The following is a 226687-nucleotide window of genomic DNA, read 5'->3' as shown; positions in this document are numbered from 1 at the left end:
TCAATACCGCGTAGCTCGAACCATGTGGCGGCCACCGCAGCAGCGACGCCCGCCTGCACACCGCGCAGCAGCGCCTCACGGGAGCCCGCTTGCGCCTGAGCGACCTCCACCGATCGCCGCACACGGCCGAAGAGATCAATTTCCCAGGAAGCATCGACCGCGCCCCGATATGTTTCTATCTGGCGCGGCTGGCCAGGCGGCGTCTCGATCTCACTCCGGCGACGGTTCTCATGACCGAGCGCAGCACCACCGCGCGGCAGAAAGCCCTGACGGCTTCCGCCCAGCATGGCATTTGCCTCTTCCAACCGTGCGGCAGCGATGCCGATGTCATGGTTCGCGGCGAGTGCCTGCTGGATCAAAGTCGTCAGCGCTGGATCATCGAAAGCGCGCCACCACTTCACCTCGACGGCCCCCGAGCCTAGCCCTGGCTCGCCGAAGCTGGTGGGAAACTGCGACGAAGGCAGTGAGGGCGGTGAGTAGTTGGGGCCCACCGCCGCGCAACCGGCCAGGATGAGCGCACTCAGTGGAAACAGTACTGTTTGATAGGGACTTCTCATGACGTGCTCTCCTCCATGCGTGGCTTAGCGCTTGACCTGTGTCGCTCGAAGCGGGCCGATAGGCCGCGCATAACCACATAAAAAACCGGCGTCAGGAACAATCCGAACAGCGTCACGCCGAGCATGCCTGCGAAGACCGCGATCCCCATGGCCTGGCGCATCTCAGCCCCGGCGCCGGTGGCGAGTACCAGCGGAACGACGCCGGCGATGAAGGCGAGTGAGGTCATTAGGATGGGCCGCAGTCGTAGTCGGCACGCCTCGATGACCGCGTCCAACGCGCTTGCTCCTTCGGCTTCGCGGTTGCGTGCGAACTCGACGATTAGAATCGCGTTCTTAGCGGCAAGACCAACGAGCACGATGAGCCCGATCTGGACAAAGACGTTGTTGTCACCGTCCACTAGCCAGACGCCTATGATCGCGCTCAGCAGACACATCGGTACGATCAGCAGGACCGCCAAGGGCAGCAGCCAGCTGTTGTATTGCGCCGCGAGGATGAGGTAGGCGAGCAGCACGCACAGCGGGAAGATGAACAGTGCCGAATCTCCCGCCAGCTTCTGCTGGTAGGTGAGGTCAGTCCATTCGAAGCTCATGCCCGCAGGCAGAACCTCCTTTGCCAGGCGCTCCATGAACGCAACCGCTTGCCCCGAACTGACGCCTGCCATCGCGCCGCCCGAGATGTCCGCCGCGGGGTAGCCGTTGTAGTGAATTACGCGGTCCGGACCCGAACTTGGCGTGACGGTGACAAATGAGGACAAGGGCAGCATGTCGCCGGCCGCGTTGCGCACCTGCAAGCGGCCGATGGCTTCGGCCTGCATGCGGTGTTCGGTATCCGCTTGGGCCGTCACCTTGTAGGTGCGGCCGAAGCGATTGAAGTCGTTGACATAGAGGGAGCCGAGATAGACCTGGAGCGACTCGAATACATCCGCCAGACGAACGCCCTGGCTCTTGGCCTGGCTACGATCGATGGCGACGTCGAGCTGTGGCGCATTGACGTCCAAGCTCGTGAGTAGGCCGGCTACCTGTCCAGACTCGGTGGCTTTCGTCATGAGGATCTGGGTCTGCTGAACCAGGGCGTCTAGCCCGGCGCCGGCGCGGTCCTCGACCAGCATCTTGAAGCCACCGGTCGCGCCAAGGCCGGGCACTGGTGGCGGCGGGAAGACGCCGAGAAAGCCATCCGGGATACTGGCGAACTTCGCTTGCAGGCGGCCGGCGATCGCGGTCGCGGTGAGATCGGGCGTCAGTCGATCCTTGAACGGGTCGAGCATGACGAACATGACCGCAGCGTTCGGTACGTTGACGAATCCGTTGATTGAAAGTCCGGGGAACGCAACGACGCTTTCGACACCAGGTTCAGCAAGCGCGATTTTCGACATCTGTTTGGCGACTGCCTCAGTGCGATCCAGCGACGCGGCGTTCGGTAACTGGGCGATCCCCACCAGATAGTATTTATCCTGCATTGGCACGAAGCCCGGCGGGACGGCCTTGAAACCGAAGAAGGTCAGCGCGAGAAGCCCGCCGTAAACCAGCAGCGCCACGCCACTGATCCCAACGACCTTGCGGACGGTGTTGCCATAGGCGTCCGGCGCACGCTGGAACGGCCGACCGAGCACCTCAAACATGCGTTCAGCGCGACCACGTAGGCTACGCGGATCATGCACAACCCCAACTTTGCGCGGCCGCAGTAACATTCCGGCAAGAGCCGGGCTGAGCGTGAGCGAGTTGACCGCCGACAGGATGGTCGAGATAGCGATGGTGAGCGCGAACTGACGATAGAACTCACCCTGCAGACCGCTCAGGAAGGCGGTCGGGATGAAAACGGCAGCGAGCACCGAGGTGATGGCGATGATCGGACCGGTGACCTCGTCCATGGCGCGCCTGGCGGCTTGAACGGGTTCCTCGCCATTTTCGATGTGCCGCTCGACGTTCTCGACCACGACGATCGCGTCGTCGACAACGATGCCAATGGACAGCACCAGGCCGAACAAGGACAAGGTGTTGAGCGAGAAGCCCATCAGGTGCATGACGGCAAAGGTGCCGATCAGCGACACTGGGACCGCCATGAGGGGGATGAGCGAAGCCCGCCAGTTGCGCAGGAAGAGCACCACCACGATGACGACGAGAAGGATCGCCTCCAGCAGGGTGGTTGCCACCGACTGCAGCGAGGCACGGACAAAGACCGTCGGATCGTAGGCGATGCGCGAGCTGAGACCGGTCGGGAAGCTCCCTTCAAGCCGCTGCATGGTGGTCCGCACCGACTGCGCAACATCCAGTGCGTTGGCTCCCGGGCTCTGAACGATCTGCAGCGCGACGGCGGGTTCGCCGTCAAGCAGGCTGCGCAGTGCATAGGCATCAGCACCCATCTCGATGCGGGCGACATCGCGCAAGCGCGTCACCTGGCCGTCGCCGCCCGTGCGAACGATGATCTCCCCGAACTGCTTCTCGTCGGTCAAGCGTCCCAGCGTGTTTACCGTCACTTGAAATGCGGCACTGGAATTGGGCGCCTGGCCGACGGACCCGGCTGCCACCTGCACGTTTTGCTCGCGCACGGCGGCTATCACGTCGCCGGCCGTCAGCCCCCGTGCGGCGATCAGGCTTGGATCGAGCCAGAGGCGCATGCTGTATTCGCCAGCACCCCAAACCAGAACATCGCTGACCCCCGGGACGCGGGACAGCTCGTCGCGCACCTGGAGGTACGCGTAGTTCGAAATGTAAAGAGGGTCGTAGCGTTTGTCAGGCGACAGCAGGTGAACCACCATCAGGATGTCCGGCGAGGTCTTTTGCGTAACGACGCCTTGGCGCTGTACTTCTTCCGGCAAACGTGGCAGTGCACGCGAGACCCGGTTTTGCACCTGGATCTGTGCCATATCAGCATTCGTTCCTTGCGCGAAAGTAACGGTGAGGACCATTCGACCATCCGTTGCTGACTGCGACGACATGTACTGCATTCCCTCGACCCCGGTGATGGCTTGCTCGAGTGGCGCTGCCACCGTTTCAGCGATCACCTTGGGATTGGCGCCCGGGTAGGAGGCGGTCACCTGTACGGTCGGCGGCGTCACCGCGGGATACTCGCTGAGCGGCAATTGGAAGAACGCAGCGATTCCTGCGATCACAATCAGAACCGAGAGAACGATGGCAAAGATCGGGCGATCGATGAAGAAGCGAGGAAAGCTCATATTGGCGCTCCCGAGGTTTGGGGCACTGTGAGCGTCCCGTCAATCGCGGCTGACTGTGGTGTGACCTGCATACCCGGGCGCACCAACCCCTTGACGACGAGGCGCTCGCCCGCCTCAAGACCTTGCTCGATTACGCGCAAACCGTCCACCACCGGGCCAAGCTCGACTGGCCGGTATTCCGTCTTGTTGTCTTTGCCGACAACGAGCACATAGCGACGGCCCTGATCTGTGCCAATTGATTGGTCGGAGATCAGGACCCTTGCTAGCGGCGCGCCGGTCTCCAGTTTGACCTTGGCAAAAAGACCGGGCGTCAACTGGCCGTCAGGGTTGTCGACAACAGCGCGAATACGCACCGTTCCCGTCCCACGATCGGCGGTGTTCGAGTGGAAGTCAACACGGCCGATCCGCGAATATGTCTTGTCGGTGAGCAGTGCCACCATGACCTTTGCCGCCTGTGACCCCTGTGGGGTAGCGTTGGCTCGGCCTGCGGCGAGCGCTCGCAAATACGTGCGTTCGTCGACATCGAAATATACATGGAGCGGATTGATCGAGACGATCGTCGTGAGAGGTGTCACGCCACTCGCGACATAGTTGCCCTCGGTGGCGAGCGCTTGACCAACACGCCCACTGATCGGAGCCGTGACGCGCGTGAAACTCAGGTCCAATTGCGCAGCATCTACCGCCGCCTTGGCGGCGTCGACCTGTGCTTTGCGCGCATTCAGAGAGGCGGTTGCGGTGTCGAGGCGATCACGAGCGACGATCTTTTGGGCGAACAGCTGTTCGGCTCGTGTATGTTCCGCCTGGGCGAGCAACGATGCCGCTTCAGCCTCACGCAAACGCGCCATCGCGGCGGTCACCGCGGCTTGGAATACCCGTGGATCGATGCGAAAGAGTCCACGCCCCTTCTCAACGAAGCGGCCCTCGGGAACGCTCACCTCCTCAATGTAGCCAGCGACCCGTGGGCGCAGTTCAACCCGCTTGACCGCGGTCAGCGACCCGGTGAACTCGGAAAATGGCGTCACCGGACGAACAATCACTTCAGCCACCGGAACGCTTGGTGGCTTTGCGGGAGCTGCGGATGGCACAGCCTCTTTGCATCCGGCGATAGCGAGCGCGACGCCTATCGCCGCAGTGATCAAGGTTACACGCTTGATTTTCATAACATTTCCTTTCGCGACTGGAGTCGACGTGGGTTACTGAGCGGAAGTAGTTCCTGTTGCGTTTATCAGGTTTGCCACGCTTGGAAGGTCAAGCATTTTTTTTGATTCGGGAGTTCCGCTGTTGTGACGACAGGATCGCGATTGAGGGTTTGGCATCCCTTTAGCGCGACCCGCTTGCGTGGTCCTCCACGCAGGGTTCGTGCACTTACGATTTCGGCCTGACGGTGCTGCGAGCGCTTCGTGATGCAGTTCGCCGAAAGGGGGATTGATCTCCGGCACCACTGCGGGCGATGCGTTAGGCGCGTTGGTTGGGGCGATAGCATCTGATTCCGGCGCTACCGGTGTGCAGATTGTCTGCGGGTCAAAAGCGCGCTCCCTGGTCGCGAAAGAAGCAGTGTCTGCTGTCATCTCGGCTCGAGGCGCCGAATGACATTTCATGCCGCCGCGGAACACTGGAACCATGGTGGAGGCATAGCCGAACACGAAGGCACTGCCAACCGCCAGGCCAATGGTCTCAGGGTTCCCCCTTCCGAGGGTCGTGCTTATCCCCAGCCCGTGGCCACTCGCCGACGGTACAGCCCGGGAGGCAGCGAAGGTGGCACAGAACGCCAGTCGTGTCAGTTGTCCCGACAGCGGCGCGGCATGCCCACCGTGATGGTGAGAGCGCATCGCGCGGTGCTTGGCATGGGTGGCGGATCTCATGGCGTGGGCTCCAGATGGACTGCGGCCGGACCAATGTGCCAACCGTTTCGCCCATCTTCCCCAAATACAGCGGGCCGGGTACGACAACTACCCGACGCTTTCCGCCAAGCCACCTACCGGTGGCGTTATCTTTAAGGTCCGAGCAAGGTGCCCGGTGTTCGGTCCGCTCCCGCGATTTCACTCGGGGTGGTACCCATCACACGCAGAAACGAACGCCGCATTGAGTCAGCGCTGCCAAAACCGCACTTGGCGGCCACCGACTTCAAGCCGACCCCCGACGCCTCGAGCAGGGTGCGTGCCACCTCGACGCGCACACGCTCGACGAAGCGCGCCGGCGTCGTGCCCTTCTCGCTGCGAAAGACACGCGTGAACTGGCGCGCGCTCATGTGAACGTTGGCGGCCATGCGCTCGACGCTGATGTCCTCGGCGAGGTGCTCGAAGATCCAGTTCTCCAAGTCGTCCAAGGGCTTGATTGAGCCGGACTGCAGTGCGAGCAGCTTGCTGATCTGGGAGTAGCTCGAGGTCCGTCTGACAAAAAGCACGAGCCATTGCGCGATCGCGAAGGCTTTGCGTGGGCCGAAGTCCTCCTCGACGAACAGCAGCGCAAGGTCGATCCCGGTGGTGATGCCGGCGGAGGTGTAGATGTGGCCGTCCTTCACAAAGATCGAACTGCGCTCAAGCTTGACACGCGGGTAGCGCTCGGCCAGGTTGTCGCACCACTGCCAGTGCGTGACCACGCGCCGTCCCTCTAGCGCGCCCGACGCGGCGAGGACGAACGTGCCGAGGCAACTCGCGCCGACGCGCCGAGCCTGCGACGACATCTCTTTCAACCAGCGCAAATAGGCCGGGTCGTAGTGGCCCGAGGGGGCCTCCGGCCCGCCCACCACCCAGAGCGTGTCGATGGGACGATCAAACGTGCGGAAGTCGGTGCCGCCGGTGATGCGCAGCCCCCGATTGATAGCGGTCGATCCATCACGCTCCGGGGACACCAGTTCGATCTCGTAGTCGCACTGGGCGAACACCTCCAGCGGACCCGCAAGATCCTGCACCTCGAACGGGGGTACGCCGGTGAGTACGATTCTGCGCATAGATGGTCATTTTGTCCGAAATTGTCGGTACGGTGTCTGTTTTTGTCGTCCTCCAAGCTGTCGGGCCCGGGCGCGCGCCGGTTGACTTCGGGCGATGTTCCGGACTCAGATCGTCGTGCGCGGCACGCCGTCAGCGGAGACCGGTCGTCAAGCAGCCGGCCCGCGGACACAAGGAGTCGCCTCGATGGATGCTTCGCAGTCGACGCTCTTCGCCATTAGTTGGTGCAAATCAATCGCTGGATATTCAAGGTGACGGAGCAGCCAGCTAGGGTTTTTTTAAAAAAGTTGACACCGCTTGAAATTGCAGTATATTTAACGCTGTTAATTAAACGGTGTAAATTAAATGCGACCTGTACTGACTGATGAAGAGGTGACTGAGTTCCGTGCCGACGTCTGCCGTGTTGCCGAGGTGTTGTTTGCCCGTCATGGTGTCGATGGCGTCACGATGCGGCAGATTGCCGCCGAACTCGACTGCAGCCCTACCACGGCCTACCGCTACTTCAAGAACAAGGAAGAGATCCTGGCGGCTGTGCGAGCTGCCGCGTTTAACCGGTTCTGCGGAGTCATTGAGGAGGCGACCCGCTCGAGTCTGGATCCGAGGAAAAGCGCGCGCAACGTCGGCCAGGCCTACCTGAATTTTGCCCTGGAGAACCCGGACGCCTACCGAATGATGTTCGACGTCAGTCAGGCTGCTGTGATCGGTAACGTCGAGCTGACAGCGGCTTTGGCGAGGGCTCGTCGCAGCATGCTGGCGTACGTGGCGCCAATGATCGACAAGGGCATTTTGCGCGGCGAGACGCATGCCCTGGGCCAAATGATGTGGGCGTCGGCGCACGGCCTAGTGATGCTGCGGCTCTCTGGCGTCGTTGCCGATGACGCCGAACTTCGGCAACTCCACGAAAGAACCATGTCGGCCCTGGTGCGTGGCACCCATCAGCTGGCATCCGCCACCCCCCGTACAAGCGCCTCGGAGCTTATCAGTCCCGTCCCCGCTCGCAAAGCAATAAGAAAAGCCCCGTGAAACCCGACCCCGCAAACCCTGAAACCAAACCTCACAAACATCATGCAAAACTCATCTAAGCCGTATCGCGCCGTTGCCGTCGCAGTTGCTCTCATCATCAGTGCCTCGGCCTCCCTGGCGCAGGCTCCGCAGCTGCCGCCGCCGGAGGCCACCGATCCCGTCAAGCTGGAACTCATGAAGGGATTCCCGTCGCCGCCCGAGAAAATTGTGAAGCTGGGCACAGTCCTGAAATTCCCCAACGGCCGGTGGGCGTTCCACCATATGCGCGAGCTCGGGCCCACGGTGCAGGTCTGGCGTGGCGACGGCAAGCCGTCCGTTTTGCGCGAAATGCAGAAAGAGATGGGTGCGCTCAGTTTCGAGGACGACAAGGGTGGCAGAACCACCTTGGCCGACTGGCAGCGCACGACGTTCACCGACGGCCTGCTCGTGCTGCACAAAGGCGCGATTGTTTACCAGAAGCACTACTCCGGCATGGCTGCCCATCAGCCGCACTCGCTCTGGTCCATGAGTAAATCATTCACTGGCCTGCTCGCGACGATGTTGATCAAGGAGGGCGTCATCGACCCTAACGCCCTGGTCACGAAGTACCTGCCAGAGCTGAAAGACAGCGCGTGGGCGGATGCCACCGTGCAGCAGACGCTCGATATGACCACCGGCGTTGCATACAGCGAAAATTTCCGGGACCCCAGCTCCGGCATCTTTCAGTACCTGCATGCCGCCGGGCTGTTGCCTGCGCCGCCCACCTACACCGGCCCTCGGACCATCCCCGACCTGCTTGTGACCATCAAGAAAGAGGGTGAGCACGGCGCCGGCTTCAAATACAAAACCGTCGACACCGAAGTCATGGGCTGGCTTCTGCAGCGCATCACGGGCAAGAGCTTCTCCACACTCATGTCAGAACGCCTCTGGTCGCGGATAGGCGCCCAGGACGACGCCTATGTCTGGGCCGATCCGATTGGCACACAGATTACCAGTGTGGGCTTCAGTGCGACGCTGCGCGACCTTGGGCGTGTGGGTGAGACGCTGCGCACGGCGGGCCGTTCCAACGGGCAACAGGTCATCCCTGAGAGTGTTATCGCCGAACTCCGCAAGGGCGCCGACATTGAGAAGTTCAAGGCCAGCGGCCAGACGATGCGGCTCGGTTACTCATATCACAACCAGTGGTGGGTTCCCCACGACCGCGACGGCACCTTCGAAATGAAGGGATTGAACGGGCAGCACATGCATATCAACCCGGCGGCTGAGCTGGTCATCATCAAACTCTCTTCCCATCCTGTAGGAGATACGAGCTTCACGCACAACCTCGACCGGCGGGCTTTCGCCGCCATCGCTGCTGCGCTACGCGCGCATTGAGAGCAAAGCCATGGGCACCCACAATACCTTCCAACCTGGCCTCTTGCGCAACAAGGCCGTGTTCATCACGGGTGGCGGCAGCGGCATCAACCGTCAAATCGCACTCACCTATGCGTTGGCTGGAGCGGCGGTGACGATTGTTGGCCGCAGCGCGGAAAAAGCGCGCGATGCAGCGGCCGAGATCGAGGCATCCGGCGGACGGGCAATCGGGCTGTCTGCGGATGTGCGTAGCTATGAGGCGTTGCAAAGCGCCGTCGAGCAAGCGCACGCGGCTTTCGGTCTGATCGATATCGTGGTCGCTGGCGCTGCCGGAAACTTCGTTGCACCGGCCACGGGGATGAGTTCCAACGGTTTTCGCGCCGTGATCGATACCGATCTGGTCGGAACTTTCAATACGCTGCGGGCCGCCCACGAGTTCCTGCGAAAGCCGTCTGCCCTGGTCTTGGCCATATCCGCCGTTCAGTCCAGCATGCCCACCTACGCCCAAGCCCATGTGTGCGCCGCCAAGGCGGGCATCGACATCCTGATTCGCTCACTGGCCGTGGAGTGGGCCGATGACGGGATCCGGTGCGTGGGTATAGCGCCCGGCCCGGTGGCCGATACGGAAGGCATGGTCCGGCTCGCCCCCGAGGGCCAGGAGAGCTGGTCCAGGCTGCTGCAGTCCATTCCATCCGGCCGTGGTGCGTCTAAGCAGGAGATTGCCGACCTGGCGCTCTACCTGGCCAGCGAATCCGGTCGCTACATCAATGGCGTGGTGATTCCGATTGATGGCGGTTTCTCCGCGGTTGGATCCCTCGAGTTCGGGCGAATGCTGAAGGATTCCCTCAAACAGGCCGCCCGCCCGGCCGCCTGAAATCTGCACTAAAGAGGAGACCAGGATGAATAACACCCCCGGCGTCGCTTTGCCGACCATAGTCACACCCGGCGCCGGAATGCGCTTCGAAGAATGGATGGTCGCAACGAACGTGCTCGATGCCATCGAGCGCACGCAACAGCGCTGCGGCGACAAGACGGCCATCACCTTCTTCGGCACAGACCCGGAAGCCTCGCCACGCAAGCTGAGCTATACCGAGTTGGTAGATGGGATCGCGCGGACGGCAAATGCTTTCCGGTCTCTCGGCTTGCAACGGGGCGACGTGGTGGCCTATATGCTGCCGTCGCTGGTCGAAACACAGTTCGTGCTGTGGGGCGCGGCCACGGCGGCGTCGGCCTTGCCGCTCAACCCGCTGCTGAAGGCTGAGGAGATCGCGAGCCTTTGCCGTGCAGCAGGTGCCAAGGCTCTGGTGGCACTGGGCCCACTGCCTGGCACCGAGATCTGGGACAAGGCCAACCGGGTCAAAGAGCTGGTGCCGGTGATCGGCGCGCTGATCCAGGTGGGGGGCGAGAATGCCGCCGGCAGTGCCGACGTTCATTTGCTGGCGGATCTCCTGCGGTCGAATCCGCCTAAGCTGGCATTTTCTGATCTGCCTGAGCTGGATGATGTAGCGGCCTATTTCCACACGGGCGGCACGACTGGGGCGCCGAAGCTGGTCATTCACAGCCATCGCAACCAGCTGGCCGCTGCTTACGGAGGAGCGTGGGCGGTTGGTGCAAGCATCGACGATGTGATTGTCAACGGGCTGCCGATGTTCCATGTGGCATCCGCGATCTTCTGCAGCCTGGCTATGTTCGTCGCTGGCGCGGAGATGGTGATTCTCTCCCCGGCTGGATTCCGCAATCCCCAGGTTGTCGTCAACTTCTGGCGCATCGTGCAGAACACCGGAGCAACCATCGTTGGTGGCGTTCCCACGGCCCTTTCTGCTGTGATCCAAATTGATCCGGGAGATGCAGACTTTAGTCGCGTGCGGATTAATATCAGCGGTGCCTCCTTGCTTCCTCGCAGTGTCGCCGAGCAGATGGAGCAGCTCACGGGCAAACCCATACGTGAGGTCTATGGCATGACCGAATCCGGTGGCGTGATCTGCATTGACCCGGTGTCCCGCGCACGGGTCATGGGATCCGCGGGATGCCCGATACCGTTCAGCGAAGTGGAGGCTCGCACTTTGGAGGGAACAAGCGCTTCGAGTCGCTCCTGCATGCAGGGTGAGCCGGGCGTACTTGTGGTCCGCGGGCCCAACGTGACTCCCGGCTACAAGGACGCCGGTCAAACCGCTGCCCTCTTTACCGAAGACGGCTGGCTCATCACCGGAGACGTGGGGTATGTCGATGCCACCGGTCGCGTGTTCATCACGGGACGGGCCAAGGATCTGATCATCCGCAGCGGCCACAACATTGACCCGGCCGTCATCGAGGAATGCCTGATGCGGCATCCCGCGGTTGCCGATGCGGGTGCCGTCGGCATGCCGGACGCCTATGCGGGCGAAGTGCCGGTGGCTTATGTCACGCTGCGGCAAGGGCTCTCCGCCACAGAGGATGAACTTCTGGCTTTCGCCAAGGCCACTATTAATGAGCCGCCCGCGCTTCCACGCCGACTCTTTGTCGTAGAACAACTGCCGATGACCGCAGTGGGGAAAGTGTTCAAGCCTGCGCTGCGGCAGGACTGCGCACAGCGGCACTTGCTGGAAGTGCTCCAGGGTGAGCCGATCGCGACCCTGGCAATGCGCGAAGAACCCGGCCGGGGCCAGGTGGTGCGCATCGAGCTGATAGCCGCTGATGAAAGTTGCACCCACGAAACTCGCCAACGCATCACGACCAACTTGAAGGGCTATCTGTTCACTCTCGAGTGGACAACCTCCCAGGCAAGCCCAGCCTGAATCACAACCAGGAGAGCATCTTGAAAATCATCAACAGGCGCACCGCTTTGGCGGCCGTCGCAGCTACGCTTTTGCCTGTCGGAAGCATCAGGGCCCAAAGCCCGGTGTTTCCCTCACGCACCGTTGCTATCGTGGTGGGATTCCCAGCCGGCGGCGCGACGGATGTCACTGCCCGGGTCGCCCAACCGCATCTTCAGAAGGCTTGGGGGCAGACCGTCATTGTCGAAAACGTGTCGGGTGCCGGCGGATCCATTGGCGTGCAGAAAATGTTGAACGCGACACAGGAGGGGCATGTCCTGTTCCTCGGTACCGCTAGTGACACGGTGCTGGCCCCGCTTGCCATCCAGTCAGCACGATACAGAACAGAAAATCTGCGCCTGTTGGGTTATATGGGCCAGGCCGAATTCGCCATTGTGGCGCGTCCGGGGCTGGCACTGAACACCCTTGATGACTTGGTGGCATACATGCGCACCCCATCCAGCAAGGAATTGAGCTACGCTTCCTTCGGAAACGGGTCGATCTACCACCTGATTGGGGAAGACCTGAAAAGCCGCACCGGCGGGCAACTGCTGCATGTGCCTTTCCAGGGCATGGGCCCTACGGTGACCAACCTGATCGGCAATCAGGTCGACCTGGGCTTTTTGCCGATAGCCGGGCAGACGGTCGGCTTGATCAACTCGGGCCGGGTTAAGGCCATCGCCGTCACGGGCGCAAGGAGAAATCCCCAGCTTCCGAATGTTGCGTCGGTTGACGAGTCGCAGCATATGAAGGGCTTCCATCACACGGTCTGGTTAGGGCTGTTCGGCCCTTCGAGTTTGCCCGCCGATGCAGCAGCCAGGGTGAACGCGGCGGTCAACGAGGCGATTCGCAGCCCCGAATACCTTAAATTCTCGGCCGAGAACGGCACCGGTGTTCCCGACCCCGGCCTGACGCTGCAGCAAACGACAAAGTTCTATGTGGACGAAACCGAAAAGCTTCGGCTGCTGGCCAAATCGATCAAGTTGGAAGCGAAATAGTGGTGACGGAAACGAAAAAGCCGATTCAGTTCTACTTCGATTTCATCTCGCCCTTCGGCTATTTCGCAAGCCTTCGCATCGACGAGCTGGCCCGGCGCTATGGCCGCGAGGTGGAGTGGAACTCAATGCTGCTTGGGGTGAGTGTGATGAAAGTGATGGGTCTTCCTCCCATTATCGACTTACCTCTAAAAGGTCCTTACATCGTACGTGATGCGAAGAGATACGCGCGGCGCCACGGAGTGAGCTTCGAGCGGGAAAGCGCTATGCCAGGGGCACGCCCCCTAGAAGCTGGTCGAGCCTACGCATGGGCCAAGACGGTCGATCCGATACGAGCCAAGCGACTCGCTGCCGGATTGTTCGAAAGCTATTTTGTGAATTGCAGCGACATAGGCGATTCGCTACTTGTGGAGCAATGCATCTCTCGTGCAGGACTCTCCGTTGACGCGTACCGCCACCAGCGGTGGCAGGGGGTACCGAAGGCGCTCCTAGAAAAGAATGTCGAGGCTTCCTTGGACAACGGTGTCTTCGGGTCGCCCTTTTTTATTGTTGATGGCGAGCCCTTCTTTGGACTTGAAAAAATGCCGGACCTCGAGGATTGGCTAAAGACGGGCGGATGGTAGTAAGCCAAACAGGCGACAAAACATGGAAATGAACGCTTTTCATCGCGGATCTTCTTGGGAAGCGGTGAGTGTCCATAAACCGCCAATTGACGGTGGTCAATTTATCTATCGGTTTTGACATCAACCCTTGGTTAGCCCTATCGCCGCGCACCTTAAGCCAAAAAAATGTTCATTCTTCTCGTCGCCTATTTTGGCGGGATGCTAACCATTCTCAGCCCATGCATCCTCCCGGTGATTCCGTTCGTGTTCGCACGCTCGGATCGCCCATTCCGTTCACACGGTCTTCCTCTACTGCTCGGGATGGCGGCGACGTTTTCCAGCGTCGCTACGCTGGCTGCTGTGGGAGGCGCGCGCGTGATCGCGCTTAATGAGTACGGACGCTACGCAGCCATTGCCTTGCTTGCGATGTTCGGTCTCACCTTGGTGTTTCCGCCACTTGCCACCCGCATGAGCCGCCCCTTGGTGGCCCTTGGCGCGCGGGTGTTCGAAGCAAAGTCTGACCAGCAATCGGAGCTACGAACGATTGTTTTTCCGCTTCTGCTGGGGCTAAGCACGGGCCTTTTGTGGACTCCATGTGCTGGTCCGATCCTTGGAATGATACTGACGGGCGCAGCGCTCAATGGCGCCAACGTCGGGACATCTTTGCTGCTTCTTATGTACGCGGCCGGCGCCTGCACATCCCTCGCAGCCGCTTTGCTATCCGGCGGGCGCCTGGTGACCGTCTTTAAGCGCTCGCTCGCTACGGGCGAGAGGATCAGACGTATGGCGGGCGCTGCAGTAGTGCTTGGGGCTGGAGCTATCGCATTTGGCTTTGACACCGAAGTGTTAAGCCAGTTTTCCTCCAGAACGACTTCAACCCTAGAAAAGGCGCTGGTCGAACATCTGCAGCGTCCCATTCGCTCAAAGGAGTCATCATGATCCGTTCTACGGTCCTGTTCATTGCCGTGGCCGTTGCTGCTTCGGCCGCTGTTCTCACGCTCGCGACTGCCCCGTCTGCAAAGCAAAACGTCAGTCAAGAGGTGCGATTGGCACCGGACTTCCAGGGAATAGATACATGGCTCAACTCGGAGCCGCTTTCCATGGACGGCTTACGTGGCAAAGTCGTGCTTCTCGATTTCTGGACCTACACCTGTATCAACTGCCTGAACCAGCTCCCTTACGTGAGGCGCTGGCACGAGAAGTACGGGCATGCCGGGTTGGTGGTGGTGGGCGTCCATACCCCGGAGTTCGCTTTCGAGAAATCCATCCGGAATGTTCAGGGAGCGATCAAGCGGCTGCAGATCAAGCATGCGGTTGCGCAGGACAACAGTTATGCAACCTGGAGGGCCTACCAGAACCAGTATTGGCCTGCGATATACCTAATTGACAAGCAGGGCCGCATCGTCTATTCGCATTTCGGCGAAGGCCGGTATGCCGAGATCGAGATGAAGATTGAGGCTCTCCTTGCCGAGCCGGCGTCAAGGGGCTTATGACGTGAAAAGGTTCAGTGTGTTGCGCACAATCCGGTACAAGGCTTTCAATTGAATCGCCCGGATGTTGTGAAGTTGCGCGCGAAGCCTGAGAATTTCACTTTGGGCGGCAACCAGCTCTGTCGCATGCTACTCAGTCTTGTCTGGCTTGATCGCCTTTACCCACTTGTAAAGGCTATGGGCTGACACTCCTAACCGGGCCGATACCTCGGCAACTGAGTAACCTCGCTCGACAATTTGGCGTACTGCTTCTTCCTTGAATTCCGGTGGAACACGTTGAATGCTCATGGCTTGCTCCTATGAAAAATCACAGGCCCGAACTTTCTACCAGACCGTGGGAAGACCATCATGTCATTGAATGTGCCCGGAAAACTGGGGGAAGCCCATTTCCTGCCTAAAGACCGTTTACATAAAAATTCTTACACCCTCACAAAGAGCCGGGCGCAAATGACTTCGACCCCCCGAAGGGAAAAGCCACTGATGCGCAGCTGAAGACTGTGATCGGCAAGCTTCGGCAATCCACGAGCTTTTGGCAATGGTGTAGGGCTGCATCCCTTAACAAGTACCCTGTCCGCGAAGGGGCTATTACCTCACCAATGCAACCGGACACAAACCGGGCGCAGAGATGGCGGGAATCTTGCGGCCATACAAGCCGTTGCTTTTTTATGTGAGGATCGTCCCAATGAGCAACGCCACCAGAAAACTCTGGTTAGGCCCCGCACGTCCCACGTTCAATATCTTCTTCATATACCGGAATCATCATTCCGTATTGGCTGCATTGCTCGCCGCTAAATAGACTCCTCAAGGTCAGTCAACCACCTTTAGTCTTCACGCTAGGAGCAGCACAATGGCAAGAAAGAAACTCGAAATGTACTGGGATATCGGTAGTACAAACACATATTTCGCGCTCAAACTGATCAAGCCCATTCTGGCCCGCCACGACGCCGAATTAGTCTTGCACCCCTATAACCTCGGTCATGTGTTCAAAACGAATGATTACGAGCTCATGAAGGAACCGAAGTCCAAGCTGCGCTATAGAAAGCGTGACCTGATGCGGTGGGCTGAGAAGTACGGCCTTCCCTTCCAAATTCCCCGACAGTTCCCGATCAAGTCCAGCCGTGTGCTGCGTGGCTCACTGGCCATGCGACGCAAGAACCTCGAACTGGCTTTTGTCGAACAGGTGTTTGACGCCTATTGGGAGCGGGGCAACGCATCCATCGTCGAATACAGCGGCCTGCGTCCCATCGCCAGTGCCCTGGGGGTGGACCCGGACTGGTTTGAGGAGTTGAGTGCCAGTGAAGAAATAGGCAAGGAGCTGGCCTCTAGCACTGACGCGGCAATTGAGCGCGGCGTTTTTGGCGTGCCGATGATGTTTGTTGGCCAGGAAATGTTTTGGGGCAAAGACCGGCTGGACTTTATGGAGGAGGAACTGGCTCGCGCCAGCTGAATCCCGCTGCCTCCCCGGTCGCGACGGCGTTCCACGCACCAGTGCCTGGAACGCCGCTGCGCTTTTGCGCTAGATGACTCCGGCGTTTCTCAGGGAAGCAATGTCGGGAGCCGACAACTGGGCGAGCCGAGACAGCACCTCATCACTATGCTGGCCAGGCAGCGGGGCCGGGCTGTCATAGCCGCAGGAGCTGGATCCAAATTTTATGGGGAACCCTGGGCCGGAGGCCTGCATTTCGCTGTTGGACAAGGGATTCCACAGAGGCATCGCCATTTCCCGGTGCTGCATCTGCTGCCACTTCAACACCTCGTCGATGGTTCGCACGGGACTGCACGGCACTTTCGCGACGGATAACAGGCCTACTATCTCCTCAGCGGTCTTGTCTACGGCCCACTCGCCGACGATGGCGTCGACTTCGGCGTTGTTGGCCAGGCGCCAGCCCACCGACATAAGCAGCTCGTTCTGCTTGAGATGGCTCTTTCCCATGAGGTCCAGCAGCGCCATCCAATCCTCGTTCGTGGCGGCGCCGATGGTGATCCAGCCATCCGCGCATTTGTAGACGTTGAATGGCGAGAATCGCATGATCCGGCTGCCTTGCTGGAATTCCAAGCCCAGCCGGCCATAGCAATCGAGCGGCTCATCAAAGATGAGGGAGAACAGGCAGTCAGCCATCGACACATCGACCGACTGGCCTTCGCCTGTTCTTTCACGGTGTACCAAGGCGGAGAGAATGCCCATGGCGGCAAACACTCCAGCAATCGCGTCGGACAACGGCGACCCGGCCTTCGTCGGGGCGCTATCCGGATGGCCGGTGATGCTCATTAGCCCTACGGCCGCCTGCACCATCAGGTCGTACGCCTTGAGGTTTTGGTCCGGCCCGGTCGAACCGTAGCCTGTCAGCGAGCAATAGATGATCTTCGGGTTGGCCGCTTTCAGCGCTTCGTAGCCGATCCCCAGCCGGTCGGCGACGCCAGTGCTGAAGTTATCAACCACCACATCTGCATTGGCCGCCATCCTCAGGAAAATTTCTCGGCCCTCAACACTCTTGAGGTTCAGGGTTGCGGATTTTTTACCTCTCGCACGCTTCAGGTAGGCGATGCCCATGTCGCTGTCAGTTTGCCTGGTAAAGCTGACGCCGCTGGGGCCTGCAAACGGCGGCGCGAATGCGGTCGGATCTCCGGTCTTGGGATCATCGATCTTGATCACTTCGGCCCCAAGGCCGGCAAGAAAAAGAGTACTCTGCGGGCCGGAAAAGAATCGGGTCAGATCCAGAACCACCACACCTTCAAGGATTTTTTTTGACATACCGTAGATCCACACTAGAGCTGGCTGCCAGTGTAGGAACGACTGAGTCGATCCGGAAATAGGACTTTGACTTGGGGGTATCGCGCCTTGCTATGGTTGATCCGGCTCCGTGCGCGGCCCATCGGGCTCCGGGATGAGGAGTGCACCTTGCCATTTTCCAGTGGCAACGAGCGTTCCCGAAATCTCGACGATCAGGTCAGCAATACGCTGTGCCGCAGTGCTGAGTGGCACGATGTCGAAGGTGCAGAGGACAACTTTTCGGGTAAGCACGGGCTCCACGATTCGGCGAGCTATCAGACCTTCTGAGCCATGCAGCGCAGAGGACGAAAGAATTGTCGCGCCGACGCCGCTTGCAACAACTGACTTGATCGTGGCCAATGAATCCAGTTCGGCCAGCAAAGTCATCGTGTGGCCCGCGTCCTGAAACGCTGTGTTGACGATCTGCCGGGTCAGATTGGCCCGGCCAGGCATCACAAGAGGGTATTGGGCAGCCTGGGCCAGGGAAATATCCGTATCACCGCCTGCCTGATCCGAAGCGGTCAGCAAAAACAGTTCTTCTAGCAGCAATGGCCGCACGTCCAAGTGGCCCGATGCCTTTGCCTGCCCGATTCGCTCGCGGGCATTGTCCGAATCCGGTCGTTCGAATAACAGGCTCATTTCAATCCGGCCATTGACAACCAACTCTTGAAGGTGGCCGCTGAGGCTTTCAGTAATCTGAAGCTGGATGTCCGGGTATCGGGCTCTGGCACCTGCGATGAGAGCGGGCGCCAGTATGGTTGCCGCACTGGTAGGCATTCCCACGGAAACCAGGCCTTGCGGGTGATCTCCGGCATGCTGCACGTCTGTGCGCATCCTCTCGATTTGGCGCAACACGGCCCGCGCGTGCCGGTAGAAAACGTTGCCTGCCTCGGTAGCCGCAACACCACGCACGCTGCGGGCCATGAGCTTGACCTTCAACTCATCTTCCAAGTTGGAAATCTGGTGGCTCAAGGCTGGTTGGGCGATGAACAAGTCCGCCGCAGCTCGTGAGACGCTGCCAAGTTCGATGATCCGGACGAAGTATTTGAGCTGGCGAAGTTCCATTTGCGGTTCCTTGCTGTCCATTATCGAGCGCCAGCGGTGCCCTATCCATAACTTTCCAATATGCCGGAAGCCCGACACAGTATTAGCGTCCTCAGACAACCATCCCTACCATTTCTTCATTCCCAATGGAGACACCGATGATTGATCTGTATTTCTGGAGCACGCCCAACGGGTACAAGGTTTCAATACTTCTGGAGGAGTTAGGGTTGCCCTACAACGTCATCCCGGTTCACATCGGAAAGGGTGATCAGTTCAAACCAGAATTCCTGAAACTCAGTCCCAACAACAAGATTCCGGCTCTTTTCGATCCCGACGGCCCCGATGGCAGGCCAATCGCCTTGTTCGAGTCGGGTGCGATCATGATATATCTGGCCGAGAAATCCGGATGGAAGTTCATGCCTCAAAAGACCAGGGCGCGCTATGACGTGATCCAGTGGTTGATGTTCCAGATGGGCGGAGTTGGCCCGATGCTGGGCCAGGCACATCATTTTCGGAAATACGCGCCGGAACAGATCCAATACGCTGTTGATCGCTATACCAATGAAGCACGCCGACTTTATGGCGTGATCGACAGACGCCTTGGCGAGGCAGAGTTTCTCGCCGGTGAGTACTCGATTGCCGACATGGCAACCTACCCTTGGCTACGTGCCCACAAATGGCAAGGTCAGGATATCGCCGAATTTCCCAACATTCAACGCTGGTATGACACGGTTCGCGCCAGGCCGGCTGTACAGCGCGGCATCGCTGTTCTGCAAGAGAAGGTTGATAAATCGGCCGCCAAGCCCACTGGTGAACGTTGGGACAACCTTTTCGGAACCACCCAGTTCCAACCTCGATAAGGCCGCCATGAATCAAACCTCAAAGGCGCCAGCCATGCTCAGCGGCTATCGCGTCCTGGACATCACCCAAATCGTTGCAGGCCCGACCTGCACCCGGATCCTTGCCGAAATGGGTGCCGAGGTGGTCAAACTGGAGCTGGCCCCCTTCGGCGACCGCACCCGCATTGGCGGCCTGAAGCCGTCCAAAGCGGAATACAAGCGCTCGTCGCAGAGCACCTACTATTTCCAGCACAACCACTCCAAGAAAAGCCTGGCCCTGGACTTCAAGAGCGAGCAAGCACGGGAGATCATCAAGGCCATGATCCCGAAGTTCGATGTGCTGGTGGAGAACTTCACACCCGGAGTCATGGAGCGTGCGGGCTTGAGCTACGACGTCCTCAAAAAACTCAATCCGCGGCTGGTGATGTGCTCGATTTCGTTGGCCGGCCAAAAAGGCGTGCTCGCCCAGCAACCGGGCTACGACTATGTTGCCCAGGCTTATGCGGGCGTCACCGACTTGGTCGGCGAACCCGACGGTGAGCCGGCCCTGATCACCATGGCGATCGGCGATACCGCCACCGGTGTCACCGCGGCGATGTCGGTCGGCTTCGCATTGCTCCACCGCGAGCGCACCGGTGAAGGGCAATTCATCGAAACCTCCCTTCTGGACAACTACTTCCACATGCACGAGGTGGCGGTTCCTCGCGTTAGCCTTCGAAAGAACTACACGCCCAAGCGCACGGGCTCTCAGCACCCGGACGGGGGGCCGACGGGTATCTTTCGTTGTGGCGACGGCAAATTCCTGACCCTTGCAACGCTGCCGCATCAGTGGGAACTGTTCGTTGCTGCGCTCGAAATGCCGGACATGCTGCAAGACGAGCGGTTTGCGACGGCTGCCTTACGCCGAGACAACAATGCCGCGTTGAAGGAAATCCTCGAAGGCTGGCTTGCCAAATTTCCGACGCGCCAGGAAGCGCTGGCCGTCCTGGAGAAAAAACGTATCCCATGTGCGCCTGTGCTGACCCTGAATGAGGCGATGGAGCATCCCCATCTGCGCGAGCGCGGCGTGGTGCGGCGGGTCCACGACCAATTCATCGGTGACTTCGATGTGCCGGGGCTGCCTGCCAAATTTTCGGCCTGGCCCGACCGCACCGACCTCAAAGCCGACCTGCTTGGCGAACACAACGAGGAAATTCTCAAGAACCTGGCCGGATTGACGGATGCCCAGATTGCAGCCCTGTACGATCAGAAGGTGCTGGTGCGCGATCCATTGCTGGGCCCCGCGGCCAGGGTCGGCAGGCCTGAAGTGGCCCTGGTTTAGTCCAGCCATGCAGGATTTCGACGTTGACCTCTTCGTCATAGGCGGCGGCTCAGGTGGCGTGCGCGCGGCGCGTGTGGCTGCGGGACACGGCGCAAGGGTAGCCCTTGCCGAGGAATATCGCGTGGGCGGAACCTGCGTGATCCGCGGCTGCGTCCCCAAGAAGCTTCTGGTGCTTGCCAGCCGTTTTCCGGGCGAGTTGTCTGATTCGCAAGGATTTGGCTGGCGGGGGATGGCGCACCAGCTCAACTGGCCAGCACTCTCCGAAGGGATTGAGTCCGAAGTCTCGCGCCTTGAAGGTTTGTACAGAAAAGGCCTGTCGTCGTCGGGCGTTCACATCTATGATGAACGCGCTGTTCTGACCGGTCCTCATAGTGTCCAGCTTGTCCGTTCGGACACGACTGTCAAGGCCCGCCACATACTGATTGCCACGGGTGGAGCACCGCGCACGCCGGCTGACCTGGTGGGCGGCCACCACACCATCACCTCCAACGAAGTGTTTGCGCTGAAAGCCCTACCTAACCGCGTCCTGGTCCTGGGCGGCGGGTATATCGCCGTGGAATTCGCGGGAATTTTCGCAGGTCTGGGCTCGACAACGACGTTGTTGCACCGTGGTGAACGGCTGCTGCGGGGTTTTGACCACGAGCTTCAATCCGGCCTGGCTGACGCCTATCGGCGGTCGGGTATCCATCTGGCGCTGGGTGTGACGATAGCCTCCATCGAGAAAACCAACGAGGGCTTTGTTGTTCTTGATTCGGCAGGCGGCCGCTATGTGGTCGACGTGGTGCTGAGCGCAACAGGACGGCTCCCAAACACAGCGACTCTCGGCCTGGAGGGAGTGGGTGTAGAGACCGGCGAAAACGGCGCCATTTTGGTGGACGCTGGCTTCAGAACCAGCATTCCTTCCATCTTCGCCGTTGGAGATGTAACGGACCGGCTCAATCTCACCCCTGTTGCTATCCGCGAAGGACACGCTCTGGCAGACGCGCTGTTCGGCACGCCAGCGGACACCGCACTGGACTACGAGAGCGCGCCCACTGCTGTTTTCTCCACCCCCGAGTTAGGCACGGCGGGCCTGACTGAAGAAGCGGCGCGCCATAAGCATCTCCACCTGCAGGTTTTCAAGACAGACTTTCGTCCCATGCGGGCCACACTTGCCAACAGTTCTGAACGAATCCGAATGAAAGTCCTGGTCGACGGCGCAACAGACCTGGTTGTGGGACTTCATATTCTCGGACGCGAGGCAGCTGAGCTCATCCAGCTCGCGGCCGTGGCACTTCAAATGGGCGTCACTAAGCGACAGCTTGATAGCACCCTCGCAGTCCATCCCACTATGGCAGAGGAGCTGGTAACTATGCGCACACCCATCCACTGACGATCACCCCAACAGAGATCCCCTCACGATCCACCTTACCCAGGAGACATTCCCGATGAAAAAATTGCTAATTTCCCTTTTCGCTGCCGGCACAAGCATTCTCGCCGCGGCCCAGGCCTTCCCCGAGAAGCCCGTTACCCTGATCGTTCCCTTTGCCGCAGGGGGGCCGACCGATGTGGTGGCGCGCCATCTGGCCATTGCCATGGCCAAGTCGTTGGGACAACCGGTGATTGTCGAAAACCGCGCCAGCACTGGAGGCATTGTCGGCACTGAAATGGCTATCCGTGCCGAGCCGAACGGCTACACCCTGCTGATTCACAACATCGGAATGTCTACTTTGCCCGCCTTGTCTAAGAAGCTTCGTTTTGACCCTACCAAAGACTTTGAGTACGTCGGGCAGGTGGCTGACGTACCCATGATCCTGGTAGCCCGGCGTGACTTCGCGCCCACCGGATTCAAAGAGTTGCAAACCTATATCGGAGTCAATCAGAAAAAAATCAATCTTGCAAACGCTGGCGTCGGCACAGCATCTCACCTGTGCGGTCTTTTATTGATGAGCCAGCTACAGGTGCCCATGACCACGATTCCGTACAAAGGCGCGGCGCCAGCAATGGTGGATATCCAGGGCGGGCAGGTAGATCTCCTGTGCGATCAAGCTACCACAACGCTCCAGCCCATCATCACAGGTCGCGTCAAGCCCTACGGTACGACCACACGCAGTCGGTTGAAAAATATGCCTGAGCTTGCGACCCTGAGCGAACAGGGTTTGAACGACTTCGAGGTGAGCGTCTGGCACGGAGTCTATGCACCCAAGAAAACACCAAGTTCCGTGATGGTTGTATTGGTGAAAGCGCTGCAGGATAGCCTCGAAGACCCAGCCTTCAAGGACAGCATGCAGAAGCTCGGCGCTATACCGGCGTCGCGTTCCCGCGCCACGCCTAAAGGACTGGAGACCCAATTGAAATCTGAGATGGCTAAGTGGAGTCCATTAATCAAACAAGCCGAAGCGTTTATCGACTGACTGCAACAAAGAAAGTGGCGTCCGAAAAACCAGCAACCGATTGGTGGCAGCTGACGAAGTGACAAGGCTCAAATCAAGGTCAAAGGCATCTGGAAAGGGTTGCCAAATGGGTGCTAACTAATTGAATCCATGCACATGGCTGCGCCACCATCAAGATGGTGACCGTTGACTGCAAAAAATCTATGCGATCTTTGTCGCAGCCCAACGGTTGACGGTTGCAAGGTGACAAAGATTCATCTCGAATTCTATTATCAAGGGAAGCAGCTTTGAATCACTCACCTGCACCAGTTGTCGCTGACGACGAAGCGTATTGGTCCACAGTGCGCACGCAGTATGCCGTGTCGCCCGACTTCGTCAACCTTGAGAACGGGTTTTTCGGCGTGCAACCGATACCTGTGCACGAGGCGTTCAAGCGCTACGAGACAGAGGTAAATAGGGAGAACTCCTATTTTCTGCGTGTGCGCTATTCAAAATATTTGACAGCAGTTTTGGATGCGCTCGCGTTGTTTACTGGTGCTGAAGTTGGCGAGCTTCTCATTACGCGAAACTTGACAGAGTCGATGAATATCCTGATCCAGGGCTATCCATTTAGTGCCGGCGATGGCGTGCTGCTTGCTGAGCACGACTACGACAGCGTCATCGAAACATTGGAAATGGTCGCGGCGCGCAAAGCACTCGCGCTTACGCGCCTGTGTTTACCCCTCGATCCCCACAGTGACGAGCAGATCGTCGGGCTCTATGAGCAAGCGATCACCCCGCAAACTCGCGTTTTGCTGGTTACCCACGTGGTTCATCGGAGTGGCCAGATCATGCCCGTCGCGAAAATCGTCGCCATGGCGCGTCGCCATGGAATTGATGTGATGGTGGATGCGGCCCATTCATTCGCGCAACTCGACTACAAGATAGCAAATTTGGGTGCCGACTTCGTCGGCGTCAACTTGCACAAATGGCTGGGCGCTCCCTTGGGAGTTGGCTTGCTCTACATCCGCAAGGGTCGTGTCGCCGATATCGCGCCGCTATTCGGCGATGCGCAGCGAAACGCCAACGACATCAATAAACTTGGCCACTTCGGAAGTATCCCGCCCGCGCCGATTCTGGCAATCAGAGATGCGCTGGACTTCCATCATTCCATTGGCTCGAGCAACAAGGAAGCACGCCTGAGGTATTTGAGTCAGTATTGGTTGGCCCAAGTGCGTACTACGCCCAGAGTTCAGATATTGACACCAAGATCACCCGAGCGCTCATGTGCCATAGCCGCCTTTTCCATCATGGGCATCGCAGCACAGCAAGTAGCCGAGCGCCTGATGACCGAGCATCACATTTTTACGGTGGTCCGCGACATTGCTGGGCGCAAGGGTGTACGCGTGACGCCGCATCTCTTCACGACCACAGCCCAGTTGGACTTGCTGGTCTCAGCAATCAGGTACATGGCGGCTGTTGGCGGTTGAGAGCTGACCGGGCGTGTGCCCAAGTGGTGGTGGTGACGGCCAAGGCGCCGTATTAATCGAATAAGGAGCTCACCCTTCGAGCTGAATGCACTAACCGACCACTAACTGCCTCAAAGCGGACATCATCGACGTTGTTGAATTCCATCGATCTCTGACCCGGGATTGGAGTGAAACCCATGGGCGAGACCACCGGGGGTTCACTCCTTTCCTGTTCTGGCAGTGATACCTTTTGACTTAATTGCTCCAGCACCCGGCCCGCAGCTGTTCGTAATCCACGGATGTCGTTCGGCGAACGGGTTTCTGAGATCCGGACGCTGCCTGGTGGTTATCTCCACTCACATCGCATCGAAGATTTCGAATGCGGAAAGGCGGTCACCGAAGTCCCGACTGATGCGGCCAAGCAGCTCAACCGCCGCACACGGAGACACAAGTGCGACTAGGCGCACCAGGCAGAGAGAGTCTTGGACTTACGGCATAAACCAGTCCAAGTATTTATCCACACCCCTTCTGCGCTAAGTGGGTCAGATTTCGACGGAATTCAACAGAGCTGGATCAGGATGTACTTGACGACGTGACTGTGCGCCCAGGTCATGAATGCGCGGCTGGTAAATTTGGGACCGTTGTCTGTGCGCACGGCTCGCGGGTAGTGGCCTGAGTCATCCGGCGCGAGAGCTCGGACTTGCGCCGTATCAGAAAATCACGCAGCAATTCCGGATAATCTGCGCGAACAGCCTTTCGCACCGAGTCGCGTTGCTGCAGGGCTATGCGCCAGGCCCTCACGCGGGGCGTGTGCGTAAAGATGCCGAAGTCGTCGATGGTGTCGAATACATCGAAGTAACGGAACACCGGCGAAAAAGCCGCGTCCACCATGCAGAATGACTCGCCAGCAAAGTACGGCCCGTGCTGCTCAGCGGAGCTTTGTTCAGCTTCAATCTGCGTAAACTTGGCGCGCAAGTCGCCCACCTTGGCTGCAAGGGTTCGCTCGTCGGGCGCGCCGTACATTGCACCAATCGCATTGAGTGTGGCCGAAGCAAACTCCATCCATGCGCGGTGCTGCGCCCGCGCAAGCGGGTCTTGCGAGTGCATGCGGTGCGGCGTGATTTCTTCTAGGTACTCGCAAATCACGGTGGATTCAAAGATAGGCATGCCATCCACCAGTAGCACCGGCGTCTTACCCAAGGGCGAGACCTTCAGAAACCATTCGGGTTTATTGGCCAGATCAACGTCGATGCGCTCATATGGAATGACTTTTTCCTCCAGCACGATGACGACGCGCTGCACGTAGGGGCACAGCGGATGGCTAATTAGAGTGAATCTGGAAGTCATGTTCGAACTCCTTGCCACTATGGGGCAAAACGGTTGCTGACACGAACAGCCAGAGCGCCATCGCCCAAAAGCCACAGTGCGACCGAGGCAATGCTAAGGAACACCGGATATTCCCACCCGCCGTTGGGGCTGGTATGAACCCAACCATTGCCAAAGTGCACCGAAGCAGCGACGGCCATGACGGGAACGAGCGCCATGGAAATCTGCCGCGCATACATGCCCAGTACCAGTGCAATGCCGCCAAGCAATTCGACGGCGAACACTGGATAGGCAAGAAAGCCCGGAAAACCTTCGCTTTGAAAGAACTGCGCTGTCCCGGGCAGTGTGAACACCAAGAGCTTCAGTAAGGCGTGGGCGATCCACATAACGCCGAGGCTGACGCGTATCAGCGTAATCCCATAGGCGGTGGACGATTTGAGAGGGATCGAGGTCATTGCGTTTTTCCATTGAAGTTGCGATGTAAGTAATGTAGGATTTCCCATGCGCAATGAAAATAGGCATAAACGCAAACTATGAATGCAAAAACGCAATACAAACTTTCTTCCCCTGACCTGGAGGCCGTGCTGACCCTCACCCGCACGGGAACGCTTGCACAGGCTGGCGAACGCTTAGGGTTAGATGCGTCGACCGTTTTCCGAACCTTGCAGCGCATCGAAAAGGGCTTAGGTCAACGGCTATTCGAGCGCTCCCGCACGGGGTACCAGGCATCGGAGTTGGCGCAGGAGCTGGCAACGCTGGCCGAACAGATGGAAGTGCAGTTAGAGACGGCACGGTCACTGGCGCAGATGAAACCTGAGCAGGTTTCCGGTTCGGTGCGCATCACCACGACGGACACCATCCTGCACGGACTGGTGGCGCCGGCGCTTAAACCCTTGAACAAGCAACACCCGTTACTATCGTTTGAACTGCATGCCGGCAACGAATTGGCGAGTCTGACGCGGCGTGATGCGGACATTGCCATCCGCGCTACCCGCCGCCCTCCGCAGCATCTGGTGGGTAAGCATGTGGGGCCTATACGTGTTGCCCTCTACGCAGCCCGCAAGTCATCCCTGCGCACCTTTAATGCCGACGTCGCTTCAGACGCCAGTTGGATCGCACCGGACGACGTCTTACCCGATCACCCGTCGGTGGTGTGGCGCAAGAAGCACTACCCCAAAGTAATACCGTCCTATCGCGTCAATAGCATTCTCACGGTGGCGGAGTTGGTGGGGCAGGGTCTGGGCATCGGTCTGTTGCCCGTGTTTCTAGCAAACGAACGAGCAGACTTGCGACAGCTCACCGAAGTTCTCGATGAGTGCCAGACAGAACTCTGGCTGCTCACGCACACGGAGTCACGGCACCTGCGGCGCGTTTCAACAGTATTCAGCCATTTTGCGCAGGCCTTAGAGCTCAAATAGATTGGTTTTGTCGCGTAAAAGGCTTTTTTGACCGGCGCAGCTTCCATCGACCAACCTCTAACAAAGGCCGCAGGATGCGTTGCTGCCGAGTTCAGTGAACACCACTGGCGAACGGCTGAACCGGACATTCAGGGGACTCGCTTTGAAAGGTAGGCAGCGCAAGGAATGCTAGCGACGCTTTAGCACTGTCTCAACTTTCTGGGCACAAGCTGTCCGCGATTGTGAAGGTGTCCCGAATTTTGTGTAAACGGGGCGAGCGTTAAGTCTTGGGCATTCTCTCCTCGAACTGGATGGTAAACCGGGTCAATGCAGCTTTCCAGTCTCTGAGCGGCATCGTCCATTTTTTACTGATGTTGGCCAGCGCCAGGTAGAACAATTTCAGCAACGCATCATCGCTGGGAAACGATCCCCGATTCTTGGTGATCTTGCGCAAGCTCATGTTCACCGACTCGATGGCATTGGTGGTGAAAATGATGCGCCGTATCTCTGGCGGGTAATCAAAGAACGGCGTGATGCGCGCCCAGTTGCTGCGCCAGGATTTGACGATGGTCGGATAGTCCGCACCCCACTTTTCATCGAACTCACCCAGCCGGATGTGGGCCTCATCCACGGTGGAGGCGGCATAGATGGTTTTCAGGTCAGTAGCAATGACCTTGCGCAGTTTCCAGCTCACGTAGTTCAGGCTGTGGCGCACCATATGCACCAGGCACAGCTGGACCGCCGTCTTGGGGTAAACCGCTTCAATGGCATCAGGCAATCCCTTCAAACCATCCACGCAGGCGATGAAGATGTCCTGCACGCCCCGGTTCTTGAGTTCGGTGACCACCTGCAGCCAGAACTTGGCACCCTCGGTCTGGGCGATCCACAGGCCCAGGATTTCCTTCTCGCCCGCCATGCTGATACCCAGCGCCAGGTACACGGCTTTGGCGCGGACCGCCCGCCGTCTTTCAACGAGAAGGTCTGGTTCTGTCGAGACTGCCGTGGCTGGCCCTTGCATTTGGCGGCGTCATTTTGACGTCGCAGGTTCATGCGAGCCAAGAGGCGGGGGCGGGGAGCACCTGGATTGGTGCACTCCTGGCATGCACTGCGGCGTTACTGTATGCCGTAGCCACGCTGGTGACCCGTCAGCTCAAGCACCTTCCTCCTGCACAAATAGCTGTCTTCCAGATGCTTGTCGGCGTGCTGATCCTCCTGCCGATGACCATCAGCTCGTTGGAGCCGATAGGTTGGAAGTCCCTGGCGGCGCTTGGCACCCTTGGCCTCGTCCACACCGCGTTCATGTACACCGTCATGTACGCTGCGTTTCAACGTCTCTCGGCCCAGTCCATCGCCGCACTGTCGTTCATCTACCCGATTGTTGCTGTGCTGGTCGATCTTGTTTATTTCAAGGTATTGCTGAGCGAATGGCAATGGATAGGCATGGGTGCAATCATGCTGGCAGTCATTGCGGACCAACGGAAGTGGCAAATTTCAGCGCTCTGGAATCGGGCCGCTGCATGACCCCTATGTCCCATTTCTGCCTGCCAGCGAGTGCAGTTTCAGTCATCTTCCCCCGAGTATTGCAATTACGGACCAATTGGTCCATAATTAACATCATGTCACGTCCACAAGAGTTCGATACACAAGCAGCCCTCGGCCAAGCCATGCTCGTGTTCTGGCGCAAAGGGTATGAAGCGACATCGCTTGCAGATCTTCTTCAAGCCACCGGATTGAGCAAGAGTAGCCTGTATGCCACATTCAACAGCAAACGAGACCTGTTCTTGGCTGCGTTTGACGACTATCGGCGAGCACGGGCGAAGGACATGTTCAAGATGCTGAGCGACGACCCCGCTCGGGCCGCAATCGAGAAGTTCTTTCACATGGTTATCTCTGACGCGTGGACGTGCAATGGCGAGGGGTGCATGACCATCAATCAAGCGGTTGAGATGGCACCCACTGACGTTGGGGTTGCAAGCCGTGTTCGCGAAGATATTGTGGGGATGGAGAAGGCATTTGCCAAAACAATTGAGCGAGGACAGAGAGAAGGCTCCATCACCTCGTCGATGCCGGCGCTCGATCTGGCAAGACTTTTCGTCGTCGCGTTTCCAGGCCTTCAAGTCATGGTTCGAGCTGGATGCGAAGTAGCCGATATTGAAGCCCGACTAACAGCACTGCTGGCAGTTCTCGACTGAGGGGCCATCCAACAAGACCTCTTTTTTTACCCATTATGGACCGATCAGTCCTTAACTATGCAAGACCTACAGACAACCGGAGCCAAGACAAATGAAGATCACACAAATTCGCAGCGCCACACTCATTATTGAGTACGCAGAAAGGAAGTTTCTTGTGGACCCCATGTTGGCGCCGAAAGACACTTACCCGGGATTCCCAGGCACCCCAAACAACCATCTCAGGAATCCGACGGTTGAGCTTGTGACGCCGATGGCGGACATTCTTGCGGTTGATGCCGTCATCGTGACGCATACCCATCCGGATCACTGGGACCATGCCGCACAGGCCCTGATTCCCAAGACGCTGCCCGTTTTTGTTCAGGACGCGTCAGATGCTGAGATTGTCCAATTCGCTGGCTTCAATGACGTTCGCATACTCGGTGAAGCTTCGAGTTTCGAAGGCATTGCGCTCACAAAGACCCAAGGTCAACATGGCTCTGATGTAACTCTCGCTGCGATCGGCGCCCTACTTGGAGAGGTGTCTGGCGTCATCTTCAAGCATCCCGATGAAAAGACGGTCTACCTGGCTGGAGACACAGTCTGGAATGACTACGTGAAAGGGAACCTAGTCAAGTACTTGCCCGACGTGGTGATCCTAAACAGCGGCGACGCGCAATTTCTTGGTCACGGTCCCATCATCATGAACAAGGAAGATGCGCTTTCAGTGCACCGGGCCGCTCCAAATGCAACGCTGGTTGCCACTCACATGGAAGCAGTCAACCATGCCCTACTGAAGCGCACAGAGTTGCGCGCATTTGCCGCAGAGCATGGCATGGCCCACTGCTTGCACGTTCCTGAGGATGGGGAGGCTGTCACCATCTAATCCGACCAATTCTTGCGCTCTCGGGGGAAGGCGAAGAACGTCTTCACTCATGCCGCTAACCCCGAGGTCGCAAACCAACTGACCAGGGCGGTTGTACGAAATGCTAAATCAATGAACTCCACACCATGAAAATCAATGTCGACCGCTCGGTCATCCACTATATCGATCAGGGACAAGGCGCCCCCACCCTGCTCCTCCACGGGAACCCCGACTCCTCAGAGGTATGGGGTGGCGTGATTCCTACGCTCGCTGGCCACGTCCGCTGTATTGCGCCGGACTTACCCGGCTTCGGCTTGTCCACCGCGCCCGTAGATTTTGACTATTCGCTCGACGGGATGGCAGCTTTTGTGGACCGTTTCGTCACCGCGCTCGGCATTACCGAACCACTGAATCTGGTCGTTCACGATATCGGTGGCCCGTTCGGACTCGCGTGGGTCGTGAAGCACCCCGAAAAGGTAAAAAGCGTCGTCGTGATGAACACGGTTTTCCACGCGGACTACCGTTGGCACCTGTTCGGTCGACTCTGGAGGACGCCGGTCATCGGTGAAATTGTCCAGGCTCTCACCAGCCGCGGCGGCTTCACGCGGGAGCTCAGGCGTGCATCGCGCAAGCTCTCGCGCGACCAGATCAATCGTACCTACGACCTGATCACGCCATCGGTGAAAAAAAATATGTTGCGCTGGTACCGAGCTGCAAATCCCCGGAACTTCGCAGGATGGGAGGAGAAGCTGCAAAAAATTCTTGCAAACAAGCACTCCATCGTCCTTTGGGCCGAGCATGATCCGTACATCCAGGGTCACTATGCCAATCGCTTTGGCACCCAAAGGGTCGAACGCTTTGCGGACACCGGCCATTGGCTGCCCGCCGAAATCCCCGTCGCTGTGGCCTCCAGGATGCTTCGCTTTTACAAGGACGTCTTCTGACGCGAAGCGAAGCGGAGCATTCGGCTGGTAAACCTATTGAACAGTCAGCTGCTAAAAAATCAGGCGGCAAGTAGCTTTACGCGCCGCAGTCATGAAGTCAAACCTGACGCCCTATAGTGACTTGGGTTGGCTCCCGCCACCTTCCGCATAAGGCGTCTGAGTGCTGTGGCACCTTCATAACCCACCTGTTCAGCAACTGCTTCGATGGTCATCTTGCTGGATTCGATGAGCATCCGAGCCCTGTTCATTCGAACACAATGCACTAACGCCATCGTACTTTTACCCGTTGCTTCACGCACCCGCCTTGAGAGCGTTCTTTGCGACATTGCGAACTCTCGCGCCAGCGTCTCAACGCTTGGTGGATTTGGCAAGGCCGATTCGATTCTCATTACAAGGCGCGTGATCAATTCATTCCCGTTGGAAAGCATGGCTGGCACCATAAAAGGGGTTTGGGCTTGCCGTCCATCGATCAGTAGGACGCGTCCCACTGCGTCAGCTAGTGCAACGCCAAACTGAACCCGTAGCAGGTGGAGCATCAAATCAGTTTGCGCAAATGCAGCGCCCGCCGTGTTTAGAAGACCGTCGGTGCAAACCATTCTGTCGGAGTCAACAATGCAACTCGGCTCCAACTTTCGCAGTTCCGTAGCCAGCCACCAGGATGTGGTTACCCGACGCCCGGACAACAGCCCCGCGGCTTGGAGTAAAAATACTGCGGAACAGGAAGCTGCGACACGCCCACCCCGCGCAGCATGCGCGGCAACGGCCTGAATTACGCGCCGCGCATCTTCCCGCGCCAACCCTGCTGCAAGGGCATCGGCATCGTCAATTCCCAATCCTGGGACGATCCAGGTTGCCATGTCGAGGTGATGCCGCTTTGGCAAGGCTTTGGTTTCTAAGTGCATTCCAGCGCTCAACGGCACGGCACCGCCAGATGCCGACAAAACGCGCCAAGTTGGACTGGCCATCTTCAAGCGCGGCGCCAACACAGATGCAGCACGCAAGATATCCAGCGTGGCTGCCACGCTGGCCGCGAAAGTCCCGGGTAGGACCACTATGGTGAAATCGGTCATTGTCTGAAATAGCCCTAAATATGTCTTTTTGGACACTGTAAGTCTAGCCGCTAGGGGCATCTAATTTAAGCATTCATCATCACGGAGCCCTTCATGCCCAACATACTCGTCAAAATCCCCACAGGCGCATTTCCCGACGCGGCCAGTGGAACTCCTATCCGCAGCATGAAAGAGGACGATGCTCTTGAAGACTTTGCCCGCCGCGAGATTACGCTCAATGGTATTTCCAAGATCGTGTATGTCAGCGGAAATGGTGCTTCGGGACCGGCTGTAATCGTCATGCCGGAGTTGCCTGGTATCAGCCCACACGTTGCCCGCTTCAGCCGGTGGGTCCGCGATGCCGGTTTTACCGTCTACATGCCGTCTCTCTTTGGGCGCGACGGTGCGATACCGAGTGCTGAAGAGGGCGCGGCAATCTTCCAGAAAGTCTGCGTGAGCGCTGAGTTTCGCGCTTTTGCCGCCAATCAATCAAGCCCAGTTACGCAGTGGCTCAGAGCTCTGGCGCGTTTGGCGCACCAAGAGTGCGGCGGTCCGGGTGTCGGCGCCATTGGCATGTGTTTAACAGGAAATTTCGCCCTTTCGATGATGCTTGAGCCCGCGATGCTGGCAGCGGTAATGTCCCAGCCTTCACTGCCGTTCAATGATCCGGCTGGTCTGGAGATCGCACCACAAGAACTCGCGGCCGTTCGTGAACGGCTTGAGCGGGAGGATCTCACGGTGTTGGCCTACCGATTCGAAGGTGACAAGTTCTGTCGCGCACAGCGCTTTGAGGCCTATGCTCAGGCTCTTGGCGACCGGTTTAAAGGTCGTGTGCTGCCCGACAATGCTGCTAACTCTGATGTCCCAGCGTTTTTTGCAAAGCACGTCACAACTCCCCATAGCGTTGTGACAGTCCATCTAATCGATGAAGCAGGCCAGCCTACCGTCGCCGCTCGCGACGAAATTCTGTCGTTCTTTGTTCAGCGCCTTGCGAGCGAAACCACTGATCTCGTTCGTTAACTTACTCACTACTGCCCGGTTAATTTGGCCATGGCAAGCATTGGCGCGGGTTTTCGGTCGATCTCATTTGGTGTCGATTTGAATCTTGATGTCTTGCTTCGCTTTTGCGGTGCGCGCTCCAAGCGTCGACGGGCTAACGCGCCCTCCTGCCGCAGCATCCGGTACATCGTGGACTCGGAAGCCACATTGACTTGCTAGTCAGCCAGGCGCGGCACGATTTGACTGGAGGCAGGTCCTTGAACGTCTCGCTGTTGAGTGTCGCCATCACGGCCTGGCGTCCGCTTCGTACAGCTTGTTCGGTGGGCGCACGTAGCGTCGCCTGCCTAAGTTTCGCTGATTGACCCTCAGGGGCATGCGCACAAGTTCCTGAACTTGAGCACTGCTGAGTGGTTCGCCGTGTCGAAATTGTCGACCGAACTGCGGGGGGGAGTTAGGGAAATGGGCCTAGTTGGTAGCGCTACTGGCTCCGATCATGCGACGTGACAGCGCAGACTTTCGTTGAATCAGAAATTCACTCGGCAACTCCGGGTAATCGGTGCGCACCGCCTTTCGCACCGAATCTCGTTGCTGTAGCGCTACGCGCCAAGCGTTCACGCGCGGGGTTGCGTGGCTGCGGTGGGGCAAGCAATTTTGAAAGTCCAAAGACAGCAGTCAGTCTGAAACAGACGGTCGGCTAGTGTTGCACTGACGGCCGCTTCTGGCCGCATTGAGCAATGGTGACTCCCTCTGAACTGGGCCCGTTACGGTCCTTGGATTTTGCGAAAAGCAGTCATCGAAAACGCTGCCACTCTGGGCAACAAGATTCCGGACCCCGTATTCTCGGTACCAGGTGGTTACAGAGGGATTGGAAGCGCACCCTAGAATGGTGGTTTCAAATGATGAGCCTCAGATGACCACTGCCAAGAAGCAAACAGCATTCAACCGCGCCCTCACTCCCAGCGCCGAGCTGGCCGCTGTGATCGGTGCAACGCCTCAACCCCGCACAGAAGTGGTAAAGCTCATGTGGGAGTACATCAAGGCCAATAACCTGCAGAACCCGAAGAACAAGCGAAACATCTTGGCTGACGCCAAGCTCAAGGCCGTCTTCGGAAAGGATGAAGTCACCATGTTCGAGATGACCGGGCTGGTGGGCAAGCACCTGAGCTAACTGGAGACCACGAGGCCTCAGCAAACATCGATACCGGGAGCGCTTCGCGCGTTCCGGGCACGCCGAGCGTGGGGGCAGCTCGCACTTCCATCGCCAGGGATCAGACTCGAATTACAAACGGGCATCTACCGCCTGCCAGCGACTGCCATGTCTTCAGGCAACGTCCGCTAGTGGCCGACAGCAGAAGTCTAGCCTCCGGGCACGTGTGCTGACCTCGGCCAATTCGGCGTGGGCTTGCTTGCGGCTTAATGAACCCGCCGCACCTCAAACTGCTGTCGGATTGGAACGACCTGTATCCACACCTCATCACCCTCGCATTTACCCAGCATGGCCCTGCCCAACGGGGCTTCGCAGCTGATGACCTGAACGAGCTGAGCGCCGCTGACCAACTTCATGCTGCCCCCATCCGGGCCGAGAAAGAGCTGTTGCTGCTGGTCGTCGGCATCGACCAGGCAGACCAGCGCGCCGAGCTCTATACCTTTACTGGCGTCGTAGGGACGCGGGCGGAATTGGCGCCAATGGGCCATCGCCTGGCGGATGCCTTCGGCGCGACGAGCTTGGCCGGTGGCCAGGTAGGCGGCTTCGAGCCCCAAGGTGTCGTGCTTGTTTTCGGCGATGTTTTCTTCGTGAGTCGCCGTTTCATGGGCAGCCCTTGCTGCCTGTTCGGCTTGCAGCAGGTCTTCGGCGAGCCGTTCCAGCACCTGCTGCTGCAGCAAGAATTTATCCATGATGAAAGGTAGGCATCTCGAAAAAGCGGGGGGGGCAGGTCTTGATTATGAAGGGCTCCAGCAGCCTTAGACGCTTCTGTTGGCTGCAGGTTAACTTCAGCTACGCGTTGAATCATTTAGCGCTCATGGTGCAAATTGGTTTAGCGTTGGCCGAAACGCTCATTGTTCGATAGCTGATCGTTCATCGATTTGTGCGTACCTGCTTCTTGCGATGCGCTCTTGACTCGCACTGAATCCGTTATGCGCATGCCGCTGATGTCTGCTTTCGCCCGAACTGAGCGGCATCGGCGACCGTCCGGTCTTGGTCGAAAGCAGTCGTAGCGGCTGGCTATCGATAAGTACATATTGTCGTTAGTCAGCTTTGACAGGTTTCGGCCAGAAGCAGCCGTCGACGCGACCCCAAGTGACTGTCCGCTACAGACTGTTACCGGTCATACAAATTTCCAGAGAGCGGTCATTCAAAACCAGTGAATTCGCTCTTGAATGCTGCGCTCAGTAGCACCCTTCTGCAAAAAAACGATGCCCTCGCACCACGCAAGTTCATTGATCTGAAAGCAGCCAACACGAGCCAGATCGTCCGGTTCCCGCTGGAGCAATTCTCCCTGGTGTACGGTCTCGAGCGCAACGTCAAGATCTGGATGCCGACGCTCTTTGCTGATCTATAGGGTGGGTTGTCTTCCTGTCAAAGTACAACCGTCACACGCATCAACCAGCGCACCGCTTCAGTCGAAGCGAGGATGGCCCCGGCCTGGCGGGCCCCGTACAGCATGCTCCATGTAATGGATATATGACGATCTATCGACAATCATCAAGTACGGTACTGGCCGGACCTTTACGTTTAACTACCTAAGTTAAGTCAATGAAAATATCGCGGCAGAAACAATAAGCGAAAGGGTGCTGAGGGCGAGTGAAAGTTTCCCTAATTGAACTTTTCTAATGAGCTCTTGAATCATGTCGCTCTGCTCTTTATCCAGTTGATCTTTTTGTTTGACGAAATCAAACAGAAGCTGGATCGCTTTTTCATGTCTGTCATCAACTGTATTGTTATGCTCGAGTAACGACTGCAATTGCTCCAAACGTCGCGTTTGGTCTACATCAATTTGATCCTTTTGGTTTAGCCTCGCTTGTAGTTCTGCGTGCCTCTCTTCATCGGCCAATTGCTTGCTAACAAAATCTTCTGCCTCGTCCAAAATAAGTTGGACAAATTCTTTGGATTCACCGGCAAGTTGTTGAATATTGCCATGGGCATCTGTGAATCCCGTCACCATAAGGTGAGCCATAGTCCTATGCATTACCTGCGCAAATTGTATTGAAGAGCAGGTGAACTTGATCGACTCTTGAATTAAGTCGTTCATCTCTGCTAAAGATGCATTAGTCATGACTAGCGCATCCGCAGTGGCATCAATCTTCTTGTCTGTGTTACCCACTCGCCACCAGTCAGTTTCAATAGCCGCTGCCTTATTAGCAGCGGCTTCTGCTCTTCGTATGCTTTGTTCGCGTTCCTTGATTTTCTGAAGAATTGATATCGCGCTCTTTTCTGCAATTGCGTGAAGTTCACTTGGATCAATGTCCGAGCGAATAATTTCCTGTGTGAAAACCGACTCGGTCATGTCAATCCACCTATTGCATTGCGCTTCATGCGCAGTTTATCGACAGCTTTGGTGAAACTGTCCACTGCCTTGAGAGTTTCTTGATTGATATCCTCCAGCACTTGCTTCGTTTGGATGCAAAGTTTGGCCCCTTCTGCAATGCTGGTGTGTAAAACGTAATACGCATCATCCAGCACCAACCATGTCTGGCTAATTTTGTACTGAACCACGACGCCACTTTGCGCTACAAGTTGAATTTGTAGCTTGTCTTTTTTCGACGCATTTCGCGCCTTGTCCATGAAATAGAGCGCTACCGTTGTCAGTAGTCCACCAGCCAATGCGGAAAGTGTCGCAGCCAGAATGTCACTCACTGTACGAGGCTCTTGACCAGGAAATGGAACAGGGAACAGCATGAGCGGCTGCAATCCTGGAACCGCTTCCAAAAGCTTCTCAATTGCAGCGTTCAATCCCAGAGAGGCCGCGCCGATGAGTCCCGCCGTTAAAATTTTGAGTGCCTGATAGTTCACCTCTCCTCTGTCCATCCCTTCAGGAGGTGAAGCGAGAATTTTTACTGCCTGGCAAAGTGAGACGAAACCTGCGCGGATGATAGATACTACCTTCTTTAGAGTGGTGAAAAATAGATTAATGACGAATACGACGATATTGGACAGGAACGCGGTGAGTCCCGCTTCAAGGCTTCCCGTCAAAATGTCCTTCCATTTGGCCTTGAGTTCCGTGAGCAGGGCCTCAGTACGAGTTTGAAATCGGACACCAATCTCTTTGAGAGACTCACTGCCGCGCTGCCGGAAAGTGATGTGAACCTCTTCAAAAACTGCTTGTGTAAGATCTCGCAAAATAGCGCCAAGCGCATGATAGGCGGCCATTTTTGCAGCATCCGCACCGCCTGTTGCCAAAAGCTCTTTGCTGTGTTTTTTTACGGCGGCAACCGTTACTTCAAGCTCAATGCTTTTTCGTGCATCGGCATCTATCTTGAGTGCCTTGTCGCGGTCAATGCCAAATCTTTCGGCACTTGTTTCTCCTGACTTGCTTTTTTTATCAAGCCACGACTCCATTTGAGCGCCACCTTTTGATTGATTAGCGCTTGCCTCAGTGTAGGTAGTATTTTTTTCACTCGTCGCCATCTTCGCACGCTCTTCCGGAGAGCGGTACAGATGATGTTCAGCTTTAGATTCAATCTCTTTTGCCGAAACGACATGATCTATATGCGCACGACCATCCTTTGGCAGAGGCTTTCCAGTGTAGCCATCAACAATCATTTCTTTAGTTTGGAAATCCTTTTTGCGCCTTTCGGTAAATCCTTCATCGTAGCCAACATCTTTTCTGACGTCCTTCCACTCTCTGCTGCCATCATTATTCGCAGTCCAGGCCTCATGTCGGTTCTTGTCCGCATCTGTCGACGTGATGCCCTTCTTGAAATTGTGAGGAGTAGTCGAACTACCCCCATCCTTGGCGGCAATAAACATTGACGCCATGCCAAACTGCCCAGTGATTGACTCTATGACTGTGTTTTTGCACAAAACAAGAAGCTGCTCGGTATCCTTCTCAGAATACTTATCATGGAGTGACTCAAGCTCCCTAAGGGCATCTTCGAGCTGCTCATTGACTTGGATTTTGATGGACTCGGATGCCGATGTCCCTTTCAGTTCACTCAAGATGAACGAATAATCTTGAGTGATAGTCTCACTATCGTTGGTAACGTATTCAACATTGACACCAGCATCTTGAGTATTAGGTTTTAACGCGGTATCTGCCGATGCATCCGAGGTTGGATTATTTGCCTCCGGTTGGTTATTCATTTCTGGGTTGGTATTTTGATTCATTTTGTTTGTCATAAGTCGGTACCTCGCAGCGGCCACCAACATCAGGCGCAAAAATCACATCGCTGCGCTGCACGCTGATATGGTTCCAGCCACAGGCTGCAGGGCACTTTGTGAAACGGAAACTTGGAGCTACTGCCACGGCAGCATTGGGTGATGGTGTGACAGCGTTTTTATTCTCAAGCCTTTGTTGCAGCCCAGAGTGATGCGTTGGCTAGGTGTTTCTCCTAGTCGTTCCGCTATCGCGTTTGATCTTGTTTATATACGCGCCCAGGCCTGCAGTGGTCAATGCGCCGACCACAAAACAGATTGCAAAAGCCGCCAGGCTTTCAAGGGGGTGGGTGTTGCCCATAGTGATCTCCTTCAGGGGTGGTTAAAAAAAGGCTACGCGTTCAGGTAACTTCGGATTTCGATTTCCATCTCCGCCTGCAGTCCCTCGGGGCTGATGATGCGGATGCACGGTATCCACTGGCGCACGGTAGGCAGTATCTGGTTCACATGGGCCACTTTGGCAGAGACGATCATGCCTCCGTCTTCGAGTTCTTTTTCTATGACCTGGTTGGCCACGAGTTTGCGTCGCCGAAAAAAACTGGCTGCGGTACCGGTTATTTTCAGCACCACTTCGAGCTTCTTTTCGTTGAGCCAGATGCCGTCTTCGGAATTGAGGGTGGCGTGCACAGCGAGGTCAGGAGTGAATATGGTGGTGGTCACTTGGAGCCGGTCAATCTTGACCAGGGAGAAGGCCTTGAGACGCCCGCCGTCTTTGGCGGCCAGGTACCAGATGCCATCGTGGTTGACCAGCTTGTAGGGTTCCACTTGCAGGTAAGACTTCAGGCCGCCGGCCTTTTCGTAGGTGTAGGCAATTTGGCTGTGGGTGCGGATGGCAGCCTCCAGTTGCCCGAAGAGGATGTGCTGGCTGCCGCTGAGTTCCTCGTACTGCAAGCCTTTGACCAGCAGTGCACTTTGCACGCGGGTGTCGATCAGTTCGCGCAAAAAGTCGTCGGTGAGTGATGGGTACAAGCCCCGCACCCCGGCCAGGCTGGCAAAACGCTCCACGTCCCGAAAATTGAGTTTGCCCAGAAGCGCAGGGGGCATTTGGTAGCGCCCGTCCACCTTGTGCAGGTTCAAAAAGGCAAAGCGTTCGTTCAGGTCGCGCTGGATGGCACGCAGGTTCACGCCAAACTCGTCAGCCAGGACCTTGGGGTCGAGCTTGTCGCCTTGATTGAGCTTTTTGAGTATCTGCACCAGGCGGTGGCCGTAGCTGCTTTTGTCGGTGGCGGTGTCTGCGGACATGAGTGCTCGTGTTGAAGTGATGCCTGCAATTTAGTGCATCGAAGCGTCAAGCTGTGTCGTTTTTTACTCATTCATCAAGAACGTCACCTATTATTGGCGTGCAAGGCCATGGCGGCAGGAGCCTTACGCTTGGTCGTCCCCAACTCCTGCATTGCCAGCCGAACGCACATGATATTCATAAGCGACTCAGCGGTCATGCTCATTTGGCGTCCCTTGCCCCATAGAGGAGGCCACCAGCACCCACGTGCGGCGCGCAGCGGTAACCCACTGGACTAGGCGCATGAATGGCGGCTATCGCTGCAAAGCAGCCACCGGGATGTGCCAGCAGTAGGACTGCATTGGGCCCTTTGCGGTAGTTGCATTTTCTCCGAAGCGGACACTCGATTGTCAACACTAGCGAGGAGGTCAGCGTTTGCCGGAATGGTGGTTAATGATTAACAGCATCTGCACTCTACAAAGACTCAACCCAAAAAGGAGAAAACCAAGAACTTATCCACATCGTGAGCAGCTTCTGCTCACAAAGAGTGTGGGTCATAATTCGATGGAAAACTGCTTGAAATCCCGAAGATGTGATTTGTCGCCCGGCTCGACTGAGCCAAACTTGCTCAAAACCTTGGCCCTTTCGGACGGGCGCTGGACGCCACACCGGTACGCGCGCGCCAGACCGAAGCCCTGCTGGAAGGCCGCGCACTCGACCTGTCCACCGTGACCCAGGCCGTGGCGAGTCTGCGCGAGATCGACCCGCTGCCCGACCTGACCAACACCCCCGACACCAAACGGCATCTGGCCGGCGTTTTGCTGCAGCGCATGTTGCCCACTGGTCCAGTCGTAGGAGGAAGCGATATCTCGACAGATCGCGCGGGTATCGGGGTGCACAGCGCCGGTCAGCAGCACCGGACAGTGGGAGCCTCGGTTTGACTTGCAAGCAGCCCGCCGGCAAAACGTGGACTCATTTTGAGTTTTCAGATAGGTTTATTAGAGAAGCAATCTTGCTTTTCAAAGAGGAATCTGAAGTGACCACTCACATAACAGCTGAACAATCCGGCAGAAACGAAGGAAGTAATCAAACGGAAGTTGTTTACGCCTTCACAGGTGCCGACCTTGATTCTGCTTTTCTAAACGAAAACCAAGTCCACGAGCATGGAGTGAATTTTTCAGACGGGAAAAATTTGAATGCAATCGAGCAGGTTCTGACAGTGAAAGGAGGAAGGAGTGCCGGTCTCGATAATTCGATGATGCTAGCGTTAGGAGCAAAATTTGAGAGCAAGTTGACGCAGTCAGAGTTGGCCTCATGGATGGAATTGCCGAAGAATATTTTCGATAAAAAAGCCGCTTCGGAGATGATGCAAGCCATTCAGACTACGTGCTTGTCAATTTGCCCCAACATCCGATCCTTAATCAAGGTGACCACTCATATGGAATTCGGTGACGACTGGGGGAAACTTTGGGCGGTCCTTGACTTGAGCAGAGTGCCAAAGAATGAACTCCCACTTATAAAGGCGACAGCGCTTGCTGTCTCCTTCGAAATGTTCAATCCGACAGACCGTGAAAAGGCAAGCCACTTGGACTTGACCGACTCATTTCCGGTCCCAGCAGATTTGGAATCAAAAGACGGGCACTCTCAGCACGACGTCGAACCAAAAGAAGTCGCTGACCAAAGATTGGCAATGCCTCAGCATCTGCAAGTAGTGGTGGATCTGGTGGATAAAAGCGAAAGACCGGAGCAGCGTGCCGCTGCACTTGAGAAGATCATGCTAGAAGGGCGCTCCCTCAGTCGATCCATGAGCAAGTCAACTGAAATTAAAAGCGTGGAGCTGAAGCTTGGTAACGAATGTCTAGTACATCAAGCGGGAATGCCCACTTGGAGGCCGTCTGTCCCGTTCGTAAAGGACTTAGACCCGCAGCATGCGTATTTGTGTAGCATCGATCTTCGGAAAAAGCGAATTGAGCTAGCGCTTGAAGCGGAAAAGGGACGTGTCATCAAAGTTAGCTATATGGATCAAGCTCTTTATGAGGCCATCCACGACACCTATATGTATGCCCATACTGTTCGGAGAAATAATCTTCGAAGCGATCCGGCTTTTGACTTCGATACTGGATTCCCTCGGGTCGTTGTTGAGATTAATTCGGTGGAAAAGGACGATTGCTTCACATACCGATTGCTCAAGATCAAACCGTGCGGAACCGAGGATTCTGGCGCTTCATCTCGATAGCACCCAGATGTTTCTATATTCCTAGATTCAGGGCAATCCAAAGAAGAATAAGCTCGGCGCGATCACCCACTGGCGCAATGCCAGGCGCCGGTACAACAGCGATTCGATCGGTCGCGTTGTAAAAGTGCAGGCCACTTTTGGTGGGGTACCTTCCCACTTCAACCTGAAAACGCTTCTCTTCATCAGGGTGGTCAGAGCGATGCTTCGACTTCTGCACGTTCTCCTTGGTACTAGGAATGTGGGTAGAGAGAAGCTTCCACTTGCGCTCGTTCGCTAAAAGTCCCGTGGTGTACGCTCTAGTTTTTGGTTTGTAAAAATTCAGGAACGACTCGTTCCACTGCAAGCTGGCCAGCATGCTGGACAAAAGTTCAAAGTGTTCGGGAAGCCAAAGAAGAATTTGCCTGGCGTCTGCAATTTGCCACATCGCCTCCCTGCCTGCTGGTTGCGGCAGTGAACAGCCATGAAGCATTTTTCCAAGCGCGTTCCATCTCGCCGAGGTAGGAACAGAAACCAGTCGGGCTAGTTGCGGCTTACCAGGGTTCAACCCCAGCATTGGATAAGACGCTCGAAGTGGACTGAGACCTTCGATCAAATATTCAGTATCGGCCTCGTCGAACCCACACAGCCATCCGGCCCGATCAGGCTTGATTTCTCGCGACAACAGTTGGAGGTATCGGACAATGGCCTCCGGCTTCCGAGGCACGGTCTTGGAAGGAAGGAGTGGTGGAACGGGAACAGGATGGTCCATTTGAGACATCGCGAGTTCGTCTAGGTCAAGACACCTTGGCAGCTTGTACTTAGCTGCGATCCTGAATTTCTCCGGCTGCTTTTCGATAACACGATGATTGGCCCAGTCATGTATGAAATGCAGATAGCTACCGAGAGACGTGGCCGGATGCGCATGACCAAGTACCACTGACACCGCCCAAGGTGATCGCCTAGTCGTGCGCGTGACGCCGAGTAACTGCTTGCGAACTGAGTCGGCCCCCCAGAGCCAGTCGGCGCAAAGATGCGGATACTGTGGAAGCAACTCGGGGTGCAGGACCCTGAGCGCTACGTTGCAAGCAAAGGAATGCCGCGCATGATGGAACGTTAGGCCGGCTGAGCCTGTCGCAATGCGCAATACCTCAACAACTCTTCGCCTTGGCCCATCGACGAGCGCAGGTTTCTTCAGATCCTCACTGGAGGGGAACATCGGAGCGGATACGTCGGGAAGGCCAAGACTAGCCCAGTACTCGAACCATCTGCCCACAATTGCATGCTCATGGTCAGTCAAGCTTCCGAGCAATGGAACCTGCCTGCGACCCGCATTGGACTTAGACGCCTTAAATTTACCGCTCACTAAGACGACGACCGCCTGTTTTATCTCGATCCAGTCGTTTCTGGCCATCGAAATCGCTTCCGCACTTCGCAGGCCAAACCGATAGCCAAGCACAAGGAGCATGCCCCCCATCAGCGACTGCCTGTCTAGATGTGCATTCAAAGGGCAAATGGCCAGTAGAGCATGTTGGTACTCAATGGGCAAGATCAGCTCGGCCGACACCATTGAAGAAGTTAAGCCTTCACCTAAAGTCGACCAATCGGGGCTTTCAGCACCATATTCGCGCTCAATAAAATGATGAAATTCGCGCAGCCTCCCCAACAGGCTCAATTCGTCGAGGCGCCGCCCCTCCAGGTCAGGTTCTTGGTTACGTGCGTTCACAGCCACTGGACGAAAAAGAACCCGCTTGTAGAACTCTTCGATCTCCTCTTCACCCGCCTCAAGCAAATTGAGTTCGGAGCCAAAATCGAGGAATCCAGGAGCGATGAGTGATAGGTACTTTTTGATGGATGACGCGCGTAGCCAACCGCCAGCAGCGCCTTTATCAGTCAGGAGCCTGATGATCCATACGGTCAAAAGCTGGATATTGGGGGAAGTCTGCCTGCCTTGTTCAGCATGAAGGCTCTTAACTGTCGCCGCCGCTTTTTCCCGATCGGGACTCTCATTGGCAGTGTCCTTGACGGCCTCTTGGAACACCGTGAGCGCATTGCGAATGCCTGCGAGCATTTCTCGATCGTTTTTGCCACCTTTGATGGTTTGGTTAATTGCCAGAAAACCAAAGCCGCTGCGCGATGACCAGGTTTCACCAGCGCCATCAGCGGGCGTGCCTGCCAGTGCTTCAGCACATACCGGACGTTTGCAAACGACTGCGCGAGCAAGCGCTTGCACGTTCAGTGACCACGACGTGACTTGACCGCGTCTCACGCCAGCGACGATTCCAGGCAGAAGCAGCTGATTTGCCGAGTTGACAATATCCGCAACCTTACGGATGAGCGTTTTGCGATCGGTTATGGAAAATGGAGACAACCCCAGTTCTCGTTCGGCAGCACGGATGAAGCCGAGGATCTTTTCTGGAAGAACTTCGCTTTTATGTTCTTTCCCTTTTGCCTCCATGAGATCAGCAATACAAGGTACAGATCGGGCGGGAACGCAGACCCATGAAAAATGTGAAGAATGGGGTTCTGTTCTATCTGGAGGGCGTGCGACAAAGACGTTTGCGTTTCTTTTGTACAGCTGGAGCTTGCTGCTTTCGCTTGCACTGATCATGCAAAGCAGTGAGTTGTCGCTAACGGAACTATTGAGCGCAATGTCTAGAGCAACGAGCAAGCCTTTAAGCTTAAGTGATCTGTGGCTGGGATGCGTAGTGGCAAATGTTTGAGTGAGCTCTTCACGCAGGCGCTTCAAGGTCCTTTCCGCAGTCATCGTTCCTGCCGGAAATACGGCTCGATCCCGAACCGGCTTCCTCACTCTGAGTCGATCTTGGTGGGGAACGAAAGAGCCTGCCGAAACCCGCAAGCGAAATTCCTCATATGCCTCATACCAGTCCAGCTGATTCGGTCGCGGCGTTTTCTTGGACGTGAAAAGCATTTCAAGGCCAAGCGGTGTCCAGAAATCGGTGGATGACAGAAAGTTGAGTTGCTCATCTGTCAGTAGCTCTGGGAACTTGTCATCAAGTTTTAGACCCTCTGCCCCCTTTACGTTCAAGTGGGCTTTGACCTTGCTGATGAGAAACTCTTCAGCCTCCAAATGCGCACGAGTTTTCACCAGTTCTCGATCTTTCCGCCGTGCTCCTGAACCAAATGAGGCGGCAAGAAAAAAGCGCCGGAAATCACTTGGCAGCGCTGTGGGCGAGAAAGAGGGTGTCCTGAACCTGATGGGCTCGATTTTCAGCAAACCCACGCAGGATTCGAGAGCGGCGAGCCAGCCCGCTTCGTCGTCTACCCAGCACCGTGGCGAGTAGGGTCCATAGGTGTCCGCGCCGGTTTCCGCATGTCCCATCTGCGCTGCGATCAGTTCTTCTTCGCACCCGAGTGTGCGAAGTCGCGTTGCCATGCGGTGGCGAAAGATGTTCCACGGCAGCGACCATGAAAACACCGCGAATTTGCTCAGACCTCTCTCGCTAACCTCAACGATCCGGAGCTTGTTAGTCCTCTTGAGGAGGAAGAACATCGGCGTCAGCGCATTTGCAGTGCCTTGCAAAATTCGGGATATCGCATCCGCCAGCTCGGTGTACTCTTCTGATGAAGCCCCGTGAGATGCTAACTGCGCTTGGAGCCATGCGAGGTAGGGAAGGTAGAGAAACTGCATGAGCTCTACCAAAACCGATGGCAGGGGAACGATGCGTCCCCATCTCCCGTTCTCCTTTAGATCGAACGACTTGTCATCCAAAAAGAGCCGTGCCCCCTCTAGATCAAAGTCGTTTCGGTGTTCAAAGACCGAGTTGACTGGGCGCGCACCAGTTCCGGCTAAAAGCGCGGCGACCATGTAGCCGCTGATGTTGTTATGGGCTTCAATCCAGGCGTCTGGGTGGGCAGGCTCGAGTTCAAGTGCGTCTTTTACCTTTTGTGCCGCGTGAGCGAATTCCGCTTGAAGAAGTGCGTCGATAGGATCGAGTTCGCTCCCCAGTCCATTGGTTTCCGCCAATTCGCCAGGCTGTACATTGATCCCGCATGACAAGCCAGCAATGATGGAGTTGGCTTGTGCTAGCGTCCAGGACGCGTATGAAGCGGCGGCCGGCCTAGCCCAGTCATCTGTAGACAGAAGCATTCTTGCGAAGGTGGAGTCCTCGGTGGCGTTGAATATCAGCTGTTCAGTGGTGTTGGGAAGTAGGCCTTGCGTCACGCGAGCAAGCTCAGGCATTCCCATGCAGAGCCGGTTGAACTCTGCCTGTGGCGTCGATTTCTTGTTCCAGAGGTTACCCAACTGATCGGCGGATGGCTTTTCCCCTGCCGCCGCTCGCAACACTTGGTGCAGATTGGGTTCGAGCGTAAGTACTTGGACATCCGCAAGTGGCCTAAGCCAAGTGACACCATGAATTCCTTCGCGCTCATTTACTTCTGCTGCCCTTGCTCTTAAAGCAGGGCGGTTTGGGTAACGCAATAGCCGACCTCCTTGTAGGTCAAGTACCCAGCGAGAGTCAACAGGTGCCTGGGAGATTGCAATGCTGCACGCTGACTCAATGCTCTTCTGAGTCGCTATGGCCAAGCCCGCAATGACTCCGAGCAAAGAATGTTCCTCCGACGAAATCCACTGCGGTATCAACAATTGCAGATTGTGAATCTCATCAGGGCGGAGTCTATTCCACGCGTTTGGGATGTGATTGCGATCCGCTTGAGACTGCAGATGAAGACCACGTCCAAGACGATAGGAATGGCTTGGCGACGGAGGCGTTACAAAGACAACCGCTTCAAGCGTGTACTCGGCTTCTGGGTCACCTAGCGCCTCGTCGGCAAGTGAAAAGGTGCTCTCTATCGCTTCTGTACCGATGTCTTCATCGCTTACCGCCTTTTCCCAAAAAGTGGAGGTCGCTATGGAGGTCTGGGGCGATGGAGATGCGGTTAAGGGCACCAGCTTTGTCGGTCGACCGGAGGCAACGGCCTCGATGTTGTCAGCGAATTTAGAGGTGGCGGAGGGGGTGTCGAATTCCTTCTCGTTGCTTTCAATGTGGAGCTTGAATCGCCCTGACGCTTCTTTGAGCGAGGCTTCAAATGTACCGAAGTGCTCGTTAGCAGGCGAGACATACCTGATCAATCCCAATCCGTCCCGACTGGAGGTGGGCTCCTCCAATGTCTTCCGGACCTGCTTGCAGGCGTTTAGCAGGTGGGGGGTAGCTTGATATCCGGCAGTTGCCAGCTCCATCGACTTGATCAGCAAATAGAGGCGCAGACTGGCAATGTCTTGACGATCTGAATCGAGGAGGTGTGCCCCCACTTCGGCACAGAGCATCGCCGCGATAGGCGTGCGCGTGACCGCTCCTTCAAAGTTGTCGACGATACGCCCAGCACTAATCTGCCCGCCGTATGGAGGCGCTTTTCGTGCGACGGCATCTGAAAGCTTCAGAAGTTCCTTGGGAAACGCCGGAGCGAATTGCCATGCGTCCAGTATTGCCACCGTCTCGTGTTGCGCTAAAAACGCAAAGCAGCCGGCGAGCAACTCTAGGTCAGGACGTCCGATCGCGTCGTCGAACTTGGAGGCAAGGGTCGTTATTCCTTGTTCGCAAGTCCACGGCGTCAGTACAGAAAGTGAGGAATTTAGGTTCAGAGAAAGGCCCGGTGTCGGGTTTTGGTCGCACCCGGCGTCATATTCGAGTGCGGAGAAAAAGTGAATATTCGGCGTTAAACGGGAAGACCAACAATGCTTGTTTCGAAGGTAGGTGAGCAGTTTTAAGACTTTTAAGACATTATGGTACAGTTCTGGATGTCATTGACACGTTCAATATAGTGGTCTCCGAAGCCAATCCCCGCCAGCCGCACCACATCTGTTTTCAGCCGGTCATGTCTGTCCCCGGCCACGCATGACCCCGTGCACCATGACCTGGAGTGACACATGAACACCGAGTCAGACGGTCACGCACTTTTTGCAGACCAGCTGGGATTCGGTTTTGACGACGCAGCGTCCATCACGCCGGCGCCCGTTCCGACCCGAACCCGCAAAGCCCGAATCGTTCCTTCTGCTCCCGCATCGGAGCCGCTCACGCCGGAAGCGATGGCGCTGGCGCTGGAGCGGCATGCCGACTACCGCGTGTTGCGGCGCCTGCCCGTAGAACAGCAGTTTGCACACCAGGCCGGGGGACCGGTCACGCGGCTGCTGATTCTGGATACCGAAACCACCGGTCTGGACGCATCGCGGGATCGCATCATGGAGCTTGCGTTGCTGCGGGTCGATGTGGATCTGGCCAGCGGCCTGCCGGTTGGCACCGTCGATGTTTATGACGGCCTCGAAGACCCGGGCATGCCGATTCCGCCGGAGATCCAGGAACTCACCGGCATCAGCGACGACATGGTTCGCGGCCACAAGCTCGATGAGTCGCGGGTGGCGGCCATGCTGGCCGATGCGGACCTGGTGATCGCCCACAACGCCGGTTTTGACCGTCCGTTTGTCGAGGCCAGGCTGGCGCAGTTTGCACAATTGCCCTGGGCTTGTTCGTTTGCTGATCTGGACTGGAAAAAAGAAGGCCGCGGCTCGGCCAAACTCACGCAGCTGGCGCTGGAACTCGGCTGGTTCTACGACGCGCACCGCGCCGAAATGGACTGCCACGCGCTGCTGGCGGTGCTGGCCAGCCCGCTTCCGGTGTGCGGACAGACGGGGCTGGCACAGTTGCTGTCCGTCGCGGCCAGGCCCAGCTACCGGCTGCAGGCAACTGCCGCGCCGTTTGAGGCCAAGGACCTGCTCAAGGCCAGGGGCTACCGCTGGGACGGGGAGCACCGGGTGTGGCACACCCGTCTCGGTGACGAGGCGCAATTGCAGTCGGAATGTGAATGGCTCAAGGCCTCGGTGTACGGCAACCGCGCCGCGCGTGTCCAGGTGGAACGCCTGGACGCGGGCAACCGTTACTCCCTGCGGCCGGGCAAGGTCGAGCCACGGGCTCTTTAGAACTTGTCCGGGCGGCGCTGCCAGGTGATGCAGCGGTTGTTGGCCGGCATGGCGCGGTCTTCCACCAGATGCAGGCCGGCCGTGGCCGCCAGGGCATGAACCGCCTCGACATCGCGCAGTCCGCTGACGGGGTTGCCGGCACGCAGGGATGCATCAAACGCGGCGTTGCTGTCGCTGGTGAAACGGCCGCCGTAGTTGAAGGGGCCATAAACCGTGAGCAGTCCGCCCGGCGGCATGTGCCGGCCCAAGGCCTGGAACAGCCGCTGCACTTCAGGCCAGCCCATGATGTGCAGGGTGTTGGCGCTGAACACCGCGTCAAACGACACATCGGGCCAGTCCTGGCGCAGGTCCAGCGCGACGGGCGCGGGGGTATTGGGTAGCCCGGCCTCATCCAGCCAGAGCTGCATGCCCGGTAAATTGCCGGCGACGTCCGAGGTTTGCCAGCGCAGCCAGGGCAGGGCGCCCGCGAAATAAACCGCGTGCTGGCCCGTGCCGCTGCCAATTTCGAGCACCGAGCGCCGGTCGGCAAAACGCTCGCGCAGCACGCTCAGGATGGGGTCGCGGTTGCGGTCGGTGGCGGGCGCATGGGGCTTGTTCATAGGTGACTGATTGTCGCTGTGCGGGGAACCGCTGCGATCCGGGGTGGGTCGAATCCTGCAAGCTGAGGCGGTGTATAACAAACACAGCGCCCATTCAACCCAAGGACCCGTCATGCGATTGCGCAAGATTCTTTTTGTTCTGGCGGTCAGCCTGTTCTGGCTCGGTGGCTGCGCACTTCACCCGTTCAGTGCCATCCAGCCGGGCATGTCGCAGGGCGATGTGGTGGCGCGCCTGGGCCAGCCCGGCGCCGTGGCGGCGATCCCCCAAGGCACGCGCCTGCAGTACTCCGGTCAGCCCACCGGCCAGTTCGCCTTCATGGTGGACCTGGATGCCTCGGGCCGGGTGCTCAGCGTCCGGCAGGTCCTCAACGCCAGGGATTTTGCGCGCATCGAACCCGGCAAATGGACGCGTGACGATGTGTTGCGCGAGTTCGGGCGCCCCACCCTTGTCGATCGTGTTGCCTCCTGGCCGGGCGACATCCTGACCTACCGCTGGTACGACCTACAGGACCTCTTCTACTGGGTCTATCTGGACAGCAACCAGGTGGTGCAGAGAGCGCATCCCGGCATGGAGTTTCGCAATGACCAAGAGTCGCGCAATTAGGAGCCCGAAAGTCCCGGTGGTCAGGCTTTTTTCAGCTGCAGGGCGGCTTCGTACAGCTCATTGCGCGGTGCGCCGGTGATGTCGGCGGCCAGTTTGACGGCGGTTTTGAGCGGCAGCTCGGCCAGCAACAACTGCAGGACGCGGTGGCCGTCATCCTTGGCGCGTGCCTCTTCGCCGGGGTGCAGCACCAGTGCAAATTCGCCGCGGGTGCGCTGGGTGCCGGCGGCCAGCCAGGCGCTGAGGTCCTGCGCCGCGACGGTGGCGATTTCCTCAAACTGCTTGGTCAGCTCACGGCAGACCGTGACCAGCCGGCTGCCCAGCGGCGCCATTGCGCGCGCCAGGGCTTCCATGCGGTGCGGCGCTTCGAGGATGACGACCGCGCGCGGCTCGGCCTGCAGCACCTGCACCGCCTGCTCCCGCTCCATCGCCTTCGACGGCAGGAAGCCGGCAAACACAAACCCCGAGCCGCCGCTGATGCCGGCCACGCTCAGCGCGGTGGTCACGCTGCTGGCGCCGGGCAGGGGCAGTATGGTCAGCCCGGCGGCACGAACGGCCGCCACCAGGCGCGCGCCCGGGTCGCTGACGGCCGGCGTGCCGGCGTCGCTCACATAGGCGACGCGCTCGCCGCGCTGCAGGCGTTCGATCACGAGCAGCGCCGCCTGGGCTTCGTTGTGTTCATGCACGGCCAGCAGCGGCTTGTCGATGCCGTACTGGCGCAGCAGCGTCTGGGTATGCCGTGTGTCCTCACAGGCAATCGCATGCACCAGCTGCAGCACATGCAGCGCGCGCAGGCTGATGTCCGACAGGTTGCCGATCGGCGTGGCTACCACATACAGCGCAGCTTCGGGATAATGCTGCATGCCTGCCGCAGCGCGCGCAGCGGGCAGGGCCAGGTCAAAGGAAGCGTTCAATGTGGTTTTCCAGAAAACAGGTTGCAAAAGGGCCGCCGGGTGGGGCCGGCGCTGACGCAGCGGCGCAGCCTGGCCAGATTACCACCAAGCGCCTCGGTGACGCGGCAGAAGCCCTGGCGCTGGCCCACCTGCTGCGCGCAGGCATGACCCTGGTCCAGTCCAATTATCGAACGCCCGGCCGCGGCGGTGGCGAGGTGGACCTGATCATGCATGCGCCCGACGGAACACTGGTGTTCGTCGAGGTGCGAGCGCGCAAAAACAGGCTGCATGGCGGTGCGGCGGCCAGCATCGGCGCGGTCAAACAAAGAAGAATCATTTTTGCGGCGCGCCACTACCTGATGCGTTTTGCCAACGCGCCGCCTTGCCGTTTTGACGTGGTGCTGGTTGAGGGTAGTGCGGACGCACCCGGCGCGGTGGCGATTGAATGGTTGCGCAGCGCTTTTGAGGAATGAGGGCTGCTTCCTGCCGGTTCAGCCCTTCCCCAGTGGGGGACGCCCGAACAAGGTGGAGGCATTGCTGATGGGCCCCAGCTCCGCAGCCGACTCAAGCAGGGCGTTGGCGAGTTCGTGCATTCTGACGGTGCTCAGGCGCGAGCGCGGACCGGCGATGCTGATCACGCCGATCACTTCCTGGCGGCGAAACACAGGTGCGGCCATGGCGGCCATTCCGGGGGCGAAGACCTCGTCAATCATGGCGTAACCCCGCACGCGTGCGGCATGCAGGAAGCCCAGCAAGGCCCTGAGGGTGGTCGGAGCCTTTGGTCCATATTCCGCAGGCGTGCCGAAGCCTTGCCGCGAAACGAGCTCCAGCGCCCGTTCGTCGCTCAGGGTCATCAACCAGGCGTGGCCCGAGGCTGTGCACGACAGGCGCGCATCCATTCCCATGTCCGGGTCGTAGCGCAGTCCGGTCTGTCGCATGCCCTGCGACTTGGCAACCCAGGTGAGGCGATCATCGTCCACGATGGAAAGGCGCACCAGCTCACCGGAGCTTTGCGCCAGCCGCTCCAGCAGCGGCTCGGCAACGTCAACAATTCCGGCGCTGCTGAGGAAGCCCAGCCCGAGAGACACCATTTTGGTGGTCAGCACGTAGTCGCCCTGCTTACGCGCCTGGCGTACATAGCCGCGATGTTGCAGGTCGGCGAGCAGGCGGTGGCAGGTGCTGAGCGGAATGTCGAGCTCGGAGGCCATCAACGAGAGCGGCAAGCCTTGTGGATAGCGGGTGAGATGTTCCAGAATGGACAGCCCCCGGTCAAGTGCGATGTTCATTCTGTATTATGAAACATGTTTCCAGTTTGGAAACATTTTCCCCCGGGACTCACAGAATCGAGGCAGCAAAGAAAACACGTAGCGATCCTTCTGGAGACAAGATATATGTGGAAACGACCTTACCTGGCCAGCGTCGAATGAGCGGCACCGTTTACGTTCTGAATGGTCCCAACCTGAACCTGTTGGGCGTGCGCGAGCCGCACCTGTACGGCAGCACCACTCTGCCGCAGGTGGAGCAGCTTTGCCGTCGCGTTGCCGGTGAACTGGGATTGGCGTGCGAGTTTCGCCAGACCAACCACGAAGGGGTGATGGTCGACTGGGTGCAGGAAGCGCGCGAGCGGGCCGTCGCCATCGTCATCAACCCGGCCGGCCTGTCGTTCCGTTCCATCCCACTGCTCGATGCGCTCAAGACAGTCGACCAGCCCATTGCCGAAGTGCACGTCACCAACATCCACCGGCGCGACCCGCTGTACCAGCACTCGCTGGTGTCGCTGGCCGCTACCGGCGTCATCTGCGGCTTCGGCCCGTTCGGCTACGAACTGGCGCTGCGGGCGCTGGCCCATAGGCTGGCGGGTGCACCCACAATCTGATTTTTCCGCGCTCTTTCATCACAACATCACAGGAGACAACACCATGAACCGTTTTATTGATCGCCGCACGCTGCTGGGTGCGGGAGCCACGCTGGCTGCCGGCGCAGTCCTGCCGGCCTGGGCGCAGGCCGCCCCCACGCTGCGCTTCGCCGCTGTGTTCTCGGACAAGGACATCCGCGCCGACATGATGAAGATGTTTGCCAAGAACATTGAGTCTGACTTCAAGGTCGAGACGCACCTCAACTCCACGCTGTTCCGGCAGGGCACGGAGCTGGTCGCCCTGCAGCGCGACAACCTCGAGATGGGCAACATCGCGCCGCAGGACATCTCGAAACAGGTGCCGGCGTGGTCCATCCTCACCTCCGCCTACCTGTTCCGCGACCCAGCCCATCTCACCAGCTTCTTCAGCAGCGACCTCGGCGCCCAGATGAAAAAAATGGTGGAAGACCAGCTCAAGGTGAAGATCCTGGGGCCGACGTTTTTCGGCACACGCCACGTGGGCCTGAAGTCCAAAAAGAAGATCAACGTGCCCGCCGACCTGGCGGGCGTCAAGCTGCGCATGCCGCCGGGCGATACCTGGCAGATGCTGGGCCGCTCGATCGGTGCCAACCCCACGCCTATGGCCTATGCCGAGACCTACACCGGCCTGCAGACCGGCGCCATCGACGGCCAGGACAATCCCCTGCCCAACATCCAGAACATGAAGTTCTACGAGGTGATGTCGCAAATCGTGCTGACGTCGCATCTGGTGGCCTTCGACCTGCTGACCGTCAACATGAAGACCTGGCAGGGCATGACGCCGGCCAAGCAGCGCAGCTTCCAGGCCGCCGCCGACAAGGCGATTGCCTGGAGCACGGCCGAGCACCAGAAGCGTGAAGCCGAGCTGGCCGAGACCTTCCGCAAGCAGGGACTGGACGTGTATGTGCCCAACATCAATGCCTTCCGCGACCACGCCCAGAAGATGTACCTGGCTTCCGATGAGGCCAAGAGCTGGCCGGCCGGCATGATCGACAAGATCAACGCACTGAAGTGAGCCCGCAGACCATGCTCGATCGGGTGCTGAGGCCGCTGCACCGCTTCGCCGAAGGCGTCGCGGCGCTCTTGCTGGCGGTGATTTTCGTTGCCTTCATCGTGCAGATCGTCCTGCGCTACGCTTTCAACTGGCCGGTAGGCTGGACCAGCGAGCTGTCGCTGGCAGCGTGGCTGTGGCTGGTGCTGTGGGGTGCGGCCTTCGTGTTGAAGGACGATGAGGAGATTCGCATTGACCTGATCGCCGGGCGCGGCAGCCGCCGAACCCGGCGGGTGATCGGCGCCATCGGCGCGGTGGGTGTCATTGTGCTCTTTGGCATGTCGCTGCCGGCGTCCTGGTCGTACGTCACCTTCATGAAAGTCGAGAAGAGCGCCACCCTTGGCGTGCGCATGGATGTCATGTATTCGATCTACCTGGTCTTTGTCGTGGCCCTCATTGCCCGTTCCTTGCGCCAGCTGGTCCGCGGGCCGGCGCCCGATCGCAGCGATCCGCCTGCCAACTCTTCTGCCTTGTGAACTTCACCAGCCCTTTTTCCTTGGCCCTTGGCGCCATCGTGGTGCTGAGCCTGCTCGGTGTACCTGTTGGCCAGGCCATGATCGGCGGCTCCGTCCTGTACTTGTACCTCAAGGGCATGGACATGGGCGCGGCGGCCGAGCAGTTGCTCAACGGCACCTACTCCAGCTTCCTGCTACTGGCAATCCCGCTGTTCATTCTTGCCGCCACCATCATGAGCACCGGCAGCATCCTGGATCGCCTGCTGCGCTTCTGCAATGCTATCGTTGGCCGGTTTCCCGGCGGTCTGGCCCAGGTCAATGTGCTGCAGAGTGTGGTTTTTGCCAGTATGTCGGGCTCGGCCCTGGCCGATGCTGCCGGCTCCGGCAAGCTGATGCAGTCCATGATGACCCGCGATGGCCGGTACACCCCGGCCTTCGCAGCCGCATTGAGTGCCGTCTCCGCGGTCATCGGGCCCATCCTGCCGCCGTCGATTCCTCTGGTGCTTTATGCCCTAGTGTCCGGCACGTCGATCGGTTACCTGTTCATCGCCGGCGTCCTGCCAGGGTTGCTGCTGGGCGCGGTGCAGATGGCCTTGATCTATGTGCTGGCCAAACGACGAGGTTTCCCGCTCGAGCCAAAGGTTCCGTTGCGGGACATGCCCCGTATCACGCGTGAAGCCTTTCCGGCCCTGATGCTGCCCGTTATCCTGCTGGGCTGTCTTTACAGTGGCATTACCACGCCCACCGAGGCGGCGGGCGTGGCTGCGGCCTACGCGCTGCTCATCTCCGTGGGCCTGTATCGCAGCCTGGGCTGGGGCGATCTCTACGATTCGCTTCTCTCCAGCGCGCGCATGAGCATCTCCATCGGCATGCTGATTGCCGGTGCGCTGGTGTTCAACTACGTCATCACCTCAGAAAATATTCCTGCAACGCTGAGCGTAGCCATGAAGGGCCTTGACCTCTCGCCGCTGGGCTTCCTGCTGATAGTCAATCTGATCCTGCTGGTGCTGGGCGCCTTCCTGGAAGGCTCGACCATCATCCTGATCATCCTGCCCGTGTTGCTGCCCACCGCGGTGGCGCTGGGCGTCGATCCGGTGCATTTCGGCGTGATGGCAGTGCTCAATATCATGATCGGGCTGGTGACACCGCCTTACGGCCTGCTGCTGTTCATGATGACCAAGATAGCCAATGTCTCGCTCGGGGAGTTGGTGCGCGAGGCCATGCCTTTCCTTCTGGTGATGCTGGGCGCGCTTGCGTTGGTGACGATGTGGCCGGACATGGTGTTGTGGCTGCCGCGGCTGGCGGGGTATACGGGGTGAACATGGCGGCCACCAAGCTCCTCGTGGGCCTGATCGGCTCCGGCATCCAGCTTTCGTTGACTCCCGCCATGCAGGAGGAGGAAGCGCGCCATCAGGGCCTGCGCCTGCACTACCAGCTGATTGACCTCGACCAGACCCCGGGTTCCGTGCAACAGCTGCCGGCCCTGCTGGCCTCAGCGCGGATCATGGGTTTCGCCGGCCTGAACATCACCTATCCGTGCAAGCAGGCGGTGATGCCGCTGCTCGACGAGCTTTCCCCCGAAGCCGAGGCAATGGGCGCCGTGAACACAGTGGTCCTGCGCGACGGGCGTCTGGTCGGCCACAATACCGATGGCTCGGGCTGGGCTTGGGGCTTTCACCGCGCGCTCCCCAAGGCCGACCTCGGTTGCGTGGTACTGCTGGGCGCGGGTGGCGCCGGCTCGGCGATCTCGCATGCAGTTCTGAGCCTGGGGGCCGTGCAATTGCGCCTCGTTGACACCGACCTCGCGCGGGCCCGCGCATTGGCGGCGGCGCTGAACGCCCGCTTTGGGGACCGCGTGGTCGCATATGGCGACGCGGCGCAGGTTATCGAAGGCGCCACCGGCCTGATCCACGCCACGCCCACCGGCATGGACAAGCTGCCCGGCATGCCGATCCTGGCCCGGCTGCTGCGGGCCTCCATGTGGGTGTCGGAGATCGTCTACTTTCCGATCAGGACTGAATTGCTGGAAGCGGCCCGGGCGTTGGGCTGCCCCACGGTGGACGGCGGCGCCATGGCTGTGGGCCAGGCCGTGGGCGCTTTCGAACTGTTCACGGGCATAAAGGCCGACGCGGCGCGCGTCGAGCAACACTTCAAGCGGCTGCTTGCCGGCCGGTAAACACACTTCGAGGAGGTCCGGATGACCATCGACCGCGAATCGTTGCCCAAGCAACCCAACCCCCTCGGACTCGACGGCATCGAGTTTGTCGAATACGCCACCCTGCGCCCTCAGGCTCTGGGGCAGGTGCTGGAGGCCATGGGCTTTAGTCCTGTTGCACGGCATCGTTCGCGGGAGGTCATGCTGTACCGCCAGGGCGGCATGAACCTGGTGGTCAATGCGCACCCGGACGACGCCCGCGCCAGTGCCACTGAAGGCGGGTCCCCTGTGCTTTCGGCCGTGGCCTTCCGCGTCCAGGACGCGCGGCTGGCGCATGCACGCTGCATCGAGCTTGGCGCGTGGGAGGCGCCCAGCCATGCCCGGGCCATGGAGCTGAACATTCCCGCTATCCACGGACCCGGCGGTTCCCACTTCTTTTTCGTGGACCGTTACAGCGATTTCCCGATCTACGACATTGACTTCCTGCCCATCCCGACGGTGGACCCGCATCCGCCGGCCATCGCCGGCACCGCCTTCTTCGGCGTTGTTCAATACATTGGCCTGGCACGCAGCGCGGAGTGGTTGACCTTCTATGAGCGCATGTTCGGCTTCAGCGAGATCCCGGACGACCAGCGTTTTGGGGTGATGCCGGCCGGCAAGCTGATGCGAAGCCCCTGTGGCCGCTTCATGTGGCAACTGGTGGAGCCGGTCGGGCTGGATGATGACGACGGACGCGAGCGGATGCAGCGTGTGGGCATAGGGGCGCCCGATGTGGCTGCTGCCGTCGCCGCGCTGCGCGGCCGGGGGGTGCAGTTTGTCGATTCGGCCCGTCTGCACCCGGACGACCGGGGCGCCCTCATGCTCACGCAACTGAGCTCGGTCGCCTTCGAGCTGGTTCATGCCGATCTCTAGCGGAGCAAGTATGGACCGACGCATCGCAGGTTTCGGCATGGACACGATCACCCTGGCTGGCCCGCTGGAGGCCAAACTTGACGCCATCCGTGCGGACGGCTTCGAGCAAGTCATGCTCAGCGCCCGCGACATCGCCGGCCACCCGGGCGGCGTGCGGGCCGCAGCGGCGGCCGTGCGCGCCAGCGGGCTGCGCGTCACGGGGTTTCAGGTGTTGCGCGATTTTGAGGGTCTGTCGGGCCACCTGCATGGCTACAAGGTGGATATCGCCAAGAGCATGCTGCAGATGTGCGAGGCCGTGGGTTCGCGCGTGCTGCTGGCCTGCTCGTCCACTTCGCGCCATGCCTCTCAGGACCCGGACGACATCGCGCGCGACCTGCGCAAGCTCGCCATGCTGGCCGTGCCGCTGGGTATCCGCGTCGCCTACGAGGGACTGTCCTGGGGCCGCACCATCAACGAGTTCACGACCGCATGGGATGTCGTTGTACGGGCCGACTGTCCCAACCTCGGGTTGGGCCTGGACTCGTTCCACATCTTCGCCGCCAAGACACCACTGGAAGCCATTGACGAGCTTGACCCCGAGCGCATCTTCCTGGTGCAACTGTCGGACTTCATGTGGAACGAAACCCCTACGTTCGAGGAGCGCATGACAACAGCGCGCACTTTTCGCGTGTTCCCCGGAGAAGGCGTGCACAGCGAAGCCTTGGCCGACCTGGCGCTGCGGCTGCAGGCGCTGGGCTACGAGGGCGACTACAGCTTCGAGGTCTTCAACGACGACTATCAGCAGTTGCCACTCGAGCTTGTCGTCCAGCGTGCCCGCCGCAGCGCCCTGTGGCTGGCCGAAGACGTGCTGCATCTGCCGCGGCCGCTGCCGGCCTGGACCACGGGAAAAGCGGCGGGAACAGCGACCTGATGCCGGAGGAGGCCGCACGCGCGATGCGGCTGGCCAGGGCTCTGTATTGATTTGTGCGCGGCGCGCTATCAAAGGCCATGGTTCGGCCACAGACGTGATTGTTTGTTACAACCACCGACCCGCTATCATTGCCCCATGCTTGAACAACGTATCGAACAGCACTTCATCGACAGTGCCGACCTGAAGTACCAGGCGGCGCAAATCCTGTCCAAGCCGATTGCGGCGGCGGTGCAGGCCATCCTGGCCAGCGTGACCAGCGGCGGCAAGGTGCTGGCCTGCGGCAATGGCGGCTCGGCGGCCGATGCCCAGCATTTTGCGGCCGAATTTGTCGGGCGTTTTGAGCGCGAGCGGCCCGAGCTGGGCGCCATTGCGCTGACCACCGACAGCTCCATCCTCACGGCGATCGCCAACGACTACGACTTCAGCGTGATTTTCTCCAAGCAGGTGCGCGCGCTCGGCGGTGCCGGCGACGTGCTGCTGGCGCTGAGCACCAGCGGCAACTCGGCCAATGTGCTGGCGGCCATCGAGGCGGCCCACGAGCGCGAGATGACCGTGGTGGCGCTGACCGGCAAAAGCGGCGGAAAAATGAGCGCCGCGCTGCGCGAGACCGACGTGCACATCTGCGTGCCGCACGACCGCACGGCACGCATTCAGGAAGTTCATCTGCTGGCCCTTCACTGTATCTGTGATGGCGTGGATGCCCAATTACTTGGTGACCAGGAGAACACTTAAATGACCGTCAAAACCATGTCCGGACCCCTGCGACCTTATCAGCGGCTGCTGCTGACCGTTTGCACCGCTGCCCTTGTGGGCGGCAGCCTGAGCGCCTGCTTCCCCCTGGTTCTGGGCGGTGCAGCGGCCGGCGCGCTGGTCGCCATTGACCGCCGCACCTCGGGTGCCCAGCTCGAAGACGAAGGCATCGAGCTGCGCGCCATGGCCCGCCTGCGCGACAACATCGGCAGCCGGGCGCGCGTCAGCGTGACCAGCTACAACCGGCAGGTGCTGCTGACCGGCGAAGTTCTCAACGAGCAGGACAGAAAGCTGGTGGAGCAGGTCGTGTCGCGGGTGGAGAACGTGGCCTCCGTGGTCAATGAGCTGGCCATCATCAACAGCCCGACGCTGGTGCAGCGCTCCTCCGACGTGTTGATCACCGGCCAGGTCAAGGCCCTGCTGATCGATTCCAGCGACATTTACGCCAACGCCTTCAAGGTGGTCACCGAGCGCGGCACCGTCTACCTGATGGGCCGTGTGACGCAGCGCGAAGCCGATCGCGCCACGGAAATTGTCCGCGGTGCCCGCGGCGTGCAGAAGGTGGTGCGCATTCTCGAGATCATCAGCGAAGACGAGCTGCGTGGCCTGGTGCCGCAGCCGGCCAAACCGGCCACGGCAACACGTCCGGCGGGCAGCGGCGGCTGATCCCGGCAGCGCGGGGAAACAAAAAAAGGCCGGTGTTTGCACCGGCCTTTTTTGTGGACCCCACCTACCGCGTACCCGACCGGGGGGCGCGTCTGCTTCAAGCAGGGGCCGCGGAACCGGCTTCGCCGGGCCGCAGGCGCAGCGCCCCCTCGGGGGGCAGAGAGCTACGCGCAGCGAGCGAACGTGGGGGCTATTTATTTGAGCCGCTTGATCAGGCTGGACGTGTCCCAGCGCTGCCCGCCCATGGCCTGCACATCGCCGTAAAACTGGTCCACCAGCGCCGTGACCGGCAGCCGCGCGCCATTGGTCTTGGCTTCGTCGAGCACCAGCCCCAGGTCCTTGCGCATCCAGTCCACGGCAAAGCCGAAGTCGAACTTGTCGGCCACCATGGTTTTTCCGCGGTTGTCGAGCTGCCAGCTTTGCGCGGCGCCCTTGCCGATCACGTCCAGCACCTGGTTCATGTCCAGCCCGGCCTTCTGGCCAAAGGCAATGGCTTCGCTCAGGCCCTGCACCAGCCCCGCGATGCAGATCTGGTTGACCATTTTGGTGAGCTGGCCGGCGCCGCTGGCGCCCATCAGCGTGAAGGCTTTGGAAAACGCCATGCCGGCCGGCTTGGCGGCGTCGAAGGCCGCCGCGTCGCCGCCGCACATGACGGTGAGCGCGCCGTTTTGTGCACCGGCCTGGCCGCCCGAGACCGGGGCGTCGACAAACTGCAGCTTCAGGGCCTGGGCCGTTGCATACAGCTCACGCGCCACGTCGGCCGATGCGGTGGTGTGGTCCAAAAAAATGGCGCCCGGCCGCATGCCGGCAAAGGCGCCGTCGGGGCCCAGCGTCACGCCGCGTAAGTCATCGTCGTTGCCGACGCAACAGAAAACGATGTCGGCGCCCTGTGCCGCTTCACGCGGCGTTGCGGCATGTTTTGGGCCTTTGGTGCCCGCGTATTCTGCGCACCATGCTACTGATTTGGTAGCGGTGCGGTTGTAGACGGTGACCTGGTGGCCGGCCAGCGCGAGGTGGCCGGCCATCGGGTAGCCCATGACGCCTAGGCCCAGAAAGGCAACTTGGCGGGACGGGGCGGGTTCGTAGGTTTTGGGGTTGGTATTGCTCATGGTGTGGGAGAGGGGAAAAGAGGTGGGAGGGCGTAGCGAGCGGGCTTCAGGCTAGGCGGGCGGCGCGCAGCAACCGGAACGTACTTTGGGTACGTGAGGATTGCGAGCACCGACCAACAACGCATCAAGCCCGCGCAGTAGCCCTAGACAATGGCCATGTGTTCGGTGCCGGCCGCCAGATCCTGCGTCCTGGCGCGCTGGGAGTTGAGCTTGATCTGCAGCCGCAGGTCGTTGACCGAGTCGGCGTTTCGCAGCGCGTCTTCGTAAGTGATCATGTTGCTTTCGAAGGCATCGAAGAGCGCTTGGTCGAAGGTCTGCATGCCGAGGTTGCGGCTTTTCTTCATGATTTCCTTGATCTCGGAGACCTCGCCCTTGAAGATCAGGTCGGAAATCAGCGGCGTGTTCAGCATCACCTCCACGGCGGCGACGCGGCCCTTGCTGTCCTGCTTGGGCACCAGGCGCTGCGAGATCATGGCCTTCATGTTCAGCGACAGGTCCATCAGCAACTGGGCGCGGCGCTCTTCCGGGAAGAAGTTGATGATGCGGTCCAGCGCCTGGTTGGCGCTGTTGGCATGCAGCGTGCACAGGCACAGGTGACCGGTTTCGGCAAAGGCGACGGCGTGTTCCATGGTTTCACGGTCGCGCACCTCGCCCATCAGGATCACGTCCGGCGCCTGGCGCAGGGTGTTTTTCAGCGCGGCTTCCCAGCTGTCGGTGTCCAGGCCCACTTCGCGCTGCGTGATCACGCAGTTCTTGTGCGGGTGCACAAACTCCACCGGGTCCTCGATGGTGATGATGTGGCCGAAGGAGTTTTCGTTGCGCCAGTCCACCATCGCCGCCAGCGTGGTCGACTTGCCCGAACCGGTGGCGCCCACCAGGATGCACAGGCCGCGCTTGGACATCACCACGTCCTTGAGCACCTGCGGCACGCCCAGGCCGTCGATGGTCGGCAGCACCGCCGGAATCACCCGCATCACCATGCCGACCTTGCCCTGCTGGATGAAAGCGTTGACGCGAAAGCGGCCGACGCCGGGCGGCGAGATCGCGAAGTTGCACTCCTTGGTGCGCTCGAACTCGGCGGCCTGCTTGTCGTTCATGATGGCGCGCGCCAGGGCCAGCGTGTGGCCGGCGTTGAGCGGCTGCGGCGAGACCTTGGTGACCTTGCCGTCGACCTTCATCGCGGGCGGGAAATCGCCGGTGATGAACAAGTCGCTGCCGTTGCGGCTGACCATCAGCTTGAGAAGGTCGTTGATGAATTTACTGGCCTGGTCGCGTTCCATGAGCGCTCCTTTTCAAAATTCTTTAATCAAGCAGGGGCCGCGGAACCGGCTTTGCCGGGCCGCAGGCGCAGCGGCCCCCGCGGGGGGCAGGGAGCTACACGAAGTGAGCGACCGTGGGGGCATGTTCAGCCGGGGAAGTTCTCGGGTATTTTCGCCTTGCCGCGTGCTTCTGCGGCGGAAATGACGTTGCGCTTGACGAGGTCGGTCAGGTTCTGGTCCAGCGTCTGCATGCCCACGCTGTTACCGGTCTGGATGGACGAGTACATCTGCGCGACCTTGGCCTCGCGGATCAGGTTGCGGATGGCGCTGGTGCCCAGCATGATCTCGTGCGCGGCGACGCGGCCCTGGCCGTCCTTGGTCTTGCACAGGGTCTGCGAGATCACGGCCTGTAGCGATTCCGACAACATCGCGCGGATCATGTCTTTTTCCTCGGCCGGGAACACGTCGATGATCCGGTCGATGGTCTTGGCGGCGCTCGAGGTGTGCAAGGTGCCAAACACCAGGTGGCCGGTTTCAGCGGCCGTCATCGCCAGGCGTATGGTTTCCAGGTCGCGCATCTCGCCGACCAGGATGGCGTCCGGGTCTTCACGCAGCGCGGACTTGAGCGCCGCGCTGAAGCTCAGCGTGTGCGGGCCGACCTCGCGCTGGTTGATCAGGCATTTTTTCGATTCGTGCACAAACTCGATTGGGTCTTCCACCGTCAGGATGTGGCCGTATTCGGTTTCGTTGAGGTAGTTGACCATGGCCGCCAGCGTGGTGGACTTGCCCGAGCCGGTCGGGCCGGTGACCAGCACCATGCCGCGCGGCTTCATCGCCAGGTCGCCGAAAATTTTCGGCGCGCCCAGCTGCTCGAGCGTCAGGATTTTCGAGGGGATGGTCCGGAACACGGCGCCCGCGCCGCGGTTCTGGTTGAAGGCGTTGACACGAAAACGCGCCAGGCCGTCGATCTCGAAGGAGAAGTCGATCTCCAGGAATTCTTCGTAGTTCTTGCGCTGGGTGTCGTTCATGATGTCGTACACCATGGCATGAACCTGTTTGTGGTCCAGCGGGTCGACATTGATGCGCCTGACATCCCCGTGCACCCGGATCATGGGCGGCAGGCCCGCTGACAGATGCAGATCGGACGCCTTGTTCTTGACGCTAAAAGCCAGCAGTTGGGTAATGTCCATCCCGGGGATCCCTCATAAGTTTACAGTTGGATTATGACCATGATTGTGCGCAACCTCCAACTTGTCCGTGACCGTATAACCACGGCCTGTGTCGCTGCCGGACGCGACCCCGCCAGCGTGCGACTGCTGGCCGTGTCCAAGACCTTCGGTGCCGATGCAGTGATCGACGCGATGTCCGACGGGCAGCGCGCTTTCGGCGAGAACTACATCCAGGAGGGGGTGGACAAAATTCTTGCGGTTCGCGGATGGGAAGCCGATCACCTTGGCTTGCCGCCCTCCCGCCCTTCGGAGTGGCACTGCATCGGCCCCATCCAGAGCAACAAGACGCGGCTGGTCGCCGAGCATTTCGACTGGGTGCAGTCGGTGGACCGCCTGAAGATTGCGCAGCGCCTGAGCGAGCAGCGCCCGCCGCATTTGCCCCCGCTGCAGGTGTGCCTGCAGGTCAACATCGACGGCGGTGCCACCAAGTCCGGCGTGACGCCGCAGGACGCCCAGGCACTGGCGGTCGAGGTCGCGCGGCTGCCGCGGCTGCAGCTGCGCGGCCTCATGTCGATTCCCGAGCCTGCTCCTCATTTTGTAGCTGCTTGCGCTGTCCACAAAAGGGCTGCAGACCTTTTTGACCAGATAAATCGGGCTGGCGTGTTGCCGCAGGCCATGGACACGCTGTCGATGGGCATGACGGCCGACCTGGAAGCGGCCATTCATGCCGGCAGCACCATGGTGCGGGTGGGGACCGCCATTTTCGGTGCTAGATAAGCCCCCACGGTCGCTCACTGCGTGTAGCTCCCTGCCCCCCGAGGGGGCCGCTGCGCCTGCGGCCCGGCGAAGCCGGTTCCGCGGCCCCGGCTTGAAGGGAGAAAGATTCTCGCAGCCGCCGGTGGCTCGTCCCAATTATTTTTTGGGAACAACCATAGGCTTGATGTTTCCGCAGTCCGCCGACAGCCACTTGCCGCCGCCGTCCATGGTCATGGTTTCCGGCTTGCCCTGCATCATGCTTTTCATGGTCATCTTCATCGTGTAGGCCTCGGGGCTGACAAAGGTGACCGTGCCTTCGCCGCTGGACGGCGGCTGGGTGCAGGCAAACGACATCTTCATGGTGTTGCCCGAACGTGGCGAGTTCGTGGTCTTGCAGTCGCCCTGCTGGGCGGGCAGCTCATTGCGCTCCACCATTTCTTTGGTCATGCAGATTTTCACGGCCATGTTGCCTCCGGCACCGGGGCCCATGGACATGCCCTGTTTGGCCATCATGTCCTGCATCATCTTGCGCTGCTCGGGCGGCATGGTTGCCATCTGCTTTTGCGCCTCGGCCATGGCTTTTTCCATCTGGCCCGAGCTGGACTGCATTTTGTTGTTGATCTCCCACAAACCGGGCTTGAGGGACTGTGCCATCACCGGCTGGGCGGAGAGGGCAAGCAGTGCCAGCGCGGCGCCACTCCAAAGGCGATAAGGTGTCAGGTCTTTCATGGCGGGTCCTCCAAAAAAAACATCACTATAGGGGGAACAGGCCCTATCGCACAAACCGCCCGCCCCGGCCGATGATGGTCAGGTCGGTGTAGCGCGAGCCCTCGTGGTTTTTGGGCCCATAGTTCACGATGAAGCCGCCCAGGTTGACCTCGCGCATCGACTCCAGCCCGGTGACCAGGCTCTCGCGCGTCAGCGTCTTGCCGGCGCGACGCACGCCCTCGACAAACACCTTGGCCGCCAGGAAGCCCTCCATGCTGGAGAAGTCGAAGTCCTTGTGCCCGGCCTCTGTCATGCGCTGCTGGTATTCGCGTACCACGGCAGACGACGGGGTGTAAGGAAAGGGAACCACCTGAGAAATCGTGACACCGGCCCCGGCATCGCCCAGCTCCGCCGACAGGGCTGTGGAGCCGACAAAGCTCACATTGAAAAACTGCCCGCCGTAACCCTTGCTGCGCGCCAGCTTGATCAGCGCCGCGCACGATTTGTAGGCGCTGATCTGCACCACCGCCTCCGGGGCGGCTTTCAGGAGTTCGGCCCATGCGGCGGCGACGTCGACCGAATTGCGCTCCACCGTCACGGTGGCGGCGGGCTTGAGGTTGCGTTTGGTCAGCGCCCGCGTCACGCCTTCCAGGCCGGCCTTGCCGTAGGAGTCGTTCTGGTAGAACACCGCAATCTTCTTGATGCCCAGCGTGCTCAGGTGCTGCACGATGCGTTCGGTTTCGTCAAAGTAGCTGGCGCGCACATGAAAAATGTTGCGGTTGAGCGGTTCGCGCAGGGCCTGCGCGCCGGTGAAGGGACCGATCAGCGGAATGCCGGCCGCATTGATGGCGGGCACCGCCGCCAGCGTGGTCGGCGTGCCGACCGAGCCCACCAGCGCAAACACCTTGTCCTCCTCGATCAGCGCCTTGACGGCGGCCGCCGCCTTCTCCGGTTCATACCCGTCGTCGCGCGACACCAGCCGGATGGTGCGGCCGTTGATGCCGCCGGCCGCGTTGACCGCCTTGAAATGCGCCAGCATGCCCAACTGCATGCGTTTGCCGAGTTCAGCGGCGGGGCCGGTCTGGGCCGCGAACTGCCCCACCAGGATTTCCTTGTCCGTGACGCCGATGTCCGCCGCATGGCCGGGCGCCGTGAGCAGGACCGCAAGCAGGCTGCAGGCGCCCCATCGTTGGAAAAAATTCATGTTGGACTCCGTGGCGTTTTTGGACGATGCGGGCGGGTTGCCTATGCAAGGCAGAACCTACCCGAGGCCAACTTAGTTTAAATAACTGAATTTGACAACGCGGTTTGCCCCGAAGATGCGAACTTTTGCTTAAAAAAGCGCGAATGGCCCGCCGCTGCCTGCGCTGCAGTTGCTGTGCTTACACACCCAGGGCCAACTGGGTGGTGTTCTTGACCTCTTCCATCACCGCGTAGGTGCGGGTTTCGCGCACGCCGGGCAACTGCCACAGCGCGTTGCCGGCGAAGTCGCGGTAGGCCGCCATGTCGGCCATGCGGGTCTTGAGCAGGTAGTCAAAGCCGCCGGCCACCATGTGGCATTCCATGATCTGCGGGTACACCTGCACCGCGGCCTTGAAGGCCTCAAACACATGGGGCGTGGTGCGGTCCAGCAGCACCTCGACGAACACCAGCATGCCGGCGCCCAACTTGAGCGGGTTCAGCCGCGCCTCGTAACCCAGGATGTAGCCGTCGCGCGTGAGCCGCTGCACGCGCGCCAGCACGGCCGTGGGTGACAGCGCCACCGCTTCGGCCAGCTTGAGGTTGGACAGGCGCCCGTCCTGCTGCAACACGCTCAAAATCTTCAGGTCGATGCGGTCGATGTCGGGCGGGGTGTCGGTCATGCTAGTGAATTATTCAGGATTGATGGTTGAATTTAGCGTGAAATTCCCATCGAATCCAGAGAACATGGCGTTATTCACCAGGTTACGGAGATTTTCATGTCCCAGCAGGCACGCCTTCCTTTCCCTTACCGGCCCGAAGCCAGCATCGTTTCCGGGCATCTGCAGGCGCTGGCCGGGGCACTGGACTGGGCCGCCGCCGCACCCCTGGCCCGGCCCTGGGTGCAGGCGGTGCGCAACAACCCTCCGCCGTTTTGGGCCATGGAAAGCCTGCTCAAGGAGTACCCGATTTCCAGCGCCGAAGGCCTGGCCCTGATGCGCCTGGCCGAGGCGCTGATGCGCGTGCCCGACGCCGAGACCGCGATTGCCCTGACCGCCGACCAGCTGGGCCGTGCCGATTTTGACGGCGCCAGCGACGCCATGATGGCGCGCTTGTCGGCCTCGGCCATCGCCATGTCCAAGAAGTTTCTGCCCCCTTCGACAAGCTCAGGACAGGCTGCCGAACCTGGCCTCATGAGCAAGCTTGGCGCGCGCACCGTGGTGGCAGCCACCCTGCGCGCGGTGCAACTGCTGGGCCGGCAGTTTGTGCTGGGGCAGAACATCGGCGAGGCGATGAAGGAAGCCGACCGTTCGCGAAAGGACATCCCCGGCCTGCGCTTCAGCTACGACATGTTGGGCGAGGGCGCGCGCACCGAGGCCGATGCGCTGCACTACCTCACCAGCTATACCCATGCTATTGAATCCATAGCTGCCCGCGCAGGTGTGGAAAGGGCGTGTGAGCAAAATGACGGTATATCCATCAAGCTCAGCGCGCTGCACCCGCGTTACGAGGACGCGCAGCACGCGCGCGTGCTGGCCGAGCTGGTGCCGCGCGTCTGGGGCTTGTGTGAGCTGGCCGCACGCGCCAACATCAACCTGACCATCGACGCCGAAGAGGTGGACCGGCTCGAACTCTCGCTGGACGTGTTTGAAGCCCTGGCCGCTTTGGTGGCGCAGCAGCAGCCGCAGTGGCAGGGCTTCGGCTTGGCCCTGCAGGCCTACCAGACGCGTGCGCTGGACCTGATCGACCACGTCATTGCGATGGCCCGCCAATACCGGCTGCGTTTCATGTGCCGCCTGGTCAAGGGCGCTTACTGGGACTCGGAAATCAAGCGCGCGCAGGAGCTGGGCCTGCCGCACTACCCGGTGTTCACCCACAAGCACCACACCGATGTGTCCTACCTCGCCTGCGCGCAGGCCCTGCTGGCCGCGCCCGACGCGATTTATCCGCAGTTCGCGGGGCACAACGCGGGGACGATTGCGGCGATTTTGCAGATGGCCCAGGCCGTTCGCGTTGAGCCCTTCGCCGGGCTCAGGACAGGCCCTGTTGAACCGCCAGCCGGGGAGCCCTCACCCCAGCCCTCTCCCAAGGGGAGAGGGAGTAAGACCGATACCGCATGGCCCCCTCTCCCCCCGGGAGAGGGCGGGGGTGAGGGCCCTGCACACCCAGTGCCAGCCCAGTTTGAATTACAAAGGCTGCACGGCATGGGCGAAGGCGTCTTCCGCGAGGTGCTGAAAACCCCCCAAATTGCCTGCCGCGTCTACGCCCCGGTGGGCGCCCACCGCGACCTGCTGGCCTACCTGGTGCGGCGCCTGCTGGAAAACGGCGCCAACTCCTCGTTTGTGCACCAGCTCGCTGACGAATCGGTGGGCATGGAACAGCTGCTGACCTCGCCCCTGCGTGTGGAACCCGAAGCGTCCTTGCCGCTGCCGCCCGCCCTGTACGGTCCCGGCCGCCCCAACAGCGAGGGGCTGGACCTCACGGTGGAGGCCATGCGTGCGCCGTTGTTTGCTGCCTTCAAGACGGTGCAGGTGCCCGCTGTACCGGAGTTTGATGCCAAATTGGCCTCCAGCGCAGTCACGACGGGCGCAGCCAGCTATCAAAAATGGAGCAAAGTGGCGGTGGCCGAACGCGCGGCCACCTTGCGCCGCGCCGCCGATGCGCTGCAGCAGCAGATGCCCGCCTTCTGCGCGCTGCTGGTCCGGGAGGCCTTCAAGACCTGGGGCGACGCGGTGTCCGAGGTGCGCGAGGCGATCGACTTCCTGCGCTACTACGCGGGCGAAGCCGAACGCATCATGGCGCCCATCGCCTTGCCGGGGCCGACGGGTGAAACCAACGAGCTGCGCCTGACCGCACGCGGCGTCTGGGTCTGCATCAGCCCGTGGAATTTTCCGCTGGCCATTTTCACCGGCCAGGTCGCCGCCGCGCTGGCCACCGGCAATGCGGTGCTGGCCAAACCCGCCGAGCAGACGCCGGGTGTGGCCTGGGAAGCGGTGAAGCTGCTGCACGCCGCCGGTGTGCCCGAAGGCGCGCTGCAGCTCTTGCACGGCCCTGGCGACACCGTCGGTGCGGCGCTGGTGGCGGCGCCGGGCATCGCCGGTGTGGTGTTCACCGGCTCCACCCAGGTTGCCAAAATCATCAACCGGGCGCTCGCCGCCAAGGACGGCCCCATCGTTCCGCTGATTGCCGAGACCGGCGGCATCAACGCCATGCTGGTCGACAGCAGCGCCCTGCCCGAGCAGGTGGTGGACGCCGTGGTGCAAAGCGCCTTCCGCTCCGCCGGCCAGCGCTGCTCAGCGCTGCGCCTGCTGTGTGTGCACGAGGGCATTGCCGACAAGGTGATGGAGATGATTCAGGGTGCGCTGCAGGAACTGGCCGTCGGCGACCCTGCCCAGCTTTCCACCGACGTCGGCCCGGTGATAGACCGCGAGGCGTATGACAACATCCAGAACCACCTGCAACGCCTGGGTTCAACGTCGAAAGTGCTTCCAGCCCTTGCTGGTCGGGCGCAAGCAGCTCCTGATTCAATAGCAAATCTGGTCCTGCCCGGCGCCTTTGAAGTTGCCAGCCTGGCCGAGGTGAAAGACGAAATTTTCGGCCCGGTGCTGCAGATCGTGCGCTGGGGCAGCGGCGCGCTGAACACGCCCGAGGCCGTCATCGCGCAGATCAACGCCCTCGGTTCATCGGCAGCACCGGGCGGTGCCACGCCCGGCTACGGCCTCACGCTGGGCATCCAGACCCGCATCGACTCGCGCGCCCAGGCGCTGGCCGCGGCCGCGCATGTCGGCAACATCTACATCAACCGCAACATGATCGGTGCGGTGGTGGGTAGCCAGCCTTTCGGCGGCGAGGGCCTCAGCGGCACCGGCCCCAAAGCCGGCGGCCCGCACTACCTGTATCGCTTCTGCGCCGAACAGACCGTTACCGTGAACACCACGGCGGCGGGAGGCAATGCGGCCTTGCTGTCGGGGACGTGAGTGCTCAGCTTCCTGTCCCGAAAAGAAAATCGGGCTCCGAAGAGCCCGATATCAAAAGATTCACCCACTGCCAGGGCCGGAGCCCGGGTGGTGGGGATCAGCCGGCCGGAAACCCGGTCAGCCTGCAACCATTACATGTAGCTGGCTTCGCCGCGCGGGATCTGGCCCAGGCGCACAGCGTCAGCTGCCTGTGCACGCACGGTGGCGCGGTCGGTCGAAGACTGCACGGTGGCCGCAACGCGGGAGCCGGCAGGCTCCTGGCTGTGGGTTGCCACTTTGGCGGCGGCTTCGGCGCGCACTTCGGCGACGGAGCGGGTCGAGTTGAACTGGATGCCAAACTGCGAACCGTCAGCTTCGTCAGCCTGGGCGCCGAAAGAGGCAACAGTGGCAAGAGCGGCAACAGCGAAGAATTTGGAAGCGGTCATGATGAAATTTCCTTGGAAGAGTGAATAAACATGTCCGGGCATGGCGGGCTTTTGATCCCCGTCTGTCCAGCCTCGGTGAGTCGTTTATTGGTTGCGGCTCATCGATGTACGAACTTTACTGTTGCTGATAACAAAGAAAAATAGCATTCAATGCAATTTAATATTGTCATATGAGAAACAATAAGGGCTTGAATTGACCTTGCTCTGCCCAAAAGGCCTTCAGCTCAGGCAGAAATTTGACGCCTCAAATTTCATGCGGCATGATGGCATGAACGTTTGAAAGGGTGCGCCATGCTCAAGGAAGTCGGCGCCAGCGGCCAGATCTCGCTGGGTAAAAAATACGCGGGCCAGTTGTTTGATGTGGTCTTCTATCCCGACGGCCGGGTGGAGTTGGTGCCCATGAAGGCCATGCCTGCCATTCAGGACACCACGGCCGCCTCTGCGCCTGCCCGTGTGCAGGAAGAGGCCGGCACCTACCGCGTCGGCGACGGCTGGCTCACGCCCGAGCGGCTGGCGGCGCGCAAGGCGGCGCAGGAGCGCAGCCCGCAAGAGACGGAACGCCTGGCCCGCCAATGGGCCTCTGAAAACCAGGGCGTCATCGACAGCATGAATCAGCACTACGAGGCGGTCGGCAGCATGGGCCGGCGCATGTACGAATGGCGCAAAAAGCAGGCTGCGGCCAACAATACCCACAGTCATTAAGGACACACGATGCTTAAAGAAGTCGGCGCCAGCGGCCAGATCTCGCTGGGTAAAAAGTTTGCCGGTCGCCTGTTTGACGTGATCGTTCATCCCGACGAGCGGTTTGAACTCATTCCAATGAAAGCCGTGCCCGCCAACCGGGCGCCGGAACCCCGGCCTGTTGTTGTGGCCGATGGCTGGTTGCCACCGGGCGGCTACGAGCAGTGCTCCCAGTGGGCCCTGGAAAACAGGGTGGCACTTGAGGCCTATGCGCAGCGCATCGCCGAAGACGGCACGGCCGCTGAGCAGTTGCAGCAATATCTGGCCGGCCATCCAGACGCGCTGCAAGGCTGACATGGCGCGCTTCGACGTTTTCCGCAACCCCAATCCGCGCGCCAGCCATCAGCTCTACCTGGACGTGCAAAGCGATCTGGTCAGCACCGCCACCCGCTGGTGCATTCCCTTGCTGGCTGCCAAACCCGAGTATCCAGTCGCCAGCCGTGCACAGGGCCTGTTGAACCTTCTGGACGACAGTTATGTGATGGACACCCCAAACCTGCTGTCTGTCCCGGCGGCATTGCTGCGCCATCCCGTCGGTCGCCTCGGGCCGCAAGAGCAGGCCCTGGCCGAAGCGTCCATCGAATTCATGTTGCGGGGCTACTAACCCATGACCCCCCAAACCTTCATCACCAAGTGGGGTCCCGGCGGCCCGGCCTTTGCGCTCAACGAAGAGCAGGGCGCGCAAAGCCACTTCATTGACTTGTGCGAACTCTTGGCCGTGCCCAAACCCGGCAGCGAGGCCGGTTATCTGTTTGAAGAGAAAAACGCCGTCATCGGCGGGCGCACCGGTTATGCCGACGTGTTCAAGCGCGGCGCGTTTGCATGGGAGAACAAGGCGCCCGGCAAAAACCTCGACGCCGCGCTCAAGCAGCTGCTTACTTACAGTCTCGCATTGAGCAACCCGCCGATTCTGGTGGTGTGTGACCGGCTGACGATTCGCATCCACACCCAGTTCACCGGCCACCCGACCGAAACCTTCCATGTGGCGCTGGCCGAGCTGGACCAGCCCGACAAGCTGGCCCTGCTGCGCCGCATCTGGACCGACCCGGAAAGCTTCAGGCCCCAAAAAACCAGCCGCGACATCACCGAAACCGCGGCCCGCAGCTTTGCCACCCTGGCCGACGGCCTGCGCAAACGCGGCCCCGACAAAAGCACGCAGCCGCAGGAGGCGCAAACCCACGCCGACGAGGTGGCGCACTTCCTCACCCAGTGCCTGTTCTGCTTTTTTGCCGAAGACGTGGGCCTGCTGCCCGGCCGCATGTTCGAGGGCCTGGTCAACAACCGCCAGCTCACCAGCGACAAGCTCACCACCGGCCTGCGCAACCTGTTCACCGTCATGCGTGACGGGGGGCTGTACGGCAACGACGACATCCCGTGGTTCAACGGCGGCCTGTTCAAAAAGATCAAGGTGCCCGCGCTCACCGTGCTCGACATGACCGAGCTGCGCAACGCCGCCGCGCTGAACTGGAGCGCGATCGACGTGTCGATCTTTGGCACCCTGTTTGAACGCGGGCTGGACCCCGGCAAACGCAGCCAGCTGGGCGCCCACTACACCGACCCGGCCACGATTCAGAGAATCGTCGAGCCCGTGCTCAAGCGCCCGCTGCTACAGATATGGGAGCAGACCGCGCAGGACATACGGGCGCTGATGGCCAAAAGCACCCGCAAGGGCGACAAACACTACAAGGCCGCCAAGGCCAGGTTCATCGGCTGGCTGGACCAGCTCAGCAGCTACCGCGTGCTTGACCCGGCCTGCGGCAGCGGCAACTTTCTGTTCCTGGGCCTGAAGGCGCTCAAAGACATCGAACACCAGAGCCACATTGACGCCGCGTTGATGGGCCTGGACCGCGAGGCCGACCTGGTGACCGGCCCGTACAACATGCTGGGCATCGAACTCAACGAATACGCCGCCGAACTCGCGCGCGTGACGGTGTGGATAGGCGAGCTGCAGTGGCGCCTGCAACACGGCTACGAGTTCAAGACGAACCCGGTGCTGGAGCCGCTGGACCACATCGAGTGCCGCGATGCGCTGCTGACGTTTCTCCCTCTCCCGCCGGGAGAGGGCTCCCAAAAACCCCCTCTCCCCGCGGGAGAGGGCTCTCAAAAACCCCCTCTCCCCGTGGGAGAGGGCTGGGGTGAGGGCGCTCCCCGCGTTGTCGAAGCCATGTGGCCCAAGGCCAGTGTGGTGATTGGCAACCCGCCGTTTCTGGGCGTAAGCCGCAAGCGCCGCGAACTGGGCGAAGCCTACACCCGGGCACTCGATGAAATTTACGCACTCAGCGTGCCAGGCGGCGCGGATCTGGTGTGCTACTGGTTTGCCAAGGCGCTCAAGGCCATCGAAACCAATGGTTTGGGCGCAGCGGGGCTGGTCGCCACTAACTCCATCCGCGGCGGCGCCAACAGAAAAGTGCTGCAAGCGATCACCGAACGCAGCAACATCTACGCGGCCTGGAGCGACGAGCCCTGGGTCAATGAAGGCGCAGCCGTCCGCGTATCGCTCATTTCCTTTGGTCACGACAAGAGCGCACAACTCAATGGCATCGCCGTGCCGCAAATCTACGCTGACCTCACCGCGCCAACGACGGCTGGTGACTTGCTGGACGTTAGCAAAGCGCACACGCTGGCTGAGAACCTGGGGGCCAGCTTTCAGGGCGCATCGAAGAAAGCCAAATTCGAGATTGACGCCGAGCTTGCGCGTGACTGGCTACGACTGCCCAACCCGCACGGACGGCCTAACAGCGATGTGCTCAAACCCTGGGCAAACGGCTTTGAACTGAGTCGCGGGCCACAGCACCAATGGATTATTGATTTCGGCAACGACCTTGCTGAAGCCGAGGCCGCACTGTACGAAAAGCCTTTCAGCTACGTTGTCGCATGCATCAAGCCCGAACGAGTCAAAAAAACAGAACCGGCTTTGCGTGATTTCTGGTGGCGCTTTGGCAGACCTCGGGTGGAGATGCGCGTAGCCTTCAAACCACTGACCCGTTTTATCGCCACGGTTGCGCACTCGAAGCACAGGTTTTTTGTATGGCTACCCGTCACCACGTCACCAGACCAGGCGCTCATCACGGTGGCGCGTGCCGACGACACCACGCTTGGCCTGCTGCACAGCCGCTTCCACGAACTCTGGTCGCTGCGCATGGGCACGTCGATCGGCGTGGGCAACGATCCGCGCTACACCCCCACCACCTGCTTCGAAACCTTCCCCTTCCCCGAAGGCCTGACCCCCGCCGACACCGCGCACCAGCGAACCGAGGCGCTGGCGGGGAGCCCTCACCCCCACCCTCTCCCAGCGGGAGAGGGCGTAAACCCGGGGGCAGGCGCGCTGATTCCCGCCGGGCTTTCAGAGTCAAATGTGCCTGCAGCCCAGCAGGGACGGGCGCCAGCAGCTATGAATAAGGTAGCGATTCGCGAAGCCGCCGAAGCCATCGCCCGCGCCGCCAAACGCCTCAACGACCTGCGCGAAGCCTGGCTCAATCCGCCCGAGTGGACGCAGCGGGTGCCCGAGGTGGTGCCGCTGGGCATGACGGTCAGCCCCTACCCGGACCGCATCCTGCCCAAAGCCGGTTTTGAAAAGGAGCTGGCCGATCGCACGCTGACCAAGCTCTACAACCAGCGCCCGGCCTGGCTGGACGCGGCGCACAAAGAGCTCGACGCCGCCGTGGCGGCGGCCTACGGCTGGGCTGACTACAGCGCAGACATGCCTGACGAGGAAATCCTCAAGCGGCTGCTGGCGCTGAATTTGGAACGGTCTGGCGCCGCGTCCGGTTCTCCCAGCGATACGAGCGCGCAAAAAACTGCTGGCCGCCGTGTACTCGGCTAACATCGCACAAAACACCTTCTGAACGCCATGCGACCATCAATCTCCCTGGAATCGAAGCGAATGGCAGTGCGCGCAGCGGCCGCCCGCTTTCGCACGGCCAACCCGCGTGTGTTCGGTTCAGTGGTGCATGGCAATGACGCGGAGGGGAGCGATATTGACTTGCTGGTGGACCCGCTGCCGGGCACCACGCTGTTTGATCTGGGCGGGCTTCAGGTGGAGCTGGAGGAATTGCTCGGTGTTCCCGTCGATCTGCTGACGCCGGGCGACCTGCCGGCCAGGTTCAGGGCGCAGGTGCTGGCCGAAGCCCTTCCGGTATGAGCGCAAGCCGCGTGCCGGACTATCTGGACCACATGCTTGAGGCCGCCGTTCAGGCCTGCGCTTACGTGGAGGGTGTATCGAAAGAGGAATTCCTTCAGGACAAGCGAACGCAGCAGGCCGTCATTCTCAACCTCATCCTGATTGGCGAAGAGGCCACCAAATTGCTCAAGGACAAGAAGCATTTGCCGACCAGCATCCGCAGGTGCCTTGGCGCAGCATGAAGGGCATGCGCAACCGCATTGCGCATGGCTATTTTGAGATCAACCTGGAGACTGTCTGGGAAACCATACAGACGGCCTTGCCCAGCTTGATTGAACAGTTGCCGGCGATCCGTGACAGCGTGCGTTGACCAGGCTGTCCCGCACAAACTCAGGTATTCATTGAGGCTGGTTCGTGATCGTGCTTCTGGTCGGCGGCGACAAACGCTCACAGGATGCCGACATTGAACGTGCCATTGCGATGGCTAAAGACTGGAAGGATTGAGTCATGGCTGAAAAAAACGGCATCGAGAAATTTACCCGATGGGACCCGGTGGATGACCTCAAGACGGACGAAGACGTAGCGCTGTACTTTCAGGCCTGCGTGGATGAAGACCCGGGTGACGGAAGCCTTGTTCGCGCAGCACTGGGCGACATCGCCCGCGCGCGCGGCATGAGCCAGCTGGCGCGCGACACCGGCCTGGCGCGTGAGGGGTTGTACAAGGCCTTGTCGCCCGAGGGCAACCCGGAGTTCGCGACGGTGATGAAAGTCATCAAGGCGCTGGGGCTCAAGCTGGGCGGGCCGGCGGCGCAGTCGGCGGAGTCGGCGCAGGTGTGAGTTGGGCGCCGAAACAGGCCTCCATTCATTTCTTTAAGCCAAAAGTGCCTCCAGCCCAGGTGGGTGCTGCGCGGGCAGCTACTGATTTAATAGCAATCTGACAGCCAGAGGCCGCTCTCAGCAGCTGGCGCGTGCGCCGGCGGCATCGCGATGCCACCCTGCCGGTCTCCCTGGGTGCGCTGCCGTTAGCTAAAACCTTTGAATTTTCAAAGACCATTCAACTTTCATACAAAAAAATGTCTGAAAAGTGATTTAATTGGACCATGTTGCACCGTTACGCGTTTTCAAACTTCCAGTCTTTCCGTGAGCGAACTGAGGTTTCCTGGTTGCTGGACGGCCGGGTGCCTGCCGCCGTCTGGTCGGGTCAGGCGGCCACAGCGGCGCGGGTCAGCACGGTGATGGCTGTTATTGGCCCGAATGCCAGTGGTAAAACGGCTTTGCTCAAACCCATTCTGTTTTTAGACTGGTTCATGCGCCATTCATTTGGCACCGAGCCCAGCGCCCCGCTGCCATTGCGGCCGCATGCTGCGGCGCAAAGTGAGCCAACCGAGTTCGAGGTGGAGGCGGATTTCGACGGTCGCCTTTGGCGCTACACGCTGCGCTGCACGCCGCAGCGCGTATTGCACGAGGCCTTGTATGTGAAGCACGAACGCATGCGCTATGTGTTTGTGCGCGAGTGGAATGAAAGCTCGCAGAGCTACGACGTGAAGCAGCAGGATTTCGGCCTGGCGCCGGCCGAGGCGCGCAAGGTGCGGCCCAATGCCTCGTTGATTGCGACCGCAGCGCAGTACGGCGTGCCCTTGGCCCAGCGCCTGGTCAGCAGCCATATATCGACCAACATCCACCAGTTTGGCCGGTTGGTGAATGACACAGACCAGTTGGTTCGGGCCGCAACGCACTTTGCCGCCGAGGAATCGCAGCGTCAGCAACTGGTGCGCTTGCTGGCTGCCTGGGATCTCGGCCTGAGCGACCTGCAGGTGCGCGAGATGGAGGCCGTACTTCCCGATGGCAAGACGGAGAAGTTCTGGCTGCCTTTCGGCATTCACCGCGCGGCTGAGGGCGTGTCGTTTGAGCTGCCGTTCGCGCTGGAATCCAGCGGCACGCAAGGCGCCTTTGTGTTGCTGGGCCGGCTGCTGCCGGTGCTGGCTGCAGGCGGTCTGGCGGTGATCGACGAGTTCGAGAACGACTTGCATCCGCACATGCTGGAGCCAATTCTGGACCTGTTCGCCAACCCAGCCACCAACCCGCACCGCGCGCAACTGCTGTTCACCTGCCATGCGATGGAGGTGCTGAACATTCTGCACAAGTCGCAAGTCATGCTGGTGGAGAAGGACGAAAACAACGAGAGCAGCGCCTGGCGGCTCGACACTGTGGACGGCATTCGAAGTGACGACAATTTCTACGCCAAGTACATGGCGGGTGCTTTTGGTGCCGTGCCTCAGCTATGAAGGGCGGTGCAAAGCGGCGCCATGTGGCGCGCACCGTGCTGCTGGTGGGTGAGGGAGATTCCGAGGTCGTATTGCTGCGGCATTTGAAGGCCCTGTACGTCCTGCGCGGTTCTGGTGTGGCGGTCACCATCAAGAACGCGCGCGGCAAAGGAGCAGCGCATGTGGTGGACGTGGCGGTGCGCCAGTCGCTTAACGCGGCGTTTGACCTGAAAGTGGTGTTACTGGACACCGATACGGACTGGAACGACAAGACCCGGGCGCTTGCGCGCAAAGCAAAGGTACAGGTTGTTGCGGCTGACCCCTGCCTTGAGGCGCTGCTGCTGACCGCCCATGGCTATCCGGTACTGGGCAAAACCACGGCCAGGCTGAAGCAGGAATTTTCAGAGCGCTTCGGTGGCGCGGCCTTCGAGTCCAAGGTCTATGAAAAGTATTTTTCAAAGGAATTCATGGAGAAGGCGCGGATAGGCTCGTTGGCACTGCACCAGCTTCTGAATGTGCTTGTGAAGTGAAAAAGGAGCGCGCCATTGCGATGGCGCCGGAACAGGCCCCGATTCGGTTTTTTTACAAGCCAAAAGTGACTCCAGCCCTGGTGGTTAATGCGCTAGCAGCTATAAATTCAATAGCGTTTCGTTGGCGCTACGCAGCGTGGCTCAGCAGCCCGATGCGCCCTCCGGCGGTTTGGCCATGCCCTGCATGAACACTTCGAGTTCGTCGATAGGCAGCGGCTTGCAGAACAGGTAGCCCTGGAAGCAGTGGCAGCCGTGGCGGGCCAGGAAGTCGCGCTGGGCTTCGGTCTCCACACCCTCGGCCATCACGCCCAACCCCAGGCTTTGCGCCAGGCCGATGATGGTGCGCGCAATCGCTGCGTCGTTGGGGTCGGTCAGCACGTCCTTGACGAAGGCGCGGTCGATCTTGAGCTGGTCCAGCGGCAGGTGTTTCAGGTAAGACAGCGCCGAGTAGCCGATGCCGAAGTCGTCAATGGACAGCGTCACGCCGGCGTCCTTGAGGGTGCCCATCTTGGCAATCGTCACGTCCATGTCGTTGGCCAGCAGGCTTTCGGTGAGCTCCAGCTTGAGCCGGTGCGCGCTGATGCCGGCGCTGGCGATGGCGGCCATGACCTGCTCGACAAACTCGGGGTGGCGAAACTGGCGCACGCTGACGTTGACCGCGATGCTGAACTTTTCGGTGAGCGGACAGGCGGCCCAGCGCGCCAGCTGGGCGCAGGCGGTTTCCAGCACCCACTTGCCCAGCGGCATGATGAGTCCGCTTTCCTCGGCCTGGGGAATGAAGCTGTCGGGAAACACCAGGCCGCGCTGCGGGTGCTGCCAGCGCACCAGCGCTTCGGCGCCCACCATGAAACCCTTGGGGCCCACCTGCGGCTGGTAGTGCAGCACGAATTCCTGGTTGCGCAGGCCCTGGCGCAGCTCGTAGGTCAGCGCCGCGTTGGCCGTCGCCAGCGCCTGCATGCAGGGGTCGAAAAAGCAGATGGTGTTGCGCCCCGCGGCCTTGGCCTGGTACATCGCCAGGTCGGCCTGCTTGAGCAGGTCGCCCACGCTTTTTTGGTGTTGGGTGATCAGCGTGATGCCGATGCTGCAGGTGCCGTCATAGTCGAGGCCCGACAGGTCGCAGGGCTCGCTGAGGGTGGCCAGAATTTTCTGTGCCACGACTTCGGCCTTCTTGCGGGCCAGCGGCGGGTCGTCGCCCAGGTCTTCGAGCAGGACCACGAATTCATCGCCGCCCAGGCGGCCCACGGTGTCGCGCAGCCGCACGCAGCTGTTCAGGCGCGTTGCCACCTTTTGCAGCAGCAGGTCGCCGGTGGCATGGCCGCGCGTGTCGTTGAGCACCTTGAAGTTGTCGAGGTCGATGAACATCAGCGCCCCGGTTCTGTCGGGGTGGCCGGTGTGGGACAGCGCTGTGCGCAGGCTGTCCATCAGCAGCTGGCGGTTCGGCAACTGGGTCAGCGTGTCGTAAAACGCCAGGTGCTCGATTTCTTCCTCGGCGGCCTTGCGTTCGGTGATGTCGCGCGCCACGGCCACCCAGTGCGTCAGGCCCCGGCTGAAATAGTCCACCGGCACGATGTCGAGCTCCAGCCAGAACTGCTCGCCGTTTTTCTTGTAGTTGATGAGTTCCGCGCGCACCGGCCGCGCCTGCTCCAGCGCCTGCCGGATGCGGTCCAGCTCGGCGCGCTGCGTGCGCTGCCCCTGCAGCATGCGTGGCGTCTGGCCCAGCGCTTCGTCGGGGCTGTAGCCGGTCTGCCGCTCGAAGGCGTCGTTCACAAACACGATGCGCGGGCCGGGCGCGTCCACCGGGCCGGCTTCGGTGATCATCACGATGTCGTTCAGGTGCGCGATGCCGGTTTGCAGCAGCAGCAACTGCTCCTGCGCCTGGCGCTTGTCGCTGACATCGCGCAGGTACACGGCCACCCCTTCCGAAAAAGGGTAGGCGCGCAGCTCCAGCCATCGGTCGGGAATGGCGCAGAAGACCTCGAACTCGCGGCTGGCCCCGCTGCCCAGCATCTCCAGGATTTCCTGGTGCACCCGGCCTGTGTCGTTGCCGTCCAGCGCGTCCCAGAGCGTCTGGCCCAGCAGCGCCGTGCCTGGGGCGCGCAGCAGACGTTCGCTCTCGCGGTTGACATAGGTCAGCCGGCCTTCGCGGTCCAGCGTGGCAAAAGCGTCGGTTATGCTCGCCAGCGTGGTCGCCAGCCGCATGGTCAGGCTCTGGCTTTCCTGCTCGGCGCGTTTTCGGGCGGTGAGGTCTTTCAGAACGCCTGACAGCTGCACGATGGCGCCCGAGTCATCGCGCAAGGCCTCGCCCAGCGAGCGCATCCACAGCCGCTGGCCGCGCGCGGTGATGACCTGCACCTCTTCGTCAAACGCCGTGCCGTCCGCAAGGCAGCGCTGCAGGGCCGCGGCCATGCAGGCGCGCGACTCGGGCGCATACACATCCAGTGCGTTGGCCCATGGCGGGGCCTGCTCCGGCGTCATCTCCAGCATGGCGGCCAGGTGCGCCGTCCATGTCAGCTGGTGCGACGGCAGCGCCAGCATCCAAGCGCCCGCACCAGTGGCCCGCTCCAGCACCACGAGCGGGCCGGGCGGCAGGTTCTGGGGCATGGGAGGGATGACCGGCATGCTGACCACGCTAACAGACGCGGGGCCGGCCAGGGCTTCACAAAGCGCCCGTCAGGGTGTCGGACGGTGGCTGCGTTCCTGCTTCAGCGCGGTGTGCAGGCGGTCCAGCGAGCGGGCACAGTCGAGCACAACGGCCTGCACCAGGCTGGCAGCCAATGTTGCCGAATGGCCGGGCACCTCGGGCAGCTCTCCCAGCCGCTCGCCAACAACGCGCCGCAGCGTGGTTTTTACCGCCTCAAACAGGGCATCCCAGTCCTCGACCTCGATGAACAGGTGGGCGTCATACGGTGTATCGGGGAGGGCTGCCTCAGGGTGGGTTCCGAACCCGTTGAGGCCCGGCACCAGGGCCGGCGGCGTATCGTGCAGGGATGGTGGGCTCACGCCGCGCGCGCCGGCGGCCTGCCCTGGCGTGCGCGGAAGAAAGGTGGATGAGGTCATTACGTAGCCTCTCTGTGCCATGGGGCGCTTGCCGCCATTGCATGCAGGTTGTGCAGTTGTGGGTAGTCTGGTCCGATGCTGTTGGTTGTAAAGGATTTCTTTCCTATCGTCGGTGCGCTAACGAACGCAGGGGTGGGCCGTGGGGTGGTCCACTGCGCGGCGGTGCTGGCCCCCATGCTGTTCAGTCAGCCCCGTTCGCCCTGAGCTTTGACAGGCCCTTCGTCCAGCTCAGGACAGGCTTCGGCAGGCTCACCCCGGACGGCAGGCGAACGGCAGGGGTGTCTACCCCAGCAACTCGGCGTAGGTCCGGCGGGCGACGGCGTAACAGCAGCAGGCGGCGGCCTCCAGCCCCTTGCGGTCCAGCACGGTGAGTTTGCCGCGGTGGTACTCGATCAGGCCTTCTTTTTGCAGGGCGCTGGCGGCGGCCGTGATGCCGACGCGGCGCATGCCCAGCATGTAGGCGAGAAACTCGTGCGTGACATGAAAGCTGTCGGAGTGGGCGCGGTCCTGGCTCATCAGCAGCCAGCGCGCCAGGCGCTGGCCGGTCAGGTGAAAACGCAGGCAGCCGGCAGACGCGGCGTGCTGCGCCATCAGCACGTACAGGTAGCGGTTCAGGCCGCGCTGCAGCGACGGGCTGCGCGCCAGCTCGCGCTTGAAGGCGGCCGTGCCGATGCGCCAGGCGCCGCCGGCGCCCTGCACCAGCGCGCGCCACGGCGCAGTGGCGACACCCAGCGCCAGCTGCGCACCCAGCATGCCTTCGTTCCCTACCATGCCCACCTCCACGCCCGGACTGCCATCGACCGGCGTGACCAGCGAGATAAAGCCCTGGGTGGGAAAGTACACGTGGCGGACCGGCTGGCCGGGCTCGCACAGGACTTCGGACAGCACCAGTTCAACCGGCTCGCAAGCGGCCAGCAGGCGCACGCGGTCCCGGCGGGGGAGACGTTCAAGAAGGTGGTTTTCGACGATGGGCAAGCAGCACTCCGGTGGGTTGCGGCCCCGTCACCGGGGCAATTACAAGGCCGCGCCACTGTCGGATGCAGTTCCAGTCGGTGTCCCAGTATGCGCCAGATAATCTATCCACACCGACCATGGGGTCAGCACACGAAGACGGGACAGGGGTCAGATAGCCAGCTTGTCGGGGAGCAGACGGTCGTATTCCTTCTTGACCACGGCATAACACTCGCAAGTGCGCTTTTCCAGCCCGGGCCGGTCCAGCACCGTGATGCGGCCGCGCGCGTAACGGATCAAACCCGACGCCTGTAACTGCAGCGCGGCCTCGGTCACGCCCTCACGGCGCACGCCGAGCATGTTGGAGATCAGCTCCTGTGTCATCACCAGCTCGTTGCCCTGCAACCGGTCCAGGCTCAGCAGCAGCCAGCGGCACAACTGCTGGTCCAGCGAGTGGTGGCGGTTGCAGACGGCGGTTTGCGCCATCTGCGTGATCAGGGCCTGGGTGTAGCGCAGCAGCAGGTGCAACACCGGTGCACGCTTGAATTCTTCCTTGATGACCTGCGCCGGGAGCCGGAAGCCCTCGCCGGCGCTTTGCACCACGCCCCGGCTGGGTGTCGATTCGCCGCCCATGAACAGCGAAATGCCGACCACGCCTTCGTGGCCGACCACGGCGATTTCGGCCGAGGCGCCGTTTTCCATCACATACAGCAGGGAGACGATGGAGGTGGTCGGGAAGTACACATGGCTCAGGGTGCTGCCCGATTCATAAACCACCTGGCCGAGCGGCATGTCGACCAACTCGAGTTGCGGCAACCAGCGCTGAAACTCGGCGTCAGGCAAGGCTGCAAGCAAGTCGTTTTTTCGGGGATCGGGGGAAACGGCCATCAACAAAGCTCCGAAGCGATATCTGGCTTCGAGGGATGCCTCTGACAGAGGTGTCGTGCCAGTCTGCCATATTAGGCCGTTCCGAACGCTTTGTATGTACGCCATCGCACAAACCGACAAACGGCCTGGTGCGTGGAGCGAACGCCGGTTTCCTCAGGTGGGGCTGGCCTGATCGTGCTGCGCGACGGCTTCACGCTGCGCCGCCCGCACGTCTTCCGTGAGGATGTTGGCCGTTTGTTCGGCGCAATAGGCCAGCAGCGCGTCGATCTCGGTGGTTTTGTCGAATACCGCGTCGGCGCCGAGTTCGGCCGCACGCCGGCGCACTTCAGGCGTGGCGTAGTTGGTCAGCACCACCACCTTCTGGTAGGGCTCGCGGTGGCGGCAGCCGGCCAGCACACCCAGCCCGCTGCCTTCCTCGAGGAACAGATCCACGATGGCCAGGTGCCAGGTGCCGTCATGCAGCGTCAGCCAGCGGCTGGCTTCGGCCTGGGTGACCGCGTGCGCCACGACCTGGACATGGGCGATCTCCTCCAGGGTGTCGATCAGGTTGTCCCGAATGATCTTGTTGTCTTCGGCGAGGTAGGTGATGAGTGCCATGGTGGTTGTCCGGTGAGGAGTTGGACCGCCTGCAAGGCGGTGAATGAAGCGGCTTCCTCCATGAGGCACCAGGGAAATGAAAAAAATGCCGTCCGCCGGCGCGCGGGCTTGTAGGACGGCGCAGCCAGCGAGCGCTGGCCTTTTTGTCGCCCGGTGCCGGGTGGCGAAGCGGAAGGTTTGGGCGACGCCTATGTGCGACAGCGCACAGAAGGACCGGCGCAGCGTCCTACAGCCAGGGACGGCTTTCCCTCAGGTGCCGGGTTATGCCCGCTTTCTATATTGATTGAGAACTTAAGTTTTCACTCATTCCAGAAGACATCCGTACTTCAAAATTTATGCACAACGAATTCGACCAGCTAAAAAATTTTCCCGACATCAGCACGCTGCGCCCCGCCCTTCATTCGCTGTGCTCGCGTTATGGCTCCGTCGCCCGGCTGGACATCCTGGCGGCCAGCCAGGCGGGCAAGCGGCAGGCCCTGTGTTTTCTGCGCATGGACTCGCCCGCGCAGGAGCAGCAACTCATGCACGAACTCGGCGTGGGGCGTTTCGGCGGCGACCTGGTCGTGATTCTTGACTTGCTGACCCCCGCTGCCATGCCGGGCCACGGCGCGAACCTGACGTGACCCCGCGCTGACCCCCGCGCACATTCCGATTCGACTCCTCCCCCCGGCCCCCGCACCAGCTGTGCGGGTTCGCAGCCGTTTCTCCCCTTTTTCCGGAAAGCATCCATGCAAAACATTCTCATCGTCTCGGGCACGCGCCCTGAAATCATCAAGCTGGCGCCGCTCTACCACGCGCTGCGTGCGACGGACTGGGCGCGTGTGCAGTGGCTGCACACGGGCCAGCATGGCGACATGGCGAGCCAGATATTCGAATGTTTCGACGTGACGCCCGACATCTCGCTGGAGCGTGGCGGCAGCAGCCTGCTGGATTTCAGCATGGGATGCCGGCAGCAGCTCGACGCGGTGGTGACCGGCCAAGACTGGTCGCTCGTCATCGTGCAGGGCGACACCGAGAGCGCTTTCCAGGGCGCGCTGGCCGCTTTCTACAACCGCGTCCCGCTGGCGCATGTGGAAGCCGGGCTGCGCACCTACAACCTGGCCAGGCCGTTTCCCGAAGAGGGCCTGCGGCAGATGATCAGCCGCCTGACACGGTTTCACTTTGCGCCCACGCAGCGCGCCATGGTGGCCCTGCAGACCGAGGGTATTGCCGACGAATTCATTCACCTCACGGGCAACACCGTGATTGATGCCCAGCAATGGACCTGCGCCCACCGCGGCGTCAAGCGCACGAGCGCGGGCCGCGGCCACCTGCTTGTGACCGTGCACCGGCGTGAAAACTGGGGCAACGATGTGGAAGAAATCTGCCACGCCATTGCGGACATTGCACGCCGGCAGCCTGAGCTGCGGGTGCTGTTTCCGGTACACCTCAATCCCGTGATCCAGGGCCCGGTCAACGCCCTGCTGGGCGACATAAGCAACGTGACCTTGACGCAGCCACTGGACTACACCGGCATGCAGCAGGCGCTGGCCGATGCGTGGATGGTGCTGACCGACTCCGGCGGCCTGCAGGAAGAAGCACCGACTTTCGGCGTGCCCGTGCTGGTGCTGCGCGACGAGACTGAACGGCCCGAGGCGATTGAAGCGGGCTGCGCCCTGCTGATCGGCGCGACACGCAACGCGATCGTCGCCGAAGTCACCCGGCTTTCGCAGGACACCCAGGCCTACACGCGGATGGCGCAAGCCGGCAATCCGTTTGGCGACGGCACGGCCTCCGCGCAGATTGTGGCTGTGCTCGAGCGCAGCCTGGTCGATGCGCCGGCAGCCGTCCCCGCGCTGGCCTGACCGGCCCTCTTCTCACGAACTCACTGGACTCACTGGAGCCATGCCCATGCTGCCTTCCCCTTTCTCTTGCGGCCTTTCCGCCGAAAGCCCCGGTCACGCCACCCGGCGGCCGGGCCGGCCCGGTGTTGCGCTCTCCCTCACCCTCGCGGTCACCGCCTTCATGGGGGCCGGGCCTGCCCTGGCGCAAGCCCAGGCAACAGGTGCGCTGATTCCCTCGTTCAAGGACTACCCGGTCGCCGCCGTCATGGCCTCGCTGCTTTTCCTGATCGTGGTGGCCATGATGATTTACGGCGTGCGCCACTTCATGTTCACGATGAACCGGTTGACCGGCGTGCAGCGCCACCCCTACATCGACATTGCCGTTGCGCGCTGGCCCATGATCACCGTCTTCATTGCGGCGCACAACGAGGAAAAAGTCATCGCCGGCTGCATTGAGGCGCTTCTCAACACCGACTATCCGGCGGACCGGCTCAAGATCATTCCCGTCAATGACCGGTCGAAGGACGGCACGGGCGAGATCATCGACAGTTATGTGGCGCGTTTCCCCTCGCGCATTTCACCATTTCACCGCAGCACCGGCAAGGCCGGCAAGTCGGCCGCGCTGAAAGACGCCCTGCACTTTGCCGAGGGCGACATCGCCATTATTTTTGACGCCGACTACGTGCCCGGGCGCGGGCTGCTCAAGCAGCTGGTGGCACCATTTTTTGACCCGGAAATCGGCGCTGTGATGGGACGTGTGGTGCCCGTCAACAGCGGCGCCAACCTGCTGACCCGCATGCTGGACCTGGAGCGCTCGGGCGGCTACCAGGTGGACCAGCAGGCGCGCATGAACCTGAACCTGCTGCCGCAGTACGGCGGCACGGTCGGTGGCGTGCGCCTGTCGGCGGTCGAGGCGGTGGGCGGCTGGCACGACGACACGCTGGCCGAAGACACCGACATCACATTCCGGCTCATGCTCAACGGCTGGAAGACGGTGTACACCAACCGCTCTGAATGTTATGAAGAAGTGCCCGAAGAGTGGAGCGTGCGCATCAAGCAGGTGACGCGCTGGGCCAAGGGCCACAACCAGGTGATGACCCGGTATTGGTGGAAGTTCGCCACCAGCGCGTACCTGACGCCGGGTCAGCGTTTTGACGGCTTGCTGCTGCTGTTTGTGTTTGTCATCCCGCTGGTCATGCTGGTCGGCTGGGGCCTGGCGCTGGGACTGTATTTCCTCAATGCGGGTTCCCTGCTGTCGTCGCTGATTCCCATTTTCGCGCTGATGATTTATGGAACGCTTGGCAACTTCGCCGCATTTTTTGAAATTGTGGTGGCGGTGCTGATTGACGGCAACCGGCGGCGGCTGAGGCTGCTGCCTTTCAACATGCTGGGTTTTCTGGTCAGCCTGTTTGCCATTTCGGGCGCCGTCTGGAGCCTGCTGCTCGACAGGATTTTCAAGCGCGAGATGGTCTGGGACAAAACCATCCGCTACCGCACCAAGGCTGTTGAACAATGACCCAAGACTACATCACCTACACCGCGTTCGCGCTGGTCTGCCTGCTGCTGCTGACGTTGCCGTTTGTGCCGGCGTTTCGGGAATGGCTTCGTCCCACGGACTTTGCCGCCTTGCCAATTTCGGCCAACTACACCACCGACATCGACCACTTTGCCCGGCGCCTGCACGCCGATGTATCGGCCAGGCTCGGGCTGGGCGAGCCCACCGGGTATGAAGACTTCGAATTCGTCGGCGATCCGGCGTCGGCGGCCGGCGCGGACTTGGACTGGCGCAAGGCCGACAAGCGGCTGATCGCGCGCAGCAGCATTGTCAGCGCTTCACCCGTTCGCAGTGCCCAGCCGGTTTACGTGCAGGGAAACCTGCAGGTTGGCGCCGAATCGGCCTTTCCCGCGCTGTATGCCACCGGTGACATTGCCCTCGGTGAACACAGCACCGTCGATGACTGGGCCCATGCCGACGGCGTGCTGCGCATGGGGCCGCGCAGTGTGGCCCTGCGGCGGGTGTCCGCGGGCAGCGCCATCGAGCTCGGCAACGAGACCTGGTTTGAGCGTCTGCATGCGCCAGCCCTGCGTTTTGGCTCGCGCGTCAGCGATGTGCTGCCGCCCGCCGGCGCGGAGCAGACGCCGGCCAGTTATGCCGATCTGCCGGGCGCCGTTCAGCAAACGCCCCTGCTTTACCTGATCCGGGGTGATTGCGCGCTGCCGCCAGCCCGCATTTACCGCGGATCGCTGGTCGTGACCGGCTTTCTGACCATTGGGGCGGCGACCACCATCGTCGGCGACATCAAGGCGCGCGAGGGGGTGAGCATCGGTCACCGGGCCAGCGTGCAGGGCGCCGTGACCTGCGAAAAGCGCGTGTACGTCTACAAGGACGCCCGGGCCTGGGGGCCGGTGGTGTCCGAGAGCGACATCCTGATCGGGGCCAACGCGCTGGTGGGCCTGCCTGACGCGCCCACCACAGTCACTGCCCGCAACATCATCGTGGAAGACGGGGTGGTCGTGCACGGCACCGTGTGGGCGCGCGAGATCGGCATGGTGAAACAGGCATGAGACTCAAACAACTGTTGACGGTCTGTGCGATGGGCGCGTTGCTGCTGACCCAGGCGGGATGTGCCGGTGCGGCGCAACGTCTGGAGCTGGGTGGCTACACGGACGACAGCGGCGCCATCACCGTCCTGCACGGCGGTGATTCGGCGGACCCCTATTTCGCGATGCAGGCTTTGCTGCTGGCGCACGAAAACGGCATGGACATCTCTGCACCGGCTGAAAAGTTTGCCAACTGGCTGGTGCCGCGGCAAAAGCCGGACGGCACCTTTGACCGGTTCTGCCGGGGCGCGGATAAAAAATGGGTGTCCTGCAAGACGGCCGACGCTGACGACTCCTTGCTGGCGATCTGGATGAAGCTGCTGGAAACCATGCCGGCCAAGCTGGCCGGCAACCCGGTCTGGCGCAAGAGCCACCAGGCCAGCAAGGTGGCGCTGGAGAACCTGTACCAGCCGTCGCGCGGCATCTACATGGTTTCGCCGGTGGTGCTGCACGGCCTGTTCATGGACAACCTGGAAGTCTGGTCGCTCAAGGTGCACCTGAAGCAGCCGCAGCAAAGGGCAGCCTCCGACAAGCTGGCGCGGGCCATTCATGACACTTTCTGGGACCCTGTCAACAAGCGGTTTCTGGTGTCCACCCAGTTGGAGCAGCGCTCCCAGAAGCCGGCGTTTTACCCCGACCATGTGGCGCAGATCTTTCCGTTGCTGTTCGATTTTCCGCTGGTGCCGGGCAACGCACGCCAGTATTACCGCGACTGGATGGCGGCCCACCGCGGGGAGTGGCTGATCCAGGGCGAAGCGGACTACCCCTGGGGGCTGCTTGCGGTGCTCGCCATGCGCCAGAACGACAAGGCCACCGCCGCTTGCTGGCTGCGCCAGTCCACGCCGCTGCGCCATTCGTCGCGCTGGGCAGTGAGCGACGAGGCGTCCTACCAGATCCTGCTGAGCCGGGGTGTGACGCCTGCGGCGAAGGATGCGAACTGCAAATGAACGGGGGCGGGCGCCGCGATGCCCGCCCGCGCCTGCGAACACCATGTCAGATTTTTTTGGAGTGAGTTTTGATGTTTAAACCTGTTTTTCTTGCGCTGCCGGTGATGCTGGCCGCTGCAATGCCGGCCACGGCCCAGACCGACGCCCCGGCGGGCGCCCCCGCACCCATGGATGCCGCTGCGGCTCCGGCTTTGCCGGGGGGCAGCGAAGCGCTGCGCAGTCTGGAGCTCAGCACGGGCGTGCAAAACCTCAGTAATGGCTTCGGCAACTGGCGCGACGTGACCCTGAAGGGCGTCTATGACGTGGACAAACATGTCTTGCAGGGGGAGTTGTCCGCGCACAAACGGTTTGGCGAAAACGGTACGTTTCTGGGCCTCAGCGACACCTACACCTTCAATGAAGACTGGTTTGGATCGGTGGCGCTGGGTGTCGGCGATGGTGCTTTCTATCTGCCGCGTTACCGTGTGGACGGAACGATTTCCCGCAAATTTCTTCCCGGCCGCAATCTGGTGGGTTCGGTGGGCGCCGGGTATTACAACGCCCCCGATGGCCACACCGACCGCAGCCTGTCGCTGGGCGCGGCCTATTATTTTGAGGCGCCCTGGATTGTGGAAGGCGGCGTGCGGCTGAACCGCAGCAACCCGGGCTCGGTGGACACGCAGCAGCAATTTGTGGCGCTGACCTGGGGTCGCCACAAGCAGGACCTGGTGACGGCCCGCTACGGATGGGGCAGCGAAGGGTATCTCGCCATTGCCGCCAACCGGCAACTGGTCAACTTCGACAGCCGCGAGGCCAGCCTGACCTGGCGCCACTGGTTCAATGCGCGCACCGGCGTGCTGGTGGGCGCCAACCGCTATACCAACCCGCTCTACCGCCGCAGCGGTGTGAATGTCGGCGTTTTCCACGAATTCTGATCACGCCCCATGAGCTCCAGAACCAATTCCCTGTCTGAACCTGCGCGTGAGCAAGAGCGCCTCTTCAACGTTTCTTTTTCCGCTGCCCGGGAAGCACGCGCCCGGCGTGTCCTGGTGCGCCCGCACCGCTCCATCACGCCGCTGAAGGTGACACCCTGGTTGCTGGCACAGGTGGTCATCCTGCCACTGATCCTGTGCGCGCTGGTGTATTTGGGAAAACCGCTGCTGTTTGATTTCTGGCGCGATTGCATCCTGTTCTGGTCCGCGGGACTGGACATGCCTTTCACGCTGACCAACCAGCTCAACGATGCCGGGCAATACGCGATGCTGCTGTCGAGCGGGCCGGACGACCGGCCGCTGCCGAGCCGCACCATCCTGCTGGTGACCGCGGTGGTGACGCTGGCGGGGCTGGCCTTGTCAGTACGCATGAAAAACGCGCAGTTGCCGCTCAAGTACCCCTTGCGCATCGTCGGCGTCATTCAGCTTGTCACGCTGGTCTATTTCTGGCTTTCGCCGGCCGCTTTTCCCTACAGCATTGCACGCCACAGCGAAGAACTGATGACCATCGGTTACGTGGTCATGCTGGCCACACCGGTGATGCTGGCGATGGGGTACTACATCCTGAACCAGAGCCTGACGATCAAGCTGTTCCACACCGCGCTGATCCTGGGATTCTTCGTCCTCATGATTCCCCACCAGGTGCTGGCGCAGGCTTTCATCATGCAGCACCTGTCGGTGCTGTTCATGCCGGTGTTGTACATCTGCATGGGCGCCGTCTTTGATGCGCTGGTGTTTGTCGCCCTGTACTCCTGGGCGGTCAGCAGCGCGCCGCAAGACGCCACGGTCTGACCTGTGTCCGGTCGGCCCGTCCGGGCGGTTCAATACCGGACGCTGCAGACCTCCAGCGCATTGAGTCCGCGGTCGGTGATGAGGTAGCCGCCTTCACCGTCATCTTCCAGGAAGCCGTGTTTTTTCAGGGAGGCGACGGTTTTCAGGCCGTGGGCGCGGGTTTTGTGGGGTTGCGGCTGCTTGCGCTCGGTGGGCGGTACGCCGACGATCCTGAAGCCGTAGCGGGCATCTTCCAGGCACTCGTACTGCTTGTAGGTCAGTATTTTCACCGGCAGGGCGCCGGTGGTGGTGCCGCTCCACTCGAACTCGGGGGGTGCGTAGCTGACCCGGTAGGTGCTGTCGTCCAGCGGAAGGCTGTGTGGCTCCGCCTGCCCCGCGTCTGCCGGCGAACTCGCGCCGCGGCGTTTCATGAGGCGGTACATCCCCCAGCCGAGCAGCCCCAGCACGATCATCACCATGAGCAAGACAGCAAACTCCACGAACTCCCCTTTTTAGCAATTGGTGTAATTATCCGTACAAAGCGTCCGCAGGGACGGCCTGTGCTCAGCGCTCCGGGATCTCCAGCTCGAAGTGGGCATCGCCCATGTAGCGCTCGGCGCCAAAAGCCGCTTGTGTGGCCGCCAGCTCGGCCGCTTCCCACTGCTCGGCCAGCAACTGTTCCGCCGGTGCCAGATCCCAGGGCCGGGTCTGCTCCCCATGGATCTGCAGCAGCCGGAGGTAGGCGCGGTAGACGGGTGCCACCAGGCTGGCATCGCCCAGCGAGGCCTCGAGCGCAGTCCGAAACCGCTGCGCCGCGCTGGCGCGTTCGGTGTCGGAGACATCCTCGCTGTGAAAAATCCTGACCGTGTAGTGCATGGCACAAGTCTACAAGCCTGCGCCCGGGACCGGTGCGCAGGGGCGCGGGGCACCCGGTCATTTCGTTACTCATCTTGCATTAGCAGTGGAGACTTTTCAAAGCGCTCTCCGTACCATCGGTTCCTTTTGAAGGAAATCCAGATGGCACTGCAATCACCGTTCTTCGGCAAACGCGACAATGAACCTTCCGGTCTGCGTCATGGCAACCCCAACCCCAATCCCTACGCGAACGGTCCTGCGGCAACAAATGTCTCGAACAGCGCGCCCGCCGCCGCTGCGGCTGTGACCAGCGCGCCGTCTGCCGCCGCCCCCCGCGAAAGTGGTGGCAGCAAGCTGACGGTCGGTCCCAACATCAAGCTCAAGGGCGTGGAGATCACCGACTGCGACACCCTGGTGGTGGAAGGGCTGGTGGAGGCCACGATGGACTCGCGCGTGATGCAGATTTCCGAGCATGGCGAGTTCAAGGGCTCGGCCGAGATCGACATCGCCGAAATCCATGGCGCCTTTGACGGCAACCTCACGGTGCGCCAGAAGCTGGTGATTTATGCGACCGGCAAGGTCACCGGCAAGATCCGCTACGGCAAGCTGGTAATTGAAGAGGGTGGCCAGCTCGCCGGCGAGATCCTGTTCGGCGCCGTGGGCAACTCGAAACCCGCACAGGCTGGAAAGCCGGGCCTGCAGGTCGCCTGAGTTTTTTTAGGGCCCCACGCTGTCACCGGGTTGACGACAGCGGCGCACCGGACGGGCGCACAATGCGCCGATGTCCGCGGTTCACTCCCCCCTTCAGGCCCAGGTTGTTCAATGGCAGGTTGAGCCCGGCGCTGCCGTGCAGGTCGGTGATCTGCTGGTGATTCTCGAAGCCATGAAGATGGAGCATGAGGTGCGTGCGGCCGTCGCTGGCCGTCTGGGTGAAGTTTTTTTTGCTGCGGGTGAGCTGGTGGAGTCGGGCGCGTTGCTCACGCGCATTGAGCCCCTGCGGGCGACGGCGGCGCAGTCTGCATCTGCCACTGCGCCGGTCCAAATGCCACCCCCCGCATCCGGCAGCTTGCGCGCAGACCTGCAGCGCACGCTGGATCGCCATGCGCCCACGCAGGATGCCAGCCGTGCCGAAGCGGTGGCCCGGCGCCACGCCTTGGGCCTGCGCACCGCGCGCGAGAACATCACCGACCTGTGCGACGAGGACTCCTTCATGGAGTACGGCGCGCTGGCCGTTGCGGCGCAGCGCAGCCGCCGCAGCGAGGAAGACCTGGTCAGGAACACCCCGGCCGACGGCATGGTCACCGGCATCGGCAGCATCAACGGCGCCCTGTTCGGCCCCGAGGCGTGCCGGGCCGTGGTGATGGCCTACGATGCCACCGTGCTGGCCGGCACACAGGGCATGCGCAACCACCAGAAGACCGACCGCATGCTGGGCATCGCGCTGCAGAACAAATTGCCGCTGGTGCTGTTCGCCGAAGGCGGTGGCGGGCGGCCCGGGGACACCGACATGCCCATCGTGGCCGGCCTGCATGTCGGCACGTTTGCGAGTTTTGCCCGCCTCAATGGCCGGGTGCCGGTGGTTGGCATTGTGGCGGGCCGCTGTTTTGCCGGCAATGCGGCACTGCTGGGTTGCTGCGACGTGATCATTGCCACCCGCGGCAGCAACATCGGCATGGGCGGCCCGGCGATGGTGGAGGGCGGCGGCCTGGGAGTGTTCAAACCCGAACAGATCGGGCCGGCCGGCGTGCAGCACGGCAATGGCGTGATCGATGTGCTGGTGGACGACGAAGCCCGCGCGGTGGCGGCGGCGCAGCACTACCTGTCTTTTTTCCAGGGTGCGATCCAGTCGTTCACTGCGCCGGAGGCGCTGGCCCTGCGCGAGGTGGTGCCCGAGAACCGTTTGCGCGTGTATGACACGCGCGCGGCGATCGACGGCATCGCCGACGCGGGCAGTGTGCTGGCGCTGCGCACCGGCTTCGGGCAGGGCATTCACACCGCGCTGGCGCGTATCGAGGGGCGGCCCGTGGGCATTCTGGCCAACAACCCGCTGCACCTGGGCGGCGCCATCGATGCTGATGCGGCCGACAAGGCCGCGCGGTTCATGCAGCTGTGCAACGCGCATGGCCTGCCGCTGGTCAGCCTGGTGGACACCCCGGGTTTCATGGTCGGACCACAGACCGAGGCGCAGGCACAGGTGCGCCATGTGAGCCGGATGTTTATTGCCGCGGCGCATTTGCGCGTGCCGTTTTTCAGCGTGGTGCTGCGCAAGGGTTACGGCCTGGGCGCCATGGCCATGACGGCCGGCAGTTTTCACGCACCGGCCTTCAACGTGGCCTGGCCCACCGGCGAGTTCGGCGCCATGGGACTGGAAGGGGCGGTCAAACTGGGTTACCGCAAGGAGCTGGAGGCGCAGCCCGAAGGTCCGCAGCGTGAGGCCTTGTACGAGACCCTGGTGGCGCAGCAGTATGACAAGGGCAGTGCGCTCAACATGGCGACCACGCTGGAAATCGACGCGGTGATCGACCCCGCGCAGACGCGCGACTGGCTGGTGCGCGGCCTGCAGTCGGCGCAAACCCGGCCCGCGAATGGCGAACTGGCCATCGATACCTGGTGAACCCTTAAAAAATCCGGAACAGCAGCGGCAGCAGCAAGGAAGCCAGCACCACCTGCAGCCCCAGCGCCAGGCCGGCGTAGGCTCCCGCATCGGCATTGACCTGCAGCGCGCGCGCCGCACCTATGCCGTGCGAAGCGGTGCCGAGCGCAAAGCCGCGCGCCGTCCAGCCGGCCGCATCCAGCGGAATCCCGAAGGCATCAAACAGGTATTTGCCGCTCAGCGCTCCGACCAGGCCGGTGATGACCGCAAACACGGCCGCCAACGCCGGGATGCCGCCAATTTTTTCGGCAATACCCATGGCCACCGGCGCGGTGACCGACTTGGGCGCCAGCGACAGCACCACCTCAAGGGGCAAACCGACGGCCCAGCCCAGTGCCAGTGCCGAGCCGCTGGCGGCGATGCCACCGGCCAGCGCGGCCAGCAGCAGGCGGCCCCAGCGCAGCCGCAGCTCGGCGCGGCGTTGCCACAGCGGCCAGGCCAGCGCTACCACGGCGGGGCCCAGCAGGAAGTGGATGAACTGTGCGCCCGCGAAGTAGGTCGGGTAGGACACCCCGGTGGCCAGCAGCACCGCAGCGATGACCACCACGGTCCAGAGCACCGGGTTGGCCCAGGGCGCCTGTTGCAGGCGTGCGTAGATGGCCTGGGCCACGACGTAAACCACCAGCGTGGCCGTCAGGCCGAACAGCGGCGTGGCGGAAAGGTAGACCCAGAGCTCAACGAATTTCGGCATTTTTCCGCCACAGGACATGCAGGGTCAGCACCGTGACGGCCAGTCCGATCAGGGTGGACAGAACAATCACCAGCAACATGCGGCCGCCGTACTGGCTGACCAGGCTCAGATGGGTCATGACGCCCACACCCACCGGCACAAACAGCAGTGAGAGGTGCGCCAGCAAAAAGTCCGCGCAGGCCGCCACCGGCTCGCGCACGAGCGGCCAGCGCAGCGCGACAAGCAGCAGCATCATGCCGATGACCGGGCCGGGAAAGGGCAGGGACAGGCCGCGCGAGAGCAGTTCGCCGATGGATTGCAGCAGCAACAGCCAGGCGAGGCCGCGCAGACCGGTCATGACGACCGCAGCGCCGGGCCGCCCCATCCTTCGACAAGCTCAGGACGATCGGAACAGGCCTCGGGGGAGGCATCCTTCGACAGGCTCAGGACGAACGGGAAACTGCCAGGCATGGTTCTAGAAGCGGGGCAGCTCAGGATGCGCGATTTGCCCGCCGCGCACCAGCATTTTTCCGTACTCGGCGCAGCGCTGCAGCGTCGGGATCACCTTGCCGGGGTTGAGCAGGCCCTGCGGGTCAAAGGCGCGCTTGACGCCGAACATCTGCTCGTTCTCGCTGGCCGAGAACTGCACACACATGGAGTTGAGTTTTTCCACGCCGACACCATGTTCGCCGGTGACCGTGCCGCCCATGGCGACGCTGGTTTCCAGGATGTCGGCGCCGAACAGCTCGCAGCGGTGCAACTGGTCGGCGTCGTTGGCGTCGAACAAAATCAGCGGATGCAGGTTGCCGTCGCCCGCGTGAAACACATTGGCGCAGCGCAGGCCGTACTTGATCTCCATTTGCTGGATCGCCAGCAGGATGTCGGCCAGACGCTTGCGCGGAATCGTCGAGTCCATGCACATGTAGTCGGGGCTGATGCGGCCGCTGGCCGGAAAGGCATTTTTACGGCCACTCCAGAAGCGCAGGCGTTCGGCTTCGTTCTGGCTGACCGCAATGGCGGTGGCGCCATGTCGACGCAACACCTCGCTCATGCGGCCGATTTCTTCCTCGACCTCTTCGGGTGTGCCGTCGCTCTCGCACAGCAAGATCGCCTCGGCCGTCAGGTCGTATCCCGCGTGCACAAAGTCCTCGACCGCCGCGGTCATGGGTTTGTCCATCATCTCGAGGCCGGCCGGAATGATGCCGGCGGCAATCACCGCCGCCACCGCGTCGCCGGCCTTGCGCAGGTCGTCGAAGCTGGCCATGATGCAGCGCGCCAGCACCGGCCTGGGCACCAGCTTGACGGTGACCTCGGTGGTGACCGCCAGCATGCCCTCGCTGCCGATAACCACCGACAGCAGGTCGTAACCGGCGCAGTCCAGCGCGTCGCTGCCGAACTCGACTTCCTCGCCTTCAATCGTGAACCCCCTGACCTTGAGCACGTTGTGCAGGGTCAGGCCGTATTTGAGGCAGTGCACACCGCCCGAGTTTTCAGCCACGTTGCCGCCTATGGTGCAGGCGATCTGGCTGGACGGGTCGGGCGCGTAGTACAGGCCCAGCGGGGCGGCGGCTTCGCTGATGGCGAGGTTGCGCACACCGCCCTGGACCACCGCGGTGCGGCTGGCCGCGTCCATCTTCAGGATCTTGTTGAACTTGGCCAGAGACAGGGTCACGCCCAGCTTGTGCGGCATGGCGCCGCCGGACAGGCCGGTACCGGCGCCGCGTGCCACCACGGGTACTTCCAGCGCATGGCAGGTTTTCAGCACGGCCTGCACCTGGTCATAAGTTTCGGGCAGGGCGACCACCAGCGGCCGCTCACGGTAGGCGGTCAGGCCGTCGCATTCGTAAGGCGTGGTGTCTTCGCTGTTCCAGAGCAGCGCATGCGCCGGAAGCACCGCCTGCAGCGCGGCGACGACCTGGGCCTGGCGTTCGGAGCGTGCCAGCAGGTGGTGCTGCCGGGAGTCAAGAGGAGCGTTCATGGGCGGCCTTCAGGATGAAACACGGCGTGGCGCCGGGGATGAAAGCACTTTAATGCAAAGCGCGCGCGGGCGGTGTGAAGAAAATGGCGGGTTTTTGTGAAAACCGGACTGCTATGAATTAAATAGCTGTTTGCGACCGCCCTTCAAGGGCTGGAGGCCTAAAACGCATCAGAAAATTGGTCGGACGGTCAGGCGACCGATTTTTTCAGCCAGTCGGCAAAGGCCGCGCATTCCCAGCGGTCCATCATGCCGGTGCGCCAGCACAGGTAGTGGGCGTGCGGGCTGGGCACATTGCGCTCGTACAAACGCACCAGGGAGCCGTGTTCCAGCCACGGTGCGCCCAGCTTGAGGCGCACCAGCGCCACACCCATGCCGGCGGCGGCGGCGTCGCACATCAGGCCGATGTCGTTGAACTGCGAGCCATCGACCGGCTCGGCCCAGTCCAGGCCATGCGCGGCAAACCAGGTGCGCCAGGGCTCCAGCGGCGAACGCAGCAAGGCCTCGCCGTCGAGGTCTTCCGCCGCGTCGAACGGCCCGTGCTCGCGCACATAGGCGGGCGAGGCCAGCGGCGTGACTTCGTCCTTCATCAGGCAGACGTGTTCGAGGTCGGCATAACGGCCGGTGCCGAAACGCACGATCAGGTCGGCGTCCTCTGCCACCACGTCCAGCAGCGGAATCGACACCTGCAGCGTCAGGTCGATCTCGGGGTAGGCGTCGGTGAATTGGCGCAGGCGCGGGATCAGGATGGAGCGGGCAAAGGTCGGCGTGACCGCCAGGCGCAGTTTGCGTTTGCCGGGGCTGCCGCTCTGGCCGGCCGTGCCCGGAAATTTCTGCAGCGTCGCCAGGCCCTCGCGCACGTGGGCCAGGTATTCGCTGCCTTCGGTGGTCAGCGAAAAGTCGGCCCGGCCGAACAGCTTGGTGCCGATGATCTGCTCTAACTGCTTGACGCGGTGGCTGACCGCGCTGGGGGTGACGTTGAGCTCCTCCGCCGCCTGCGTGACGCTGCGCAGCCGCGCCAGCGTCTCAAAGGTCAGCAGGCACTGGATGGGCGGGATGCGGGCAGTAGTGGCCATGTCTGTCAAGGAGCGCGGGATACCGTGCGCGACGATGAAGATATCTCTTTGCAAGCAGGGGCCGCGGGTCCGGCTCTGCCGGCCCGCAGGCGCAGCGGCCCCCCCGGGGGGCAGGGCGCTACACGCAGTGAGCAACCGTGGGGGCTCATATCTACTTGAAAATAACCGTCTTGTGGCCATTGAGCAGCACGCGGTGTTCGCTGTGCCACAAGACGGCGCGGGCCAGCACCTGGCTTTCGGTGTCCCGGCCCATGGCGGTCAGGGCTTCCACGGTTTTGCTGTGGTCGGCTCTGGCCACGTCCTGTTCGATGATGGGGCCTTCGTCGAGGTCGGCCGTCACGTAGTGCGCGGTGGCGCCTATCAGCTTCACGCCGCGGGCGTGGGCCTGGTAGTAAGGCTTGGCGCCCTTGAAGCTGGGGAGAAACGAGTGATGGATGTTGATCGCACGGCCGGCCAGCTTTTTGCACAGGTCGTTGCTCAGGATCTGCATGTAACGCGCCAGCACCACCAGCTCGGCGCCTTCGGCCTCGATGATGTCGTACTGCTTCTTTTCGGCTTTTTCCTTGGTCGCGGCCGTGACCGGAATGTGGTGAAAGGGCACGTTGTAGCTGGCCGCCAGCTGGTAAAAATCGCGGTGGTTGGAGACGATGGCGCGGATGTCCAGCGGCAGCAGGCCCGACTTCCAGCGAAACAGCAGGTCGTTCAGGCAATGCCCTTCCTTGCTGACCATCAGCACGGTGCGCATGGGTTCGGTGGCCTGGTGCAGGCCCCAGCGCATGTCGAACAGCACCCCCAGCACGCCGACCTGTTCCTTGAGATCTTCATAAGACAGCTGGTCGCAGGCAAAACTGACACGCATGAAAAACAGGCCCGTGGCGTCGGCCGCCGGGTCGTCGCGCTTGTCGTCGCTGAACTGCGCCGCTTCCAGGATGTTGCCGCCGCGTTCGAACAAAAAGCCGGAAACCGCATGAACAATGCCCGGTCGGTCGGGGCAGGACAGGGTGAGGATATAAGTAGGGCTCATGGGGGATGAATTGTCGCAGGTGGCCGGCCGCCAGGTCCGTGCCGGAAAGCACATTGTCGCCGGGAGTGCCAGAATGCAGGACATACCGCCAAAACCCGGCTGCCCCATTTTTTCTAGCAGGAGATTTCGCCATGGCCTATCAAGACTTCAACATGGACCACCAGTGGTTGCCTTTCACGCCCAACCGCAGCTTCAAGAAGGACCCGCGGGTTTTTGTGAAAGCCGACGGCATGTTTTTCACGACGCACGACGGCAAGCAGGTGCTCGACGGCATTTCCAGCCTGTGGTGCGTGGGCGCCGGCCATAACCGCAAGCCGATCAACGAAGCCATCAAGAAGCAGCTCGACACGCTGGACTACGCGACCGCCTTCCAGGCCAGCAACGACCAGGCCTTCAAGGCCGCCGACCTGATTGCCGGCATGGCGCCGGGTGACCTGAACCAGGTGCTGTTCTGCAATTCCGGCTCGGAGGCGGCCGACACCTCGCTCAAGGTGGCGCTGGCTTACCACCGCGCACGCGGCGAAGGCCACCGCAATGTGTTCATCGGCCGCGAAAAGGGTTACCACGGCGTCGGTTTCGGCGGCATGAGCGTGGGCGGCATTCCGGCCAACCGCAAGGTCTACGGCTCGGCCTTGCTGCCGCGCGTGGACCACATGCGATTCATCCACGACCCGGTCAAACACGCCTACATCCATGGCGCCGAACCGGTCTGGGAAGAAGACATCCTGCTGGAGCTGGAGCAGCGCATTTTGCCGCTGCACGACGCCAGCAACATCGCCGCGGTGATCGTCGAGCCGGTGGCCGGCAGCGCCGGCTGGTACCTGCCGCCCAAGGGTTACCTCAAGCGCCTGCGCGAGATCTGCGACAAACACGGCATCCTGCTGATTTTTGACGAGGTCATCACCGGCTTCGGCCGCATGGGCACAAATTTCGGTGCCGACTATTACGGCGTGGTGCCCGACATGCTGAACTTCGCCAAGTGCGTGACCAACGGCGTGATCCCGCTGGGCGGCGTGATCTGCACCGACCGCATCTACAACACCATGATGGAAGCCAATGCCGACAGCCCGGCCCATGCGGTGGAGTTTTTCCATGGCTACACCTACTCGGGCCATCCGGTGGCCTGCGCTGCGGCCATTGCCACGCTGGGCCTGTTCAAGGAAGAAAAGCTGTTTGAACGAGCCGGCCAGATGGGCACCGTGCTCGGTGACGCCATGCACAGCGGCTTCAAGGGCCTGCCCAATGTGGTTGGCATCCGCAGCCTGGGCCTGGCCGGTGCGGTGGAACTGGCGTCCATCACCGGCGCGCCTGGAAAACGCGCTTACGACATCTTCATGGACTGCTTCAAACATGGCGTGCTGGTGCGCCCGGCGGCCGACAACATCGTGATCTGTCCGCCTTACATCGTGGAAAAAGAGCACATCGAGCGCATCGTCAGTGTGGTGGCGGACTCCATCAAAAAGAACGCCTGAGCGCGCGATAGGGGCAGTGGCTACTTCGCTCCGGGCTTTTCCTTCAAGGTTGCGCAATAGTCCTGCTCGGGAACCGCGGGTGTCGGCCAGACCACATCAAATGCGGCCAGGCTTTCAGCCTCCTGGCGCGCATCCGGTGCGCTTGTTGCCGGACCGGCGCGCAGCTGGACAGCCTTGGCGTTGAGGCCGGGCGGCAGGTGCTGGGGCACGCCCAGCGTGCGGTTGACATGGCCGCTGCCGGCCAGCAACACCGCTGTTTTTCCGGGCAAGGCCGCCTGCTGCACCGTGCGCGCCATGCGGACGTCGCGCGCGATCTGGATGCGTGTCATCGGGGAAATTCGATCTTCCGGCAACAAGCCGCAATGGCCGATGCGTATCAGCTGCTGCTGGGCCTTGAGCGCGGGGCCGGGCAGGGGCTGGTCCAGCCGGCTGTCAGCCATGGCTTCGCGCATCTGCGCCGCCGGCAGGTTGGCGCCCAGCACCGGCACGCCGGCCTTGACGGCAGCCATCACCGCCGGACCATACGCCGCCCAGGGCCAGCTCTTGTTGTTCCAGCCCAGGGCGGCCTGCACCTGCAGCTGGGTGCTGTTCGATTTCAGGGCTGCGGTGCTGGTGCCGGCCTCGGCCATCTCCAGCGCCACGGCGGCCAGCCGGCCGCGCACCGCCAGGTACTCGATGACCTGCCGCTGAATGTCCTGGTGCTCGGCTGCATCATGCTGTTCGCCGAGCAGGATCACATCCGCGGGCAGCAGGGCCTCGGTGCGTGCCGTGATGTCATTGGGCGCATGCGGAAACAGCCGGGGCTCGGGCACCCTGGCGCAGGCGGCCAGCAGCACGAGCAGCAGCGGGACCAGGACGGCAAGGCCCCGGCGTGTGTTCTGGAGGGAGGGTGGGGCGGTGTTCATGGCATTCTCAGAGAGATTCTCAGGGCGATACTAGACCCATCTCATAGCCGGTGGCTGTCTGGCCGGCCAATGCCCTGCCCCCTTACTTTTTTCCGCCCCGGATGCGTCTCAAGCCCTTTCATGTTGTTTTCACCCTGTTGCTGGCGCTGGCCGGCGCCTGGCTCTGCGTCTGGATCGGCACGCCCCTGCCGTGGATGATCGGTCCGCTGCTGGCCACGGCCTGCGCCTCGATCGCCGGCGCGCCGACCGCCAGCTGGCGGCCGCTGAACAACACCGGGCAGTGGGTGATCGGTACGGCGCTGGGCCTGTACTTCACGCCGCAGGTGACCGCGCTGGTGGGCAGCCTGTGGTGGGCCATCGCCCTGGCGATTGTCTGGGCGCTGGGGCTGGGCCTGGCCTTCGGCGGCTGGCTGCACCGTGTCAATGCACCGCGCATGCCCGGCGTGCCGGCGCCGGCGATGCGCGCCACCAGTTATTTTGCGAGTGCCATAGGCGGCGCTTCCGAGATGACCCTGCTGGCCGAACGCGCCCATGCGCGCACCGACCTGGTGGCGGCCTCCCACAGCCTGCGGCTGCTGCTGGTCACGGTGACCATTCCCTTTGCGATGCAGTTCAGCGGCCTGCATGGCCTGGACCTGAACCCGCCGGTGCTGCGCGCGGTGAACGGGCCGGGCCTGGCCGCGCTGGCCGGGGCCACCGCCGCGGGTGCCTGGCTGATGCTGCGGCTGGGCCGGGCCAACCCCTGGTTCATGGGGCCGCTGCTGGTGACCATGGGCCTGACCATGGCCAGCCTGCACCTGTCGGGCATTCCGCCCTGGTTGACCAATACCGCACAACTGCTGATTGCCGTGGGGCTGGGTGTGCGGTTTTCCCCGACCTTTCTGCACGCCGCGCCGCGCTGGATGGCTTCGGTGGTGCTGGGTACCCTGGTCATGCTGGTGCTCTGCAGCGGCTTCGCCGCGTTGCTGGCATGGGTCACCGGCCTGCCGCTGGCCACGCTGATTCTGGGCACCTCCCCGGGCGGCATCGCCGAGATGGCCATCACCGCCAAGGTGTTGCAGCTCGGTGTGCCGGTGGTCACGGCGTTTCAGGTGTGCCGGCTCGTGGCTGTACTCATTCTGGTGGCGCCGCTGTACCGCTGGCTTTATCCGGCGCCATGAATCCCGGCTTTAATGCCGGAATTTGCCGTCGCGTGTGACGATAGCCAGATCCACCAGCGTCATGCCGGTATGCGAGCCGGGCAGGTAGCTGGCCCGCAGGCCGTTCAGGTCGATGCTGCCGGCGTTGTGCAGGCCGCGTACAAAGCTGTCGCGGGTCGGTTCGTTGCCGGCCAGCCGCAGGGCGGCGACCAGGGCCTTGGCCGTCAGGTAGCCTTCCAGGCTGCCGTAAGAGAACTCCTGTCCGGGCTTCAGGCGCGCGAATTCTTCCTGGTACTCGCGCGTGATGCCTGTCTTGCGCTCCCACGGGCTGGGCACCACCTGGGAAAACACCATGCCGTGCGCGAGTTCACCCAGGTTTTTGGCGAGTTGTGTCGAGCCTGAATTCACGCCGCTGAAGGTGGCACGCCCGCCCTGCTTGCGGGCCTGGCGAATCAGCCGTTCATACACGCCGGCGCCACCGTGGTTGATCACCACCTGGGCGTTGGTCGTGGCGATACGCTGGGCCATCTGGCCGATCTGCGCATCGCTCACATCGGATTTGAAGGGCAGGTCCACCACCAGCTCCATGCCCAGGTCCCGGCACAGCAGCCTGATGTTCTCCAGGTGTTGCAGGCCGGTCTCGGAGTCGGAACGGACAAAGGCCACACGCGTGGTCCCGGTTTTCTTCGCGTAGTCGAGCAGTGCGCGGAACTCTTCGCGATGCTCGGTGCGCACCGGAAAAACCAGCGGCTGATGCGGGCGGCGCAAGGTGGGGGAGCCGGCGATGGGGCCAAAGAAGGGCACGTTCAGGTCCACCGCGGCTTTCATCACGGCGGTGGAAGGACCGCCTTCGATCGAGCCGAACAGGATGAACACCTTGTCTTGCCCCACAAGCTGCCGGGCATTGGCCTCGGCTTTTGCCGACTGGTTGTCATCGTCCAGCGTCTGGAGCACGACCTGCCGTCCGTTGACGCCACCGCGGGCGTTGACCGCCTGCAGGTAGGTCTGGATACCGTCCTGCACCGCCTTGCCGTAGTCGTTTTTTCCGCCCTGCAGCGTGATGTTCTGGCCAACCAGGATCTGGCGTGGGGTGACGCCGTCAGTGGCTCCAGCCCAGTGCGCGCACAGCACAAGGCAACCGGCAAGCAGTCGGGGAAAAGAAAGAGTCATGGTCAGGTTGTCCTGGGGCAGGGAGGTGGCGGCGGCACCCGTTGCCATCGCTTCGGCAGCTGGCCGATGCAAACAAATGTTACATGGCGTCCCTTAACCCTGCCTTAAGGCCGTCAATGACCTTCAGGAATCGTCGGGGACCCGATCCGGGACCGACGTCTGCACGGCAGTCGTCAGTGCAGCCCCACCGGCGTGTGCGCCAGTTCGGCATAACTTTCGAGCATGTCCTCGACTTCTTCCTGCGTCGGCGTGTTTTTCTGCCAGACGTTCAGACGCTGCTGGAACAGCTCGGCCCAGGATCCGTCCAGATAGACCTCCTTGCCGGAGCGTTTGTCGACAATTTCAAAGCCGTTGCGCACGAGCTGGGGCACGGCCGGTGCGGGCGCAGACTCTTCCGGGGCATTGGCATGAATCTGCACCACGGCAAAGGATTCGGAGTCGTAGAGCATTTGCATGATGTGGTTTCCTTCTGGTACTCATATATCAACGGCCGGGCGGAGTTCAAGACCCACAGGGTTAATCCCCGAAATGCCCTGAAATGCCAAAAAAATCACATCGTGAAGGAAAAGAAACGCGCTGGCGCCTGCGGATGTCAGGGTTTCTCGACCACGCGCAGTTGCTGGTCGACGAAGTCGCCGTTGTGCTGGGTGATGCGGTTGCGTACCGGCAGGTAGTCCATGGACGGCGCGAACCAGATTTCGACGGTCTGGTCGTAGTCGCGCTGCGGCTTGCGCGTGAGCTTGAGCGTGGCCGCCTCGCCAGCGGGCAGCTGGAGGGTTTCCTCGGACTCGACCGAGAAGGTCCAGGTGTCGGCCTCGCGCGGGCCGGCGGTGTACAGCGACACGCTGGCGCCGACCGGGTAGCTGGCCGGGGCGCCGGCCAGCAGACTGCCCAGTTGCAGGAAAACACTCAGGCGGTCTTGCGCGCCGCGCCGCCAGGGGGCGTCGGGCGTGTTGGCACTGAAGCTGATCGTGCCCTTGTCGGCCTGGAAATGGGCGGCGCGTTCGCTGCGGGACTTGTCCAGAAAACGCGTCGGCGCGAGGCCGTCGGCAGTGATGCGGCCGCTGCTGGTCATGCTGCGCGATCCCAGGAACAGGGCGCTGACCACCATTTTGGCGTCGTAGGTCTCGCCGTCCTGCAGCCAGTCGAGCTGGGCAAAGGCGCTGTAGTCCATGTTTTTGGATCGGCCCGTCATCGCGTATTTCAGGCGCACCGAGCCGGGGATGGTCAGGGCCGTGCTGGCGCCTGGCAGGGGAGGCGGCGCTGCTTCCACGGGCGTGGGCGCGACCGGTTCGGTGGTGGTTGCGGTGATCTCTGGTGGCGGGGTCTGTGGGTCGACTGGGCTTGTGCTGTCATCGGCTGATGGCGCTATCGATTCGATAGCTGCTGGCGCAGTCGAATCGGGGGTTGGTGCCCGATTTTCTTGTGAAACAGGGGCGCGGCGCCGGACCGGGCGCGGGCGCACCGGCGTGGCTGCGGGCGCGCTGGCCACGACCGGTTCCGGCTTGATCTCCAGCGTTCGCGTGATGAAAGGGCGTGGCGGCGTCGCCTGCGGGTCGGGCACCGGCCCCCACGCCAGCGGCGCCGCCTGCAGCAGCAGGACATGGGCCATGGTCACCAGCGCAGTCAGGGCGATCAGGGGGCGCGCCGGCAGCGCTGGGGCCTGCCGGGCGGTCGGGGTGTTCATGCCCCTGTGAATCCCAGATCGGCGGAAAGTTGCCGTGCGGCCGCCGCCAGCGGCCGGGCCACGGCGCCGTCCCAGGCCGGGTCGAAGCTGGCCAGCGAGCCCATCGCCACCATGCCCAGCACCAGGTGGCCGTCGGCGTCGAACACCGGCGCGCAGAATCCGGCCACCCCGGGCAGCAGGGTGTCCACCACGCGGGCCAGACCACGCTGGCGCACCTCTTCCAGCACCGCCGCGACCTCGGTCATGGTTTGGGGAACATCCTTGCGCGCGAGTTTTTGCATGCGTGCAAGTTCGTTTTTGAGCAAGGGGGCAAGACGGTCGTGGGGGTGCCGCCGCCCGGCAGACGGCTGGGCCATGAAGGCGGAGAAACACAGGCCGGTGGCTGAGGACAGCAAAGGCATCACATCGCCGAGGCGCAAGTTGACGGTGACGGCCTGTGGCGATTCTTCCCAATGCACGATGGTGGGCCCCTGGTTGCCCCACACCGCCAGCGCCAGGGTCTGGCCGATCTGCTCCATCAGCGGTCCCAGGCGCTGGCGCGCGAGCTTGACGCTGTCCAGCCGTGACAGGGAGGCCAGGCCCAGCTTGAGCGCCGCCGGGCCGAGGTCGTAACGCGTGGTGCCCGGGTCCTGGGTCACCAGCTCGAGGCGCTGGAAACTCACCAGGTAGCGGTGCGCCTTGGCGGCACTCATGCCGGCAGCGGCAGCCAGGTCGCGCAGCATCAGCGCGCCCGGCGAGGCGCTGAGCACCTGCAGCAGGCTGAAGCCGACCTCCACGGACTGGATGCCTGCGCGCTGGGCGGGCAGGCTGCCTGGCGAGTTGGCGGACGGCGTTTTGCGCTCTTTCATGGAATTCGACTAAAATTAAAAATTACATTTAGGTAAATTGATTTCACTTATCGTAACTCTAGCGCAGAGTGTACGCAGGGTGCAATCAGCTTCACCTATCCGGCCCCCAGAACAGAGGAAACTGATGAAACTCGCTACCTACAAAGACGGCTCACGTGACGGCCAGCTCGTGGTTGTCTCTCGTGACCTGACGACGGCCCATTATGCGACGGGCATCGCCACCAGATTGCAGCAGGTACTCGACGACTGGAACTTCCTCGCCCCGCAATTGCAGGACCTGTACGACACGCTGAACAACGGCAAGGCGCGCCACGCGTTTCCGTTCGAGCCGGCGCGCTGCATGGCGCCGCTGCCGCGCGCCTACCAGTGGGCCGACGGCTCGGCCTACATCAACCATGTGGAGCTGGTGCGCAAGGCCCGCGACTCCGAGGTGCCCGACAGTTTCTACAAGGACCCGCTGATGTACCAGGGCGGCAGCGACGACTTCATCGGCCCCTGCGACGACGTGGTCTGCCCCAGCGAGGACTACGGCATCGACTTTGAAGCCGAAGTCGCGGTCATCACCGGCGACGTGCCCATGACCAGCACGCCCGAGCAGGCGCTCGAAGGCATACGCCTGGTGATGCTGGCCAACGACGTAAGCCTGCGCAACCTGATCCCCAACGAGCTGGCCAAGGGGTTTGGTTTTTTCCAGAGCAAGCCGGCCACGGCCTTCAGCCCGGTGGCGGTGACGCTGGATGAACTCGGCGACGCCTGGGACCACGGCCGCCTGAACCTGACGCTGCAAAGCACCTGGAACGGCCGCAAGGTCGGCATGTGTGATGCCGGGCCGGAAATGACCTTCCACTTCGGCCAGCTGATCGCCCACATCTGCAAGACCCGCAATGTGCGCGCCGGCTCCATCATCGGCTCCGGCACCGTCAGCAACAAGGGTGTCGAGGTCAAGGGCAAGACCGACTGGCCCAAGGGCTACAGCTGCATCGCCGAAAAGCGCGCCATCGAGACCATCCAGGACGGCAAGCCCTCGACGGCCTTCATGAAATACGGCGACACCATCCGCATCGAGATGAAGGGCAAGGACGGCGAGCTGATTTTCGGCGCGATCGAGCAGAAAATCGTCCCGGCCGCACCGGTCAAATAAAGGGCGGGGCCGCGTGCCCCTCAGCCCGCAGCGCGCGTCTGGGTGATGAACAGCTGGATGCCGCGCAGCAGCATCTCGACCGAAATCGCCACCAGGATCAGACCCATCAGGCGTTCAAACGCCATCACCAGTCTGTCTCCCAGCACGCGCTGGATGCGTTCGGCCAGCACCAGCACCACGGCGCACACGGCCATGGTGACGCACAGCGCCGCCACCCACTCCATGCGCCGGGCCGGCGCCTGCGATACCAGCAGCAGCACCGTGGCCAGCGCCGAAGGCCCGGCCAGCGCGGGAATGGCCAGCGGCACGATCAGGGGTTCACCCTGCAGCGGCTCCGCTTCCGGGTGGCCGCCAGGAAAAATCATGCGCAAGGCGATCAGAAACAGGATGACCGCACCGGCGATCTGCAGCGAGAGTTCGCTGAGGTTCATCACGCGCAGGAAGCCGTCGCCGACAAACATGAAGGCCAGCAGCAGCAGGAAAGCGATCAGCACCTCGCGCAGGATCACGAAGGCGCGCCGCTCGGGCGCGACGTGGCGCAGCGCGTTGGCAAATATCGGGATGTTGCCCAGGGGATCGGTGATCAGCAGCAGCAGGATGGTGGCCGAGGCAAAGGTGTAAGTCATGTCAGCCCCCACGGTCGCTCACTGCGTGTAGTTCCCGAGGCCTTGCAGGCCGCCGCTCGCCGGAGGCTTCGCTTCTGTCGCCTGTCCAAAGCTGCGCGGTCAGCTTTGAAGCCGCAGGCTCCAGCCCCTCGGGGGGCGCTGCGCCTGCGGACTGGCAAAGCCAGATCCGCGGCCCCTGCTTGAATGGAGAGTTCCCTTGGTTGCCTACTGCGCGCCGGCGTGCTCAACTGCCCATCCTCATGAGGCGTAAATCGCGTCCAGATCACGGAAGCCCTTGATCTCCAGCGGGTTGCCAAACGGGTCGCAGAAAAACATGGTCCACTGCTCGCCCGGCTGGCCTTCAAAACGCACCTGCGGCGCAAACAGGAAGTCGGTACCCGCTGCCTGCAGGCGCTTGGCCATGGCCTGCCAGTCGGGCAGCGCCAGGACCAGCCCGAAATGCGGCATGGGCACCAGCGTGTCGCCGACGTGGCCGGTGCGTTCGGTCTTGAAAGGCTGGCCCAGGTGCAGCGAGAGCTGGTGGCCCATGAAATCGAAATCGACCCAGCTATCGGTGCTGCGGCCTTCGGCGCAGCCGAGCACGCCGCCGTAGAAACGGCGGGCCTCGTCGAGATCGGTGATGTTGAAGGCGAAATGAAAAAGGCTGCGCATCCGGTCAAGGATAGCAGCCTGCGCGCCGCCGGGTGCGGCCCCCGGCGAAAAAATCCGGAGTTCAGACGGTCGAAGGATCGGCCGCCATGTTGTCGAACTTCTTGAAGTACTGGCGGGCCAGCGCGACCAGCTGGGCGTCGCTCGGATGGTCGGTGACCACCGAGTCCACCACGCTGTCGGCCACGGCCGGCAGGTGGCTGCTGCACCAGTCGCGGAACTGGTTGCGCACCAGGCCGGGGCCGGTGAGCAGCACTTCATGCGTGCCATTCAGTGCCCGGGCCACGTCGGCGAAAAAAGCGGCGCTGTCGTCAACCTTGCCCTGGTGCTTGTGGTGTGTGCGCGACTTGATGCGCTGGGCTTCCATGTGTTCGCGGTCAAACATCACCACATGGGCTTCGGACTGGTCGATCCAGACAACGGCGTGAAAAGTGCTCATGAAATCCTTTGTAGAAAAAGAAGAAGGGGAAAAGAAAAAGGGGGTCAGGCGGGGCGTGTTTGTTCGGCTTTTTCCTGGCAGGCGATGCAGCGCCATGCTTCGGGGCTGGCCTGCAGCCTGGCGGCTGGAATGGTGACGCCGCAGTCGGTGCATTGTCCATAGGTCCCGGCTTCGATGCGGGCCAGTGCCGCGTCGATCGCGGTGAGTTCGGCCGTTTCACGCTCGCCCAAGGCGAACTCGAGTTCGCGTTCGGTGGCCACCTGGGCACGCGAGTCCTCGGGCTGGCCGAAATGGTCGGCGGCGGCGTCAGCGCGGCTGACGGTGCCGCCACGCTGCGCAGAAATCTGTGCGAGCAGGGCGGTGCGCATGTCCAGCAATTGCTGTTGGTAGGGCACGGTGTGTTGTTTGTCCATGGGGCATTCCTTCTTGTATTCGCCTCCATCATGCGCCACGGCGTCATGCCCCCGGTTGATGAAGGTCAAGCGGGCGGCCCCCGATCTGTGCAGGGCACAATTCGGGCATTCCTTTTGCCACCCGACGGAGACACCATGACTGCCCAGACGATGGATTACAGCGCCTACCAGACCCTGCACATCACGCGCCGCGGCGTCGGCGGCGCGGTGCTGGACATCCAGATGAAAGCCCTCAACGGCAAGCTGCCGACGGCCGGGCACGACGGCCACCGGGAGCTCGCGCAGATCTGGCGCGATGTGGGCAGCGACGACTCGGTGCGTTGCGCCGTGCTGCGCGGCGAAGGCCTGGGTTTTTCCGGCGGCGGCGACCTCGCCCTGGTGCAGGACATGGCCGAGGATTTTGAAACGCGCGCCCGCGTCTGGAAGGAAGCACGCGACCTGGTCTACAACGTGATCAACTGCGACAAACCGATTGTCAGTGCCCTGCATGGCCCGGCGGTCGGCGCCGGGCTGGTGGCGGGCTTGCTGGCCGATATTTCGATTGCCGCCAAGAGCGCCAAAATTGTGGACGGCCACACGCGTCTGGGCGTGGCCGCCGGCGACCATGCCGCCATCGTCTGGCCGCTGCTGTGCGGCATGGCCAAGGCCAAGTACTACCTGATGCTTTGCGAGCCGATCAGCGGCGAGGAGGCCGAACGCATCGGCCTGGTGTCGCTGGCGGTGGACGACGAACAACTGCTACCCAGGGCCTATGAGGTGGCCGACCGCCTGGCCGCAGGTTCGTCAACCGCCATCAGCTGGACCAAATATGCGCTCAACAACTGGCTGCGCCAGGCCGGGCCGGCCTTCGACGCCTCGCTGGCGCTGGAGTTCATGGGTTTTGCCGGCCCCGACGTGCGCGAAGGTGTGGCCAGTCTGCGCGAGCGCCGCCCGCCTTCCTACGGTCCCAAAGCCTGATTTGCTATTGAATCAATAGCTGGTGGCGCTTGCCAGTCAAGGGCTGGCAGCTGATTTTTCTTGAAAATTCGCTGGTGAGGGCGAAACGGCCGGTGGGCGGCCTGGGCAGGTGCGATGCGCCGGGCTTGGAAAAAAACGGGTTGACGTGCCGCCGCGACCCTGCACAATGAAACCACCGTGGCGCCCTCCAGACCGGGGGCCACGCCGTACAACACCAGGAGACAAGCATGAGCGACGCAGACAACCCATCCTTTGCCGGTTTCGGAAAACTGGTTCCGGGCTTTGACTTTTTGCAGAACCTTGCCAAGCAGGCCGCCGGCAGCGCGTCGCAAAGCATTCCCCAGCTGCCCAACCTGGGCAACTGGGTCGCGCCGACGCTCAATGTCGAGGAGCTCGACAAACGCATCGAGGAACTCAAGGCCGTCCAGTTCTGGCTGGACCAGAACGCCATGGCGCTCAAGGCCACCATCCAGGCGCTGGAGGTCCAGAAGATGACCCTGGCCACGCTCAAGGGCATGAATTTCAACATGGGCGACGTCGCCAACGCTTTCAAGCTCAAGGTCGCCGATACGGTGGCTGGCGGGGTGCAGAAAGTGGCCGACAAGGGAAAGACGTTTTCGGGGCTGGAGGTTCCGCCCACCAGTTACCAGAACGGTGAAAAGGCCGCGAAGGCCAAAACCGCGAAGCCCAAGGCTGAAAAAGCCGCCGAAGCTGCGCCCGGCGTGGTCGATCCGATGCAGTGGTGGGGCGCGCTGACGCAGCAGTTCCAGAACATCGCCACCACGGCCATGCAGGACGCCGCCCAAAAAACCACCATGAGCACAACCAAAAACATGGCCACCGGCCTCGCCAAGGACGCGATGAAAACCGCCACCGGCATGGCCACGGACCTGGCCAAGGGCATGGCCAATTCCGCCGGCAAAACCGTGGCCCGGGGTGCCCGCTCGGCGATGGACAGCGCCCTGCGCAGCAGCCAGGCCTGGCCCACCCCGGCGGCGGCCACCACGGCGGCAGGGGCCAAACCTAAGCCGAAGGCCAAGGCGCCGGTGCGCAAGACGGCGCGCAAGACCACGCGTTGAAACCCTGCCGCGCCGGTGGCCGGCTGGCAGTCACCTGAAAGAAAGCGAGAAAGCGTCCCATGTACCGTCTTCATGGTTTTTGCCAGTCGGGCAACACCTTCAAGGTGGCCTTTCTGCTGCGCGCACTGGGCCAGCCCTGGGAGCCTGTTTTTGTGGACTTCATGAAAGGGGTCACGCGCACCGGGCCCTGGCGCGAGCAGACCAACGAGATGGGTGAGGCGCCGGTGCTGGAGGACGGCACGCGCCGCCTCACGCAGTCGGGCGTCATCCTGGGCTACCTTGCAAAGAAACATGGTGCGTATGAAGGGGCCACGGAAGACGACAGGCTGGAGGTGCTGCGCTGGCTGTTTTTCGACAACCACAAGTTCACGAGTTACTTCGCCACCTACCGCTTCATGAAGGCCTTTGGCCCCGCCGCGCCCGACCCGGCCGTGATGGCCTGGCTGCGTGCGCGGATGGACGCCGCGTTTGCCATCGTCGACAAACATCTGGCCTCGCGCGAGTGGATGGTCGGCGGGGCGTCCACCATCGCCGACTTCTCGCTGTGCGGCTACCTGTTTTACCCACCGGAGGAAAGCGGCTACGAGGTCGCCGGACGATACCCCCACATCGAGGCGTGGCTTGCGCGCCTGCGTGGGTTGCCCGGCTGGGCCTCGCCGTACGATGTGCTTCCTGGAGAGCGATTGCTGCCGAAGTGGTGAGGCAGTGCGCCAGCGCCAACCTACCCTGACAAGCCCATGAAACTTTTCCCCTACGGCCACGCCACCCACCCGCAATGGCGCATGGCGGCCGGCTTGGTGCTGGCCCAGCTGCGCGCGCAGATGGCCTTGCACGGTTATGCCAGCTCACCGGGCCTGGGCCTGCTTTACATCACCGACCACTACACCGCGCAGGCGCAGGACATCCTCGACTTCCTCGGTGCCGAGCTGCCTGAAATCACCGACTGGGCAGGCACGGTCGGCATCGGCATCGCGTCGAACAACGTCGAGTATTTCGACGAGCCCGCGCTGGCGGTGATGTTGTGCGAGCTGCCGTCAGACCAGTACCGCGTGTTTTCCGGCGTGTCGCCCCTGCCGCCGCCCGGCGCCAGCCATTTCCAGGCCCACACCGCGCTGGTGCATGCCGATGCCGGTACCCCCGACGTGGCTGAGCTGATTGCCGAGATGGCCGAGCGCACCAGCAGCGGGTATGTGTTTGGCGGGCTGGCCTCGAGCCGCGGCAAGGCGGTCCAGTTCGCGCTCAGCGGCAGCGGCAATGTGAAGGGGCAGGGCGCCGCCAGTGGGGTGTTCAGCGGCGGCCTGAGCGGGGTGGCTTTTGCCCAGGGCGCCGGCCTGATGTCGCGCGTGACCCAAGGCTGCCAGCCGGTTTCACGGGAGCACGAGATCACCGCCTGCGACGCCAACGTGGTGACAGAACTGGACGGCCAGAGCGCGCTTGACGTGATGCTGGCCGACCTCGGCGTGTCGCTCGATGCGCCGCGTGAGGCGCTCGAAAAAGTACGGACCACGCTGGTCGGGCTGAGCAGCGCTGACGCCGCCCTGCAGGACGGCCGGATCCGGCGTCCGGGCCAGTTCGGGGCCGATGTGCTGGTGCGCCACATCATCGGCCTGGACCCGGCGCGCCAGGGCGTGGCCATTGCCGAGGTGCCCAGCCCGGGCATGAGGCTGGCTTTTTGCGAACGCAATGCCGAGGCGGCGCGCGCCGACCTGGTGCGCGTCTGCGCCGAAATCCGCGAGGAGCTGGAGCCGGAGGAGTTGACGCTGGAAGTCGCCAGTGCGCTGAGTGCGTCCGAGGCCGAGTCGGCCCCGCACCCGGCCCGGCGCATCGCCGGCGCGATCTACATCAGCTGCGCCGGGCGCGGCGGCCCACACTTCGGTGCGCCCAGCGCCGAGCTGCAGATTGTGCGGCGTGCCCTCGGCGACGTGCCGCTCGTCGGGTTTTTTGCCGGCGGCGAAATTGCGCGCCACAACCTCTATGGCTACACCGGCGTGCTGACGGTGTTTACCGCAGCGGATTGACAAGCACCATCGGGGTCGAGATGAAGAGTCCCTCCTGGCAGGGGCCGCAGATCCGGCTTTGCCGGTCTGCAGGCGCCGTCCCCTGCAAGGGGAGAGGCCGCTACACGCAGTGAGCGGCAACAGGGGTGTGCAACATCAACGCCGCAAGGCCGCAAAGGCTTCGAATTCCCAGCTTCGCATCGCCAGCAGCAGGGTGTAACCTTCGCGGTCTTTCTCGGCGAGTTTCTGGTCGGCTTGGTGTTGCTGCGCAAAATCCTGCGCGACACGCTGCATGCGTTCGAGAAACGACGGCGCGAGGCTGCGGCTGATGGAACCGTGCACCAATAGCAGGCCTTCTCCGCTGCCATCAAAACCACCCGAGAAGTAGTCCATCAGGGCGTTGTCCCTGAAGTAGTCCATCACCGGCCCGTGCGGCCGCCAGCGGAAGGTCTTGGCGAGTTTGAGTCGGTAGCGGTTCTGCGGCTTGAGCTCGATGATGCCGATGTGATCGAGCTGCACCAGGTATTTGACACATTCGGCCTGCGACAGGCGGTAGCTGCCCGTGATCTGCTCCAGCGTCCATTGCGACAACACGCAGATCGCGGTGAGCAGGAGCTTCTTGTCGGCCACCACGGCTTTTTCCTGTGCCTGCGTCAGCTCGGCCAGCAGGGGCTGGGCATCGGCCACTCGCCTGGCCAGTTCGGCAAAGTCCAGTTTCAGCGCGCGGCAGATGGCATCGATGCGCGACAGCGGCATATCGCCTTTGGCCAGCATGCGTTTGACGCTGGACTCCGCCATGCCCAGCTTGGCCGCGAGATCGGCATAGGTCATGTGGACGGCTTTGAGTTCCTTCTTCAGCAGAAGAACCAGGTCGGCGGTGGTGCTCATGGGTATCAATTATCAATACTTTTGGTTCCACGCGGAAAGACTGGTTCGAATATTGATGCTTTGGATGCACCCTTCCCCGCACATTGCAGGCTCATTCATTTCAGGAGCCATCCTCATGCAATACACCCCATATCCCCAGCCACGGCGGGAAATGCGGCCCGCGCACTCTCCGGCATGGCCGCGCGAACGCGCCTTGCTGCTTGCTGCCCTGCTGCTGGTTCTGGTGGCTGTGGCCGGCCCGGCCCTGGTCCAGCCGGCGCATTACCACGACTTTGCTGACCAGCGAGTCTGGGGCGCGCTGCCTCATGCCATGGATGTGCTGAGCAACCTGCCGTTTGCGTTGTGGGGTCTGGCGGGTGGGGGTGTGCTGGTTCAGGCCCTCCGCAGGCAAGCGGTGGACAGGACGGCAGCCTGGCTGGCAGGCCTGTTTTTTTGCGGACTGATGGTGACCACCGCTGTCTCGGCGATGTACCACTGGCAGCCGGACAACGCGGGACTGCTCTGGGACCGCGGCGGCATGGTGCTGGCCTTCGCCGGGCTGTTGGGCCTGGCTGCATGTCAGGGCATCAGTGCCCGGGCCGGTGTGGCGCTGGCGACGGCGGTGCTTGTACTGGGACCGGTGTCTGTCCAGGTGTGGGCGGTGTCAGGCAATCTGTTGCCTTGGGGCGTGCTCCAGTTCGGCGGCATGGCTCTGATCGTCGGACTGGCCTGCCTGCGGCCGGAAGCCGCCCGTGCGGGGCCATCGCACCGGGGTCTGACCATCCGCTGGTCGCTGCTGATCGCCTTGTATGCGCTGGCCAAGGTGCTGGAGCTGGGTGACCATCAGGTGTTTGAGTGGACAGGCCACCTCATTTCGGGCCACAGCCTTAAACATATCGTGGCCAGCTGTGCCGCCTGGCCGGTTGTTGCCGCGCTGATGGCTGTCATGAAAAGCAGGGCAGAATCCGGTTCACCCTCCAGAGCAGGCTCTAAGGGTGCAGACAGGCTGTCCCCGGCACCTGCTGCATAACAAAGCTGAAAAGAGGAGTCCATCATGAGTGTTGAAGCCGCCGTCCAGGCGTCCCCGCCCAAGGCCCAGGAGCACCCCAACCAGTTCGCGCTGCTCAGCCAGCGCCGCTTTGCCCCCTTTTTCTGGACCCAGTTTTCGGGGGCCGCCAACGACAACCTGTTCAAGTTTGCCTTTACCGTGATGGTGACTTACCAGTTGCAAATCAGCTGGCTGCCGCCCGCGATGGCGGGACTGGTGATCGGTGCGTTGTTCATCCTGCCTTTCCTGCTGTTTTCTGCCACCAGCGGACAACTCGCCGACAAGTACGACAAACGCACGCTGATCATTTTTGTGAAGCGGCTGGAAATGCTCATCATGGCGCTGGCGGCCTGGGGCTTTTTCAGCGCCAACATCCCGATCCTGCTGGGCTGCACCTTTCTCATGGGCCTGCATTCCACGCTGTTCGGACCGGTCAAGTTTGCCTACCTGCCGCACCACCTGAACGAGCGTGAACTCATGGGTGGCAACGGCATGGTGGAAATGGGCACCTTTGTTGCCATTTTGCTGGGCAATGTGGCCGGTGGCCTGATCATTGCGGTGCCGGAGATCGGTGCCCACCATGTGGGCTTCAGCTGTGTCGGCATGGCTATTCTGGGCCGCGTGGTGTCGCACTACATTCCGCCATCGCCCGCGACCGACCCGGGCCTCAAGATCAACTGGAATCCGTTCACCGAGACGGTGCGCAATCTCAAGCTTGCGCATGGCAACCTCGTGGTTTTCCGCTCGCTGCTGGGCATCAGCTGGATGTGGTTTTTCGGCGCGGTGTTCCTGAGCCAGTTCCCGAGTTTTGCCAAGGAGGTGCTGCATGGCAACGAGCAGGTCGCTTCGCTGCTGCTGGTGGTGTTTTCGATAGGCATAGGCACGGGTTCGCTGCTGTGCGAGGTGGTGAGCCGCCGCCATGTCGAGATCGGCCTGGTTCCGCTGGGCGCGATCGGCATGAGCGTGTTTGCGATTGACCTTTACTTCGCATCGCGTGGCCTGCCGCCGTCGCCGGTCATGAGCCTGGCAAGTTTCGTGGCGCAGCCCGCGCACTGGCGCGTGATGGCCGACCTGGCGCTGCTGAGCCTGTTTGCGGGCCTTTACAGCGTGCCCATGTACGCGCTGATCCAGCTGCGCGCGCAGGTGACCCATCGCGCCCGGATCATCGCGGCCAACAACATTCTGAATGCCCTGTTCATGATTGCGAGTTCGGTGATCGCCGGCATCCTGCTGGGCCTCGGCATGACGATTCCGCAGATTTTCCTGCTGGTTGGCCTGGCCAATGCGGTGGTGGCGCTTTACATCTTCATGCTGGTGCCTGAGTACCTGCTGCGTTTCATCGCGCTGGTGGCCTCGCGCTGCATTTACCGCTTCAAGGTGACGGGCGACGACAACATTCCGGTGCAGGGGGCCGCCGTGCTGACCTGCAACCATGTAAGTTTTGTCGACCCGGTGCTGCTGATGGCGGCCAGCCCGCGGCCGATTTATTTCTTGATGGACCACCGCATTTTCAGGATGCCGGTGCTCGGCTGGCTGTTCCGGCTCGCCAGGGCGATCCCGATCGCCCCGCGTGCCGAGGACCCGGCGGCGTATGAAGCAGCATTCGAGGCTGCTGCGAAGGTGCTGCGCAACGGCGACCTGCTGGCGATCTTCCCCGAGGGCGGCATCACCCAGGACGGCGAACTCCAGCCCTTCAAGGGTGGCATCATGAAAATCCTGGAAAACGCCGAGCGCGACGGCCTCAGCGTGCCGGTCATTCCCATGGCCTTGACCAATCTCTGGGGCTCGTTCTTCAGCCGCATTGAGAAAGGCGGTGCCATGGTGCGGCCTTTCAGGCGCGGCATCTTCAGCCGCGTCGGCCTCAATGCCGGCGCCCCCATGCCTTTGGCCCAGGCGCAGCCCGAGCTCCTGCGTGCCCGTGTGGCCGCACTCATGAAACCCTGAAAAGTATCTCCATCCGATACCAGCAGGGTATTCAAACGTCACTGTATTGTTATTCGCCCCTGCTTCCGGCCATCCCGGTGCACATTGGCGTCACCTCAACAAGCAAGAAGGTTTTTATGCGAGTACTGATTCACCGCGATTCCAAACCCTGGCAGTTCCAGGTCTGGGCCTCTTTCCTGATTGCCGTTTTCCTGTGCGCCGTTGGCCTGTCTTATCTGCCCGGCCAGGACCTGGACCGCGCTTTCATGATCATGGGTTACTTCTTCTGCCTGTCTGCGGCTTTTGTGCTGGCCAAGTATGTCCGCGACCAGGAGAAGGCCGAGGCCGAAAACAAGCTGACCGAAACGCCGATGTTCAGGTTCGTGGTGTGGGGTGGTTTTTTCCTGGCCATGTCGCTCACCGGCTGGGGTTTGTGGCGCATGGAGGTCAACGAGACCTACAAGGCTTTTCTCGGCGTCAGCTGGCTCTACCTGATCACCTGCAGCTTCACGCTGGCCAAAACCCTGCGTGACAAACACGAAGCCGACCTGAACGAAGCGCGTCTGGCCGGCCAGGCCCTACGAAACACCGACGCCGAATAAATCTTTTCCAGGAAATGCGAGGAAGCATCATGAAAAATACATTTGCTACTTATTTAATAGCTGTTTGCGCAATGACGGCGGGGGCTACAGCCTCTTTTCATGCCCAGGCGCAAACCGGCGCCTCGGCCCTGAGCGCTGTGTCTGCCCTGCCGGTGGCATCCGTGGTGGTCGGTACCAGCGCGGTTGCGGGCGCCGTCGTGGCGATACCGGTGGTGCTGTCGACCACCGGCGCAGTGCTGGTCGTCAAGACCGTGGAGAGCACCGCCCGCGGGACGGTGTATGTGCTGGAGCGGGCCTCCGACGGTGCGCGGGCCAGCATTGAAGTGGTGGGCAAGGGTGTGGCTGGTGCGTCCATGGTGGTCGGAACGGCCGTGGTCGTGAGCGTGATCGGTACCGGCGTGGTGCTGTCCGCGGCCGGCGAGGCGATTGCCTTCATTCCCAATGCCTTGGGCCGCGCCCTGTTGCACAACGAACGGCTGACGCACTGAGAAAGCGCGAGGGAACCCATGAAGAAATCTTCTCTGACTTTTCTGTGCCTCGGCCTCGCAGCCGCCTGCATGCTGGCGCCAGTAGCCCACGCGGGACGTTCGTGCGAGGCCGGCAAGATCACCCCGCAGACGGTGGCGCGCGGCATGTCGCTGGCCGAAAAAACCCTGGCCTCGCTCAATGCCAGCGGCGAGAAGGTCGTGCTGCTGGCGCGGGCCGGCCAGGACCTGAGCAAATACAAGCTGCGTTATTCCCACCTGGGGCTGGCTTACCAGGAGCCTGACGGGCAGGGCGGCCACACCTGGCGTGTACTGCACAAGCTCAACGAATGCGGCACCAGTGAATCGGCGGTTTACCGTCAGGGCCTGGGCGAGTTTTTCCTGGATGACCTGTGGCGCTTTGAAGCGGCCTGGGTGGCGCCTGCGCCCGAGGTGCAGGCCAAGCTGCTGGCGTTGCTGCAGGATCCTGCGCGCACCGTGGGCATGCACCACAAGCCGTACAGTATCGTCAGCTACGCCTGGGGCCGCAAATACCAGCAGTCCAACCAGTGGGCCATCGAAACGCTGGCCGCCGCCATGGAGCCGGGCGCCAACTCGCGCGAGCGGGCCCAGGCCTGGCTGCAGTTCAAGGGTTACGAGCCCACCGTCCTCAAGCTGGGCCCGCTGACGCGGCTGGGCGGTCGCATGACTGCGGCCAATGTGGCATTTGACGACCACCCCAACGACAAACGTTATTCGGACCGCATTGAAACCGTTACGGTGGATTCGGTGTTTGCCTGGTTGCAGCGTGCACAGCTGACAGGGAACGGCAAGCTGCCGACCCTTATCAAACTTTAACAATGGCTGTTCAACTCCCGGAGTCTCCATGAGCAAAGCATTACGACTGTCCGAAAAATGGTTTCAGCGCGGCCTCTGGCTGGTGGCCTTTGTGTTTGCCGCCTTCCTCATCGGGCTGGGCAGCACGGTCGTGGGCGACCTGCCGCAGGTCGAAAAGGCCCTGTCCCTGGACGATTTCATCGAGCAGCCCGCCGCCGTGCAGGCGCGCGAGAGCCTCAAGACGGCCGAACGCCAGGGCCGGCAGGCGCAGGAAGCGCTGGATCAGGCCAGGCTCAAGCTGCGCGTGGCGCAAGCTAATTCGCGCTCGGCCAGCGAGACCTTCAACAACTGGCTGGCAACGCGGCGCGCGACCGAGCGGGCCGAGCAGGACCCGGAACTGATCGAACGAACACGCGCGCTGGATGGCCTGAAGACGTCCGAGCGGCAGGCGCTGGCCACGATGGAGGCGGAGCAGCAGAAGGCCCTGGACGCCAGCCAGGGCGCCACGCGCACGCGTGAACGCATCGCCGAGTTGGAGCGCGCGGCGCAGGACAAGTGGCAAAGCGCGCGGCGCGCCCAGGAACTGCGCGTGTTTTTGTACCGGCTGGCGCTGACCCTGCCGCTGCTGGTGGCGGCCGGCTGGCTGTTTGCCAAAAAACGCAAAAGCACCTACTGGCCTTTTGTCTGGGGCTTCATCTTTTTTGCGCTGTTCGCCTTTTTTGTCGAACTCGTGCCCTACCTGCCCAGTTACGGCGGTTATGTGCGCTACATCGTCGGCATTCTCATCACGGTGCTGGTCGGGCGGCAGGCGATTGTGTCGCTGAACCGCTACCTGGAAAAGCAGAAACTCGCCGAGCAGCTGCCCGATGCGCAGCGCCGCGAAGAGCTGAGCTACGACACGGCGCTCACCCGCCTGTCCAAGGGGGTGTGCCCCGGCTGCGAGCGGGCGGTGGACCTGAAAAACCTGGCGATCGACTTCTGCCCGCACTGCGGCATCGGCCTGTTCGACCATTGCCCGCAGTGCACCGCGCGCAAGAGCGCGTTTGCCAAGTTCTGCCACGCCTGCGGCGCGGACGGCAAGCGGGCTGGCGTGTCTCCCGCGCCTGCGCAGGCTGGCCCCGCATCCATGGCCTGAGGCCTTGGCGCGTGGTCGGCGGCGTCTTGTCCTTGGTGCTTCCCGCTGGCCGCCTACGGCCGGCGACCCCCGGCGCCTACAGGTTTCGCGCTGCGCTGCCATCACAGTGGACAAACCCATTTACAAGGTTTGAACATCATGAAAAAACAGATACGCAACCAGGTCGCAGCCCTTTTCCTGCTGCTTCCCGCCGCTACCGCGCTGATCGCCCTGCCGGGTACCGCCATGGCGCAACCGGCCGCGCCCGAGTTGCGATCGCTGCAGGTGGGCACCGACGGGGGTCTCCAGGCCGGCGCCAAGCTGCAATTCACGCTGGAAGGCACGCCGCGGGGCCAGGTCAGCCTCACCGTGCGCGGCGTGCCGCGCACCATCGTGCTCAAGGAAACCGCACGGGGGGTCTACACGGGAAGCTACACCATCCGGCGCCAGGACCGGATCACCGAAAGCAGCGCCATCCGCGCCACGCTGAAGGTGCGCAACCGCAGCATCGCGACCAACTACACCTTTCCGGCCGGCATCGCCAGCCAGGACGTGGCTGTGGCGCCTCCGGCCGGCCTGAAAATCGACCGCTTCACGGTGGCGCCCGTCGACAAGATCGAACCGGGCGCTGAACTGCGTTTCACGCTGAACGGCGCGCCTGGCGGTACGGCCGAGTTCGACATTCCCGGTGTCATCAACAATGTCGCGATGCGCGAAGTGCGGCCCGGTGTGTATGAGGGCGCCTACACCATCCGCCGCCTGGACAACCTGGCGCCGTCACGGCCCGTCGTCGCCACCCTGCGTATTGGCGACCGCGCGGTCACCTCGACCCTGACCCAGCCCCTGATGGCCGATGCGAAACCGCCGGTGATCCGTAACCTGTCGCCTCGTGACGGCGAGTCGGTCACGCGCGGCGCGGCCACCTCGGTGTCCGGCACCTTTGACGATGCCGGCGGCGTGGGTGTGGACCCGAAAAGCGTGCGCATCATGCTGGCGGGGCGCGATGTCACCGCAGCCGCGCAGATCACGCCGCAGTTTTTCACCTACCGCGCCGACCTGCCCGCCGGCCGCTACGCGGTGGACGTGACGGCCAAAGACATGGTTGGCAATGCCGTGCGCCAGACCTGGACCTTCGACGTGGCGGCGGCCGTGAGCGCCGCGCCTGCCACTGTGCTGTTGCAGGTGACCAGCCACGCCAACAACGCTTCGGTTGAAGGCAGTCCGGTGGTGGTGCGCGGCCGCACTGCCCCAGGCGCGGTGGTTGATGTCAAGGTCAGCGCTGTCGGAACGCTCGCCGGCCTGTTTGGCATGAACCAGGATTTGCTGACGCAGCGGGTTCAGGCCGACGGCAACGGCAACTTCTCGTTCAGCTTCTCGCCGCAGTTTCCGTTGCCAGGCACGCGTTACGAGGTGTCGATGACGGCCGGCAAGGACGGCATGACGGCCACCGAGACCAAGCTGGTGCTGTTCCAGAAACAGGGTTAAGCCGGAAATTTTCAGTAAAAACTGCCTGCGGCCCTTATGTGGCGGGCGTAGGCAGCTACTGATTCAGTAGCACTCTCCCGGCTCAGACCGGGCGGCCGTAAAAGGGGTAGCTCGGGTCGTTGTAGCCGTGGCTGGAGGCATGGCCCGGAATCACCAGCTCGTTGATGAAAGCCTCGTCTTCACTGTCCAGCACCAGCTCGGTCGCGCCGTAGACATCTTCCAGGTGCGAGAGCAGGCGCGGCCCGGCAATCACCGAGCTGACCAGCGGATTGGCCAGCACCCAGGCGGCGGCAAACTGGCCCGGCACCCAGCCTTTGGCCTCGCAGCGCGCCTTGATCTTCTGGGCAATCACCAGTGACTCTTCACGGAACTCGGTTTCCAGGATGCGTTTGTCGCCGCTGCCGGCGCGTGTACCTTCGGCCGGCGGCTGGCCCGGCGGGTACTTGCCGGTGAGCACGCCGCGCGCCAGCGGGCTGTAAGGCACGACACCGACGCCGTAGTGGCCGCAGGCCGGCAGGATTTCGACTTCGGGCCCGCGGTTGAGCAGGTTGTAATACGGCTGACAGACCACCGGTTGCGGCACGCCGGTTTTTTCGCAGAGGCGCATGATCTCGGCAATGCGCCAGCCGCGGAAGTTGGACAGGCCGAAGCTGCGGATCTTGCCGCCGCGTATCAGGTCACCCAGCGCGCGAACCGCTTCTTCCAGGTTCTCGCCGTGGAAGTCGCGGTGCAGGTACAGGATGTCCAGGTAGTCGGTGCCAAGCCGCGCCAGGATGGCATCGGTCTGCTGCAGGATCCAGCTGCGCGAATAATGTCCCTGGTTCACGCCCGGACCGGCCTGGTTGCCCAGTTTGCTGGCCAGCACCCAGTGCGGGCGCTGCCCGGCCAGCAGTTTGCCCAGCAGGATTTCAGACTTGCCCTCGTTGTAGACGTCGGCCGTGTCGATGAAATTGATGCCGCGCTCTTTCGCCGAAGCGACGATGCGCTCCGCCTCGTCGTCCGGCGTCTGCTGCCCGAACATCATGGTGCCCAGGCACAGGACGGACACCTTCAGGTTGCTGTTTCCAAGGCGGCGGTATTTCATGACGGTTTCCTTGTGGTGATGTTGCAGCTATTGGCTAAACGCCGCGTTGCCGGTCCTGCCTGAATTGCTGCACAAAGGCGCCGAAGCGCCCGGCGTCGAGCGCGTCGCGCACTTCCTGCATCAGGTTCAGGTAGTAGTGCAGGTTGTGGATGCTGCTGAGCATGGGGCCCAGCATTTCGCCGCAGCGGTCCAGGTGGTGCATGTAGGCACGGCTGAAATTCCTGCAGGTGTAGCAGCTGCAGGTGCTGTCCACCGGCGCCTCTTCGGTCTTGTAGCGGGCGTTGCGTATCTTCAGGTCGCCGAATCGCGTGAACATGTGGCCGTTGCGCGCATTGCGCGTGGGCATCACGCAGTCGAACATGTCGACGCCCGCGCCCACCCCTTCGACCAGGTCTTCCGGCGTGCCCACACCCATCAGGTAACGCGGCTTGTGGGCGGGCAGGCGGTGCGGCGTGTGCGCCATGATGCGCTGCATTTCCTCCTTGGGCTCGCCGACACTGACGCCGCCGACGGCGTAACCGGGAAAGTCCATCTCGACCAGCGCATCGAGCGACTCCTGGCGCAGGTTTTCAAACATGCCGCCCTGCACGATGCCGAACAGCGCGTTGGGGTTCTCCAGCCGGGCAAACTCATCCTCGCAGCGCTGGGCCCAGCGCCGGCTCAGCTCCATCGAAAAGCGCGCCTCGTCCTCGGTCGTGATGTGGCCCTTGGTGTCGTAAGGCGTGCATTCGTCGAACTGCATCACGATGTCGCTGTTGAGCACGGTCTGGATCTGCATCGAGATCTCGGGCGTCAGGAACAGCTTGTCGCCGTTGACCGGCGAGGCGAACTTCACGCCTTCCTCCGAGATCTTGCGCATCTCGCCGAGCGACCAGACCTGGAAGCCGCCGCTGTCGGTCAGGATGGGTTTGTGCCAGTTCTCGAACTTGTGCAGGCCGCCGAACTGGCGCAACACGTCCAGCCCCGGACGCATCCACAGGTGAAAGGTGTTGCCCAGGATGATCTGCGCGCCCATCTCGTGCAGCGACTGCGGCATCACGCCCTTGACCGTGCCATAGGTGCCGACCGGCATGAAGATGGGGGTCTGCACCACGCCGTGGTTCAGGGTGAGCGTGCCGCGGCGGGCGAAGGAGCCCAGGTAGGCACCCTCGGGGCCGGTGGTGGCCGCGTCGGTGGTCAGGACTTCAAATTTCAGCATGGGGTGATTGTCTCAGGGGCGTCGTTGCAGCAGCATGGCGTCGCCGTAGCTGAAAAAGCGGTAACGCTGGGTGATCGCGTGGCGGTACAGCGCCATGATGTGTTCGTAGCCGGCAAAGGCGCTGACCAGCATCATCAGTGTGCTTTTGGGCAGGTGAAAATTGGTCAGCAGCAGGTCCACCACCTGGAACTCGAAGCCGGGCGTGATGAAGATGTTGGTGTCGCGGCAAGCGGGGCCGAATGCGGCTGCCGACTCGAGGGCGCGCACGCTGGTGGTGCCGACGGCGACCACGCGCCCGCCGCGCGCCTTGCAGGCGGCGATCGCCTGCAGGGTTGACTCCGGCACGTCAAAGCGTTCGAAGTGCATGGTGTGGTCCGCGATGTTCTCGGTCTTGACCGGCTGGAAGGTACCGGCGCCCACATGCAGCGTGACGGTGGCGCGCTGGATGCCACGTGCTTCGAGTTGCGCCAGCACCGCTTCGTCGAAATGCAGTGCGGCTGTCGGTGCGGCGACCGCGCCCGGGTTTTTGGCGAACACCGTCTGGTAGCGCTGCTCGTCCACCGCCGAGTCGGTGTGGGTGATGTAGGGCGGCAGCGGCACATGGCCGTGGCTGGCCATCAGCGCATACGGATCGCTGCTCAGGGCGAAGCGGTACAACGGTCCGTCCTCGTTGGGCCAGCGGCCCAGCAGCGTGGCGGTGAAGCCACCGTCCATCTGCAGCACTGCGCCCGGCAGCGGCTTCTTGCTGACCTTCATGTGGGCGGCCACCTCATGGCCGGCCTCCGGCGTGGGCGAGAGCACCCGCTCGATCAGCAGTTCCAGCCGGCCGCCGCTGCTTTTCTGCCCGAACAGCCGTGCCTTGACGACCTGGGTGTCGTTGAGCACCAGCAGGTCGCCGGGCTGCAGCAGGTCCGGCAGCTCGGTAAAACGCCGGTCCACAGGGGCGTCGCCCCGACCGTCCAGCAGCCGCGAGGCGCTGCGTTCGGCGGCCGGGTGCTGGGCGATCAGTTCGTCGGGGAGCGTGAAATCAAAATCACTGAGGCTGAATATCGTCTTCATGAAGGCACAATTGTCCCATGCCCACCCGGTCTGCCCCCGCTGCTTCTTCGCCCAAGGCGCTGCCGGCTGCGGCAGGCGCCGGCGCGGCGGTAACGCCCAAGTCCCAGCCGCAGAAAGCCCTTGAAAAGCTGGGCCTGCGCCGTGACATCGACCTGGCACTGCACCTGCCGCTGCGTTACGAGGACGAAACCCGCATCACCCGGCTGGCCGACGCACGCGATGGTGACATGGTGCAGGTCGAGGCGCAGGTCACCCACAGCGAAATCACCTTCCGCCCGCGCCGGCAGCTGCGCGTGACGGTGGATGACGGTAGCGACACCTGCGTGCTGCGCTTCATCAATTTTTATCCTTCGCACCAGAAAACCCTGAGTGTGGGCGCGCGTGTGCGGGTGCGCGGCGAGATCCGCGGCGGTTTTGTGGGCCGCGAAATGGTGCATCCGAGCTTTCGCGCCGCCGGCGGCGAACTCGCGACCGCCCTGACGCCGGTGTACCCCACGGTCGCCGGTTTGCCGCAGGCCTATCTGCGCAAGGCCGTGCTCGGCGGGCTGGCACGGGCTGACCTGGCAGAAACCCTTCCCGCCGAATTTTTAAGTAAAAACCTGCCTCAGCCCTTGTCCAGCCTGCGCGAGGCGCTACAGTTTTTGCACCACCCGACGCCGGACGTGATGCTGGCCACCCTGGAAGACCGCAGCCACCCGGCCTGGCAGCGCCTGAAGGCCGAGGAGTTGCTGGCCCAGCAGCTGTCGCAGTTGCAGGCGCGTCGCGTACGCGCCGCCATGCGGGCGCCGCCGTTGCGGTCGCCTGTGCACGGCCCCCAGTGCACGCTGCAGGAGCAGTTGCTGGAGCGCCTGCCGTTTCGACTGACGGCCGCGCAGCAGCGCGTCGGCACCGAGATCGCGGCCGACCTGACAAGGAATGCCCCCATGCACCGCCTGCTGCAGGGTGACGTGGGCTCCGGCAAAACCGTGGTGGCGGCGCTGGCCGCGGCGCGCTGCATGGACGCCGGCTGGCAGTGCGCACTGATGGCGCCCACCGAAATCCTGGCCGAGCAGCACTTTCGCAAGCTGATCGGTTGGCTCGAACCGCTGGGCATCCAGACCGCCTGGCTCACCGGTAGCCAGAAGGCCAAAGAGCGGCGCGAAGCCCTGGCCGTGATCGAAAGCGGCGCGGCCGGCCTGGTGGTGGGCACCCACGCGGTGATCCAGGACAAGGTGGTTTTCAAGAACCTGGCGCTGGCCATCATCGATGAGCAGCACCGTTTTGGCGTGGCCCAGCGGCTGGCCCTGAGAAGCAAGATGACCCCGACCTCACAGGTCGGTGCACAGCCCGGCGGAGAAGAGCCTCACCTGCTGATGATGACGGCCACACCGATCCCGCGCACCCTGGCCATGAGTTATTACGCCGACCTCGACGTCTCCACCATCGACGAACTGCCGCCGGGTCGCACGCCCATCGTCACCAAGGTCGTCAGCGAGGCCAGGCGCGACGAGGTGGTGGAACGCATACGCAGCCAGCTCGCCGAAGGCCGTCAGGTCTACTGGGTCTGCCCCTTGATCGAGGAAAGTGAATCGGTGGACCTGATCAACGCCACGCAGACGCACGAAGCGCTGAGCGCTGCCTTGCCCGGCACCCAGGTCGGCCTGCTGCATTCGCGCATGCCGGTGGCGGAGAAGAAGGCGGTCATGGCGCTGTTCACCAGCGGCCAGCTCGGCGTGCTGGTCAGTACCACGGTGATCGAGGTCGGCGTCGATGTGCCCAATGCCTCGCTGATGGTGATTGAACACGCCGAACGTTTTGGCCTGAGCCAGCTGCACCAACTGCGCGGCAGGGTCGGGCGCGGCGCGGCCGCCTCGGCCTGTGTGCTGCTCTATTCCACCGGCGACGCGCCGCGCCTGGGCGAAACTGCCCGCGCCCGCCTCAAGGCCATGGTGGAAACGCAGGACGGCTTCGAGATCGCCCGGCGCGACCTCGAGATTCGCGGCCCGGGGGAGTTTCTGGGTGCGCGGCAATCAGGGGCGCCGCTGTTGCGCTTTGCCGACTTGGCGACGGATACCGAGTTGCTGGCCTGGGCGCGTGCCTTGGCGCCGGTGATGCTGTACAACTACCCCGAGCTGGCGCATCGGCATATCTTGCGGTGGCTGGGGGGGAAGGCGGAGTTTTTGAAGGCTTGAGTGGCGGTTTCGGCAGCTTGACCCATCGGGTCTCGGCCGTGCGGCCGACTAACCTCCTCTTGCGTCGCCCGTAGACGGCAAGCAGGCTACCCCATCACCTCTGTCTGCGTGATTCAGACGCCTACTCGTTATGGCTATTGCACCAGGTGCTATAGACGATTAGAATTTGTCAATGAAACGTGTCTTCAAAACCAAGACATTTGACCGCTGGGCGCGTAAGGTGGTGAGTGATCTACTGCTCTGCCAGGCCGCCAGCGAAATAGAGCAGGGATTGTTTGAAGCGGATTTGGGTGGTGGGGTTTGCAAGAAGCGCGTGGCGGTGCCCGAACGGGGCAAAAGTGGATCGACCCGTACCCTGGTGGCCAAGAAGCACAAGGACGCTATTTCCTTTCTGGCCGGGCGTGAGAAGAGCCAGCCGGGGTCTGATTTTTCGGACAAGGAAGTGGAGGCTACGAAAATCATTGCGTCTGGATTGCAGGCTGCAGACGCTCAAAAAATTGATGAACTGCTTGCGGCTGAAATCCTGAAGGAGATTTGTAGTGGCAACTAAAAAATCAACTGAAAAGAACCGCGTTCTGGACGAGATGATGGAGATGGCGCAGGCCCTGAAGGGGCACGAACTTATCTCGAAACAAGACATGGCCAAAATGAAACTCATCTGCCAGAGCCCACCCGAATACACCGCCGAAAAAGTCACGGCCATTCGCGTGGGAAGGGCAAAGGTCAGCCAGTCGGTGCTGGCGTCCATCTTGAACGTGAGCGTTTCAGCCGTTCAAAAGTGGGAGTCACCCAGTTCTGGCAAGCACCCCAGTGGCGCAGCGGCCAAACTGCTTCAGCTCATTGACAAAAAGGGGCTGGAATCCATCGTGGCTTGAAGAGGGTCGCGCTGCGCTCAACCCAAACTCGGTTGCGCGCTTCCCGGGAGCAAAAAGCCGCACAATCACCCTATGACGCTGACAGAACTCAAATACATCGTGGCGGTCGCCCGCGAAAAGCACTTCGGCAAAGGCGCCGAGGCCTGCCATGTGTCGCAGCCGACCTTGAGCGTCGCGATCAAGAAGCTTGAGGAAGAGCTGCAGGTCAAGCTGTTCGAGCGCAACGCCAACGAAATCACGGTGACACCGCTGGGCGAAGAGATCGTGCGCCAGGCGCAGAGCGTGCTGGAGCAGGCCGATAGCATCCGCGAGATTGCCAAGCGCGGCAAGGACCCGCTGGCCGGCGCCTTGCGCCTGGGGGTGATCTACACCATCGGCCCCTACCTGCTGCCCGACCTGGTGCGTCAGGCGATTGCGCTCACGCCGCAGATGCCCTTGATGCTGCAGGAAAACTTCACCGTCAAACTGCTGGAAGAGCTGCGCACCGGCGAGATCGACTGCGCCATCCTGGCCGAGCCTTTTCCCGACACCAACCTGGCGATTGCGCCGCTGTACGACGAACCCTTCATGGCGGCCGTGCCGAGCAACCACCCGCTGGCCGCGCGCAGCAACATCACCGCCGAAGAGCTGAAAAAAGAGACCATGCTGTTGCTGGGTACCGGCCACTGCTTTCGCGACCACGTGCTCGAGGTGTGCCCCGAGTTCGCCCGGTTTTCGAGCAACGCCGAGGGCATACGCAAGAGTTTTGAAGGCTCGTCGCTGGAGACCATCAAACACATGGTGGCGGCCGGCATGGGTGTGACGCTGGTGCCGCGGCTGAGCGTGCCCAAGGAGGCCCTGCTGCCTGCCAAAGCCGTTTCAAAAGCCAAAAGCAGGGAAGTGCCGGAGTTGCCCTCCTACATCCGCTACCTGCCGTTTGAGGGCCATGTGCCGACGCGGCGTGTGGTGCTGGCCTGGCGCCGCAGTTTCACCCGTTATGAAGCCATCGCCGCCTTGCGCAACGCGATTTACGCCTGCGAACTGCCGGGTGTGACGCGCCTGTCCTGAGCGGCGCCAGCGGACATTTCATGATGCCTATCAAGGCGATACAGTTTGACTGTTGCCTTGGGCTTGCCGATTGTCTAGAGTGAAGTCCGGACTCTTTCACTCAAGGACACACCATGGCCAAAACATCTCCCAAGGCTTCTGCCGGCCGCACTGGCGCACCGCCCATCAACATCGGCATCGGCGAAAAAGACCGGGCCGCGATCGCCCAGGGCCTGAGCCGTTTGCTGGCGGACACCTACACGCTGTACCTGACCACGCACAACTTCCACTGGAACGTGACGGGGCCGATGTTCAACACCCTGCATGCCATGTTCATGACGCAATACACCGAGCTGTGGGCGGCGGTGGATCCGGTGGCCGAACGCATTCGCTCGCTGGGCCATCCGGCGCCCGGTTCCTATGCGCAGTTCAGCAAGCTGGCCTCGGTGCCGGATGCGCCCACGACTCCGCCCAAGGCGCTGGAGATGGTGCGCATTCTGGTGAAGGGCCATGAGGCGGTGGCGCGCACGGCCAGGGAACTGTTCCCGGTGGCCGACAAGGCCGGCGACCAGCCGACGGCCGACCTGCTGACGCAGCGCCTGACGGTGCACGAGCAGACGGCGTGGATGCTGCGTTCGCTCCTTGAAGACTAGGACTTGGCGTCCAAGGGGGACAGTGGTGCCAGAATTGAGGGCTTGAAAAACAAACTCGCCCTCTACCTGCAGCTGATCCGATGGGACCGCCCGGCGGGCTGGCTGCTGCTGCTGTGGCCCACCTTGTCGGCGCTGTGGGTCGCGTCGCACGGTTTCCCCGGCTGGCACCTGCTGACGGTGTTCACGCTGGGCACCATCCTGATGCGCAGTGCCGGCTGCTGCCTCAACGACGTCGCCGACCGCGAGTTTGACCGGCATGTCAAACGCACGGCGCAGCGCCCGGTAACGCGCGGCGCGGTGTCCGTCAGGGAGGCCCTGATCCTCGGGGCCGTGCTCGCCCTGCTGGCGTTTGGCCTGGTGCTGACCACCAACACCGCCACCATCGCCTGGTCGTTTGCCGCGCTGGCGGTGGCCGTGGTCTACCCCTATGCCAAGCGTTATGTGTCCATGCCGCAGGCGGTGCTGGGCGTGGCCTTCAGCTTCGGCATTCCCATGGCGTTTGCCGCGGTGCAGTCGCGCGTGCCGGCGCTGGCCTGGCTGCTGCTGCTGGGCAACCTGTTCTGGGTGATTGCCTATGACACCGAATACGCCATGGTGGACCGCGACGACGACCTCAAGATCGGCATGAAAACCTCGGCGATCACGCTGGGCCGTTTCGACGTGGCGGCGGTTTTGGCGAGTTACCTGATTTATCTGTCAATTTGGGTCTGGGCCCTGATGGATATTGCGCAACCAGCTATTTATTTCATAGCAATCGCGGTCGCGCTGGGGCAGGCGCTGTGGCATGGCTGGCTGATCCGCCGGCGCGAGCGCGACGACTGTTTCAGGGCTTTTCGCCTGAACCACTGGCTGGGGTTCACGGTGTTCGCCGGCATTGCGCTGTCGTATGCGCTGGCTGGCGTGTAAGCGCCTGCCGGTGATTTGCTATTAAAAAAGTAGCTGTTGGCCCCCGTGCAGTAAGGGCCAGGGCCTGATTTCGTTAAAAAACTCAGGCCGCTCCAAACTCGTCACCGAGTTCCGCGGCGCGTTGCCGGGCGGCGTGCATGGCGCGCATGAACTGTAGCCGGACGCCATCCCGTTCCAGAGACGTGAGGGCCGCGTAGGTGGTTCCCCCTTTGGAGGTCACGCGTTCACGCAGGGTCTCCGGTGGCTCGCTGGACGCTTTGGCCAATGCGGAGGCGCCGACAAAAGTCTGCACCGCCAGCTGGTGCGCCTGCTCGCGGCTCAGCCCCATCTCGGTGCCGGCCTGCACCATGGCTTCGATGAAATAAAACACATAGGCCGGGCCGGAACCGGACAGGGCGGTCACGGCATCCAGCTGCTCTTCCTGCGCCAGCCACAGGTGCTCGCCGGTGGTCTGGATCACGCGTTCGACCGCCTGACGCTCGGCGGCGCTGACGGCAGGACGGGCGAAGAGGGCGGTCATGCCCTGGCCAACGAGGGCCGGCGTGTTGGGCATGGCGCGCACGATGCGTTCGGTCGCCAGCCAGGAGGCCATGCTGTCCGAGCGGATGCCGGCCGCCACGCTCAGGTGCAGGGCCTGGCCGGTGTGCGGGCCGGCCTGCAGGGCGGCTTCCCTGAAGGTCTGGGGCTTGACGGCCCAGACCACCAGAGCGGCGGATGCCAGCGCCGCGCCGGGCTCCGCCTCGGCGGCAATGCCGAACTGCGCCTGAAGTTTCGCGCGCTGCTCGGCCCAGGGTTCGACGATCTGGATCCGGCCGGCAGGCGTGCCTTGTTTGAGCAGGCCGCCAATGATGGCGCTGGCCATGTTGCCGCCGCCTATGAAGGCGATGGCGCTGCTGTCTGGGGAAAGGGGTGAAGTCATGAAGGTTCAGTCAAAAAATTCAAAAGCCAGCCATTGCGTGATTTGCCGCGAATTGAAATTGTCGTCGCTAACGAAGTGCAGGCTGCGGTTGCCGCTGGGAAGCCGTGGGCCCCAGCACATGCCTTCGGTATTGTCGAGACGCTGTAGCCGGGGTCCGGGACCTTCCCCGGTGAACGCCGAAAAATCGGCGAGCAGCCTCTTGGCGACCGGCTGGTAAGCACCGGGCCGCAGCGCCGGGATATTCAGCGTGTCGGTCCCCTCGCGCAGGTCGATTAAATAAAGACGCAGCGAATTGCCTGAGACGGCATCGTGCCCCGCCATGTAGGCCCGCTCCAGCACCAGCATGCGGTCGGCGTCCAGCATCAGGATCTCGGTGACGCCGTTGTCGGCATGCGTGGCCGGCGGGACAGGTGCGCGTGGAATCGCATCGGGGATGTAGGCGATCTGGCGCAGGATTTTTCCATTGACCAGGTCCAGCTGGGTGAAGCGGCACGGCCCGCCCGGCGCCTGCACGGTGGGCAGGGGGCCGTCCTGGCGCAGCGCGCCTTCCATGGCGATCCAGGCCTGGCGGCCGTCCGGGCTCAGGGCCAGGCCTTCCAGCGCGAGATTGATACGCGACCCTTGGGTGAGCTGAAAGTCGAACATGGCCGGCAGGGCCAATTCGCGCACCAGCGTGCCGTCGGTGCGGCTTTCGCGCAGCGCGGGTGCAGCGCCTGTCAGGGCGTGCCCCTCGCTGGTCCACAGCAGGGTCTGGCTGGCCGGGCGCCAGCGAATCGCCTCCGGGTCGGGAACCTGGATGCCTCGCAACGCCGCCGGGTAGGTGCTGCCATCGGCCTGGCGCAGGCTGGTCACGCCCGTCAGGGCGGGCTCGCCCAACCGGTCTGTTTCCAGTGACAGGCGTGCCGTGTAAAACCGCGCCGGGTTGATGTTCGAGCCATCATCACTGAGCAGGTAGTAGAGGCCGCTGGCCTCGTCGTAGTCCACACCCGACAAGCCGCCGACGGTGGTGCCCTGAAACTGGAGCCGGTGCGGCAGACGGGCTTCGCCGATCAGTCGCAGGCGGGGTGACGCCGACGATGCCAGAGTCGGCTTGGCGCGCGTCAAGCCCGCCAGACCCAGCGCAGCGGCAGCGCCGTAACCGAGCATCCTGCGCCGTGTCAGTTCAAACGCGGCTGTGGCGGGCGGGGGTGGGCAGGGCATGAGGCGAGTCTAGCTTTCCCAGCCGCACGATTTGTGACAGGGCGCGGGCGTCCGCAGGCCTTGGTTTACATGGCCACGGTCTGCCGCACCGCGTGTTCCCACTGTGCCATCAGGCCGACAGCGCGGTCGGCGCTCAAGGTGGGCAAAAAGGTACGTTCTGCGCGCCACATGGCCGAGAGTTCAGCGGTGCTGGCATAAACACCGCTGGACAGCCCGGCCAGATAGGCCGCGCCCAGCGCCGTGGTTTCGGTCACGGCCGGCCGAACGACCGGAATGCCCAGCAGGTCAGCCTGGAATTGCATCAGCAGGTCATTGATGCAGGCGCCGCCGTCCACCCGGAGTTCGGCCACCGGTGCGGCCCCGGCCGCCACCGCATCGCGGCTCATGGCCTGCAACAGGGCGGCGCTCTGGTAGGCAATGCTTTCCAGCGCGGCCCGCGCGATGTGGGCCACGGTGGTGCCGCGGCTCAGGCCGGTGATGGTGCCGCGTGCGTCGGGTTTCCAATAGGGGGCGCCCAGGCCGGTGAAGGCCGGCACCATCATGACGCCGCCGGAATCGGGAACGCTTTGCGCCAGCGCCTGCACCTCGCCGCTGCCCTGGATCGCGTGCAGGCCGTCGCGCAGCCACTGCACCACGGCGCCGCCTACAAACACGCTGCCTTCAAAGGCGTATTCGGTTTGCTGCGTGACCTGCGCCGCGCTGGTGGTGAGCAGGCCGTTGTGCGAAGTCTGGAATTTGTGGCCGGTGTGCACCAGCATGAAACAGCCGGTGCCGTAGGTGTTTTTGGCCATGCCTTCCCGGAAGCAGGCCTGGCCGAACAACGCGCTTTGCTGGTCGCCCGCCACGCCGCCAATCGGAATGGCGCCGCCCAGCAGGTCCGGCAGCACGTTGCCGTAGTGCGTGCTCGACGGCAACACCCGCGGCATCAGGCTCTCCGGAATGTCCAGCAGCGCCAGCAGGTCGGCATCCCAGGCATTGGTGTGCACGTTGAACAGCATGGTGCGCGAGGCATTGGTCACGTCGGTGGCATGCAGCGCGCCGCCGGTGAGTTGCCACATCAGCCAGCTGTCGATAGTGCCGAAAGCGAGTTCGCCGCGCGCCGCCTGTTGCCGGGCCTGCGGCACGTTGTAGAGCAGCCATTTGAGTTTGGTGCCGGAAAAGTAGGCGTCGACCAGCAGGCCGGTCTTGGCCTGGATCAGGTCGGCCTTGCCGTCCTCGCGCAACTGCGCGCAGGTGGCTTCGGCGCGCCTGTCCTGCCAGACGATGGCGTGGTGGATGGGCTGGCCCGTCTTGCGGTTCCAGACCACGGTGGTTTCGCGCTGGTTGGTGATGCCCAGCGCGCGGATGTCAGTAGCCTTGAGTCCGGCCTTGGCCAGAGCCTCGCGTGCCGTGCCGAGTTGGGTGCGCCAGATCTCCATGGGGTCATGTTCGACCCAGCCCGGCCGCGGGTAGATCTGCGGCAGTTCCTGCTGCGCCAGGGCCACGATGTGGCCGTTTTCGTCAAACACGATGCTGCGGGAACTGGAGGTGCCCTGGTCCAGGGCAAGCAGGTAGGTCATGGGCGTCGCTTGGGGTGAAGGGGACTCAGGGGAGGGCCACGACGCAGCTTACCCCGGCTTCAGCCAGCAGCGCCGGAAAGGGCTCGGGCGGGGGCTGGTCGGTGAACAGCCGGTCGATTTGTGACAGCGTGGCGAGTTCGACCATGGCGGGCCGGTTGAACTTGCTGCTGTCGGCGGCGAGCCAGACTTCGCGGGCATGGCCAATGATGATTTGCGCGACCTTGACCTCGCGGTAGTCGAAGTCGCGCAGGGAGCCGTCGGCCTCGATGCCCGAAATGCCGATCAGTGCGATGTCCACCCGGAACTGGCGGATGAAGTCGACGGCCGCCTCGCCCACGATGCCGCGGTCGCGCGCGCGCACCACGCCGCCGGTCACGATCACCTCGCAATTGGGGTTGCTGCTCAGGATGGCCGCGACGTTGAGGTTGTTGGTGATGACGCGCAGCCCCTTGTGATGCATCAGCGCCCTGGCAATGGCTTCGGTGGTCGTGCCGATGTTGAGGATCAGCGAGCAGTTGTCGGGCACTTCCTTGGCGACGGCCAGCGCAATCCGCGCCTTGCCGTCGGCGTTGAGGCTCTCGCGCTGGCGGTGCGCGAGGTTTTCAATGGTCGAGCCTGGAACCCGCACGCCACCGTGAAACCGCGTCAGCAGCCCGGCTTCGGCCAGACGCTGCACGTCACGGCGCACGGTCTGCAGCGTGACCGCCAGGGTCTCGGCGAGTTGTTCAACGGTGACGGAGCCGTGCGCGCGGACCACGTCGAGAAGTTTGAGTTGCCTGGGATTGGAGTTCACGCGCCATTTTGTCCGAGAAGTCATGCGACTTTATATCGAACCAAAAAGAAAAGAATAAGGGAAAACATGTATGCAAAACAATCAAAAAGGAAGAAAAATAGAAAGAATACGAACATAGACAAACGGATCGTGCAAGTGCATGTAATTTTTTCCCCGACTCCTGCGCGTGTCGCCGCCCCGAAAGGCATGTGATGCAGCTTGTGCTTGACCGCATCAGCAAAAAAGTCGGCCCTGAAACCTGGCTGCACGAGATGAGCCTGGTGCCGCGTACCGGCGAGGTCACGGTGCTGCTCGGTGCGACGCAGGCGGGCAAGACCAGCCTGATGCGCATCATGGCCGGGCTGGACGTGCCCAGCGCAGGCGACATCCGGGTGGACGGCGTCCGCGTGACGGGCATGCCGGTGCGCGAGCGCAACGTCGCCATGGTCTACCAGCAATTCATCAACTACCCCTCGCTCAAGGTCGCCGACAACATTGCCTCGCCGCTCAAGCTGCGCGGCGAAAAGAACATTGCCCAACGCGTGCGCGAAATTGCCCAGCGCCTGCATATCGAGATGTTCCTGGAACGTTACCCGGCCGAGCTGTCCGGGGGCCAGCAGCAGCGCGTGGCGCTGGCGCGCGCGCTGGCCAAGGGCGCACCCTTGATGCTTCTGGACGAACCGCTGGTCAACCTCGACTACAAGTTGCGCGAGGAACTGCGCGAAGAATTGACGCAGCTGTTTGCCGCCGGCGATTCGACGGTGATTTATGCGACAACGGAACCCGGCGAAGCCTTGCTGCTGGGCGGCTACACCGCGGTACTGGACGGCGGTGAGCTGTTGCAATACGGGCCGACAGCCGAGGTGTTTCATGCGCCGACATCGCTGCGGGTGGCGCGCGCCTTCAGCGACCCGCCGATGAACCTGATGGCCGCCACGGCCAGTGCGGACGGGGCGCTGCTGGCCGGCGGGCCGGCGCTGGCGATTGCCCTGCCGGCCGGCGCTTCGCGTGGGCTGACCGTCGGCCTGCGCGCCAGCGCAATCCGGGAAACCTCGCGCGAGGGCGACATCACCCTTGCGGGAAAGGTGGAGCTGGCTGAAATCTCCGGCTCCGACACCTTTGTGCATGTGAGCACAGCCGTCGGAGAGCTCGTTGCGCAGCTTACCGGTGTGCACTATTTCGCGCTCGGTGCGGCGGTGGACTTGCACGCGAATCCGTCAGAAGCCTATGTCTTCGATGCGGATGGCGCGCTGCTGGTCGCCCCCCGGCGCCGGGGAGGGGACTGACATGGCACGTATCGACCTGGACCTCGCACACTCCTACCTGGCTGTGCCGCGCGAGGATGCCGACTATGCGCTGCTGCCGCTGCAGATGACTTTCGAGGACGGCGGTGCCTATGCCTTGCTGGGCCCCTCGGGCTGCGGCAAGACCACCATGCTCAACCTGATCTCGGGCCTGCTGGCGCCATCCCAGGGCACAGTGAAATTCGATGGGCGGGACATGACACATGCCACGCCGCAGGAGCGCAACATTGCGCAGGTGTTCCAGTTCCCGGTCATCTACGACACCATGACCGTGGCCGAAAACCTCGCCTTCCCGCTGCGCAACCGGAAAATGCCGGAAGACCAGGTCAAAAAGCGGGTCGGCGAAATTGCCGAAATGCTGGAGATGAGCGGGCAGTTGAACCAGCGCGCGGCCGGGCTGGCCGCCGATGCGAAGCAGAAGATCTCCCTGGGCCGCGGCCTGGTGCGGCCGGATGTCTCGGCCGTTCTTTTTGACGAGCCGCTGACCGTCATCGACCCGCACCTGAAGTGGCAGCTGCGCCGCAAGCTCAAGCAGATCCACCATGAACTCAAGCTCACGCTGATCTATGTCACGCACGACCAGGTCGAGGCGCTGACCTTTGCCGACCAGGTCATCGTCATGACGCGCGGGCGGGCGGTGCAGGTCGGGTCGGCCGACGCGCTGTTCGAGCGGCCGCAGCACACCTTTGTCGGCCATTTCATTGGTTCGCCCGGCATGAATTTCCTGCCGGCACGGGTCGTGGGCGACAAGTTCGAGATCGCCGGCCACACACTGGCGTTGCCGGTGGGCCGCGAACTGCCTGCCGGCGACTACAAACTCGGCGTGCGCCCCGAATATGTGGGCCTGGCCAGCGCGGGCGCCACCGGCGCCCTGCCCGCCACAATGAAACGCGCACAGGACATCGGCACCCACATGATGCTGACGGCGCTGGTGGGTGCCAGTACCGTCAAGGCGCGCCTTCATCCGGAGACGGCGCTGCCGCGGGCGGGCGAAACCGTCTGGTTGCAGGTGCTGGGACCGCACACCTGTTTTTATGCCAACGAGGAGCTTGTTGCATGAGTGCAGCGCAGAACCGCTTCAAGCAAGCGAAGGCCCCCTCGGGGGGCCGTGCAGCCGCCTTGGCGGCAAACGTGGGGGCTCCATGAGTACCACCACCAAACCCGTGAACCAGAAGGCCTGGCTGCTGGTGCTGCCGGTCATTATCTGCGTCGCTTTCTCGGCGATTCTTCCCCTGATGACGGTGGTCAACTATTCGGTGCAGGACATCATCTCGCCCGAGCGGCGCGTGTTTGTCGGCACCGAATGGTTTGCAGCCGTCATGCGTGACGAGGACCTGCATGCGGCGCTCTGGCGCCAGCTGACTTTTTCGTTTGCCGTGCTGGCCGTCGAAATTCCCCTGGGCATCGCGCTGGCGCTGTCCATGCCCGCGCAGGGCTGGAAGGCGTCGGCTGTGCTGGTGCTGGTGGCGCTGTCGCTGCTGATCCCGTGGAACGTGGTAGGCACGATCTGGCAGATCTACGGCCGCGCCGATATCGGCCTGCTCGGCATGGCGCTGCAGAAAATGGGCTTTGACTACAGCTACACGGGCAATGCGCTGCATGCCTGGATCACCGTGCTGGTCATGGACATCTGGCACTGGACGCCGCTGGTGGCGCTGCTCTGTTATGCCGGCCTGCGTTCCATTCCCGACGCCTACTACCAGGCTGCGCGCATCGACGGGGCCAGCAAGTTCGCGGTGTTCCGCTACATCCAGCTGCCCAAGATGCGCGGCGTGCTGATGATCGCCGTGTTGCTGCGTTTCATGGACAGCTTCATGATTTACACCGAGCCCTTTGTCCTGACCGGCGGGGGGCCCGGCAACGCGACCACGTTCCTGTCGCAGTACCTCACGCAAAAGGCCGTGGGGCAGTTCGACCTGGGGCCGGCGGCGGCCTTCTCGCTCATTTATTTCCTGATCATCCTGTTGCTGTGTTTCATCCTCTACAACTGGATGCAGCGGGTGGGCACGCAGACCCGGGAGCCCGGCCATGAATAAGCCACGTTTTCAGGCGCGCACGCTGTTTCTCCTGGCCTACATCCTGTTTGCCCTGCTGCCCATCTACTGGATGGTCAACATGAGCTTCAAGACGAACTCCGAGATCCTGTCGAGCTTTTCCTTCTTTCCCCAGCACTTCACCTGGGACAACTACAAGACCATCTTCACCGACCCGTCCTGGTATTCGGGCTACATCAACAGCCTGATTTACGTCGCCATCAACACGGTGATCTCCATCACCGTGGCCCTGCCGGCCGCCTATGCGTTTTCCCGCTACAGCTTCATCGGCGACAAACACGTTTTCTTCTGGCTGCTGACCAACCGCATGACGCCGCCTGCCGTGTTTTTGCTGCCCTTCTTCCAGCTCTACACCACGGTCGGCCTGATGGACACCCACATCGCGGTGGCGCTGGCGCACCTGCTGTTCAACGTGCCGCTGGCGGTCTGGATTCTGGAAGGCTTCATGAGCGGCATTCCGCGCGAGATCGACGAGACGGCGTATATCGACGGCTATTCGTTCCCGCGTTTTTTCATCCGCATCTTTTTGCCCCTGATCAAGGCCGGCGTGGGTGTGGCGGCTTTCTTCTGCTTCATGTTCAGCTGGGTCGAACTGTTGCTGGCCCGCACCCTGACCAGCGTCAACGCCAAGCCTATCGTGGCCACGATGACGCGCACGGTTTCGGCTTCAGGCATGGACTGGGCGACGCTCGCCGCTGCAGGCGTGTTGACCATCGTGCCCGGCGCCATCGTGATCTGGTTCGTACGGCACTACATCGCCAAGGGTTTTGCGATGGGCCGGGTATGAGTATGAAACACCCCCGAAGTGCCTTCGGCACCTCCCCCTCAAGGGGGCGCCACCAGCGGCCCGGCAAAGCCGGTTCCGCGGCGGCCTTGGCACGCCACCCCTCTTACGCGCACAACCGGTGGTTGCGGCCCATGCACAGGGAGAAGACAGATGTTTGAGTGGATGGCGTGGACCTTGCCCGTGGCGGTCTTTTTCAGCTGCATTGTGTTGATGCTCGTCGGCATGACGATCTGGGAAATCAAATCCCCCACCACCGTGCGCCGCGGCTTTCTGCCGCTGGATACCACACGCGGTGACCGGCTGTTCATTGGCCTGCTGGGCGCTGCCTATATCAACCTGATCTTTGTGGGCCTCAGTGGAAAGCTGGGTGCCGCACTGGGCCTGCAGGCCGACCCGTCGATCTGGTTCAGTTTTGTCATTTCCATGGGATGGCTTGCGCTTGTCATGCGCAAGGGTTAGCTGAGGGTACGGATTCGGCTCATTGCTTCCCCGGAGCCGGTCGAGTCGTGGAAACACTGGGGGAGGTCATCAATCAAGGAGACAAGTCATGAAGATGCGCTACACAGCACTGGCACTCGCAGCCGCCCTGGCGGTCATGCAGAACGCCAGCGCCGGCGATGCCGAGGCAAAAAAATGGATAGACAGCGAATTCCAGCCGTCAACGCTGAGCAAGGACCAGCAGATGGCCGAGATGAAATGGTTCATCGAAGCGGCGAAAAAGCTGCAGGCCAAGGGGGTGAAGGAAATTTCCGTGGTGTCGGAAACCATCACCACCCACGAATATGAGTCCAAAACCCTGGCCAGGGCCTTCGAGGAGATCACCGGCATCAAGGTCAAACACGACCTGATTCAGGAAGGCGACGTGGTCGAGAAGCTGCAGACGTCGATGCAGTCGGGCAAGTCGATTTACGACGGCTGGATTTCGGACTCGGACCTGATCGGCACCCATTACCGCTACGGCAAGGTCATGAACCTGACCGACTACATGGCGGGCAAGGGCAAGGAATGGACCAACCCCGGCCTGGACATCAAGGATTTCATCGGCACCAGTTTCACCACAGCACCGGACGGCAAGCTGTACCAGTTGCCCGACCAGCAGTTCGCCAACCTGTACTGGTTCCGCGCCGACCTGTTTGCGCGCAAGGACCTGCAGGACAGGTTCAAGGCCAAATACGGCTACGAGCTGGGTGTGCCCCTGAACTGGAGCGCCTACGAGGACATCGCCGCCTTCTTCAGCGAAGACGTCAAGACCATCGACGGCAAACCGATCTACGGTCACATGGACTATGGCAAGAAGGACCCATCGCTGGGCTGGCGCTTCACCGACGCCTGGTTGTCGATGGCCGGTACGGCCGACAAGGGTATCCCCAACGGCATGCCGGTCGATGAATGGGGCATCCGCGTGGCGGCTGACAAGTGCACTCCGGTCGGTGCATCCGTCTCCCGCGGTGGTGCGACCAACTCGCCCGCCGCCGTTTACGCACTGACCAAGTATGTGGACTGGATGAAGAAATACGCACCCAAGGAAGCCACCGGCATGACTTTCGGCGAGGCCGGCCCGGTGCCGGCGCAGGGGCAGATTGCCCAGCAGATCTTCTGGTACACCGCCTTCACGGCCGACATGACCAAGAAGGGCTTGCCGGTGGTCAATGCCGACGGCACGCCCAAGTGGCGCATGGCGCCCGGCCCCAACGGACCTTACTGGAAACAGGGCATGCAAAACGGCTATCAGGACGTGGGTTCCTGGACCTTCTTCTCGGCCCATGACGAAAACCGCACGGCGGCCGCCTGGCTGTACGCGCAGTTCGTGACCGCGAAGACCACCTCGCTGAAGAAAACCATCGTTGGCCTGACACCGATCCGCGAATCGGACATCCGCTCCAAGGCCATGACCGACATGGCGCCCAAGCTCGGTGGCCTGGTGGAGTTCTACCGCAGCCCGGCTCGTGTGGCCTGGACGCCGACGGGTACCAACGTGCCCGACTACCCGAAGCTGGCCCAGCTCTGGTGGAAAAACGTGGCCCAGGCCGTGACCGGTGAAAAAACGCCCCAGGGTGCGATGGACACGCTGGCCGAAGAGATGGACCAGGTCATGGCCCGCCTCGAGCGCGCGGGCATGGACCGGTGCGCTCCCAAGCTCAACCCGAAAGGCGATCCGGCCAAGTACCTCAGTGACACCGGCGCGCCATGGAAAAAGCTGGCCAACGAAAAGCCCAGGGGCGAGACCATCAACTACGACAAGCTGCTGCAGGCCTGGAAAGACGGCAAGGTCCGTTGACCGCAACCGCCCGGGCTCCGGCCCGCATGTTGCTTGACTGATGCAAGCCCGCGCACGGACCACCGCGTCCGTGCGCGCTTGCCAACAAGAAAGCCAGGAAGGCGCAACCTGTTCCGGGGTTGCCGCGGAGATGGACAATGGAGCCCATGACTTTTGATTCCCCACCGTTGCCGACGCGACGCGCAGACCTGATAGAACGCCTCAAGGCACCCCACACTTACGACATTGCGATCATCGGCGGCGGGGCCACCGGACTCGGTGTCGCGCTGGATGCCGCGGCACGCGGATTTTCCGTCGTGGTGGTCGAATCGCACGACTTTGCCAAGGGAACCTCCTCGCGCGCTACCAAGCTGGTTCATGGCGGGGTTCGCTATCTGGCGCAGGGCAACATTTCCCTGGTTCGCGAAGCCCTGCACGAACGGACGCGCCTGCTGGCCAATGCGCCGCATCTGGCGCAGCCCCTGCCTTTTGTGATGCCTTCCTACCAGTTCTGGGAAGCTCCGTTTTATGGCATCGGACTCAAGATGTATGACGCGCTCGCCGGCAAGGCCGGCCTGGGCTCCACCGAATTCCTCAACCGCGCTGAAACATTGCAGCTCCAGCCGACGGCCCGCCAGTGCGGACTCAGGGGCGGGGTCAAGTACTGGGACGGCCAGTTCGACGATGCGCGGCTGGCACTGGCGCTGGCGCGCAGCGCGGCGCGCGCCGGCGCCTTGCTGGTCAATTATTGTGCTGCGACCGGTCTCGTCCATGAGGGGGGCAAGCTGGTGGGCTTGCACGTGGCTGATCGTGAAAGTGGGCAGACACTTACGCTGCGAGCCAAATGTATTGTGAATGCAGCTGGGGTTTGGGTCGATCAGCTGCGACTGCTCGACGGCCAGGCCATAGGCCGCGAGGCAAAACCCATGGTGGCACCCAGCCAGGGTGTTCACATCGTCGTGGATCGCTCGTTTTTGCCCACCGACCACGCCCTGCTGGTTCCAAAAACCGGGGACGGGCGGGTGCTGTTTGCCGTGCCCTGGCTGGGTAAGACCATCCTGGGAACCACCGACACGCCGCGCAACGACCTGGCGCGCGAACCTCTGGCTTTTCGCGAAGAGGTCGACTTCATCCTCGGTGAGTCTGCGCGCTACCTGAGCCGGGCACCCGGCCCGGCCGATATCAAGAGCATCTGGGTCGGGCTGCGTCCGCTGGTCAAACCATCGCAAGACGATGGCGACAGCACGCAGGCGCTGTCGCGTGAACACACGGTGCTGGTCAGCAAAAGCGGCCTGGTCACTGTGACCGGCGGCAAGTGGACGACCTACCGCGCCATGGCGGAAGACGTGCTGGACAGCTGTTTTGATGCGGAATTGCTGGCAAAACGCCCCGGCGGCGTCACGGCCAGCCTCCAGTTGGTGGGCGCCCAGCCATCCGTCCACAAGATCAGCGATGCGCCGGGGCTGCATTTGTATGGGAGTGAAGCGGCTGCCGTCGAGGCCCTGCCGGGGGCGGAGAGGATGCTGGGTGGTGGTCTGACGGACGCGATGGTGCGTTTTGCGGCGCGGCACGAGTACGCCCGCACGGTGGAGGATGTGCTGGCGCGCCGCTCCCGGCTCCTGTTTCTGGACGCCGCGCTTGCCAGGACCCTCGCGGGGAGTGTGGCTGAGTTGTTGGAGCAGGAAAACGGGGTGGACCCGCGGCTCGCTGATTTCCTGGCCCTGGCCGATCAGTACCTGACGTTGCCGGCCTGATTTTCTCCCATCACTGCGCCCAGCGAAGAAGAGGCGGCCGGAAATGCTGCATTTTTGATAGCTGACTGCGCCCGTCCACAAATGGGTTGACGCTGTTTTTGCAGTTGATCCTGATGGGATGGCGTACTTGGCGAACAATTTGCAGCAAAGGGTATTGACAGCCGGAAGGAATTTGTTAATAATCGTGGGCTTCGCTGTAAAAAGCTGAGAATTCTGCCTAACGGAAGCATTGCAAGTGGTTTGCGATGTGGACGACGGGCCCAAGACTGACTGGCAAGTCTTCCCTCTGGGAAAAGGCGCTGGTGCAAGTTGGGACTAATTTAAATGATTCAAACGCAATCCAAACTCGATGTTGCTGACAACACGGGTGCCAAATCTGTGATGTGCATCAAGGTGCTGGGCGGGTCCAAGCGCCGCTATGCCAGCGTCGGTGACGTCATCAAGGTGAGTATCAAAGAAGCCGCTCCGCGTGGCCGCGTCAAAAAAGGCGAGGTTTACAGTGCTGTGGTGGTTCGTACTGCCAAGGGCATCCGTCGCGGCGATGGTTCACTCGTCAAATTCGATGGCAACGCAGCTGTGTTGCTTAACGCCAAGCTGGAGCCTATCGGCACCCGCATCTTCGGACCGGTGACGCGCGAGTTGCGCACCGAGAAGTTCATGAAGATCGTGTCCCTGGCTCCTGAAGTTCTGTAAGGACGCGCCATGAACAAGATTCGCAAAGGCGACGAGATCATTGTGATCGCAGGTCGTGACAAGGGTAAGCGCGGCACGATTTCGCTGCGCAAGGACGACAGCCATGTGCTGGTGGACGGGATCAACCTGGTGAAAAAACACACCAAGCCCAACCCTCTCAAGGGGGCCACCGGCGGCATCGTTGAAAAAAGCATGCCGATTCACCAGTCCAATGTGGCCATTTTCAATGCTGCAACGGGCAAGGCGGATCGGGTGGGTATCAAGTTGTTGGCTGACGGCAAAAAAGTGCGCGTATTCAAGTCCAGCGGCGAAGAAATCAAGGCTGCATAAACATGGCAAAGACCGCACCTACACAAGCTGCACCTGCCCAGGCTCGCCTGCAGGCCCAGTTCCGCGAAAAAATCGCGCCTGCGCTGATGGAAAAATTCGGTTACAAGTCGCCGATGCAGGTTCCCCGCATCACCAAGATCACCCTCAACATGGGTGTGAGTGAGGCTGTGGCCGACAAAAAGGTCATGGAGCATGCCGTCAGTGACATGACCAAGATTGCTGGCCAGAAGCCGGTGGTGACCAAGGCCAAGAAGGCTATCGCCGGTTTCAAAATCCGCGAAGACCTTCCGATTGGCTGCATGGTCACGCTGCGCGGCGTCCAGATGTATGAGTTCCTTGATCGTTTCGTGACGGTGGCTCTGCCCCGTGTTCGCGACTTTCGCGGTATCTCCGGCCGGGCTTTTGATGGCCGCGGCAATTACAACATCGGCGTGAAAGAGCAGATCATTTTCCCTGAGATTGAGTACGACAAGGTTGACGCCTTGCGTGGTCTCAACATCAGCATCACCACCACGGCTAAGACCGACGAAGAGTGCAAGGCGCTCCTCACCGGCTTCCGTTTTCCGTTCAAGAACTGAGGCGGGCATGGCAAAACAGGCTTTATTGCAACGTGAACTGAAGCGCGACAAACTCGTTGCCAAGTTCGCCAAGAAACACGCTGAACTCAAAGCGACGTCCAACGACGCCAAGCGCTCCGATGAAGAGCGCGCACTGGCCCGTCTGGAGTTGCAAAAGTTGCCCCGCAATGCGAATCCGACACGCCAGCGCAATCGCTGTGCGATCACGGGTCGCCCGCGTGGCACATTCCGTCAATTTGGCTTGGCTCGCGCCAAGATCCGCGAGTTGGCTTTTGCTGGTGATATCCCTGGTATCACCAAGGCAAGCTGGTAAGCATAGGAGAACCGCAAATGAGTATGAGTGATCCTATTGCCGACATGCTGACACGCATCCGCAATGCACAAATGGTTGAAAAAGCCGTTGTGCTGGTGCCGTCTTCAAAAGTCAAAGTCGCCATTGCGCAGGTGTTGAAGGATGAGGGCTACATTGATGGCTTCTCCGTCAATGCCAACGATGGCAAGCCCCAGTTGGAAATCGCCCTGAAGTATTACGCAGGACGCCCGGTGATTGAGCGCATTGAGCGCGTCAGCCGCCCGGGCCTTCGCGTCTACAAAGGCCACGGCGCCATCCCCCAGGTCATGAACGGCCTGGGTGTCGCCATTGTCACGACTCCCCAGGGTGTCATGACTGATCGTAAAGCGCGCGCTACCGGTATCGGTGGTGAAGTGCTTTGCTATGTGGCCTAACGGGCATTGAGGAGTAACTGAAATGTCTCGTGTAGGAAAAATGCCAGTCGTCGTGCCCGAGGGCGTGGACGTGGCGATGAAAGACGACCAAATCAATGTCAAGGGTGCCCTCGGCGCCTTGGCGCTGACGCAAAATGCCCTGGTGACCATCAAGAATGATGCCGGCCAGCTGACTTTTGTGCCGGCCAACGAGTCGCGTGAAGCCAATGCCATGAGTGGAACCATGCGTCAGCTGGTCAACAACATGGTGACGGGTGTCACCAAGGGCTTCGAGAAAAAGCTGAACCTGGTTGGTGTGGGTTACAAGGCCCAGGCGCAAGGTGCCAAACTGAATTTGACGGTAGGTTATTCGCACCCCGTGGTGATGGATATGCCGGCCGGTATTCAGGTCGCGACACCTACGCCCACCGAAGTGGTGATCAAGGGTGCGGATCGTCAGCGCGTCGGCCAGATTGCTGCCGAAGTTCGTGCGGTCCGTCCTCCCGAGCCTTACAAGGGCAAGGGCATCCGTTATTCGGATGAGAAGATCACGATCAAAGAAACCAAGAAGAAATAAGGAGCTGCACCATGTTGACCAAAAAAGAGCAGCGCCTTCGTCGTTCACGCCAGACCCGCATCCGCATTGCCACGCAAGGTGTTGCCCGTCTGACGGTGAACCGCACCAATTTGCATATTTACGCCAGCGTCATCTCTGGCGACGGCACCAAGATCCTGGCATCTGCCTCGACCGCGGAAGTCGAAGTCCGCAAGGACCTTGGCGCTTCGGGCAAGGGTGCCAACGTTGCTGCTGCGCAGGCCATTGGCAAGCGTATTGCCGAAAAGGCAAAAGCGGCAGGTGTGGAAAAAGTAGCGTTTGACCGCGCTGGCTTTGCGTACCACGGCCGCGTCAAAGCGCTGGCCGAGGCAGCTCGCGAAGCTGGCTTGCAGTTCTAAGCAGACTGGAATTAAGTATGGCTAAGTTTCAAGCAAAACAACAAAACGACGCTCCAGACGATGGTCTGAAGGAAAAAATGATCGCGGTCAACCGCGTGACCAAAGTTGTCAAAGGCGGCCGGATTCTGGGATTTGCCGCCCTGACCGTGGTTGGCGATGGCGACGGTCGTGTCGGCATGGGCAAGGGCAAGTCGAAAGAAGTGCCAGCGGCCGTGCAAAAAGCCATGGAAGAAGCTCGTCGCAACATGACGAAAGTGTCCCTGAAAAACGGCACGCTTCACCACAACGTGTTTGGCCATTGGGGTGCTGCCAGCGTCATGATGATGCCCGCCGCCAAAGGTACCGGCATCATTGCCGGCGGCCCGATGCGTGCTGTGTTTGAAGTGATGGGTATCACTGATATCGTCGCGAAAAGCCATGGCTCCAGCAATCCGTACAACATGGTGCGTGCAACGATGGACGCCCTGAACAACTCCACGACGGCTTCGGACATCGCAGCCAAGCGTGGCAAATCCGTCGAAGAAATCTTCGGCTAAGGCGATACCCAATGACGACAGAGAAAAAACTCACGGTGACGCTGGTTCGCAGCCCGATTGGCACCAAGGAATCCCATCGCGCCACGGTGCGCGGTCTGGGTCTCCGCGGTATCAACAGCAAGAGCGAACTGCAGGACACGCCCGCTGTGCGCGGCATGATCAACAAGATCAGCTACCTGGTCAAGGTGCTGTAAGCGGAGTTTATGATGGAATTAAACGGAATCAAGCCTGCCGCAGGCGCAAAACATGCCAAACGCCGCGTCGGTCGCGGTATAGGTTCGGGTATCGGCAAAACGGCCGGTCGTGGTCATAAAGGCCAGAAATCCCGTGCCGGTGGCTACCACAAGGTGGGCTTTGAAGGCGGTCAGATGCCCTTGCAGCGTCGCTTGCCCAAGCGTGGCTTCAAGTCGCACAATCTCAAGTTCAATGCGGAAGTGACCTTGACTGCTCTTGAGCAGCTCGGCTTGGCCGAAGTGGATCTGTTGGCGCTCAAAACAGCTGGCCTCGTGGGCCAGTTGGCAAAAAACGTCAAAGTCATCAAGTCGGGCGCGCTGACCAAGGCTGTCAAGCTCAACGGTATCGGTGCGACTGCAGGTGCCAAGGCCGTGATCGAAGCCGCTGGCGGCGTGATCGCTTAATACTCATACACGGATAACGACCAGTGGCAACCAGCTCTGCACAAATTGCAAAAACCGGCAAGTTCGGTGACCTGCGCAACAGGCTTGTGTTTTTGCTGCTTGCGCTGGTGGTGTATCGGGTTGGGGCTCACATTCCGGTTCCCGGAATTGACCCCGGGCAGCTGCAGCAGCTGTTCAAGGGGCAGCAGGGCGGCATATTGAGTTTGTTCAATATGTTCTCCGGTGGAGCCCTGTCGCGGTTCACGGTGTTTGCGCTGGGCATCATGCCTTACATCTCGGCGTCCATCATCATGCAACTGCTCACCTATGTCGTTCCGACATTCGAGCAGATGAAAAAAGAAGGTGAAGCTGGTCGCAGGAAGATCACGCAGTACACCCGTTACGGGACCCTGGGTCTGGCGCTGTTTCAGTCCATGGGTATCGCGATTGCGCTGGAGAGTTCCCCTGGTCTGGTGCTAGCCCCTGGTTTTGGTTTTCGCATGACTGCGGTGGTCAGTCTGACTGCCGGCACGATGTTTCTGATGTGGCTCGGCGAGCAAATTACAGAGCGCGGTCTGGGTAACGGCATTTCGATTCTGATTTTTGCGGGCATCGCAGCAGGTCTGCCCAGTGCGCTTGGCGGTTTGCTTGAACTTGTTCGCACCGGCGCCATGAGCATTCTGGTGGCCATCGTGATTGTTGCGGTTGTCGTGCTGGTTACTTATTTTGTTGTGTTCGTAGAGCGTGGGCAGCGAAAGATTCTGGTGAATTACGCCAGGCGGCAGGTCGGCAACAAGGTCTATGGCGGGCAATCCTCCCATCTACCCTTGAAGCTCAACATGGCCGGTGTGATTCCTCCGATTTTCGCGTCATCGATCATTCTGTTGCCGGCGACCGTGGTTGGCTGGTTCAGTACAGGCGAAGGCACGCGCTGGCTCAAGGATATCGCCGGCACATTGACGCCGGGCCAGCCGATCTACGTGTTGCTGTATGCCAGTGCAATCATATTTTTCTGCTTCTTTTACACAGCGCTGGTGTTCAACAGCCGTGAAACGGCTGACAACCTGAAAAAGAGTGGTGCTTTCATTCCCGGTATTCGTCCGGGTGACCAGACGGCGCGTTACATTGACAAGATTCTGGTGCGTTTGACTCTGGCGGGCGCCATCTACATCACTTTTGTGTGTTTGTTGCCGGAATTTTTGATTTTGAAGTACAACGTGCCGTTTTATTTCGGTGGAACCTCGTTGCTGATTATTGTGGTTGTCACCATGGATTTCATGGCTCAGGTACAAAACTACATGATGTCCCAGCAATATGAATCCCTGCTGAAGAAAGCGAATTTTAAAACGTCACCAGGTGGTTGATTGGGATGTCGAAGGATGATGTTATCCAGATGCAGGGGGAGGTCGTGGAAAACTTGCCCAACGCGACATTTCGCGTAAAGCTGGAAAACGGTCATATTGTTTTGGGTCACATCTCGGGAAAGATGCGAATGCACTACATCCGCATTCTTCCTGGTGACAAGGTAACGGTTGAGTTAACGCCTTATGATTTGTCGCGGGCACGCATCGTGTTTCGCGCCAAGTAAGTACAGTTCAGAAGTTTAGGAGAAAGAAATGAGAGTTTCAGCTTCGGTCAAGAAAATTTGCCGCAACTGTAAAATCATCCGCCGCAAGGGCGTTGTACGCGTGATTTGCACAGACCCACGCCACAAACAGCGTCAAGGCTGATTTCAAGAGTTTTAGAGGACGCACATGGCTCGTATCGCTGGTATCAATATTCCGCCGCAGCAGCACGCCGAAATCGGCTTGACTGCTATTTTCGGCATCGGCCGCACTCGTGCTCGCAAAATTTGCGAAGCATGTGATATTGCGTATTCCAAAAAAGTCAAAGATCTCTCAGACGGTGACTTGGAAAAAATTCGTGACCAGATCGCGCAATTCACCATTGAAGGTGACCTGCGTCGTGAGACCACGATGAACATCAAGCGTTTGATGGATATCGGCTGCTACCGTGGCTTTCGCCATCGTCGCGGGTTGCCCATGCGCGGTCAGCGCACACGCACCAATGCGCGCACCCGTAAGGGTCCGCGCAAGGCGGCACAGTCCTTGAAGAAATAATTGAGTAAGAGGTAGTTATGGCAAAAGCCCCTAGCAGTAACGCAGCACAACGCGTTCGCAAGAAAGTACGCAAGAACGTTGCCGACGGCGTCGCTCACGTTCACGCGTCTTTCAACAACACCATCATCACGATCACAGATCGTCAGGGCAACGCCTTGTCGTGGGCCTCTTCTGGCGGTCAGGGCTTTAAAGGTTCGCGCAAGTCGACTCCCTTTGCCGCTCAGGTCGCTTCTGAGGTGGCTGGTCGCGCCGCCATTGAGCAGGGCATCAAGAATCTTGATGTCGAAATCAAAGGTCCTGGTCCAGGACGCGAATCATCGGTTCGCGCATTGGCAGCGCTTGGCATTCGCATCAATTCGATTGCGGACGTTACGCCAGTGCCGCACAACGGCTGCCGTCCCCAGAAACGCCGTCGTATTTAAGTTCTGCTTTCCCGGTTTGGTCCTCGTTTTCACGCAGGCAAAACGGGTAAGTTTTTATCAAGCCCACCGCCGTCAGGTTGCTACCTGCGGCTCCTGCAGTTTCTGCAGCAGATGACATAAGGAATTCAAGTGGCACGTTACCTCGGCCCCAAGGCCAAACTATCCCGCCGTGAAGGCACCGACCTGTTCCTGAAGAGCGCTCGCAGAGCCATCGGTGACAAGGCCAAATTCGACTCCAAGCCTGGCCAGCATGGCCGCACCTCCGGTACCCGGACCTCGGACTTCGGTCTGCAGCTTCGTGAGAAGCAGAAGGTCAAGCGCATGTACGGCGTGCTGGAGAAGCAGTTCCGTCGTTATTTCGAAGAGGCTGATCGTCGCAAGGGAAACACCGGCGCCAATCTGCTGTTTATCCTGGAATCGCGCCTGGACAATGTGGTTTACCGGATGGGTTTCGGTTCTACCCGTGCCGAAGCCCGCCAGCTGGTGTCGCACAAGGCGATCACTGTCAATGGCAGCTCGGTCAACATCCCGTCTTACATGGTCAAAACGGGCGACGTGATCGCCGTCCGTGACAAGTCCAAGAAGCAGACTCGCGTGGCGGAAGCTCTGCAGTTGGCACAGCAAGTCGGCATGCCAGCCTGGGTGGATGTCAGCATAGACAAAGGCGAGGGCATTTTCAAGAAAGTGCCGGATCGCGACGAGTTTGCTGCGGACGTCAACGAGTCGTTGATCGTCGAACTGTATTCACGTTAATTTTCGTTCCTGCGCTTACGGGGCACTGTAGGCGCAGGGTCGCTTCACCCGGCCTTATCGGTGTAACGAGCCGAGGGTATTGAGAGGAAGAATGCATGCAAACCAATTTACTGAAACCAAAAACTATTAACGTTGAGCAGCTTGCCGCCAATCGTGCCAAGGTGACTCTGGAGCCTTTCGAGCGTGGCTATGGCCACACGCTCGGCAACGCCCTGCGCCGCGTTTTGCTTTCGTCCATGGTGGGTCACGCCGCAACTGAAGTCACGATCGCCGGCGTGTTGCACGAGTACTCATCCATTGATGGCGTCCAGGAAGACGTTGTCAACATCCTTCTGAACCTCAAAGGTGTCGTTTTCAAGCTGCACAATCGCGAAGAAGTGACGCTGAGCTTGCGCAAGGAGGGTGAAGGTCCCGTCACTGCTGCCGACATTCAGACGCCCCATGACGTCGAAATCATCAATCCAGAGCATGTCATCGTTAATTTGTCGCACGGTGGCAAGATCGACATGCAGATCAAGGTCGAAAACGGCCGTGGTTACGTTCCCGGCACCATGCGCCGCTATGGCGACGAATCCACCAAATCGATTGGCCGGATTGTCCTGGATGCGTCGTTTTCACCAGTCAAGCGTGTGAGCTATACCGTTGAAAGCGCCCGCGTTGAGCAGCGTACCGATCTCGACAAGCTTGTGCTGGAAATCGAGACCAACGGTGCGGTGACTGCGGAAGACGCTGTCCGCGCCTCGGCTAAAATTCTCGTTGAGCAGCTTGCGGTATTTGCACAGCTTGAAGGCAACGAGCTGGCTGCTTTCGATGCACCTGTGCAGCGCAGCTCCCAGCAATTTGATCCGATTCTGCTGCGTCCGGTCGACGAACTCGAATTGACTGTTCGTTCTGCCAACTGCCTCAAGGCGGAGAACATCTATTACATCGGTGACCTGATTCAGCGGACGGAGAACGAGCTGCTCAAGACGCCAAATCTGGGCCGCAAGTCGCTCAATGAAATCAAGGAAGTCCTGGCATCCCGGGGGCTGACACTTGGAATGCGCCTGGAAAGCTGGCCTCCGGCTGGTCTTGACAAGCGTTAATTGAAAACAGGCCTCTCTCGGGAGGCAGTGCACAGGTAGTACCTGATACGGCTATCTGAATTAAAAAATGAAAGGACAGCACCATGCGTCACGGACACGGACTTCGTAAACTCAATCGCACCAGCTCACACCGGCTGGCCATGTTACGCAACATGATGAATTCCCTTATTCAGCATGAAGCGATCAAAACGACCTTGCCCAAGGCCAAAGAGCTTCGCCGCGTCGTCGAGCCGATGATCACACTGGCAAAAGAACCTACGCTTGCGAACAAACGTCTCGCATTTGACCGGCTGCGCGACCGTGACATGGTGGTCAAGCTTTTTGCTGAGCTCGGCCCTCGCTATAAGGCACGCCCTGGTGGCTACACCCGTATCCTGAAAATGGGTTTTCGTGTGGGTGACAACGCGCCCATGGCATTGGTTGAGTTGGTGGATCGCCCAGACCTTGCCGAAGACACTACTTCTGACATTGCTAAGTCAGAATAGGTTATAATAAATACTTATCGCGCGGTGGAGCAGCCTGGTAGCTCGTTGGGCTCATAACCCAAAGGTCGTAAGTTCAAATCTTGCCCGCGCAACCAACACCCAAGCCCTCAAGGCTGGTAGCAAACGCCCACTTCATGTGGGCGTTTTGCTTTGTAGCCCAACCATAGCCCATCGATAGCCCAACTGTAGCCTGCAATCGTTAGTGATTTTCATTTGGGACCATCGGGTGAAATGAGGATTGCTAGTTGCATATCGGCTTTTCTTATTGAGCTCTACTAGTGCCCCGGATCCGTATTGACGAAGGTATATTGGTCGAAAGTCAATATGGTCAATTGGTGGGTAATGGTGCAGTTTGAGGCGACGGCGGTTACAAATTCGTCGGGACAACCTCACCTCCTTCATTTAGAGGAGGTGCAAACCCCGTAACGATACGTTACGGCAAGTCATACACTCCAGTGGATGAATCCAACTTCAACCGATTTGATTACTTATTCTGGACCGATCTCTACATCGGGATATGAAGCCATTTGTGATGCGCTAAAAACAAGAAAATCCGAACACGCAATGTTGGTTTTGGCTACGCCAGGAGGCGATCCGCACGCCGGTTTTCGCATCGCCAGAGCCCTTCAGCACGCCTATGACACCTTTGAAGCCTTAGTGCCTCGCTATTGCAAAAGTGCGGGGACTCTGGTTCTCATTGGAGCATCAAGAATTTATCTCGACGATATGAGCGAGTTGGGGCCTCTTGATGTCCAAGTCAAAAAAAGTGATGAGCTCGTAGGCCGGAATTCTGGGCTCGATATATTTCAGGCGGTCAACTATCTGCAAGGACAGGCGATGAATGCCTTCATCAGCTATCTAACTGAGCTGACACGAAACGGGCTGTCAACCAAGGTAGCCTCTGAAATATCAACAAGACTAACAATCGGCGTTTTGGACCCAATTTCTGCACAGTTAGACCCAATGAAATTGGCAGAAATGCAACGGGCCACAGAAATCGCCTTTGCTTACGGAAACCGGCTAAATGAGAAGAGCCACAACCTGCGGGAGGGTGGCATCGCTAAGTTGGTGTCTGGTTATCCCTCGCACGGCTTCGTAATCGATAGAAAAGAAGCTAAGTCGATTTTTACAGACGTCAGAAGGCCACACGGTGTACTATCTCAGCTTAGCGAAGCGCTGCGAGCAGAGACGATGGCTGACATGAGCGGAAATACTCCCAAAGTCACCCTTGGCACACTGCAAGTTATTTTTGAAGGAGAAGAAAATGCACCTGCATCAGATGCCGGAACAGGTCCAGAAGGCAATCAGGGAGGCGAGCCAGAGGTCGATGGATCTGGTGAAGCAAACCCAGCACCGCCCACCCCAGCAGGAGACCCACCGGGAGCCGAGGCCGCATGAACTGCCTTCACACCTTCGCAGTCTGATGCAGCAACGCTAAATCCCGCTTCGGCGGGTTTTTTATTGCCCCCATCGTTTCCGACATCATCACAATATTCTCCATGCTCCAGAGGTAGGTTGTAACGCCCGCCTCCATCGCTGGTGTCGTCTTGACGGTCTTGTGAATCTTCACGAAGTTGTAAACCATAAAGTAGAAGCTCACCGCGTGCATGTGGTTCTCCAGCTTATTGCTGAATGCATTGGTCAACTCGCCTGTCAAACCGCTACTGTGGTTTGACTTAAACCAAAAAGCCTCCACGGAATCCGGGGCGATTCACTCAGTAATATTGGCGGATGTAGCTGTAGGCTTTCTCGAACAGCTCCTCATCCGCGTGCAGCTTGTACTTAAAGAGGGCCTTGCGCAGTGCCTTCTTCACCTCGCGCTCGCCGGCTTGCGTGCCTTGCCAACCGGGGAAACGCACCAGGCGCACAATCTCGTCGATGTCCGCCACCACCCGTTCAACCATAATCGGCGTTTCGGACGTCTTGACCTCGTTGAACAGAGCGGTAAGCGCCGCCTTGCCGCGATCCTCGTCCTCTTCGGGCGGGACCTCCTTCTCGGCTTGTAGCGTCTCCTTGGCGATTTCCAGCAACTGCTTCAGAAACTCGACGCTGTTGATCTGCCCGGACTCGAAGCGATCCTTCAAGGCATCAAGTCGCTCGGACAGCTTCTTGAACTTGGGGTTGCCGCCATGCCCGCGCAGTCGGCGCTTGAGCTTGATCTCGATCTCCTTGGCCTTCTTCGGGTCAGGGTTCGAGAGCACGGCCTCCAGCAAGTCGGCGTCCAGCACCAGGGTGTCGAGGTCATCCCGCACGGCGTCGACATGGACATTCTGGTGGATCAGCTCGATGGTCTTGGCGCCCAGTGAATGCCAGATCAGCTTGCCGTGGCCGCTGGACGGCTGCGCCGATTGGTACACCTGGGACAACCACTTGTAGTCCTTCTCGAAGGGGCCCAGAACGGTGTCCGGTGACAGCGCCTCCCAGATCTTGTTGAGCACGCTGTACTCGGCGGCAAAGTTGTCCCGCACCGCGTTGTTGGGCAGGCACTGCTGCGCGGCGATCAGGCCTTCATAGCCCTGCACGGCACGGTCACAGCCAGCAAAGAACGCCAGGCATTTCTGCATGGCTTCGGGCAGCTTGTCCTTCAGCTCCTGGATGTTACTCACCACCTGCTTGACGCTTTGGTCGTCAAATTCCAGCGCAGCTGCCACGTCATCGAAGATGCCGAGGTAGTCCACGATCAGCCCGTGGGTCTTCTGTTCGGAGTAGGTGCGGTTGACGCGGCAGATAGCCTGCAGCAGCGTGTGGTCGCGCAGCGGCTTGTCCAGGTACATGGCCTGCAGGATGGGTGCATCGAAACCCGTCAGCAGTTTGGCCGTGACGATGATTAGCTTCAGCGGGTCGGCCGGGTCACGGAAGCGATCAAGCAGCCGTTCTTCCTCATCGCGCGAACGGTCATAGCGCGCGTACTCCGGATGCTCCTTCTTGTCGGACGCCTGTACCGACATGACGATGTCGGAGGCTTCCGGTGGAAGCAGCTTGTCCAGCTCTGTCTTGAACAGCAGGCAGGACTCCCGGTCGAAGGTGACGATCTGGCCTTTGAGACCGTTCGGCTCGACCTTGGTCTGGAAGTGCTCGACGATGTCCTCGCATACCTTGCGGACGCGCTCGGGCGTCTTGACCAGCACGGCCATCTTGGCGGCGGTCTTGGCGAGGTTGTCCTTGTCCAGATCCGACAGGCCGCCGGTCAGGTCTTTGTACGCGGCGTCCAGCGCGACCTTGTCGATGTGCAGGTCGATCAGTCGGGGCTCGAAGTGCAGCTTCAGTGTGGCGCCGTCGCGGATAGACTCCTCGAAACCATAACGGCTCATGTAACCCTTCTCATCCTCGTCTGCACCAAAGGCGTAGAAGGTGTTGCGGTCGGCACGGTTGATCGGGGTGCCCGTCAAGCCAAACAGAAACGCGTTGGGCAGGGCCTCGCGCATCTTGCGGCCCAGATCACCTTCCTGCGTGCGGTGGGCTTCGTCCACCAGCGCGATGATGTTGCTGCGGTCGTTCAGACTGCCGGTGGCCTCGCCGAATTTGAAGATCGTGGTGATGATGATCTTGCGCACGTCCTGAGCCAGCAACTGCTGCAGCTTCTCGCGCGTGTCGGCCTTTTCCAAGTTCGGAATGTCCGCCCCGGTGAACGTGCCCGTGATCTGGCTGTCGAGATCGACTCGGTCCACCACGATGAGCACCGTAGGGTTCTTAAGCCCGGCATGCATGCGCAGCTTCTGTGCGGCAAACACCATCAGCAGCGATTTGCCCGAACCCTGGAAGTGCCAGATCAGTCCCTTCCGGGGGTAACCCGCCAACACGCGCTCGACGATCTTGTTGGCCGCTTCAAACTGCTGGTAGCGGCAGATGATTTTGATGCGCTGCTTTTTCTTGTTGGTGGCGAACAGGGTGAAGCTGCCAAGAATATCCAGCACCACGTGCGGGTGCAGCATGCTCTCGGCTGACAGCTTGAGCGACTTCAGGGGGTGCTGTTGACCATCCTCCCCATTGCCATCAAGATGCCACGGCCCCCAATCCTTGACCGGCAGCCCGATGGAACCGTAGTGGTAGGCCTTGCCCTCAGTGGCCACCGAGAACACGTTGCACACGAACAGCTCCGGCACGAACTTCTCGTAGTCGTCGTGCACCTGCACCGCACCATCCACCCAGCTGATGCACTTCTTGACCGGCGTCTTGGCCTCGATCAGCACAACTGGCAAACCGTTCACCAACAGCACTAGATCAGCCCGGCGTTCGGTGGGGCCTGCACGGTAGGTGTACTGCTGGGTGACGATGTACTGGTTCTGCAACAGATCATCCAGGTCGATCAGCCGCACCGGCACATGCTCGTTGTTGGGGCCGAACGGCATGGAGCGTTCACCGCGCATCCAGGCGGTCATTTCTTCGTTGGCGCGGATCAGGCCATCCGAGCGGACGGACAGCACGATGGCGCGTAGCTTGTAGAGCACCTCGTCGGCGCGGTCGGGCTGGGCAACAATCTCCGGGTTCAGGCGGATCAGCGCCTCGCGCAACCAGGGCTCGACCAGTACTTCCTGAATCTGGCGCGGCACGTCAGCAGGGGCGGCATAGCGCCAGCCGATGCCTTTGGGGCTCGGGCCGTAGCTGGCCTGGGGTTCCTGGACGGTGTTGGCAGGGAAAGCCTTGATGGGCCCAGTGAGCAAATCGCGGACGTAGGCTTCGACGGTGTTGGACTCATTAAACATGTTGCACCTCCTGCATCGCTGCCAGCATGGCGCCCATCAATGCACGAGACTTTGCGAGCCTTTCTGTTGCAACTCGGTCTGCGTTCGACAGGTCATCGATAACGGAAATGACGTGATCTTGCTCCTCGATCGGGGGCACCGGTATCTTGAGTGCCGAGAAGGCCGAGCCGGCAATGTTTGGTTGAGCGCTGCCTTGCACAAGGGAGGACAGCACCGACTGCCCGATCGGCGAAGAACAGATGTAGTGCAGGTATTTCGGGCGTAGCTCTGTCTGAGATAGCCGGTATCGGATCAAGAACGCGGCAGCAATGAACCGGTCTTCAACCGCCGGCAAGAAAACGCGTGTTTTGCCGGCGTACTCGCCCGAACGAGAAAGCAGGAAGTCGCCTTCACACAACGCATGCTCTTCGACCATGCCTTGGTCGAGCGTCGCAGCTGGTGCAGTTGTGAGGTTGATTCCATCAACCCCGCAGAAGTCTGTTGTTCTGATGGTTCTTGCATTTCCCTTATCCGCATAAAGCGTGGAAGGGAATCGGGGGCCATAGGCGCTAGAAATCGTCATATTCCCAACAGGGATGTATTTCCAATTCAACGGAAGGTTTCCCCAAGGCGTATCCACGCCAGAATCATCAGATCCGTTTCCCAGATGGTCCGCAATCAGACTTTTTCTTAGCTCGCCGATTCGAATGCGGATCATTTCTGCGGCGTGCACCGCGCTCAGCGATGCTGACAGCACCTCAACCAAACTGACCTGATCTTCAATGCATGGCAGCGCAAACTCGAAGTCCGCCAAACTCGTCCAGTTCGTGCGGGGGCTCAAGGAGCCTGCCGACGTCCCCACCGCGTAATCGAAGAAGGCGTCGGTCTGGCAAATGAAGGGCAGCAACTCCGGCAGCAAGACCTGCGCATCCTTGGTCTCCAACACATAGATGTCACCGGAACACACACCGGAGAAATCCGCCACGGCCACCTTGCGCTGATAAGCGCGGCGCTTTCCGAACAGCACCTGTCCGGGCTGAAACACGCTGGTGAAAGTCACGCCGTCCGCGACATTGCCCCAACTGCGGATGCGCAAGTCACCTGGTTCGAGGTGCTCCAGACCGACGTAGCGTTCAATGCCATCGGCCAGCGGATTTTGGCTGCGGGCTTTCGAGAGGCGAACCACGTCGCCGAATTTCACCCGACGCCAGCCAGGCTTTAGGGTCTTATTGTTCTTGTCAGACACGCTCGATGTCCTTCGTGATCAGTCCATCCAGCGTTTCCACCAGCGCGTCCATCTGTTGCCAGAAGGCGCGGCCATCGGTTTGCCATTGGTCCCAGGCCGAGCGCGGCGTTACGGCGTCGCCATTGCTGTCGGTTGCGATGGCGGCAGCGATGCGCTTTACGTACAAGGGGATCGACAGGTTGCCCCCATTGGCGCCGATTTCGGCCAGGGTGGCGGCCTTGGCGAAGCCGGGCACATCCGCAAAGGTCTTGTAAGCGCTCAGGATGCGCTGCTGGTGCTCGGGCTTCAGAAAGCTCTGCGCCCGTTCCCGGGTGACCTCATTCACCGCGTCGATGAAGATCACCTTGCCCTTGCGAGCGGCGGCTTTCTTGCGGTTGCAGATGACGATGCACGACTCCATCGGAGAGTTGTAGAACAGGTTGGGACCCAAGCCGATGACCGCCTCGACCCAGTCCTGCTCGACCATCTTGGCGCGCATGGCCTGTTCTTCGTTGCGAAACAGCACGCCGTGCGGCCAGAGCACGGCGCTACGCCCCTTGCCCGCGAGGCTGGTCAGGATGTGCTGCTGGAAGGCGTAATCGGCGCGGCCTTGCGGCGGCGTGCCGAGAGAGTTGCGGCCCCACTTGTCACTGCTCCAAGCTTCGCGGTTCCACTGTTTGATGGAGTACGGCGGGTTTGCCAGGATCACATCGAACTGGCGCAGGCGGTCGCCCTCGATGTGCTTGGGCTCTGCCAGAGTGTCACCACGGATGACTTCGAAGTCCTCCACGCCGTGCAGGAACAGGTTCATCCGGGCGATGCTTGATGTGATGAGGTTGCGCTCCTGCCCGTAGAGCTTGAGCGTGCGGTATTCGCCGCCCGAGCGCTTCACTTCGTCCAGCGCCGAGATCAACATACCGCCGGTGCCGCACGTGGGGTCGTAGATCGACTCGCCCGCCTGCGGCGCCAGAAATTGCGTCATCAGGTGCACAACGGTGCGGTTGGTGTAGAACTCCGCGGCCGTATGGCCGGAATCGTCTGCGAACTTCTTGATCAGGTATTCGTAGGCATTGCCCAGCTCGTCCTCGGGGACGTTGGCAACCGACAGCGTCTGGGTCGAAAAGTGCTCGATCAAATTTTTCAGCGTTTCGTCAGGCAGGCGCTCACGGTTGGTCCAAGAGGCATCGCCGAAGATGCCGTCGAGGAGATCCGGGTTGGCGGTCTCGATGGCGCGCATGGCCTTCTGGATGGCAGCACCGACGTTTTTGGGGGCTTGGCGCACGTTATTCCAGTGCGCGCCTTCGGGGATTTGGAAGCGATGGTTTTCGGCGAATTGGGCATAAGAGAGATCGCTATTGGAGCTGGCTAGCGCCGCCTGATATTCCTCTTCCCACACATCCGACACGCGCTTGTAGAACAGCAGCGGGAATATGAATTGCTTGTAGTCACCCGCGTCTATAAGACCGCGCAGCAGCACTGCGGCACCCCACAGGTAGCTTTCGAGTTCTTGCTGGGTGATACGATGTTGCGGCATGCTCAGGCTTTCATATGGGCAAAGGTTTCCATGCGCACGTTCAACAGGTTGTTGGCAAAGCCTCGTACCATCAATGCTTCCAAGTCATCAATCATCCCCTCGTCCACGTCGTACGCGCTGAAATAGCAAGCGAGATCAAACAACTCCAACTGCGTGTCCTTGGGCTGGCGTAACTTTTCGTAGCCCGGCTTGAACTCCTGGTTACGCTCAGGGTGGTGAACCAAAGCGATGGTCTGTACATCACGCTTGCGGTTGAAGGCCAGATTCATCTCCTTCCAGATCGTTTGCTCGCGAGCCTTACCAACATAAAGTGCATGGCCGCGAGAGTCGTAGAAGATATAAATCCCATAGCTGTCGTCCAGCGCAGCCTTGAGGCCCTGCGCGTAGAGGATGGAGTCCTTGCTGCTGTCGAAAACCTGCCAGCGCGACTCGCGCTTCGTCAGGCACTTTTCGATGCGGTAGAACTCAACAATGGGCTGGATCGTTTCCAATTGAGCTTTTTGCACTGCCGCAGACTGCGACTTGGCCAGCGCTGAAGCAACTTGCGAGGGACTAAGGTCCTCGTCTCGGTTCTTCCAGTTAATCAGCGTACCCACAGTCACACCCAGCACAGCGGCAAGCTCTAATTGAGAATTCGTTCCCAGCTTTTTGCCCAGGGCTTCGATCAATTCCAGGGCTTTCATACGGCCACCTTCTCTTTGAACCAACCGCCGCTGTCCATCACCGCAGACAGGCGCTCCTCAGCTTCGCGACAACGTGTCAACGCCTCTTTGAAGGCGGCAACCGCTTCAGGCAGCGGCGAAATACCTTCTTGCAGTGGCGGCAGAACGTAGCGCGAAATGCTAAGCGTCCAGTCCTCTGCTTTGATCTCGTCGAGACTGACCACCCGGGCTCCGTCCTGCACGTCGGCAAAACCGCGATACCAGCCGAGAATGACGGCGGCGTGCTCGGGTTCCAAATAGTTTTGAGCACGGCCCCTGCGGAACAGGCGTGAGGCATCGGCAATCAGCACCTTCCTCTTATGCTTGACTGGCTTGCGTTTGCGCAAGACCAGGATGCACGCGGCAAGCCCAGTGCCATAGAACAGATTCGGCGCGAGCCCGATCACTGCCTCGACCAGGTCCATCTCCAACAGTCTCCGGCGGATGGTGCCCTCCATGCCCTTGCGAAACAAAGCGCCTTGGGGCAACACCACAGCCATCCGGCCGGTCACCTCAGCCATCGACTTGACCATGTGCTGTACCCAGGCGAAGTCACCGCTCGACGATGGAGGAAGTCCGGCAAAGTTGCGACCATAGGGATCGTTCAGCCACAGGTCCTCACCCCACTTCTCCAGCGAGAACGGCGGATTGGCGATGACACAGTCGAAGCTGGCCAACCGATCGCCCTCGAAGAAGGCCGGGTTGCGCAGCGTGTCGCCACGGACAACCTGGAAGTCCTCGATCCCGTGCAGAAACAGGTTCATCCTTGCAATGGATGAGGTGGTGAGGTTCTTTTCCTGACCGTACAGCTTGCCCCACAGCCGCTTGACGTCGCCATGCTGTTCTTTCACGTGCTGTACAGCGGCCAGCAACATGCCGCCGGTGCCACAGGCCGGGTCGTAGATGGTCTCGGCTTCCTTGGGGTCGAGCATGTCGATCATCAGCCGTACGACGCTGCGCGGGGTATAGAACTCGCCGGCCTTCTTGTTGGTGGCGTCGGCGAACTTCTTGATCAAATATTCGTAGGCGTCGCCGAGCAAGTCTGAATTGACGTTCTGGTTGCCAAATGGGAGCATGGCGAAGTGCTCGACCAGGTCCTTGAGCAAGGCGTCCGACAACCGCTCCTTGTTCGACCACTGAGCGTCGCCAAACACGCCATACAGGGTGTCTGGGTTGGCCTTTTCAATCTCGCGCATGGCGCGCTGTAGCGCTGCGCCCACGTTGATCGCCTTGGTGCGGACGTCGTTCCAGTGACAGTCTTCGGGGATTTGGAAACGGTGCGACTCCGGGAACCATGCCAGTTGTTCGTCCCCCGTGTCGTCAACGATTTCCTGGTATTCCTCGTCCCAGACATCGCAAATGCGCTTGAAGAACAGAAGCGGAAAGATGTATGTCTTGAAGTCAGCGGCATCCACCGGGCCCCGCAGGATGTTGGCGGATTCCCAGAGGTGGGACTCAAGCTGGCTGAGGGTGATCAGTTGGTCGCTCAAACGCATGGCCCTTCTATCTCGATGCCGTCGCACTGCGGCTTGTGTTCTTGTTTGGTCTTCATCGGTTACTCGAACAGCCGCTTTTGCTTGACGATGTAGCCCGCAGGCTTCTTCTGCTTTTCCAATACGCCTTCATCGACCAGACGCTGCAACCATGTCTTGGCCTGCGCGTTGGAAACGTCCAGCGCGGCCGCCACTTCGACGTCCTTCATCGGCGCACTCAAAAGCTGCTGAATCGCAGCGCGCACGGCAGCGAAGAGCACTTCGGAAGGGGTCGATCCCAGCTGCGGAGATTCCTTGGCATCATCTATCGGCGCTACGGCCTCCGGTGTGACTGGCGGCAGTTCCTCCGATGCCGCAGCAGGTGTCTGCGCATCGGGAATAACGTCAATCGTCACCGATGGCTCACTCCCGGCCTGAAGCCCTGGCGCGGCTTCCCGCGGCACGGGCACCTTTGGCTTGGCATCAGCCGCCGATGGCTCTTCGTTCGAAAACAGCGTAAAACCAACCTGTGGTGAGGCAGTCGGAGTTGTCATCGCTACGTTAAACACTACTTCGAAAGAATCCACGTCTTGCGGGTTCGGCCAGGGAAGTGCTCCCTTCATGCGCAAACCATCCAGCCCAGCGGAAGCCTCACCCGTCGATCGAATGAAGACTGGGACAAACTTGAGTTTGTCGAGCTGCTCGACAGCACCGGTCCAAGTACCGCCTTTGTTTAGGTCGGAACTCACCACCAGTGAGGTGTCTGCCAATGCATAAATCAGCTTGTTCCGCTGCATGGCGTGGCCGACATTGAACCCGGCGCTCGGGTCGTAGGGCGAAATCAGCACCAGTTGACCATCGAGCAGCAGGTTGCGGTGCTCGCGGTTCATGGCGGTCTTTTCCAGACTGTCCGCCAAAACGCCACTGACCTTGCCGCCAGCTTCGAGTGCTCCACGCATGGCGGCCTGGTCGATGCCCTTGGCGCCACCGGACACGAGCGTCCTTCCAGCCCGAGCCGCCAATCGGCCCACGGCCATTGTGTAGTCGATCAACGAATCGTCTACGTGACGAGATCCGACGACGGCGAGACCACCTGACTCCAGTAAGCCCATGTCGCCGCAGCCGTAGATGACCGCCGGGGCGTCTTCTCTCAGGCGTGCCTTCAAGCGACGGGGGTACTCGGCATCCGCGCGGCTAACCACCCAGATGGCCCGTGCTTGCCAGCGCTCGATGACTTGGCTGAGGAGGAAGCCACGCCCCAACAATTTCTGCAGCCGGTTCTCGTCAATCACCGGTTGGCAGGCACGCAGGATCTCAGCCGCGTCCGGCGAGACAAGATCGGCTGGCTGACGTTGAATCTCCCGCAAATGACGCGCGAGACGTTTGTATTCACCAGGCGAGAGCAGATCGGATGAAACAGTGCCTCGTCCGGCAATGAGCGGCGCAGTCAGCAGCAGGATCGCCTGGGTGTTGGGTGAGAGGACTGGCGTCATTCGTCGTGCCCCGTTTGTGAGAGGGCCATCGGCCAAACCGCGCCACTGCCGCTCTTGCGGAGGAGCCACGCTGACACTGTCAGCGTCCACCGCGAATCGACCATGTCATCCACCAGGAGGACTGGCCCGGGAGGAATGGGCTGGCCGTTGAGGGCGAGCGAACCATCAATGTTGCGCGCCTGTTGTGTACTGTTTGCCATCGTTTTCTGTTCGGGCCTTGCGTCTGTTTTTGCGATGACCATATGAAACGGCAGACCCAGCGCAGCAGCCAAGCGTTGCGCGAAATTCGGTACCAATTCGGGATGCCGAAGCGAAGGAACGCAGGTCACCCAGGTCGGGCTCGGTTGCGGATTCCACTCCTGGATCATCTTCACGCACGCAGCAACGAGGTCATCGGAAAATTGGCCGTCGTGGTATTTGCCCTGTCGAACCAAGCCACCCCATCCGGCATCGCCCCAGACGCAGAGCGCTTTGCCAGGTTCAGCCTGATGGGCGGCTGCGATGAATCCTCTGACGCCGTATTGGGGCATCCCTCCATCTGGCCATTTCTTGCGCGGCCCGATAGGCAAGCTGGTTCGACGAAGAAACGCAACGGCAGCTTTGACCAGTTCGGTATCCACGGCTCCAGGCAATGGCGGTAAAGCAGGTCTCGTGGCAACACTTGGATCGCCGTCGAGTGCGCCGATCAGGAAACCCATGTGATCACCAAAAGGTAAACTGACGTAGTCTTGCATCTGTTTGTGTTCGTCACGCCGCAGCGCAGTGAGTCGTTCCGCTCGATTCCAAAACGCTTCGCTCAACGTTGCCGCCGTGAGTTGCCACTTGCTGCCTTGCTTGGCGATGGGTGCTGGCGCTTCGAGGGAAAGCAGCGCAATCGTCTTCTCGACACGCCCCTTGCTGAGGTTGACTCGGCTTAGCAGCTCAGGAACGGACAAGCCATTGGGCTCTTCTTCAAGCGCCCCCAGGACATCGGCAACTTCCTGTCGGGTCGGGAAAGCGCTTCGAATAAACCAGTCCGTGATGTCAGACTCTTCCTCGCCGCTGAGCAGAACACCGTAAGCGGAGTCCAGCGCACGTCCTGCGCGACCAACCTGCTGGTAGTAGGCGACAACTGAGCCCGGCATCTGATAGTGGATGACAAACGCCAGGTCGGGTTTGTCGTAACCCATGCCCAAAGCCGTCGTAGCAACGAGCGCTTTAACTTGGTTATTGAGCAGCGCCTGTTCCAGTTGCTCTCGGCGATCACCGGTTTCGCCGGTGTAAGCCTCTACGTTGAAGCCCTGAGTCTTGAGCCATTCAGCGACTTGGTTGGCATCACGCACCGTAAGCGTGTAAATGATGCCGTGGCCTTGCAACGTGGCGAGTTGCTCCGCCAGCCATGCAAGACGCTCGGCTTGGCTGGGCAGGCAGATGGTCTGCAAAGAAAGTGAGGTGCGATTGAGATCGCCACGCGACACATCGAGCTTGGGCCCGAGCACCGCAGCGAGGTCTTCCATCACCCTGTTGTTGGCAGTCGCCGTAGTCGCGAGCAGTCGAAGATTGGGTGGCAGCGTCTTGACGATGCGCTCCAGCAGTCGGTAGTGAGGGCGGAAGTCATGCCCCCAATCGGAAATGCAGTGCGCTTCGTCGATGACCAGCATAGAAATTTGTGCGGCGATACCCGCCAACACCTGGGTACGGAAGCGCTCGTTTGCAAGCCGCTCGGGCGAGATCAACAGAATGTCGATTTCATCTTTGGCCAGTTTGCCCTCGACCGCCGTCCAGTCGTCCATGTTGTCGGAGTTGATGGTGGCGGCACGCACTCCCATCCGCTCTGCCGCAACGATCTGGTTGCGCATCAGCGCCAGCAGCGGCGAGATCAACAACGCAGGCCCGGCACCCGCTTCCCGCAGCAACTTGGTCGCGATGAAATAGACAAAGCTCTTGCCCCACCCGGTCTTCTGCACGACCAGCAAGCGGCCTTTGCCTTCGACGATGTGGCAAATGGCGTCTTCTTGGTCCTGACGAAAGGTGGCGTCGGCTCGACCGGAGCCGATCCGGAGCAGCTCCAGGGCACGTTGCGCTTTGTAGGTCATGACAGTGATCTCCCTTGTTTTTGTCGGGAGAGCGGTAACCTGGCGCCAACGGGGCGTTCTTGACAGCCTAATTCGCTCAACCGGCTTTTCACGCCTTTGAGCCTTTAGCAGGCGACTTTCTGCGATCCATTTCGCTATCTGATAGGTCTATGTCTAGATACATCTCCAATGCAAAACGCAAGATGTCGGATCGGGACGGAATAGTCCCCATTTGAGCGGAAAGCTCAATGCGCTTTGCATCAATCAACTTTCCGAGTTGATCGGAGATCCGAAGGTTAAGTTGACTGCGTTCCATGGCGAATGAGCGAAAAACTCAATTCTAGCTAACTAAAGTTTATTTCGGTAGACATGTTGACAATTCATTTGTTTCGCTTAATATAAAGATGTCTACCAATATCAATGTTAGCAAAAGGAATGAAAATGAGTTCAGAGTTTTTGACCACAGATGAGCTGTCCGCACGTATCAAATATGACGTTCGCACCATCCGCGAGAGACTCAAGGACAGCGTACTGTTGGAGGGCGTCCACTACTTCCGTCCCTTTGGTGGGCGAAAGATTCTCTACATATGGGAAAGCATTCAGCGTGACATGATGGTGGAGTCACGGATCAGGCCAGTCGGAATGGTTGGAATCCCGATGGCAAATGGAGGCGTCCTCCATGCCTAATGTTCGAGTACACAAGCCCAACGGCGCGTTATTTTTCGACTTTCGCCACAAAGGTGAGCGATGCCGTGAATACACGTTGCTGACCGACACCCCCGCCAACCGAAAAAAGCTCGAAAAAGTTCTCGCCAAGATCGAGTCCGAGATCGCGGCTGGAACCTTCGTATATGCCAACTACTTCCCCAACAGCAAAGCCCTCAAGCGTCTGTCGCCGACGGCGATGGGGGCGGTTGACGCACCCGTAGCTGAAACTGTCACAGTGGCCATTACAAATCCGGCGGTCGAGCCAGGGGCAATGACTCCCTTGTTTCAAGCCTTCGCCAACCAATGGGTTGATGAGCACAGCATCGAATGGCGGCGGAGTCACATCCGTTCCTTGCTATCTACGTTGAACAGCCGCCTGATCCCTCACTTTGGAGGAAAGGCGGTCGGCCAAATCTCCAAGTCTGACATTCTCGCTTTCCGCGCCACACTCGCAAAAGTCAAAGGCCGCGGAGAAAAAGAAGGACTCTCACCCAAGCGCATCAATGAAATCATTGGCACGCTCAATCAGATATTGGCGGAAGCAGCCGACCGATTCGAGTTTACGTCACCGACGACCAACATCAAACGCTTGCGTTTACGTAAAACAGACGTTGCCCCTTTCAGCCTGACGGATGTCCAGCGCATCCTAGGGACCGTCCGGATCGACTACAAGCAGTACTTCGTGACCAGGTTCTTCACCGGCATGCGTACCGGCGAAGTTCACGGCCTGAAATGGAAATACGTCGATTTCGACCTGCGCGTGATCCGCGTGCGGGAGACCTTTGTCCTTGGCGAAGACGAGTACACCAAGACCGATGGCAGCCAGCGCGACATCCAGATGAGCCAGCCGGTGTTCGATGCTCTGCAGGAGCAGTACAAGGCTACCGGCAAGGTGTCCGAATATGTGTTCTGCAACCTGTTGGGCACGCCGCTGGACAACAAGAACTTCTCGGACCGGATCTGGTATCCCTTGCTGCGAAACCTCGGGCTGGACAAGCGCCGCCCGTACCAGATGCGCCATACCGCTGCCACGCTCTGGCTGGCATCAGGGGAGGCGCCCGAATGGATTGCCCGTCAACTGGGCCACACCAGCACTGAGATGCTGTTTCGGGTTTACAGCCGCTATGTGCCCAACCTGACGCGCCAAGATGGTTCGGCCATGGAGCGCCTGCTCGCCAGTCGTCTGTCGGCAGGGCCACTGGTCATCGCCAGTGGTCATCTGCAGGGCGGCGGGGACGGCGGCCTTTACGTTCCGATTCAGGACCTAGCGCCTCAGCCTGTCCCCAAACCGCGCGGTATTCATGGCGCGCGTTCGGTGATGCCCAACAGCGTAAACCAGACACGCCCCGCTCCGAGGGAGGGCATCGTAATTTCGCCGACCTATGGCGGCAGTGAACCCCAGCCTCCGCCCGGCGCATGTGGGCCGCGGTATCAGCCAGCGCGCTGCCTAGCTACTCCGGCCCTCCACTAAACCCCTTATATCTGCCCCCAACAGCTGCTGCCGCAAACCCATTTGCAGCGGTGCGGGGAAGCCTTTGCCCCAATTTTCCAAGGCTCATCAGCTTAAACAGGAAATCATCATGAATGAAAAAGCGCAAGTCGACTGAGCCGCCGACTAGCCGGCAGGGCAAAGGTGCCCAACCAACCAACCAACCAACCAGCCAGCCAGGCAGGCAGGCAGGCAGGCAGGCAGGCGGAGCTTTGCCTAAACAAAACCCAAGACCGAACGAAACCTCGCTTCAAACCTTTTCATACAAACAAATCACAGGAACCGACATGACCATCAACATCCTCAAAATCCTCGCTGCCGACCTCAATCAATTCGATGCCCAGGTACGTGAACGCGTTGCCCGCGCTGCAGCATCCGCTCCCGTAGGTGCATCGACGCAAGAAAATTCTGGCCTGAGCTTCTATTACTCCGATCCGCTGGAGGAGTCGACCAACGCCCTGGGTCACTTGGCCGATCCGGGGGCGGTGGTGCGCGTCACGGCGCTGGTGAGCAAGCCCACACCTTGTGGCCACTACGGCCAGAACCTCGATGTCCAAGGCCAAGATCAACTTCAAGAAGCCGACCCCTCGTGTGTCTCCATCGCTCGCCTGGTCTGCGGTGACCAGACAGTAGTGTTCCCCACGCCGGACGCGGCAATCTGCTTGCCCAGTGCTGGTGTTTATGTTTTGAAGCTTAGCAAGCGGGCAGTTCACAATTTCCCGGACGATGCCCTCGCGGTGCAGCGCGTGGGCGTGACCCGCAAGGGACCGGCCGCCACCCCCTGGCTGCTCGACAACCTCGGCCTGCCGCACGGCGCAGAGTGCGACTTGCACCGGGTGCTGGCGAGCATGAAGCCGGTCCACCAGGCGGTGTTCATGGCCGCCATCAGCCGCCCGGACATCGAGCACAAGCTCACGGCGAACGTCGCCGGACGCTCGGCAACGAACGAAGGCGCATCCAGCGGACACACCCTGAGCTGCGGCATCCGCGCGGCCGTGATGCTGGAGCCGATCGACCTGCAACGCGACGAAGCTTCGCTGACGAGGCTGGCGTGTCTCATCAGCGACCTGGGTGAACTGACGGCGCCCGAGCGGTTGCCGGGTTTGGCGTCAAACAATGGATATGGCCCAAAAAGCGAGGTTTCAGAGGCCGACACGCGTTGCGCCCATCCGCTGACCGCTACCTTCCTGGGCGCGCTGATCAAGCGCTTCGAGGAACTGGAGCAGCAGGATGCAGCCGACTTGCTCGAGCTGCTCGGACAGGAGCCCTTCTGGCCGTATCGCGTGGGCAGCAAGCGCGGACCGCTGAGCGCCAATCCTATGGACCCGGTGCTCTCGCGTATGGGATGCGCCTTGGGCGATGCGCTGTCGCAAGTGCGGGAATCGATGGTGCAGGTCAGAACTGCGCCGGTGGGGACGAGCGACAAGCATCCCGATCTTTTCGCGAACGCCGACTCGAAGAACAGCGCCTCTCAGGTGTCTCTGGCGCAAGTAAGTGCTCCCTCTGATTCCATTGCTGAATTCGCAGAGCTGAAAGTGGAGAGCCAATCAACGGGGGATGGCCTGCCCAAAACACGGCAGCCCGAGGAGGGCGGAGAGCCCGCAGGTGACGCAGTCGGCGAGTGCGGATCGAACGCCCTGGCCGTGAGCGAGGCCGACCCACTCCAGCGCCTGTCCGGCCTGCGCGCCGACCTCGACCGCTGCAACGATATGGACGCACCGCGCCCCAGCCTGGAATGGGCCGCCGGCATGCTCGACGGCGACGGCTGCATTGCGGTCATCAGGCAGCCGTTCCGCAATCGCAGGCCGATCTACCGGCTGATTGTCTCCATCGTCCAGAACTGCCGGCAAACGCTGGAGCACTTCCGTCGCTGTGTCGATGTGGATGGCGTGATTTATGACGTCAAACGCAAGCTTGAGCACAACAAGCAGGTTTACACCCTGAATTACTCTGGACCGAAGGCCTTGCTTGTGATCCAGCGGCTGCGCGCATATCTGGTGCGCAAACGACTGGAAGCGCTGGTGGCAATCTCGTTCTGCCTGAACGGCCAGATCAGTCGCCGCTTTGGACCGCGCGGTGTGCCGACTGACGTGGAAGCGGTGCGCGTGGCGCACTACCTCAAGCTACGCGCCTTGAAGTGAAGGAGTGCACGATGAACTATTCCAGAAAAGACAATTTGCCGATCGGTTGCGGGGACGAGGGCCGGGCGGAGCAGGGAGGCGGGAGTGCTGACGCTCGGTTGTCGGAGCAGGAGGCTTCGCCCGATGCCAGCAACGACAAGCCTGTGGAAGCATCCCAGAAGCGGAACCCGCCGAGTTTTACGACGCCACCTCGTCCTGGTCGCCGGCGACTCGAATCTCCAGTGTACTTGCGCTTGAGGACCATCCTGGACTACACCGACCTGCCCAGGATCCTGATACCTGTGGAGCTGAAGGACGAACTGGAGGACCTGGGAAATATCCATAAAGAGGCGCGTGGCAAATTCACCCATCGACGGGCCCCGCCTTCGATCCTTCAGTCTTCCGAACAAATGCCGTCTGGGGAAGATACAAAGGAGCAGGACGCGCAAGGATCAGCCACACCTGAGGGCAAGCCAGCCCAGCCCACGCGCCGGGGTGCACTTACCACGAGCATCATGAGCCCGGCGGGCTTCTGCAAGCAGGTCGCAGAACTTCCAAAAAAAGGGCGATTGGCCGTCTACAGCCGCGAGGCCATCAAAAAGCTGGAAAAGGGTGGGGCGGCCACGGACTCAGACGTGACAAAGCGCAACGAAAAACTCTTCGCCCAGCTCGAACCCAAGGGGGTTTTGCGGCGGATGGGGCTGGCTCGCAGCATCGACGACGTACTTGCGCTGGAACAATCTCACCCCCACTTCTCGGAGGTGATCCAGTTCGTGGCTGACCGCATCTCACTGCAGAAAGCCAGCCGCCGCCCCGTGCGCATCCCGCCCATGATGTTGTTCGGGCCCCCGGGCGTTGGGAAAACGCACTTTTGCGAAGCATTGGCTTCCGTGCTTCATGTCCCGGTGCGCCGACATCCCATGGACCAGGCAGAAACCTCCTCGGCGTTGCTGGGATCTGAAATTACCTGGAGCAACACCCGCTACGGTCTGGTGTTCGAGCTACTGGCGATGGGCGATTACGCCAATCCGGTTGTGATCCTGGACGAGCTGGACAAAGCCAGCCGGGGTCAAGGCTCCAGCGGAAGTATGGCTTCCCCCACTGCGGTGCTGCACTCCTTGCTGGAGCCGGTTTCAGCGGTCGGGGTGCGCGACCTCAGTGTGGACATCGAACTGGACGCCAGCTTCATTACCTGGATCGCTACCGCAAACTACCCCTGGCTGATCGCACCCACGCTCAGATCCCGGATGAAAGAGTTCCTGATCACCATGCCTACGGCGGAGCAGGCGATGCTGGTGGCCATTTCGGTGGTGGCACAGGCGATGAAGGATTCGGGAAGCGTCTGGAGAACACCGCCAGACCGGCGCTTCATTGCGGCAGTCGCGCACCTCAGTGCGCGGGAGATATATCAGGCCACCTCCTCGGCGGCGGCATCGGCCGTCAGGCGGGGAGGGCGCAGCGTGGACGTTATGGACTTGCCGCGTGACGTGCTGCTGGCAGATGAAGCACACGCAGCGCCGCGGACTTTGTTGCACTGAAGCGATCAATTAGAAGCAGGGCAAGAATTGCAGAGCAGACATCAGAAGATTCAATCATTTGTACGAAAACCCCAACGAGCACCAGTCCATATGAAAACCGACGACCTCATTCTTCTTTGCGGTGATCCGCACGGCCAGTTCAGGCAATTTCTCAAACTTTTGGTAAAGGATGTAGCGCCATGAACCCGGTTCTCTTCCTTGATTTCGATGGCGTGCTGCACTCCGAGCCTTCCTTGCCCAAGGAGGCCTTCACTCAATTGCCGCTCATTGAAGCCGTCCTTCGGGATTTCCCCGCTGTAGATATCGTCATTTCTTCCACCTGGCGCCTGGACTGGATGGGTGACGCCGACGCGGTCGCGGTCGCGCAACTGCGGCGCCATTTTTCTCCGGACATTGCTCCGCGAGTTGTTGGCGTCACACCATTTTTAGGGCGCCTTCAGGAAAATGGGCTTGATGCCCTTCCTTACACGCGCGAGCTCGAATGCTGCGCCTGGCTCAAGTCGAACCGGTCAGTCCGGACGCCCTGGCTGGCTTTGGATGATAGGGATGAATGGTTCTTACCCGGTTGCCCCAACCTCATGAAGGTGGACGGTGGTGATGGCTTCATGCCTTCCGACGAAGATCTGTTCCGCCAACACCTGACGCGCATGACGACAGGGCGATCGAACACCGGGAAAACTGAATGACTCTTTTTCTTGAATTCGATGGTGCGCTCCGTCCTGATCCCTGCGTCGCCCAGTTCAAGTTTTGGCAGCGCAACTCGATCGAAGGCATCCTGCGCGAATTTCCGCAGGTGGACATCGTGCTTTCCACAACCTGGCGTCTGCGCAACCCGATGGACGCCACAAGCGACACCCAGAAACATCATTTTTCGACTGATATCACCGACCGCATCGTGGGGTCACGCCAAATCACAAGGGCCTGGCTCGCAATCAGGCGCCGGACGGCATTGATCTCTAACACGCAGCGCGCAGAAGAATACGATGACCCGAGGGAAGTCTTCGAAGGAGACCAGAAGTGAGTAGAAGAAAAAGAAAGCGTATCGTGGGCCAACTTTTTCACTCAAGATTTCTCTGGCAGTTTTCTGAGGAGCAGGAATGGCTAAATATGGCTCAAGTTGGGCACGAATTCGGAAGCTCAGACTACGACCGCTTGATGCAGCTGGATTTCAAAGTACGCGTCCTGGCTGTTGAAGAGCTCGGAAGCATCGCGGCTGCCGAGCAGTGGTTGATGGCCCCCGCGATGGGCCTGGACCAGCGTAGGCCCGTTGATCTCATGCAAACGATAGATGGCATCGCGCAGGTCGCTCAACTTTTGTTGCGCATGCGTTATGGGGTCTACGTTTGAAACAGGAGCAGCTTTTGCGGGCCTTCTATTTGCAGCGTGATGGCGCTGAGCGCTAACGTCCGCTCTCGGCCAGGAGCGGTCATTGCCAAGCCAGCCCAATTTCGAAAAAAAGTGTGAATCGCCAGCAGGAAGACAGCTTCACCGCACTGACAAGAGAACGCGATACGAGGGGCGTTCTTGACCTCCTTGGCGAAGCCTATGACTTCGCAACCGACGAAGCAGGGGTGTTCAACACCGCCACTTGGTATGGCGACATCGCGCTTCTTCGATATGCGCTTGATAGCGGGGGCAGCGTCTGCCAGGAATGGAGAATGGGTACCGGTGACGGGTGTCGAGCAGTAAAACCAGAGATCCCTGGCTCCAGGCGCCATGACTGAGGTGAACTGAAGTCCAATGGGGTATCGCTCTTTCTGTCTGCACAGCGATTTCAAGTGCATCCTCAACTTCGATGTGACTGCCGTCGCTGACCAATGTTGGTATGAAGCGAAGCATGATGGACGCAATCGCGTGGCTTGGGGCGCGTCTTAGCAGGCGATCTCTGCTTCATGATTGAAGCAGGCTTTAAGTTCCTTGTAACGATCTCCGACGTCGGTAGCGCCACAATGCGGTCGGAAGAGAGCCTATTTATGCGGTGCATTCCCAATGCATCTGCAGTACATCGAGACCTTGCTTCCGCAGAAGAGCCAAGTGGCGGTTTGAATACCCCAAAAGGTACTGGCGCATACCAACCATCTTCTACCTAAATGCCAGTAGCGACCACCTTGTTGGTAGTCACTACTGACTTGTTTTCCTTTAGGAATCTCAGCGATCGAAAGCCGCTTGCAAGGCCGCCTTGTCCTTCACGCCGCTTTGTAGCAAGAGCATCAGCAGGATGCGCGCCTTAGCCGGCTTGAGGTCATCAGCCATCACAGCACCCGCGTCGAAAGTAGTCTTGCCACCGCCGATGAAGCCGTAGTTGGGCAACACGCGGCCATTGTCGACGCGGGTCGAGATCACCACGGGAACCGCCTTGGAGAGCGCGTACTTCACGGCCTCGAACATCGGGGCGTTCATGTTGCCCATACCCAGGGCTTGGACCACGATGCCTTTGACACCGCGATCGACAGCATTGCGAATAGCCCATCCGTCGGCACCGCCGTACATGGCGATGATTTCCACTTCAGGCATCTTGTCGGTTCGAATCTCGATATGCTGGCGACGCACCGGCGCATTGGCGTACATGACGCGGTCCTGGTAGACCTCACCGAGGAAGCCAAAGTCGCCAGAGTTGAAGGTCTCCACATTGCCCGTATGCGTCTTCCTCACGTAGCGCGCGGAGTTGATCTGGTTGTTCATGGCCAGCATCACACCCATGCCCTTGGATTTCCCATCCACAGCGATGCGGGCGGCATTCAGCAGGTTACGTGGACCATCAAAGTCGGACTGTGATGCATTGCGCTGGGCACCGATCAGGACCACAGGCTTGGACGACTTCACGGTCAAGTCCAGCCAGAAGGCGGTCTCTTCCAGCGTGTCTGTGCCGTGCGACACGATCACGCCAGCCACTTCATTGCTATCAAGAGAGGTTTGCACTGCCTTGCTTAGCTGCACCCAACGAGCCGGATCCATGTAATCCGAAGGCACGTTCGACAAATTGTTCACGTGGATAGTCGCGTACTTGCCTATATCGGGAACTGTGGCCAGTAAGTCATCGCCCGAGATCGCCGGCACCGGAGCGTTCTTCACGGGATCGATCTTCATGGCGATCGTTCCACCTGTCGCAATGAAATGAACAACTGGTTTGTTTTGAGCGAAGGCAGTGATAGCGGTCATGAGGGAAGCGGTCACAATTGCAGTTTTCATTTTCATATGGTTTTTTTTCATGCCTGAAAGGTGATTGAGAAGTCGTGTTGCGAGGATTTTTAGGCCTTGCGGGATTGGATCATATGCCCCTGCGTTTCTACTGAAATGCGGGGAAACCACATGCGCTGGGGATCGAAAATACCGTTGCAACCTTCGATGTTTTCTGCCAGATGCAGTTGTGCCGGGTGGGTTGAGGGATGTAGCGTCCGCTATGGCGACGGTTAAACGCCCGCTTCGGACCCGAAGCTGGCTACCATGAACGACCTCTGATAGGCAAACCAAAATTTGCGATTGAGCTTCCAGATAGCTGTCCTTGGTCAATACCTGCTTACGCTGCGTAACGGACGCCCCCCGGCGCAGCACGCACGGCGGCAAAGGGCCCAATGCAGTCCTACGGTCGGCAAGAGCCGACGACTGCTTCGCAGCGAAAGCAGTCGCAGCGGCTGACTATCGATAATCGAACATTGTCGATAGTTAGCGCGACGATGCATCAAGCCGAATAGCAGCCTCTTTCTTACTCATCCCTCGTAACGCAGCAATCGAAGCAAACTGGCTGGCTCGTGGCCGCGTCTTCCCGTTTTCCCACTTGTAGACGGATTGATCGGACACGCCGAGCAACAGGGCGGCTTCCGAAGCCGACAGGCCCAGCCGCGTTCTTTGCGCCTGCAGGCCGCTGGCGCTGAACCGGAAGGCGCCTGCAGGCTGCTCGACTTCGGCGGGCGGAGCTGTTTTGGCTGCAGCCTTGACCAGGCGGGCGACGAGTTGCTCGAGAGTGGTGAGCCGGCGTTTCAGGGCGGCAATGTCCGAGCGGTGATGGGCAGACGCCTTTTTCAAATGTTGGGTATCTGCCCGGGCTTCCTTGCGCGCCACGCGGGAGATTTCTGTTTTCAGGATGGTTGCGATATTGGGCATGACTTCTGGGTGGAATCAACGGAAGTTCCATCATAAGTCGCTGAGCCGGCCTGGCATTGTGCGCACGTGGGTGCGGTGTGAGGCCAGCGGCAAGCTGCTTGCGGGCCGGTGCGGCTGGCCTCGGAGGCGTCTGCGCTATGGCTGCTGGCAGGCCACAGGTCTTAGCCACAGCGATGCGGCCTCTGCTGGCGGTAGCGAACGCAACTGTTCATCATGCCAAAGCTCCATCGCCACCTCTTCCAGTTGCGCAGGTTCCACCGTCTGCCAGCGCTCATGTAGGCGCTCGGCACATTGGATGACCCATTGAGTGGGAGGGATGTCTTCCATAAGATTTATGATACTGTGCATAAATAAGGGGTATCCGATTAGCTCCACAGAGCGTAGAATACACTGGACAAATATACAGCAATGAGTCCAGTCCCTGTCAACGACTATCCGCGCACCTGGAGTGAATTCCTTGATTGGTTTTCTTCCGAGGACGCCTGCCTGGCCTACCTGGAGCGCCTGCGCTGGCCGCAGGGTTTCATCTGCCCGAGCTGCGGCTCCATGACGGCGGCGCCGTACCGTGCCAGCCGCACGCGGCTGCTGTGCAAGGACTGCGGCCACCAAAGCACCGTCACTGCCGGCACCATCTTCGACAAGACCCGCACGCCCTTGAAAGTGTGGCTGGCCGCAGCGTGGTACGTGACCAACCAGAAGCAAGGCGTGAGCGCCTTGGGGCTGCAGCGGGTGCTCGGCCTGGGAAGCTACCAGACCGCCTGGACCATGCTGCACCGGTTCCGCCGGGCAATGGTGCGGCCCGACCGCGAACGGCTCAAGGGCGTGGTCGAAGTTGACGAGACCTACCTGGCCATCACGGACCGCAAGCAGCCCATTTCCCCAGCGGGACGCAAGAACAACACGAGCAAAGTATTGATCGTGCTGGCGGTGGAGATACTACAACCCAAGGGGTTCGGGCGGATCCGTTTGCGCCGCATCGACAAGGACTCTGAAGAGTTCATCGTGCCCTTCGTTCAAGCCTGCATAGAGACCGGCTCGACGCTCAAAACCGATGGCTCGGCCGCCTACCGATCGCTGCCCGAGTTGGGCTATGAGCATCAGCGCAATGTCATGCTGGGCTCGGATGTGCCGGCCCACGTTTCCAGGGCCGGGGTGCACCGGGTGGCCTCTTTGATTAAACGCTGGATTCTGGGCACCCACCACGGTTCGGTCCAGCCCGAACACCTGGACGCCTACCTGGACGACTTCGTCTTTCGATTTAACCGCCGCACCTCCAGCTCCCGCGGGATGCTGTTCTACCGGCTGATGCAGCAAGCTGTGCTTACCGATCCGGTGACTTATGCCGACATCGTGCTGCCCGCCGAAGAAGCGGCTGAAACGGCCTAGTGGAGCTAAGCGGATACCCCTTGCATAAATACAGTTGTCCAGTAGGAAGACTGGCCCATGAGCCCAGACCGAAACGACCCCATGCAAGCTTTCCATACCCAGCCGGCCCGTGCGCCGGTCGTGCCGCTGTCCCTGCCGCCCGGCATCCGTCGGCATCCACCTTGGCCATTTGCCGCCGCCCGGCTCAGGCGTCCTTCCAACGATATCGCCGCCAATGCCAGGAAGGTGATTGCGACCACGGCGCGGAGGGTGTCCCGAATTTTGTGTAAACGGGGCGAGCGTTAAGTCTTGGGCATTCTCTCCTCGAACTGGATGGTAAACCGGGTCAATGCAGCTTTCCAGTCTCTGAGTGGCATCGTCCTATGCAACGCCACCCGATTGCTGCCACTTGGGGCCGTTCAGACCTGGCGTCTTCTGACATGATGAGCATGGAGACAACCAAGCGGGTGTGGCAAGCCCGGCTTGATCCCCGACGCAATACACCCTCCGTTGGCATTTACTCCCATGTGCGGGACCGCTGGGGCATCTTCCATGCGCAGCCCTTCGTGCTCAATGAACGCCAGGCGGGCGTGGCCATTGAGGGCGTCATCCGCCAGGAGCGGCTTGAGACCAGCCAGCTTGCGGTGGACACCCACGGCTACACTGACTTCGCGATGGCACTGGCCCGGTTGTTGGGCTTTGATCTTTGCCCGCGGTTGAAGGAATTGAAACAACGCCACCTGTTCGTGCCTCGCGGCGCCAGGGTGTCAGCCGAAATAGCTGCGGTGTGCGAGGCCAATGTTGACGTTGCCCTGATCGAAAAGCATTGGGACAGCCTGGTGCACTTGGCGGCCTCGGTCATGAGTGGTCACGCCAGTGCGGTGGCAGCACTGGCGCGGTTTGGCTCTGCTGCCCAGGGTGATCCCATCTATGACGCTGGCGTGCAATTGGGACGTTTGCTGCGAACCGCGTTCCTTGCCGACTACTTTGTTAAGGACGCTTTCAGGAATGAATTGCGCCGGGTGCTCAACCGGGGGGAGGCGGTCAACGCCCTCAAGCGCGCTATTTACACCGGCCGGATCAGCCCGGCACAGGCCAAACTTGTGGACGAAATGCAGGCTGTGGCCGACGCGTTGAGTCTGCTGGCCAACATCGTCATGGCGTGGAATACCTCACAAATGCAGGAAGTTCTGGATCGCTGGTCGAACCGTCGGCAGGTGATTCCGCCCGAACTGATCGGAAAAATTGCTCCCACCAGGCTGGAAAGCATCAACCTGCGAGGCGTGTTCCGCTTTCCTGTTGACCGTTATGCCGACCAAATCCTGCCCTCGCGGCAGGGAGGACCGATAACTGGCACCAATGGATGAAACCGATCACGGTTTGACGCCACGAATCCCGGATTTGAAGGTGAACAGGAAAGCCAACAGAATCAACGATCTACCAACACCACCCCCGCGCCAGTGCTGGGTTTGCGTACCGCCAGTTATTGCACTGAAAACGAGAGGACCCCTTGTTGACCCCAAGATGACGACGGCGTTGCTGGACCGGCATACCCATCACTGCCACATCGTGGAGACAGGAAACGAGTCATACCGTTTCCAGCACAGCAGCATGGCGGCCAAGTCGCGCATCAAAGCGCGTGAGCAAAAGCGCAAGGGCCTCAGCGCGGCAGCGACGGGCGAGCCATTCTGAAGGGCGGCAAGGGAGAAATCCGCTACGGGCTACGCCCTTCGCTCCTTTCCCCCTTGCTTGATTCCAATTCAAAACCACCAAGACAGGAAGGACGCCAAAAACCGAGCATTGAGTACACTTATCCACAGTTGCCGATTCAAAAAGCAGCTACCCGGGGGGTCAATATTCGATCGGCGCCGACAGCTAACGCGACAAAACACGCGCCAGTGCTGGCTTTGCGTACCGCCAGTTATTGCACTGAAAACGAGAGGACCCTGAGCCATCCGGCCTACAGCACTTTTCCCGGATTTAGCAGCCCTTGCGGGTCCAGCGCGTGCTTGACGGTACGCATCAGGTCCAGTTCTACCGGACTTTTGTAACGCGCCAATTCAGCCACCTTCGACAGGCCGATGCCGTGCTCGGCGCTGAAGCTGCCGCCGTACTGCTGGACGATGTCATAAACCGTTTCGGTTACGTCATGCGCGTCGCGCGCTGCAGCATCGCTGCGCAGGCGGTCGGGTAGATAAGCGTTGTAATGCAGATTGCCGTCGCCGAGATGACCGAAGCAGATCAGCTGCACATCCGGAAAACGCGCTTCCAGCGCAGCTTGCGCCTCGCGGATGAATTCGGGGATGCGGCCGACAGCCACGGCGATGTCGTGCCGGTAGACCATCGCCGGTGCCTGGCGCACGCCCTCGGGGATCGATTCGCGCAAGTGCCACAGGGCTTGCGCCTGGGTGTGGTTTTCCGCGATGACTGCATCGACAACCAGTTCTTTATTCAGCGCGGTTTCCAACGCACGCTCGAGGTCGGCGCGTAGCGCTGACTCATCGCCGGCATCGGCCAGTTCAGTCAGCACGTACCAGGGATGAGGCTCTCCGATCGGATCGCGGGTTCCTGGGATGTGCTGCCACACCAATTCCAGGCTGTGTCGCGAAATAAGTTCAAATGCGGTGATGCGGTCGTTGCAATGGCGGCGCATCAGTGCCAGCAACTGCAGCGCAGCCTCCGGATCGCGCACCGCCATCCACGCTGTGGCATTGGCAGCGGGGCGGGGAAACAGTTTCAGCGTTGCTGCGGTAATGATGCCCAGCGTTCCCTCGGCGCCGATGAAGAGATGCTTCAGGTCGTAGCCGGTATTGTCTTTGCGCAGTCCACGCAGGCCTTTCCAGATGCGGCCGTCGGGCAGCACCACTTCCAAGCCCAGCACCAGATCGCGGGTGTTGCCGTAACGTAGCACGTTGATGCCACCAGCGTTAGTCGACAGGTTGCCGCCGATTTGACAACTGCCCTCTGCGCCGAGACTCAACGGAAACAGCCGATCGGCGTCGGCTGCCGCCTGCTGGATTGCGGCGAGCACGCAACCCGCCTCGGCCGTCAATGTGTTGTTCAGCGGATCGACCTCGAGCACGCGGTTCATGCGCGCCAGCGCCAGCACAATTTCACCGCCACCGGCACTGGGTATTGATGCGCCGCACATGCCGGTGTTGCCGCCCTGCGGCACGACGGGCGTACAGGTTTCGGCGCAGATCTTCATCACTGCGGCGACTTCGGCGGTATTCGCGGGGCGCACCACGGCCGCAGTCGTGCCGCGATAAACGCCGCGCCAGTCGACAACGTAGGGGTCAAGGTCCGCTGCTGCGGTCAGCACCCCCTGCGGGCCGACGGCCTGCCTGATTTTTTCGATAACGCTGGCGGATACGGTGGTGGTGTGATCGTTCATCAGTTGTCCTGAATCAAAAGTTTCGGGTGGCTAGGGAAACTCTGCATAACCTCCCCTAAATTGTGTTCTTGAAATTGCGATACGCTATAAAAGTCATCATGAAACAAAACGTCCTGGACCTAAAGCTGAGTCTCAAGAAAACCCGTAGACGCGAGTTCGTAGGCTGGTGGTGGTCATGTACGAGATCTTCAGCTTTATCGAAAAACACACCACGGCATGGGCCCACCGCGGCTCGCAGGGCGAATGAGCCTGAGCCCCGAGCTCAGGGCCACTTCATCGAAAACCTGTCGGCCCAGATCGACAGGCCGGCGACGATAGAAGGCGACAGTGCAACACCCTCTTCAAGCGCCTGGCGCTTCAAAGCGCTTGCACGCTCGCCGGGAACGCGTACCGCGTCGACCCCAGGGCGCGGCGGGTTGTTCCTGCAGGCATCGCCCAGCCAGCTCATCTGCCGCTTGAATCCGGCCTGTCCGCCGAAAGCATCGGGGTCTATCACCTGGATGAACACCGACACGCTGGTGCCGGCAGGCCCATCCGCACGGCCGAAGCCGGCAATACCCTGCGACAGCGCTTCCACAAGGATGGCCCAACTGTAGCCCTTGTGCCCGTGGTCCAGGCCGCCTACGGGCAGAAGTGTTCCGCCTTGGCGGATCACCACGTCCGGGTCGTCGCTCGGATTTCCCTGTGTGTCCAGCGCCCATGGCTGAGGAAAATGCTTGCCGGCCTTTGCCAGTTGCTTGCTCATGTTCAGGGTGGTGATGGATGCGCTGACATCCAGCAGGATCGGGTCGCCTTCGGTGGGAATGCCGGCGGCCATCGGGTTAGGCGTGAAGACCGGTCGCGTGCCGCCGAACGGTGCCACGCCCGCGAGCGATGGCATCGAACTGGCTATCATCAGCATGCAGCCGCGCCGCGTCGCGCGCGGCAGGTACGCGGCCAGCGCGCCGATATGGTGGCTATCGGAAATGGCCACGGTCACCGTCCCGTAGGTCTTGACCCGGTCCAGCGCAAGGTCCACCGCCCTGGCGGTCAGCCAGGGTCCTGGCAGGCGTTTGCCCCTCCAGGTGATGCAGGCGCCGCGATCGACCACGACATCCGGCTCGCCGCTGCGGGTCATCGAGCCGGTCGTCGCCGCATCCAGATAGGCAGGCGCCAGGGCAAGTCCATGGGTCGAATGTCCCATCATGTCGGCTTCGATCAGGATTTCGGCGACCATTGCCGCCTTGTCGTAGTCAAGGCCCGCAGCGCTGAACAGGCCCTCAACGAAACCGGCAAGCGGCGCAATGGCAAAGCGTGAAGCGTTTTCCTGTGGGTTCATCGTGAGCTTTCGCAACGGTCCAAAAAAACTAGACCAACCGGACTTCCACGCCAGCCTGGCGCAGTTCTTCGGCAAGCGCCGCGCCGGGCGCGGCATCGGTCAGCAGCACATCCACATCGGCCAGCCCGCAGATGTGGGCGAACGACCGCCGTTCGAACTTGGACTGGTCGGCCAGCAGAATGACCCGCTTGGCCGACGCCACCATGCGCTGCTTGATCTGGGCAATCTCCATGGAGCTTTCCGTCAGCCCGGACTGCGAAACCGCATGCGCCCCCAGGAAAAGCAGGTCCACGTGCACCATCTGCAGCAGCTCGGCGGCGGGTGGACCAAACAGCGTATTGCTGTGGGGGCGCACCGTGCCGCCGGTCACGATTACGTTGATCGACGGCGATGTGTTGAGGACCTGCGCGATCGCTAGGTCGTTGGTGATCGCGGTCATGCTCAGTCCGCCCCTGATTGCCACGCGAGCCGCTTCCATGACCGTGGTGCCGCTGTCGAACATGACGCTTTCACCGTCGGCAATCATCGCAGCGGCAGCGGCGCCAATGCGCTGCTTGGACGCGCGGTTCAGTAGCTCTGCCACCTGGGCGGGCGGCTCGTAGGTGGACGATTCAAGCCGGCCGCTGACCACCCCGCCATGCGTGCGGCGCAAGCCGCTGTCGCGCGCACTCAACTCCAGCAGGTCGCGCCGGATCGTCGATTCGGAAGACCCCGTCAGCCAGGTCAGGGTTTCGACCGACGCGCTGTCGTGGTCCTGCAAGTGTTTCAGGATCAACGCATGCCGCTCGGGCACCAACAACGGCCGCTTCCTTTTCTCCATCTTGTCACCCAGCCAGTTCATCCCCCGGTTACCACACCGGTTACGATTGCGCCCTGCGTGGCGCCAGTGCGATGGCCTGGCGCAGCGCTTCGATCAGGCTGCCTTCATCGGCCACACCAGTGCCGGCAATGTCAAAGGCCGTGCCATGGTCGACCGAAGTACGGATCACCGGCAGACCGATCGTGACGTTCACGCCCGATTCCAGGCCCATGACCTTGACCGGCCCGTGCCCCTGATCATGGTACATCGCCACCACGCCGTCGAAGTCGCCGCGCGCGGCGAGAAAGAACAGCGTGTCCGCCGGCAAGGGGCCCTGCACGTCGATTCCGCGGCCCCGCGCCGCTTCGATCGCGGGAATGATTTTCTCGGCTTCTTCGCCGCGACCGAACAAGCCGTTCTCACCGGCATGCGGATTGATACCGCAAACGCCGATGCGCGGCGCATCAATGCCCGACAGGCGCAGCGTGTCGTGAATGCGGGTGATCGTGCGGCCGACCAGGGCCGGCTCGATCTTTTCAATCGCATCGAGCAAGCCCATGTGAGTGGTCACATGGATCACTTTCAGCTTCGGAGACGACAGCATCATCGACACCTCGGGCGTGCCTGTCAGCGCGGCTAGAAGTTCAGTGTGACCCGGGAAACGGTGGCCACCCGCATGAAGCGCTTCCTTGTTCAGCGGCGCGGTGCAGATCGCGTCCACTTCATGCGCCATGCCCAGTTCGACGGCGCGCGCGATGAAGCGATAGGCTGCGTCACCCGCGATGCTCGACAGTTGGCCGAAAGGCAGGTCCGCCGGAATCAGCGGCAAGTCGATGCAGTCGATGGTGCCGGACTGGAACAGGGCTTCCAACGGTTGACCTACACGATGGACGACCACATCCTTCTTGACGATCCTTGCCGCCACTTCAAGGCGCGCGGCGTCGCCGATCACCAGTGGGCGGCATGTGTCGTAGATGGCGGGGCGGGCCAGCGCCTTGACGATGATCTCGGGGCCGACGCCCGCTGCATCGCCCATGGTGATGGCAATCACCGGCAGCAAAGTGGATGGGGATGCGGAGCTTGCGATGGTGTTCACGGAATGACCTTGGATGAAAGCGATGAGGGTGCAGGAAGATGTCCATGCGCAGAAACCAGCTGGCTGCGCAGGCGCACCAGCAGCCCAGCGTCGCCGAAGGCTCCTGCCTTCAGGATCATCGGCAGGTCGGGATAGGACTGCGACCGTGCATGGGTGGAGCCGGTCTCGGTGGACCGGCGAACGCATAGACTCTGGATGCGCATGGAGGCAAGCAGCGCGCGCGACGTATCGCCGCCGCAGCAAACCAGCGCAGCCAGTCGGTCAACGCGGGGCGCCACGATGGCCGCCAGGCCCCGCGCCACGGTTTCAGCCAGTTCGGGGCGAACCTCGAGATCTGGATCGACGCAGAGCACCAGGTCGCGTCCAGCTGCCAGCAATGCGTCGATGCAGCCAGGGACATTGCCCGCTTGCGCATTCAGAAGATCGTTGATCGACAAGGCCACGCACGTGACTTCTCCAGTGTCGACCAGCGCGCGTATCTGTTGCCTGGCTACCGGGGAAAAACTCCCGACAACAAACGCAAGGCTCTTGTTCGCCTCCTCGTCCGCCTGTGTTGCCTGGATTCCGACCGGGACATCGACGGCGCGCACTTCGAGCTGCGCCCCCAACGCCTGTGCCAGCCCCCCGCTGCCGACCCAGACAGGCGTCACCCGGGCCCGAAACGCTGCATCGGCGACAAGCCGCATGTCGTGCACGGTGAGCGCATCGCAGACCAGTGCCGGGGCAAGCTCTGGCGCCGCCACGCCGGCGACTGATTCCATCAGGGACGACAGTGCCTGCGGGGAGGTCGATCTGAGCGTTGCAATGTCGAGCGCGGTACAAGCCAACCCGAAAGATGCCAGATCGTCCGCCAGTGGCACGGCCGGCGCGGATGCGGGGATGCCGTGGACGCTCAATCGGCCGCCGTCCACCGTCCTGCCCAGTGCGGGATGCGCAGGTGCGACGATGCAAAGCAGCGGCGGCACAAGCGCCTGGCCATGGGCAGCGCGAAGGCCCCGGCACAGCGTCGCGAGTTCCGCACCGATATGCCCACGCAACATCGAATCGACCTTCTTGAATACCTGGCGACCACTGCCAACCCATCCCGCAGTGGCCCGTGCCACGGTTGCTGCCGCATCGGCTTGCGCCATCGCACGCGTATTCAGGTCGACAGACGCGACCTTCGCGGTTGCCCGTGCTGCCGCCGCGAAGTCCAGGAACACCTGGGCGTCAAGGGCCGGCCCTGCCAGCGCGACGGCGGCGTCGGCCGCTCCCGTCAGATCGTCGGCCAGGATCAGGTAGCGGTCCAATCAGTCCTCCTGGAAGCTCGATGCGGGCCGCAGTTGAGGTGGCGCTCCATCACGATCCCCCACGTCGAGCCGCACGCGTTGAAGCACGCCCGCAGCCATGGGAAACGGCGCGGCATACGCTTCGCTGACCGGATGCCCCGCGTCGTGCCCGCAAGAGATGCCCGCAGTCATGCCGTGCGTCGGCCAGGCCTTGGCAACCCGGCTTTTCGCGGTCTGAAGCCCTGTTCCGCCCAGCGTCAGTTCGAGCCCGCCATCCGCCGCGCGGTCGAAGCCGGCCACCACTGACGCCTTGCCCATCGGCAGGCTGTCAGGCACTTCCAGGCGCACGCGCACGTCCTGCGAATACACGTATTCCAGCACCAACGAGCCCGCTTGGGCATAAAGCACCACGCCCCCCAGGCGGCTGCCCCAGGCGAACATCACGCCGTCGGCAGACTTCTGCGAGCGGGTCAGTTCGGCCTCTATCCGGAAACTGCGGCCGGTGATGTCAGGCGCCATCAGCCGGTCGACGCGCGCCATCTGCGGCAGATACTCGTACTGCTGGCGGGACCCTTCGCGGATGCGTTCGGCGGCGCGTTCCCATTCGCGATCGTCCAGCGGCAACACGCTGTACTTCTGCGCTTCTTCAAGCCAGCGCTGTGTCAGCAGCCGCAGCCGTTCGGGTTCGCTTTGCGCCAGATTGCGGGCTTCCGAAAAGTCCTTGTCCAGGTGGTAGAGCTCCCACACGTCCTGGTCCATCGGCGTGCCTTTTTTGTGGCGCGTCACCGCTTTCCAGCCCTGCTGCCAGAGCGCGCGGTCGCCCAGCAGTTCAAAGTACTGCGTATCGCGTCGCGTCGGCGCGCCGGCATTGTCGAAGGTGTACGCCATGCTCATGCCGTGGATGGGCTGCTGGGCCACCCCCGCCATCACATCGGGCGGTGTCACGCCGATGAAGTCGTAGAGCGTAGGCGCGATGTCGATGACGTGATGGAACTGCGTGCGGACTTCACCGCTGGCGGAAAAGCCCTTGGGCCAGCGCACGATCAGCGGTGCGCGCACGCCGCCGCCATGTGTATCTTTCTTGTACCACTTCAGCGGCGTGTTGCTGACCTGCGCCCAGCCTGTCGGATAGTGGTTGAATGCTTTCGCGGTGCCGATCTTGTCCAGGTGCTGCAGCGCCTGCACCGGATCATCCAGTTCGTAGACCATGTGCTTGCGCAGGTTGATCGCCCCGGTGGCGCCGCCTTCGGGGCTGGCGCCGTTGTCCGACAGCAGGATGACGATGGTGTCGTCCAGAATGCCGGCGTTCTCAAGGTGATCGATCAGCCGCCCGATCTGGTCATCGGTATGCACCAGGAAGCCCGCATAGGCCTCCTGCAGACGGGTGCTCAGCCGCAGCACCGCGTCGTCTGCCTGGACTTCGCTCCAGGGCAGCACGTCGTCGTTGCGTGGGGCCAGCTGCGTTGCCGGCGGGACGATACCGATGCGGATCTGGGCTTCCAGGCGCTCTTCACGCACCTTGTCCCAGCCGCGGTCGTACTTGCCGCTGAACTTGTCGATGTAGTGGGCAGGTGCCTGATGCGGCCAGTGGCAGGCGCCGAACGCCAAGTACATCAGGAAAGGCGAGTCGGGTGCGCTGGTGCAGTGATCGCGGATCATGCCGATGCTCTGGTCCACCAGGTCAACGCTTAGGTGATAGTCCGGTGGCGGATCCAGGTGGATCGGATGGTTGTCGACATAGAGCTCGGGGTAATACTGGTCGGCCAGAGCTCCATGGAATCCGTACCAGCGATTGAAGCCCTTGCCCAGCGGCCAGTTGGAAAAAGGACCAGCCGCGCCGTACTCTTCGGTGCCGGCCAGGTGCCACTTTCCCACGGCCATCGTGTTATAGCCTTCCTGGCGCAGGACTTCGGGCAGTGTGCCGGCATTGGGATAAAGACGCCCGTCGTAGCCGGGCTGGCCGTTCGCCCATTCCGCGATGATGCCGACGCCCACCGAATGGGCATTGCGGCCCGTCAGCAGACATGCGCGTGTCGGGGAACACATTGCGGTGACATGGAAATTGTTGTAGCGCACACCTTGCTGCGCAAGCCTGTCCATGCGCGGGGTCGGAATTTCCGACCCATAGCAGCCCAGGTCGGAAAAGCCGACATCGTCGAGCACGATCAACAGGACATTGGGGCGCTTGGTATTTGGCATCTTTTGAATTCGGGATGGTTCAGGTTTTTTCGAGCCCGGCGCGGCTCAGCACCGCCGGCCACTTGGCCATGTCAGCGCGAAGGAACTTGTCGAATTCGGCGGGCGAATTCGACGCGTAAGGCGTCGCGCCAATGCTCTCGATGTCCGCGATCAGGCCGGGCGATCTCAGCGCGGCGCCCAGTTCGGCAGCGGCCTTGTCCGCGATCACGTCGGGGGTTTTGGCGGGCATCAGCAGGCCGAACCAGGGGATGACGTCGGCGCGCGGGAATCCGGCTTCGGCAATGGTCGGAACGTCAGGCATGCTGCGCAAGCGCTGGGTAGCGATGACCGCCAGCGGCCGGATCGTGCCAGCTGCCACGTGGGTCGCGGCCAGCGAGCCGCTGATCATCATGGCCTGTACGCGGCCCGCCAAGAGATCGGTGATCGCAGGCGGCTGGCCCTTGTAGGGGATGCCGAGTATGTCGATCCCGGCTTCGCTTTTGAGCAACTCCATCCCCAGGTGATTGGACGATCCGTTTCCCGGATTGGCATAGCTCATGGCACCGGGCTTGCTCTTGGCCAGGGCGACGAATTCCTTGACGGTTTTGGCCTGCACGCCCGTAGGTACGACCAGCACGTTGGGGCTCGACGCGATCAACTGCAGCGGCCTGAAATCCTTCAGGACGTCGTAGCCCGGATCGCGCCGCAAAAACGGAGTGACGGTGAAAGGCACCGACGCGAACAGCCAAGTGTAGCCGTCGGGATCGCTGCGCGACACAACCTGGGTGCCGATCATGTGATCCGCCCCCGGCTTGGAGTCGACGACGATGGTCGTGTTCAGCCGAGGCGTGAGAGCCTTTCCGACAGCGCGCGCCAGCAGATCAATGATGCCGCCGGCGGCCACCGGCACGACGATCTTGACGGGGCGCTGCGGCCAGCTCGAGGCTGCGCCTTGTGCCCAGGAAGAGGAACCGGCAGCAGCGGCTGCCAGGCTGGCCACCGTTTGCAATGCACCACGCCTGTTGATGGTTTTATCGAACATCGTCTGTCTCCTGTTTTTGAAATCGGCCCGCTTCGGCCCAGCGCCTAGGCTAGACGGAAGTATAGAAGAATTTGACTGATTTTGGACATTTGTGATTATTTATGAACGTTTTCGCCCTTCGACTCATCAAAGCACCATTCGTACAGCGAACGGGGCCGGTTTTGAAAAGCATCTAGCCGTCTTCCTGCCCCCGAGGTAGGTCGTTATCGATCCCGAAAGCACCGATCTCATCCGACAAGTAGTCGGAAATCCCGTACCGACTGGCGCTCCACCACGCGGCAGGGGATGACAACCTTGCGCGGACGAACTTCGCCCTGCATCTGGTCGTGCAAAAGATCCACCGTGGCGTCGACCATATCCTCGACGCTTTGCACCACGGTGGTGAGCTGATACGAGCCCCAGGCCGCTTGCGGCACGTCGTCAAAGCCCATCACGCTGACGTCCTGCGGTATACGCAGGCCCAACTCGATGCGAAGTACATCCATGGCGGCAATCGCCATATGATCGTTGGCGACGAAGACTGCGTCGGGCTGATCGACGCCAGCAAAGAGCGCGCGCGTCGCCTGCTGCGCGCCTTCAAAGCTGTAGTGGCCCACCGCGCGGCGGAAGACCGAGCCGCCACCTTCCCGCAGCGCTTCGTTGAAGCCCTTTTCGCGATCCACGCTGGTTGACGAGTTCTCCAGCCCGGCGAGAAAGGCGATCTTTTTATGCCCGCGCCCCATCAGCAGCTCGGCCACCATTCGTCCGCCACGGTAGTTGTCGGAAGTCACCGAGCTCGTGGTGTGCCGGGCCAGCGCGCTGGAGTCCGCCACACGGTTGAACAGCACGACCGGCACGCCCGAGTCGGTGCAATTTTTGGCGAGGTCAGACGACAGCATGGTGGACGCCATCACAATGCCATCGACCTGATACTGTAGGATTTCGGCAATTACGCCATCGGCATCGTTCAGCTCGCTGATGAACAACAGCACGTGGTAGCCCTGTTTCTGCAGCTTCTGCGAGAGCCTCTCGATCACCAGGGGATAGAACTGGTTCTCAAGGTAGCTCATGACCAGCGCGATGATTCGGCTGCGCCGCGTGATGAGGCTGCGCGCCAGCGCGTTGGGCCGATAGCCCAGGGCCTTGGCCGCGACCAGTACCTTGCTGCGCGTTTCTTCTGACACGCTCGCGCCTGGGGTAAAGGTGCGGCTCACGGCGGACTGCGATACCTGCGCAAGGCGCGCCACTTCTTGGGCTGTGGTGCTGGACTTCATGCCGCCGTCCACCCACCGTCGAGCATGAGCGCGCTGCCCGTCACAAGGCTTGACGCATCGCTGGCCAGAAACACGATCGCGCCCATGGTCTCCTCGATCTTCCCGAGCCTGCCGAGTGCGATCCTGCCGGTGACCCATACGCGAAACGCGATGTCTTCGAACATGTTTGCGGTCATCGCGGTTTCAATGAAGGTCGGGCAGACCGTGTTCACGCGGATGTTGGCGTGCCCAAGTTCCCAAGCGAGCGACTTGCTCATGCCTTCGATGGCGTGCTTGCTCGCGCAGTATAGTGTGCGGCGCGGGCTGCCTACCCGGCCCATCTGCGACGACACATTGATCACCGAGCCCGGCAGGCCAGCTGCCAGCAGTCCCTTGACCACCATGCGGGTCACGTAGAACACGGCCTTCACATTGACGGTGGCTGTCAAGGAAGTTGTCGCCTGAAGTGAAGTGAGTCAGGCTGCTTTTTGAGTGTGCTGAGGCTCCTTGGTTTGTTGCTGGGTGTCAGGGTTCAGGTGAACGGCTTCGACATGCGCCCACTGGCGGGCCTGCCCTGATCAGCGCTGCGGATTTTCCTGGCGGGCCCGTTCATAGACGAGCGCGCGCTCCTCAAGCAGGGCCCTGTCTAGGCCGGCATGGCGTTGCGCTGGTGTCACGAAGCCGATGGCGCTGTGGCGATGCTGATGGTTGTACCAGTGCGCCAAATCTGTGACCCAGCGCCGCGCGGCCAGCAGGTTTTCAAACGGCTTGACGGGCAGCTGGGGGCGGTATTTGAGCGTTCTGAACGCCGATTCCGCGTACGGATTGTCATTGCTCACGGATGGACGGCTGCGCGTGTGGGTCACACCCAGGCGCTGCATGGTGGCCAGCATGGTTTCGCCCTTTATGGGCGCGCCATTGTCCGAATGCACCGTCAACTGGCCGGGGCGGATGCTTTGCCGCGCACAGATGCCCTGCAGCAACTGGCTGGCCAGATCGGCGCTCTCGCCATCGAACACCTGCCAGCCGACGATCTTGCGGCTGAACAAGTCATCAAACAGGTACAGATAAAAGTGCTGGCCGCGCACCTGGGTAGGCAGATAGGTGATATCCCAACAGAACACCTGATCGGGTCCTGTCGCGGCCAGGGCGCGCGGCTTGCTACGCTTTTGCGCTGCGCGCTCTGATCGCCGATGGGCCAGCTAGCCCTCCTGTCGCAGCAGGCGGTACATCGTGGACTCGGACGCCACATAGACACCCGTGTCCGCCAGGCGCGGCACGACTTGACTCGGCGGCAAGTCCTTGAACGCTTCGCTGTTGAGCGTGGCCATCACGGCCTGGCGCTCTTCTTCACGCAGCTTGTTGGGAGGGCACACGTAGCGCCGCTTGTCCGAAGGGCGCTGGTCCCCCTCGGCAGGCTCCTTGCGCTGCCAGCGCTGCACGCTGCGGCACGACGCCGATCTGACGGCAAGCCGGCTTCAAGCGCGCCCCGTCGGCGCAGGCTTGGGTTATCGGGCCGAGCAACTTTTGGCGCTGCTGGACGGACGTCATTTGTCCGCGCCCTCCAGCAGCGCCTGGAAATTTTTTTGCAACACCAGCAACGCGGCCACTTCGGCCAGTGCTTTCTCCTTGCGCCGCAGCTCACGCTGCAACTGATCGTGCTGACGCTGCAGTTCGCGAAAGGCGCCAGTGGCCTCGCGCGAGGCGGGCGCGATGGGGGTACAGAAGTCTTCGCGCCACTGCGCCAGCTGGTGCTCGAACACGCCACGCTCGCGGCACCAGCCAGCCAGGGCTGAGCCATTCAATGCGTAGCTTTCCTGCAAGGCCGTCAGCCGTTGCGATGGCGACCAGGAGGCAGCAGGGCCGTCCAGTGCAGCGCTTGTCTCCCCGTGAGCCTGTTCGGCCGCCTTGCCTGAGTCCAGTACCCATCGCTTGAGGGTGCCAGGCGACATGTTCAACTCGCCAGCAAGGTTTAAAAGTGAACGCGTTCCGCGATGCCTCGCTTTGAGCAGTGCCTGCTCCTTGAATTCGGGGGAGTGATGTGTATGAGGTTTTCTATGCATGAAATGTCGCTCCGGTGCGGATAACCCGCGGAAAATCGGAGGCGACAACTATTCTGAAACCTGGGGAACATGTCGCAGGTTCAATGGGTAGGCCACGTACCAGCGTACGCACGTGAGCATCACTTCCAGCGGATAGTGATGCCGTTTGAGAACCTTGTTCAAGGTGCCGTTGATCAAACTTTAGCGGAAATCAAGCATGACCCGGATTGTCGTTTACGCTTACTGCGACAGAACCCCGCAACCTTCCTGTCCGTTACCCTGTAGAGCAACAATCAAGTACCCGAAAATATCAAAGGAAACTCGTCATGGAACCGCTCGCCCTGCGTTACTTCCGCGAGGTCGCCGCGCATGGTTCAGTGCGGCATGCGGCTGAGCGAATGTTCGTTGCCCAAAGCGCAGTCAGCCGCCAGATCACCTTGCTGGAGACCGAACTCGGCGTCCCCCTGTTCGAACGCCATGCGCGCGGCATGCTGATCACTGAAGCGGGGCAATTGCTGCTGCTCTACTCCAACGACATGCGCACCCGCTTTGATGAACTGCGCGGCATACTCCAGGAATATGAAACCCTGCGCCGTGGCCATGCAGAAATTGCCTGTGTCGAAGGCTTGATGACGAGCTTCATGCCAGAGGCGATGCACGGCTTTTCCCACGCCAATCCCGCCATCTCGCTGGGTGTGATATCGATCGGTTCGCAGGCAGTGGCCGAGGCAGTCGCCGAGCACCGCTACGACCTTGGCGTCCTGTTTGGCAGTGCGCCGCGCACGGACCTGGTCGAACTGGCGCGCATGCCGCAGCCGCTGTATGCGGTGGTCTCGCCGTCGCACCCGCTGGCGCATCGCAGCCGATGCACGCTGGCCGACATTGCGCCTTATCCGGTCGTGCTGCCTGACCGTTCGTTCGTGATCCGGCAACTGGTAGACCGGGTCTGCGTGACCCGCAAGCTGAGCCTGTCGCGCATGGTGGAAACCAATACGCTGGCATTCGCCCAGATGCTGGTCATCGGCAGCAGCACGCATGTCACCTTCCTGCCGGCAGATTTGCTCACCCCCAGCATCAAGCAAGGCACGCTGGTCGGCCTGTCGCTGGACGAGCTCTCGCTGAAGTCCGGCCACGTCACATTGGTGGCCAGCCGCACCCGCAAACTGTCCCTTGCCGCCAATCACCTGGCGAGTTACCTGGCCGAACGCATGGCGGCCAAGCACAAGCCCCACGCACGCTGAAGGCCGGCGCGACACAGCGCCCGGCCTGTTCACAGTCGCTAGAAAGGCGGAGCTGAAGTCATCAGCGTTCTGATTTTTAGAACGCTTCTCTCGAAAATCTATTGCCCTCAGACAAGCACCTGCAATCTAGAATCGCTGAGCGCTCATCACTGTTCAAGCTCGTCGTTATGTTGGGTTGCCCACTTCGCTTTCGCCGTTGTTGTTTCACTGTCGACCTTTTGAAAGGGACTACGCATGTCTGGCTCACTCTCTCGTTTCCATCGTATTCGTAACTGGTCCGCACTGGCCTGCCTGGCTTTGCCAGCGCTGGCGCCGCTTGGTGCACAAGCCCAGGAAACCATCCGCTTCGGTGCACCATTGCCCCAAACCGGCCCATTGGCGCCAGAAGCCCTGAAGCAGCAACAGGGCTACGACTTGTGGGCCGAGCAGGTCAACAAGAAGGGCGGTATCAATGTTGGCGGCAAGAAAATGAAAGTCGAGATCGTCTACACCGACTATCAGTCCAACACGCCGCGCGCAGTGCAAGCTGCGGAAAAGCTGATCACGCAAGAGAAGGTGAACTTCCTGTTCAGCCCGTTCGGATCGGGTGCAGCCAAGGCAGCCAGCACGGTCTCCGAGAAGTACCAGATGCCGACGATTGCGTCGACCGCGTCATCGCCCCAGGTGTATGACCAGGGCTACAAGTACCTGTTCGGCACCTTCACACCGAACGACACGCTGACCACGCCGCTGGTCAAGATCGTGCGCGAAAAAGCACCGGGCGTGAAACGGGTTGCCATCCTGGCGCGCAATGACCTGTTCCCGCTGGCGATTGCACAGGAAATGGACAAGGCTGCCAAGGCCGCTGGCCTGGAAGTGATCTTCTTCGAGAAGTACGCGATCAACACGATGGATCATTCGTCGGCGCTGTCGCAGATCAAGTCGCAAGCGCCGCACTGGATTTTTGCGACCGGCTACATCAATGACCTGGTGCTGATCAAGAAGCAGATGTCCGACCAGAAAATGGAAGCCCCTGTGGTAACCATGATCGCGGGCCCTGCTTACAAGGAATTCATCGAGGCTGCCGGTAAGGGCGCCGAGAACATCAGCAGTGCAGCCTGGTGGCATATGGCGGCTCGCTACAAGGGCGTGGACATTTTCAGCACGGCTGAGAACTACGCCAAACTGTTCCGGGAAAAGTACAAATCCGATCCTGACTATGCACAGGCTTCGGCTTCGGTTTCCGGTGTGCTGTTCCAGATGGCAATTGAAAAAGCCGGTTCGCTGGATCGCAACAAGGTGCGGGACGAGCTGGCAAAAATGAACGTGATGACCTTCTGGGGTCCGGTCAAGTTCGGCGCCAACGGCCAGATCAACTCGCTGGAACCGCCTGTCATGCAAATCCAGGGCGGCAAGACGCTGGTGGTGCACCCTGCTGCCATCAAGCAAGCTGACTTCAAGCTTGGCGTGAAGTAAAGCGAGCGACAGAGCATGCTTTTTCTCCAGGTCATTCTCAACGGCATCGTACTTGGCAGCCTGTACGCATGCATCGCGGTGGGCTTCTCACTGGTGTGGGGCGTGCTCAATGTCATTAACCTGATGCACGGATCGTTCATCGTGCTCGGGTCTTATCTCGCCTGGGGTGCCTACAATGGCTTGGGCATGGCGCCCTGGACCACACTCTTGATTGCTGCGCCATTGGGTTTTGCCCTCGGCTACGCCATCCAGCGTGGTGTGCTCAACCGGGTGATCGCTGCCCCCGTGCTGGTCACGCTTACCCTGACGTTCGGCTTGGACCTGATGCTCAATAACGCGATGCTGGTCGGCTTCCGGGCCGACTACCGTCGCCTGATACTGGAGCCGGCATTGGGTTCATTGTCCGTCGGCGGGCTGGTGGTGCCGGTCGACCGGCTGGTCGCTACCGCCTTTGCGCTGATCTTGACGGTCGCGCTGTACCTGATCCTGCGGCAATCGCGGGCGGGACGCGCGATTGTGGCGGTGCGCATGGACCGCGATGCGGCACGCTTGATGGGCGTGGATGTGCCGTCGATCTATGCGACGGCGTTCGGCCTGGGCGCTGCCATGGCGGCTTGCGCCGGCGTGTTGCTGGCCATGATTTTTCCGATTTCACCGATTGCTTCCGGTTCCTATCTCGGCAAGGCGTTCGTCGTGTGCGTGCTGGGCGGCCTGGGCAGTGTGCCCGGCGCGGTGGTGGGCGGGCTGTTCCTGGGCACGGTTGAAAGCTTCGGTTCGCTGGCGTTCGGCCCCGAGCATGCGGTCACGCTCTCATTTAGCCTGTTGATCCTGTTCCTGATCTTCCGGCCACAAGGATTGATGGGCAAGCGGGGATACGAATGAAACGGCCACTATTTTTTACTGCACTCGCGCTGTTGCTGATAATGGGCGGCTTGCCACTGTTCGATAGCGCCTACGCGCTGCGCATTGGCACCTTTGCTTGCATGTACGCGATCATGTCCGTGTCCTGGACGGTGATTGGCGGCTTTGCCGGTTACCCGTCGTTTGCCACCGCCGCCTTCTTCGGCTTTGGCGCATATTGCGGCGGCGTCCTGCTCAACAAGGGCTGGCCGCTACTGGCAGCAGTCGGCGCATCCGGTGCGCTGGCATTCATTGCCGCCATGTTGCTGGGTATCGTGCTGCTGCGGCTGCGCGGGCACTATTTTGCCATTGCCAGCCTGGCGGTGGCCGAAGTGCTGCGCGAACTGACCAATACCGCGACCGACCTGACCGGTGGCGGCATGGGCCTGAACATTCCGCTGGCCGTTACCGGTTCTGGCAGCGTGATGGCGGAGGCGTCGTTCTTTTTCTGGGCCATGTGGACGCTGTTGATCGTCAGCTTCATCGCGATCTGGCGCATCCAGGTCTCCAAGCTCGGCTTTGGCTTGTCCTGCATCAAGCAGAACGAGGCGGCTGCCGACATGATTGGCGTGAACGCCACGCTGTACAAGAGCAGCGCCTTCGCCTTCTCCGGCGTGTTCGTCGCCATGGCCGGCGTACTGTATGCCGCATGGGTGCACTACATTGAACCGCCCGATGTGTTCGATGTGCTGCTGTCGGTCAAGCCGATCGTGATGGCGCTGCTGGGCGGCCTGGGTTCGCCGGCCGGCGCGGTGCTGGGCGCGTTCGCCTTCCTCGCCATCGAAGAAGTGGTGTGGCGCAATTATCTGGAAATCCATTCCGGTGTGCTCGGCTTGCTGGTAGTGGTGCTGCTGCTGTTCCTGCCAAATGGCCTGATGTCGCTGGTCAAGCGCATCCGCATGATCGGAGCACGCCATGGATGAAGTACTGAAACTGCAAAATGTATCGCGCCGCTTCGGTGGATTGCAGGCGGTGCAGGACGTCACCCTGACCGTCGGCCGCGGCGAAATACTCGGCCTGATCGGTCCTAACGGCGCGGGCAAGACCACGCTGGTCAATGTCATCACCGGCGTGCACACTGCCAGCGCTGGCCGGGTGCTGTTTGAAGGGCGCGACATTACCAGGCTGGCGCCCTACCAGACGGCGCGCATCGGCCTGGCCCGCACCTTCCAGATCGTGCAGCCGTTTCCCGACCTGAGCGTGCTGGACAACGTCGCCGCTGCTGCGCTGTTTTCGCAAAGCGGCGTGAGCCCGACCAAGGCGCGTCTGCTGGCCGCGGAACACCTGCGTTTCGTCGGCCTTGAAAAGCAGGCCAACCAGGACGCGTCGAGCCTGACGCTGGCCATGCGCAAACGGCTGGAGTTGGCCAAGGCGCTGGCGATGAACCCGAAACTGCTGTTCCTCGATGAAGTCAATGCCGGACTCAACTCCGCCGAAATCGAACATGCCATGCAACTGATACGGCAACTGGCGGCACGCGGCATCACCATCGTCCTGATCGAACACTTGATGAAAGTGGTGATGAATGTCTGCAGTCGGGTGGTGGTGCTGCAAAGCGGCGCACTGATCGCAGACGGACTGCCACTGGATGTGGTGAACGACCCGCGCGTGGTGGAAGCCTACCTGGGCAAAAAATACGCACAGCTCAACCTTGCGACAACGGAGCAGCCATGACGACCCCGGTCCCTTTGCTGGAAATCAGCGGCCTGCAGGCTGGCTATGGCGAGATTACCGTACTGTGGGGCATCGACATGGCCTTGCAGCAGGGTGAGATCACGGCCTTGATCGGCTCCAACGGCGCCGGCAAATCGACGCTGATGCGCACGCTGTCGGGCTTGATCGCACCGCGCGCAGGCAAGATCCTGTGGAACGGCGAGGACCTGTGCGGCAAGAATCCGGCGCAAATCCTGGCGCATGGCATTGCCCATGTGCCGGAAGGTCGCCGCCTGTTCGGCCCGATGAATGTGGAAGACAACCTGCTGATGGGCGCGTATGCCCGCCGCGAGCCGCGCGCCGCCATTGCGCGCAGCCTGGACCAGGTCTACACAACATTCCCCAAACTGTACGAACGCCGCACCCAGGCCGCCGGCACCATGTCCGGCGGCGAGCAGCAAATGTGCGCAATCGGACGCGGCTTGATGAGCGCGCCCAAGCTCTTGATGATCGACGAACTGTCCCTGGGTTTGTCGCCGCTGCTGGTCGAACAGTTGGTCGAGTCCTTGCAGGCACTCAACCGCGACGGCTTGTCGCTGTTGGTGGTCGAGCAGGACGTGGTCACTGCGCTGGAACTGTCTTCCCATGCGTTTGCCATGGATATGGGGCGCGTGGTCCAGGGCGGCGGCAGCAGCGCCATGTTGCACGACCCCGCAATCCGGCAAGCTTACCTTGGCATGCTGGCCGCCTAGGCCGGCACTGGCTACAGCACCCCTGCCGTTTCATTCACTGATGATTTTTTTGTTCCAGACACCGAAAAGGAAGCCGCATCATGTCCAGCACTCTCCCGTTCGCACCCGGCAACTACCGCTACATTCCGGGCGTTTTCCAGTACTCTGCCGGCGTTGTTGCCGATCCGGGATATCGCATCGAACGCGTCCGTTTTCAGCAGCCGGTGCCGCTGACTGAAGGCTTCGAGCGCATCGCCGCCATCCTTGGCGCAGTCGGACGTCCGCTGACGTCATTCTGTGCGTGCGAACTGCGCTCGCCAGCGCCATTCGATGAAGCCGGTTTTGTCGCCTTCAACCGCGTCTATGTCGGCACGCTGGAAAAATGGGGCGTGTTCGACGGCGTCACCAATCCGGTTGCGCGCAGCAATGTCTGTCCTGAATACAACGGCCCGAAAGAGCCGAGTTTCTATGCGTTCTGCTACACCGTGCCGGACGCTGCAGCGGCGCCGTCTTTCGTGGTGGCCGGCAGCGGCGAAGCGCCAGAAGGAAAAGGCAGCTACGCCGACCACGCCATCATGCCCGGGGACACGTCCCCGACCGGCCTGCGCGCCAAAGCGCATTGGGTCATCGGTGAAATGGAACGACGGATGGCAGCACTGGGCTTCGGCTGGAAAGATTGCACGGCCAGCCAGCTCTATACCGTGTACGACATCCATCCGTTCATGGCAGAAGAACTGGTGCAGCACGGTGTCATGGCAGCCGGCCTGACCTGGCATTTCAATCGTCCGCCAATTGTCGGCCTGGACTATGAAATGGATTGCCGTGGCGTCTATGTGGAAAAGACTGCGGCGCTTTGAAACCAGCAATCGTTATCGAAAAATCATCAACAATGAAAACAGAAAAAATCCTCTCGCCTTTCGACGGCCGGGTGATCGGTGAAATGCCGGTCTCCGACGCCGCCGAAGTTGAAAGCGCGATCGTGCGTTCGCAAGCAGCATTCCAGAAGATGCGCAAGTTGCCGCGCTTCGTGCGCGCCGACATCCTGCTAAAAGCCGCCGAGCTGCTCAAGGAACGGCGGGAAGAATTCGTCACGACCATTGCTGGCGAAGCCGGCAAGCCGCTGTACGATGCCCGCGGCGAAGTGTCGCGCGCGATCTTCAACCTGACCAATGCGGCAGCAGAAGCGCGTCGTTTCGGCGGTGAAGAGGTGCCGCTCGACATGGATGCAGGCGTATTCGAATACCAGACCACCGACAGCCAGGGCCGCCCGATTGCCCTGGCCGATCTCGACAGTGAGGCCTTGAACCGGATGCGCCGCCGCATCGGCATTTCGCGTCGCTTTCCGATCGGTCCGATACTAGCCATCTCGCCCTTCAATTTTCCGCTGAACCTGGTGGTGCATAAAGTCGCGCCAGCCATTGCCGTGGGCAACAGCGTCGTGCTCAAGCCGGCGCCGCAAACGCCGCTGACCTCCGTGCTGCTGCAACGACTGCTGCGCGATGCCGGCCTGCCCGACGGCGCGCTGGAAATCCTGCACTGTTCGGTGCCGCTGGCCGAAAGCATGGTGCGCGATGAGCGTTTTGCGATGGTCAGCTTTACCGGCAGCGCCAAGGTCGGCTGGCATATCAAGGATATCGCCGGTCGCAAGAAGGTCGCACTGGAACTCGGCGGCAATGGTGCGGTGGTGGTGGCGGAAGATGCCGACCTCGATCTGGCCGCGGCACGCTGCGTGCGGGGCGGCGTGGTCTACGGCGGCCAGTACTGCATCGGCGTGCAACGCATCCTGGTGCAGCAGTCGGTGGCCGAGGCATTTACCGCCAAGCTGATTGAACGGGTGCGCGCCTGCAAGGTCGGCGACCCGATGCAGGAAGGCGTCGATGTGGGCCCGGTGATCGACCAGGGTTCAGCGCTGCGGATCCAGGGCTGGATCGACGAGGCCGTTGCCGCCGGCGCCGTCATGCTGCATGGCGGACCGCGCGTGGGCGCGGTGATACAACCTACCGTGCTGACCAATACCGCAAAAGGCATGAAGGTCGAGGACGAAGAAGTGTTCGGCCCGGTACTGACCGTCAACAGCTACGACAGTTTTGAAGAAGCAATTGCCCGCGCCGGCGATTCGAAATACGGCTTGCAAGGCGGCATGTTCACCAATGACTTGCGGCGCGCATTCCAGGCCATCGAAGATTGGGATGTCGGCGGATTGATGGTCAACGATGTGCCGATCTACCGGATCGACAATATGCCTTTCGGCGGCTGGAAGGAATCCGGCTTTGGTCGCGAAGGCACCAAGTATGCGATGGAAGAAATGTCCGACATTAAACATCTGGTCATCAACTACGCTTGAGCCAGGCTGCGACAGGAGAATAGACAATGAAGCTGATGCGTTACGGGCCGATGGGCTAGGTAAAACCGGCATTGCTCGATGCCAACGGCCAGGTACGCGACCTGTCGGGCGTGCTGGCCAACATCCCGGCCGACACCCTGTTGCCGGCATCGCTGGAGAAGGGCGTTGTTGCACGGATGCCCGGCGGCGGCCTGTTAGGCTCGTCGGCCCTGATCAAAACAGCTGACCAACTGCATGCCCAACAAACACAACGCCAAGTGCCGCCACCATATTCCGAAGATGAAGTTCACGGTATGCAACTGGCGTGAGTACGATGCGGCACTTCGCGCCCGCGGCAGCCTGACCATGTGGGTCACTCCTGAAGCAATTGATCTTTGGGCAGCCCTGCCACGCACCACGCGTGGCGGACAGAGTTTCTATTCGGATCTGGCGATCGAAGTCAGCCTGATGTTACGCCTGGTGTTTCGCCAACCGCTGCGACAAACCGAAGGCCTGATGGCATCGATCTTTGAGTTGCTTGGCGTGGATCTGAAAGCCCCCGATCACAGCACTGTGAGTCGGCGCGCCATGAGCTTGGAGTCGATTTCCAAGCGGAGCGCACTACCCGCAGAGCCTGCACACATCCTGATCGACAGCACCGGGCTGAAGGTCTTCGGTGCGGGCGAATGGTTGCAGGAAAAACATGGCGCCAAAGCGCGCCGTAGCTGGAGAAAGCTGCACTTGGCGGTGGACGCCAGCACTGGGCTGATAGTGGCCTCGATGCTGACAGAGCAGGACGTCGATGACCCGTCCCAGGTTGGTCCACTGCTCGATCAAATCGAACATGAGATTGGCCAGGTCACTGCCGATGGCGCCTATGACGGGGATCCGACCTACGAGACCATTGCGAAACGTGACCCACAAATTCAAGTCGTCATACCGCCGCGCGTAACCGCGCAGCCAAGCGCGCACTTTGAAGCTGAACCAACACGGCGAGACACGCACCTGCTCATGATCCAGAGTCTGGGCCGACTCGGCTGGCAGGAGTCCCTCTTCTGGTGGGTGCCGATCGACGACGAGCTGCACATGCAGTTCAGCCTGCACCGTGTGCCCGTGCAAGGCGAAGCCGCCGATCGCATCGGCCAGCGCCGCCAGCAGCGCCGCTCGGAGATCGACCTCGCTCACCAGGACGTGTGCGAGCAGGTGCTCGGCGGCAAGCTGCGCCTGCAAGACGTGGACAAGCGCCGCGTCGACCTGGTGCGATTGCAGGACGACATCGGGCAGATCGGCCAGGGCCGCATCGCGAACCGCGGCGCCGAGCGGCTGGGCAGCGCCGACGTCGGCGTCGGGGCCGTGCGCAGGCTGTGGCGGCGCGAAGTCGGCCGGTTGCAAAAGGACGAGCCGGTGAAGGCGTGGGAGCGCAACGCCGACCTGGTGCCCAACGCATGGGGGCTCGTCGGCGCGCCGCCGCAGAAGTTCGGACTGGATGACACCACGCGCGGCCTGGTGGCCGTGGTCGATGTGCGTCCTTTTGTCGAGATCGATCGTCACCTGGCCGCGTTGGATGGCGCGACGGCGAGGAGCTGCGCATGACGTTCAGCGGACTGCCCCCGACGGCGCTCGTGCCGGTCGAGGCTGGGCCCGTGCTGTCGCTGAAAGAACGAGACCGGCGCTGGAACGGCTTGCGCGCGGAAATGCGCAAGCAGGACGTGCAGGCGCTGGTCGTCGGCAGCTTCCAGGGGCGCGAGCGGCTCGAGAGCTACCTCATCGACGACTTCCTGGATTCGGTGGCGATCCTCACGCACGACGCGCCCGTGACGGTGGTCACGTTCTCGCCGTCGCGCCTGTCGCGCGTCTACGAGAGCGAGCGCCGCGGCATCGAGCCGTGGGTGACCGACTACCGCATCGCCGGTGGCGGCGCGGGCGTCGGCGCCGTGCTGCGCGAGCGTGGACTCGATCGCGCGCGCATCGGCATCGTGGGCTACGGCCCCACCGCGCCCGGCGAGATGGAAGGGCAACTGCCGCACGGTTTCCATCGCTCGCCGTCGGGCAGCGTGCAGCAGGCCGAGCTCGTAGACTTCACGTGCGCGTACACCGACTTCATCCTGGTCAAGAGCGACGAGGAACTCGCGCTGCTGCGCTTCGCCGCGCGCGTGAGCGAGCAGGCCAGCCATGTGATGGCCGAGGTGGCGCGTCCCGGCGTGTCGGAGGCGCTGATGTATGCCGAGGTGCTGCGCGAGATCCATCGGTTGGGCTGCGACAGGCGCTATCCGTTCATGAGCCTGCAATCCGGCGCGGACAACATCGCGTGGGGTGCTCCACGATGGACCCTGCGCGCGGAGCCGCCGCGCATCCTGCAACGCGGCGACGTCGTGCAGACCGAAATCCACACGCTCTATGGCGGTCAGGAAGCGCAGGTACAGATGTGCGTCGCGCTCGATCCAGTGGACCCCGTGCTGCTGCGCTGTGAACAGGCGGCGCGTGCATCCTACGAAGCGGGCATCGCGGCCGTGCGACCCGGCGCCACTTTCGCCGACGTCGTGCACGCCATGGAGCGGCCGCTCGCCGAAAGCGGATGCTGGTCCAAGACGCCTCTGCTGCATACGCTGACCTTCGGCGCCACCGGCTTCACGCCCGTCAACCGCGAGCAGCTTGCGGGCACGCGCGAAGGGGCGATCGAAGGCCCCGTGAAGGCCGGCATCCGCCGGGGCGACCTCGTGCTGCGCGAAGGCATGTCGCTCGAGCTGGAGCCGAACGCCTGCCTGGGCACGCGCCGCATCAACATCGGCGCCGGCGTGATCGTCACGCGCGATGGGTGCGAGGAACTGAACCGCTTTCCCACGCGGATGTTCCATGCCACGGAGGACGTAGTTCTGTCATGAATGCGAATGCCAGCCAACTGTTGGAGCTGCGCCTCGCGGCCATCCGTTTCGCGGCGCAGGACATCAACGTCTATGTGTTCGAGCGCGGCGACGGCGGCGAGCTGCCGCCGTTCGAAGCCGGCTCCCACGTCGACCTGCACCTGGGCAACGGCACCGTGCGGCAATACTCTCTGTGCAACGACCCCGCTGTCCGCGATCGCTACGAGATCGCCGTGCTGCGCCAGCCCACGGGACGCGGCGGCTCCAAGGCCTGGCACGAGCTCGCCCGCTGCGACGCGACGTACCGCGTCTCGCGGCCGCGCAATCACTTCCGGCTGGTCGATGACCGCGCCAGCTTCCTGTTGCTGGCAGGCGGCATCGGCATCACGCCGCTGCTGTCGATGGTCCATGACCTGGAGCGGCGCAGCGCCCCCTACACCCTCCACTACTGCGCACGCAGCGAGGAGCGCGTGGCATTCCGCAAGGAGCTGGACCGTGCTGCCGTGCATGGCAAGGTCGTGTTCCACCTGGACCAGGGGCCCGACGCGAATCCGCTCGACCTGGCCGGATTGCTCGCGCACCAGAACGTGGGCGAACACGTCTATTGCTGCGGCCCGCAGCCCTTCATCGATGCCGCCGCGCAGGCGTCGCGCGACTGGCGCGAGGGCTTCTTCCATGTGGAGTGTTTTACTCCCGTGGTGCCGGCGCCCACGCCTGCACCGGCAGCGGGCTCCCTCGCATCCGCGGACGCAGGCGGCTTCACCGTCGCGCTCGCGCGCTCGGGCCGCAAGGTGTTCGTTGCCGACGGCGTGTCCATCGCCCATGCCCTGCAGGTGCAGGGGGTGAACGTGCCCACGTCGTGCGAACAGGGCATCTGCGGCATGTGCCAGGTGACGTACCTGGAAGGCACGCCCGAGCACCACGACATGGTGCTGCTGGACGACGAGCGCGAGCAATACCTCATGGCCTGTTGCGCGCGCTCGCGCACGCCCGAACTGGTGCTCGACCTATGAGCCGGCCGCCTCTTCGCATCGGGGTGATCGGTTGCGGCGCGATCGGCCACGAGCTGGTCCAACTGCTGCAGCGCGAAGCCGGGATTTCGGTGGAGGCCATCGTCGTGCGGCCGCAGCGCCTTGAGGAATGTCGCGAAGCCATGCGCGGGCTCCAGTTGGCCGACAAGGTTTGCACGCAGCTGCCCGAAGGTATCGACCGGCTCGTTGAAACCGGCGGCCACTCCGCCATCGCGCAGCACGTCGTACCCGCGCTCGCCGCCGGCGTGCCGTGCGTGCTCGCCTCGGTGGGCGCGCTGGCGAGCGACGAACTGCTGGCGCAAGTGCGGCAGGCGGCGCGGGACGGCGGCACGCAGGTGCAGATCATTCCCGGGGCGATCGGTGGCATCGACGCGCTGGCGGCGGCCCGTCTTTGCGGGCTCGAGCACGTGCTGTACACCGGCTCGAAACCGCCCGCGGCCTGGCGCGGCACGCCGGCCGAAGCGGCGGTCGATCTGGGCAGGATCAATCAGCCCACGATGGTGTTCGAAGGTTCGGCACGCGATGCGGCGCGCCTGTATCCGCGCAACGCGAACGTCACCGCGACCATCGCGCTGGCCGGCGTGGGTTTCGATGCGACGCGCGTTCGGCTCGTGGCCGATCCGGCATTGCGACGGAACACGCACCGCCTGCATGCGAGCGGCAGCTTCGGAGAAATGGATATCCAGCTCGCCAACGAGCCGCTGCCCGCCAACCCGAAGTCCTCGGCGCTGACGCTCTACAGCGCGCTACGCGCCGTGATGAACCACGTGAGCGTGCTGAGCATCTAGGCGCGTGCGCGCTCAGTCGATCGTGAGCTTCATGGATTCCACGTTGCTGCGCCATTGCCGGGCTTCGGGCGAGATCAACTGGCGGAAGGCCTCGGGCGTGCTCCACTGAAGATCCAGCCCCTGCCCAGCGAAAGTCGCGACCAGTTGGGGTCCCCTCGTTTTCAGTGCAATAACTGGCGGTTCGCAAACCCAGCACTGGCGCGGGGGTGGTGTGGGTAGATCGTTGATTTCATTGCTTTTCCTGTTCACTTTCAAATCCGGGATTCGTGGCTGCAAGTGGTCTGCAGCAGCCATCAAGTGGCGTGCAGCGGTCACAAGTGGTAGCCCGCATCCATCGTCAGCCAGACTTCAAGATGACTTTGCCATCCGCTTACACTCATCCGTTGACAGGGTTGCATCAAGCTCCAGACTCGCGGCCAATGCCTTGGCATCAGCAAGTGAAAGTGTCCGGCTGACTCGGAGCTTTTTGTTCTGAAAGTCCTTGTACAGCGCAGCATTTACCCACCCTCTGGATACCTATACGTAGATCAATCAACTCGTCTTCGTCGATTGCTGGGAGCTGGACCAGCGCTGCGTCTCTTAATGAGTTGGGTCGGAAGAACGTCTCGGGTAATTGGATTTACACCCCGTGATTGGATACGTTCCAGTAACCTTCTTGCGGCTGTGCGGGCCATTTCTTTTACCGGTTGCCGAAAGGTTGTCAGCCCAATGAGAGGCGAACCGGAAAGTGGAATGTCATCAAAGCCAATTACAGAAAGCTGCGCCGGAACACCCACACCAGACTGACATGCTGCCTCCAGAACACCCCCGGCGCGCCGTAAGCCGTCAGCTTGTGGACCTTAATTGTCCATCACAAGTGGCGATAGGTAGTCCCGAGTCAGGCCAGTGTATAAGCCGTTTTCACCGTCGTGAAGAACTCCTGCGCATATTTACCCTGCTCGCGCGGGCCATAGCTCGACCCCTTGCGTCCACCGAAAGGCACGTGGTAGTCCACCCCGGCGGTGGGCAGGTTCACCATCACCATGCCGGCCTGGCTGTGCCGCTTGAAATGGGTCGCGTATTTCAGTGAGGTCGTGGCAATGCCCGCAGAAAGGCCGAACGGCGTGTCGTTGGCCGTTGCCAGGGCGGCGTCATAGTCCTTGACACGAATGACGCTGGCCACCGGGCCGAAGATTTCCTCGCGATTGATGCGCATGGTGGATGTGCTTTCACTGAAGAGCGCTGGCGCCATGAAGTAGCCTTCGGCACTGCTGCCAGTGTGGCACTTGATGCGCTCACCGCCAAACGCCAAGGTTGCCCCTTCGACCTTGCCAATTTCGATGTAGCTCAAATCTTGCTCAAGTTGCGCTTGCGACGACACTGGACCTATGTCGGTTCCCGCGGCGAGCGCGTCACCTACCTTGATGCGTTCCATACGTTCCTGCAACGCCTTGACGAAAGCGGGGTAAATGCCTTCGGTCACGATCAGCCGGCTTGAGGCGGTGCAACGCTGGCCGGTCGAATAGTAGGCGCTCTGCGCGCTCAGTTCAACTGCCTGGGCCAGGTCGGCGTCGTCCAGAATGACTTGCGGGTTCTTGCCGCCCATCTCGAGTTGCACTTTCTTGAGACTTTTAGCGCAGGCCTCGGCAATTCGGCTGCCCACACCGACCGAGCCGGTGAAGCTGATAGCGTGGATGCCGGGATGGTTGACCAACGCTTCGCCAATGATCCGCCCCGGTCCCATCACCAGGTTGAAGACGCCAGCGGGAATGCCTGAGCGCGAGATGATCTCGGTCAGCGCCCAGGCGCTGCCGGGCACCAGGTCGGCCGGCTTGAGCACCACGCAGTTGCCAAAGGCCAGTGCGGGTGCGATCTTCCAGGCGGGAATGGCAATCGGGAAATTCCAGGGCGTGATCAGGCCCACCACGCCGACGGGCTCTCGGGTTATCTCCACGCCGATGTTGGGGCGAACCGAGGGCAGGATTTCCCCGGACAGGCGCAGGCACTCGCCAGCAAAAAACTTGAAGATCTGGCCGGCGCGGGTGGCTTCGCCAATGCCTTCGGGCCGGGTCTTGCCTTCTTCGCGCGAGAGCAGGGTGCCCAGCTCTTCGCGGCGTGCCAGAATTTCAGTACCAATCTTGTCGAGGGCATCTGACCGGGTCTGGATGCCCGAGGTAGACCAGGCGGGAAAAGCGGCCTGCGCCGCCTGCACCGCTGCATCGAGGTGGGCTGCGTCACCCTGGGCGTAGTCACCGACGACTTCTGCCAGATTGGACGGGTTCCGGTTGGGGGCGGTCGTGGTGCCGGGAACCCATTGGCCGCTGATAAAGTTGTGGTGAATGGGGTTTGTCATGAATATCCTCTAAAGCTTCTTCAGTTCGTGAGTCATCGTTTGTTTGGTGAAGGCTGCTTATGCTCCTGAATCTCCGGCATCAGGTAATCACACTAAGCTGCCACGGCACGAATTCATTCTGTCCATAACCGTGTGTTTCACTGCGCGAGCGCTTCCCTGAAGCGGTGTCCAGCATCAACCGGAACAAGCGCTCCCCCATTTCCTCGATGGTGGCAGTTCCATCAAGCACCTCGCCGCAGTTGATGTCCATCTCATCAGACTGGCGGTTCCGCAGCGCAGTGTTGGTGGCGAGCTTCACCGAAGGTGACGGCGCGCAGCCATAGGCAGAACCTCGCCCGGTGGTAAAGCAGATCATGTTGGCCCCGCCAGCCACTTGCCCTGTCGCAGAGACCGGATCGTAGCCAGGAGTGTCCATGAAGACCATGCCACGAGCCCGGACCGGTTGCGCGTATTCGTAGACATCGACCAAGTTGGTTGCTCCCGCTTTAGCGATGCCGCCGAGTGATTTTTCCAGCACCGTGGTGAGGCCGCCAGCCTTGTCGCCGGCCGATGGGTTGTTATCCATCGACGCACCGTTGCGCGCGCAATAAGCTTCCCACCACCGGATGCGCTCTACCAACTTGCGGCCGATTTGAGGCGTACTGGCGCCGCGTGTCAGCAGGTGCTCGGCGCCATAGATCTCGGGCGTCTCCGACAATACAGCGGTGCCGCCATGCTGCACAAGCAGATCGACTGCAACGCCGAGCACGGGATTGGCCGAAATGCCTGAGTAGCCGTCAGAGCCGCCGCATTGAAGGCCGACCGTAAGATTACTAGCGGGCACCGGCTGTCGCTGTACGTCGTTGGCTTCCGGCAACATCTGACGAACCAGGTCGATACCACGTGCAATTGTCATGGTGGTACCCCCGCTGTCTTGGATTGTGAAAGACCTCGATCTGGAATTTTCTTTCAGCCCTTGAGTGGCAAGCAACCGGGGTATCTGATTGGTTTCGCAGCCCAATCCGATCAGCAGCACACTGGAGAAGTTGGGATGGCAGGCGTAGCCACCCAGGGTGCGCTGCAGGATCGCCAGCCCTTCACCCTCAGGATCGATAGCCCAACCCGCGCCGTGGGTCAATGCGACCACGCCATCCACGTTTGAAAATCCGGCGAGTGCATCCGGATGGATGTCGCGCCGAAAGTAGTCAGCGATTGCTCTTGCCACCGTGGCAGAGCAATTAACAGAGGTCAGGATGCCGATATAGTTGCGCTTAGCCACGCGCCCGTCCTGCCGAACAATGCCCTGAAAGGTTGCCGTTTCTGGGGCCGCTTGGGTCAGCCGAGCCTCTGCACTGAACGCGTAGTCCATGGCGAAGTCGCCCATTGCAAGGTAATGGGTATGCACATGTTGGCCTGGATGGATCGGCTTGCTCGCGAAGCCGATGATCTGTCCGTAACGTCGAACCGGCCCCCTGAGCTCGATTGTCCGCGTGGCAACCTTGTGCCCGGGGGGAACCAAGCCTGTGACCGTGATGCCCTCGCTGCCCAGACGGCAACCGGAGACCAACTGGTCAAGTGATATCACGACGTCGTCGTCTGGATGCAAACGGATGACACGCGCACCGCTCTGAGCGGACGGTCGCGAGGGAGAGGTGGGGGGCACGAGGGGTCCTTTGCAGATTGATGGCGGGTGCCTGTAAAGGCGCGTCTACTTTGGCTCGCCAAGCCTGATGGGCTCGATCTAAATGAGCCGACGGCCAGACAAGCTGCGCATCAACTGGGCGATTCCGAACGTCCATGGGGCAATTTTGTCGCTGTGGTTCACACGATTTACCAGCGTTCCAAGCATCGGCGTCGTGATGCTCACGATATCTCCAACGACGTGGGTAAATCCCTGTCCAGGGCTCAGGCGATCCGCTGTCGGCGAGAACATCGTTCCCAGAAAGAGCATCATGCCGTCGGGATACTGATGGACAGGACCCATGGCGTGTTCAACCAGCTCTTCTGGATCGCGGCTGATCATGGTCATCGAACTCTTGCCCTGCAAGATAAACCCTTCCTCGCCGCAAACTTCCACAGACAACTCACACCGACGCACATCATCGAGAGAAAAACTGTCATCGAACAGGCGGATGAAGGGACCAATGGCACAGGAGCCGTTGTTGTCTTTGGCCTTTCCAAGCAGCAGCGCGCTACGTCCCTCGAAGTCCCGCAGATTTACGTCGTTACCGAGGGTCGCACCGACAATGCGTCCGGCCCGATTGACCGCCAAAACAATCTCCGGCTCTGGGTTGTTCCATTCTGATTTCGGGTGAATCCCTACTTCCGATCCAGTCCCCACCGAAGAAAGCGGCTGCGCCTTGGTAAATATCTCGGCGTCCGGCCCAATGCCGACTTCAAGATACTGGGACCACATATCCTGAGAGATCAGAAGTGCCTTTAGCTTCTGCGCATCGGTGGACCCGGGCTTGACAGCTGGCAGGTTCTCCCCGATGACTTGAGCGATCGAGGCCCGAATCGCCTCGGCGCGGCCAGCGTCACCCTGCGCCTGCTCTTCAATGACTCGCTCTAGCATGCTTGCCACAAAGGTCACGCCACTGGCCTTCACAGCTTGAAGATCACAAGGTGAATCAAACCGCAGCATTGCGCTTTCGGCTTGGTTCCATTCGGAATTCAGAAGAATAGTTCTGGTGTCACCGAGCCGCGGAAAGCGGCTGATGTCTGCGACGGCACCCACCGCATCGGACATATTCAACAATTCACTGCACGTCACCGCAGCGCTGGAAATGTCGAAGACGCCCTCAGTAGTGACGCGCACCAGTATGGGGCCAGCCGCGTCGGCGCTCCAGACCCGGCCAATCAGCGTGGCGGGTGAACTGTCTTGCGGCAAGGTGTGGCTAAGCGCGAGATGTTTTTTCATTGTGGGTGAAATTGATTACTGAGTTGAATGCGCAGTAATTTAGCGAATAGGAGAATAAGCCGTCGGCTCCAGCAGCTGGTTTTCAACCTTCGCCACAATAGGCGCCTCGGCGTCGTGGCGTGCCCGTTCGCTGAGCCACTCGGGGTCACCCGAGAAGGAACTCCAGATCCGCTCTCGATCTGCCAGGCTCTTCCATTGCAGCATGAAGGTAAGGGTCTGGTTGCTGGGTCCGACCAGCGTCGTCCAGAACCCTACCGCTTCAATGCCGTGCTTTTTCCAGAGACCCAACGTGACCTCTTCAAAGCGTTTATGCAACGCTGGTAGGCGTCCTTGGGCGCAATGATAGATACGGAGCTCGAAAATCATTTCGAAAGAGGCGGCAAATCCGCGCCATGGAATTCCTTGAAAATTGCGCCTAACTTGCCATTGCTACGGTTCGTTTTGACCCACTCATTAATCCAGGCAAGCATTCTCTCTTCGCCCTTTGGAATACCAATACCAAGTTCGAAGGTTCTCAAAACGAATTTCGTTTCCATTTGGCGATCAGGACTTTTGGTCTGAATTGCCTTTAAAAGAGTTGTCGCCGTCGAAACGATTGGTGTCTGACCGCTAACAGCGGCGGTAACCAAGGTGGCGTCGTCGTCAAACCGAACGATCTGCGCGCCAACGGCCATCTTCATCAGTTCTGCCTCCTGTACATTCCCGCGCGTGATCGCGATCGACTTTCCCGCCAGGTCCGGATAACCTTTGATGTTTATCGACTTCGGAGCGGCAACAACAATCTGAACTACCGAATACGGAGTCGAAAAGTCAATCACTTTGGCGCGCTCCGGACTGATCGAAAGCGTGGCGATGGCGAGATCGGCTTTTTTTGTTTGAAGAAACGGGATCCGTGTGGGCCCGGTCACTGGAACAATTTCCAGCTCAACGCCAAGATCTTTTGCGAGCAGGCGCGCCGTATCCACATCAGAGCCGAGCGGCTCCATCTTGTCGTTCGTCATGCCATAAGGAGGCAGCGCGAGCTCAATGGCGACACGCAACTTCTTCGACTGCTTCACGCTGTCTAGCATGTCTGCATTGGCCGAAAATGCGGCGACGCTCATCGTCAGAAAAACAAGGCTGCGTTTGATGTTAAATTTAATCACTAGTTTTCTCCTGGTTAAAGTAGGTTTATTCACGGGCAGTGCGCTCTAGAGCGCACTGCCTACAAATTTTTTGAGCTCGGAAGTCTGCGCGTTGGAAAGGATGTCGGCAGGGCCTGTCTCCCAGACCTTGCCTTGATGCATGAAGATCACCTGGTCTGCAACCTTGCGTGCAAATGCCATTTCATGGGTAACCAAAATCATCGTCATGCCGCCCTTGGCCAAGTCCTCCATCACCTGTAGGACTTCGCCAGTTAACTCGGGATCAAGCGCGGAGGTCACCTCGTCAAAGAGCATCAGCTGCGGCTCCATGGCAAGTGAACGGGCAATCGCCACGCGCTGCTGCTGTCCACCGGACAATTCCTCCGGGTAGGCATCCAGCTTGTTTTCCATACCGACCCGCTTCAGGACTTTGCTAGTGACCAGCGCGGACGCGTCCCGCGACATCTTCTTGACTGCGCGCAGGGCAAGCGACACATTCTGCTGCACCGTTAGGTGCGGAAAGAGGTTGTAGCTCTGAAAGACGATCCCGACATCGCGGCGCAGTTTCTTCAGATCCAGCTGACTGCTTGCCAGTTGGTGTCCGCAGACATCGATGCTTCCGGAGTCGATGACCTCCAGACGGTCTATGCAACGCAAGGCCGTGCTCTTACCGGAGCCGCTTCGACCAATGATCGCGACTACTTCTCCCCTGCGTACTTCAAAAGAAATGCCCTTGAGCACCGGCGTGCTGCCGAAGCTTTTTTCAACGTTATCGAGTTTGACGATCACGTCCATTTCCTTATCCTTGTCCATTCTTCATCCTTCAATGACCATTACTTTTCGGGTCCGACCCAGTTTCCGTTCAAGCGATCCGCTCCAGCGTGAGAGTGGATAACACAGTGCAAAGTACATGAGAGCCATGAGCGAGAAAATCAGGAAAGGCTCGAATAATGTGTTGTTGACGACCTGGCCAGCTCGGGCCAGTTCGACGAAACCCACAACAGAGGCGAGTGAGCTGTTCTTGACGATCTGGACCAGAAACCCGACTGTCGGAGGCGTGGCAATCCGTACTGCCTGGGGAATAATGATTTGAAACATGCGCTGGGTCGAACTGAAGGAAAGGCACTCCGCGGTCTCCCATTGCTCAGCTGGCACAGCCTGAAGTGAGCCGCGCCAGATCTCTCCGAGGTATGCACCCGCATAGATAGTCATCGCCAGCGAAGCAGCAACTAGGGGCGGAACATTGAAGCCGAGCACACCTAGCCCAAAGTAGGAGAGAAACATCAGAATAAGCAGTGGCGTTCCCTGAACCAGCTGAATGTAGGTCGTCAGCGTCCATCTTATTGCCCGGTATGGAGAGATGCGACCGAGCGCCAATGCCAGCCCAAGCACGCCCCCACCAATAAAACCGACAGCAGATAGGCCCGCTGTCCAAGCTGCACCATGAAGCAGATAGACGAAATGGTTGATGTTGAAGTCGTTGTTCATTGATGATCTCTCAGCAATTAGCCCAATCGCCTGCGGCGCGGAAAGATCAGCTTGCCAAGAAGCCAGAAACCGAAGCGCATCACGAAGGAAAGAAGGATGTAAAACACACCAACCACGATGTAAGTCTCAAAAGCGCGAAAGGTCATGGACTGCACCAGGTTTGCAACCGCTGTCAACTCCTCAGCCGAGATCTGCGATGTGATTGACGTCGCGAGCATCAGAAGGACAAACTGGCTGGTAAGCGCGGGATACACACGCTCCATCGCTGGCAGGAGAACCACGTGCCAGTAGGTCTGCGCACGGGACAGGCCCAAACATTCCGCAGCTTCCCATTGGCCATGCTTGATCGACTCGATGCCGGCACGCATAATTTCGGCGGTGTACGCGCCCACATTGATTACCAAAGTGGCCAAGGCCGCCACCCACGCGGGCAGCGGCAGGCCGATACTGGCAAACCCGAAGTACAGAAGGAAAACCTGGATCAACAAGGGCGTATTGCGTATGCCCTCCACATAAATCCTGCAGAACCGCTGAAGCCATGGATTGCGACTCCCACTACCAACAGCGCAGAGCGTTCCGACGACAAAGCCGAGGACAGTCGCTGCAAACGACAGTTGCACTGTAAGCCAAGTCCCATGCACGAACTGAGGCCAATACTCCAGAACTGGCGCAAAGTCGAATGCGTAGTTCATCGCTTCAGACCGTTGCAATCGGTGTGGTGGGTGAGCCGACGGCACCAGGCAGCCGAAGCGGTGGCGCGGTCAGGAGGAATCGGCTTCGTCCGTTCTCTCGGAGCCAGTTGGCCAGCGGCGTCAGGTGCCACAATTCGCCGAGGTGCACGCCTAACTTGAACAGGCAATGCTCGTGCAGCGGAAGCGCAGCACAGCAATCGTGCGAAAATAATGTGGATTGGGACTCTACTGCCTCATTGTCGGCAATCAAGGCCGACAAGCCGCTGTCCGTAATCCATCGCAGCAGTTTTTCGTCACGCCCATCCAGCACAGCGCCACTTTTGCTGAGCGCCTTCATGTCGGGCTTACGTTGCATATCAAGTATACGTTGCGCGAAACCGGTATGGAGGCAAACCATATCGCCCGGCTCGACGACCACCTGATCTTGGTCCAACACCCGCATCAGCGCGTCATACCCCACCAGCGTGCGTCCGGCGCCGAGGTTGGCGCTCAAGTCAACCATGACCGCGCGGCCCTGCACGCAGCATTCGGCCATCTTTTCTATGCCCAGCGCCTTGGCCGATGAGGTTGCTGTCAGGCGGTGCGGCGGACCCGGGAGCCCGGCTCCTTCGGCATCCGCAGGACCCTGTACATCGATCTCTGCGCGATAGCCGTTATAAAATAAGGGCTCAGGAATACCATCACCATCCGAGTCAAACAGCTGGCCGATGTGAGCCAACGAGTCCCATTGGGTCGAATACTGCAAATAAATAATAGCCAAGTCATCACAGATGACATCGGTCCGGCCGATCTGCTCGGTGAATAGCCTGTAGTTCATGTTCGGACGACCGTTGCGCAGTGTCGGCCGGAGAATGGGTGCGTGGCGCTTCTCGTTCATGGCATTGCCACCTGGATAGTCCAACGGCAGGCTCAGGCAAAAGGTTCGACCTTCGCGCACTTCCGCTATGCCCTGCTTCACCTTTTCATGCGTCAGCAGATTCATGCGACCGTATTGATCGTCGGGTCCAAAGTCACCCCAATTGGACCCCGGAGGGCGCTGTTTCCAACGCGGCTCCTGCAACGCTTTTGGTATAGCCATGAATATCGTTTTTCCCTTGATGCTTGAGTTTTTCGCTTCACGCCGCATATGCCGACTGAGGCTGAACCATTTATGAGACAGTGTCTAATTATTGAGTAAATCTCCTATTGAAATGCTAGCATTAACCCTATGTCTATTCTCTTCATTCTTCCGAAAGTCAGCGTTCCTAGAGGAGAGAATTTCGATAGTAATGAGAAAAATTCATCGTTGAAAGCGAGAAGTGCGGCTGTTTTCTTTTTGAGACACTAGTGCACAATGCGCCACCTACAGACGCTTTAAGAAGAAAAGAATGGCATTTGATTTGATTGAGATTGGCCGTCGGGTTCGCGCTTACCGATTGGGGGCGGGTTACACCGCCGACCAGCTGGCAAGCAAACTTCAGGTTTCGCGCGCGGCGCTGTACCGCATCGAGCAAGGCGACATCGTGAAGATCGATGTGATCCAAAACATCGCCACCATTCTCGGAACCTCTCTGGCATCACTGCTGGGCGTTGGCGCCGAATACCACTCCAGCGCAGCAAGCTATCAATCGAGAATGCAACAGCTGGAGGAAAATGCCACCCATATCGTTGCCCTTTTCAGCCCCCTGTCCTACCTGCTAACAACACCCCAGTACGACCAGCATCTTGTCCAGATGATCGAGGAATCCATCCCCCCCGGCGGCAAGATGAAGGGCTCGCTCAAAGCCGAGCAGCAGGCGGTTCTAAACGCGCTGAGAGAACGCAGGATGCAGGCCCAGAAGGCGAAGCCTTCAATTACCTGCCTGATCTCACTAGAAGAGGTCCGGCGGCTTGCTACTCTCGGGCTGGTCGGTCGCTTGGGACTCCCCCCGGCAGTTGTCGCCAAGCGCAAGCTGGCGGCAAAGGCGGAAGTGCAGCATATTGCCGATCTGATGAGGACTGAGCCAGTCGGTATTCAGATCGGCCTGGTAGAGAACGTGATCCCCAACGTAGCTTTTCAGCTCTTCTATAGAGGAAACGACGTCGTGCTGGGGTCGAGTCCTTTTCGGGTTGGCGAATTGCCCAATCTCCACGTGGGTGTTGCGATGATCACCTCTTCGCCTGAAGCGGTAAATCTTCACATACAACTGTTTGACCACCTGTGGAGCGGATGTAAACGCGGAGCGGAAGGGGCCAAGCTACTTGAGCAGCTATTGACTAGCGCCTAGCCAAGACGAATTATGCGGCATTTTTTGCGTTCAGTCTCCACCATTCAACACACTGGAAAGGGAAAACCATGATCCAACGATTTGATGTCAACGCCCGCTTGTCCCATATGGCCGTGCACAACGGCACGGTGTACCTGGCAGGGCAAGTCCCCGTCGATGCCGGTCAGGACATTGGGGGCCAAACCCTCCAGGTTCTCGCTGCGATCGATGCGCTGCTGGCCCGCGCAGGCACCGATAAAAGCAAGATCCTCATGGCCCAGATATTTCTGGCCGATCTGGCCGACTTCCCCGGCATGAATCTGGCGTGGGACGCCTGGGCCCCCGCTGGCCACACCCCGCCGCGGGCCACCGTAGAGGCGCGCCTTGCCAAGCCGGAATGGAAGGTGGAAATCGTCGTCACCGCGGCGGTTTGAGTCAAGCAGCAAAGGGGGCGCTCGGCCAGTTCTGTGTCGGCCGGACCTCTTCATCGGGCCAGCAGAGCCGGTCTCCGTCATGGGCTTCCCGCTAGACATCCGTATCAATGGATTCGTCCCGTATGGGCGACAGGCTTCATCGCCTCAGAACCCGCGTTCTATGTCGTCGCAGGCAACCCGCAATGTTCCTTGGCTTCACCTCTTCAGGAGGAATCCGTAAAGCGCAAATTGACGCGGAGAAAGTTCAAAGTCGTGCATATATTTAAAGTTCGCGCCGGTCAGCGCCACTTGCAGCGCTTCGCCATCTTGTCACGCGCGTCACTCTGTAATAACACCAAGACACCGACCTTAGGGCGAATGGCACTTACTTAAGCAATAAATGCAGGAAAAAGCCGTCATTCCCGCGTAAGCGGGAATCCAGAAAGCCCGCAAACACCACTGGATTCCCGCTTACGCGGGAATGACAGATTGCAGGGTTTGTGGGAAATCTGCGGTGGATAGAGGCGAATGCCCTTAAGTAAGTGCCATTCACCTTAGGGCTTGACGCAGGGTACCTAATGACTGGAGCTTAAGGTGCTGACATACCGTCGCACCCGCTTCCGCATAACACCACGGCCATCTTCTCATCATCTCGGTGCTCAAAGCAAAATTCAGTGACAGCTGCGAGGGCGGTTGCGGCACCAAGCTCGATCCCAAGACCTGCATGCTCCCAAGCGGCGCGAGCGGCATCTTTGATCGTCGACTCGTCCACCAATACGATCTCGTCGACGTAGCGTTCGATTAATTCGAAGTTCAGTGGCTCCGTCGAACGGGCAGCAAGAATCGGCACCAAGGTCTTGACATTCTCGAGCTTCACGATGCGGCCTTGCTCGCGGCAGGTGAAGAGCGTCGGGCAGCCTGCGGCCTCGACACCGATGATACGAATCGACGGTTTCAGCAACTTGGCCGCCTGCGCCACGCCAGCGATCAGGCCGCCTCCTCCGATGGAAACGACCAACGTTTCGACCTCGGGCCATTCGTCGATGATTTCCAGCGCAGTCGTTCCTTGGCCGATCACCACGTCTCTATCGGCATAGGGATGAAGCAACGCACCGCCCTGTTGGGCGACGCTGGCGCCTGCGGCATCCCAGCTTTGGTCCCAAAAGTCGCCGTGTACAGTCAGCCTGGCACCATGGCTTTCGATGCGCGTCCGCGTGATCAGCGTACTGGTGTTCATCACGAACACGTTGGCGGGCAGGCCGAGCGTCTTGCCGACATAGGCGACTGCCGCGCCGAAATTTCCGCCCGATGCAGTCGCTAGCCCCTGACGGCGAACCTCTTCGGACAGGTTCAATACCCGGTTGAACGCACCGCGTGCCTTGAACGAGCCGGTAACCTGCTGGCATTCAGCCTTGAAACGCACCTGCGTCCCGCCGCCGGGGACCCAAGGGTGTGCATTCACCAGGGGCGTTTGCCGGATGTAAGGTTGCACGCGCGCCTGGGCAGCGCGGTAATCGTCGAGCGTGATGGGCGTGCTCATGCCGCCACCTCCGCTTCGTCTTCGACCAGCACGCACAGGTTGTTGCCCTGGCGCGTGATCCCGAAGGTGCGCTGCGAATAGACCGTGCCGCTGGCGGCGAAGCGAAGTTCGCGCGGCGCCAGGCCGGGCTCGGTCAATACGTGCAGATAACCCGCCACATCACCTTCCTGGACGGTGCCGCCCAGCGCATGCAGAGGCTCAAAATAGCCATCGCCCGGGGACAATAGGTTACCTCCGCGTGGCACGATGCGCACGCGACGACTCGCTGGCGGCATATCCGGAAGCGCCCCAGGCACGACACCGAGCCGAGCCAACACGCGCGCAAGGCATTCCCTCGTTCGCTTCACACCGCGAGGCGAAACGCTGCCGTTTTCGCCCATTTCGGCCGCGATAGCCGCCAACCCCAAGTGGGCCGCAGCGCCGCAGCTGGTGCGCGGGTCGCCCATGTTGTCGGTGATGACGGTGAGCTTGGCGCCGAACCAACGCGCCATGTCTTCGGCGCGTTCGCGCACAGCGGGCGCCATCGTAGGCGTGACGACGACCTGGGCGCTTTCCTCGATGAACAGCGAGCTGCCGCCAGCGTGCAGGTCGACGTAGGCATCGCAGCGCGGAAACAATACGTCGTGGATGAACGCGGCAATCTGTTCGGTGGGCGTTCCGAAGGGGTTCCCCGGGAACACACGCGCGAGGTTCTTGCCATCGAGCGGGCTCACGCGCGACGCGGCAAGCAGGGCCGGCGCATTGGCAGCGGGCATCAGGATCAAGCGGCCTTTCACCTGCGCCGGCTCGAGCGAGCGGATCAGTTCATTGATGACGATCGGCCCCTCGTATTCATCGCCGTGGATAGCGCCCGTAATGAGCACGGTGGGCCCTTGGCCGTCACCGATCACGGCTAGCGGCAGCGCGATTGCGCCCCAGGCATCGTCATGCCCTGAATACGGCAGCCACGCATGGCCGACCTGTTTACCAGGCTTGGCCCAGTCAATGTCCGTGAAAACGGTAGATCCTCGATCGCTCACGCAGCTCTCCTTACTTAAGTTCTTTTTGTTCGTCCTTGAACCACTTCAGGCGCAGCGCGGCCAGGCTGCCATCGGCCACCTTAGCGTCGATGATTTTGTTCATTTCGGCCAGCAGGGCGGTTTCCCCCGGCTGCACCGCCATGAAGGCCGGGCTGATGCGGATAAGCGATTTCATTTCAATGCCTTTGGCGGGGTTGTCCTCGGCTACCTTCTGCGCGATGAAGTTATTCTCGGCAAACATTGGCGCCTGGCCCGACAGGAAGGCAGAGATCACCGAGGCCGTGTCTTCGAAGCGGATCAACTTGGCGCTGGGCGCCATTTCGGTTAGCGAGAGGTCGGGCGTCGAGCCCTTGGGCACCGCGATCGTCTGACCTGCCAGGTCGGCCACCTTGCTAAACTTCGGCACGCCCTTGCCGCCATATACGCCGAGGAAGACCGCGGCGTAAGGTTTGGAAAAGCTGACCAGTTTGGCGCGCTCGGGAGAGCTGCCCAGCGAGGCGATCACCACGTCCACCTTGTTCGACAACAGGTAGGGAATGCGATTGGCGCCTGTCACCTGCTGCAACTCGAGTTTCACGCCGAGGCGCTTAGCCACGTTCTCGGCGAGTTCGACATCCAAGCCGGTAGGCTTGCCGGCGCTGTCGGTGAAGCCCCAAGGTGGGGCGTCGATGGTCGTGGCGATGCGCACCACGCCCTTGGACTTGATGTCCGCGAGTTTGTCGGCATGCGCGAACAGCGGGGCGACGCAGACCAGTGCGGCGGCGATCAGTGATTTGGTTTTGAACATGGAAGCTCCTGGGTGGGTGGAAGAATCAGACAATGGATTGCACAAACTGCTGGAATTCGGGGGTGCTCGGGCTGCCGAACATCTGCTCGGGCGAGCCGCGTTCCCAGATGCGTCCCTGGTCCATGAACAGCACTTCAGAGGCGACGCGACGCGCAAAAGCCATCTCGTGGGTAACGACCATCATGGTCATGCCGTCGCGCGCCAGGTCTTCCATCACCCGCAGCACTTCGCCGACGAGTTCCGGGTCGAGCGCCGAGGTGGCCTCGTCGAACAGCATGAGTTGCGGCGACATCGCCAGAGCCCGCGCGATCGCCACGCGCTGCTGCTGACCGCCGGAGAGTTGAGAGGGCATGGCGTCGAGCTTCTGACCCAGACCAACGCGCTCCAGCATCCGCTTCGCGAGTTCGGCGGCCTGGTCCCGACCGATCCTCTTCGTCAGCAACGGGGCCAGCGTCACGTTGGCCGAGGCTGAGAGGTGGGGGAACAGGTTGAAGCTCTGGAAGACCATACCGACGCGCTGGCGCAGCAGGGGTAGGTCGGTGGTCGGTGCCTGCACGTCTATGCCGTCGACCACGATGCGACCCGCGCTGATCTTTTCGAGCCCGTTCACGCAGCGCAGCAGCGTGCTCTTGCCTGAGCCGCTGCGGCCTACCAGCGCGACGATGTCGCCCTTTGCCACCTCGGTCGACACGCCGCGCAGGACATGGTTGTCGCCGAAGTGCTTTTCGACAGAATCAATGAGCACGAGCGACATGCATGCGTCCTTCCAGGGAGAGTGCCAGGCGGGCCAGCGGATAGCAGATGGCGAAGTAGTAGAGAGCCACGCCGCAGAAAATCGGCAAGTGCGCCAGCGTCGAGCCAGCCACGATCTGGCCTGAACGGGTCAGTTCGACCAGTCCGACCAGCGCGGCCAGCGAAGTGTTCTTGATCAATTGCACTAGATAGCTCACGGTCGGGCCCAGGGCCACGCGGAAGGCCTGCGGCCACACCACATGGCGCATGACCTGCCAGCTTCGCAGGCCCACACACGAAGCAGCCTCCCACTGGCCATGCGGAACAGATTCGATGCTCCCGCGCCAGATCTCGCCGAGAAAAGCGCCTGCCGACAGCGAGAACGCGATAGCCGCCGCCACGAAGGCATTGATCTCGATTCCCAGCATCATCGGCACGCCAAAGTACAGCAAGAAGAGCACGCCGAGCAGCGGTGTGCCCTGCACCAGCTCTACGTAGAAGCGCGCCAGCACGCGCAGCCAGGGCAGGCGCGAGGTGCGCGCGACGGCGACGCCCAACGCTATCACGCTGCCGATCGCGAACGCCGTGAGCGCCAAGGCCACCGTCCAGCGGATGGCGCCCAGAATGAGCCAGAGATCGGCGATGGACAGGCTGCGCATCAGGGAGCCCTTCCAAAGAGCCGGCGCTGAATGAAGCCGAGGATGACGCGCAGGGCCTGCACCGCGACGAAGTACATCACGCAGATCACCAGATAGACCTCGAAGCTACGGAAGGTGCGTGAGTCGATGAAGCTGCCCGCGTGGAAAATATCTTCCACGCCGATCTGCGAGATTAGACTGGTACCGATCAGCGTGAGCACCATCTGACTGGCAAGCGCGGGGAATACATTGCGCAGGGCCGGCACGAAGAGCACGTGCAGCAGCACCTGCCGGGGTCGCAGACCCAGCGCCGCGCCGGCTTCGGACAACCCCAAGGGTACCGACAGCAGGCCGGAGCGAAACACCTCGACCATGTACGCGCCGCAATACAGAGCGAGCGAAATCACCCCCGCCACCGGAGCTTCGAGCCGCAGGCCCAGGCTTGGCAGGCCGAAATAGATGAGGAACAGCTGTACCAGCGATGGTGTGTTGCGGAAGAACTCGACATAGGCGCGGGTCATGCCGCGCAGTGGCTTGCTGCCATAGATCAGTGCCAGCGAGCCAGCAGCACCGATGGCCAGGCCCAGTACGATACTCGAGGCGGCATAACCCAGCGTATTTAACATCCCCTGAACCAACTGACCGGTATAGGGCGCAAGCGCCTCGAACTGGAACTGGTAGGCCATCTCGTTCAATCCACTTCCAAGATCGCTTCGACCTCGACGGTCTGGTTGCCCGGCAGCGACCCCGCGCCGATGGCCGAGCGGGCACCCCGGCCCACTGTGTCGCCGAACACCTCTACGAACAGGTCGGAGCAGCCATTGATGACCTTGGGATGCAGGGAGAAGCCCGGCACCGCGTTGACGAAGGCTAGCAGTTTGACAACATGGCGTACGCGCCCCAGCTCGCCGAGCGCATCCTTGGCCACGGCCAACAGGTTCAGGCCGGTCAGCCGTGCGTGGCCGTATGCGTCCTCGACGCTCACTTCTCCGCCGACATGACCTGCATGCAGATGACCATTGGCTTCCAGCGGGCCTTGACCCGAAAGGTACAGCAGGGATCCGGCGCGACGCCAAGTCACGAAGTTCGCCACCGGCGCAGGGGGTGGAGGCAGCGTCAGCCCGATGGCTGCTAGCCGGGCTTCCGGCGTCAGGGTCGTGGCTATGTTGAAATTAAGGGTCATGGGGCGCGTTCTGCAGGACGCCCAATGGCATACAAGCAACCTATCGACGAAAATCAGGTTAATTAAGTAATTGGGTGACCAATTAATTGGGCGGATACAGCTTTGAAATTCTGTTTTTTCATTTTTATTCTAAAATAAAAACTTGTGATTGGTCAACCATTATGGCGAAATACAAAACCATAGAAACAAAACATGGCCTGAGCGCCGCCGTACTACACCAGGTTACGGTGGCCGATCTGTCGGGACGCATTGCCGCGAAGGACAAAGCGACAGCCTCGAAGGTGTATCGCGCCATCCTCCAATCTATACGGGATGGCGTGCTTAAGGCCGGCGACAAGCTGCCCAACGAGCGGGAACTGTCGACCCGGTTCGACTCTTCGCGCAGCACTGTGCGTCATGCGCTTGCGATGATGAGCGCGCAGGGGCTGCTAGATCGCAAGGTGGGCAGCGGCACCTTCCTCGCCGATGCGCTGATGCAACGGCTGAGCGAATCCGACCTACCGGTCGCCGCGCACCATCAAAATGTACCGACTTACGCAGAAATCCTCGAGGGTCGGCTGCTTTTCGAGCCTGCCATGATGGGGCTGTCGGCGCAGCGTGCAGATGCGGACGATTTCGCCCTTATGCGCCACCACCTCGGCGTGGTGCGCAATGCCGACCAATGGATCGATTTCAAAGAAGGCATCTACGGGGTGCATCTGGCAATCTTTCGCGCGTCCAAAAACCGCTTCCTCATGCAGGTGTTCGATGCTGTCGTGGCCGATCGCCGCGCAGTACAGTACGACGGTCGCTCGAAGCTCAATGGGCCTGTGGGGGTGATCGTGCGCGAGCAGACGCTTCGCGAACTCACCGCCATCGTAGACGCACTCGAGTTGCGCGACGCCAAGGCTGCTACGATTCTTGCCGACAATTACTTCACGCGCATATTCGCATCGCTTAGCGTCTATGGATAGTCGCAGCCGCCCCGCCGTGAGTAACGACAACCCTTACTCGGAATCCAGTGAGAGGATTGGCCGGTGCAGGCTGCGCCATCGCAAGGCGCCGAAAGGGCGCGGCCTAGTCTTACTATGTCACAAACGTAAACGCAGATTTATCGAGTTGCAGTGCGGACAGTGCCCCAGGACGCTTGCGGGTGCGACGCCCAGTTGGAGGCGCAACGTTGTGATGGAGTTCGCCACGTGACGTTGCGCGCGCTGGGCTGCCCCGAGGGACATAATCTTTGGGAACGGCAGGCACTTGGCGGTCGATGAAGTTTTTTTTACCGCTGGCATCGCTGCCAGCCTTCAGTCTCTGTGCCATCAGGAAGCCGTACGCTGCAATGCTCAGACTGGCGTGGTGGTGAAATCCCCGCCAGCCCCGTCCCTCATAGTGACCCAGCCCCAGATCCTGCTTCAAGTCCTGGTAATCGCGCTCGATGCGCCAGCGCATATGGGCGGCGCGCACCAGATCGTTCAATGCGGCTGTCTCCGGCAGTGTGGATAGATAGTATTTTTCAGGCTCAGCCTGACCTGCGGGCCACTCGATGAGCAGCCATTGCTGGGGTAAAAGACGCGCCTTGCCCACATTGCTCCCAGCGCAGCGTACCCTCAGCGCGGCAAAGCGGCCCGTCAGGCGCTCATTGGTGCCCTCGCGCCAGCTGATGTTCTGGAATGCACTGTCGGGCAAGCCCTGCGCCAAGGTCTTGACGTTCACGGGCTGGCGTTTGGCGGTTCGCCGTGGCACCACCGGCGGGCGGCCCATGCCGCTGTAGGGTTGGGGCGGCAGCGGCTCCACACCCGGGGGCCAGACCACGACAGCAGAGGTGATACCGACCACGTAGTCCAGGCCCAAATCGGTCAGGCCCTGACGAAACGCGTAGTCGATGCCGTAGCCAGCGTCGGCCAGCACGCAGTGCCTGGGTGCGCCGTCACCGAGTAGGTCGCGCAACTGTTGCAGGGCAATTTGAGGCTTGGTCGCAAACTCAATGTCTTCGGGAATCCCCGCCTTCTTTCTGCGAACAGCGTCTTCGGCCCAGTTGTGAGGCAAGTACAGTTGCCAGGCCACCGGCAGGCTGCCCTCTTCGCAGGCCAACGAGATGCTGACAGCCACTTGGCAGTTGTCCTGTTTGCCCAGTACGCCGCAGTATTGACGGGTCACACCCACCGAATGGGTACCCTTCTTGGGAAAGCCGGTGTCATCGATGATCCACCAGCCGCCAGCGCTGAAGTCCATCACTGGCACCACCCACTGCGCCACGCGCCGCAGCAGTTCTGGGTCGCTCCATTGGGCCTTGGCGACAAAATGATGCAGGGACTGGTGGCGGGCGCTGGCGTGCAGCGGGTCAACGCGCGCGGCCATCGGCTCCACGCTCTTGCGGGACAAGGGGAGCATCAGGCCGGTGCAATAACCGCTCAATCCTGAGTGTCGGTCAGCATGACCCAGTCCTTCAGCCAAGTGAGTCATGTAGTGCTCGTATTCCTTGGATATGTCCATCACGCCTCCAGGCAGGATCAATGATGCTCATATCATGCCATATTTTATGACACAGTAAGATTAGTCTTACTGTGTCACAAAAGTAACTTTGCGCTTGCGCGGCCGCAGCAGGGACACTGGCCGAGTCGGGCGATCAGCTGATAGCTCAGTCGATGGCGCAGTGTCGTGATCGAGGTTGCCACGTGCCGCTGCGCGCGCAGGACTGCCGCGGGGGATGTAATTCTCGGGAAGGGCAGGCACTTGGCGGGCGATGAAGTTTTTTTTACTGCCGACAGACTTGTCAGCGACGAGGCGTTCTGCCATCAGGAACCCGTAGGCCGCGATGCTCAACGCGGCATGATGGTGGAACCCCCGCCAGCCTCGTCCTTCATAGTGGCCCAGGCCGAAGTCCTGCTTCAGATCCTGGTAGTCGCGCTCGATGCGCCAGCGCTGGTGGGCGACGCTGACCAACTCGTTGATCGGCGTTTCTTCGGGCAGCGTGGATAGGAAGTACTTGCTCGGCTCGGCATCGTTTGCAGGCCACTCTATGAGAAGCCATTGCTCGGGACGCAGGCGCGCCTTGCCTGCATTGCCGCCTGCATGGCGCACCCGCACGGCCGCGAAGCGGCCACTCAGTGTTTCGTTGGTTCCCTCATGCCAGCTAACGTTCTGGAACGCTCGGCTCGGCAGGGACATCGCCAGCGCCCTGACGCTCATCGGCTGAAGCGCTGGCGTGCGTCTGGGCATCACGGGCGGGCGGCCCATACCGCTGTAGGGCTCGGGTGGCAGTGGCTTGACCCCGGGCGGCCAGACCACGACGGCGGACGTGACCCCCACCGCATAGAGCAAGCCCATGTCGCTGAGGGCCTGACGGAATGCGTTGTCCACGCCGTAGCCGGCATCAGCCAGCACGCAGTGGCGCGGCGCGCCTTCGGCCAGCAAAGTGCGCAGCCGCTCAAGGGCGATCTGCGTCTTCGTGGCGAAGCGCACCTCATCGGGCACGCCGGCCTTGGCGCGGCGTTCAGCATCGGCAGCCCAGTCTTCGGGCAGATACAGCTGCCAGGCCACGGGCAGGCTGCCCTGGGTGCTTGCCAAAGAGATGCTGACGGCCACCTGGCAGTTGTCCTGCTTGCCCAGCATCCCGCAGTACTGGCGGGCTACACCGACCGAATGGCGGCCCTTCTTCGGGAACCCGGTGTCGTCGATGATCCACCAGCCGCCCTGGCTGCAGTCCATCTTCGGTATCACCCACTGGCACACCCGCCGAAGCATCTCTTCATGGGACCACTCGGCTTTGGCCACAAAGTGGTGCAGCGCTTGGTGTCGGGCGCTCGCGTGCATCGGGTCCACCCGCGCGGCCATCGGCTCCACGCTCTTGCGCGACAGCGGGAGCATCAGGCCCGTGCAGTAACCACGAAGGCCGGCGTGCCGGTCCGCGTGACCCAAGCCTTTACTCAGGTGGTCAAGGTAGAGATCAAAGCGCTCGGCTGTATTCATCGATCCTCCGGCACGAAGTCGAGAGGATCACATCGTAACATTTATGACACAGTAAGATTATGTAGACATAAATCAACTTCCAGTTTGAAGTTGCTCGAACGCAAACGGGCTCATTTGGTCAAGATGACTGTGCCTGCGGATTCGATTGTAGAAGCCCTCAATGTAGTCAAAGACGTCTGACTTGGCTTCCTGGCGCGAAGCATAGCTTCGACGTTTGATTCGCTCTTTCTTCAAGCTGCTGAAGAACGATTCAGCGACTGCATTGTCCCAGCAGTTTCCCCGACGGCTCATGCTGGGCACCAGGCAGTTGTCTTTGCACCAGCGATTGAAGTCATCACTACCGAATTGACTGCCTTGGTCTGAATGAAGGTTTTGTCGCAATAACGGACTCTGGCCGAAAGGAGTTGCGTCGCTGACCTGGGGATCAAACAGCGAGGCTGTAGAACTGGTTGGCTGCCGACATGGTTTGGCCGCCGGGGCAGTCCAGCTGCCCCTTGCGAATCATGTGCATGGTTTCGATGCCGGCGATGATGATTCGAGCACTCCAAAATGACTTGAACCCCAGCATCGGTCGGGTTATCCGTTTGATCGCCCGGTGGTCCTGCTCGACAATGTTGTTCAGGTATTTGCATTGACGCATCAGGATGTCGACGCAAGCGTAAGCCTTGACACTTTCTATGGCGGCCGTGTTGGCGCCGCTCTTGTCAATGGTGATCTTCTCTGGCAATCCGTGCAGGTTGATGGCCCGCTCCAGGAAGCGCCGGGCAGCCGCCATATCTCGCTTGGCAGTCAGCAGGAAGTCCACCGTATCGCACTCGCGGTCAACGGCCCGGTAAAGGTACTTCCAATGGCTGGCCACTTTGATGTAGGTTTCGTCCATTCGCCAGCTCTTGCCAACGGGGTGCTTGCGCCGACGAAATACGGCGGCCAGCACCGGC

General features: G+C 61.1%; 218 protein-coding genes, 1 tRNA gene and 12 pseudogenes (1 of these 231 cut by a window edge). 129 read left to right on the top strand and 102 right to left on the bottom strand.

The window, feature by feature from the left end:
* The 4 genes from PSV40_RS10040 to PSV40_RS10025 all read right to left on the bottom strand — a co-directional run.
* Positions 1 to 557, bottom strand: the 5' end (the start) of a protein-coding gene (locus PSV40_RS10040; protein WP_300537023.1) for an efflux transporter outer membrane subunit. The gene continues 913 nt to the left of window position 1, outside the view; only the first 557 of its 1470 coding nucleotides appear in the window; its start codon is at positions 555 to 557; the stop codon falls past the left edge of the window.
* Positions 554 to 3730: an efflux RND transporter permease subunit gene (locus PSV40_RS10035; protein ID WP_300537021.1), complete on the bottom strand. Its 3177-nt coding sequence runs from the start codon at positions 3728 to 3730 to the stop codon at positions 554 to 556. Before PSV40_RS10035 ends, PSV40_RS10040 begins: the two co-directional genes overlap by 4 nt.
* The gene (locus PSV40_RS10030) at positions 3727 to 4890 is read right to left on the bottom strand and encodes an efflux RND transporter periplasmic adaptor subunit (protein WP_300537019.1); all 1164 of its coding nucleotides are present in this window, start codon (positions 4888 to 4890) and stop codon (positions 3727 to 3729) included. The genes PSV40_RS10035 and PSV40_RS10030 overlap by 4 nt, the downstream gene beginning before the upstream one ends.
* An 833-nt stretch (positions 4891 to 5723) precedes the next feature.
* Entirely contained in the window at positions 5724 to 6680 is a 957-nt protein-coding gene (locus tag PSV40_RS10025; protein ID WP_300537017.1) for a helix-turn-helix domain-containing protein, read from the bottom strand.
* Between the two features lie 343 nt (positions 6681 to 7023).
* Here PSV40_RS10025 and PSV40_RS10020 point away from each other — a divergent pair, with 343 nt between their 5' ends.
* From PSV40_RS10020 to PSV40_RS09985, 8 genes are all read left to right on the top strand, one after another.
* A complete protein-coding gene (locus PSV40_RS10020) occupies positions 7024 to 7701 on the top strand; it encodes a TetR/AcrR family transcriptional regulator (RefSeq protein WP_300537015.1) in 678 nt (225 codons plus the stop codon).
* A 42-nt stretch (positions 7702 to 7743) separates the two neighbouring features.
* Complete coding sequence (locus tag PSV40_RS10015) at positions 7744 to 9054, top strand: serine hydrolase (protein WP_300537013.1); 1311 nt, start codon at positions 7744 to 7746, stop codon at positions 9052 to 9054.
* A 10-nt stretch (positions 9055 to 9064) separates the two neighbouring features.
* Positions 9065 to 9907 (top strand): SDR family oxidoreductase, encoded by an 843-nt coding sequence (locus PSV40_RS10010; protein WP_300537011.1) that lies wholly within the window; start codon positions 9065 to 9067, stop codon positions 9905 to 9907.
* Positions 9908 to 9932: 25 nt separating this feature from the next.
* Complete coding sequence (locus tag PSV40_RS10005) at positions 9933 to 11807, top strand: AMP-binding protein (RefSeq protein WP_300537009.1); 1875 nt, start codon at positions 9933 to 9935, stop codon at positions 11805 to 11807.
* 20 nt (positions 11808 to 11827) lie between these two features.
* On the top strand, positions 11828 to 12823 hold the full coding sequence (locus tag PSV40_RS10000) for a tripartite tricarboxylate transporter substrate binding protein (protein ID WP_300537007.1): 996 nt from the start codon (positions 11828 to 11830) through the stop codon (positions 12821 to 12823).
* Positions 12824 to 12825: 2 nt separating this feature from the next.
* A complete protein-coding gene (locus PSV40_RS09995; RefSeq protein WP_300537005.1) occupies positions 12826 to 13443 on the top strand; it encodes a DsbA family protein in 618 nt (205 codons plus the stop codon).
* A gap of 165 nt (positions 13444 to 13608) precedes the next feature.
* Positions 13609 to 14361 carry a cytochrome c biogenesis protein CcdA gene (locus PSV40_RS09990; protein ID WP_300537003.1) on the top strand — a complete coding sequence of 251 codons (753 nt, stop codon included), beginning with the start codon at positions 13609 to 13611 and terminating at the stop codon, positions 14359 to 14361.
* Positions 14358 to 14915, top strand: a complete 558-nt coding sequence (locus tag PSV40_RS09985; protein ID WP_300537001.1) for a thioredoxin family protein — start codon at positions 14358 to 14360, stop codon at positions 14913 to 14915. The genes PSV40_RS09990 and PSV40_RS09985 overlap by 4 nt, the downstream gene beginning before the upstream one ends.
* Positions 14916 to 15044: 129 nt before the next feature.
* Here the strand turns inward: PSV40_RS09985 and PSV40_RS09980 are convergent.
* Positions 15045 to 15200, bottom strand: a pseudogene (locus PSV40_RS09980) (transposase); the annotation flags it as partial.
* 559 nt (positions 15201 to 15759) lie between these two features.
* Between PSV40_RS09980 and PSV40_RS09975 the strand changes: the two are divergent.
* Positions 15760 to 16359 (top strand): 2-hydroxychromene-2-carboxylate isomerase, encoded by a 600-nt coding sequence (locus tag PSV40_RS09975; RefSeq protein WP_300536999.1) that lies wholly within the window; start codon positions 15760 to 15762, stop codon positions 16357 to 16359.
* Positions 16360 to 16428: 69 nt separating this feature from the next.
* Here PSV40_RS09975 and PSV40_RS09970 read toward each other — a convergent pair whose 3' ends face one another.
* Both PSV40_RS09970 and PSV40_RS09965 read right to left on the bottom strand, forming a co-directional pair.
* A complete protein-coding gene (locus tag PSV40_RS09970; protein ID WP_300536997.1) occupies positions 16429 to 17664 on the bottom strand; it encodes a CoA transferase in 1236 nt (411 codons plus the stop codon).
* 90 nt (positions 17665 to 17754) lie between these two features.
* On the bottom strand, positions 17755 to 18747 hold the full coding sequence (locus PSV40_RS09965) for a LysR substrate-binding domain-containing protein (protein WP_300536995.1): 993 nt from the start codon (positions 18745 to 18747) through the stop codon (positions 17755 to 17757).
* 137 nt (positions 18748 to 18884) lie between these two features.
* On the opposite strand from PSV40_RS09965, the gene PSV40_RS09960 reads away from it, so the two are divergent.
* The 5 genes from PSV40_RS09960 to PSV40_RS09940 all read left to right on the top strand — a co-directional run bounded on the left by PSV40_RS09960 (position 18885) and on the right by PSV40_RS09940 (position 24727).
* Entirely contained in the window at positions 18885 to 19586 is a 702-nt protein-coding gene (locus tag PSV40_RS09960; protein ID WP_300536993.1) for a glutathione S-transferase N-terminal domain-containing protein, read from the top strand.
* Between the two features lie 34 nt (positions 19587 to 19620).
* Positions 19621 to 20886, top strand: coding sequence for a CaiB/BaiF CoA-transferase family protein (locus tag PSV40_RS09955; protein ID WP_300536991.1), 1266 nt, complete (start codon positions 19621 to 19623; stop codon positions 20884 to 20886).
* Between the two features lie 7 nt (positions 20887 to 20893).
* Positions 20894 to 22258 carry a glutathione-disulfide reductase gene (gorA, locus tag PSV40_RS09950; protein ID WP_300536989.1) on the top strand — a complete coding sequence of 455 codons (1365 nt, stop codon included), beginning with the start codon at positions 20894 to 20896 and terminating at the stop codon, positions 22256 to 22258.
* 55 nt (positions 22259 to 22313) lie between these two features.
* The gene (locus PSV40_RS09945; RefSeq protein WP_300536987.1) at positions 22314 to 23279 is read left to right on the top strand and encodes a tripartite tricarboxylate transporter substrate-binding protein; all 966 of its coding nucleotides are present in this window, start codon (positions 22314 to 22316) and stop codon (positions 23277 to 23279) included.
* Between the two features lie 266 nt (positions 23280 to 23545).
* Positions 23546 to 24727, top strand: coding sequence for an aminotransferase class V-fold PLP-dependent enzyme (locus tag PSV40_RS09940; protein WP_300536985.1), 1182 nt, complete (start codon positions 23546 to 23548; stop codon positions 24725 to 24727).
* A gap of 651 nt (positions 24728 to 25378) precedes the next feature.
* On the opposite strand, the pseudogene PSV40_RS09935 reads toward PSV40_RS09940, so the two are convergent.
* Together PSV40_RS09935 and PSV40_RS09930 are read right to left on the bottom strand one after the other, a co-directional pair.
* Positions 25379 to 26053 (bottom strand): annotated as a pseudogene (locus tag PSV40_RS09935) (glutathione S-transferase family protein); the annotation flags it as partial.
* A gap of 17 nt (positions 26054 to 26070) precedes the next feature.
* Positions 26071 to 26487, bottom strand: coding sequence for a DoxX family protein (locus tag PSV40_RS09930; protein ID WP_300536983.1), 417 nt, complete (start codon positions 26485 to 26487; stop codon positions 26071 to 26073).
* A gap of 78 nt (positions 26488 to 26565) precedes the next feature.
* Between PSV40_RS09930 and PSV40_RS09925 the strand changes: the two genes are divergently transcribed.
* On the top strand, positions 26566 to 27450 hold the full coding sequence (locus PSV40_RS09925) for a LysR family transcriptional regulator (RefSeq protein WP_300536981.1): 885 nt from the start codon (positions 26566 to 26568) through the stop codon (positions 27448 to 27450).
* A gap of 259 nt (positions 27451 to 27709) precedes the next feature.
* Here the strand turns inward: PSV40_RS09925 and PSV40_RS09920 are convergent.
* Positions 27710 to 28387 (bottom strand): annotated as a pseudogene (locus PSV40_RS09920) (IS256 family transposase); the annotation flags it as partial.
* Positions 28388 to 28461: 74 nt separating this feature from the next.
* Between PSV40_RS09920 and PSV40_RS09915 the strand changes: the two are divergent.
* The 4 genes from PSV40_RS09915 (at position 28462) to PSV40_RS09900 (ending at position 31406) form a co-directional block, all read left to right on the top strand.
* Positions 28462 to 28950: a DMT family transporter gene (locus PSV40_RS09915; protein WP_300536980.1), complete on the top strand. Its 489-nt coding sequence runs from the start codon at positions 28462 to 28464 to the stop codon at positions 28948 to 28950.
* A gap of 95 nt (positions 28951 to 29045) precedes the next feature.
* Positions 29046 to 29621 carry a TetR/AcrR family transcriptional regulator gene (locus tag PSV40_RS09910; RefSeq protein WP_300536978.1) on the top strand — a complete coding sequence of 192 codons (576 nt, stop codon included), beginning with the start codon at positions 29046 to 29048 and terminating at the stop codon, positions 29619 to 29621.
* A 91-nt stretch (positions 29622 to 29712) separates the two neighbouring features.
* Positions 29713 to 30483, top strand: coding sequence for an MBL fold metallo-hydrolase (locus tag PSV40_RS09905; protein WP_300536976.1), 771 nt, complete (start codon positions 29713 to 29715; stop codon positions 30481 to 30483).
* Positions 30484 to 30608: 125 nt separating this feature from the next.
* Positions 30609 to 31406 (top strand): alpha/beta fold hydrolase, encoded by a 798-nt coding sequence (locus tag PSV40_RS09900; RefSeq protein ID WP_300536974.1) that lies wholly within the window; start codon positions 30609 to 30611, stop codon positions 31404 to 31406.
* Between the two features lie 89 nt (positions 31407 to 31495).
* Here PSV40_RS09900 and PSV40_RS09895 read toward each other — a convergent pair whose 3' ends face one another.
* A complete protein-coding gene (locus PSV40_RS09895) occupies positions 31496 to 32476 on the bottom strand; it encodes a helix-turn-helix domain-containing protein (protein WP_300536973.1) in 981 nt (326 codons plus the stop codon).
* A 165-nt stretch (positions 32477 to 32641) separates the two neighbouring features.
* Here PSV40_RS09895 and PSV40_RS09890 point away from each other — a divergent pair, with 165 nt between their 5' ends.
* Together PSV40_RS09890 and PSV40_RS09885 are read left to right on the top strand one after the other, a co-directional pair.
* A complete protein-coding gene (locus PSV40_RS09890; RefSeq protein ID WP_300537062.1) occupies positions 32642 to 33475 on the top strand; it encodes a dienelactone hydrolase family protein in 834 nt (277 codons plus the stop codon).
* An 889-nt stretch (positions 33476 to 34364) separates the two neighbouring features.
* A complete protein-coding gene (locus PSV40_RS09885) occupies positions 34365 to 34622 on the top strand; it encodes an SWIB/MDM2 domain-containing protein (RefSeq protein ID WP_056275206.1) in 258 nt (85 codons plus the stop codon).
* A 245-nt stretch (positions 34623 to 34867) separates the two neighbouring features.
* Here PSV40_RS09885 and PSV40_RS09880 read toward each other — a convergent pair whose 3' ends face one another.
* Positions 34868 to 35350 (bottom strand): GreA/GreB family elongation factor, encoded by a 483-nt coding sequence (locus tag PSV40_RS09880; protein WP_300536969.1) that lies wholly within the window; start codon positions 35348 to 35350, stop codon positions 34868 to 34870.
* 479 nt (positions 35351 to 35829) lie between these two features.
* On the opposite strand from PSV40_RS09880, the gene PSV40_RS09875 reads away from it, so the two are divergent.
* Positions 35830 to 36015, top strand: coding sequence for a hypothetical protein (locus PSV40_RS09875; RefSeq protein ID WP_300536967.1), 186 nt, complete (start codon positions 35830 to 35832; stop codon positions 36013 to 36015).
* Positions 36016 to 36201: 186 nt separating this feature from the next.
* Here the strand turns inward: PSV40_RS09875 and PSV40_RS09870 are convergent, their stop codons facing one another.
* From PSV40_RS09870 to PSV40_RS09855, 4 genes are all read right to left on the bottom strand, one after another.
* Positions 36202 to 36960, bottom strand: a complete 759-nt coding sequence (locus PSV40_RS09870) for a hypothetical protein (RefSeq protein ID WP_300536965.1) — start codon at positions 36958 to 36960, stop codon at positions 36202 to 36204.
* Complete coding sequence (locus tag PSV40_RS09865; protein WP_300536963.1) at positions 36957 to 38780, bottom strand: hypothetical protein; 1824 nt, start codon at positions 38778 to 38780, stop codon at positions 36957 to 36959. Before PSV40_RS09865 ends, PSV40_RS09870 begins: the two co-directional genes overlap by 4 nt.
* Before the next feature lie 211 nt (positions 38781 to 38991).
* Complete coding sequence (locus tag PSV40_RS09860) at positions 38992 to 39129, bottom strand: hypothetical protein (protein WP_300536961.1); 138 nt, start codon at positions 39127 to 39129, stop codon at positions 38992 to 38994.
* 32 nt (positions 39130 to 39161) lie between these two features.
* Positions 39162 to 40070, bottom strand: a complete 909-nt coding sequence (locus tag PSV40_RS09855) for a WYL domain-containing protein (protein WP_300536959.1) — start codon at positions 40068 to 40070, stop codon at positions 39162 to 39164.
* 633 nt (positions 40071 to 40703) lie between these two features.
* On the opposite strand from PSV40_RS09855, the gene PSV40_RS09850 reads away from it, so the two are divergent.
* Positions 40704 to 40988, top strand: coding sequence for a hypothetical protein (locus PSV40_RS09850; RefSeq protein WP_366914995.1), 285 nt, complete (start codon positions 40704 to 40706; stop codon positions 40986 to 40988).
* A gap of 95 nt (positions 40989 to 41083) precedes the next feature.
* A complete protein-coding gene (locus tag PSV40_RS09845; protein WP_300536957.1) occupies positions 41084 to 42283 on the top strand; it encodes a hypothetical protein in 1200 nt (399 codons plus the stop codon).
* Positions 42284 to 42296: 13 nt separating this feature from the next.
* Here PSV40_RS09845 and PSV40_RS09840 read toward each other — a convergent pair whose 3' ends face one another.
* A complete protein-coding gene (locus tag PSV40_RS09840) occupies positions 42297 to 47714 on the bottom strand; it encodes a hypothetical protein (RefSeq protein WP_300536955.1) in 5418 nt (1805 codons plus the stop codon).
* A gap of 435 nt (positions 47715 to 48149) precedes the next feature.
* On the opposite strand from PSV40_RS09840, the gene PSV40_RS09835 reads away from it, so the two are divergent.
* The gene (locus PSV40_RS09835) at positions 48150 to 49196 is read left to right on the top strand and encodes a 3'-5' exonuclease (RefSeq protein ID WP_300536954.1); all 1047 of its coding nucleotides are present in this window, start codon (positions 48150 to 48152) and stop codon (positions 49194 to 49196) included.
* On the opposite strand, the gene PSV40_RS09830 is transcribed toward PSV40_RS09835, so the two are convergent.
* Positions 49193 to 49795, bottom strand: a complete 603-nt coding sequence (locus PSV40_RS09830; RefSeq protein ID WP_300536953.1) for a DUF938 domain-containing protein — start codon at positions 49793 to 49795, stop codon at positions 49193 to 49195. The genes PSV40_RS09835 and PSV40_RS09830 overlap by 4 nt on opposite strands.
* Before the next feature lie 112 nt (positions 49796 to 49907).
* On the opposite strand from PSV40_RS09830, the gene PSV40_RS09825 reads away from it, so the two are divergent.
* Positions 49908 to 50399, top strand: coding sequence for a hypothetical protein (locus tag PSV40_RS09825; RefSeq protein WP_300536951.1), 492 nt, complete (start codon positions 49908 to 49910; stop codon positions 50397 to 50399).
* A 20-nt stretch (positions 50400 to 50419) separates the two neighbouring features.
* On the opposite strand, the gene rsmI is transcribed toward PSV40_RS09825, so the two are convergent.
* A complete protein-coding gene (gene rsmI / locus PSV40_RS09820) occupies positions 50420 to 51259 on the bottom strand; it encodes a 16S rRNA (cytidine(1402)-2'-O)-methyltransferase (protein WP_300537058.1) in 840 nt (279 codons plus the stop codon).
* 50 nt (positions 51260 to 51309) lie between these two features.
* On the opposite strand from rsmI, the gene PSV40_RS09815 reads away from it, so the two are divergent.
* Positions 51310 to 51762: a YraN family protein gene (locus tag PSV40_RS09815; RefSeq protein ID WP_300536949.1), complete on the top strand. Its 453-nt coding sequence runs from the start codon at positions 51310 to 51312 to the stop codon at positions 51760 to 51762.
* A gap of 18 nt (positions 51763 to 51780) precedes the next feature.
* On the opposite strand, the gene PSV40_RS09810 is transcribed toward PSV40_RS09815, so the two are convergent.
* Positions 51781 to 52575: an IclR family transcriptional regulator gene (locus tag PSV40_RS09810; protein ID WP_300536947.1), complete on the bottom strand. Its 795-nt coding sequence runs from the start codon at positions 52573 to 52575 to the stop codon at positions 51781 to 51783.
* Between the two features lie 137 nt (positions 52576 to 52712).
* On the opposite strand from PSV40_RS09810, the gene PSV40_RS09805 reads away from it, so the two are divergent.
* From PSV40_RS09805 to PSV40_RS09765, 9 genes are all read left to right on the top strand, one after another.
* Positions 52713 to 53165 carry a type II 3-dehydroquinate dehydratase gene (locus PSV40_RS09805; protein WP_300536945.1) on the top strand — a complete coding sequence of 151 codons (453 nt, stop codon included), beginning with the start codon at positions 52713 to 52715 and terminating at the stop codon, positions 53163 to 53165.
* Between the two features lie 43 nt (positions 53166 to 53208).
* Positions 53209 to 54198, top strand: coding sequence for a TRAP transporter substrate-binding protein DctP (gene dctP, locus PSV40_RS09800; protein ID WP_300536943.1), 990 nt, complete (start codon positions 53209 to 53211; stop codon positions 54196 to 54198).
* Positions 54195 to 54710, top strand: a complete 516-nt coding sequence (locus PSV40_RS09795; protein ID WP_300536941.1) for a TRAP transporter small permease subunit — start codon at positions 54195 to 54197, stop codon at positions 54708 to 54710. The genes dctP and PSV40_RS09795 overlap by 4 nt, the downstream gene beginning before the upstream one ends.
* Positions 54707 to 56008 (top strand): TRAP transporter large permease, encoded by a 1302-nt coding sequence (locus PSV40_RS09790; protein WP_300536939.1) that lies wholly within the window; start codon positions 54707 to 54709, stop codon positions 56006 to 56008. The genes PSV40_RS09795 and PSV40_RS09790 overlap by 4 nt, the downstream gene beginning before the upstream one ends.
* Before the next feature lie 2 nt (positions 56009 to 56010).
* Positions 56011 to 56865: a shikimate dehydrogenase gene (locus tag PSV40_RS09785; RefSeq protein WP_300536937.1), complete on the top strand. Its 855-nt coding sequence runs from the start codon at positions 56011 to 56013 to the stop codon at positions 56863 to 56865.
* Positions 56866 to 56886: 21 nt separating this feature from the next.
* Positions 56887 to 57756, top strand: a complete 870-nt coding sequence (locus tag PSV40_RS09780; protein WP_300536935.1) for a 4-hydroxyphenylpyruvate dioxygenase — start codon at positions 56887 to 56889, stop codon at positions 57754 to 57756.
* A 10-nt stretch (positions 57757 to 57766) separates the two neighbouring features.
* Positions 57767 to 58666, top strand: a complete 900-nt coding sequence (locus tag PSV40_RS09775) for a sugar phosphate isomerase/epimerase family protein (RefSeq protein ID WP_300536933.1) — start codon at positions 57767 to 57769, stop codon at positions 58664 to 58666.
* Positions 58667 to 58801: 135 nt separating this feature from the next.
* Positions 58802 to 59398 carry a phosphoheptose isomerase gene (locus PSV40_RS09770; RefSeq protein ID WP_096669309.1) on the top strand — a complete coding sequence of 199 codons (597 nt, stop codon included), beginning with the start codon at positions 58802 to 58804 and terminating at the stop codon, positions 59396 to 59398.
* Positions 59399 to 59413: 15 nt separating this feature from the next.
* Positions 59414 to 60082 (top strand): BON domain-containing protein, encoded by a 669-nt coding sequence (locus PSV40_RS09765; protein WP_300537056.1) that lies wholly within the window; start codon positions 59414 to 59416, stop codon positions 60080 to 60082.
* 194 nt (positions 60083 to 60276) lie between these two features.
* Here PSV40_RS09765 and PSV40_RS09760 read toward each other — a convergent pair whose 3' ends face one another.
* The 3 genes from PSV40_RS09760 to PSV40_RS09750 all read right to left on the bottom strand — a co-directional run bounded on the left by PSV40_RS09760 (position 60277) and on the right by PSV40_RS09750 (position 63640).
* Positions 60277 to 61191, bottom strand: a complete 915-nt coding sequence (locus PSV40_RS09760; protein WP_300536931.1) for an NAD(P)-dependent oxidoreductase — start codon at positions 61189 to 61191, stop codon at positions 60277 to 60279.
* Between the two features lie 143 nt (positions 61192 to 61334).
* Positions 61335 to 62471, bottom strand: a complete 1137-nt coding sequence (locus PSV40_RS09755) for a PilT/PilU family type 4a pilus ATPase (RefSeq protein WP_300536929.1) — start codon at positions 62469 to 62471, stop codon at positions 61335 to 61337.
* A 125-nt stretch (positions 62472 to 62596) separates the two neighbouring features.
* Positions 62597 to 63640 carry a type IV pilus twitching motility protein PilT gene (locus PSV40_RS09750; RefSeq protein WP_300536927.1) on the bottom strand — a complete coding sequence of 348 codons (1044 nt, stop codon included), beginning with the start codon at positions 63638 to 63640 and terminating at the stop codon, positions 62597 to 62599.
* 33 nt (positions 63641 to 63673) lie between these two features.
* Between PSV40_RS09750 and PSV40_RS09745 the strand changes: the two genes are divergently transcribed.
* Positions 63674 to 64396 (top strand): YggS family pyridoxal phosphate-dependent enzyme, encoded by a 723-nt coding sequence (locus tag PSV40_RS09745; protein WP_300536925.1) that lies wholly within the window; start codon positions 63674 to 63676, stop codon positions 64394 to 64396.
* Between the two features lie 135 nt (positions 64397 to 64531).
* Here the strand turns inward: PSV40_RS09745 and PSV40_RS09740 are convergent, their stop codons facing one another.
* The 3 genes from PSV40_RS09740 to PSV40_RS09730 all read right to left on the bottom strand — a co-directional run bounded on the left by PSV40_RS09740 (position 64532) and on the right by PSV40_RS09730 (position 66945).
* Positions 64532 to 65104 (bottom strand): DUF3617 domain-containing protein, encoded by a 573-nt coding sequence (locus PSV40_RS09740; protein WP_300536923.1) that lies wholly within the window; start codon positions 65102 to 65104, stop codon positions 64532 to 64534.
* A gap of 43 nt (positions 65105 to 65147) precedes the next feature.
* The gene (locus PSV40_RS09735; protein WP_300536921.1) at positions 65148 to 66287 is read right to left on the bottom strand and encodes an ABC transporter substrate-binding protein; all 1140 of its coding nucleotides are present in this window, start codon (positions 66285 to 66287) and stop codon (positions 65148 to 65150) included.
* Positions 66288 to 66465: 178 nt separating this feature from the next.
* Positions 66466 to 66945: an Lrp/AsnC ligand binding domain-containing protein gene (locus tag PSV40_RS09730; RefSeq protein ID WP_300536919.1), complete on the bottom strand. Its 480-nt coding sequence runs from the start codon at positions 66943 to 66945 to the stop codon at positions 66466 to 66468.
* Positions 66946 to 67041: 96 nt separating this feature from the next.
* Here PSV40_RS09730 and PSV40_RS09725 point away from each other — a divergent pair, with 96 nt between their 5' ends.
* A complete protein-coding gene (locus tag PSV40_RS09725; RefSeq protein ID WP_300536917.1) occupies positions 67042 to 70239 on the top strand; it encodes an L-glutamate gamma-semialdehyde dehydrogenase in 3198 nt (1065 codons plus the stop codon).
* A 131-nt stretch (positions 70240 to 70370) separates the two neighbouring features.
* Here PSV40_RS09725 and PSV40_RS09720 read toward each other — a convergent pair whose 3' ends face one another.
* Complete coding sequence (locus PSV40_RS09720; protein ID WP_300537054.1) at positions 70371 to 70667, bottom strand: DUF4148 domain-containing protein; 297 nt, start codon at positions 70665 to 70667, stop codon at positions 70371 to 70373.
* A gap of 288 nt (positions 70668 to 70955) precedes the next feature.
* Between PSV40_RS09720 and PSV40_RS09715 the strand changes: the two genes are divergently transcribed.
* From PSV40_RS09715 to PSV40_RS09675, 9 genes and pseudogenes are all read left to right on the top strand, one after another.
* Complete coding sequence (locus tag PSV40_RS09715) at positions 70956 to 71366, top strand: hypothetical protein (protein WP_300536915.1); 411 nt, start codon at positions 70956 to 70958, stop codon at positions 71364 to 71366.
* Between the two features lie 9 nt (positions 71367 to 71375).
* Positions 71376 to 71699, top strand: a complete 324-nt coding sequence (locus PSV40_RS09710) for a hypothetical protein (protein ID WP_300536913.1) — start codon at positions 71376 to 71378, stop codon at positions 71697 to 71699.
* Position 71700: 1 nt separating this feature from the next.
* Positions 71701 to 72009 carry a CcdB family protein gene (locus PSV40_RS09705; protein ID WP_300536911.1) on the top strand — a complete coding sequence of 103 codons (309 nt, stop codon included), beginning with the start codon at positions 71701 to 71703 and terminating at the stop codon, positions 72007 to 72009.
* A gap of 3 nt (positions 72010 to 72012) precedes the next feature.
* A complete protein-coding gene (locus PSV40_RS09700) occupies positions 72013 to 75228 on the top strand; it encodes a DNA methyltransferase (protein ID WP_300536909.1) in 3216 nt (1071 codons plus the stop codon).
* Between the two features lie 27 nt (positions 75229 to 75255).
* Positions 75256 to 75546 (top strand): nucleotidyltransferase family protein, encoded by a 291-nt coding sequence (locus tag PSV40_RS09695; protein WP_300536907.1) that lies wholly within the window; start codon positions 75256 to 75258, stop codon positions 75544 to 75546.
* Positions 75543 to 75895 (top strand): annotated as a pseudogene (locus PSV40_RS09690) (DUF86 domain-containing protein). Before PSV40_RS09695 ends, PSV40_RS09690 begins: the two are co-directional and overlap by 4 nt.
* Before the next feature lie 137 nt (positions 75896 to 76032).
* Positions 76033 to 76362, top strand: coding sequence for an addiction module antidote protein (locus PSV40_RS09685; protein ID WP_300536905.1), 330 nt, complete (start codon positions 76033 to 76035; stop codon positions 76360 to 76362).
* A 263-nt stretch (positions 76363 to 76625) separates the two neighbouring features.
* Positions 76626 to 77810, top strand: a complete 1185-nt coding sequence (locus PSV40_RS09680; protein WP_300536903.1) for an ATP-binding protein — start codon at positions 76626 to 76628, stop codon at positions 77808 to 77810.
* Entirely contained in the window at positions 77807 to 78319 is a 513-nt protein-coding gene (locus PSV40_RS09675; protein ID WP_300536901.1) for a hypothetical protein, read from the top strand. The genes PSV40_RS09680 and PSV40_RS09675 overlap by 4 nt, the downstream gene beginning before the upstream one ends.
* Positions 78320 to 78460: 141 nt before the next feature.
* On the opposite strand, the gene PSV40_RS09670 is transcribed toward PSV40_RS09675, so the two are convergent.
* From PSV40_RS09670 to PSV40_RS09650, 5 genes are all read right to left on the bottom strand, one after another.
* On the bottom strand, positions 78461 to 80920 hold the full coding sequence (locus tag PSV40_RS09670) for an EAL domain-containing protein (protein ID WP_300536899.1): 2460 nt from the start codon (positions 80918 to 80920) through the stop codon (positions 78461 to 78463).
* Between the two features lie 69 nt (positions 80921 to 80989).
* Complete coding sequence (locus tag PSV40_RS09665; protein WP_300536897.1) at positions 80990 to 81376, bottom strand: hypothetical protein; 387 nt, start codon at positions 81374 to 81376, stop codon at positions 80990 to 80992.
* 282 nt (positions 81377 to 81658) lie between these two features.
* Complete coding sequence (locus PSV40_RS09660) at positions 81659 to 82351, bottom strand: Crp/Fnr family transcriptional regulator (protein WP_300536895.1); 693 nt, start codon at positions 82349 to 82351, stop codon at positions 81659 to 81661.
* Positions 82352 to 82498: 147 nt separating this feature from the next.
* Positions 82499 to 83215 carry a Crp/Fnr family transcriptional regulator gene (locus tag PSV40_RS09655; RefSeq protein ID WP_300536893.1) on the bottom strand — a complete coding sequence of 239 codons (717 nt, stop codon included), beginning with the start codon at positions 83213 to 83215 and terminating at the stop codon, positions 82499 to 82501.
* Positions 83216 to 83368: 153 nt separating this feature from the next.
* Positions 83369 to 83812 carry a response regulator gene (locus tag PSV40_RS09650; RefSeq protein ID WP_300536891.1) on the bottom strand — a complete coding sequence of 148 codons (444 nt, stop codon included), beginning with the start codon at positions 83810 to 83812 and terminating at the stop codon, positions 83369 to 83371.
* A 335-nt stretch (positions 83813 to 84147) separates the two neighbouring features.
* Here PSV40_RS09650 and PSV40_RS09645 point away from each other — a divergent pair, with 335 nt between their 5' ends.
* The 7 genes from PSV40_RS09645 to PSV40_RS09615 all read left to right on the top strand — a co-directional run bounded on the left by PSV40_RS09645 (position 84148) and on the right by PSV40_RS09615 (position 90946).
* Complete coding sequence (locus PSV40_RS09645) at positions 84148 to 84435, top strand: hypothetical protein (protein WP_300536889.1); 288 nt, start codon at positions 84148 to 84150, stop codon at positions 84433 to 84435.
* Positions 84436 to 84540: 105 nt separating this feature from the next.
* A complete protein-coding gene (gene wecB, locus PSV40_RS09640) occupies positions 84541 to 85656 on the top strand; it encodes a UDP-N-acetylglucosamine 2-epimerase (non-hydrolyzing) (protein ID WP_300536887.1) in 1116 nt (371 codons plus the stop codon).
* A gap of 46 nt (positions 85657 to 85702) precedes the next feature.
* Positions 85703 to 87151: a glycosyltransferase family 2 protein gene (locus PSV40_RS09635; protein WP_300536885.1), complete on the top strand. Its 1449-nt coding sequence runs from the start codon at positions 85703 to 85705 to the stop codon at positions 87149 to 87151.
* Entirely contained in the window at positions 87148 to 88200 is a 1053-nt protein-coding gene (locus PSV40_RS09630) for a polymer-forming cytoskeletal protein (RefSeq protein WP_300536883.1), read from the top strand. Before PSV40_RS09635 ends, PSV40_RS09630 begins: the two co-directional genes overlap by 4 nt.
* The gene (locus tag PSV40_RS09625) at positions 88197 to 89183 is read left to right on the top strand and encodes a hypothetical protein (protein ID WP_300536882.1); all 987 of its coding nucleotides are present in this window, start codon (positions 88197 to 88199) and stop codon (positions 89181 to 89183) included. Before PSV40_RS09630 ends, PSV40_RS09625 begins: the two co-directional genes overlap by 4 nt.
* A gap of 71 nt (positions 89184 to 89254) precedes the next feature.
* A complete protein-coding gene (locus PSV40_RS09620) occupies positions 89255 to 90097 on the top strand; it encodes a YaiO family outer membrane beta-barrel protein (RefSeq protein ID WP_300536880.1) in 843 nt (280 codons plus the stop codon).
* 9 nt (positions 90098 to 90106) lie between these two features.
* Positions 90107 to 90946 (top strand): hypothetical protein, encoded by an 840-nt coding sequence (locus PSV40_RS09615; RefSeq protein WP_300536878.1) that lies wholly within the window; start codon positions 90107 to 90109, stop codon positions 90944 to 90946.
* 29 nt (positions 90947 to 90975) lie between these two features.
* Here PSV40_RS09615 and PSV40_RS09610 read toward each other — a convergent pair whose 3' ends face one another.
* Both PSV40_RS09610 and PSV40_RS09605 read right to left on the bottom strand, forming a co-directional pair.
* Entirely contained in the window at positions 90976 to 91425 is a 450-nt protein-coding gene (locus PSV40_RS09610) for a hypothetical protein (protein WP_300536876.1), read from the bottom strand.
* Positions 91426 to 91489: 64 nt separating this feature from the next.
* The gene (locus PSV40_RS09605; protein WP_300536874.1) at positions 91490 to 91801 is read right to left on the bottom strand and encodes a hypothetical protein; all 312 of its coding nucleotides are present in this window, start codon (positions 91799 to 91801) and stop codon (positions 91490 to 91492) included.
* Positions 91802 to 91942: 141 nt separating this feature from the next.
* On the opposite strand from PSV40_RS09605, the gene PSV40_RS09600 reads away from it, so the two are divergent.
* Both PSV40_RS09600 and PSV40_RS09595 read left to right on the top strand, forming a co-directional pair.
* Positions 91943 to 92491 (top strand): polymer-forming cytoskeletal protein, encoded by a 549-nt coding sequence (locus PSV40_RS09600; RefSeq protein WP_300536872.1) that lies wholly within the window; start codon positions 91943 to 91945, stop codon positions 92489 to 92491.
* A 64-nt stretch (positions 92492 to 92555) separates the two neighbouring features.
* Positions 92556 to 94394, top strand: a pseudogene (locus PSV40_RS09595) (carboxyl transferase domain-containing protein); the annotation flags it as partial.
* A gap of 4 nt (positions 94395 to 94398) precedes the next feature.
* On the opposite strand, the gene PSV40_RS09590 reads toward PSV40_RS09595, so the two are convergent.
* The 5 genes from PSV40_RS09590 to purU form a co-directional block, all read right to left on the bottom strand.
* Positions 94399 to 95124 (bottom strand): LrgB family protein, encoded by a 726-nt coding sequence (locus PSV40_RS09590; RefSeq protein WP_300536870.1) that lies wholly within the window; start codon positions 95122 to 95124, stop codon positions 94399 to 94401.
* On the bottom strand, positions 95108 to 95461 hold the full coding sequence (locus PSV40_RS09585; protein WP_300536868.1) for a CidA/LrgA family protein: 354 nt from the start codon (positions 95459 to 95461) through the stop codon (positions 95108 to 95110). The genes PSV40_RS09590 and PSV40_RS09585 overlap by 17 nt, the downstream gene beginning before the upstream one ends.
* A 117-nt stretch (positions 95462 to 95578) precedes the next feature.
* Complete coding sequence (locus tag PSV40_RS09580; protein ID WP_300536866.1) at positions 95579 to 97081, bottom strand: FAD-linked oxidase C-terminal domain-containing protein; 1503 nt, start codon at positions 97079 to 97081, stop codon at positions 95579 to 95581.
* A 188-nt stretch (positions 97082 to 97269) separates the two neighbouring features.
* Positions 97270 to 98154: a LysR substrate-binding domain-containing protein gene (locus PSV40_RS09575; RefSeq protein ID WP_300536864.1), complete on the bottom strand. Its 885-nt coding sequence runs from the start codon at positions 98152 to 98154 to the stop codon at positions 97270 to 97272.
* A 151-nt stretch (positions 98155 to 98305) separates the two neighbouring features.
* Positions 98306 to 99178 (bottom strand): formyltetrahydrofolate deformylase, encoded by an 873-nt coding sequence (gene purU, locus PSV40_RS09570; protein WP_300536862.1) that lies wholly within the window; start codon positions 99176 to 99178, stop codon positions 98306 to 98308.
* A 131-nt stretch (positions 99179 to 99309) separates the two neighbouring features.
* Between purU and PSV40_RS09565 the strand changes: the two genes are divergently transcribed.
* Complete coding sequence (locus PSV40_RS09565) at positions 99310 to 100650, top strand: aminotransferase class III-fold pyridoxal phosphate-dependent enzyme (RefSeq protein ID WP_300536860.1); 1341 nt, start codon at positions 99310 to 99312, stop codon at positions 100648 to 100650.
* Between the two features lie 20 nt (positions 100651 to 100670).
* Here the strand turns inward: PSV40_RS09565 and PSV40_RS09560 are convergent, their stop codons facing one another.
* Positions 100671 to 101555 carry a ChaN family lipoprotein gene (locus tag PSV40_RS09560; protein WP_300536859.1) on the bottom strand — a complete coding sequence of 295 codons (885 nt, stop codon included), beginning with the start codon at positions 101553 to 101555 and terminating at the stop codon, positions 100671 to 100673.
* A 101-nt stretch (positions 101556 to 101656) separates the two neighbouring features.
* On the opposite strand from PSV40_RS09560, the gene PSV40_RS09555 reads away from it, so the two are divergent.
* On the top strand, positions 101657 to 102715 hold the full coding sequence (locus PSV40_RS09555; protein ID WP_300536857.1) for an AbrB family transcriptional regulator: 1059 nt from the start codon (positions 101657 to 101659) through the stop codon (positions 102713 to 102715).
* A 9-nt stretch (positions 102716 to 102724) separates the two neighbouring features.
* On the opposite strand, the gene PSV40_RS09550 is transcribed toward PSV40_RS09555, so the two are convergent.
* From PSV40_RS09550 to PSV40_RS09535, 4 genes are all read right to left on the bottom strand, one after another.
* On the bottom strand, positions 102725 to 103864 hold the full coding sequence (locus PSV40_RS09550; protein WP_300536855.1) for an ABC transporter substrate-binding protein: 1140 nt from the start codon (positions 103862 to 103864) through the stop codon (positions 102725 to 102727).
* A gap of 173 nt (positions 103865 to 104037) precedes the next feature.
* Positions 104038 to 104319: a DUF3567 domain-containing protein gene (locus PSV40_RS09545; protein WP_293596098.1), complete on the bottom strand. Its 282-nt coding sequence runs from the start codon at positions 104317 to 104319 to the stop codon at positions 104038 to 104040.
* 137 nt (positions 104320 to 104456) lie between these two features.
* On the bottom strand, positions 104457 to 105551 hold the full coding sequence (locus PSV40_RS09540) for a DUF3108 domain-containing protein (RefSeq protein WP_300536853.1): 1095 nt from the start codon (positions 105549 to 105551) through the stop codon (positions 104457 to 104459).
* Positions 105548 to 106357: an IclR family transcriptional regulator gene (locus PSV40_RS09535; protein ID WP_300537052.1), complete on the bottom strand. Its 810-nt coding sequence runs from the start codon at positions 106355 to 106357 to the stop codon at positions 105548 to 105550. The genes PSV40_RS09540 and PSV40_RS09535 overlap by 4 nt, the downstream gene beginning before the upstream one ends.
* A gap of 166 nt (positions 106358 to 106523) precedes the next feature.
* On the opposite strand from PSV40_RS09535, the gene PSV40_RS09530 reads away from it, so the two are divergent.
* The gene (locus PSV40_RS09530) at positions 106524 to 107540 is read left to right on the top strand and encodes a fumarylacetoacetate hydrolase family protein (protein WP_300536851.1); all 1017 of its coding nucleotides are present in this window, start codon (positions 106524 to 106526) and stop codon (positions 107538 to 107540) included.
* Positions 107541 to 107560: 20 nt separating this feature from the next.
* Here the strand turns inward: PSV40_RS09530 and PSV40_RS09525 are convergent, their stop codons facing one another.
* The 4 genes from PSV40_RS09525 to PSV40_RS09510 form a co-directional block, all read right to left on the bottom strand.
* Positions 107561 to 108166, bottom strand: a complete 606-nt coding sequence (locus PSV40_RS09525; RefSeq protein ID WP_300536850.1) for a MarC family protein — start codon at positions 108164 to 108166, stop codon at positions 107561 to 107563.
* A 237-nt stretch (positions 108167 to 108403) separates the two neighbouring features.
* A complete protein-coding gene (locus tag PSV40_RS09520; RefSeq protein WP_300536848.1) occupies positions 108404 to 108817 on the bottom strand; it encodes a VOC family protein in 414 nt (137 codons plus the stop codon).
* Between the two features lie 61 nt (positions 108818 to 108878).
* Entirely contained in the window at positions 108879 to 109253 is a 375-nt protein-coding gene (locus PSV40_RS09515) for a hypothetical protein (RefSeq protein ID WP_300536846.1), read from the bottom strand.
* Between the two features lie 44 nt (positions 109254 to 109297).
* Positions 109298 to 109666, bottom strand: coding sequence for a TraR/DksA family transcriptional regulator (locus PSV40_RS09510; RefSeq protein ID WP_300536844.1), 369 nt, complete (start codon positions 109664 to 109666; stop codon positions 109298 to 109300).
* Positions 109667 to 109816: 150 nt separating this feature from the next.
* Between PSV40_RS09510 and PSV40_RS09505 the strand changes: the two genes are divergently transcribed.
* From PSV40_RS09505 to PSV40_RS09490, 4 genes are all read left to right on the top strand, one after another.
* A complete protein-coding gene (locus PSV40_RS09505) occupies positions 109817 to 110623 on the top strand; it encodes an enoyl-CoA hydratase/isomerase family protein (protein ID WP_300537050.1) in 807 nt (268 codons plus the stop codon).
* 227 nt (positions 110624 to 110850) lie between these two features.
* Positions 110851 to 111702, top strand: a complete 852-nt coding sequence (locus PSV40_RS09500) for a PhaM family polyhydroxyalkanoate granule multifunctional regulatory protein (RefSeq protein ID WP_300536842.1) — start codon at positions 110851 to 110853, stop codon at positions 111700 to 111702.
* Between the two features lie 59 nt (positions 111703 to 111761).
* Positions 111762 to 112403 carry a glutathione S-transferase gene (locus PSV40_RS09495; protein ID WP_300536840.1) on the top strand — a complete coding sequence of 214 codons (642 nt, stop codon included), beginning with the start codon at positions 111762 to 111764 and terminating at the stop codon, positions 112401 to 112403.
* 36 nt (positions 112404 to 112439) lie between these two features.
* Positions 112440 to 113720, top strand: coding sequence for an FIST N-terminal domain-containing protein (locus tag PSV40_RS09490; protein WP_300536839.1), 1281 nt, complete (start codon positions 112440 to 112442; stop codon positions 113718 to 113720).
* Positions 113721 to 113855: 135 nt separating this feature from the next.
* On the opposite strand, the gene PSV40_RS09485 is transcribed toward PSV40_RS09490, so the two are convergent.
* Positions 113856 to 114587, bottom strand: a complete 732-nt coding sequence (locus PSV40_RS09485; RefSeq protein WP_300536838.1) for a helix-turn-helix transcriptional regulator — start codon at positions 114585 to 114587, stop codon at positions 113856 to 113858.
* Between the two features lie 115 nt (positions 114588 to 114702).
* Between PSV40_RS09485 and PSV40_RS09480 the strand changes: the two genes are divergently transcribed.
* The 7 genes from PSV40_RS09480 (at position 114703) to PSV40_RS09450 (ending at position 122039) form a co-directional block, all read left to right on the top strand.
* Entirely contained in the window at positions 114703 to 115596 is an 894-nt protein-coding gene (locus PSV40_RS09480) for a hypothetical protein (protein WP_300536836.1), read from the top strand.
* A 24-nt stretch (positions 115597 to 115620) separates the two neighbouring features.
* Positions 115621 to 117558: an MFS transporter gene (locus tag PSV40_RS09475; protein ID WP_300536834.1), complete on the top strand. Its 1938-nt coding sequence runs from the start codon at positions 115621 to 115623 to the stop codon at positions 117556 to 117558.
* A gap of 116 nt (positions 117559 to 117674) precedes the next feature.
* Positions 117675 to 118139: a YiaA/YiaB family inner membrane protein gene (locus PSV40_RS09470; RefSeq protein ID WP_300536832.1), complete on the top strand. Its 465-nt coding sequence runs from the start codon at positions 117675 to 117677 to the stop codon at positions 118137 to 118139.
* A 29-nt stretch (positions 118140 to 118168) separates the two neighbouring features.
* Positions 118169 to 118627, top strand: coding sequence for a hypothetical protein (locus PSV40_RS09465; protein ID WP_300536830.1), 459 nt, complete (start codon positions 118169 to 118171; stop codon positions 118625 to 118627).
* An 18-nt stretch (positions 118628 to 118645) separates the two neighbouring features.
* Positions 118646 to 119461 carry a DUF2145 domain-containing protein gene (locus PSV40_RS09460; protein WP_300536829.1) on the top strand — a complete coding sequence of 272 codons (816 nt, stop codon included), beginning with the start codon at positions 118646 to 118648 and terminating at the stop codon, positions 119459 to 119461.
* A gap of 28 nt (positions 119462 to 119489) precedes the next feature.
* Positions 119490 to 120575 (top strand): serine endopeptidase, encoded by a 1086-nt coding sequence (locus PSV40_RS09455; protein ID WP_300536827.1) that lies wholly within the window; start codon positions 119490 to 119492, stop codon positions 120573 to 120575.
* Positions 120576 to 120713: 138 nt separating this feature from the next.
* Positions 120714 to 122039, top strand: a complete 1326-nt coding sequence (locus PSV40_RS09450; protein ID WP_300536825.1) for an Ig-like domain-containing protein — start codon at positions 120714 to 120716, stop codon at positions 122037 to 122039.
* 82 nt (positions 122040 to 122121) lie between these two features.
* Here the strand turns inward: PSV40_RS09450 and PSV40_RS09445 are convergent, their stop codons facing one another.
* From PSV40_RS09445 to queA, 3 genes are read right to left on the bottom strand one after another with little or no spacing between them, the layout of a single operon-like run.
* Positions 122122 to 123123, bottom strand: coding sequence for an aldo/keto reductase (locus PSV40_RS09445; RefSeq protein ID WP_300536823.1), 1002 nt, complete (start codon positions 123121 to 123123; stop codon positions 122122 to 122124).
* A gap of 34 nt (positions 123124 to 123157) precedes the next feature.
* Positions 123158 to 124321, bottom strand: coding sequence for a tRNA guanosine(34) transglycosylase Tgt (gene tgt / locus PSV40_RS09440; RefSeq protein WP_300536821.1), 1164 nt, complete (start codon positions 124319 to 124321; stop codon positions 123158 to 123160).
* A gap of 12 nt (positions 124322 to 124333) precedes the next feature.
* Positions 124334 to 125380 (bottom strand): tRNA preQ1(34) S-adenosylmethionine ribosyltransferase-isomerase QueA, encoded by a 1047-nt coding sequence (gene queA, locus PSV40_RS09435; protein WP_300536819.1) that lies wholly within the window; start codon positions 125378 to 125380, stop codon positions 124334 to 124336.
* 17 nt (positions 125381 to 125397) lie between these two features.
* Here queA and recG point away from each other — a divergent pair, with 17 nt between their 5' ends.
* The 6 genes from recG to ubiA all read left to right on the top strand — a co-directional run bounded on the left by recG (position 125398) and on the right by ubiA (position 131011).
* Entirely contained in the window at positions 125398 to 127551 is a 2154-nt protein-coding gene (gene recG, locus PSV40_RS09430) for an ATP-dependent DNA helicase RecG (RefSeq protein ID WP_300536817.1), read from the top strand.
* Between the two features lie 172 nt (positions 127552 to 127723).
* Positions 127724 to 128101: a type II toxin-antitoxin system RelE/ParE family toxin gene (locus tag PSV40_RS09425; protein WP_300536816.1), complete on the top strand. Its 378-nt coding sequence runs from the start codon at positions 127724 to 127726 to the stop codon at positions 128099 to 128101.
* Positions 128091 to 128426 (top strand): transcriptional regulator, encoded by a 336-nt coding sequence (locus PSV40_RS09420; protein WP_300536814.1) that lies wholly within the window; start codon positions 128091 to 128093, stop codon positions 128424 to 128426. The genes PSV40_RS09425 and PSV40_RS09420 overlap by 11 nt, the downstream gene beginning before the upstream one ends.
* A gap of 72 nt (positions 128427 to 128498) precedes the next feature.
* The gene (locus PSV40_RS09415) at positions 128499 to 129473 is read left to right on the top strand and encodes a LysR substrate-binding domain-containing protein (RefSeq protein WP_300536812.1); all 975 of its coding nucleotides are present in this window, start codon (positions 128499 to 128501) and stop codon (positions 129471 to 129473) included.
* A 113-nt stretch (positions 129474 to 129586) separates the two neighbouring features.
* Positions 129587 to 130105 (top strand): Dps family protein, encoded by a 519-nt coding sequence (locus tag PSV40_RS09410; protein ID WP_300536811.1) that lies wholly within the window; start codon positions 129587 to 129589, stop codon positions 130103 to 130105.
* A gap of 42 nt (positions 130106 to 130147) precedes the next feature.
* Entirely contained in the window at positions 130148 to 131011 is an 864-nt protein-coding gene (ubiA, locus tag PSV40_RS09405) for a 4-hydroxybenzoate octaprenyltransferase (protein ID WP_300536810.1), read from the top strand.
* An 82-nt stretch (positions 131012 to 131093) separates the two neighbouring features.
* Here ubiA and proC read toward each other — a convergent pair whose 3' ends face one another.
* The 4 genes from proC to PSV40_RS09385 form a co-directional block, all read right to left on the bottom strand.
* Entirely contained in the window at positions 131094 to 131930 is an 837-nt protein-coding gene (proC, locus tag PSV40_RS09400) for a pyrroline-5-carboxylate reductase (RefSeq protein ID WP_300536809.1), read from the bottom strand.
* Positions 131931 to 131936: 6 nt separating this feature from the next.
* Positions 131937 to 133130, bottom strand: a complete 1194-nt coding sequence (locus tag PSV40_RS09395) for an esterase-like activity of phytase family protein (protein ID WP_300536808.1) — start codon at positions 133128 to 133130, stop codon at positions 131937 to 131939.
* Positions 133131 to 133195: 65 nt separating this feature from the next.
* Positions 133196 to 134689 carry a glycerol kinase GlpK gene (gene glpK / locus PSV40_RS09390; protein ID WP_300536807.1) on the bottom strand — a complete coding sequence of 498 codons (1494 nt, stop codon included), beginning with the start codon at positions 134687 to 134689 and terminating at the stop codon, positions 133196 to 133198.
* Between the two features lie 25 nt (positions 134690 to 134714).
* Positions 134715 to 135482 (bottom strand): DeoR/GlpR family DNA-binding transcription regulator, encoded by a 768-nt coding sequence (locus PSV40_RS09385; protein ID WP_300536806.1) that lies wholly within the window; start codon positions 135480 to 135482, stop codon positions 134715 to 134717.
* A 191-nt stretch (positions 135483 to 135673) separates the two neighbouring features.
* On the opposite strand from PSV40_RS09385, the gene PSV40_RS09380 reads away from it, so the two are divergent.
* The 27 genes from PSV40_RS09380 to PSV40_RS09250 all read left to right on the top strand — a co-directional run bounded on the left by PSV40_RS09380 (position 135674) and on the right by PSV40_RS09250 (position 154293).
* Positions 135674 to 136747, top strand: a complete 1074-nt coding sequence (locus PSV40_RS09380) for an ABC transporter ATP-binding protein (RefSeq protein ID WP_300536805.1) — start codon at positions 135674 to 135676, stop codon at positions 136745 to 136747.
* Between the two features lies 1 nt (position 136748).
* A complete protein-coding gene (locus PSV40_RS09375; RefSeq protein ID WP_300536804.1) occupies positions 136749 to 137825 on the top strand; it encodes an ABC transporter ATP-binding protein in 1077 nt (358 codons plus the stop codon).
* Positions 137826 to 137907: 82 nt separating this feature from the next.
* Complete coding sequence (locus PSV40_RS09370; RefSeq protein ID WP_300536803.1) at positions 137908 to 138801, top strand: sugar ABC transporter permease; 894 nt, start codon at positions 137908 to 137910, stop codon at positions 138799 to 138801.
* Positions 138794 to 139606, top strand: a complete 813-nt coding sequence (locus PSV40_RS09365) for a carbohydrate ABC transporter permease (protein ID WP_300536802.1) — start codon at positions 138794 to 138796, stop codon at positions 139604 to 139606. The genes PSV40_RS09370 and PSV40_RS09365 overlap by 8 nt, the downstream gene beginning before the upstream one ends.
* Before the next feature lie 150 nt (positions 139607 to 139756).
* Positions 139757 to 140065: a DUF2160 domain-containing protein gene (locus tag PSV40_RS09360; RefSeq protein ID WP_300536800.1), complete on the top strand. Its 309-nt coding sequence runs from the start codon at positions 139757 to 139759 to the stop codon at positions 140063 to 140065.
* Positions 140066 to 140153: 88 nt separating this feature from the next.
* Positions 140154 to 141884 carry an ABC transporter substrate-binding protein gene (locus tag PSV40_RS09355; RefSeq protein WP_300536799.1) on the top strand — a complete coding sequence of 577 codons (1731 nt, stop codon included), beginning with the start codon at positions 140154 to 140156 and terminating at the stop codon, positions 141882 to 141884.
* Positions 141885 to 142030: 146 nt separating this feature from the next.
* Positions 142031 to 143617, top strand: coding sequence for a glycerol-3-phosphate dehydrogenase/oxidase (locus tag PSV40_RS09350; protein ID WP_300536797.1), 1587 nt, complete (start codon positions 142031 to 142033; stop codon positions 143615 to 143617).
* A gap of 324 nt (positions 143618 to 143941) precedes the next feature.
* Positions 143942 to 144310 carry a 50S ribosomal protein L14 gene (gene rplN / locus PSV40_RS09345; protein ID WP_007869247.1) on the top strand — a complete coding sequence of 123 codons (369 nt, stop codon included), beginning with the start codon at positions 143942 to 143944 and terminating at the stop codon, positions 144308 to 144310.
* Between the two features lie 9 nt (positions 144311 to 144319).
* Positions 144320 to 144640, top strand: a complete 321-nt coding sequence (gene rplX / locus PSV40_RS09340; protein WP_300517198.1) for a 50S ribosomal protein L24 — start codon at positions 144320 to 144322, stop codon at positions 144638 to 144640.
* A gap of 2 nt (positions 144641 to 144642) precedes the next feature.
* On the top strand, positions 144643 to 145218 hold the full coding sequence (rplE, locus tag PSV40_RS09335; protein WP_096669196.1) for a 50S ribosomal protein L5: 576 nt from the start codon (positions 144643 to 144645) through the stop codon (positions 145216 to 145218).
* Positions 145219 to 145225: 7 nt separating this feature from the next.
* Positions 145226 to 145531, top strand: a complete 306-nt coding sequence (gene rpsN, locus PSV40_RS09330; RefSeq protein WP_077592484.1) for a 30S ribosomal protein S14 — start codon at positions 145226 to 145228, stop codon at positions 145529 to 145531.
* A 17-nt stretch (positions 145532 to 145548) separates the two neighbouring features.
* Positions 145549 to 145944: a 30S ribosomal protein S8 gene (gene rpsH, locus PSV40_RS09325; protein WP_300517205.1), complete on the top strand. Its 396-nt coding sequence runs from the start codon at positions 145549 to 145551 to the stop codon at positions 145942 to 145944.
* A 22-nt stretch (positions 145945 to 145966) separates the two neighbouring features.
* Entirely contained in the window at positions 145967 to 146500 is a 534-nt protein-coding gene (gene rplF / locus PSV40_RS09320; RefSeq protein ID WP_300536795.1) for a 50S ribosomal protein L6, read from the top strand.
* Positions 146501 to 146511: 11 nt separating this feature from the next.
* A complete protein-coding gene (gene rplR, locus PSV40_RS09315) occupies positions 146512 to 146877 on the top strand; it encodes a 50S ribosomal protein L18 (protein WP_077592481.1) in 366 nt (121 codons plus the stop codon).
* A 17-nt stretch (positions 146878 to 146894) separates the two neighbouring features.
* Positions 146895 to 147413, top strand: coding sequence for a 30S ribosomal protein S5 (gene rpsE, locus PSV40_RS09310; protein WP_096669190.1), 519 nt, complete (start codon positions 146895 to 146897; stop codon positions 147411 to 147413).
* Positions 147414 to 147424: 11 nt separating this feature from the next.
* Positions 147425 to 147607: a 50S ribosomal protein L30 gene (rpmD, locus tag PSV40_RS09305; protein ID WP_077592479.1), complete on the top strand. Its 183-nt coding sequence runs from the start codon at positions 147425 to 147427 to the stop codon at positions 147605 to 147607.
* A 12-nt stretch (positions 147608 to 147619) separates the two neighbouring features.
* The gene (rplO, locus tag PSV40_RS09300; RefSeq protein ID WP_096698173.1) at positions 147620 to 148051 is read left to right on the top strand and encodes a 50S ribosomal protein L15; all 432 of its coding nucleotides are present in this window, start codon (positions 147620 to 147622) and stop codon (positions 148049 to 148051) included.
* Between the two features lie 23 nt (positions 148052 to 148074).
* On the top strand, positions 148075 to 149394 hold the full coding sequence (gene secY / locus PSV40_RS09295; protein WP_096698127.1) for a preprotein translocase subunit SecY: 1320 nt from the start codon (positions 148075 to 148077) through the stop codon (positions 149392 to 149394).
* A 5-nt stretch (positions 149395 to 149399) separates the two neighbouring features.
* Positions 149400 to 149618, top strand: coding sequence for a translation initiation factor IF-1 (gene infA / locus PSV40_RS09290; RefSeq protein ID WP_077563621.1), 219 nt, complete (start codon positions 149400 to 149402; stop codon positions 149616 to 149618).
* Between the two features lie 28 nt (positions 149619 to 149646).
* Positions 149647 to 149760, top strand: a complete 114-nt coding sequence (gene rpmJ, locus PSV40_RS09285; RefSeq protein WP_011481465.1) for a 50S ribosomal protein L36 — start codon at positions 149647 to 149649, stop codon at positions 149758 to 149760.
* A gap of 24 nt (positions 149761 to 149784) precedes the next feature.
* The gene (gene rpsM / locus PSV40_RS09280) at positions 149785 to 150150 is read left to right on the top strand and encodes a 30S ribosomal protein S13 (protein WP_296919841.1); all 366 of its coding nucleotides are present in this window, start codon (positions 149785 to 149787) and stop codon (positions 150148 to 150150) included.
* A gap of 17 nt (positions 150151 to 150167) precedes the next feature.
* Positions 150168 to 150572, top strand: a complete 405-nt coding sequence (gene rpsK, locus PSV40_RS09275; RefSeq protein WP_077592475.1) for a 30S ribosomal protein S11 — start codon at positions 150168 to 150170, stop codon at positions 150570 to 150572.
* A 129-nt stretch (positions 150573 to 150701) separates the two neighbouring features.
* A complete protein-coding gene (gene rpsD, locus PSV40_RS09270) occupies positions 150702 to 151325 on the top strand; it encodes a 30S ribosomal protein S4 (RefSeq protein WP_096669184.1) in 624 nt (207 codons plus the stop codon).
* A gap of 95 nt (positions 151326 to 151420) precedes the next feature.
* Positions 151421 to 152410, top strand: a complete 990-nt coding sequence (gene rpoA / locus PSV40_RS09265; RefSeq protein WP_300536792.1) for a DNA-directed RNA polymerase subunit alpha — start codon at positions 151421 to 151423, stop codon at positions 152408 to 152410.
* 83 nt (positions 152411 to 152493) lie between these two features.
* Complete coding sequence (gene rplQ, locus PSV40_RS09260) at positions 152494 to 152895, top strand: 50S ribosomal protein L17 (RefSeq protein ID WP_096669180.1); 402 nt, start codon at positions 152494 to 152496, stop codon at positions 152893 to 152895.
* A gap of 18 nt (positions 152896 to 152913) precedes the next feature.
* Positions 152914 to 152990, top strand: a tRNA-Met gene (locus PSV40_RS09255).
* A gap of 364 nt (positions 152991 to 153354) precedes the next feature.
* Entirely contained in the window at positions 153355 to 154293 is a 939-nt protein-coding gene (locus PSV40_RS09250; RefSeq protein ID WP_300536788.1) for a hypothetical protein, read from the top strand.
* 7 nt (positions 154294 to 154300) lie between these two features.
* Here PSV40_RS09250 and PSV40_RS09245 read toward each other — a convergent pair whose 3' ends face one another.
* From PSV40_RS09245 to PSV40_RS09210, 8 genes are all read right to left on the bottom strand, one after another.
* Complete coding sequence (locus PSV40_RS09245) at positions 154301 to 154504, bottom strand: hypothetical protein (protein ID WP_300536787.1); 204 nt, start codon at positions 154502 to 154504, stop codon at positions 154301 to 154303.
* A 106-nt stretch (positions 154505 to 154610) separates the two neighbouring features.
* Positions 154611 to 157598, bottom strand: a complete 2988-nt coding sequence (locus PSV40_RS09240) for an HsdR family type I site-specific deoxyribonuclease (protein WP_300536785.1) — start codon at positions 157596 to 157598, stop codon at positions 154611 to 154613.
* On the bottom strand, positions 157591 to 158823 hold the full coding sequence (locus tag PSV40_RS09235) for a restriction endonuclease subunit S (RefSeq protein WP_300536783.1): 1233 nt from the start codon (positions 158821 to 158823) through the stop codon (positions 157591 to 157593). Before PSV40_RS09235 ends, PSV40_RS09240 begins: the two co-directional genes overlap by 8 nt.
* Positions 158816 to 160336, bottom strand: a complete 1521-nt coding sequence (locus tag PSV40_RS09230; RefSeq protein WP_300536781.1) for a class I SAM-dependent DNA methyltransferase — start codon at positions 160334 to 160336, stop codon at positions 158816 to 158818. The genes PSV40_RS09235 and PSV40_RS09230 overlap by 8 nt, the downstream gene beginning before the upstream one ends.
* Positions 160337 to 160338: 2 nt before the next feature.
* Complete coding sequence (locus tag PSV40_RS09225) at positions 160339 to 161019, bottom strand: hypothetical protein (RefSeq protein WP_300536780.1); 681 nt, start codon at positions 161017 to 161019, stop codon at positions 160339 to 160341.
* Entirely contained in the window at positions 161016 to 162533 is a 1518-nt protein-coding gene (locus tag PSV40_RS09220; RefSeq protein ID WP_300536778.1) for a class I SAM-dependent DNA methyltransferase, read from the bottom strand. Before PSV40_RS09220 ends, PSV40_RS09225 begins: the two co-directional genes overlap by 4 nt.
* 59 nt (positions 162534 to 162592) lie before the next feature.
* Entirely contained in the window at positions 162593 to 164002 is a 1410-nt protein-coding gene (locus PSV40_RS09215) for a DNA-processing protein DprA (RefSeq protein ID WP_300536777.1), read from the bottom strand.
* A complete protein-coding gene (locus PSV40_RS09210) occupies positions 163999 to 166077 on the bottom strand; it encodes a RecQ family ATP-dependent DNA helicase (RefSeq protein WP_300536775.1) in 2079 nt (692 codons plus the stop codon). The genes PSV40_RS09215 and PSV40_RS09210 overlap by 4 nt, the downstream gene beginning before the upstream one ends.
* A 420-nt stretch (positions 166078 to 166497) precedes the next feature.
* Here PSV40_RS09210 and PSV40_RS09205 point away from each other — a divergent pair, with 420 nt between their 5' ends.
* The 7 genes from PSV40_RS09205 (at position 166498) to PSV40_RS09175 (ending at position 173258) form a co-directional block, all read left to right on the top strand.
* Complete coding sequence (locus PSV40_RS09205; RefSeq protein ID WP_300536773.1) at positions 166498 to 166743, top strand: hypothetical protein; 246 nt, start codon at positions 166498 to 166500, stop codon at positions 166741 to 166743.
* Positions 166736 to 168235, top strand: coding sequence for a DUF3596 domain-containing protein (locus tag PSV40_RS09200; protein ID WP_300536772.1), 1500 nt, complete (start codon positions 166736 to 166738; stop codon positions 168233 to 168235). Before PSV40_RS09205 ends, PSV40_RS09200 begins: the two co-directional genes overlap by 8 nt.
* Before the next feature lie 305 nt (positions 168236 to 168540).
* Positions 168541 to 170394, top strand: coding sequence for a hypothetical protein (locus PSV40_RS09195; RefSeq protein WP_300536770.1), 1854 nt, complete (start codon positions 168541 to 168543; stop codon positions 170392 to 170394).
* Between the two features lie 11 nt (positions 170395 to 170405).
* Entirely contained in the window at positions 170406 to 171911 is a 1506-nt protein-coding gene (locus PSV40_RS09190; RefSeq protein WP_300536768.1) for an AAA family ATPase, read from the top strand.
* 179 nt (positions 171912 to 172090) lie between these two features.
* Positions 172091 to 172597: an HAD domain-containing protein gene (locus tag PSV40_RS09185; RefSeq protein ID WP_300536766.1), complete on the top strand. Its 507-nt coding sequence runs from the start codon at positions 172091 to 172093 to the stop codon at positions 172595 to 172597.
* Entirely contained in the window at positions 172594 to 172932 is a 339-nt protein-coding gene (locus PSV40_RS09180; RefSeq protein ID WP_300536764.1) for an HAD domain-containing protein, read from the top strand. Before PSV40_RS09185 ends, PSV40_RS09180 begins: the two co-directional genes overlap by 4 nt.
* Entirely contained in the window at positions 172929 to 173258 is a 330-nt protein-coding gene (locus PSV40_RS09175) for an MbcA/ParS/Xre antitoxin family protein (RefSeq protein WP_300536762.1), read from the top strand. Before PSV40_RS09180 ends, PSV40_RS09175 begins: the two co-directional genes overlap by 4 nt.
* On the opposite strand, the gene PSV40_RS09170 is transcribed toward PSV40_RS09175, so the two are convergent.
* From PSV40_RS09170 to PSV40_RS09160, 3 genes are all read right to left on the bottom strand, one after another.
* Positions 173249 to 173689: a hypothetical protein gene (locus tag PSV40_RS09170; RefSeq protein WP_300536760.1), complete on the bottom strand. Its 441-nt coding sequence runs from the start codon at positions 173687 to 173689 to the stop codon at positions 173249 to 173251. The two genes, PSV40_RS09175 and PSV40_RS09170, sit on opposite strands and share 10 nt — an antisense overlap.
* 370 nt (positions 173690 to 174059) lie before the next feature.
* Positions 174060 to 175106 carry an asparaginase gene (locus tag PSV40_RS09165; protein WP_300537048.1) on the bottom strand — a complete coding sequence of 349 codons (1047 nt, stop codon included), beginning with the start codon at positions 175104 to 175106 and terminating at the stop codon, positions 174060 to 174062.
* Between the two features lie 468 nt (positions 175107 to 175574).
* Positions 175575 to 175970: a helix-turn-helix transcriptional regulator gene (locus PSV40_RS09160; protein ID WP_366914987.1), complete on the bottom strand. Its 396-nt coding sequence runs from the start codon at positions 175968 to 175970 to the stop codon at positions 175575 to 175577.
* A gap of 401 nt (positions 175971 to 176371) precedes the next feature.
* Here PSV40_RS09160 and PSV40_RS09155 point away from each other — a divergent pair.
* The 3 pseudogenes from PSV40_RS09155 to PSV40_RS09145 form a co-directional block, all read left to right on the top strand.
* Positions 176372 to 177398, top strand: a pseudogene (locus tag PSV40_RS09155) (IS1595 family transposase).
* 362 nt (positions 177399 to 177760) lie between these two features.
* Positions 177761 to 178744 (top strand): annotated as a pseudogene (locus PSV40_RS09150) (Tn3 family transposase); the annotation flags it as partial.
* Positions 178745 to 178892: 148 nt separating this feature from the next.
* Positions 178893 to 179069: pseudogene (locus PSV40_RS09145) on the top strand (ATP-binding protein); the annotation flags it as partial.
* Positions 179070 to 179337: 268 nt separating this feature from the next.
* Here the strand turns inward: PSV40_RS09145 and PSV40_RS09140 are convergent.
* The 13 genes and pseudogenes from PSV40_RS09140 to PSV40_RS09080 all read right to left on the bottom strand — a co-directional run.
* On the bottom strand, positions 179338 to 180771 hold the full coding sequence (locus tag PSV40_RS09140) for an FAD-binding oxidoreductase (protein ID WP_300536756.1): 1434 nt from the start codon (positions 180769 to 180771) through the stop codon (positions 179338 to 179340).
* A 262-nt stretch (positions 180772 to 181033) separates the two neighbouring features.
* On the bottom strand, positions 181034 to 182164 hold the full coding sequence (locus PSV40_RS09135; RefSeq protein WP_300536755.1) for an Ldh family oxidoreductase: 1131 nt from the start codon (positions 182162 to 182164) through the stop codon (positions 181034 to 181036).
* Positions 182118 to 182930, bottom strand: coding sequence for a DeoR/GlpR family DNA-binding transcription regulator (locus PSV40_RS09130; RefSeq protein ID WP_300536753.1), 813 nt, complete (start codon positions 182928 to 182930; stop codon positions 182118 to 182120). Before PSV40_RS09130 ends, PSV40_RS09135 begins: the two co-directional genes overlap by 47 nt.
* Positions 182931 to 182949: 19 nt before the next feature.
* Entirely contained in the window at positions 182950 to 183924 is a 975-nt protein-coding gene (pdxA, locus tag PSV40_RS09125) for a 4-hydroxythreonine-4-phosphate dehydrogenase PdxA (protein ID WP_366914994.1), read from the bottom strand.
* 56 nt (positions 183925 to 183980) lie between these two features.
* Positions 183981 to 185273 (bottom strand): four-carbon acid sugar kinase family protein, encoded by a 1293-nt coding sequence (locus tag PSV40_RS09120; protein WP_300536750.1) that lies wholly within the window; start codon positions 185271 to 185273, stop codon positions 183981 to 183983.
* On the bottom strand, positions 185274 to 187451 hold the full coding sequence (locus tag PSV40_RS09115) for an arylsulfatase (protein ID WP_300536748.1): 2178 nt from the start codon (positions 187449 to 187451) through the stop codon (positions 185274 to 185276).
* Between the two features lie 19 nt (positions 187452 to 187470).
* Positions 187471 to 188472, bottom strand: a complete 1002-nt coding sequence (locus PSV40_RS09110; RefSeq protein ID WP_300536746.1) for a tripartite tricarboxylate transporter substrate binding protein — start codon at positions 188470 to 188472, stop codon at positions 187471 to 187473.
* A 227-nt stretch (positions 188473 to 188699) separates the two neighbouring features.
* Entirely contained in the window at positions 188700 to 189725 is a 1026-nt protein-coding gene (locus tag PSV40_RS09105) for a LacI family DNA-binding transcriptional regulator (protein ID WP_300536744.1), read from the bottom strand.
* A pseudogene (locus PSV40_RS09100) lies at positions 189722 to 190138 on the bottom strand (SDR family oxidoreductase); the annotation flags it as partial. The gene PSV40_RS09105 and the pseudogene PSV40_RS09100, both read right to left, overlap by 4 nt.
* A gap of 144 nt (positions 190139 to 190282) precedes the next feature.
* On the bottom strand, positions 190283 to 190852 hold the full coding sequence (locus tag PSV40_RS09095) for a DDE-type integrase/transposase/recombinase (RefSeq protein WP_300537046.1): 570 nt from the start codon (positions 190850 to 190852) through the stop codon (positions 190283 to 190285).
* A gap of 54 nt (positions 190853 to 190906) precedes the next feature.
* Positions 190907 to 191146, bottom strand: a complete 240-nt coding sequence (locus PSV40_RS09090) for a helix-turn-helix domain-containing protein (protein WP_300536742.1) — start codon at positions 191144 to 191146, stop codon at positions 190907 to 190909.
* A gap of 105 nt (positions 191147 to 191251) precedes the next feature.
* Positions 191252 to 191656, bottom strand: coding sequence for a transposase (locus PSV40_RS09085; RefSeq protein WP_300536740.1), 405 nt, complete (start codon positions 191654 to 191656; stop codon positions 191252 to 191254).
* A 168-nt stretch (positions 191657 to 191824) separates the two neighbouring features.
* Positions 191825 to 191944 (bottom strand): annotated as a pseudogene (locus tag PSV40_RS09080) (IS6 family transposase); the annotation flags it as partial.
* Between the two features lie 128 nt (positions 191945 to 192072).
* Between PSV40_RS09080 and PSV40_RS09075 the strand changes: the two are divergent.
* From PSV40_RS09075 to PSV40_RS09015, 13 genes are all read left to right on the top strand, one after another.
* Positions 192073 to 192987 (top strand): LysR family transcriptional regulator, encoded by a 915-nt coding sequence (locus PSV40_RS09075; protein ID WP_300536738.1) that lies wholly within the window; start codon positions 192073 to 192075, stop codon positions 192985 to 192987.
* A 234-nt stretch (positions 192988 to 193221) separates the two neighbouring features.
* Complete coding sequence (locus tag PSV40_RS09070) at positions 193222 to 194442, top strand: amino acid ABC transporter substrate-binding protein (RefSeq protein ID WP_300536736.1); 1221 nt, start codon at positions 193222 to 193224, stop codon at positions 194440 to 194442.
* A gap of 15 nt (positions 194443 to 194457) precedes the next feature.
* Positions 194458 to 195324 (top strand): branched-chain amino acid ABC transporter permease, encoded by an 867-nt coding sequence (locus PSV40_RS09065; RefSeq protein WP_300536734.1) that lies wholly within the window; start codon positions 194458 to 194460, stop codon positions 195322 to 195324.
* Positions 195321 to 196265 (top strand): branched-chain amino acid ABC transporter permease, encoded by a 945-nt coding sequence (locus PSV40_RS09060; RefSeq protein WP_300536732.1) that lies wholly within the window; start codon positions 195321 to 195323, stop codon positions 196263 to 196265. Before PSV40_RS09065 ends, PSV40_RS09060 begins: the two co-directional genes overlap by 4 nt.
* Positions 196258 to 197016 carry an ABC transporter ATP-binding protein gene (locus tag PSV40_RS09055; RefSeq protein WP_300536730.1) on the top strand — a complete coding sequence of 253 codons (759 nt, stop codon included), beginning with the start codon at positions 196258 to 196260 and terminating at the stop codon, positions 197014 to 197016. Before PSV40_RS09060 ends, PSV40_RS09055 begins: the two co-directional genes overlap by 8 nt.
* A complete protein-coding gene (locus PSV40_RS09050) occupies positions 197013 to 197747 on the top strand; it encodes an ABC transporter ATP-binding protein (RefSeq protein WP_300536728.1) in 735 nt (244 codons plus the stop codon). The genes PSV40_RS09055 and PSV40_RS09050 overlap by 4 nt, the downstream gene beginning before the upstream one ends.
* A gap of 80 nt (positions 197748 to 197827) precedes the next feature.
* Positions 197828 to 198583: a hypothetical protein gene (locus PSV40_RS09045; RefSeq protein ID WP_300536726.1), complete on the top strand. Its 756-nt coding sequence runs from the start codon at positions 197828 to 197830 to the stop codon at positions 198581 to 198583.
* A 32-nt stretch (positions 198584 to 198615) separates the two neighbouring features.
* Complete coding sequence (locus PSV40_RS09040; protein ID WP_300536724.1) at positions 198616 to 200070, top strand: aldehyde dehydrogenase family protein; 1455 nt, start codon at positions 198616 to 198618, stop codon at positions 200068 to 200070.
* A gap of 71 nt (positions 200071 to 200141) precedes the next feature.
* Entirely contained in the window at positions 200142 to 200378 is a 237-nt protein-coding gene (locus PSV40_RS09035) for a hypothetical protein (RefSeq protein ID WP_300537067.1), read from the top strand.
* The gene (locus PSV40_RS09030) at positions 200350 to 201642 is read left to right on the top strand and encodes an IS5 family transposase (RefSeq protein ID WP_300536722.1); all 1293 of its coding nucleotides are present in this window, start codon (positions 200350 to 200352) and stop codon (positions 201640 to 201642) included. Before PSV40_RS09035 ends, PSV40_RS09030 begins: the two co-directional genes overlap by 29 nt.
* A complete protein-coding gene (locus tag PSV40_RS09025; protein WP_300536720.1) occupies positions 201639 to 202931 on the top strand; it encodes a M24 family metallopeptidase in 1293 nt (430 codons plus the stop codon). Before PSV40_RS09030 ends, PSV40_RS09025 begins: the two co-directional genes overlap by 4 nt.
* Positions 202928 to 203923, top strand: a complete 996-nt coding sequence (locus PSV40_RS09020) for a PDR/VanB family oxidoreductase (RefSeq protein ID WP_300536718.1) — start codon at positions 202928 to 202930, stop codon at positions 203921 to 203923. The genes PSV40_RS09025 and PSV40_RS09020 overlap by 4 nt, the downstream gene beginning before the upstream one ends.
* On the top strand, positions 203920 to 204729 hold the full coding sequence (locus tag PSV40_RS09015; RefSeq protein ID WP_300536716.1) for an aspartate dehydrogenase: 810 nt from the start codon (positions 203920 to 203922) through the stop codon (positions 204727 to 204729). The genes PSV40_RS09020 and PSV40_RS09015 overlap by 4 nt, the downstream gene beginning before the upstream one ends.
* A gap of 12 nt (positions 204730 to 204741) precedes the next feature.
* Here PSV40_RS09015 and PSV40_RS09010 read toward each other — a convergent pair whose 3' ends face one another.
* The 11 genes and pseudogenes from PSV40_RS09010 to PSV40_RS08960 all read right to left on the bottom strand — a co-directional run bounded on the left by PSV40_RS09010 (position 204742) and on the right by PSV40_RS08960 (position 214342).
* Positions 204742 to 205023: a hypothetical protein gene (locus PSV40_RS09010; RefSeq protein WP_300536714.1), complete on the bottom strand. Its 282-nt coding sequence runs from the start codon at positions 205021 to 205023 to the stop codon at positions 204742 to 204744.
* A gap of 233 nt (positions 205024 to 205256) precedes the next feature.
* Positions 205257 to 205532 (bottom strand): annotated as a pseudogene (locus tag PSV40_RS09005) (substrate-binding domain-containing protein); the annotation flags it as partial.
* Positions 205533 to 205606: 74 nt separating this feature from the next.
* The gene (locus tag PSV40_RS09000; RefSeq protein WP_300536712.1) at positions 205607 to 207061 is read right to left on the bottom strand and encodes an aldehyde dehydrogenase family protein; all 1455 of its coding nucleotides are present in this window, start codon (positions 207059 to 207061) and stop codon (positions 205607 to 205609) included.
* Positions 207062 to 207140: 79 nt separating this feature from the next.
* A complete protein-coding gene (locus tag PSV40_RS08995; protein WP_300536710.1) occupies positions 207141 to 208703 on the bottom strand; it encodes a UxaA family hydrolase in 1563 nt (520 codons plus the stop codon).
* 78 nt (positions 208704 to 208781) lie between these two features.
* Positions 208782 to 209960 (bottom strand): fumarylacetoacetate hydrolase family protein, encoded by a 1179-nt coding sequence (locus PSV40_RS08990; protein ID WP_300536708.1) that lies wholly within the window; start codon positions 209958 to 209960, stop codon positions 208782 to 208784.
* A 39-nt stretch (positions 209961 to 209999) separates the two neighbouring features.
* Positions 210000 to 210326: an NIPSNAP family protein gene (locus PSV40_RS08985; RefSeq protein ID WP_300536706.1), complete on the bottom strand. Its 327-nt coding sequence runs from the start codon at positions 210324 to 210326 to the stop codon at positions 210000 to 210002.
* Entirely contained in the window at positions 210323 to 211105 is a 783-nt protein-coding gene (locus PSV40_RS08980; protein WP_300536705.1) for a transporter substrate-binding domain-containing protein, read from the bottom strand. Before PSV40_RS08980 ends, PSV40_RS08985 begins: the two co-directional genes overlap by 4 nt.
* 45 nt (positions 211106 to 211150) lie before the next feature.
* Positions 211151 to 211879 carry an amino acid ABC transporter ATP-binding protein gene (locus PSV40_RS08975; RefSeq protein ID WP_300537044.1) on the bottom strand — a complete coding sequence of 243 codons (729 nt, stop codon included), beginning with the start codon at positions 211877 to 211879 and terminating at the stop codon, positions 211151 to 211153.
* Between the two features lie 21 nt (positions 211880 to 211900).
* On the bottom strand, positions 211901 to 212572 hold the full coding sequence (locus tag PSV40_RS08970) for an amino acid ABC transporter permease (RefSeq protein ID WP_300536704.1): 672 nt from the start codon (positions 212570 to 212572) through the stop codon (positions 211901 to 211903).
* 17 nt (positions 212573 to 212589) lie between these two features.
* Positions 212590 to 213264, bottom strand: a complete 675-nt coding sequence (locus PSV40_RS08965) for an amino acid ABC transporter permease (protein WP_300536702.1) — start codon at positions 213262 to 213264, stop codon at positions 212590 to 212592.
* A 4-nt stretch (positions 213265 to 213268) separates the two neighbouring features.
* Entirely contained in the window at positions 213269 to 214342 is a 1074-nt protein-coding gene (locus tag PSV40_RS08960) for a cyclase family protein (protein WP_300536700.1), read from the bottom strand.
* A 289-nt stretch (positions 214343 to 214631) separates the two neighbouring features.
* Between PSV40_RS08960 and PSV40_RS08955 the strand changes: the two genes are divergently transcribed.
* Together PSV40_RS08955 and PSV40_RS08950 are read left to right on the top strand one after the other, a co-directional pair.
* Entirely contained in the window at positions 214632 to 215510 is an 879-nt protein-coding gene (locus PSV40_RS08955) for a helix-turn-helix transcriptional regulator (RefSeq protein WP_300536698.1), read from the top strand.
* 68 nt (positions 215511 to 215578) lie between these two features.
* Positions 215579 to 215923 (top strand): RidA family protein, encoded by a 345-nt coding sequence (locus PSV40_RS08950; protein ID WP_300536696.1) that lies wholly within the window; start codon positions 215579 to 215581, stop codon positions 215921 to 215923.
* 568 nt (positions 215924 to 216491) lie between these two features.
* On the opposite strand, the gene PSV40_RS08945 is transcribed toward PSV40_RS08950, so the two are convergent.
* Genes PSV40_RS08945 through PSV40_RS08915 form a run of 7 tightly spaced genes read right to left on the bottom strand, consistent with a single transcriptional unit; the run spans position 216492 to position 221801 of the window.
* The gene (locus tag PSV40_RS08945; protein ID WP_300536694.1) at positions 216492 to 217442 is read right to left on the bottom strand and encodes a threonine/serine dehydratase; all 951 of its coding nucleotides are present in this window, start codon (positions 217440 to 217442) and stop codon (positions 216492 to 216494) included.
* Positions 217439 to 218461: a succinylglutamate desuccinylase/aspartoacylase family protein gene (locus PSV40_RS08940; RefSeq protein ID WP_300536692.1), complete on the bottom strand. Its 1023-nt coding sequence runs from the start codon at positions 218459 to 218461 to the stop codon at positions 217439 to 217441. The genes PSV40_RS08945 and PSV40_RS08940 overlap by 4 nt, the downstream gene beginning before the upstream one ends.
* Positions 218462 to 218471: 10 nt before the next feature.
* Entirely contained in the window at positions 218472 to 219248 is a 777-nt protein-coding gene (locus tag PSV40_RS08935; protein WP_300536690.1) for a transporter substrate-binding domain-containing protein, read from the bottom strand.
* Positions 219249 to 219273: 25 nt separating this feature from the next.
* Positions 219274 to 220002, bottom strand: a complete 729-nt coding sequence (locus PSV40_RS08930; RefSeq protein ID WP_300536688.1) for an amino acid ABC transporter ATP-binding protein — start codon at positions 220000 to 220002, stop codon at positions 219274 to 219276.
* Positions 219983 to 220639: an amino acid ABC transporter permease gene (locus PSV40_RS08925; RefSeq protein WP_300536686.1), complete on the bottom strand. Its 657-nt coding sequence runs from the start codon at positions 220637 to 220639 to the stop codon at positions 219983 to 219985. Before PSV40_RS08925 ends, PSV40_RS08930 begins: the two co-directional genes overlap by 20 nt.
* Positions 220639 to 221304, bottom strand: coding sequence for an amino acid ABC transporter permease (locus tag PSV40_RS08920; protein ID WP_300537042.1), 666 nt, complete (start codon positions 221302 to 221304; stop codon positions 220639 to 220641). The genes PSV40_RS08925 and PSV40_RS08920 overlap by 1 nt, the downstream gene beginning before the upstream one ends.
* Positions 221305 to 221309: 5 nt before the next feature.
* Entirely contained in the window at positions 221310 to 221801 is a 492-nt protein-coding gene (locus PSV40_RS08915; protein ID WP_300536684.1) for a RidA family protein, read from the bottom strand.
* 86 nt (positions 221802 to 221887) lie between these two features.
* Here PSV40_RS08915 and PSV40_RS08910 point away from each other — a divergent pair, with 86 nt between their 5' ends.
* Positions 221888 to 222754 (top strand): GntR family transcriptional regulator, encoded by an 867-nt coding sequence (locus tag PSV40_RS08910; protein WP_300536682.1) that lies wholly within the window; start codon positions 221888 to 221890, stop codon positions 222752 to 222754.
* 112 nt (positions 222755 to 222866) lie between these two features.
* Here the strand turns inward: PSV40_RS08910 and PSV40_RS08905 are convergent, their stop codons facing one another.
* From PSV40_RS08905 to PSV40_RS08890, 4 genes and pseudogenes are all read right to left on the bottom strand, one after another.
* Positions 222867 to 224273, bottom strand: a complete 1407-nt coding sequence (locus tag PSV40_RS08905; RefSeq protein ID WP_300536680.1) for an IS701 family transposase — start codon at positions 224271 to 224273, stop codon at positions 222867 to 222869.
* 66 nt (positions 224274 to 224339) lie between these two features.
* Positions 224340 to 225749 carry an IS701 family transposase gene (locus tag PSV40_RS08900; RefSeq protein ID WP_300536678.1) on the bottom strand — a complete coding sequence of 470 codons (1410 nt, stop codon included), beginning with the start codon at positions 225747 to 225749 and terminating at the stop codon, positions 224340 to 224342.
* Positions 225750 to 225821: 72 nt separating this feature from the next.
* A pseudogene (locus PSV40_RS08895) lies at positions 225822 to 226118 on the bottom strand (IS3 family transposase); the annotation flags it as partial.
* A gap of 55 nt (positions 226119 to 226173) precedes the next feature.
* The coding region (locus tag PSV40_RS08890; protein WP_300536676.1) for an IS6 family transposase at positions 226174 to 226687 on the bottom strand (514 nt) is incomplete at its 5' end.

This window comes from Polaromonas sp., from assembly GCF_029945925.1.
Lineage (GTDB): Bacteria > Pseudomonadota > Gammaproteobacteria > Burkholderiales > Burkholderiaceae_C > Polaromonas.
Note: the sequence above shows the minus strand (reverse complement) of the source record. Positions and strands in the feature narration are given on the sequence as shown.

Bases quoted from the DNA above. Each gene is read 5' to 3' on its own strand.
- PSV40_RS09665 (WP_300536897.1), bottom strand. From the start codon at position 81,376: ATGACCTCATCCACCTTTCTTCCGCGCACGCCAGGGCAGGCCGCCGGC.
- PSV40_RS09045 (WP_300536726.1), top strand. From the start codon at position 197,828: ATGTCCAGCACTCTCCCGTTCGCACCCGGCAACTACCGCTACATTCCG.
- proC (WP_300536809.1), bottom strand. From the start codon at position 131,930: ATGACTTCACCCCTTTCCCCAGACAGCAGCGCCATCGCCTTCATAGGC.
- PSV40_RS09020 (WP_300536718.1), top strand. From the start codon at position 202,928: ATGAATGCGAATGCCAGCCAACTGTTGGAGCTGCGCCTCGCGGCCATC.
- PSV40_RS09575 (WP_300536864.1), bottom strand. From the start codon at position 98,154: ATGGCCACTACTGCCCGCATCCCGCCCATCCAGTGCCTGCTGACCTTT.
- PSV40_RS10035 (WP_300537021.1), bottom strand. From the start codon at position 3,730: ATGAGCTTTCCTCGCTTCTTCATCGATCGCCCGATCTTTGCCATCGTT.
- PSV40_RS09190 (WP_300536768.1), top strand. From the start codon at position 170,406: ATGAACTATTCCAGAAAAGACAATTTGCCGATCGGTTGCGGGGACGAG.
- PSV40_RS09975 (WP_300536999.1), top strand. From the start codon at position 15,760: ATGGCAAGAAAGAAACTCGAAATGTACTGGGATATCGGTAGTACAAAC.
- PSV40_RS09815 (WP_300536949.1), top strand. From the start codon at position 51,310: ATGTGGTTTTCCAGAAAACAGGTTGCAAAAGGGCCGCCGGGTGGGGCC.
- PSV40_RS09700 (WP_300536909.1), top strand. From the start codon at position 72,013: ATGACCCCCCAAACCTTCATCACCAAGTGGGGTCCCGGCGGCCCGGCC.
- PSV40_RS09015 (WP_300536716.1), top strand. From the start codon at position 203,920: ATGAGCCGGCCGCCTCTTCGCATCGGGGTGATCGGTTGCGGCGCGATC.
- PSV40_RS09180 (WP_300536764.1), top strand. From the start codon at position 172,594: ATGACTCTTTTTCTTGAATTCGATGGTGCGCTCCGTCCTGATCCCTGC.
- PSV40_RS09880 (WP_300536969.1), bottom strand. From the start codon at position 35,350: ATGGATAAATTCTTGCTGCAGCAGCAGGTGCTGGAACGGCTCGCCGAA.
- PSV40_RS09745 (WP_300536925.1), top strand. From the start codon at position 63,674: ATGACCATGATTGTGCGCAACCTCCAACTTGTCCGTGACCGTATAACC.
- PSV40_RS08905 (WP_300536680.1), bottom strand. From the start codon at position 224,273: ATGGACATATCCAAGGAATACGAGCACTACATGACTCACTTGGCTGAA.
- PSV40_RS09925 (WP_300536981.1), top strand. From the start codon at position 26,566: ATGAATGCAAAAACGCAATACAAACTTTCTTCCCCTGACCTGGAGGCC.
- PSV40_RS09730 (WP_300536919.1), bottom strand. From the start codon at position 66,945: ATGACCGACACCCCGCCCGACATCGACCGCATCGACCTGAAGATTTTG.
- PSV40_RS08975 (WP_300537044.1), bottom strand. From the start codon at position 211,879: ATGGACGTGATCGTCAAACTCGATAACGTTGAAAAAAGCTTCGGCAGC.
- PSV40_RS09485 (WP_300536838.1), bottom strand. From the start codon at position 114,587: ATGAGCACCACCGCCGACCTGGTTCTTCTGCTGAAGAAGGAACTCAAA.
- PSV40_RS09065 (WP_300536734.1), top strand. From the start codon at position 194,458: ATGCTTTTTCTCCAGGTCATTCTCAACGGCATCGTACTTGGCAGCCTG.
- PSV40_RS08935 (WP_300536690.1), bottom strand. From the start codon at position 219,248: ATGTTCAAAACCAAATCACTGATCGCCGCCGCACTGGTCTGCGTCGCC.
- PSV40_RS09470 (WP_300536832.1), top strand. From the start codon at position 117,675: ATGCGAGTACTGATTCACCGCGATTCCAAACCCTGGCAGTTCCAGGTC.
- PSV40_RS09525 (WP_300536850.1), bottom strand. From the start codon at position 108,166: ATGACTTACACCTTTGCCTCGGCCACCATCCTGCTGCTGCTGATCACC.
- PSV40_RS09210 (WP_300536775.1), bottom strand. From the start codon at position 166,077: ATGACCTACAAAGCGCAACGTGCCCTGGAGCTGCTCCGGATCGGCTCC.
- PSV40_RS09770 (WP_096669309.1), top strand. From the start codon at position 58,802: ATGCTTGAACAACGTATCGAACAGCACTTCATCGACAGTGCCGACCTG.
- rpmD (WP_077592479.1), top strand. From the start codon at position 147,425: ATGACGACAGAGAAAAAACTCACGGTGACGCTGGTTCGCAGCCCGATT.
- PSV40_RS09970 (WP_300536997.1), bottom strand. From the start codon at position 17,664: ATGTCAAAAAAAATCCTTGAAGGTGTGGTGGTTCTGGATCTGACCCGA.
- PSV40_RS09370 (WP_300536803.1), top strand. From the start codon at position 137,908: ATGAGTACCACCACCAAACCCGTGAACCAGAAGGCCTGGCTGCTGGTG.
- PSV40_RS09025 (WP_300536720.1), top strand. From the start codon at position 201,639: ATGACGTTCAGCGGACTGCCCCCGACGGCGCTCGTGCCGGTCGAGGCT.
- PSV40_RS09695 (WP_300536907.1), top strand. From the start codon at position 75,256: ATGCGACCATCAATCTCCCTGGAATCGAAGCGAATGGCAGTGCGCGCA.
- PSV40_RS09140 (WP_300536756.1), bottom strand. From the start codon at position 180,771: ATGAACGATCACACCACCACCGTATCCGCCAGCGTTATCGAAAAAATC.
- PSV40_RS09505 (WP_300537050.1), top strand. From the start codon at position 109,817: ATGGATTACAGCGCCTACCAGACCCTGCACATCACGCGCCGCGGCGTC.
- PSV40_RS09605 (WP_300536874.1), bottom strand. From the start codon at position 91,801: ATGCACTACACGGTCAGGATTTTTCACAGCGAGGATGTCTCCGACACC.
- PSV40_RS09985 (WP_300537001.1), top strand. From the start codon at position 14,358: ATGATCCGTTCTACGGTCCTGTTCATTGCCGTGGCCGTTGCTGCTTCG.
- rpoA (WP_300536792.1), top strand. From the start codon at position 151,421: ATGCAAACCAATTTACTGAAACCAAAAACTATTAACGTTGAGCAGCTT.
- PSV40_RS09740 (WP_300536923.1), bottom strand. From the start codon at position 65,104: ATGAAAGACCTGACACCTTATCGCCTTTGGAGTGGCGCCGCGCTGGCA.
- PSV40_RS09945 (WP_300536987.1), top strand. From the start codon at position 22,314: ATGAAAAAATTGCTAATTTCCCTTTTCGCTGCCGGCACAAGCATTCTC.
- PSV40_RS09115 (WP_300536748.1), bottom strand. From the start codon at position 187,451: ATGCCAAATACCAAGCGCCCCAATGTCCTGTTGATCGTGCTCGACGAT.
- PSV40_RS09890 (WP_300537062.1), top strand. From the start codon at position 32,642: ATGAAAGAGGACGATGCTCTTGAAGACTTTGCCCGCCGCGAGATTACG.
- PSV40_RS08950 (WP_300536696.1), top strand. From the start codon at position 215,579: ATGATCCAACGATTTGATGTCAACGCCCGCTTGTCCCATATGGCCGTG.
- PSV40_RS08960 (WP_300536700.1), bottom strand. From the start codon at position 214,342: ATGGCTATACCAAAAGCGTTGCAGGAGCCGCGTTGGAAACAGCGCCCT.
- PSV40_RS09350 (WP_300536797.1), top strand. From the start codon at position 142,031: ATGACTTTTGATTCCCCACCGTTGCCGACGCGACGCGCAGACCTGATA.
- PSV40_RS09540 (WP_300536853.1), bottom strand. From the start codon at position 105,551: ATGAACACCCCGACCGCCCGGCAGGCCCCAGCGCTGCCGGCGCGCCCC.
- rpsN (WP_077592484.1), top strand. From the start codon at position 145,226: ATGGCAAAACAGGCTTTATTGCAACGTGAACTGAAGCGCGACAAACTC.
- PSV40_RS09620 (WP_300536880.1), top strand. From the start codon at position 89,255: ATGTTTAAACCTGTTTTTCTTGCGCTGCCGGTGATGCTGGCCGCTGCA.
- PSV40_RS09635 (WP_300536885.1), top strand. From the start codon at position 85,703: ATGCTGCCTTCCCCTTTCTCTTGCGGCCTTTCCGCCGAAAGCCCCGGT.
- PSV40_RS09600 (WP_300536872.1), top strand. From the start codon at position 91,943: ATGGCACTGCAATCACCGTTCTTCGGCAAACGCGACAATGAACCTTCC.
- PSV40_RS09105 (WP_300536744.1), bottom strand. From the start codon at position 189,725: ATGAAGTCCAGCACCACAGCCCAAGAAGTGGCGCGCCTTGCGCAGGTA.
- PSV40_RS09580 (WP_300536866.1), bottom strand. From the start codon at position 97,081: ATGAACGCTCCTCTTGACTCCCGGCAGCACCACCTGCTGGCACGCTCC.
- PSV40_RS09625 (WP_300536882.1), top strand. From the start codon at position 88,197: ATGAGACTCAAACAACTGTTGACGGTCTGTGCGATGGGCGCGTTGCTG.
- PSV40_RS09165 (WP_300537048.1), bottom strand. From the start codon at position 175,106: ATGAAAATGAAAACTGCAATTGTGACCGCTTCCCTCATGACCGCTATC.
- PSV40_RS09200 (WP_300536772.1), top strand. From the start codon at position 166,736: ATGCCTAATGTTCGAGTACACAAGCCCAACGGCGCGTTATTTTTCGAC.
- PSV40_RS09755 (WP_300536929.1), bottom strand. From the start codon at position 62,471: ATGGAACGCGACCAGGCCAGTAAATTCATCAACGACCTTCTCAAGCTG.
- rplQ (WP_096669180.1), top strand. From the start codon at position 152,494: ATGCGTCACGGACACGGACTTCGTAAACTCAATCGCACCAGCTCACAC.
- PSV40_RS09355 (WP_300536799.1), top strand. From the start codon at position 140,154: ATGAAGATGCGCTACACAGCACTGGCACTCGCAGCCGCCCTGGCGGTC.
- PSV40_RS09455 (WP_300536827.1), top strand. From the start codon at position 119,490: ATGAGCAAAGCATTACGACTGTCCGAAAAATGGTTTCAGCGCGGCCTC.
- PSV40_RS09655 (WP_300536893.1), bottom strand. From the start codon at position 83,215: ATGGCCGTTTCCCCCGATCCCCGAAAAAACGACTTGCTTGCAGCCTTG.
- PSV40_RS09445 (WP_300536823.1), bottom strand. From the start codon at position 123,123: ATGAAATACCGCCGCCTTGGAAACAGCAACCTGAAGGTGTCCGTCCTG.
- PSV40_RS09860 (WP_300536961.1), bottom strand. From the start codon at position 39,129: ATGGGCAACACCCACCCCCTTGAAAGCCTGGCGGCTTTTGCAATCTGT.
- PSV40_RS09220 (WP_300536778.1), bottom strand. From the start codon at position 162,533: ATGCGTTTGAGCGACCAACTGATCACCCTCAGCCAGCTTGAGTCCCAC.
- PSV40_RS09510 (WP_300536844.1), bottom strand. From the start codon at position 109,666: ATGGACAAACAACACACCGTGCCCTACCAACAGCAATTGCTGGACATG.
- PSV40_RS09835 (WP_300536954.1), top strand. From the start codon at position 48,150: ATGAACACCGAGTCAGACGGTCACGCACTTTTTGCAGACCAGCTGGGA.
- PSV40_RS08925 (WP_300536686.1), bottom strand. From the start codon at position 220,639: ATGCGCAGCCTGTCCATCGCCGATCTCTGGCTCATTCTGGGCGCCATC.
- PSV40_RS09495 (WP_300536840.1), top strand. From the start codon at position 111,762: ATGTACCGTCTTCATGGTTTTTGCCAGTCGGGCAACACCTTCAAGGTG.
- PSV40_RS09895 (WP_300536973.1), bottom strand. From the start codon at position 32,476: ATGACCGATTTCACCATAGTGGTCCTACCCGGGACTTTCGCGGCCAGC.
- PSV40_RS09705 (WP_300536911.1), top strand. From the start codon at position 71,701: ATGGCGCGCTTCGACGTTTTCCGCAACCCCAATCCGCGCGCCAGCCAT.
- PSV40_RS09195 (WP_300536770.1), top strand. From the start codon at position 168,541: ATGACCATCAACATCCTCAAAATCCTCGCTGCCGACCTCAATCAATTC.
- rpsE (WP_096669190.1), top strand. From the start codon at position 146,895: ATGGCTAAGTTTCAAGCAAAACAACAAAACGACGCTCCAGACGATGGT.
- PSV40_RS08970 (WP_300536704.1), bottom strand. From the start codon at position 212,572: ATGAACAACGACTTCAACATCAACCATTTCGTCTATCTGCTTCATGGT.
- rsmI (WP_300537058.1), bottom strand. From the start codon at position 51,259: ATGCAGCATTATCCCGAAGCTGCGCTGTATGTGGTAGCCACGCCGATC.
- rpmJ (WP_011481465.1), top strand. From the start codon at position 149,647: ATGAGAGTTTCAGCTTCGGTCAAGAAAATTTGCCGCAACTGTAAAATC.
- PSV40_RS08990 (WP_300536708.1), bottom strand. From the start codon at position 209,960: ATGAAAAAACATCTCGCGCTTAGCCACACCTTGCCGCAAGACAGTTCA.
- PSV40_RS09905 (WP_300536976.1), top strand. From the start codon at position 29,713: ATGAAGATCACACAAATTCGCAGCGCCACACTCATTATTGAGTACGCA.
- PSV40_RS09785 (WP_300536937.1), top strand. From the start codon at position 56,011: ATGGCGGCCACCAAGCTCCTCGTGGGCCTGATCGGCTCCGGCATCCAG.
- PSV40_RS09955 (WP_300536991.1), top strand. From the start codon at position 19,621: ATGCTCAGCGGCTATCGCGTCCTGGACATCACCCAAATCGTTGCAGGC.
- PSV40_RS09375 (WP_300536804.1), top strand. From the start codon at position 136,749: ATGGCACGTATCGACCTGGACCTCGCACACTCCTACCTGGCTGTGCCG.
- PSV40_RS09885 (WP_056275206.1), top strand. From the start codon at position 34,365: ATGACCACTGCCAAGAAGCAAACAGCATTCAACCGCGCCCTCACTCCC.
- tgt (WP_300536821.1), bottom strand. From the start codon at position 124,321: ATGCTGAAATTTGAAGTCCTGACCACCGACGCGGCCACCACCGGCCCC.
- PSV40_RS09500 (WP_300536842.1), top strand. From the start codon at position 110,851: ATGAGCGACGCAGACAACCCATCCTTTGCCGGTTTCGGAAAACTGGTT.
- PSV40_RS09750 (WP_300536927.1), bottom strand. From the start codon at position 63,640: ATGGACATTACCCAACTGCTGGCTTTTAGCGTCAAGAACAAGGCGTCC.
- PSV40_RS09780 (WP_300536935.1), top strand. From the start codon at position 56,887: ATGACCATCGACCGCGAATCGTTGCCCAAGCAACCCAACCCCCTCGGA.
- rplO (WP_096698173.1), top strand. From the start codon at position 147,620: ATGGAATTAAACGGAATCAAGCCTGCCGCAGGCGCAAAACATGCCAAA.
- PSV40_RS09010 (WP_300536714.1), bottom strand. From the start codon at position 205,023: ATGGCTGCTGCAGACCACTTGCAGCCACGAATCCCGGATTTGAAAGTG.
- PSV40_RS09560 (WP_300536859.1), bottom strand. From the start codon at position 101,555: ATGAACACCGCCCCACCCTCCCTCCAGAACACACGCCGGGGCCTTGCC.
- PSV40_RS09965 (WP_300536995.1), bottom strand. From the start codon at position 18,747: ATGGAACTTCGCCAGCTCAAATACTTCGTCCGGATCATCGAACTTGGC.
- PSV40_RS09060 (WP_300536732.1), top strand. From the start codon at position 195,321: ATGAAACGGCCACTATTTTTTACTGCACTCGCGCTGTTGCTGATAATG.
- PSV40_RS09990 (WP_300537003.1), top strand. From the start codon at position 13,609: ATGTTCATTCTTCTCGTCGCCTATTTTGGCGGGATGCTAACCATTCTC.
- rplF (WP_300536795.1), top strand. From the start codon at position 145,967: ATGTCTCGTGTAGGAAAAATGCCAGTCGTCGTGCCCGAGGGCGTGGAC.
- PSV40_RS09085 (WP_300536740.1), bottom strand. From the start codon at position 191,656: ATGTCGCCTGGCACCCTCAAGCGATGGGTACTGGACTCAGGCAAGGCG.
- purU (WP_300536862.1), bottom strand. From the start codon at position 99,178: ATGAGCCCTACTTATATCCTCACCCTGTCCTGCCCCGACCGACCGGGC.
- PSV40_RS09205 (WP_300536773.1), top strand. From the start codon at position 166,498: ATGAGTTCAGAGTTTTTGACCACAGATGAGCTGTCCGCACGTATCAAA.
- PSV40_RS09215 (WP_300536777.1), bottom strand. From the start codon at position 164,002: ATGACGCCAGTCCTCTCACCCAACACCCAGGCGATCCTGCTGCTGACT.
- PSV40_RS09075 (WP_300536738.1), top strand. From the start codon at position 192,073: ATGGAACCGCTCGCCCTGCGTTACTTCCGCGAGGTCGCCGCGCATGGT.
- PSV40_RS09240 (WP_300536785.1), bottom strand. From the start codon at position 157,598: ATGTTTAATGAGTCCAACACCGTCGAAGCCTACGTCCGCGATTTGCTC.
- PSV40_RS09395 (WP_300536808.1), bottom strand. From the start codon at position 133,130: ATGCCCTGCCCACCCCCGCCCGCCACAGCCGCGTTTGAACTGACACGG.
- PSV40_RS09630 (WP_300536883.1), top strand. From the start codon at position 87,148: ATGACCCAAGACTACATCACCTACACCGCGTTCGCGCTGGTCTGCCTG.
- PSV40_RS09650 (WP_300536891.1), bottom strand. From the start codon at position 83,812: ATGGCACTCATCACCTACCTCGCCGAAGACAACAAGATCATTCGGGAC.
- PSV40_RS09685 (WP_300536905.1), top strand. From the start codon at position 76,033: ATGGCTGAAAAAAACGGCATCGAGAAATTTACCCGATGGGACCCGGTG.
- rplR (WP_077592481.1), top strand. From the start codon at position 146,512: ATGTTGACCAAAAAAGAGCAGCGCCTTCGTCGTTCACGCCAGACCCGC.
- PSV40_RS09040 (WP_300536724.1), top strand. From the start codon at position 198,616: ATGAAAACAGAAAAAATCCTCTCGCCTTTCGACGGCCGGGTGATCGGT.
- PSV40_RS09520 (WP_300536848.1), bottom strand. From the start codon at position 108,817: ATGCGCAGCCTTTTTCATTTCGCCTTCAACATCACCGATCTCGACGAG.
- PSV40_RS09450 (WP_300536825.1), top strand. From the start codon at position 120,714: ATGAAAAAACAGATACGCAACCAGGTCGCAGCCCTTTTCCTGCTGCTT.
- PSV40_RS09000 (WP_300536712.1), bottom strand. From the start codon at position 207,061: ATGACAAACCCCATTCACCACAACTTTATCAGCGGCCAATGGGTTCCC.
- dctP (WP_300536943.1), top strand. From the start codon at position 53,209: ATGAACCGTTTTATTGATCGCCGCACGCTGCTGGGTGCGGGAGCCACG.
- PSV40_RS09810 (WP_300536947.1), bottom strand. From the start codon at position 52,575: ATGAACATCGCACTTGACCGGGGGCTGTCCATTCTGGAACATCTCACC.
- PSV40_RS09250 (WP_300536788.1), top strand. From the start codon at position 153,355: ATGAATCCAACTTCAACCGATTTGATTACTTATTCTGGACCGATCTCT.
- wecB (WP_300536887.1), top strand. From the start codon at position 84,541: ATGCAAAACATTCTCATCGTCTCGGGCACGCGCCCTGAAATCATCAAG.
- PSV40_RS10020 (WP_300537015.1), top strand. From the start codon at position 7,024: ATGCGACCTGTACTGACTGATGAAGAGGTGACTGAGTTCCGTGCCGAC.
- PSV40_RS09855 (WP_300536959.1), bottom strand. From the start codon at position 40,070: ATGTCCGCAGACACCGCCACCGACAAAAGCAGCTACGGCCACCGCCTG.
- PSV40_RS09670 (WP_300536899.1), bottom strand. From the start codon at position 80,920: ATGCCCCAGAACCTGCCGCCCGGCCCGCTCGTGGTGCTGGAGCGGGCC.
- PSV40_RS09870 (WP_300536965.1), bottom strand. From the start codon at position 36,960: ATGACCGAGTCGGTTTTCACACAGGAAATTATTCGCTCGGACATTGAT.
- recG (WP_300536817.1), top strand. From the start codon at position 125,398: ATGCCCACCCGGTCTGCCCCCGCTGCTTCTTCGCCCAAGGCGCTGCCG.
- PSV40_RS09930 (WP_300536983.1), bottom strand. From the start codon at position 26,487: ATGACCTCGATCCCTCTCAAATCGTCCACCGCCTATGGGATTACGCTG.
- PSV40_RS09185 (WP_300536766.1), top strand. From the start codon at position 172,091: ATGAACCCGGTTCTCTTCCTTGATTTCGATGGCGTGCTGCACTCCGAG.
- PSV40_RS09715 (WP_300536915.1), top strand. From the start codon at position 70,956: ATGCTCAAGGAAGTCGGCGCCAGCGGCCAGATCTCGCTGGGTAAAAAA.
- PSV40_RS09760 (WP_300536931.1), bottom strand. From the start codon at position 61,191: ATGAGCAATACCAACCCCAAAACCTACGAACCCGCCCCGTCCCGCCAA.
- PSV40_RS09475 (WP_300536834.1), top strand. From the start codon at position 115,621: ATGAGTGTTGAAGCCGCCGTCCAGGCGTCCCCGCCCAAGGCCCAGGAG.
- PSV40_RS09245 (WP_300536787.1), bottom strand. From the start codon at position 154,504: ATGCACGCGGTGAGCTTCTACTTTATGGTTTACAACTTCGTGAAGATT.
- rpsH (WP_300517205.1), top strand. From the start codon at position 145,549: ATGAGTATGAGTGATCCTATTGCCGACATGCTGACACGCATCCGCAAT.
- PSV40_RS09070 (WP_300536736.1), top strand. From the start codon at position 193,222: ATGTCTGGCTCACTCTCTCGTTTCCATCGTATTCGTAACTGGTCCGCA.
- PSV40_RS09415 (WP_300536812.1), top strand. From the start codon at position 128,499: ATGACGCTGACAGAACTCAAATACATCGTGGCGGTCGCCCGCGAAAAG.
- glpK (WP_300536807.1), bottom strand. From the start codon at position 134,689: ATGACCTACCTGCTTGCCCTGGACCAGGGCACCTCCAGTTCCCGCAGC.
- PSV40_RS09490 (WP_300536839.1), top strand. From the start codon at position 112,440: ATGAAACTTTTCCCCTACGGCCACGCCACCCACCCGCAATGGCGCATG.
- PSV40_RS09830 (WP_300536953.1), bottom strand. From the start codon at position 49,795: ATGAACAAGCCCCATGCGCCCGCCACCGACCGCAACCGCGACCCCATC.
- PSV40_RS09825 (WP_300536951.1), top strand. From the start codon at position 49,908: ATGCGATTGCGCAAGATTCTTTTTGTTCTGGCGGTCAGCCTGTTCTGG.
- rpsK (WP_077592475.1), top strand. From the start codon at position 150,168: ATGGCAAAAGCCCCTAGCAGTAACGCAGCACAACGCGTTCGCAAGAAA.
- PSV40_RS09055 (WP_300536730.1), top strand. From the start codon at position 196,258: ATGGATGAAGTACTGAAACTGCAAAATGTATCGCGCCGCTTCGGTGGA.
- PSV40_RS09565 (WP_300536860.1), top strand. From the start codon at position 99,310: ATGGCCTATCAAGACTTCAACATGGACCACCAGTGGTTGCCTTTCACG.
- PSV40_RS09645 (WP_300536889.1), top strand. From the start codon at position 84,148: ATGCACAACGAATTCGACCAGCTAAAAAATTTTCCCGACATCAGCACG.
- PSV40_RS09030 (WP_300536722.1), top strand. From the start codon at position 200,350: ATGAAGTTCACGGTATGCAACTGGCGTGAGTACGATGCGGCACTTCGC.
- PSV40_RS09110 (WP_300536746.1), bottom strand. From the start codon at position 188,472: ATGTTCGATAAAACCATCAACAGGCGTGGTGCATTGCAAACGGTGGCC.
- PSV40_RS09460 (WP_300536829.1), top strand. From the start codon at position 118,646: ATGAAGAAATCTTCTCTGACTTTTCTGTGCCTCGGCCTCGCAGCCGCC.
- PSV40_RS08920 (WP_300537042.1), bottom strand. From the start codon at position 221,304: ATGGCCTACCAGTTCCAGTTCGAGGCGCTTGCGCCCTATACCGGTCAG.
- PSV40_RS09725 (WP_300536917.1), top strand. From the start codon at position 67,042: ATGTCCCAGCAGGCACGCCTTCCTTTCCCTTACCGGCCCGAAGCCAGC.
- PSV40_RS09425 (WP_300536816.1), top strand. From the start codon at position 127,724: ATGAAACGTGTCTTCAAAACCAAGACATTTGACCGCTGGGCGCGTAAG.
- PSV40_RS09775 (WP_300536933.1), top strand. From the start codon at position 57,767: ATGGACCGACGCATCGCAGGTTTCGGCATGGACACGATCACCCTGGCT.
- PSV40_RS09365 (WP_300536802.1), top strand. From the start codon at position 138,794: ATGAATAAGCCACGTTTTCAGGCGCGCACGCTGTTTCTCCTGGCCTAC.
- PSV40_RS08945 (WP_300536694.1), bottom strand. From the start codon at position 217,442: ATGAGCACGCCCATCACGCTCGACGATTACCGCGCTGCCCAGGCGCGC.
- queA (WP_300536819.1), bottom strand. From the start codon at position 125,380: ATGAAGACGATATTCAGCCTCAGTGATTTTGATTTCACGCTCCCCGAC.
- PSV40_RS09960 (WP_300536993.1), top strand. From the start codon at position 18,885: ATGATTGATCTGTATTTCTGGAGCACGCCCAACGGGTACAAGGTTTCA.
- PSV40_RS09865 (WP_300536963.1), bottom strand. From the start codon at position 38,780: ATGAATCAAAATACCAACCCAGAAATGAATAACCAACCGGAGGCAAAT.
- infA (WP_077563621.1), top strand. From the start codon at position 149,400: ATGTCGAAGGATGATGTTATCCAGATGCAGGGGGAGGTCGTGGAAAAC.
- PSV40_RS10010 (WP_300537011.1), top strand. From the start codon at position 9,065: ATGGGCACCCACAATACCTTCCAACCTGGCCTCTTGCGCAACAAGGCC.
- PSV40_RS08915 (WP_300536684.1), bottom strand. From the start codon at position 221,801: ATGACCCTTAATTTCAACATAGCCACGACCCTGACGCCGGAAGCCCGG.
- PSV40_RS09585 (WP_300536868.1), bottom strand. From the start codon at position 95,461: ATGACCGGTCTGCGCGGCCTCGCCTGGCTGTTGCTGCTGCAATCCATC.
- PSV40_RS08985 (WP_300536706.1), bottom strand. From the start codon at position 210,326: ATGATTTTCGAGCTCCGTATCTATCATTGCGCCCAAGGACGCCTACCA.
- PSV40_RS09615 (WP_300536878.1), top strand. From the start codon at position 90,107: ATGAGCTCCAGAACCAATTCCCTGTCTGAACCTGCGCGTGAGCAAGAG.
- PSV40_RS09675 (WP_300536901.1), top strand. From the start codon at position 77,807: ATGAAGGGCGGTGCAAAGCGGCGCCATGTGGCGCGCACCGTGCTGCTG.
- PSV40_RS09900 (WP_300536974.1), top strand. From the start codon at position 30,609: ATGAAAATCAATGTCGACCGCTCGGTCATCCACTATATCGATCAGGGA.
- PSV40_RS09410 (WP_300536811.1), top strand. From the start codon at position 129,587: ATGGCCAAAACATCTCCCAAGGCTTCTGCCGGCCGCACTGGCGCACCG.
- rplX (WP_300517198.1), top strand. From the start codon at position 144,320: ATGAACAAGATTCGCAAAGGCGACGAGATCATTGTGATCGCAGGTCGT.
- PSV40_RS08955 (WP_300536698.1), top strand. From the start codon at position 214,632: ATGGCATTTGATTTGATTGAGATTGGCCGTCGGGTTCGCGCTTACCGA.
- PSV40_RS09765 (WP_300537056.1), top strand. From the start codon at position 59,414: ATGTCCGGACCCCTGCGACCTTATCAGCGGCTGCTGCTGACCGTTTGC.
- PSV40_RS09050 (WP_300536728.1), top strand. From the start codon at position 197,013: ATGACGACCCCGGTCCCTTTGCTGGAAATCAGCGGCCTGCAGGCTGGC.
- pdxA (WP_366914994.1), bottom strand. From the start codon at position 183,924: ATGGGCGATGCAGCGGGCGTCGGCCCCGAGATCATCGTCAAGGCGCTG.
- PSV40_RS10005 (WP_300537009.1), top strand. From the start codon at position 9,933: ATGAATAACACCCCCGGCGTCGCTTTGCCGACCATAGTCACACCCGGC.
- PSV40_RS09225 (WP_300536780.1), bottom strand. From the start codon at position 161,019: ATGAAAGCCCTGGAATTGATCGAAGCCCTGGGCAAAAAGCTGGGAACG.
- PSV40_RS08930 (WP_300536688.1), bottom strand. From the start codon at position 220,002: ATGTCGCTCGTGCTCATTGATTCTGTCGAAAAGCACTTCGGCGACAAC.
- PSV40_RS09910 (WP_300536978.1), top strand. From the start codon at position 29,046: ATGTCACGTCCACAAGAGTTCGATACACAAGCAGCCCTCGGCCAAGCC.
- PSV40_RS09530 (WP_300536851.1), top strand. From the start codon at position 106,524: ATGAAACTCGCTACCTACAAAGACGGCTCACGTGACGGCCAGCTCGTG.
- PSV40_RS09590 (WP_300536870.1), bottom strand. From the start codon at position 95,124: ATGCCGAAATTCGTTGAGCTCTGGGTCTACCTTTCCGCCACGCCGCTG.
- PSV40_RS09545 (WP_293596098.1), bottom strand. From the start codon at position 104,319: ATGCAAATGCTCTACGACTCCGAATCCTTTGCCGTGGTGCAGATTCAT.
- PSV40_RS08900 (WP_300536678.1), bottom strand. From the start codon at position 225,749: ATGAATACAGCCGAGCGCTTTGATCTCTACCTTGACCACCTGAGTAAA.
- PSV40_RS09230 (WP_300536781.1), bottom strand. From the start codon at position 160,336: ATGCCGCAACATCGTATCACCCAGCAAGAACTCGAAAGCTACCTGTGG.
- PSV40_RS09360 (WP_300536800.1), top strand. From the start codon at position 139,757: ATGTTTGAGTGGATGGCGTGGACCTTGCCCGTGGCGGTCTTTTTCAGC.
- PSV40_RS09480 (WP_300536836.1), top strand. From the start codon at position 114,703: ATGCAATACACCCCATATCCCCAGCCACGGCGGGAAATGCGGCCCGCG.
- PSV40_RS09550 (WP_300536855.1), bottom strand. From the start codon at position 103,864: ATGACTCTTTCTTTTCCCCGACTGCTTGCCGGTTGCCTTGTGCTGTGC.
- PSV40_RS09130 (WP_300536753.1), bottom strand. From the start codon at position 182,930: ATGAACTGGCTGGGTGACAAGATGGAGAAAAGGAAGCGGCCGTTGTTG.
- rplN (WP_007869247.1), top strand. From the start codon at position 143,942: ATGATTCAAACGCAATCCAAACTCGATGTTGCTGACAACACGGGTGCC.
- PSV40_RS09680 (WP_300536903.1), top strand. From the start codon at position 76,626: ATGTTGCACCGTTACGCGTTTTCAAACTTCCAGTCTTTCCGTGAGCGA.
- rpsM (WP_296919841.1), top strand. From the start codon at position 149,785: ATGGCTCGTATCGCTGGTATCAATATTCCGCCGCAGCAGCACGCCGAA.
- gorA (WP_300536989.1), top strand. From the start codon at position 20,894: ATGCAGGATTTCGACGTTGACCTCTTCGTCATAGGCGGCGGCTCAGGT.
- PSV40_RS08965 (WP_300536702.1), bottom strand. From the start codon at position 213,264: ATGAACTACGCATTCGACTTTGCGCCAGTTCTGGAGTATTGGCCTCAG.
- PSV40_RS09805 (WP_300536945.1), top strand. From the start codon at position 52,713: ATGAGCGGCACCGTTTACGTTCTGAATGGTCCCAACCTGAACCTGTTG.
- PSV40_RS10030 (WP_300537019.1), bottom strand. From the start codon at position 4,890: ATGAAAATCAAGCGTGTAACCTTGATCACTGCGGCGATAGGCGTCGCG.
- PSV40_RS09555 (WP_300536857.1), top strand. From the start codon at position 101,657: ATGCGTCTCAAGCCCTTTCATGTTGTTTTCACCCTGTTGCTGGCGCTG.
- PSV40_RS09710 (WP_300536913.1), top strand. From the start codon at position 71,376: ATGCTTAAAGAAGTCGGCGCCAGCGGCCAGATCTCGCTGGGTAAAAAG.
- PSV40_RS09515 (WP_300536846.1), bottom strand. From the start codon at position 109,253: ATGAGCACTTTTCACGCCGTTGTCTGGATCGACCAGTCCGAAGCCCAT.
- PSV40_RS10025 (WP_300537017.1), bottom strand. From the start codon at position 6,680: ATGCGCAGAATCGTACTCACCGGCGTACCCCCGTTCGAGGTGCAGGAT.
- PSV40_RS09735 (WP_300536921.1), bottom strand. From the start codon at position 66,287: ATGAATTTTTTCCAACGATGGGGCGCCTGCAGCCTGCTTGCGGTCCTG.
- PSV40_RS09380 (WP_300536805.1), top strand. From the start codon at position 135,674: ATGCAGCTTGTGCTTGACCGCATCAGCAAAAAAGTCGGCCCTGAAACC.
- rplE (WP_096669196.1), top strand. From the start codon at position 144,643: ATGGCAAAGACCGCACCTACACAAGCTGCACCTGCCCAGGCTCGCCTG.
- PSV40_RS10015 (WP_300537013.1), top strand. From the start codon at position 7,744: ATGCAAAACTCATCTAAGCCGTATCGCGCCGTTGCCGTCGCAGTTGCT.
- PSV40_RS09465 (WP_300536830.1), top strand. From the start codon at position 118,169: ATGAAAAATACATTTGCTACTTATTTAATAGCTGTTTGCGCAATGACG.